Genomic DNA, 208,657 nt, shown 5'->3' on the forward strand with positions numbered 1-208,657 from the left:
CCAGGTTGGCCGGATCGAGGCCGAAGACTTCGGTGGTGAGTTCCCAGGCCCAGGCGATCGCCTCCTCCTTGAAGTAGTCACCGAAGGAGAAGTTCCCCAGCATCTCGAAGAAGGTGTGGTGCCGGGCCGTGCGGCCCACGTTCTCGATGTCGTTGGTGCGGATGCACTTCTGGCTGCTGGTGGCCCGGGGCGCCGGCGGCGGCGCCTGGCCGAGGAACACCGGCTTGAAGGGCAGCATGCCGGCGATGGTGAGCAGCACCGTCGGGTCGTCGGGCACCAGGGAGGCGCTGGCCATCCGCCGGTGCCCCTGCCGTTCGTAGAACGCGAGGAAGGCCTCCCGGATCTCGGCTCCGCTGCGGGGCCTGGGGCGGGTGGAATCGGCAGCCATCACGACAACGCAGGGAGAGGTCCTGGGACAGGCATGATCGCCCAGCGCGGGGGCCCGGGGTCGCGCCGCCGGCCTCAGTAGTGCTCCATCAGCGTCAGCTGGACGCTCGTCTGGCTCAGCTTGGCGCCGATGTCGCAGGTGAGCGCCTTGAGCAGGGCGATCACCACCTCGGGATGGCTGGCACTGAGCTCGTCGAAGGCGTTGCGGTGCAGCACCCAGCACTCACCGGGGCGGGTGGCGATGATGTCGGCGGTGCGCGGCGTCTGGGCCACGAAACCGATCTCGCCGAAGCAGAGCCCGGGGCCGAAGGTGGCCAGCCGGGTGGAATGGCTCTGTCCGTCGCCGGTCTTGATGTCGAGGGCGATGTCGAAGGAGCCGGAGCGCACCAGGAACAGCTCGTCGCCGGGATCCCCCCGGCGGATCACGAAATCCCCGGCCATGAACGATCGCCTCACCAGGTGCTCCGCCAGGATCCGGCGGTGGTCCGCCCCCAGGGCGGCCAGGACACCCTGATCCGCCAGATCGTCGTCGTCGCCGTTGTCCGCGTCGGCCGCGGGGGCGTACCAGGTGAGCAGCAGCTCCTCGGCGGCCTCGAGGGCGGAATCCAGGTGCTCATAGGCATCGATCCGTTCGGTGATGGCCCAGCCGGCCCTGGAGACCAGGGGCAACCGGCCGGCCCGCGACAGGAGGATCTCCACCCCCTGATCCTCCAGGGAACAGAGCTGGCGGTCCAGCAGCCCCGAGGACTCCATCGGGCACTCGGTCACGTGGGCCAGATCAAGGATCAGGATGCGCACGTCGCCGCTGAGCCGCACCAGCTCGGCGGCCAGCTGCTCGATGCCGCCGAAATCGAGCACCCCCTGCACGTGAATGATGCGCACTTCGTCCCGGTGGGGCGCCAGGATCTCCAGCTCCCGCTCACTGCGCCAGCGGCGCGATTTGCGCTGGGAGCCCTGGTAGGAGCGGCGGATGGTGGCATCGACCTGGTAGTACTGATTGAACAGGCTCAGGCCCACTCCCGCCGACAGCTGGCGGCAGACCGCCACCCCCCGGACGCTGTTGCCGAAACCGTCGAGGGGCGGTGAATAGGTGGCGATGCCGAGCCGTCCAGGAATCACCGCCATGACGCCGCCGGCGACGCCGCTCTTGGCCGGGATGCCGACGTCGTGGAGCCACTGGCCGGCGAAGTCGTACATGCCGCAGGTGCCCATCAGGGCCAGCACCCGCACGGTGATGTCATAGGAGAGGGGCTGGCCGCCGGTGAAGGGATTGCGGCCCTGGCAGGCCAGGGTGGCGGCCATCACGGCCAGGTCGCGGCAGGTGACGGAGATGGCGCACTGGCGGAAATAGAGATCGAGGGCCGGCTCCGGATCCGATTCGATGATGTTGAAGTTGCGCAGCAGGTGGCCGATGGCGCGGTTGCGGTGGCCCGTCTCCTTTTCCGAGCGGTAGACGGCCTCGTTGATCGTCAGGGGCCGGCCGGCCAGCTCGGCGAAGTACTCCAGCAGCAGATCGACGGCCCCGCCGGGGTTGGCGTCACAGATCTGGGCGGAGGCGGCGATCGCCCCGGCGTTGATCATCGGGTTGCGCGGCTTGCCGGAGTCCGGATCCAGGCTGATGGCGTTGAAGGCTTCCCCGGAGGGCTCCACGTCAATCTTGCTGGCCATGACGTCGAAGGAGAGCATCTTCAGCGCCAGGGCATAGATGAACGGCTTGGAGATCGACTGGATCGTGAACTCCTTCCTGGTGTCACCGATCTCATAGATGCGTCCGCCCGAGGTGGCGATGACGATGCCGAAGTCGTCGGGGCAGGCCTTGGCCAGCTCGGGGATGTAATCCGCCACCCGCCCTTCCCGGACCCCGGCGAAGGAGGCGTGAAGCTCGCCCAGCAGTTCCTGGATGACGTTGGAATGGGGCTGGTCAGGCATGGGGCCCCAGCAGGGCGTCCAGATCCACCGGATCGATCTGGTCGGCGGCCATGAAGCGCTCCGCGTAGGTGAGGTAGGCGCCGGATCGCAGGAAGAGCGCGAACAGGTCCGCATCGATGCGGCCGCGATCCCGCAGACCGGCCAGGATCGCCAGGGACTGGGACAGGGGCATGCCCCGCTTGTAGGGCCGATCGGCGGCGGTCAGGGCCTCGAAGATGTCGGCGATGGCCAGGATCCGGGCCGGGATCGACAACTGCTCCGCCCCCAGTCCCCGAGGGTAGCCGCGGCCGTCGAGGGTTTCGTGGTGCCCTCCCGCGATCTCCGCGACGCGGGCCAGGGAAGGGGGGAAGGTCATGCTCTCCAGCATCACGATCGTGTGGATCATGTGCTCGCGGATCTTGTAGATCTCCTCGGGGGTGAGGGTGCCCCTGGCCACCGAGAGGTTGTAGAGCTCGCCGCGGTTGTAGAGCAGCTCCGGCACCGCCAGGTTGAACCCCCAGCGGGCCTCCGGCACCTCCTCCGGCGGCCGGGGGATGCGGTGGTGGGGGGCGTCGTCGAGCAGGGACTCCCGGGTGGGCAGGGGCGGCGGCGGCCCGCTGTACCGGGTCTGCTCCTCCCAGCCCAGGCCGATCCGATCGTCGAAATGGCGCCACCAGGTGCGCTCCGCCAGCCGCCGGAGCTGGGCGAGATCCTCCGGATCGGTGCCTTCGCTGCCCAGGTTGCAGCGGGCCACGCAGGCGAAATCCTGGTGCAGCTCCTGCTCCAGCCGGGCGTACTCCCGCTCCAGCACGTCCGGATCGCCGCCCGCCAGCAGACCCTCGAGCCTGGCGATGCGTCCATCCCGGAGCAGCACCTCGAAGCGGGTGCGGATCTCGTGCAGCCGGTTGGCGGGGGCGTCCAGCTTGGTGGCCTTCTCCACCACCGCCTCGGGGGTGACGATCTTGCCGCAGTCGTGCAGCCAGGCCGCCGTGCGGAACTCCCGGCGCTCCGCCTCCCCCTTGAAGCGGAAGGGGGCCAGCGGCCCGTCCTGGGTGGCCTCCGCCGCTTCCGCCAGCAGCAGCGCCAGCTCCGGCACCCGGGAACAGTGGCGGCCCGTGTGGGAACTGCGGGCATCGATCGCCCCCGCCAGCAGGGCGATCATCGAATCGATCTGCCGCTGCTGCCCCTCCAGGGCCTGGGTGCGCTCGACGCAGACCGCCGCCAGGGCGGCCAGGGCCTCGATCAGCTGCTGGTCGCCGGCGTCGTAGGGGCGCACCAGCGAGGGGGCCGTTTCAGGGGTGAGCAGCGAGGAGGACTCCCGCTTCCTGTTGATCAGCTGCATCACCCCCACCACCTCCCCGGCCATGGTCCGCAGCGGCACCACCAGCATCGAGACCGCCCGGTAGCCCATGCGGCGATCCAGTTCGGCATTGAAGCGGTAGGGACGGTCGGCGGGGATCGCGTAGACGTCGGGCAGGTTGAGCGCCTCACCGTGCAGGGCCGTCCAGCCCACCAGTCGCTCGGGGGTGATCGGGAAGCGCTCATCCAGCAGGGTGGCATCGATGCCGGTGTCGCCGGCGGCCAGGGAGCTGTTCTGGAAGGCGGTGAACCAGAGCCGCTTCTCCCCCTTCTCCTCCTCCACCAGATAAATGCTGCCGGCGTCGCTGAGGGTGAGATCCCTGGAGCTGGAAAGGATCTGCCGCAGCAGGGCCGGCAGGTTGACCGCACCGCTGATGGCGGTCGCGATCTGCAGCATCTCCGGCAGCGCGCGCCGTGCCTGGTGGGCATCGGAGGCGTGCGGTGGCGGATGGGCGGCGCTCAAGGGGGTGGCCAACCGTGGTGGGAGTCCGTTCCCTGCCCGGCAGCAGTGACGCGTGACTGGAATCAGGGAAACACCGGAAAGCCGTGACCGCAACAGCGGCCTGCTGCCGAGGCCCAGTGGCCTTGCTGGAGAGACGTTCTGTTGAGCTGCTTAAGCAGCGATGGAATGGCTGACCCGTAGCACTGGCCACAGCCGATGAATAATGTAAGGCTGCCGGTGGCCAGGCATGATCGGGCCATCGCCATGGCCTTGCCGTTGACCCAGGCGTCCGACGATTCCCGTGCCCGTCTGCGGCTGCAGTCCCTGTCGTGGGCGCTGCTGGGCGGGTTCGCCGCCGCCCTGATCGGCCTGCCGGCTGGCCTGGAGAGCGGGCTGCGCTCGGCGGGCTGCGGCTTCTTCTACGGCCTGCTGGCCTTTCACCTCCAGCGCGTCGATCCGGATGACGACCACCTGGCCGCCGGCCTGGTGGGGGCGGTCTGCGGCATCCGCAGCCTCGGAGGCCCCGTGGCGGTCACCGCCCTGGCCCTGCCGGTCCCGGAGATCCATTCGCTCCTGCACCAGCCTCTGGCCCGCGGCGCGGTCGGCGCGATCCTCGAGCTGCTGCGCGGCTGGTTGCCGCTCTGGCTTCCCCTGATCGGCAGCGCCTTGCTGCTGCAGGCCGCCCAGCGCCTCCTGCCCGCCCTGCGGCCATGAGCCTGCTGCATGCCACCTGGCTGTTTCCGCCGGAAGGGGCCGGCGGCCGGCTGCTGCTCTGGGCCGACACCTGGAGGGTCGCCACTCCGGTGGCACCGCTGCGCACCGTTCCCGACCATCCCCTGTCCCTCAGCGTCGACGATCTGGGCGCCTGGCTGGATGACCATGGCCTCTGGTCGGAGGCCTTCCGGCCGGCGGAGGCCCAGCTCACCCTGCCCAGCCGCAGCCAGGGGGCCCGGGGCCGCCGCAAGGCGGCCAGCGAGGGTCTGGCGGCCTGGAGCGGTCTGCCGCTGCAGGCGGGCGAGCCGATCCCGAAGGAAGTGCAGTGGTGGCCCTGGCGGGTGGAGGGCCTGGCCCTCGATCCAGCGGGGGCGGGCGAATGGCTCGCCGGGCTGCCCCTCTCCGGCGACGACCCCGGCCTGGCCGACGACCTGCGCTGGTGGAGCCATCTGGAGCGCTGGGCCCTGAGCCTGATCGCCCGCGGTCGCTGGCTGCCCCAGGTGGAGGAGGACCGGGCCCGCTGGCTGCCCCTGCTCAACCGGGAAGGGGACCGGCGCCGCCTGGAGGAAATGGCCATCCGGCTGCCCCAGGTGGCCACCTGCGCCATGGCCCCCGGAGCGCCGGGGGAGGGGGGGCTGGCCTGCCGCCGCCCCGGCAGCGGCCGGCTGCGGGTGGCCAGCCTGCTGGAGGCGTTGCTCGACGGCCAGCTGCGCGCCGGCTTCCGTCCCCCCGCCGAGGGCCTCGATCCCCTGCTGGGGGCCTGGCAGAAGGCCCTCGGCCCCGGCCCCGGCCGGCTCGACCTGGACGAGGAGGAGCGGGAGCGGCTGGCGGTGGCCACCCAGCACTGGCGCGAAGCGGTGGCGGGGCGGGTGGCCCCGGCCCGGGCCTGCCTGGAACTGTTCACCCCCGAGGAGGGCGAGGAGCTCTGGGAGCTGCGCTTCTCCCTGCAGGCGGAGGCCGATCCCAGCCTGCGCATGCCGGCCCGCACGGTCTGGAACGCGGGCGACGGCCGGCTCCAGCTTGGCGAGGTGGATGTGGCCGAGCCGGGCCAGCTGCTGCTGGAGGGCCTGGGCCGGGCCCTGCAGGTGTTCGAGCCGATCGGGCGGGGCCTCGATGCGGCAGCCCCCGAAACCATGCAGCTCACCCCGGCCGAGGCCTTCGTGCTGGTGCGCACCGCCGCCGCCCAGCTGCGCGATGTGGGGGTAGGCGTGGTGCTGCCGGCCAGCCTCAGCGGCGGGCTGGCCAGCCGGCTGGGACTCGCGATCGTGGCCGAGCTGCCGGACCGTTCCCGCGGCTTCTCCCTGGGGGAGAGCCTCGAATGGAAATGGGATCTGATGATCGGCGGGGTCACCCTCAAGGACCTGGAGCGCCTCTCCACCAAGCGCAGTCCGCTGGTGCAGCACAAGGGCGCCTGGATCGAGCTGCGGCCCAGCGATCTCAGGAACGCCGAGCGCTTCTGCGCGGCCAAACCCAACCTCAGCCTCGACGATGCCCTGCGGCTCACGGCCAGCGACGGCGACACCCTGATGCGGCTGCCGGTGCATCAGTTCACCGCCAAGCCCCGGCTGAGCGCCGTCCTGGAGCAGTACCACCAGCAGAAGGCCCCCGATCCCCTGCCGGCGCCGGAGGGCTTCGCCGGCCAACTGCGGCCCTACCAGGAGCGGGGCCTGGGCTGGCTGGCCTTCCTGCACCGCTTCGACCAGGGGGCCTGCCTGGCGGATGACATGGGCCTGGGCAAGACGGTGCAGCTGCTGGCCTTCCTGCAGCACCTCAAGGTGGAGCAGGAACTGAAGCGTCCCGTCCTGCTGGTGGCCCCCACCTCGGTGCTCACCAACTGGAAGCGGGAGGCGGCGGGCTTCACACCGGACCTGGAGGTGCGGGAGCACTACGGTCCCCGCCGGCCCTCCACCCCCGAAAAGCTGGCCAAGGCCCTGGACGGGGTGGACCTGGTGCTCACCAGCTATGGGCTGCTGCAACGGGACAGCGAACTGCTGGAGAGCATCGACTGGCAGGGCGTCGTGATCGACGAAGCCCAGGCGATCAAGAACCCGGCGGCCAAGCAGAGCCAGGCGGCCCGCGACCTGGGCCGTCCGGGCAAGCAGGGCCGCTTCCGCATCGCCCTCACCGGCACCCCGGTCGAGAACCGGGTGAGCGAGCTGTGGGCCCTGATGGACTTCCTCAATCCGCGGGTGCTGGGGGAGGAGGGCTTCTTCCGCCAGCGCTACCGGCTGCCGATCGAGCGCTACGGCGACATGAGTTCCCTGCGGGATCTCAAGGCCCGGGTCGGGCCGTTCATCCTGCGGCGGCTCAAGACCGACCGCTCGATCATCTCCGACCTGCCGGAGAAGGTGGAGCTGCGCGAATGGGTGGGCCTGTCGGCGGAGCAGACGAAGCTCTACCGCAAGACCGTGGACGAGAGCCTCGATGCCATCGCCCGCGCCCCCCTCGGCCAGCGCCACGGCCAGGTGCTCGCCCTGCTCACCCGGCTCAAGCAGATCTGCAACCACCCGGCCCTGGCCCTCAAGGAGAGCGGAGTCGACAGCGGCTTCGCCGGCCGCAGCGCCAAGGTGCTGCGGCTGGAGGAGATCCTCGAGGAGGTGATCGAAGCGGGCGACCGCGCCCTGCTGTTCACCCAGTTCGCCGAATGGGGCCACCTGCTCAAGGTCTACCTGGAGCAGCGCTGGCGCCAGGACGTGCCCTTCCTGCACGGCGGCAGCAGCAAGACGGACCGCCAGGCGATGGTGGACCGCTTCCAGGAGGATCCCCGCGGCCCCCAGCTGTTCCTGCTCTCCCTCAAGGCCGGGGGAGTGGGCCTCAACCTCACCCGGGCCAGCCACGTGTTCCACATCGACCGCTGGTGGAACCCCGCCGTGGAGAACCAGGCCACCGACCGGGCCTACCGGATCGGCCAGACCAACCGGGTGCTGGTGCACAAGTTCATCACCAGCGGTTCGGTGGAGGAGAAGATCGACCGCATGATCGAGGAGAAATCCAGGCTGGCCGCCGACATCGTCGGCAGCGGTGAGGAATGGCTCGGTGGCTTCGACGTGGGCCAGCTGCGGGACCTGGTGGCCCTGGAGGAGGGCTGAGGAGCGGCGCGGCGAGGGGCCTCAGCGGCGGGCCAGGGTGACGTCGGAGGGGTGGGCGAGTCCCGCGCTCTCCCCGATCACCGGCAGCAGCAGGGGCAGGGCCGGCACGGCAGGGGGCTGGCCCATGCGCCGCAGCCAGCGGTAGTGGGAGGCCACACCGGCCAGGAAGGACGGGTGGGTGCGGAAGGGAACCTGGCAGTCGCGGCAGGTCTGCTCGACGATGGCGGAGATCTGGGGGTAATGGACGTGACTGATCTGGGGGAACAGGTGATGTTCCACCTGGAAGTTCAGGCCCCCCAGCAACCAGCTCAGCAGGGGGTTGGAGCGGCTGAAGTCGACGGTGGTGGCCACTTGATGGCCGGCCCAGGGACCCATGGCCGGGCTGGCGGGGTCGGCCATGGGGAAATCGGCCTCCTCCACGCAGTGGGCCAGCTGGAACACCACGCTCAGCACCACGCCCTGCACCATCGCCGTCACCAGGTAGCAGCCGATCACCGCACCGACGGGATGGAACTGAAGGGGGATGACGAACGCCAGGGAGAAGAAGATCGCCTTGCCGGCCAGGAACACCACCCAGTCGGCGGGGCCGAGGCGGGGCAGGGAATGGTCGCCGCGGCCACGGCCGGCCAGATCGGCGAAGTCATCGAAGAACTGCCACTTGATGGGCAGCATCCCGTAGAGGGGCCAGAGGTAGAGGTGCTGCCAGCGGTGCCACCAGCGATGGGGCTGATGGGGAGACAGACGACCGATCAGGCCGAGGTTGATGTCGTCGTCGTGGCCGGAGATGTTGGTGAAGGTGTGGTGCAGCCCGTTGTGCTTGTGGGCCCAGATCAGGGAGCTGCCACCGAGCAGATCGAGGGTCATGGCGGCGGCCCGGTTGATCCAGCGGTGGCGGGAGTAGGCGCCGTGGCCGCCGTCGTGCTGGATGTTGAAGCCGATGGCGGCGATCGCCAGACCCAGAACGGCGGACAGGGCGATCGCCCCCGGAGTGTTGCCGACGCGGAAGACCAGCAGCCCGTAGGTGAGAACGAACCAGGCCAGGATCACGGCCGATTTGATCAGCATGGCCGGCGCATCGCGCCGCTCCTGCCCGGTGGCCTCGAAGTGATCCTGAACCCTTGTCCTGAGAAGACTTTGAAAACCGTCGCCGGCGCCGAACGTGATGCGATTCAAGGACTCCACGCCCTGCGTCGGGACAACCTAGGCCAGTGGGTCCGGCAGGCGGCAGGATGGGCCGCGTGAGGCCGGCGGCATGACCAGCTCCTTCCCCGGCGCCTCCGGCGCCATCACCACGCAACTGGGCCAGCAGGGCCTGGGGCAGCAGCCCTGGTGGGTGGAGCAGTGGATGGAGCTGATCCATTCCTATCGGTTCAAGAAGCGCCTGGAGCGTGCCTGGACCTACGCCCGGGAGGGCAACGTCGTCTCGATCCGCTTCGAGGGGCGCCGGGTCCACGCCCGGGTGCAGGGCACCGACCCGGACCCCTACAAGGTGAAGCTCTGGCTCGACGTGCTCAACGACGAGGACTGGGGCTACGTGCTGGAGGCCCTGAGCCAGAAGGCCCGCTGGTCGGCCCAGCTGCTGGCGGGGATCATGCCCGCCGACATCGAGCGGGCCTTCGCCGCCAGCGGCAAACGCCTGTTCCCGTTCAAGCTCCAGGAGGTGCGCAGCGAGTGCAGCTGCCCCGACAAGGCCAACCCCTGCAAGCACATCAGCGCCGTCTACTACCTGATGGGGGACCGCTTCAGCGAGGACCCCTTCGTGCTGTTCCAGCTGCGCGGCCGCACCCGCAGCCAGCTGCTGGGTGACCTGGCCAAGCGCCGCCGGGAGGGGGTGGCCGCCCCCCTGGAGCACGCCCCCCATCCGATCCATCCGGCCATCGCCGACCCGGCCCGCTGGTGGCGCTACGACGCCCCCCTCGACCCCGATCTGGTGGTGATCACGCCGGCCATGGAAGGGGAGTCGGGCCTGGATGGCGCCGGTCCCCTGCCCCTGGCGGAGGAGCCCCGCTTCCCGGAGGCCAACCGGCTCTTCCTCGACCGGCTCAAGGCCCACGGGACGGCCATGGCCCAGCAGGCGATGGTGCGGGCGATGGCCACCGGCAACGACAGCGAAGGCTGAGTGGCGGGCCCGGAGGAGGGCGTCGATTAATGCCGTGTTAAGTTTGCGTCTATTGGGTGAAAGATCTATCACCCAGTGCTAAGTTTTGGGCGTTGGTCGCTCACCTCCCAGGAGGCCCTGTGCACTGCCTGCGTTAAGGCAGGCTCCGGTCATCCGGAGCACCACACCGTCCCCCCATCCCATCCGCCATGAGATCCACCCTCAAGCCCCTGCTCCGCGGAGGAGCGGCCGCTGCGGCTGTCACCATCGGCCTGTTCGGCACCTCCCAGCCGGCCCACGCCGTCACCAACGTCTTCCAGGAGCTGTTCCTGTCGCTGGATGTCTCCGGCAGCATCGACAACAACGAATTCACCCTCTACAGGGACGGCTACGTCAGCGCCTTCCAGGATGCCGCCGTCAAGACCAAGATCGCCGAAACCTTCGCCGGCGGCGGTCTGGCGATCGCCGTCGGCCAGTGGTCGACGATTGCGTCTCCGACGCTCGCCATCGACTGGAAGCACATCACCGACCTCACCACGGACGGTATCAATGGCGGCACCTCCCTGAACAGCTTCGTCACCGCCCTCCAGAACATGAACCGCCAAGGCGGTATCGGCAACAGGACCTGCATTGACTGCGGCATGCTGGCCGCCATCAATGCCATCAACACCAACCTGTTCAACACGACTCGCGTCAACGGCAAGGTGATCGACATCTCCACCGATGGGGTGGGGAATGAGGAAGAGTGCCCTGGCAACGTTACCGAGGCCCAGTGTGCCCAGACCCGCAGGGCTCAAGCCGTTGCCAGCGGCATCATCATCAATGGCCTGGGTGTCGGCGCCGGTGCCAGCGGCTTCCTGACAGCGAACGTGGCGACCCCCGCCAATGGCGCCACCAAGGCCGGCTTCGTCGAGACCGCCGCCGATTTCGCCGCCTTCGAGACGGCGATCACCAACAAGCTGATCCGCGAAGTGGGTCCCGGTCCCGGCGATTCCGTGCCCGGCCCCCTGCCCGTTCTGGGCGCCGCCGCCGCCTTCGGCTTCTCCCGCAAGCTGCGCCGCCGCATCAACACCGCCAACCTCCATCAGGCCTGATCCGCTCCGGCCGGCAGACCACCAAGCCCGGCCCCGTGCCGGGCTTTTTTTTGGTGGACACTGGCCATGGCACCCCCGTCGATCAACCTGTGCCCGACCCTTCCCATGAGCCCCCACGCCGACCCCCACCCCACGGCCGATCGCCATCCCGAGCCCCACCCCCGCGCGGGCACCGAGCGGACCTTCAGCGAGAACTATGGCGAGGAGGTCGCCATGGCCCTCCACTGGGGGGCGATCCTGCTGTTCGTCCTGTTCCTGGTGGGCCTGGCCGCCTCCGCCTGGCCGGTGCGCCTGATCGATCCCCTCTGGCTCCAGGCGGTGGGCGACAAGCTGCTCGCCTCGGGCCCGATCGCCATGGTCGGCGCGATCCTGCTGCTGCTCGCCAGGCTCATCGATCCCGCCTCGACGACGATCCAGGGCCGGGTGGTGCTGATGCGGCGCCTGAGCTTCTGGATCGCCTTCGGCTTCCTGCTGCTGATCCCTGTGCAGGTCTACAGCGGCATCAGCCTGCTGCGCCAGTTCAGGGCCAACGACACCCGGGAGCTGAACGCCTACATCGCCACCACCCGGGCCATCGAAAGCGCCCGCTCCTACGACGACATCCTCCGGGCCATGCGGCTGCTGCCGGGCCAGGCCCCGAACCTTCCCCCCTCCATCGACCTGCCCCTGGACGCCGTCAAAACCAGGCTCAGCAACGACCTCAATCCCTTCATCAAGCGCTACCAGAACAGCGCCGATGCCCTGGGGATGAGGCGGCTCAACGACTGGTTCGTGCAGCTGGCCAGGAATGTCCTCGCCGCCGTGCTGCTCTTCTGCTGCTTCGCCGCGATCGGCAAGCGCTTCGCCGCCCAGCCCACCCTGCTCCAGAACGTGCTCTCCGGTCGGCTGCTCTCCTCCTTTGCAAGCAGGCGGCATCAGGCCCCGCCGGAGCTGGACGCGGCCATGCGGATGATGATGCCCGACGAGGACGAGTCCCGCCGCTGAGGCCCGAGCCATCCCACCGCCGGAACCACCCCCCTGGCTGAGCCAGGACGCCATCGCCACCGCCGGGCGCCTGATCGAGGGCCACCGGCTGGCCTTCGGCCGCCCGCTGCTCGCCGGCGTTTCGGCCGGCCTCTCGCCCCTGCAGGCGGCGCAGGAACTGTTCGTGGCCGCCACCGTCGTGCTGGCCCATGACGGCGGCGCCGATCCCCGGCTGATCTACGCCAACCGGGCCGCCCTGGTGCTGTGGCGCCGCCCCTGGGGCGCCATGGTGGGCCTGCCCTCGCGGCTCACGGCGGAGCCGGCCGAACGGCAGAGCCGCGCCCTCGCCCTTGAGCGGGCCCGCAGGGTCGAAGCCCTCGAGGGCTACGGCGGCATCCGTATCGACAGCGGCGGGCGCCGCTTCCGGATCGAAAACGCCCGGCTGTGGACCCTGCGGGACCGGGGCGGCCAGCCCTGCGGCCAGGCGGCCGCCTTCGGCCGCTGGTGGTGGCTGGAGCCGCCCCGTTCCGGTTCTCCGCCCCCTCTGGCGTAGGGGCCGAACCCGGTCCGGGGGACCGAACCTGCCGCGTCGGTTCTCCCCCTCCAAGTCCACAGGCAAGGCGGGCACATTGATCGGACGGGTGGTTCCTCACCCGGCCATCCACGACGCTCCCTTCGGAAGCACCAACCATGCGCACGCTTCACCCCTCCCCCTTCGATCTGTTCGACCGGCTGGAGCAACAGCTGCAGACGGCCGAGCGTGTTCCCGCCGCCGAGATCCACGAAACCGAAGACACCTACACCATTGCCCTCGAGCTCCCCGGCGTCGACCGCGGCTCCATCGACGTCAAGGCTACGGACCGGTCCCTGATCATCAGTGCCGAGCGCCGCTGCCAGCCGTCGGCCGCCCCCACCGCCGCCACCCCTGAGGCCGGCAACGGCGAGGCCCCGGCCGCGGAAGGCCGCCGCCGCGCCCCGCTGCTGAGCGAGTTCCGCTACGGCACCTGGAGCCGCAGCTTCCGCTTCCCCGGCGGCATCCAGCGCGACGCCCTCGGGGCCCATTACCGCGATGGCCTGCTGACGGTGACGGCGCCCAAGGCCCAGTCCCTGACCAGCGTCAACGTGAAGGTGGCTGACTGAGGCCCTCAGGCCTCGAGGCGCTGGGCGGAATCGAGGGAGAGACCGATGACCGAGATGTAGCTGGTGGCTTCGATCCACCGGATCGTGCCCTGAAGGTCGTAGGTCTCTCCCTCCCCATCCCCCACCACCACGCTGCAGGGCTGGCCGACGGCGGGATGGTGACCAGCCTCGATGGCGATCCTCAGACCATCGGCACTCAGGTCAAGCACCTCGGCGAACACACCTTGGGCGGGTTGCATCGATGCGAGATGGAGGCGGGCCGTGGCCAGGCCCGTCGGAGGCTTGTACCGGTCGGCGCGCGAGGCCTCCTCCAGGCGCTTCTCGAGGCGCCTGAAGGACTCCTGAAACCGTTCCAGGTCTCCGGTGGCCACCTATCGACTCGACCTCGGAAGGGTTCTGATCATTCTCCAGGGTTCCTCGGGATACCAGGGTTCTTCGGGATACCCTCGCTTTGTCTAACAGACCCAAAACCAACCTGCCTGCCTAAAGTCTTGTGTCTGCGGAAGGAGTCTGACCCCATGAGCAGCAGCACCGCCGACGCCCCGGCCACCCTGCCGTCCCCGGCGGGGGCCGCCGCCTCCCGGCTCAGCCTGCAGTGCGCGCCGATCGCCACCGACACCACGGCGATCCGCTCCCTCGACTGGGACCGCAGCCGCTTCGACATTGAGTTCGGCCTGCGCAACGGCACCACCTACAACGCCTTTCTGGTGCGGGGCGAGCGCACCGCCCTGGTCGACACCAGCCACGCCAAGTTCCGCGACACCTGGATCCCCCTGCTCGAGGGTCTGATCGACCCCACGGCGATCGATCACCTGATCGTCTCCCACACCGAGCCTGACCATTCCGGCCTGATCGGCGATCTGATCGACCGCCACCCGGACATCGAGATCGTCGGCTCCAAGGTGGCGATCCAGTTCCTCCAGGACCAGGTGCACCGGCCCTTCCGCAGCCGGGCGGTCAAGAGCGGCGACGAGCTCGACCTGGGCGTCGATCCCGACAGCGGTGTGGCCCATCGCTTCAGCTTCCTCAGTGCCCCCAACCTGCACTGGCCCGACACGATCTTCTCCTTCGACCACGGCACCGGCATCCTCTACACCTGTGATGCCTTCGGCCTCCACTACTGCTCCGACGACCTCTTCGATGTCGACCCCGGCGCCATCGCCCCGGACTTCCGCTTCTACTACGACTGCCTGATGGCGCCCAACGCCCGCAGTGTGCTGCAGGCGCTCAAGCGCATGGACGGGCTGCCGGAGATCAACACGATCGCCGTGGGCCACGGGCCCCTGCTGCGGGAGCACCTGCCCCTCTGGGTGGGCGACTACCGCGACTGGAGCGGCCAGCGCAGCGCCGGCGAGGCCTACGCGGCCGTCTGCTATCTCAGCCAGTACGGCTTCTGCGACCGGCTCAGCCAGGCCATCGCCCGTGGCGTGGGCAAGGCCTCCGGCCAGGTGCAGCTGGTCGACCTGCGCGGCACCGATCCCCAGGAGCTCGCCGCCCTGATCGGTGAGGCCAGCGCCGTGGTGGTTCCCACCTGGCCCGCCACCCCCGATCCCGACCTGCAGACGGCCATCGGCACCCTGCTGGCGGCCCTCCATCCCAAGCAGTGGGTGGGCTGCTACGACGCCTTCGGCGGCAACGACGAACCGATCGACACCCTGGCCGGCCAGCTGCGCAACCTGGGCCAGAAATGGGCGTTCGAGCCCCTGCGCATCCGCCAGGTGCCCGGTGGCGCCGACTACCAGCGCTGCGAGGAGGCCGGCACCGACCTGGGCCAGCTGCTCACCAAGGAGAAGACCATCGCCGCCATGAAGGCCATCGACGGCGACCTGGACAAGGCCCTCGGCCGCCTCAGCGGCGGCCTGTACATCGTCACGGCCCGCCAGGACGACGAGGCCGGCAGCCGCAGTGGCGCCATGGTGGCCAGCTGGGTGAGCCAGGCGAGCTTCGATCCGCCGGGGCTCACGGTGGCGGTGGCCAAGGACCGGGCCATCGAGGCCCTGATGCAGGTGGATGACCGCTTCGTGCTCAACATCCTGCGCGACGACAACCACCAGCCCCTGCTGCGCCACTTCCTGCGCCGCTTCCCGCCGGGGGCCGACCGCTTCGCCGGCGTCAACGTGCTCGAAGGCGTGGCCGCCGGCGGTCCCGTCCTCGGGGATGCCCTGGCCTACCTGGGCTGCCGGGTGACCCAGCGCATGGAAGGCCCTGACCACTGGATCATCTACGCGGTGGTGGAAGAGGGCAATGTGGCTGACACCACCGCCGCCACGGCCGTGCATCACCGCAAGGTGGGCAACCACTACTGATGACCACCTCCCCATCCGCGTCCGATCGGCGCGTCATCACCCTGCCGGTCGAACCCGGCCTGCTCTGCCTGCGCGGCCTCAGCCCGCGCCGCCTCCGTTTCGAAGTCGAATACGGCCTCGAGCGGGGCACCACCGCCAACAGCTTCCTGTTCCAGCAGGGCGCCTCCGGCGGCGCCCCGGTGCTGGTGCACCCACCGGGGGCGTCCTTCGCCGCCCCATTTCTGGAGCAGCTGGCCCTGCTGGTGCCGGCCGGCGCGCCCCTCAAGGTGGTGGTGGGCCACGTCAACCCCAACCGGGTCGCCCTGCTGAAACAGCTGGCGACGGGCTGGCCGGCCATGGTGCTGGTGGCCTCCAATCCGGGTGCCCAGGTCCTCACCGAACTCTGGGAACAGCAGCGGCCCGGCCCGGCCGGTGAAGCCCCCCCAGCCGACCCGGTGCCCCTGCCGACGATCGAGGTGGTCAAGCAGGAGACCAGCCGCACCCTCGCCGACGGCCACGTCCTCACCCTGCTTCCCACCCCCACCCCCCGCTGGCCCGGCGGCCTGATCGCCTTCGAGGCCACCACCGGGCTGCTGATGAGCGGCAAGTTCTTCGCCGCCCACCTCTGCACCGAGGACTTCGCCGAGGCGAACCGCACCAGCACCGAAGAGGACCGCCGCTATTACTTCGACTGCCTGATGGCGCCGATGGCCCGCCAGGTGGAGACGGTGGTCGACCGGCTCGACGAACTGCCGATCCGCACGATCGCGCCGGGACACGGCCCGGCCATCGCCCAGAGCTGGCGCAGCCTGCTGGCCGACTACCGGCGCTGGGGGGAGAGCCAGGAGAAGGCCAGCCTGTCGGTGGCCCTGCTGTACGCGAGCGCCTACGGCAACACCGCCGCCATCGCCGACGCCCTCTCCCAGGGGGTGGCGCGCAGCGGCGTGCGTGTCGAGAGCATCAACTGCGAATTCGCGCCCGCCGAGCTGCTGCTGGAGGCGATCCACTCCTGCGACGCCCTGCTGATCGGCTCCCCCACCCTCGGGGGTCATGCGCCGACGCCGATCGTCTCAGCCCTCGGCACCGTGCTCGCCGAAGGCGACCGGGCCAAGCCGGTGGGGGTGTTCGGCAGCTTCGGCTGGAGCGGCGAAGCCATCGACCTGCTCGAAGCCAAGCTCCGCGACGGCGGCTTCCAGTTCGCCTTCGATCCGATCCGGGTGAAGTTCAGCCCCGATCTGGCCACCCTGCGGACCCTGGAGGAAACGGGCACCGCCCTGGGCCGACGCCTGCGCCAGCAGCATCGCCAGGCCCAGCGGCGCAGCACCGGCGGCGGTCTCAGCGAGAGCCGCACCAACCCGGCGATCCAGGCCCTTGGCCGGGTGGTGGGGTCCCTGTGCGTGGTGCTGACCCGCAAGGGGGACGGCGCCGACGCCATCGGTGGGGCGATGGTGGCCAGCTGGGTGAGCCAGGCCAGCTTCAGCCCCCCCGGCTTCACCGTGGCCGTGGCCAAGGACCGGGCGATCGAGAGCCTGCTGCACGTGGGGGACGCCTTCTCCCTCAACGTGCTGGCCTCCGGGCGCGAAAGCGGCCCGATGAAGCGGTTCCTGCAGCCCTTCCCCCCCGGAGCCGACCGGCTGGCGGGACTGGAGCTAGAGACCAGCCCCGGCGGCCAGCCCCTGCTGCCGGAGGCCCTGGCCTGGCTGGAGGCCCGGGTGAGCCAGCGGATGGAATGCGGCGACCACTGGCTGCTGTACGCCGAGGCCCTCAGCGGCGACCTGCTGGATCCGGCCGCCACGACGGCCGTGCACCAGCGCCGCAGCGGCGCCAGCTACTGAGCGGAGGGTCTAGGCCGTGTTGAGTGAGGGGAGGGCCGTCAGGAAACGTCGTCGACACCACTGAGTTGTCGGAGATAGTCCTCATCGGCAGCAGGGGCATGGGGGCGTCGACGCCCCCCTCTCTGGGTTCGCTTGTCCCAGCTACGTTGCCAGGACTCCAACAGAGAGATGTCGCTGTTGCGGGCCTGGGCTCCGGCCGCAAAGGCGAAGGCCAGGGCCAGTGCGGCAACGACCAGCTTCAGGACACTCTGGATCAGTGACCAGAGACCCTCACGGAGGACCGCTCCAGCTCCCTCCTTCCTGGCTTCCAGATTTCCCTGTGCCTTATCCAGATTGGCCAGCAGCTGCTGCTTCAGTCGAGGCAGAGGCTGACGGAGGTCAGAGGGCCTCAGGCCCGGGACACCGATGGATTCAAGGCGTTGCTGCAGATCCTCTGGCGTGGTGGCGGAACGGACGACCTGCCGGAACCGATCAATCCTGCGCACAGCATCGACTTCAACCCTGGTCCGGGTCGCCTCAAGATTGCCGAGGCCAGTCCAGACCGCATAGACATTCAGCGGAATCAGGAGCAGGAAACCGAGCACAGCGGCCAGGGCGAAGCGGGAAAACCTTTGCTTCCGCTCCTTGAGGATCGGGCTGTTGGGGTCGAGGTAGGCAGCCAGATGGACGAGGATCAGGCCAAGCAGGGCGATCGGTGCCGCATCGATCAGGCTGGCCGCGAACTCCAGCTGCCAGCTTGCGAGCAAGACGCGAAAAGGGATGATCCTCGCCAGCACGCTGGCGGCGAAGACAACGAAGAGCGCGAGAGCGATGGCACCGAGCCGCCTAGCGAGAACGCGCTGTTGAGCCCTGGAGTGGTCGGCAGTGTTGGACACGCGGATAGCCCGGGATGAAGAGATCAGGAAAGAATCTGGAGATCGATCAGTGAATGGATCCTCTACGCCCTAAATGCAGCAGAAAGCTTCAAGTGGCTTCCCTGAAAGAAGCTGATTCGCACACAACGGGACAGCACAAGAAAGATCCTCTCGATCACGAAGACAGGCGAGAAGGGTCCCATGCGTTCGAATCCTTTTCCACAGGCTCATCCACAGGGAAGATCATCATCGCCAGCAGACGATGTTGCGAAGAACAGGACCCCTCAGCAGAAGAGGGGTCCGATGGCATCAGCCCGCGGGATCCGCTGAGGCTGCCCCTCTCACACCAGGGTGGCGGTAGTGATGCGTTTGCGAAGACGACGGCTGAAGCCGAACGCAACGCCGGCACCCAGGATGGGCAGGGGGCCGGGGACGGTATCCCCGCCATTGATTTCCCTCACGATCTTCTGCTGAACGGCCTGATCGAAATCATCGAAGTCGGCGGCCGGCAGCGTGAAGCCATTCGCCGTCTGGACATTGGTTTGGTACCAGAGGCCAAGGCCCGGGTCATCGGTGAGGATCGGCAGGCCATTGATCTTGATGCTCAGCGCAGCGGCGGCATCGCGAGCGGCAGCGGTAGCTGCCGTGCCGAGGACGTTATCCCGGCCATCCCCGGAGACATCGATGATGCCGGGGCCGGAATAGGCGTTGGTTTGCAGTTCCGCCACCGCCGCATTGATCCCACAAGCCACACAGGTGTTTCCAAACGACTGCCTGGCCATGGTGTTGATGGCAGCGGCGAAGGCATTGGAACTGGCCGCATCGGTCAGCAGGGTCCAGCCGACGGCAAGGGGGGAGTTCGCCGTTGAGCTCCACTGGCCCAGAGCCACTGCCACTCCATTCGGCTTGCTGGCGATGGCCGCATGAACGGCTGCATCCTGGAAGGCCTGGACATAGCCGGATTTCTGGAGATCAAACTCAGTCGCGTTCACGCTCCCGGACACATCCACGGAGAGGAACAGCTCGAGATCGACGGGTGTCGCTGCCGACGCCATCGAGGCGGACAGCAATGTGGTGACGGCAACGGCTGCCGAGGCCCCGACGGCTTGCAGCCAGAGTGGGCGAGAGGCGACGCTCATGACGAGATAGGTAATTATTTGGACCCGTTCACTTTTACCTTCACCAAGCCCTCATGTTCTCTGCATGCGCCAAGACTGCTGCGCATATGCATCACCATCTTCATGGGCCCACGGGGGTCCCTTCGCCCTTCTCCCCTGCTGGCAGAGGAAGAGAGACATCAGGCCGGCGGCCTAGGCACGGCGCAGCAATGGCGCGGAGGAAGCGAAAGCATGCCGCCTCTCCTCCTGCAGGGGCTCACTGCCGGGCGCTGGCGGTTGTTCCGTGATCGACGGCGTCGGCGAATGAAGGCGTCGGCTGGGGACACCTCCTCAACCCAGCCATCAGCACCCCGAGCCCGTCGGAGACCGATCGTCGCAGCAGGGTGGACCGCACAGGGAGGTCTAGGCCGCGTGAGGCGGCGTGGGCGAGCCGCCGCCGCCCGCCTGGAAGGGCAGCACAAGGGTGGCCCAGTGGTCGGGCCGCTCGGGCCGGCTGCGCCGGGCCCGGCGCACCCCGAAGGGCACCCGCACCACGTTGGTGCCGTCCACCCGCTGGCTGGCTTCCGGCAGATCCGGGGAAAGGATCCCCGTGCCCGGCTCACCGCCTGAACTGTCGTTGCCGTTCATGAACCCCATGACAATGAAAGGCGGTTGCCATCGCCGCAGGGGGATGGCACAGCAATGATGCGCCATCCCGGGCCGGAAAGGTACCGCCGGAACACTCAGGCGGCCAGTTCGGCAATTGCCACTTCCTCGACGCTCGGGCAGGTGCAGACGAGGTTCCGATCACCGAAGGCGTTGTCGATGCGGGCGACGGCCGGCCAGAACTTGGCCTGCCGCTGGCTCTCCCCGGCCGGGAAGGCCGCCTCGCTGCGGCTGTAGGCCCGATCCCAGTCATCGGCGGTCACTGCCGCCAGGGTGTGGGGCGCCATTTTGAGCGGGTTGTCCAGGGGGTCGGAGGCGCCGGTCTCGATCGCCCAGGCCTCGCGGCGGATCCCCTCCATGGCCGCGCAGAAGCGGTCGATCTCCGCCAGCGACTCGCTCTCGGTGGGCTCCACCATCACCGTACCGGCCACGGGCCAGCTGACGGTGGGGGCATGGAAGCCGTAGTCCATCAGCCGCTTGGCCAGATCGTCCACCTCCAGGCCGCAGCTGCGCTTGAGGGGCCGCAGGTCGAGGATGCATTCGTGGGCCACGCGGCCGCCCCGGCCCCGGTAGAGCACCGGGAAGTGGGGCTCGAGACGCTCGGCGATCAGGTTGGCCGCCAGCAGGGCCACCTGGCTGGCGGTGCGCAGACCCGCGCCGCCCATCATGCGGATGTACATCCAGCTGATCGGCAGGATGCCGGCACTGCCCAGGGGTGCCGCCGACACTGGCCCGATGGCCTCATCCGCCGCCCCTGCAGCCAGGGGGTGGGAGGGCAGGAACGGCACCAGGTGGGCCGCCACGCCGATCGGACCCACCCCGGGGCCACCGCCGCCGTGGGGGATGCAGAAGGTCTTGTGGAGGTTGAGGTGGCAGACGTCGGCGCCGTAGAGGCCGGGCTTGCAGAGGCCCACCTGGGCATTGAGGTTGGCGCCGTCCAGGTACACCTGGCCGCCGTGGTCATGGACCACCTGGCAGATGCGGCGGATGCCGGTCTCGAAGACTCCGTGGGTGGAGGGGTAGGTGACCATCAGGGCCGCCAGGTCGGCGGCGTGGGCGGCGGCCTTGGCCTCCAGGTCGGCGATGTCGATGTTGCCCTGGGCGTCGCAGGCCACCGCCACCACCCGCATCCCCGCCATCACGGCACTGGCCGGATTGGTGCCGTGGGCGCTGGTGGGGATCAGGCACACCTGCCGGTGGCCCTCGCCCCGGCTGCGGTGCCAGGCCCGGATCACCATCAGGCCGGCGTACTCGCCCTGGGAGCCGGCGTTCGGCTGCAGGGACACCCCGGCGAAACCGGTGATCGCCCCCAGCCAGGCCTCCAGATCGGCCACCAGGGCGGCGTAGCCGGCGGTCTGGTCGGCGGGGGCGAAGGGGTGGATCTGGCCGAAGGCCGGCCAGCTCACCGGCGCCAGCTCGGCGGCGGCATTCAGCTTCATGGTGCAGCTGCCCAGGGGGATCATCCCGTGGACGAGCGACAGGTCCTTGCTCACCAGGCGCTGGATGTAGCGCAGCAGTTCGGTCTCGCTGCGATAGCGGTGGAACACCTCCTGACGCAGCCAGGGGCGCTGCCGCAGGGGCACGCCGTCGAGCAGCTCCGCCAGGGGCCGGGCCTCCAGGGTGGACAGGCCGGCCCGCAGGGCCGCCTGGGCCGCCGCCGCCGCGGCGGCATCCGGCGCCAGGGCGCCCACCAGGGCGGCCAGCTCCTCGGCCGTGGAGAGTTCATCGAGGCTGATGGCCAGGGCATCCTGGCCGTCGTCGCCGCGGACGCCGCAGCGCAGGTTGAAGCCGGCGGCCACGGCCCGCTGGCGCAGGGCGGGGGCCGCGCTGGTGCGCACCACGACGGTGTCGAAGCCGGCGCCCGGATCGGCCGGCAGGCCCAGGGCGTCCAGGGCCAGCACCAGGCCCTGGCGCAGCACCAGAAGCCGACGGGCGATGGCCTCGAGGCCATCGGGGCCGTGGTGGACCGCATAGAAGCTCGCCATCACGGCGAGCAGAACCTGGGCGGTGCAGATGTTGCTGGTGGCCTTGTCGCGCCGGATGTGCTGCTCCCGGGTCTGGAGGGCCAGGCGCAGGGCCGGGTTCCCCTCCGCATCCTTCGACTGGCCCACCAGGCGGCCGGGGATCTGGCGCTTGAAGTCCTCCCGGGTGGCGAAGAAGGCGGCGTGGGGCCCCCCGAACCCCATCGGCACCCCGTAGCGCTGCAGGCTGCCGACGGCGATGTCGGCACCCAGCTCACCCACCGGGGCCAGCAGCGCCTGGGCCAGGGGATCCACGGCCACCGTGCTGATCACGGCGCCGGAGCGGGCCGCCGCCAGCAGCGGCGCGGGATCCCAGAGCCGGCCCTCGACGCCGGGCAGCTGCAGCAGCAGGCCGAAGACGTCCTCATCCAGCACCGCCTCGGGGCCGGTGGCGGCGGCTTCGGCGTCGAACGTCTCGATGACGATCCCCAGGGGCTCGGCCCGGGTGTGGAGCACGGCGAGGGTCTGGGGCAGGACGGCCCGGTCGACCAGGAAGCGGCGGGCGCCGCGGCGCGTCGTGACCGCCGCCGCCATCGCCATCGCCTCGGCGGCGGCGGTGGCCTCATCCAGCAGGGAGGCGTTGGCGATCGGCAGACCCGTCAGCTCGCTGACCAGGGTCTGGAAGTTGAGCAGGGCCTCCAGGCGCCCCTGGGCGATCTCCGCCTGGTAAGGGGTGTAGGCGGTGTACCAGCAGGGGTTTTCCAGCACATGGCGCTGGATCAGGGCCGGCGTCGCCGTGCCGTGGTAGCCGAGGCCGATGAGGCTGCGCAGCACCTGGTTGCGGGAGGCGAGCACCCCCAGCTCCTTCAAGGCCTGGGCCTCCGGGCAGGGGAGCGGCAGGCCGACCGCGGCCTCCTCCGCCGTCAGCAGGATGTCGGCGGGAACGACCTCGGCCGCCAGCTGATCGAGGGAACCGAGGCCGAGCTCCGCCAGCATCCGTAGCTGATCCTCGGAATCCGGACCCAGATGCCGGACCAGGAAGGAGGCGGACACGGGCGTTCGGGCTGGAGGTGGCGGGATCCTAAGGACAATCAGCCCGCCTGCACCTTGGCCCCGTAGGTGGCGGCATCCATCAGGTCGTCGAGCTCGCCGGGGGCCCCCAGCCGCACCAGCAGCAGCCAGCCCTCCCCGTAGGGATCGTTCTGAAGCTCCTCGGGGCTGGCCAGCACCGCCTCGTTGCGGGCCTCCACCGTGCCGCTCACGGGGGCCATCAGGTCCTCCACCGCCTTGACCGATTCGACGCTGCCGAAACTGGTCCCCTTCGCGAGGGCGGCCCCCACGGCCGGCAGCTCGACGAAGACGATGTCCCCCAGCTGATCGACGGCGAAGGAACTGATCCCGAGCCGCACCAGGTCACCCTCGGGGCGCACGTATTCGTGGCTCTCGGAGTAGCGGCAGTCGTCGGGGAAGGTGTGCGCCAAGGCCGGTGCGATGCGGAGGAGCAGGCCTCAGTCTGCCTGGGCCAGGGCCGCCAGGGCCCGCTCGAGGGCCAGGGCCACATGGCCGTGGTGGGTGCCGCCCTGGGCATAGAGCACCCAGGGCTCCCGCAGGGGGGCGTCGGCGGAGAACTCGCTGGTGCTGCCGTCGATGAACGTGCCGCCCGCCATCACCAGATCGCTGGCGTAGCCGGGCATGGGGGCCGGCACCGGATCCAGGTAGGCCCCCACCGGGGAGCACCCCTGGAACGCCCGGCAGACGGCGATCAGCCGGTCGGGGTGGCCGAGCCGCACCGCCTGGATCACGTCGCTGCGCTCGGCACCGGCGGCGGGGTTCACCGCATAGCCCAGGCCGGCGAACACCTCGGCCACCAGATCGGCGCCGATCAGGGCTTCGGCCACCATCTGGGGGGCCAGGAACAGCCCCTGGAACAGCAGGCGGTACTGGTCGAAGCCGGTGCCCCCCTCGCTGCCGATGCCCGGGGCGGTGAGCCGGCAGCAGGCCATCTCCACCAGGTCGCGACGACCGGCCACGTAGCCCCCCGTCGGCGCGATGGTGCCGCCGAGGTTCTTGATCAGGGAGCCGGCGATCAGGTCGGCGCCCACCGCGGTGGGTTCCAGGTCCTGCACCAGCTCCCCGTAGCAGTTGTCGACGAAGCAGACGCAGTCCGGCCGCAGCGCCTTGACCCGCTCACAGAGGCGCCCGATCGTGGCCACAGGCAGCGAGGGGCGCCAGCTGTAGCCGCAGCTGCGCTGGATCAGCACCATCCGCGTCTCCGGGGCCAGGGCGTCCTCCAGGCCCGCCTCATCCACTCCGCCGTCGGCGGTGAGGGGCAGTTCGTCGTAGGTGATGCCGAACTCGGCGAGGGACCCCTGGCCCGAGCCCCGCAGCCCGATCACCTCCTCGAGGGTGTCGTAGGGGCGGCCGGTGAGTGCCAGCAGCCGGTCGCCCGGGCGCAGCACCCCGAACAGGGCGGCGGTGATGGCGTGGGTGCCGCTGACGAACTGGAGCCGCACGGCGGCGGCTTCGGCCTGCAGCACCCGGGCGAAGACCCGATCCAGCACCTCCCGACCCAGGTCGCCGTGGCCGTAGCCGCTCACCGAGGCGAAGTGATGCACCCCGAGGCGTTCGGCGGCAAAGGCCTCCAGCACCCGCGCCAGGCGGGGCCGCACCGCGGCGGTGCGGGCGGCGGCCACCGGGGCCAGCCGCTCGAGGGCGGCGGCGACGGTGTCAGCGGCAGCCGAATCAGCGGGGCCGGGACAGACCTGCTCCAAATCCCTGGGGCCAGCAGGGGTCACTCTGCCATCGCTGCCGTGGGTCAGGATGGGAGGCCGAGCCCCAGACCACACCCGCCCTTTCCCCGGAGAACCGCTTGGTCGCACGATCCGAAGCCTCCCGATCAGGCCAGAGCGCCCGGACCGTGCGCGTGCCCTTGCAGGACGCCAGCCATTCCCGCAAGAAGGCCCAGCTGCTGGCGGCGATGGAATTGCCCCGGCCGCCCCTGCCGGCGAACCAGCGCAAGTTCAAGACCGGCACCACCGGCTTCATGCTGGCCATTCATGTGGGGGCGGTCTTCGCCCTGCTGCCACGTTTCTGGAGTCTGCAAGGGGTGGTCGTGCTGGCGGTCCTCTACTGGGCCACGGTGCTGGGGGTGACCCTCGGGCTGCACCGGCTGGTGGCGCACCGGGGCTTCGAGGCGCCCCGCTGGGTGGAACGGCTGCTGGTGCTGATGGGCACCCTGGCCTGCCAGAGCGGACCGATCGAGTGGGTGGGTCTGCACCGGCACCACCACCTCTTCTCTGACCAGCCCAATGATCACCACGACGCCGCCCGCGGCCTCTGGTGGGCCCACAGCGAGTGGATGCTGCACAAGATCCCGGCCCTCACCGAGATCCACCGCTTCACCGGCGACATGGAGAAGGATCCCTTCTACCGCTGGCTGGACCGCTGGTTCCTGCTGCTGCAGCTGCCCCTGGGGGCCGCCCTCTACTGGTACGGCAACTGGGCGGGCGTCCATGGCGGCGGCCTGGGGCTGGTGCTCTGGGGCATCCCGCTGCGCCTGGTGCTCGTGTATCACGTCACCTGGCTGGTGAACTCCGCCACCCACGCCTTCGGCTACCGCAACTTCGACTGCCCCGACCGCTCCCGCAACTGCTGGTGGGTGGCGATCCTCACCTTCGGCGAGGGCTGGCACAACAACCACCACGCCTACCCCCACTCGGCCCGCCACGGGCTGCGCTGGTTCGAGTTCGACATCACCTGGCAGCACATCCGCGCCCTGCGGGCCCTCGGCCTGGCCAGGAAGGTGCGCATCGCCCCGGTCTTCGGCCGGCGCGCCGACGCGGCCGCCTGAATCCCTGAGTCAGAGCTCGGCCGGGTCCGCCGTGGCCGGAATCGCCGCGCCGATCTCGCGGCGGATGGCGGCCGCCAGGTCGTCCGGGGCCTGGGCGGCGCCCTCCCCCTGGAGCCGGCGGGCCCGCTGGCGCAGCAGGTCCAGGAAGCGGTCCGGGCCCAGCTCCTCCTCCCCCGCCGCCCCCAGGGCCGCCAGGGTGCGGCGCAGCTCGGGCAACTCGGCATCCAGTTCCACCGCCGTGTAGTCGCGCTGGCCGGCGATCACCTCGGCGAAGCGTTCCCGCCGCTGGCGCTTGGCCACCGGATAGGCCGCCATCAGCCGGTCGCGACAGTCCCGCCAGGGCCGCCCGGCAGTGAGCAGCTGGGCCAGGGCCCCGCTGAGCCCGGCGGCCTCCGCCTCACTGATACGCAGATCGAAGCTGGCCGGCGGCTGGCGGAAGCCCACGAACACCTCGAGCAGGGCCCCGGGCCCCAGCACCCGCTGCTGCTCGTCGCGCACCGGCAGGGCCGAGCTGCAGAGGGCCTCCATGAGTTCGGGGTGGGCCGCCAGCAGGGTGCGCGCCGCCAGCGGCTCCAACCGGCCCCCGGGGGCCTGGGCATCGAGCCACAGGTTGACGCCCCCCAGGGCCAGGAACACCTCCGGACCGGGGGAGGCCAGCTTGCCGTTGCGCAGCATCGAGAGCTGGGAGTTGTGCACCCGACCCAGATCGAGGGCCTCGGCCAGCATCGGCAGAACCCGGTGGGACCAGCCGTTGCGCTCGTGCCAGACACGGATCAGGTGGGCGAAGGCGACGCGGCCAGATACGAGTTCGTCTCGATACCCCACTCGATCAGGATTCGTATTGCTACCATCTTAATCACTCATCAGGAGCCCGGTCCTTCATGGCCGTCACCCCCCTCTCCCGCCCCGGCATCCAGCCAGGCGCCCCATCCGGCGACCGCCGCGATGTCGGCACCAAAGCCCGCCACACCCGCCGCCCCGCCACCATCAACCAGGGAAGCGATTCCCTGGTCCGGGCCCGGGCCCTGCACGAACCGCGCCGCGGCGAACCCCGGGGCGTCTCGCCCAAGGGCACCCGCTGGGGCACGATCGGCTTCATGGTCCTGATCCACATCCTGGCGGTGGTGGCCCTGCTGCCCCGCTTCTGGAGCCTGGAGGCCGTCGGTGCCCTGCTGGTGATGTACTGGGTCACCGCCTGCCTAGGCGTCACGATCGGCTACCACCGCCTGCTCAGCCACCGCTCCTTCCGCGTTCCCCAGTGGCTGGAGCGCTTCTTCGCCACCTGCGGCGCCCTCAGCTGCCAGCACGGCCCCATCGACTGGGTCGGCCTGCACCGCCACCACCACAAGTTTTCCGATACGGAAGCGGATCACCACGACAGCAACAAGGGCTTCTGGTGGTCCCACATGGCCTGGATGTTCGAGGAGATTCCCGCCATGGCCGCCGTGCCCCGGCTCACGGGCGACCTGGCCACCGATCCCTACTACCGCTGGCTGAACCACAGCTTCCTGCTGCTCCAGGTGCCCCTGGGCCTGCTGCTCTTCTGGATCGGCAGCGTCACCGGTGCCGGCGGCTGGGCCCTGGTGCTGTGGGGCATCCCCCTGCGCCTGGTGATCGTCTACCAGTGCACCTGGCTGGTGAACTCGGCCACCCACATGTGGGGCGAGTCCGTCCACGACAGCGGCGACAAGTCGAAGAACAACCCCTGGGTGGCGGCGCTGACCTTCGGTGAGGGCTGGCACAACAACCACCACGCCTACCCCCATTCGGCCCGCCACGGCTTCGGCCCCCGCCAGTTCGACCTCACCTGGCAGCACATCCGCCTGATGCGCGCCCTGGGCCTGGCCACCCGGGTCCGCCTGCCCCGCGCCGCGGCCCCCACCAGCTCCATGTCGTAGGCTTGCCGATCGGATTTCAGATGGCTCAGCCGGGGCGTTGTCATGGTCAAGAAGCGTGTGCAGGTGGTCCTGAGCGAGGACATCCTTTCCCTGGGCAAAGACGGGGATCTGGTGGATGTCGCTCCCGGCTACGCCCGTAACTACCTCCTGCCCACCGGCAAGGCCCTGGCCGTCACCGCCGCTGTGCTGCGCCAGGTGGAGCACCGCCGGGCCAAGGAGGCGGAGCGCCAGGCGGCCCTGAAGGCCGAGGCTGTCGCCTTCCGCACCGCCCTCGACACCATCGGCCGCTTCACCGTCAAGAAGCAGACCGGCGGCGACGACGTCCTCTTCGGCACCGTCACCAACGGTGACGTGGCCGAGGCCATCGAGGCGGCCACAAAGAAAGAGGTCGACCGCCGCGCCATCACCGTTCCCGAGATCCACCGCACCGGCTCCTACAAGGTGCAGGTCAAGCTGCACCCCGAGGTCGTCGCTGACGTCAACCTGGAAGTGGTCAGCTACTGATCGGCCAGCAGCGAACCGATTCTTTCCGCTCCGGGCGCCAGAGTGATCCTCCTCACCGGCGCCCGATCCTGACCGATCCGGCTTTGCGTTCCGTGAGCCGCGTTCTGGAGTCCCGTCCATGGTGAGCGTGCCCCTGGCTGGTTCCGAGCCACCCCGGCCCGATGGTCCGAGGCCCACGTCCCGGCGCGACGAGCAGGCCGGCTTCGAGGCCCTGCCCGATTCCGTCCCGCCCCAGAACCTGGAGGCTGAAGAGTCGGTGCTCGGCGGCATCCTTCTCGATCCCGACGCCATCGGCCGCGTCGCCGACGTGCTGCGGCCCGAAGCCTTCTATCTCGGCGCCCACCGCGAGATCTACCGCACCGCCCTGATGCTGCACAGCCAGGGCAAGCCCACCGACCTCACGGCCATGGCCGCCTGGCTCGCCGACACCGGCCAGCTGGAGAAGGTGGGCGGCAGCGCCCGGCTGGTCGAGCTGGTGGAGCGCACCCTCTCCACCGCCTCCATCGACCAGGTGGCACGACTGGTGATGGACAAGCACCTGCGGCGCCAGCTGATCCGCTCCGCCAACGAGGTGATCCGCCTCGGCTTCGACCAGAGCCTGCCAATGGAGCAGGTGCTCGATGAGGCCGAGCAGAAGATCTTCGCCATCAGCCAGGAGAAGCCCACCGCCGGCCTCACCCCCACCGCGGAGATCCTCACCAGCACCTTCAACGAGATCGAGAGCCGTTCCCTCGGCACCGCCGTCGCCGGCATCCCGGTCAACTTCTACGACCTGGATGCCATCACCCAGGGCCTGCAGCGCAGCGACCTGATCATCGTCGCCGGACGGCCCGCCATGGGCAAGACCTCGATCGTGCTCAACATCGCCAAGAACGTCGCCCAGCTGCACCAGCTGCCGGTGTGCGTGTTCAGCCTGGAGATGAGCAAGGAGCAGCTCACCTACCGCCTGCTGTCGATGGAGGTGGGCATCGAGAGCGGCCGCCTGCGCACCGGCCGCCTGCAGCAGGAGGAGTGGCCCCTGCTCGGCCAGGGCATCAACAGCCTCGGCCAGCTGCCCCTGTTCATCGACGACAAGCCCAATTCCGGCGTGCTCGAGATGCGCTCCCTCTGCCGGCGCCTGATGGCCGAAACCGGCAAGGAACTCGGCCTGATCGTGATCGATTACCTGCAGCTGATGGAGGGCAGCACCCCCGACAACCGTGTCCAGGAACTCTCCCGCATCACCCGGGGCCTCAAGGGCATGGCCCGCGAACTGCACGTGCCCGTCATCGCCCTTTCCCAGCTCAGCCGCGGCGTCGAATCCCGCACCAACAAACGCCCCATGCTCAGCGACCTGCGGGAATCGGGCTCGATCGAGCAGGACGCCGATCTGGTGCTGATGATCTACCGCGACGAGTACTACAACCCAGAAACCGCCGACCGCGGCATCACCGAAGTCATCGTCACCAAGCACCGAAACGGCCCTGTCGGCACCGTGAAACTGCTGTTCGAACCGCAGTTCACTCGCTTCCGCAATCTGGCTGCATAGAATCGGCTGCATTGCGGCGCTGCATAGGGATATCCGCCGTATCCAGCCAGGGAAAGGGCCAGTAGCCTGAACATCAAGGCCCCGTGAAGCTATACGTGCAACATCATTCCTTCTGGTTTTATGTTATCGCCTTTTTCGCCATCATCCTGGCGCGCTATCTCGCCATGGCCGGCTTCGCGCACTGGCTTCTCTATCAGCGCCAGGAGGCCAGGGTCTCCGTTTTCAATGACATCCAGCTGTCCATCATCTCGGCCGCCATCTTCTCCCTGGCCACCGCCCTGCTGATGACGCTGCAGGAGCAGGGCCTGACCCGCCTGCATGGCCAGATCCATGCCGACACCTGGTGGAGCCTGCCGCTCAGTTACGTGGCCGTGCTGGTACTGCAGGATGCCTATTTCTACGCCACCCACCGGCTGTTCCACCAGCCAAAACTCTTCCCCTGGTTTCACCGTGGGCACCACCGATCCCGCCAGCCCACACCCTGGACCTCCTTCGCCTTCGACCCCCTCGAAGCCGTCGTTCAGGCCCTGTTCCTGATCGGCATCGTGATGCTGATTCCCCTGCATTTCGCCACCCTGCTGGCGGTGCTCACCACGATGACGGTGTGGGCCGTGGTCAACCACCTGGGCCTGGAGGTGCTGCCGCTGAGCTTTCCCCACCACTGGCTGGGGCGCTGGCTGATCGGCCCCGCCCACCACTCCCTGCACCACCGCCGCCACGGCCATCATTTCGGGCTCTATTTCACCTTCTGGGATCGGGTGTTCGGCACCGAGGATCCCGCCTACGCCGCCTCGCTGCAGCCACCGGGGTGAGCAGGCCGGGGCCCTCAGGAAGGGTCGCTGAGCCCTGCCAGATCGGCCGCCCGCACCACGGCGGCCAGACGGGACAGCTGAGCGATGGACTGCTCGTGCTCCTGGGGGCTCGCCGCCGCGCAGGCGTCCTCCACCAGCACCACCTGGAAGTCGCGGTCGTGGGCCTCCCGGGCCGCCGCCTGCAGGGCCCAGGCGGTGCTGACGCCCCCCAGCAGCAGCCGCTCGATCCCGGCGGCCCGCAGCAGCGTCGCCAGGGCGGTGCCGTGGAAGGGGCTCAGCCGGTGCTTCACCAGCACCGGATCGCCGGGCTCCACCGCCAGTTCGGCGTGGAACTCCGTGCCCCACTGCCCCAGCCGCAGGCCCCCCAGCTCCCGCGCCCGGCCCAGGAGTGGCGCGTGGGCGGGCAGCTCCGGATAGCCGGCTCGGAAGGCCACCTTCACCAGGACCGTGGGCCAGCCGCGGGCGCGGGCGTGCTCGAGGGCCTGGTTGGCCGCGCCCAGCACGCCACGCCGTTGCACTTCGGCGGCGCAGGTGGGCATCGCCCCGTCGGGGTGGATGAGGTCGTTGATCAGATCGATCAGCACCAGGGCGGTGCGCATGGGCGGGCGCCTCGACCGCAGTTACCCATCATCGGCCGCCGGACCGTGCCCGGCCGCCCCACCGGCCCCTGCAGCGCCATACATTCAAGGGATGGCCCTGAGCGCAGACCCCACCGAACGCTTCGACCTGATCGTGGTCGGCGGCGGCCATGCCGGCTGCGAGGCGGCCCTCACCGCCGCCCGGCTGGGCATCTCGACGGCCCTGTTCAGCCTCAACCTCGACCGCATCGCCTGGCAGCCCTGCAACCCGGCCGTTGGCGGCCCGGCCAAGAGCCAGCTGGTCCATGAGGTGGATGCCCTCGGGGGGGTGATCGGCCGGCTGGCCGATGCCACCGCCCTGCAGAAACGGCTGCTCAACGCCAGCCGCGGCCCGGCCGTGTGGGCGCTGCGGGCCCAGACCGACAAACGCCTCTACGCCCGCCAGATGCTGCAGCTGCTGCAGCACACCCCCAACCTGGCCCTGCGCGAAGCGATGGTCACGGGGCTGGAGCTGGAGGGCGATCCCAACGATCCGGCCGGCCCGCCGGCCCGGGTGATCGGCGTGCGCACCTACTTCGGCAGCGTCTACGGCGCCGGCGCCGTGATCCTCACCACCGGCACCTTCCTGGGGGGCCGCATCTGGGTGGGCAACCGCTCGATGGCGGCGGGCCGGGCCGGCGAGCAGCCCGCCGAAGGGCTCACCGAAGCCCTGCAGGCCCTGGGGTTCCGCACCGACCGGCTCAAGACCGGCACCCCCGCCCGCGTCGACCGGCGCAGCGTGGCCCTCGACCAGCTGGAGGAGCAGCCCAGCGACGCCGCCGACCGCTTCTTCAGCTTCGATCCCACCGCCCGGGTGAGCGGCGAGCAGATGGCCTGCCACATCACCCGCACCACGGCGGCCACCCACCAGCTGATCCGCGACAACCTGCACCTCACGCCGATCTACGGCGGCTTCATCGACAGCAAGGGGCCCCGCTACTGCCCCTCGATCGAGGACAAGATCGTGCGCTTCGCCGACAAGGACAGCCACCAGATCTTCCTGGAGCCGGAAGGGCGCGACACCCCCGAGCTCTACGTCCAGGGCTTCTCCACCGGCCTGCCCGAATCCCTGCAGCTGGCCCTGCTGCGGACCCTTCCGGGTCTGGAGGCCTGCGTGATGCTGCGGCCCGCCTACGCCGTCGACTACGACATCCTGCCGGCCACCCAGCTGGAGCCCTCCCTGGAAACCAAACGGGTGCGGGGCCTGTTCTCGGCGGGCCAGCTCAACGGCACCACCGGTTACGAGGAGGCCGCCGCCCAGGGGCTGGTGGCCGGGCTGAACGCGGCCCGCCTGCTGGGGGGCCAGGACCCGGTGCATTTCCCCCGGGAGGGCAGCTACATCGGCACCCTGGTGGACGACCTGGTCACCCAGGACCTCAAGGAGCCCTACCGGGTGCTGACCAGCCGCAGCGAGTACCGCCTGGTGCTGCGCGGCGACAACGCCGATCGCCGCCTCACGCCCCTGGGCCACCGGCTGGGCCTGATCGACGAACGGCGCTGGCGCCTGTTCGAGCAGAAGCAGGCCGCCATCGACGCCGAGAAACAGCGGCTGGAAACGGTGCGGCTCAAGGCCTCCGATCCCGCCGCCACCGACGTGGCCGCCGCCACCGGCGCCGGCATCAACGGCTCGATCACCCTGGCCGATCTGCTGCGCCGGCCGGGCCTGCACGGCGAGGATCTGGTGCGGCTGGGGCTCGCCGATCCGGATCTGCCGATCGATGTGCGCGACGGCGCCGAGATCGACATCAAGTACAGCGGCTATCTGGCCCGCCAGGAACAGCAGATCGAGCGGGTGCGGCGTCAGCTCGACCGCGCCATCCCCGCCGACGTCGACTACGCCGCCATCGGCACCCTCTCGGCGGAGGCCCGCGAGAAGCTGGCGGCCATCCAGCCCCGCAGCCTGGGCCAGGCCTCCCGGATTCCCGGGGTCAGCCCCGCCGACGTCAACGCCCTGCTGCTCTGGCTGGAGCTGCAGCGGCGCCGGGGACAGCCGGGCCCTCGTCAGACCGCGGAAGCATCGTTACAGTGACGCACGCCTGACGCCGAGGTCTGCAGATGAGCCCCTCCCCTCGGCGTCCCCTGCGTGGCATTCCCACCTCCCGTGCCTACTGGGAGCTGAAGGCCGAGCAGATGATGAACCGGGTCTTCGATCCGGAGGCCACCATCGATCTTGACGTGGCCTCCCAGGCCGAGGTCCCGCCGCCCCTGCCCCTGGCCCCCCCGGTGCGGCGGCTGCGGGGCCGTCCCGCCTCCCCGGCCGCTGCCCCATCCCGGCACGATCGCAACACCCTGCTGCTGACGGCCATGGGAGGGGTCTGCATGGTCAGCGTCGCCAGTTCGGTGCTGTACCTCACCCACTCCAGCCGCATGCAGCAGGCCCTCAGCCAGGAGCGCAGCCTGCTGCTGGTGGAGAGGCTGCGCAGCCTCGGCCCGGCCAACCCGGCCCCGCTCGGGGCCGCCGGGACCAGCCTGGCCGGCGGCCCGTCCGTCCTGCCGCTCGCCAGCGACCAGCTGCCCCCGCCTCCGGAGGAACCCTGGATCGAGCAGCTGTCCCAGCTGCCCCAGCCGGAGGGCTCGAGGGCGCCGGTCCTGCGGGTGCCGGTGAGCCCGAAACTGGCCGCCGCCGCCCCCCCTGCCACCGGTGGCGGGGGCGGGGGCTACGGCGAACGCAGCGCCGCCCCGGCCGGTGGCGGCCCCGTGCCCGAGCTGGTGGGGGTGGTGGGCTCGGCCGGGCGCCCCGCCTCGGCGATCTTCCAGATGGGGGGGAGCTCCACCAGCGTCAGCGTCGGCGAGGCGATCGGGGGCAGCGGCTGGCGCCTTCGCTCCGCCGATGGCGACACCGCCATGATCGAACGGGGTGGCGAGGTGCGGCGCATCTCGATCAGCAACGGCTACTGACCTGCACCTGCCCCCCGGCCCGCCATGATCCAAGCCACCGGCGGCCTGCTGCCGTCTCCCACGTGCCTGTGGCAGGCCAGTGCCGCCGAACGCCCCCAGCCTCCGGCCGGCGGTGAGTTGAGCGGTCCCTGGACGCTGCTGCTGCTGGGGGACGGCAGCCCGACCCGGCATCTGCAGCTTCTCACCGGCCATCCGGTGGAGGTGGAACTGATCGCCATGGCTTCCGAAGCGGGTGTCTCCGCCGGAGCACCGGCGGAGGTGGCCGAGCTGGCCGAGCCGCTGCTGCGGCGGCAGGTGTGGCTCACCTGCGGGCCCCAGACCCTGGGCTGGGCCGAGAGCTGGTGGAACCAGGCCGAGGCGGAGGCCCATCTGCAGGATCGCCGGCTGCCGATCTGGCGCAGCCTCTCGGCGGGGCGGGCGGAGCTGTACCGCGAGGTGGATGGCTTCGGTCAGGTGCAGGAACCCTGGCTCGAGGAGCGTTTCGGCCACGCGGGGCCCTTCTGGAGCCGGCATTACCGCTTCTTTCGCCACGGGCGGGAACTCACCGTGATCCGGGAGGTGTTCTCCCCGGCGCTGGAGCGCTGGCTGGGGCCGGCCCAGGCGGAATCGGTTCGTAACGACTCATCAATTCGGTAACACCGTGTGGCGGTTTGCTGTTGACGAATTGACGCTCGAAAGTCGCTGGCCAGCATTCGGATACTTGAAACCGCCCCATGTCCAACCGCCACAGCGCCCAGACCCCGCCGGGAGGGGACTGGCTCACCCTCACCGAACTGGGCCGCCGCTACGGCGTCTCCGCCGTGCACACCGGAAAACTGCTGGTGGCCTCCGGCCTGCGTCGCAGCAGCGGCGAACCCACCGCCGAAGCCCTGGCGGCCGGCCTGGCCATGCGTCCCCAGCCGGGTCATCACCACTCCAGCCTCTGGCTGCACCAGGGCTGCGCCCCCCACCTGGAGCGGCTGGGGCTGGTGCCCCAGGCCCAGCGCACCATGGTGAGTCTCTGGGCCGATCTGCTCAGCGCCCTGCAGAACGGCTCACCGTCGATCAGCATCTCGGCCGAGGAGATGGCCATTGACGTTCCCCGCGACCTGGTGAAGCCGGTGAACAGGGAACTGCGTCAGCGGGGCTGCAGCTTCCGCGTCAACCTGAAGGTCAGGACAGCCGCAGGGCCTGGGCCTGCTTGCTCGCCTGCTCGAGCATCTGACGCAGCCGGTCCTCGTCGGTATGGCTGAGGTTGGTGCGCAGCAGCTTGGCGTGGGGCGCATGAACCCGCAGCCGCTCGATCAGCCGATCGGGGGTGGCGTCGCGCAGCAGCAGGCACAGGGCCGCACTGCCGGGGGGAAGGGTTTCTCCCACCTCCCGCATGAAGTTGTCGTTGATGCCCAGGTCCGACAGGGAACCTGAAGCGGCCCCCAGGCCGACCCCGACGGCGGCCCCGAGCAGGGGATTGAGGAACAGCAGGCCCACGAGGGTTCCCCAGAAGCCACCGCCGAGGGCACCGGCCTTGGTGAGATTCAGCGATTGGTGCAGGCGCACCTTGCCGTCGGGTTCGGCCTCGACGACGACCGCATCCTCGAGGGCGATCAGTTCCTCCTTCTGAATCTCCACCAGCTGGCGCCGCACCTGGTCGGCCTCCGCCACGGACGGAAACCCAACCACCACCAGGCTGCTCATGGCCGACATCCATGCAAGTACGGAGCTAGTCCTAACCCACTTCCCGCCGAAATGGCGGTGTCCCCAGCTCAGGGGCGTCGGCGGCTGGAGCGGGGCAGCGGCCGGCCGGAGTCCGGAGGCGGGAAGGCCGGTTCCGGCTCGCCGGACCCCTCGGGCCGCTGCCAGCGGGGCAGGGTGAAGCTGGCGTCATCCGGCCAGTCGCCATCGTCTGCCGCGCCGGAGCCTGGAGCCGAGAGAGGGGCGGCGGTGGAAGCCGAGGCGGGGGCGGGCGATGGCGGCGGCCCTGAGCGGCCGCGGCGGGAGACCGCCTCGAGCATCGGGCGGCGGGAACGGCCCGGGGCCGGCGGTTCCACCGGAGCCCCGGGGGCACTGCGGTCACTCTCCTGCCAGGGTTCCCGCCAGTCGTCGCCGTCGTCGAGCAGCCAGTCGAGGCGGCCCTCGACCCAGCGGCCGAGCTCGTCCATCCGGGGCCGCAGCTGGGAGCGACGGTCGGTCCCTCGCCCGGCGGGTCGGCCCCCCGGCCGCGACCCCGCTACCCCCTCAACGAACTGTCGGCCGGCCGTCACCCAGCGATCAACGCGCTGATCGAGGGGATCGCTGCCGCCACGGGGACGCCGGGACAGCTCGCGCTCCCGAGCATCGCGCGGCTGGATGTCGCGTTCGCGGGGTTCGCGTTCACGGGAGTCGCGCTCGGGAGGTTCGCGGTCCCAGGGATCCCGTTCGCGGCCGTAGCCCTGATCCATCGGATGCATCAGACCAATTTAGCGGCGCCGACCGGACAGCCAGTGCTCCCGCCCCATCCCCACCAGGGCAATGGTGAAGCCACCCCATTCCAGGGTCCACAGAAACGTCGCCATCGGCCCCAACACCTGCGCCAGAACCTAGGCGGTGTTGGGCTCGAACACCAGCAGACAGCTCGCATCCCAGCGTCCGCCGTGGAGGCGCTCGCAGCAGCGCCGGCAGGCCAGGCCCTGCCGGCGGCGCTGGTAGGGCGTGCTGCTGTCGCAGCGCGGACAGCGGGCGATCCAGCGGCTGGCGGCCACCGGCAGGGGATAGCGGTGCCGCAGGCTCACCTGAAAGTCGTCCTGGGCCCGGTTGATCTGCTCCATCCGGGCCCGGAACCGGGGGCCATGGACCTCCGACGCCACCAGCACCCGGTCCACCCAGGCATGGATCATTTCGTGGCAGAGGGTGCCCAGGGTGGCCTGCCGCGGCAGCGGCTCCAGCAGGGGCCTCGAGAGGACGATCTCGCAGAGGTCACGCCCGTCGGCCAGACGCCCCCGCCGATAGAGCCCGGCGGTGCGGGTCAGCCGGCCGTCGCTCCAGCGCACGTCCACCAGCGGCCGGTTCTCCCGGGTGAGCTGGCCGTCGAAGTGCTCGCGGTTGAGCCGGTGGAACAGGGGCAGGAGCGGTTCCAGGGGCATCGGCCCATTCTGGTGGGGTCGTCCGTCAGACTCTGCAACGCTGCGAACGGATGGGATCACCATGGACTGGGGACTGGCCCGCGACATCGGCACCAAGCTCCTGCTGGCGGGAGCCGGTGGCCTGCTTCTGTACTGGACCATCTCGGCGGTCCGGCTGGTGCTCAGCGCCCGGGGCATCAATCCGCTGATCAAGCAGTTCTTCACCCAGGTGGCCTCCGGCCAGGTGGACGGGGCCTACCTGCTCACCACCCGCAACTACCGCTCCCACGTCAACCGCCAGCAGTTCATCCGCTTCCTGGCCGGGCTGCAGCTCAACAAGTACCGCAACCTCAAGTCCGGCCGTCCGCGGCTGCAGGAGGGCCAGGTGATCCTGACGGTCAAGCTCAAGACCGACGGCAAGGAGGAACTCCCCCTCGACTTCACCTTCGTGAAGGTGGAGGAGGCCTGGCGGGTGGATCGGATCACCAAGCTGGCGGCCGCCTGAGCCGTGGCCCAAGCCCGGGCGGAGGAACTGCGGCGGCTGCTCAACCGCGCCGCCCACGCCTACTACGTGCTCGATGCTCCCGTGATGGAGGACCCGGTCTATGACCGGCTCTACCGGGAGCTCGTGGCCCTGGAGGAGGCCGATCCGGAGCTGATCCGGCCCGACAGCCCCACCCGACGGGTGGGCGGTTCCCCGGCCGAGGGGTTCACCAGCGTGGCCCACCGGATCGGCCTGCTGAGCCTCGACAACGCCTTCTCCCACGACGAGCTCGACGGCTGGTACTCCCGGCTGCTGCGGGTGCTCGACCGGGAGGCCCAGGAGGGCGCACCGGCGCCGGCCCTGCCGATGGTGGGCGAACTCAAGATCGACGGCAACGCCCTCGCCCTCAGCTATGAGCAGGGGGTGCTGGTGCGTGCCGCCACCCGGGGGGAAGGGGAGCGGGGCGAGGAGATCACCGCCAACGTGCGCACGATCCGCAGCGTGCCCCTGCGGCTCGACCTGGAGCAGCCCCCCGCCTGGGTGGAGGTGCGCGGTGAGGCCTTCATCCCGGAGTCCACCTTCGCCGCCATCAACGCCGAGCGCGCCGAGCGGGGCGAGGCCCCCTTCGCCAATCCGCGCAACGCCTGTGCCGGCACCCTGCGGCAGCTGGATCCGAAGGTGGTGGCCTCCCGCGGGCTGTCGTTCTTCGCCTACACCCTGCACCTGCCCGAGGACTGGCGGGCCGGCCCTGGAGACCCTGCCGTGCCCCGCAGCCAGTGGCAGGCCCTGGATTGGCTGAAGGCGGCCGGGTTCCGCGTCAATCCCCACTGCGCCCTCTGCCCCGACCTGGCGGCGGTGAAGGCCTTCTGCGACCGCTGGGAGCAGGAGCGCCGCGGCCTGCCCTACGCCACCGATGGGGTGGTGGTGAAACTCGACGACCTGCGCCTCCAGGAGGAGGCGGGCTTCACCCAGAAGGCGCCCCGCTGGGCGATCGCCCTCAAGTACGCCGCCGAGGAGGCCCCCAGCCGCCTGCTGCGCCTCACCTGCCAGGTGGGCCGCACGGGGGTGGTCACGCCTGTGGCGGAGTTCGAGCCGGTGCCCCTGGCCGGCACCACCGTCAGCCGCGCCACCCTCCACAACGCCGACCGCCTGGCGGAGCTGGATCTCTGCGCCGGCGACACGATCGTGGTGCGCAAGGCGGGCGAGATCATCCCGGAGGTGGTGCGGGTGCTGGTGGAGCTGCGGCCGGAGGGGGCCAGGCGGCTGGAGCTGCCGCCCAACTGCCCGGAATGCGGCTCGGCGCTGGTGCGGGAGGAGGGGGAGGCCGCCACCCGCTGCGTCAACAACGGCTGCCCCGCCATCCTGCGGGGCTCCCTGCGCCACTGGGTGAGCAAGGGGGCCCTCGATGTGGACGGCCTGGGGATCAAGCTGATCGAGCAGCTGGTGGACCGGGGCCTGGTGAGGTCGATCCCCGGCCTCTACGGGCTCGATGCCGCCCTGCTGGCCAGCCTGGAGCGGATGGGGGACACCTCCGCCGCCAAGCTGGTGGCCGCCCTGGAGGCGTCGAAGCACCAGCCCTGGCACCGCCAGCTCTATGGCCTCGGCATCCACCACGTGGGCGAGGTCAACGCCAAGGCCCTGGCCCGGGCCTTTCCCAGCGCCGACGCGCTCGAAGCCGCCGCCCTGACAGGCGAAGCCGGCGAGGGCCCCGATCCGCTCACGGAGGTCTTCGGCATCGGCCCCGAGATCGCCCAGTCCCTGCGGCAGTGGTTCGCCACGCCGGCCAACCGGCTGCTGCTGGAGCAGCTGGGTGAACTGGGCTTCTCCCTGGCCGCCGCGCCGGAGCCGGACGGGGACGGCGATGGGGGGCCGCCGGCGGCGACGCCCCTGACGGGGCTCACCTTCGTGCTCACCGGCACCCTGCCCTCCCTGAGCCGGTCCGCGGCCCAGGCCCTGATCGAGGCGGCCGGGGGGAAGGTGAGCGGCTCGGTGAGCCGGAAGACCAGCTACGTGGTGGCCGGTGAGGAGGCCGGCGGCAAGCTCACCAAGGCCCAGTCCCTGGGGGTGAGCGTGCTGGATGAGGACGGCCTGCGGGCGCTGCTGGCGGAGGATCCGGCCTGAGCCTCCCGTTGGGATGACGGCGCCGGGATGGCCGGCCAGAGTGACGGGGGCGCCCCTCCCCCCGCCCCGCTCCATGCGACGTCGGCAACTGATCGTGATCGCCGTGGTGGCGGCCCTGGGCTGGAGCGTGGCCCGGGCCCTGCCGCCGGGGGCGGCCCCGACCCTGCAGGGGCTGGCGGCGGCGCGCGGGCTGCGCTGGGGCACCGCCGTCACCAATGACCAGCTGCGGGATCCGGGTCTGCGCCGCCTGGTGGGCGAGCAGAGCGGCCTGATCGTGCCCGAGTCGGAGCTGAAGTGGGATGGGGTGGAGGCCGCGCCCGGCCGCTTCGACTTCAGCGCCCCGGACCGGCTGCTGGCCTTCGCCCGCGAGCAGGGTCTGGCGATGCGGGGCCACACCCTGGTGTGGCACGAGCAGCTGCCGGCCTGGGTGAAGGCCCTGCCGCCGGCGGCGCTGGATCGGGCCATGGCGACCTACATCCGCACGGTGGTGGGGCACTACCGCGGCCAGCTGCCGTCGTGGGACGTGGTCAACGAACCGATCGCCGACGACGGCACGGGCCTGCGCCGCAGCCTCTGGCTGGAGCGGCTGGGCCCCGACTACATCGCCCGGGCGCTGACCCTGGCGCACCAGGCCGACCCGAAGGCGGCCCTGGTGATCAACGAGTACGGGCTGGAGGGCGATGACGCCAAGACGGCGCGCAAACGGCAGGCCCTCCTGAAGCTCCTGCGGCAGCTGCGGCAGCGCGGCGTCCCGCTGAACGCCGTCGGTCTGCAGGCCCATCTCTATGCCAACGGCAGCGGACCCACCACCTTCCGCACCCTGCCCGCCTTCCTGAAGGAGCTGGCCGCCCTGGACCTGGACATCCTCGTGACCGAACTGGACGTGAACGACCGGGAACTGCCGGCGGCCATCCCGGAGCGGGACCGGGCCGTGGCGGCGGTGTATGGCGCCTTCCTGGCGGCGGTCCTGCCGGAACCGCGCCTGAAGCTGATCACCACCTGGGGATTGAGTGATCGCACCACCTGGCTGAATGCGTTCATGCCGCGGGCGGATGGCCTGCCCCAGCGGCCCCTGCCCTTCGATGAAGACAACCAACCCAAACCGGCAACCGCCACGATTCAGGCGGCCCTCGAGAAGCGCTGAGCGGCTCAGATGGGCGGCCTCAGGAGAGCCGGCTGCTGACAGATTCACAACCAATCGATAGGTCTTATCGAAGCAAAAAAATCCGGCGCTGTTAGAATGGAGTGTCTTCCATCCAACGCTGGGATGCCCCCATCCGCCGCGGGCACAAGTGAGCCTGAATCCGCCGGCCCTGCCGGTCAGGTCATGGATGTCGCCGCCCCTGACATCGCCCCAACGGATGGCGACGACGCCATTCCCAGCTCCCGCAGGGCCGATCTCACCATCCTGCTGATTTCGGCGGGGCTGCTGATCACGGCCCTGGCCATCGTGATCAACTTCTTCACCGCCCGCTCCCGCGACGCGGTCATCAATGCCACCCCGATCGTGCTGAGGAGTCCGGTCACCGGCACCCTGGAAAGCCTCAACGTGGGGACGGGCGTGGAGGTCCGCCCCGGCCAGACCCTGGCGATCATCGTCAACCCCAGGGCCTCCCGGGATGCCCTCTCAGCCCTCGAGACGGATCTGGAGACGGCCCGGGGCCGGCTCCAGGAACTGCGGACGCGCCGCGACCTGCGCCAGAAGCTCGTGGAGCGGCTCACCCAGGACGCCCGCCAGCAGCGCAACCTGGAGGTGGCCCGCGACCAGGGCGACCGGGACAACCTGGGTTTCGCCCTGGATCGCGCCCGCAAGGAACTGGCCTTCGCCCAGCGGGAGACCCGGCGCCAGGAGGAGCTGTTCCGCGCCGGTGCCGTGGCCGCGAACGTGGTCGACCGGGCCCGCACCACCGAACTGCAGCGGGCCCGGGAGGTGCGGGGCCTGGAGGCCCAGCTGGCCGGCCAGGCGGCGGTGCTGGAGGCCTCCCGCAACGAACTGACCCTGCGCAACAACCGCAGCAACTCCGATCCGGTGGTGCGGCTGCAGGAGGCCACCATCGCCCTGGAGAACGCCGAAGGGGATGTGCGCACCCAGACGTTCCAGGTGAGTGGCCTGGAGCAGCAGGTGGCTGTGGCCCGCAAGGAATGGCAGGAGCGCAGCCGCGCCCGCCTGGTCAGCCCCCGCAAGGCGGTGATCTGGCAGCTGGGGGCCCAGCGGGGCGACTCCGTCGATGCGATGCAGTCGGTGATCCAGATGATCGACTGCAGCCAGCGCTGGCTCACCACCACGGTGGCGGAGAACGACCTCAACCGGATCCGCCTGGGCAGCAAGGCCAGGATCGAGCTGGTGGGCAGCCGCGACAAGCTGCGGGGTGAGGTGGTGGGGATCCGCTCCGGCATCGGCCGCACCCAGCTGGGCGAGGAGGCCCCCACGCCGGTGCCGATCAACCTGGCCAGGGAGAGCGAGGTGAAGATCCGCATCCTCAACGATTTCCCGGCCCCTCCGGGGGAGTTCTGCTACGTGGGGTTCACGGCGAAGGTCAGCTTCCAGCGATGAAGTTCCTGCATGCGTTTTCGGATCCCCAGGGCCGCTCGAGGATCTCGCCCTGGGTCTGGATGGTGCTGCTGCTCTCGGCGGGGTGCCTGGTGATGGCGGTGCTGCTGGCCAACCTGCAGGTGTCCGTGGTGGCGGTCGGGCTGCTCAATCCCCTCAGCTTCCGGGTCCTGCCGGAGCTCTGGCAGGTGCGGGATGTGTGGGTCGACGTGCTGCTGCCCCTGGCCCTGGCGATCGGCATCTGCCTGGGGGTGAACCTGCTGCCCAGGCGGCCCTCCAGCTATCTGCTGGTGAACGTGGTGCTGTCGGTCTTCACGATCCGCTACTTCATCTGGCGCGCCACCACCATCAACACGGCCCACCCGGTCAGCCTGTTCTTCAGCCTCGTCTTCTTCCTCTGCGAGGTCACCTACCTGCTGACATCGGCGCTGCAGTTCTACCCCTCCCTCCGGTACAGGCCCCAGCAACGGCGACGCCAGGCGGACCAGCTCCTGGCCTGGGCAAAGGAACAGCAGCCCAGCGTGGACCTGTGGATTCCCACCTACAACGAATCCGAGCGACTGATCCGGCGCTGCGTCATGGCCTGCCGCAACATCCAGTACGCCAACAAGACCATCTACGTTCTGGATGATGGCCACCGCCCCGCCATTGCCGCCCTGGCCGCCGAGCTGGGGGTGCAGTATCTGAGCCGGCCCGACAACCTGCACCGCAAGGCCGGCAATCTCAACTACGCCCTGGCCCATTCCAAGGGCGAGCTGATCGCCGTCTTCGATTGCGATTTCATTCCCTTCAGCCGCTTCCTCGACCGCACGGTGGGTTTCTTCAAGGATCCCGAGGTTGCCCTGGTGCAGACGCCACAGCATTACTTCAACTCCGATTTTCACAACCGCAACCTCGGGCTGGATGTGCTGGTGCCGGACGACATGGACTATTTCTTCCGTTACGTCCAGGTGATCCGGGATCCGTTCAATGCCGTGGTCTGCTGCGGCACCTCCTACCTGGCCCGGCGATCGGCCCTGGAGTCCATCGGCGGTTATGTCACCCACTGCATCGTCGAAGACAACCAGACGGGCACCCGCCTGCTCACCCGTGGCTGGCGCATGATCTACCTCGATGAGGTGCTGAGCCTGGGCGAAGTGCCCCGCACGTTCCGCGATTACCTCGAGCAGCGGCTGCGCTGGATGCAGGGCAATGTGCAGGTCTTCACGTCTCCCAAGCAACTGCCGATCTGGAAGACGCTGAATGTCTGGCAGAAGGTCTTCTATCTGAATCTCCTGCTCAGTCTGCTGACACCCCTGTTTCGCGCCGTCTACATCGTTTTCCCGCTGTTGTCGATGCTGATCGGCTTCACCCTGATCGCCGCTCCGCCGGTGGAATACCTGGCCTACGGCCTGCCGTTCGTGATCATGCTCTACTTCCTGCCCTCCTGGCAGACCAACGGCCACTACTTCCATTTCTGGACGGAAGTCTATGAAGCCCTGTTCTGCTTCCCGGCCCTGAGGAGGCTGTCGCAGATTCTGTTCCGGCCCTTCCGTTCCGTGGGCAGCCTGGTGACCAACAAGGACGTCACCAGCCAGAAACAGATCCTGGATCTGCGATTCGCCTGGCCCTTTCTCACCTACCTGTTCCTGTTCGTGGGTGTGCTGGTGCTGAACTACGGCCTGCCCCTGCTGGACATCCGCTGGTCCCGATCCGTCTTCGAGGGGGAAGGCCTGATGGTGGGCTGGAACCTCTACAACGGCCTGCTGATGTTCATCTGTCTGCTGGCCTGCATCGACAAGCCGGTGCGTCGCCAGGCCGACCGTTTCCCCCTGGAACTGGCGGCCTGCCTGGAACTGGGGGGCAAGGAGTACTGGGGCACCACCAACGACGTCTCCGAACAGGGGGCGAGCCTGGTGCTCAACACCGCCGCCCCCACAGGGAAGGAAACCGAGGGCCTGCTGCGGGTGCCCCAGTTCCACCTGGAACTGCCGGTGCGCCTGATGCGGTCCGGCCGCCTGCGCCAGCTGCCGCTGCTGGGGCTGAGCTTCCAGATGCCGGCCCAGGAAACGGAGGCCGCCCTCATCCAGCTGATCTACGGGGAAAATGCCTGGTTCCAGAAAGTGACGCGGGTGGGCAGCATCGAGGCCCTGTTCCTGCTCCTCGGCAGCGTGGTGCGCGCCGAGCCGATCGTGCGGCGCTCCTGACCGGCCGATCCGGTATTACGGCTGATCCTGCCGCCGATACATCGGGAATCGCCGGTTCAGCCCCAGAATGCCCGGGTGTTAGCCGATCCCGTGGCCGTCGCCCTTTCCTTGGATCACGACATCAGCCTCGATCCGCCCGCGCGTCCCTCCGGGCCACCGGTGGTGGTGCAGGTGGAGCCGCTGCCGGAGATCCCCGGGGAGCTGCGGCGCCACCTGGCCCGCCATCAGCTGCTGATTCCCCTGCTGCGCCAGTCGGTGATCGCCACGGCCGTGGCCGCGGTGACCCTGGCGGAGGAGGAGCGCCAGAAGGCCCAGCAGGAGTGGGGGGCCAGCCACGGCCTCCGCTCCGCCGACGACCTCCGGGCCCACCTGCAGCGCCATGAGCTGTCGGAGGCCGACGTGCTCTGGCAGGCCGAGCTGCCGGCCAGGATCGATCGTCACTGCCAGGAGCATTTCCTGCACCGGGCCGAGCAGCGTTACCTGGCCCGCAAGAACCAGCTGGACCAGGTGATCTACAGCCTGCTGCGGGTGGAGGACGGGGCCCTGGCCCGGGAGCTCTACCTGCGCATCGCCGAGGGGGAAGCCGATTTCGCCGAGCTGGCGGCCACCTACGCCAAGGGGCCCGAGCGCTCCACCCGGGGGGTGGTGGGTCCGGTCCCGCTGCTGCAGGCCCATCCCTCCCTGGCCGAACTCCTGCGCACCAGCCGCCCGGGCCAGCTGCACCCGCCCCTGCGCATCGATCGCTGGTGGCTGGTGGTGCGGCTGGAAACGCTCCGATCCGCCAGCTTCGACGACGCCATGCAGAAACGGATGGCCCGGGAGCTGTTCGAGGAATGGGTGGACCAGGAAGTGGCCCTGCGGCTGCGTCCGGGCCAGGGGCAGGGACGATGACTTCCACCGTCCCGGGGCGCACCGACTGGCTCACCCTGCCGCCCTTCGACGGCCTTTCCGCCGCCGGCCATGAGCGCCTGCTGGCGGAGGCCCGGCCCTGCCGCTTCCGTGTCGGCGAGGACCTCAGCAGCGCCGGCAACATCGGCGACCGGGTGCTGGTGCTCCTTGAGGGGGATGCACGCCTGCTGGCGGAACGGGACGGTCGGCCCTTCACCATCGAGCGCCTCGGACCCGGCGCCGTCGTGGGGCTGGCCTCGCTGCTGCGGGCCGAGGGGATCGAACCGGTGAGCGCCGCCTCCGACCTGCTGGCGACAGCGATCCCCGACGCGGTGATGCTCGAGCTGCTGCTGGCCGAGGACGGCCTGCGCCAGTGGTGTGGCCGCCACCTGTGGACGGCGGAGCTGCACCAGCTGCTGCTGCAGCGGGAGGGGGCCGCCGCAGGCCGCTTCGATCCGGCCCTGTGGCGGGAGAAGCTCGAACGCCTGCGCCATCGGGCACGGGCGGTGTCGCCAGACGATGGGGCCGTCACCCTGCTGGACGGCGAGGAACTGCTGCTGGCCAGCGCCAACGTTCCCGACCTGGCGATCGGCTCGGTGCTCAACCCCACGGAGCCCCTGCCCCAGGCCCGCCCGCCGCTGCCGCTGCGCCTGGTGGCCCTCGCCCCCGCCCCCGCAGAGGACCCGGCGCCGAAACCGATCGGCGCCGAAGCCGGCGGCCCGGGCGAACCGATCGAGGCCGAAGCCGGCGGGCTGGCCCAGCCCAGCAGCCTCGATCTGGGCCAGGAGCGGGCCGACCGCCACCTCACCCTGGTGCGGGGCAACGGTCCGCTGGAGGAGACCCTGGCCTGCTTCCAGATGCTCGGCAAGCTGCTGGAGCTGCCCTACCGCCGCGACGCGGTGGACAAGATCCTGCGCGACAAGATGCGCCGCGGCCAGCCGCCGGATCTGCAGCTCTGCGGCCAGATCGCCGCCATGCTCGGCCTGCTGGTCACCGGTGCCAAGGTGCCGGCGGCCTCCGCCACCCGGCTGATCACCCCCTGCCTGGTGCCGTGGAAGGAGGGCTTCGCCATCGCCACCGCCAGCAACGCCGCCGGCCTGCGGCTGGCCTCGCCGGCGGAGGGCTGGGTTCACCTCAGCCCCGCCCAGATCGCCGAGCAGTACCCGGAGGGGCTGGAGCTGCTGCTGCTGGAGCGCAGCATCGACACCCCGGAGCAGACCTTCGGTCCGGGCTGGTTCTGGCCGGCCCTGAAGCGCTACCGGGGCATGTTGCTCCAGGTGCTGCTGGCCTCCTTCGTGGTCCAGCTGTTCAGCCTGGCCAACCCCCTGCTGATCCAGGTGATCATCGACAAGGTGATCTCCCAGCGCAGTCTCGACACGCTGCAGATCCTGGGCATGGCCCTGGTGGTGGTCACCCTGATGGAGGGGGTGATCGGTTCGCTGCGCACCTTCCTGTTCACCGACACCACCAACCGCATCGACCTGCGCCTCGGCGCCGAGGTGATCGACCACCTGCTGCGGCTGCCGCTCGGCTACTTCGACAAGCGCCCCGTCGGCGAGCTGGGCACCCGGATCGCCGAGCTGGAGAAGATCCGCAACTTCCTCACGGGCCAGGCCCTGATCACCCTGCTGGATGCCGCCTTCTCGGTGATCTACATCATCGTGATGGCGGTCTACAGCTGGCTGCTGACCCTGATCGCCCTGGCGGTGCTGCCCATCCAGGTGGGGCTCACCCTGCTGGGGGCACCCCTGTTCCGGCGCCAGTACCGCCAGGCGGCCGAGGAGAACGCCCGCACCCAGAGCCACCTGGTGGAGGTGCTCACCGGCATCCAGACGGTGAAGGCCCAGAACGTGGAGATGGTCAGCCGCTGGAAATGGCAGGAGATGTACGCCAAATACATCTCCCGCACCTTCGAGAAGACGATCACCGGCACCTTCCTCAACGAGACCAGCTCGGTGCTCCAGAAGCTCTCCCAGCTGCTGGTGCTCTGGGTGGGGGCCACCCTGGTGCTCAAGGGGGAACTCACCCTGGGCCAGCTGATCGCCTTCCGGATCATCAGCGGCTACGTCACCCAGCCCCTGCTGCGGCTCTCCTCGATCTGGCAGAACATCCAGGAGCTGCGCGTCTCGTTCGAGCGGCTGGCCGACGTGGTCGACACCCCGGAGGAATCGAGCGAAGCCGACCGCGGCCACATCCCCCTGCCACCGGTGAAGGGCGACGTGGTGTTCGAGAACCTCGACTTCCGCTTCAACCCCGGCGGGCCGGAGGTGCTCAGCAACGTCAGCCTGCATGTGCCCCCCGGCACCTTCACCGGGGTCGTGGGCCAGAGCGGCAGCGGCAAGAGCACGCTGATGAAACTGCTCCCCCGCCTCTATGCCCCCACCAAGGGCCGCATCCTCGTGGACGGCTACGACATCGACAAGGTGGAGCTCTACTCCCTGCGCCGCCAGGTGGGCATCGTGCCCCAGGACCCCCTGCTGTTCTCCGGCACCATCAGCGAGAACATCGCCCTCACCAACCCGGAGGCCCCCAGCGACGCCATCGTGCAGGCCGCCCGCATCGCCGGCGCCCACGACTTCATCATGGAGCTCTCCGCCGGCTACAGCACCCCCCTGGGGGAACGGGGCGCCTCCCTCTCCGGCGGCCAGCGCCAGCGCATCGCCATCGCCCGCACCCTTTTGAGCCAGCCCCAGCTGCTGGTGATGGACGAGGCAACCAGCGCCCTCGACTACGACACCGAACGCCAGGTGTGCGACAACCTGCGCGAAGCGATGAGCCAGAGCACCGTGTTCTTCATCACCCACCGCCTCTCCACCATCCGCCGCGCCGACCTGATCGTGATGATGCACCAGGGCGCCATCGTCGAGACCGGCACCCATGACGAACTGATGGCCCTGAAGGGCCGCTATTTCGCGCTGTATCGCCAGCAGGAGGCGGGCTGATGGCACGTCCTCCCCTGCCCACTCCGGCCGGCCTGCTGCGGCGGGCCCAGAACGGCCTCGAGCGCAGCATCCACACCGACAGCGACGATGTGGTGCTGCAGCAGTCCCGCTTCTGGGCCCGCTCGATCACCTGGACCCTGATGGGGGTCACCCTGTTCGGCCTCGGCTGGCTGGCCTTCGCCCAGACCGAGGAGATCGTCACCGCCCCGGGCAAGCTCGAACCCATCGGCGCCGTGAAGGACATCCAGATGCCGGTCGGCGGCGTGGTGGACGAGGTGTTGGTGAAGGAGGGCGAGCGGGTGGAGAAGGGCCAGGTGCTGCTGCGCCTCGACACCGAGGCCACCCGCGACCGCCAGCGCAGCCTGCTGCAGACGATCCGGTACAAGCAGCAGCAGCTGCGGCTCAAGCAGGTGGAGCTCGACCGCTACCTGCAGTTCAACGACACCGAGCAGCGGGTGCTGCGCCAGAGCCTGACCCTGGAGAAGGACGTGCTCGGGCGGCTCGAGACCCTCAACAAGGAGGGCGCCACCGCCGAACTCCAGTACCTCTCCCAGCGCAACAAGGTGCAGGAGGTGCAGGGCAAGCTGGAGGAAACCCAGGTCGACCGGCTGCGCCAGCAGGCGATCCTGCAGCAGGGCGTCCGCGAGATCCAGAGCGAACTGGCCGATCTGCGCAGCAAGCTGACCGAGCTCAACGTCAACATCCGGTACCAGGAGATCCGGGCCCCCGAGTCGGGGGTGGTGTTCGAGCTCAAGTCCCGCTCCCGCGGCTTCGTCGCCCAGACCAGCGAACCGGTGATGAAGGTGGTGCCCTTCGACAAGCTGGAGGCGCGGGTGGAGGTGCCCAGCCGGGAGATCGGTTTCGTTTCGGTGGGCAAGGCCGCCGACATCAGCATCGACTCCTTCCCCGCCACCGATTTCGGCGTGCTGCAGGGCACGGTGAGGCGCATCGGCTCCGATGCCCTGCCCCCGGATCAGATCGACAACTTCTACCGCTTTCCGGTGGACATCCGGCTCAACTCCCAGCAGCTGAAGCTCAAGAGCGGCAAGGTGCTGCCGCTGCAGGTGGGCATGTCCCTCACCGCCAACGTCAAGCTGCGCAAGGTCACCTACCTGCAGCTGCTGCTCAGCGACTTCAAGGACAAGGCTGACGCTCTGCGGCAGATCTGAGCCGCTCCATGGCGATGGTGTGGTCGGGGATGATGCGGGTGCGCAGCCCCACCAGGGGCTCCAGCCAGGGCAGCAGCAGCCCGTCGAGGCCCCGGTTCACCAGAGCGCCGGCCACCCGGAAGGCCCGCCGCCAGCGGGCCGAAGGGGCGATCAGATGCAGGGCCCGTGCATGCACGGGGCCGTCGATGCAGACCAGCCAGGACGGATCCATCCCCGCCTGCTCCATGGCCACCTCGAAGCTGCGGCGGCTGTGGAAGCTGATGTGCTGGCCGTTGCCGAAGGCGTAGTACCACCAGTCCGGCCCGGGGATCTCGCCCTCCCGGCGCATCAGGGTGGAGAAGACGAACAGGGGCGTGGCCCCCACCTCCTGGCGCAGGAAGTCGGGGGTGCAGGGCACATGCTCGATCACCTCGAAGGCGGTCTTGCAGCCGATCGGCCCATCGCCGGGCGGGCCGCAGAAAGGACGGATGAGTTCCATGGCCGCATAGGCGTCGGTGCCGTGGAAATCGAAACCGTGGTCGCGCAGCAGCCGCGGCAACATGCCCAGGCCCGTGCCCAGGTCGCAGCCCGGCTCGCTGGCGCCGAAGCGGCCCAGCCGGCCGATCACCAGCAGCAGCCGCAGCAGCCGCGAGGCATGCAGGTTGCGGTCGACGTAGCCGGTGTCGCCGTAGAAGGACTCCTCGTAGGCCACGTCCAGCCAGGTGGGATCGGCCAGGAACAGGAAGTCGCAGCTGGTGCAGTGGGCGAGCTCAGCCGCCACATGGGCCTTGCTGACCCGCACCTGTCGCACCGGGGTGAGGTGCTGGCCGCCGCAGTTAGGGCAGGCGCCGACGCTGGGGTGGGGGGGAGTCTCGGCCGTCACCATCGCTGGCCTGCATCGCAACGTGGGAGGCTACCCCGCGTTCCTCCAGGGCCAGACGCACCTGGCGGCCCACCAGCAGCACCACCGCCAGGGTGGCCGCCACCCCCAGCAGCCGCAGGGCCCAGGTGACGCCATCGGCCGGACCGGCCAGCAGGGCCGAAAAGCGCCGCGGATCCCCGGCCGCCGCCCCCAGGGCGCAGAACAGCACGGTGCCGGGAAGGATGCCGATCAGGCCGATCGAATAGTCGCGCAGGCTCACCTCGCTGAGGCCGTAGGCCAGGTTGAGCAGGCTGAAGGGGAAGGCCGGCGACAGGCGGGTGAGCAGCACCAGCACCAGGCCCTGGCGGCACACCGCCTGCTCCACCGCCTGCAGCCGCGGCGCACCGGCCAGGCGGCGGCGGGCCCAGCCCCGCCAGCGGCCGCGCCCCAGCAGGAACACCGCCTGGGCCCCCAGGCAGGCCCCGGCGAACACCAGCACGCTGCCCGCCACCGGGCCATAGAGCACCCCGGCCAGCATCGAGGCCCAGACCCCCGGCAGCAGCAGGGTGACCCACAGGGCATAGAGGGGCACGAAGGCCAGCGCCCCCAGCGGCGAACGCAGCCAGCTCAGCAGGTGATCCGACAGCCAGAGCGGGTCCATGGGGCCACCGTATCGAGCCTGCCTAGGGTTGGGTTCTCTGCCCGTGTCGCCATGGCTGACCCGTCGGAGCTGGCGCTGCAGGTCGCCCGGGGGGCCCTGTTCCGGGGGCGCCACAGCGTCGCCGACCCCGGCGAACCCCTCGAGGCGGCCGTGGGTGGCACGGTGCTGGCGGCGGGCGGCGGCAGCACGGTGGGCTGGCAGCTCTGCCGCAGCAGCGAGGAGCTGGTGCATTCGCTGCACAACGGCACCTCCCTGGGGGTCGGCCTGGGTCCCCTGAGCCTGCTGCAGGCCAAGCGGTCGTTCCGCGACACCCTGAAGACCACCGCCTTCAGCCTCTCGCTGGTGGTGTGGGCGCGGCAGGTGAGCGCCGCGGTGGAGGTGGGCCAGACCCGGCTGCTGGAGGGGGTGGCGGTGCCGGCCGGCGCCGCCGAGCTCGAGGCCTTCGTTGGCCTGCACGGGGATGGCTTCGTGGCGGCGGCGGAGGTGGGCGGGGAGTGCCATGGGGTGTTCACCTTCTACGCCCAGTCGCGGGAGCAGGCCCGCTTGGTGGAGCGGCAGATCGGCGCTGCAGTGGGCCTGGGCGGCCTGACCCTTAACCCCGCCCTGGTGGAGACCGTGACGACGGTCGCCCGCAGCGCCGCGGTGAACGTCGGCTTCCGGATGCAGGTGAGCGGCACCAGGGCCCAGCCGCCGGCGGACGCCGCCTCCCTGATCCCCTTCGCCCACGACTTCGCCCGGTTGCCGCTGGATCAGCCGGCGCTGATCAGGGTGCGGACGCGGGGCTACGAGACAGTGCCGGCCATCGGCGCCGCCTTCGAGCCAGTGGCCGCCAACCGGCGGCTGTTCAGCGGCGGAGACGCGGGCGACAGCCTGCTGGAGCGTCGCGAGCAGGTGGTGGGACTGATCCGCCAGATGGACTGGGTGGCGGAAACGTACCGCCTCTACGGCGTAGCGCCGGACCCGACCCTGGCCGTCCGGCGCGCCGCCGCCGCCGCCGATCGCCGGGCCATCGACGCCTGCCGGGCCGCCTACTGGGACGCCGCCGCCACCCCCCTGGAGGCCCCGGCGCTGCCGTCCCTGGCGGCGGGCAGCCCGGAACTGAACGTGACCCTGGCCGAGGAGCTGCCCATGGGGGGCAACGGAGGCGCCCCCTTCGCCTTCCCCGGGCGGGCCGACGCGATCCGCCGGCGCCAGCGGCTGGTGGAGGTGGGGCTGCGCACCGGCTCCCGGGTGGACCAGATCCGGCTGGGCTATGCCGGCAAGGGCGATCCCCTCGGGCCGGAGGTCCATGGCGGCGGCGGCGGCGGCGACCGGGGCGTCCTGCAGCTGCCGGAGGGCGTCACGATCCGCCGCATCGAGGGCCTCAGCGGCAGCCGCGTCGACAGGCTGTTCCTCAGCAGCAGCGACGGCCAGCGCATCGGCGGCGGCGGCGATGCCGGCGACCGCCCGGTGGACTGGACGGTGCCCGAGGACTGTGTGGTGCTGGGCTTCAGCGGCCGCAGCGGCCGCGAACTCGATGGCCTGCGGGCCGTGGTGGCCCGCTTCGGGCCCCTGATCTGGCAGCCACTGGAGGCGGGCGGGGAGGAGCCAGAGCCCCGGTAGGTTGGCGGCCGCCGCAGGGCCGCACCGATGGAGATCAGCCTGCTGGGCACCGGCCTGCTAGGGGCGGCGATCGGCGAGCGGCTGCTGCAGGGCGGCCAGCCGCTGACGGTGTGGAACCGCCACCGGGAGCGCTGCGCGCCGATGCAGGCCCTGGGTGCGCGGGTCGCGGCCACCCCGGCCGAGGCGGTGGCCGGAGCGGAGGTGGTGATCACGGTGCTGAGCGACGGCCCCACCACGCGGACCGTGCTGCTGGAGCAGGCCGGCGCGGCCCTGGCAGGCCGGCTGGTGCTGCAGGTGGCCACGATCGCGCCGGAGGAAAGCCGGGAGCTGGCCGCCGCGCTGGCGGAGCGGGGCGCGGAGCTGCTGGAGGTGCCGGTACTGGGCAGCCGGCCGGAGGCCCTGGCCGGCAACCTGCAGCTGATGGTGGGCGGTGAGGCGGCGGCCCTGGAGCGGGCCCGGCCGGTGCTGGCGGCGCTGGGCGGTGAACCCCGCCTGCTGGGCCCGGTGGGGGCGGCGCTCACCACCAAGCTGGCCCTCAACCAGCTGATCGCCAGCCTCACCCACAGCTTCAGCCTCAGCCTGCACCTGGTGCAGCGGGCCGGGGTGGACGTGGAGGCCTTCATGGCGATCCTGCGCGCCAGCGCCCTGTACGCCCCCACCTTCGACAAGAAGCTGGCCAAGGAACTGGCCGACGATTACGCCAACCCCAACTTCCCCACCGCCCACCTGCGCAAGGACCTGCTGCTGTTTCTACAAACGGCACAAGCGCTGAGGCTGGAGACGGAGGGACTTGATGGGCTGGCAACGCTGCTGGAGCGGGCGACGGCTGCAGGGCTGGATGAGCTGGATTACAGCGCACTGCACCGGCTGACGGCGGGGATGTAGAGGGTCCATGCACGATGATTCGGTGTTCCAGCGGCACCCGAACTGGACGCATGGTTCAGAATGAACAAGTGGTTCACGGGTCCGAGAACCACTTGTTCATGGTTGACAACTCGATGTGAAACACGATGCCATGCCGTGATGATCAACCGAGATCCGCCTGTAGGCTCATGGTGGTTCGCGGAAAGGCGGTGAGGCTCGGCCGTGGTTCTCGGAAACCATCCAATAAGCGATATGCGGACGTTGATCCAGTTCAAACATGGCGATATCGTGAGTTTGATCCAAAGTCCTTGTGACCTAAAGCTCGGGTCTATTAAGACTGTGTATAACTAACATTAGACTCTATAGTTCCTAGCCCTGAAGAGAGGCAAACACCTGTCATGCCCTTTGATAGCATGGATCAAGATCAACAAAAACATGAAGGTCTAGCCAAGGCAGGCATCTTTGCTTTGGCAAATGGATCCACAGTTAAAGGCGAACTAAGCTTGAAGGGAGCATCCTCGGCACTTGCTCTTTACTCAGATGAGTTTTTTGACCCTCATGACAGCGAAGATATTACCGGCAGGCTTTTTGATGGAACTCATGTATCACTAATAAATTGCGTCACCATGTCAGGCGCTGGGTCTACTGACACGGGAAAGATGATCTATCATACTGCAAGCATCTTCCCTCACTATGTGGCGATCGGAGATAGATTTATTTCCTCATCCGGGCGGCCGGTACATTCAGTATGCTTTATGATTGATGATGCGCCAGCTGTTTTCTACGACTTTAATGCGTTCGGGATGGCTTTGCACAACACGAAGGATCTCATGGCGCGGATTGTCGACACGAAGGACCTGAATAGAGAGATCCCAATTGGCGACCATCCGAATATCTTTTATTATACTGGCAATGATGAGATCATCTCCGTAAATACTGTTATTGGCCGTGTCTCTGTTGCGCATCGCATTTCATATGCTTTCCCCGGTCCTGAGGGAATTCATGTCAATAACCGAATAGAGATCAGCATCGAGCCTCCGTCGGCACTCTCCTTTGCTGAAGCAATGACTAACTTGTACGATCTTCTATCCTTCTTGAGCATTGTCGCGGGCAGACCTCAAAACATACTCAACATTAAGATCCTGCCTGTGCCGGTAGCAGGAAGAAGCCATCCACTCGACCTATACTGGAGCATGCCACCATGTCGCAAGAATGATGTCGCTGAACGAAAGCCGCATCAACTAGATATTCTTTTGAGTGCGATAAGAGAGCCAGAAGAGTTTAAGGCTGTACTGAAGGCATGGATAGAGCGTCATACGACTTGGCGCAGTGCAAGGGCGCGCTTTGACACTTCTTTCTCATATCAGAATCGATATGAAGTTAATCGGCTTGTTGGTGCGGCTAACATGTTTGACATACTGCCTTCGTCAGCATTTCAACAAGCAAAGGCGCTCACTCCAGAGCTTGAAGAAGCGAGGAGCACAGCCCGTAGGCAATTTCGCTTGCTGCCCCAAAGCCCTGAGCGAGACAGCATCCTCAGTGCACTTGGGAGAATTGGGAAACCATCGCTAAAACACAAGATAAGAGAGAGAGCTGAACTGATTACCAGCAGTGTAGGCCAACGTTTTCCAGAGCTTGTTCTTGTTGTAGACCATGCTGTCAACTGTAGAAACTATTATGTCCATGGTACCTCTTCTGGAGTAGACTACGATGCCAATGGATATCTAGTTAATTTCTTCGTGGATACGCTGGAGTTTGTTTTTGCAGCCTCTGATCTTGTCGAGTCAGGCTGGTCCATTCAGGAGTGGGCTGATCGCGGATCTGTCATGTCTCATCCTTTTGGAAGGTATCGAGTTGCCTATCAGCAGAATCTAGACATCCTAAAACAGGTTCTTTCTCAATCGAATGAGGAGTCCTGAATTTATCGTCTTATCCTGCTATCTTGCTGAAGACTGCCATGTACGAATTGCGTCTACTTGGGCCGCGAGCCCACAAAGCATGAACGGCGCGTAACATCAAGATTCAGCGGACGGGACATAAGATGCTGGATGAGCGAAGAAACGTTCCTGCCCGCCGCTGATCTTGAGCGTTAAGCCCATACCCCTCCCTTATGCACATCGCATGCGCTGACATTGGCTCCGTTGCTCAAGGCAATTTTGCGTGGGCCGCTTCCGACGGCGCCACCGGGACTCTGCCATCCGAGCTTGCCGAATACGTTGCACGTCGGCTTAACGCCAGGGAGTCAGTTGCTCTCGGCTTCGAGTGTCCGCTCTTCGTTCCTATTCCCGAATGCGAAGGCGACCTCGGAAAGGGAAGGCCGGGCGAAGGCTCGCGTCCATGGAGCGCCGGGGCGGGAGCGGGGGCACTGGCTACGGGGGTGGCTCAGGTCGCCTGGGTATTGGCGCGGACACGGTCACTCATCAAAGGACATGTCAGTGGGCATCTGAACTGGGATGATTTCATCAAAGCCGCGCCTGGCAGTCTTCTTGTGTGGGAGGCTTTCGTAACCGGTGCAGCCAAGGGGGCCGATCACAGGGAAGACGCCCGTCTGGCTGTTGAAGCATTCAGGGACTCGCTGCGCTTTCCTGCAAGAGTTTCTGCCATTCACGTGCAAGGCCCAGTGCAGTCGTTGGCAGGTGCTGCACTTCTCCGCTCGAACTGGTCATCGAACCTGGCCCTCCTGAACCAGGAGTGCATCGTTCTTCGTGTAGGCGAGAGCTAGTCTGACACCATCAAGGACCCCTAGACAGGCTGAACGCAGTGGCAAAAGAAAAGCGTCCGGACTGGCTTCAGCTCGTGGCTTGGATTGATCGACTCGAAGATGCTAGATCGCTCGATAGCGATTCAACGGCTCGATTCCGTACCATCCATGAGTTCATGGAAACGCTTTACGCTACTCAAGTTGTCTATTCATTTGACTGGCCAAAATGGCAAGAAGTTGCGGAGCACCTGTACGAAGACCCTGCGGCCCTGAGAGCAGCCACTCTTTCGGATCTTCGCAAGCTGCTGACCGTGCATGCCCGCAAAGACCGCTTCTGCGACGGACACTTTGAGGCCGTTTTCGATTCGGGGCACCTGGTTGCTGTTCTGCGTGAAGTGGCAACACGATTTAGAGCGCCGTGAGGTAAAGCCAGACAGCAAAGCAAGCTCACAAGCATGCTGGACCGACATAGCCTGTCAACACTCACGCGATGGATGATGGAACGCCTTCATCCACGCCACCTTCATCCAGCCAGATGCTCAGCCTCAGGGGAAAGGTCCGCGTTAAATCGCAAGGACGTTCAGGCGATGTCGTCATCACCCTCCCTGATGGGGATGTGCGCTTCTGGTGGGAATTCGGCGGTGGCGACTGCATTGCCATCGTCCAGGTTCCGGATGCGCAGCAGTGGGCGAAAAAGGCCACGCTCCATCCCTATCCACGGCATGAGTTTCTCGAGGCCCTAGCAGCGGAGGTATCGGCTCAGCAATGCCCCGGTGCCACCTACTCCATCTCCGAGACCTTCATCGCGTTCTACCGATGAAGGGCACGGAAGTCCGGCCACGGATCCCGAAGCGATGACCCGCTACCTCCCCACCGAAGAGCAGCGCTGGACCTCCATCGATGTGCGGGGGATCCCGATGCAGGCCTGCCGCCTGTGGGAAGGGGACCACAACGTGGAATCGGGACTCTACCGGCTGCCCACGGGCCTCACGATTCCCTCCCATCACCACCCCTGCTGGTGCCAGGTGTTCGTGGTGCAGGGAACGATGGACGTGCAGGCCGAGGGCGAGGAGCCGCACACGATCACCGCGGGCGGCTTCTACTTCGTGGAGCCGGGCGACACCCACCGCGAAACCGCCCTCGAAGACAGCCTGCTGCTGGTGATCTGCGAGGAGGACCGGCCGGCGTTTCGCCGCTGAGGCGGCGGCGGCCCGATCCGCCCGGAACCCTCAGCCCAGGTCCGCCAGCCGCTGCCGCGCCAGCGCCGCCTGGGCCTCGGCCTCCGCCAGGTTGGCCTTGCACTCGGCCACCACCTCCGGCGGCGCCTTGCCGGCGAAGTTGGGGTTGGCGAGGCGGCCGGCCAGGCCGCTGATCTCCTTGGTGGCCTTGGCGATGTCCTTCTCCAGGCGGGCGCGCAGGGCATCGAGGTCGACCAGGCCCTCCAGGGGCAGCAGCACCTGCAGCTCGCCGCTCACCGCAGCCAGGGCCCGGGTCGCCGGCCGGGCCGCGGCCGTCGCCGGATCCAGCACGGTCACGCTCTCCGCCCGGGTGAGGGTGGTGATGTCGTCGCTGCCCTCCCGCAGGACTGCTGCCAGCTGCTCGCGGCCGGTGATGAACAGCACCGGCGCCCCCTGGTTGGGCTTCAGGCCCGCCACGGCCCGCAGGTTGCGCACCACCCGGATCGCCTCGATCAGCTCGGCGAACGACGCCTCCAGTACTTCATCGAGGGCGGCCGCCTCGGCCACCGGCCAGCTCTGCAGGGCCAGGAAGGTGCCCTCGGGGGCGCCGGTGAGCCCGTGCCAGAGCTCCTCGCTCAGGTGCGGCATCAGCGGGTGCAGCAGCACCAGCAGCTCCGCCAGCACCTTGGCCAGCACCTGTCGGGCCACCCGCTGGTCGGCCAGCACCTCGGCAGCGAGGGGCTCCCCTTCGGCGGCGGGGCGCGGGTTGAGGCGCCGCTTGAGCAGCTCGATCGTCCAGTCGCAGACCTCGTTCCAGGCGAACTCGTAGAGCCCCTTGGCGGCTTCCCCCAGGCCGTAGCTGGCGTAGCGCTCGGCCGTCTCGCGCTTCACACGCTCCAGCCGCGACAGGATCCAGCGGTCGGCGAGCTGCAGGTGCGCCGGGTCCGGGGCCCCCAGGCTGGCGGGCGTCTCACCGCCCAGGTTCATCAGGGCGAAGCGGGTGGCGTTCCAGAGCTTGTTGGCGAAGTTGCGCGCCGCCTCCACCGTGGCGGAGCTGCCGTCGTTGCGGTCGTAGTCGAGGCGGATGTCCTGGCCGGCGCCGGCCACCTCGCGCACCAGGGCGAAGCGCAGGGCATCGGCGCCGTAGCGCTCGATCAGCGGCAGCGGATCGATGCCGTTGCCGGCGCTCTTGCTCATCTTGCGGTTGTTCTCGTCCCGCACCAGGCCGTGGATCATCACGTCGGCGAAGGGCATCCAGGCCTTGCCGGCGCCGAGGGGCTGCATGGCGCCCGCCAGCATCGTCATGCGGGCCACCCAGAAGAAGATGATGTCGAAGCCCGTCACCAGCACGCTGGTGGGGTACCAACGGGCCAGATCGGCGGCCTCGCCCTCGGGCCAGCCCAGGGTGGAGAAGGGCCACAGGCCGCTGGAGAACCAGGTGTCGAGCACGTCCGGGTCCTGCTCCAGCTGCAGCTCCCGGCCGGCGGCACGGGACGCCGCGCCGAACTGCGCCTCCGCCTTGGCGGCGGCCTCCGCGGCATCGCGGGCCACCACATACGGCGTGGCCTCGGTGATCACGCCGCCGGTCTCGCTGACCACGAACCAGGCGGGGATGCGGTGGCCCCACCAGAGCTGGCGGCTGATGCACCAGTCGCGGATGTCGGTGAGCCAGTCGCGGTAGACCTTCTCCCAGCGCTCGGGCACGAAGCGGGGTGCGCCGCCGTCGAGGGCCTCGCGGCAGCGGGCCGCCAGCGGTTCGGCACGTGCGAACCACTGGGTGGAGAGCAGCGGCTCCACCGGCACCTTGCCGCGATCCGAAAAGGGCACGCTGTGGCGGTGGGGCTCCACCTTCACCAGGAAGCCCTCCGCCTCCATCGCCGCCACCACCGCCTTGCGGGCCTCGAAGCGATCCAGGCCGGCGAAGCGGCCGGCCGCCGCGTTCATGCTGCCGTCCTTGGCCATCACCGTGATCAGGGGCAGGCCGTGGCGGCTGCCGATGGCGAAGTCGTTGGGGTCGTGGGCGGGGGTCACCTTGACGCAGCCCGTGCCAAAGGCCGGATCCACGTGCTCATCCGCCACGATCGGGATCTCCCGTCCCACCAGGGGCAGGGTGATCATCTGGCCCACCAGGGCGGCGTAGCGCGGGTCGGTGGGGTGCACCGCCACACCGGTGTCGCCCAGCAGGGTCTCGGGGCGGGTGGTGGCCACCACCAGGTGGTCAGTGCCATCGGCGGCCGGGCCGCCGCTGAGGGGATAGCGGAAGTGCCAGAGGTGGCCGTCCAGCTCCTTCATCTCCACCTCCAGATCGCTCACCGCCGATCCCGAGGCCGGGCACCAGTTCACCAGGTATTCGCCGCGGTAGATCAGCCCCTGCTCGTGCAGGCGCACGAACGCCTCCACCACCGCCGCGCTCAGGCCCGGATCGAGGGTGAAGCGCTCCCGGCGCCAGTCCACCGAGTAGCCCAGCCGGCGCAGCTGGCCCACGATCGTGCCGCCGCTCTCCCCCTTCCAGGCCCAGGCGCGCTCCAGGAAGGCGTCGCGGCCCAGGTCGTCCTTGCTGCCGCCCTCGGCCTTGATCTGCTTCTCCAGGATCGTCTGCACGGCGATCGAGGCGTGGTCGGTGCCGGGCAGGCACAGCACGTTCTTCCCCTGCAGCCGCTGGAAGCGCACGATCGTGTCGATCAGGGCCGTCTCGAAGCCGTGGCCCATGTGCAGGCTGCCGGTCACGTTCGGCGGCGGGATCACCACCGAGAAGGGTTCCCCGGGCGCCGTGGGGTCGGGGTGGAACGCGCCGGCCTCCTCCCAGGCCGCCTGCCAGCGCGCCTCGGTGGCGGCCGGGTCGTAGGTCTTGGGCAGGGAAGACTCGGTCACGGGCTGGGCACAGGCAGTGCGCCCATGGTCTCAAAGCGGGCTGGCACTCAGCGCCCTGGCTCCGGCTCCAGCTCCACCCGGTTGCGCCCCAGCTCCTTGGCCCGATACAGCACCTGATCGAGCCGATGGAACCAGGCTTCGGCGGACTCCCAGGGCCGTCGCTGCACCACCCCGGAGCTGATCGTCACCCGTCCCACGACCGCGAAGGGCTCCGCCTCCACCCGTTGCCGCAGCCGCTCCGCCATCTGACGGGCCTCCTCGGCACGGCTGTTGGGCATCAGCACCAGGAACTCCTCGCCGCCCCAGCGGCCGACGCCGTCGCAGCTCCGCAGCTGGGCTTCCACCCGTCGCCCCAGCTCCACTAGCACCTGGTCGCCGGCCAGGTGGCCGAAGCGGTCGTTGACGTCCTTGAAGTGATCGATGTCGAAGAGCACCAGGGACAGGTCAGCGCCGTAGCGATCGGCACGATCGATCTCCCGGCGCACCCGCTCATCCAGTTCCCGCCGGTTCCAGAGCCCGGTGAGGCCATCGGTGGTGGCCAGCAACACCAGCTTCCGGTTGGCGGCCAGCAAGGCCTGGTTGGCCGCCTCGGCCTCTGCCCGGGCCTGCTGCAGTTCGAGCGCCGTGCGCTTGCGCTCCGTGATGTCACGGCTGACCCCCAGCAGCTCCAGGAAGGCCCCCTGCTCGTCCAGCACCGGCAGGGCGATCACGTCCATCCAGACGGTGGAGCCGTCGCGGCAGTAGTACTCCAGCTCGCCGCGGAAGGACTGGGGCGCTCGGCCGGCCTGCAGGTCCTCGACCAGCTGGGTGAAGTAACCCAGGGAGATCGCCAAGGAGTCGGGGGGATGGATCTGCTCGATCGGCTGGACCATCGCCTCCTCCGGCGTCAGGCCCCGGAGGCTCTCCACCGCCTGACTGACCGAGGTGATCGAGCCATCGGGCGCCATGGTCCAGATCACATCCCTGGCGTTCTCGGCCAGCAGCCGATGGCGCTCCTCGATCAGGCGCCGTTGCCGCTCGGCGGCCCCGATCCGCCCCTCAGCAGGGCTGTCCAGATGGGGCCGTGGCGCTCCGATGTCCGGCAACGGGACGGATCAGAGGATCTCTGCATCATCCACATCTCCCCACCCCACGGCTTCGCCCCGGCGCAAAACATTCACGCGGAGCGCGACGACTGAGCCACCCAATCCCCGTAGCCTCAGCCCATGGCTGACGGCTGGGAATCACGGCTGGAGCGCTGGCGGCAGGCCGGCCTGATCGACACCGCCGGCGCCGAGGCGATCCGGGCCTGGGAACGGGCCCAGCCGGGCCGCCCACGGCTGCGGGTGCCGGTGCTGGTGGCGGTCGCTCTCGGGGGCGTGCTGGTGGCCGCCGGGCTGCTGCTGTTCGTCTCCACCCACTGGGCGGCCCTCGGGCCCGGCCAACGCTTCGGCCTGCTGCTGGCTCTGGTGGTGGGCCTGCACGGGGGCGCCGCCGCCGTGGAGAGCCGCTTCCCGCCCCTGGCCGTGAGCCTGCACGGCGTGGGGACGGTGGCCCTGGGGGCGGGCCTTTACCTGGCCGGCCAGCTGTTCCACCTCGAGGCCCAATGGCCCCTGGGGCTGCTGCTCTGGGCCATCGGCGCGGGCCTGGGCTGGGCCCTGCTGCGCCAGTGGCCCCAGCTGGCGCTGCTGGCTCTGCTGGGGCCGGCCTGGCTGCTCAGCGAGTGGCAGCGGGCCGTCGACACCGCCACCGAGGCACTCCAGCGGGGATCCGGAGATCCGACGGCCGTGCTGGCCCCGGCGGCGGGTCTGGTGCTGCTCAACCTCTGTTATCTGGCGGCCCCCGCTGGGGCGGGCCCCGCCTCCGCGCCGCGGCGGGTGCTGCTCTGGCTGGGTGGGCTGGGCCTGCTGCCGGCGGGCCTGCTCTGGCAGCTGCTCAGCCACGGGGGCCCCACCACCGCCTCCCTGCCGCTGCCGCTGGCCCTGGTCGGCTGGGCCGTCGCCCTGGGGGCCCCCCTGCTGCTGGGCGTGGGCCTGCGGGGCCGGCGCGCCTGGCCCCTGGCGGTGGCGATCGGCTGGCTGCTGCCAGGGGTGGCGCTGGCCTGGTCCACCCACCAGGACGCCGGCGTGTTCACCTATCTGTGGTGGGCGGTCGGAGGGCTGCTGCTGGTGGCCTGGGGCGTGATGGAGGGCCGCTCCGAGCGGGTCAACTTCGGCGCCGCCCTGATCGCCATCGACGTGCTCGCCTTCTACGTCTCCCAGGTGATGGACAGCCTGGGACGCTCCGCCAGCCTGATCGGGCTGGGGGTGCTGTTCCTCGGCGGCGGCTGGGGCCTGGAGCTGCTGCGCCGCCGGCTCGTGGCCCGGGCCATCGCCAGGGGGACCCCATGATCCCCGGGCCGGCGCGCGGCCTGCTGGTGGCCCTGCTGCAGGGCGGCCTGCTGCTGAGCCTGGGGGGCCAGCTGCTGCTGGATCGGGCCACCCGGCCCCGGGGCTGGATGCTGAGCGAGCCGGTGGATCCCTACCTGCCGATCCGGGGGCGCTACGTGAACCTGGCCCTGCTGGTGCCGGCCCCCGAGGTGCCGGCCGGCCAGTCCAGGCCCTGGTCGGGGGAGCGGCTGGTGCTGCGCAGCGAGTCCGACCGGGTGCGGGCCACCCTGGCCACGGACGCCACCCCCCGCTCCAAGAGCCTTGCGGCGACACCGCAGGGCGAAGGCTGGCGCCTGGGGCCCTCGGTGGCCTACTTCATCCCGCCCGGGGTGGCGGACCCCTCCCGCCGTCCGGCCGGCGAGCGGCTCTGGGTGGAGGTGACGCTGCCGGCGCAGGGTCCGCCCCGGCCGATCCGGCTGGGGGTACGGCGGGGCGACGGGCCGATCACCCCCCTCGAACTGCGCTGAGACTGGCCCTGGGCCAAGGGCTGACCTGGACACAGCCCGCCCCCGGCAGCCCGCCTAACCTCCGCCGATGGCCACCGCCCCGCCCCTGGAATTCCTGCCCCCCCGCCTGGATGGCCGGGTGCTGGCGCTGGGCCGGCTGGTGCTGCCGCTCTGGCTGCGCTGGCGCTGCCAGATCACGGCGGTGGAGGTGGAGGGCATGGCCACGCTCGTGGAGGCGATGCGGTCCTTCCAGGCCGGCGAGAGCCGGCTGCTGATCGCCTTCCGGCACCCGAGCCTCGACGATCCCCTGAGCATGGCCCGGCTGCTGTGGGTGGAGCTGGCCGAAGCAGGCCGGCGGCAGGGCCTGCGCTTTGATCCGGCGCCCACCGGCCAGTTCCTGTTCGACCGCGGCATCCCCCTCTGGGCCGGGCCGGCGATGGGGTGGATCTTCACCCACCTGGGCGGCGCCTCGATCCAGCGCAGCAAGCTCGATCTGCCCGCCCTGCGGACGGCCCGGAAGCTGCTGCTGGAGGGGCCCCATCCCTTCGCCCTGGCGCCGGAGGGGGCCACCAACGGCCACAACGAACGCCTCAGCCCCCTGGAGCCCGGCACCGCCCAGCTCGCCTTCTGGACGGCGGCCGACCTGGCGGAGGCCGGTCGCAGCGAGCGGATGGACCTGCTGCCGATCGGCCTGCAGTACAGCTTCATCGAGCCGGTCTGGGGGGCGATCGAGGCGCTGCTCTGCCGCCTGGAGGAAGGGGCCGGCCTGGCCCCCGATCCCGGCCACGACCTCGACCCCTCAAAGCTGCACGGGCGGCTGGTGCGCCTCGGGGAGCGGATGCTCGAGCAGATGGAGGCCTTCTACCGCGACAAGGTGCACCTGGCCCTGCCCGAGAAGTGCGCGCCCGCCGCGGACAGTGCGGAGCCGGAGCCCGCCTTCGGGCCCCGGCTGCAACGGCTGATGGATCTGGCCCTGCGGCGGGTGGAGCAGTCCTTCGGCATGGGGCCCAGCGGCAGCCTCACGGACCGCTGCCGGCGTCTGGAGCAGGCCGGCTGGGACCGGCTCTACCCGGCCCGGCCCCCCGGCGGCGAGCCCCCCAGTCCCCTGGCCCAGGCCCTGGCCGACCGGCTGGCGGAGGAAACGGCGGCCCAGCTGTGGCACATGCGCGTGGTGGAGTCCTTCGTCGCGGTGAGCGGGAGCTACGTGCGGGAGCGGCCGAGCCAGGAGCGCTTCGCCGACACCCTGCTGCTCCTCTGGGACACCCAGTGCCGGATCCAGGGCCACACCGCCAACCAGCGCCCCCGGCTGGGGCGGCGGCGGGTGCGGATCAGCATCGACCGGCCGATCGTGGTGGACGGGCGCCTCGCCGACTACCGCCGGGATCGGCGCCAGGCGGTGCAGGCGCTCACCGAGGAACTGGAGCTCCGGCTGGAGCGGCTGATCGTGCCGTCGCCCCTGGACTGACCAAAGGACCGGGGCCTCAGCCGGCGGCGAGCCGCGCCACGTAGGCGTCCAGGGTGCCGGCATTGATCCAGCCGGTGGCGATGGTCTTGCTGTGGGTCTGGCTGACGCGGCCCCGGTGCACATGGGAGAGGCCGGCGGGGAAGATCGCCAGCTTGCCCTTGACGGCCTCCTCGTGGTGGTCCTGCCAGTGGAATTCGGTGCCGGCGTCGGGGACGGTGTCGAGGTAGAGGATCCAGGCCAGCACGCGGCGGATCGGCTCGGTGGCCTCATCGCTGGTGTTCCAGTCGCAGTGCCAGCTGTAAAACCCCTCCCCCGGCGCATAGCGCTGCAGGTTGAAGATCGGGTTGACGAACAGGGAGCGCTCCGGACAGCAGGTGAGGAACAGGGGCCGCTCGGCCAGGTAGCGCTTCAGGCCGGCGGAGACGCCGCGCATGATCACGTCCGCCAGGCCCTGGGCCTCGGGGTCGGAGCGGTCGATCCACACCAGGCTGATGTCGGTGGAGATCTTGCCGGGATCCGCCTCGGCGCCGTCGCCCGGTTCAGACCCGAAGGAGAAGGCGACCCCGCGGCGCTGCAGGTCGGTGCGGCGATCGAAGAAGGCCATCGCCGCATCGGCCAGGGCCACGTAGCCGGGATCCTCGAAGCTGCCGATCAGCCGCATCCGCGCCCGGGACCTCAGGGACATGGAACCTAGAACGCAGGCCCGACGTCCACCGGTGGTGTCCTCGGCGTCTTGACGGGGCCCGCAGGATCGGCAGAGTGCCGCCTGTCGCCTCCCCCGGACCGTCTTGCCGATGACGCCGTCGCCGCTGCACCCCGCCTCCCGCCAACGCCCGCTCCGGCCTGGCCATGGGCTGCTTGGCCTGGCCCTGGGGGCCTGGGCCGGCGCCGGCCTGCTGGCCGCAGGCGCCCCCGCCGACGCCGCTCCGTACCGGGTCCGGACCCTGGCGACGGGGCTGGAGAATCCGCGCGGGCTGACGATCGCGCCGAACGGCAACCTGGTGCTCAGCGAAGCGGGCCGGGGCGGCAGCGGCCCCTGTCTCGTCGCCGGCAGCGGCAACACCCTGTGCTACGGCACCACCGGGGCCGTGGGCCTCTTCGACCGCACCACCAACGTCTATTCCCGGGCGCTCTCCAACCTGCCCTCCCTGGCGGTCCAGTCCTCCCCCCTGTTCCCGGAGGGAACGGGCCTGGCGGACCTCGCCTTCAACGGCTCCGGCCAGCTCTTCGGCGTCTTCGGCTTCGGCGCCAACCCCACCCTGATCCCCGGCGCGGGCAGCTCCCTCTTCGGCCAGACGGTCGCCATCGACCTGACCGCCGGCAGCCTGACGCCCCTGGCCGACATCGCTGGTTTCGAAGCGACCCAGAACCCCGACGGCAAGGATCTCAACAGCAATCCCTTCGCCCTGGTGGTGCGCGGGGACGACACCTACGTCACCGACTCGGGCGGCAACAGCCTGGTGAAGGCCGACGGCGCCAACCAGGTCTCGCTGGTGAACGTGTTCCCGGAGGAGCTCGTCACCACCCCGCCGCTGCCCTTTCCCTTCCCCTTCCCCGAGGTCCCGGCCCAGGCCGTGCCCACCGGCATGACCATCGGCCCCGACGGGGCGCTGTACATCGCCCAGCTCTCCGGCTTTCCCTTCGCCCCCGGGACCGCCGACGTGTTCCGCTACGACTTCATCAACCCGGTGACGAAGTTCGCCGGCGGCTTCAGCAACCTGATCGACATCGCCGCCGGACCGGATGATTCGCTCTACCTGCTCCAGTACAGCGATGACTTCTGGGGCCCCCCGTCGGGCAGCATCCTGAAGCTGGGCCTCGATGGCAGCGTCCGCACGATCTTCGACGACCTGGTCAGCCCCACGGGCCTGGCCGTCGGCCGCGACGGCACGATCTACGTGGCCAACGATGGCGACGGGGTGAACGGCCAGCTGCTCGCCCTCACCCCGTCGCCGGTGCCCGGCCCCCTGCCCCTGCTCGGCGTCGGCGTCGCCTTCGCCCAGGCCCGGCGCCTGCGGCGCCGCTGCGCCGGCCTCAGCCCGGCCCGTTCCGCCAGGGCACGGCGACCAGCGCCTCCAGCGACTGCCAGCGGCCTCGATCGTCCGACACCAGCGGGCTGAGGCCCACCGCCTCGAGGGCGGCGGCCACCCGCTCGGGGGCGATGGCCTCCGGGGTGCCGGTCGCGGGCCCGGGCTCCAGGGGCAGCACGAGCACCTGCTGCTCGGCCGGATCGGCCATCACCCGCAGGTTGTGGTCGGGGAGTTCCCGCTCGAAGAACAGCCGCCGCATGCGGGCCGTGAGCGCCGGACCCAGGGCCGCCGCGAAGGCCTCGAGGGCCCGGGCCTCCCCGGAGCCGCCGCAGCTGAGGGCCAGCCAGATGAGCAGCTTGGCCCAGCTCTCCGCCGTCCACAGCGGCGGGAAGCTCTGCCGGTGCTGGCGCACCAGCTCGGCGATGGCGAAGTCGAACAGGGTGCCCTGCAGGGAGGCCACCGATGGCAGGGGTTCCTGATCCATCCAGCCATCCTGACGGCCAAGCGGCAAACTGCAGGGGCAACGACCGTCCCTGGAGACGCCCGATGGCCCTCGATCTGAACGATCCTGAGCTCGAGTTCGCCGATCTCGTCACCGCCTACCAGAGCTGGGTGATGGCCGTGATCAACGACGAGAAGCTGGGGGGCGACAAACTCCTCACCGACGACATCGCCGACGACGCCCTGAACGCGATGCGCTTCCTGCCGGATGTGGTGACCAGCGCCATCGAGACCACCCTGGCCCGTGTCTACGACGTGGACCCCGACGAACTCGCCGAACTGCTCTACCCCGAGGACTGAGCGGCGCCCGGCCGATGACCCCAGGCGACACGCCGGCGGACAGCTACGTCCTGGGGACGGAACCGGAGGAGCAGGAGCGGCTGCGGCTGCAGCATGAGCTCTGGCAACCGGCCGCCACGGCCCCACAGGTCCAAAGCGCTCCCGGGCTCGGCACGGGGGGCTTTGATCTGGCCTGGTGGCCCATGAATACGTCCACTGGAACACCTTCGGCCTCCATCCCGATGGCGCCGCGATCGCCCGCTTCCGCGACGCCGCCATCGCCAGCTTCCGCGGCGCCGGCGGCGATCCCGATGTCAACCGGCGCCTGCCCAGCCTGCTGGCGGCCCGGGATTTCGGGATCGAGGAACTGCTGCCCCTGCCGGTGCTGGGTCGGGGCGGTGACCCCTGGGCCCGCTGGCTGGAGCGCTTCGTCACCCTCTACGGGAACGAGCTGATCCGCCAGGGGCTCTGGTCGGCCGAGGAGGCCGCCGCTGCGGCCGCGGCCATGGCCAGGGCGCGCCTGGATCCAGGGGCCTACTGGGTCGGCCCCACCGTGCTGGCCCTGCGGGCCCGCCGCGGGCAACACCCCTAACCTCCCCATGTGATCCCCCTCCTCCGCCGCTCCCCCACCCCGCCCGGCCAGGGCCGACGCCAGGCCCGGATCACCCGGCTCGCCGTGGGGCTCGCCATCCCGTTGCTGGCCTCCCTGGGGGGCTGCCAGGGGCAGCGGCTGCAGCCGATCCTGCGCCCCCTCGAGGGCACCCTCTACATCGCGGTTGGGGTCAGTCAGGAGGCCCTGGACACCGAACTGCAGAAGGAAGTCCGTGAACGCACGGCCCTGCTTCAGGCCTCGTTCCGCACCCTGCAGCCGCGGGTCAGGCTCCAGGTGGAAACCTTCACCGAGGAACGGCTGCGCAATGAACTCCTCGTCCGCAACCGGACCGGCCTGAGCCCCGACCTGCTCCTTGTGAACGAGTCCACGGCCCAGGAACTGGCCCGGGAACGGCTCATCAGCACCGTGTCCTTGCCGGCCGCGGTGCTGGATCAGCTGGATGCGGGTTCGGTGGTACGGGTCCGGCGCAGGGACGGCACCCTGACGGGCATCCCCCTGGAGCTGCAGCCCCTGGTGGCCTGCTTCGATCGGCGCCGCGTCAGCCGCAGCCCCGCCACCCTCAGCGAGCTGCTGGCCTTCAGTGCCAAGGGGATGGAGGTGGGGCTGTCTCTCGATGCGGTGAGCCTGGCCTGGACCCTGGGCCCGCTTGGGGCGATCGACGCCGTCAGCGACCTGCTGGCCGGGAAACCGGCGACCCCGGCGATGCGGACCAGCCTGGATGGCTGGCTGCAGTGGTTGCGCGAGGCCGACCTGCAACAGCACGTCACCGTTTACCCCACCGAGACGGAACTGCTGAAGGAGCTGATGGTGGGGACCCTCGACTGGATTCCCTGCCGCAGCATCAACATCACCCGGCTCCGGTCGCGCCTGGGCACGAACCTGGGCGTGTCCCCCCTGCCCTCCGGCCCCTTCGGCACCGCCAGCCCGATCACCCGGGAGCGGGTGCTCGCCTTCGGGGTCAACTCCAGTCCGGGCCAGCGCCAGCTGGCCCTGGCCCTGGCCCGGTTCGCCATCAGTCCGCTGCACCAGCGAGACATGGTCCTTCGCAACCAGTACGTGCTGCCGGTGAACCGGAAGGTGGCTCCGCCGGTGAGCAGTTCCTCCGTGGTGGCCGCCATGGTGGAGGGCCGAAAGCAGTCGATCAAGAGCTCGACGCTCCGCCTGGAGGGGAAGACCAGCAAGAGCCAGAGGGACGCCTGGCAGGCGCTGCTCACCCGTTTCCTCTTTGATGACCTGAGCCAGCAGGACGCCCTCAAGGGCCTGATCGACCTGCTGGGTGGCGAGAGGTCCCGATGAACATGCTGCTGCTGGAGATCCTCGGCTGGTTCGGCTACCTGCAACGCATGGAGGTGCGTGTCCAGCTGATCCTGTTGCTGCTCGTGTTCCTCGGCCAGGGGCTGCTGGGCCGGCGGCTGGCCCCGCGGTTTCCCCCGGCAGGGCGGCCGAAGCTGGTGATCCCCACGCTGCTGGGCCTGCTGTCGCTGGCCCTGGGGCTGGGCGGGCAGCCCTTCGGCCTGGTGCTGCTGGGGCTGCTGCTGTACCTCGGCTGGCTGGGGCTGGGCGGGGTGCGACTGCTCCTGGGCCGCTTCATCCAGCCCCAGCCGATGCAGTTGCTGGAGACGCGCCTGATCCGCCCGGCGTACCTGCTGGTCGCCGCTTTGCTGGTGATCCGGGTGTTCGACAACCCCCAGGATCTGGCCCTGATCCCCATCGGCGAATGGTTCGGCTCAGAAGTGACCGTGGGTAGCTTTTTGCTGGCGGTGGTGATCCTGTACGTGCTGGCCATGGGCACCGGGCCGCCGGCCCAGGGTGTGGCCTGGCTGGTGCAGCGCAGCGTGGGCATCAGCAACGGCAGCCGCCGGGCCCTGGCCCTGATGATCCGCTATGCGGCGGTGGCCGTTGGCATCGTCTGGGCCCTCGATCACGTGGGCTTCAACCGCACAGCGATCCTGGCGGTGGCCGGCGGTCTTTCGGTGGGCCTGGGTTTCGGCATCAAGGAAGTCTTCTCGAACTTCGTCAGCGGCCTCTGGCTGTTGTTCGAGGGGTCGGTGCGGCCGGGGGAGGTGCTCTTCATCGACGGTGATCCCTGTGAAGTGCGCAGCCTCGGCCTGCGGGCCGCCGTGCTCTGGCGCGACCGGGATAACGCCGAACTGGTGATCCCGAATCAGACCTTCTTCACCAGCACCACCGTCACCTACACGGGCAGCGACACCCTGCGGCGCAGCCAGGTGCTGGTCAGTGCGGCCTACCACCACGATCCCGACGACGTGATCGCCCTGCTGGAAGCCACGGCCCGCGGCCAGAACCGGATTCTGGCCACCCCGGCGCCGAAGGGCCTGCTGCTGCGTTATGGCGATTCCTCCATCGACTACGCCCTGCGTTTCTGGATCGCCAACCCGATGGATAACGTCTCCATCTGCAGCGAAGTCCAGGCCGCCATCTGGCGGGTCTTCCGGGACCGGCAGATCGAGATCCCCTTCCCCCAGCAGGTGCAGTACCAGGTGGAGGGTCCACCCAAAAGCTGAACCTGGCTCCCCTGGCGATCGCAGGCCCGAGTTGTAGAATTTCGGCCAATACCAACCGCCATTGCATCATGCTCAAAGGTGCCGATCTGCTCGCCAAGGTGAAAGAGCTGGGCGATGCCTCGAAGTCCGATCTGGTGCGCAGCTGCGGCTACGTGAGCACCAAGAAGGACGGCAACGAGCGCCTGAACTTCACGGCCTTCTACGAAGCGCTTCTCGATGCCAAGGGGATCAACCTCGGCGACGGCGTCGGCAAGGCGGCCACCAAGGCCGGCCGCAAGCTCGGCTATACCGCCAAGGTCCAGTTCAACGGCAACCTGCTGGTGGGCAAGGCCTACACCGCGATGCTGGGCCTCGAGCCGGGCGATGAATTCGAGATCAAGCTCGGTCGCAAGGCGATCCGGCTGGTGCCCGTGGGCGGCTCCGACGACGACGAGTGAAGCTTTGTACGGCGTACCGCTGTCGCCGTCGCTTCCGATCTAAACCAAAGGTGCGGGGCCGGGGAGATTGATCAACTCCCCAACGCCTTCGCAAAGTAGCCCCCCTCGGGTCATGCTCGAGGGGGGCTACGTGTGTTCGGGGTCCGGGCCCTGTGCTTTGGAATGCACACGATGGGGCGAATCGTCAACCAATTCGCAACCTTCTGTTACGTTGAAGGCCGCTGCGTGGTCCATCCATGCCTCACCCCCCATCCCATCCGGCAGCAGCCCTGCACCCCGGCAGCTTCGTGGCGCTGGGCAGCCGCCAGGGCGGCACCTACCAGGTGATCAGCATCGACGAGGAAACCGACAGCTGCTGGGTGCGGCGCTGGCCCCTCACCCGCCACGGATCCCCCGCCTTCTCGGCCGCCCTGCCGGATCTGCGTCCCCTGCACCGCCCCTCCCACTGAGCCCTTTCCCCTTGCCCTGCACCGGAGTACAGCCATGATCCCGATGGGTTTCGTCATCACCTCACGGCTGTTCTGCCGCGCCGGTCGCCTGGCCCTGCTGGCGGCCTCCCTGGCCCTGGTCGCGGAGGCCCTGGACCTGGCGCTGGCCCACACACTCTCCTGAGGTCGCACACGAGCGCCCTGGGTACCCTGAGCCGATGGCAGCGACGGACCGGGGACAGCACCCATGACCGAGGGCATGGCAGGGGCATCGACCCTGGTGGAGCTGCTCCAGCTCCCCTTCATGCAGCGGGCCCTGCTGGGCGGTCTTCTCAGCGGCGCCCTCGGCGGCGTGCTGGGCAGCTTCGCCGTGCTGCGCCAGCTTTCCTTCTTCAGTGACGCCCTGGGCCATTCGGCCCTGCTCGGCATCACCCTGGGCCTGCTGCTGGGGATCGATCCCACCCTGGTGCTGATCCCCTTCGCGGTGCTGTTCGCCCTGATGACGAACCAGCTGGTGCAACGCAGCAAGCTGCCGGCCGATGCCCTGCTGAACATCGTCTATTCCTCTTCGCTCGCCATGGCCGTGGTGGCCCTGAGCCTGCTGCACGTCTACAAGGGCGGCATCCAGCAGCTCCTGTTCGGCGACATCCTGGGGGTCACCTGGCTCGACCTGGCCCTGATCGGGGCCCTGCTCGTCGTCACCACCGGCTACCTCACCCTCACCCGGCGCGACCAGGTGCTGCTCACCCTCGACGAACCCCTCGCCCGCTCCCGGGGGGTGGCCGTCTCCCTGCACCGGTTGCTGTTCCTGGTCCTGCTGGCCGTGGTGGTGGCCATCTCCGTCAAGGCGGTGGGGGTGCTGCTGATCAGCGCCTTCGTGGTCATCCCCGCCTGTGCCTCGCGGCTGGTCAGTCGGCGCTTCGGCACCTATGTGGCCCTCTCCGCCGGACTCGGGGCCGCCGGCGCCGTGCTCGGCCTGCTGCTGTCGGCCGCCTTTGCGCTGCCCTCCGGCCCCTGCGTCGTGATCGCCCAGCTGGTGGCCTTCCTGGTCGCCCTGGCGGTGGCACCGCTGCGGGGCCGGGCGGCGACCTCCTGAACCGCGATCAGCCGGGCGGGGAGGCCGTCCCCGGGTCAAGGTGGCCGGTCTTGACCCAGATCAGGCAACCGCTGCCGCTGAAGGGCGCATGGCGACTGCCGGCCGGATTGCGCAGCCAGGTCCCGGCCGGGTAGGCCCCCTGCTCGTCCTCGAACACCCCCTCGAGCACGAAGATCTCCTCGCCCCCCGGGTGGGCGTGGAGGGGGAAGCGAGTTCCGGGCTCCCAGCGCACCAGGGCCACGTGCTCCAGGCCGAAGCCATGCAGGGGCAGGACGCTCAGGCCGGGCACCAGGCCGGGCACGAAGGTGGAGGAGCCGGTGTCGATCACGACCCGCGTCTGGTCGGCCGGATCCATCTGGCGGAGCTTCACCAGGATGGTGCAGCCGGCCGCACTGAAAGGGGCATGGGCGGAGCCGACCGGGTTACGCACGTAGGTGCCGGGGCCGTAGTCGCCCTGCTCATCCGAGAAGACCCCCTCGAGCACGAGAAACTCCTCGCCGCCGTCGTGCCCATGGGGGGAGAAACGGCTGCCGGGGGCGTAGCGGACAACCGAGGTGGCCCGGGCGACCTCCCCGCCGTCGCGCTCCAGCGGGCGCCGCTCCACCCCGGCCAGGGGTGAGGGATACCAGGGCAGAGAGCCGCTGTCGACGACCACCCGCAGGGCCGGATCGGCATGGAGCTGGGTGGGGAGGGGGGCGGGGGCCATCGTTCAGAGGGAGCTGGTGAGCAGCATCGGGCCCCTGGGTGCCGGGCCGTTGGGCTCGCCTTCGACGCTGACGCTGACGGCGCTGGCCTGGCTGGTGGGGGAGAGGGGGATGGGCATGGCCACCTGACCGCGGGCGTTGGGCACAAAGTGGACGCAACCGACGGTCTTTCCCCCCACGGTGGCCCAGAGGCGGTAGGTGCGCTGCGGCGGCAGGGGGGGGAGGTGGCTGAGGGTCAGCAGGTTGTGGGTGCGGTTGCCGGTGACCAGCACCTCACCGGCCACCTTCTGGCCGGGCTGCACGGCCTGCAGCGGCAGCAGGCGGGGATCGGCGAGCGGTGCCGGCGCCAACTGCCGCTGCAGACCCGCCAGCTGCTGGCGGGTCTGGTGCAGCTCGCCGGCCAGCACCAGCAGGCCGGCCGCCAGCAGGGAGGGCACCAGCCAGAGACGCCAGGGCCGCGGCCGGGCGCTGGGCTGCAGGAGGCGCCGGCGCAGGGCGGGAGGCGGCACCGCGGTGGCCGGCAGGGCCAGGGGCAGCAGTTCCAGGGTGGTGCTGAACTCCTCGAGCCGCTGGCGCAGCTCGGGCCGCTCCCGCAGGAGCAGGGCCAGCTGCTCCCGCTCGGCCTCCTCGAGGTCCCCCAGGGCATGGCCGGCGAGCAGGGCGTCGATGCCGGCGGCATCGGGGGTGGGGATGGCGTCGGGAGTCATGGCTGGGCGGGCGAATCGTGGAGGAGGGCGCGCAGGCGGATCAGGCCCTGGCGGGCGCGGGTCTTGACGGTGCCGAGGGGCAGCTCCAGCAGCGCTCCGATCGCCGACTGGCTCAGCCCTTCGTAGTAGGCCATCTCCAGCACCTGGCGCTGGTTGGCGGGGATCGCCGCCAGGGCCCCCCGGACCCTGTCGGCCAGATCCTCGGACTCGGCACGGTCGTGGGGCGTGGGCACGGCCGACGGGAACAGGTGCTCCGACCAGCGTTGCACCAGCTGCCAGCGGTTGGCGCGCTGGTTGAGGCGGTTGATGGCCATCGAGCGGGTCAACAGCAGCAGGTAGGCCAGCACCGGACCCCGAGCGGGGTCGTAGCGCCCCTGCTGCCAGTAGCGCAGGAAGACGTCATGGGTGAGGTCTTCGGCCTCCTGGCTCGAGCGGCACAGCCGCAGGGCCAGGCGGTACACCGGACCGCTGCAGCTGTCGTAGAGGGCGGCGAGATCGCCGCCCTCGCCAGGGGCCCCCGAAAGGGAGCCCCGCAGCGGCGGCCGTCTGGGGGGGGCTTCGGCGTCGGAGGGGTTCACGACCGGGGGTGTTCAGCGGGAGTGCCGTTCTTCGGATACCGGCGAAGGCTGCGATCGGATGGGGCCCGGCCGGCGGCTGACGAACACGCCGGCCAGCACCAGGGCCGAACCGGCCAGCACGGGGATGCCCAACGGTTCCCCCAGCAGCAGGGCGGCACTGAGGACCGCCACCACCAGGGCCAGCGAGCTCCAGAGGGAGACGACGGCCACGCTGCAGCGGCGGTAGGCCTGGCGCAGGGCCAGCTCCCGACCCAGGGAGAGGGTGACGGCATAGACGCCGATCACCCCCACCACCCACCAGAGCCGCAGCAGGAGGAAATGCTGCGGTCCGAACAGCACCAGGGCGATGGCGCCGAAGACCAGGGCGCTCAGCAGGGTGGGCACCCCCACACTCACGGCCGCCGGCCACTGGCGGGCGGCGATGGCGCGACCACTGACGGCCGAGCCGGCGAAGGCCAGCACCCCCACCAGGGCCCAGGCGATGCCGGCGGCGTCATCCATCCGGCCGCCGCCCATGGCCATGGACGCCTGGGGCAGCACCAGGCCGGCGCCGATCAGCACCAGGCTGAGCCGGAAGCCGGCGGGGAGGGCCTCCCCGAGCAGCCAGCGTGCCAGCAGGGCGGAGACGGGCAGCACCAGGGCGAACAGCAGGGTCTGGCTGATCACCGAGAGGGATTCCAGGGCGAGGTAGTAGGCCACGGGCCCGAGAAACAGGCCCAGGCCCCCGTGCAGGGCGAGCAGGCGCCGATCGGCCGGCCCCAGCTGCGCCAGGTCGTTGCCCAGGCTGCGCCGTCCGGGGATCAGGGCCGCCAGACCCACCGTGAGCTGGGCCAGGAAGAAGACATTGCAGAAGCTGATCGGGTTCTCACCATCCACCGGATGGGCCATCCCGTGGTCCTGCAGGCCCTTGAGCACGGTGGCGTCCATCCCCCGCAGCAGCACGTAGAGCAGCAGCGGCAGCAGGCCCGGGATCGGCCGCGCTCGCCCGTCCGATGGATCTGGGAGCCTCATCGGCTCAGGATGGCGCCCTCCAGGCCACCAGGGAACAGCCGGAGAGCGGCCCGGAGCGCTGGGCCGGGACCCCTACTGTTCCTGCGTCGGGCTCCGGGTCCTCGTGCGCCTCTCCACTGTCCTCAACCAGCTGTCGCGGCCAGCACGCCGCACCCTGGATCACCAGCGCAGCCCCTGGACCAGCCTCTGGCGCCAGCCGGTGTCGATGGCGATGCGGATGCCCTGGCCGGTGTTCTTCCTGGCGATGACGCTCATCTATCTGGCGGAGGTGCTGATCTTCGCCCTGGCGTTCCAGCTGGATGCCGGCCATGTGGAGGCGGAGGGGGCGATGGGGCTGCCCGCCAGCGGCATCTTTGCCCTGCAGAACATGTTCAGCGCCAGCTTCCAGTCCGCCAGGGTGAACTCGCCCTACACCCTGGGCCTGGCGGCGGGCCAGCGGATCATCGGCATCCTGACCACCGCCATGGTCACGGGTCTGTTCTTCCTGCGCTTCACCCAGGTGGATTCCCCGCTGCGGTTCAGCCGCCAGCTGTGCCTGAGCTGCTGGCCCGGTGGTCACCTCAGCTGCCGCTTCGTCACCACCGACCCCAGCTACTGGCTGAAGGTGTCGTACACGATGGCCCTGTTCGTGGATGAGGAGATCGAACCGGGGCTGTGGCAACGCCGGGTGCACCCGCTGCCGTTGCTGAACCCGTCCACGCCCCAGCTGCATGTGACGGCGGTGCTGACCCACCCGCTCACCCCGGAGAGTCCCCTGGTCCAGCTGGGTCTCGACGCCATCGCCCGGGCCAGCGGTGCCCTGATGGTGCTGGTGGAGGGTTCCGATGAGGTGACGGGATCGTCCCTGCTCCAGGTCCATCACTACCGCCTCGAGGACATTCTCCAGGGCCGGACCTTTGCCGATCTGGTGTCCGTCGACGGCCGGGGGCGTCGCCAGGTGAATCTCGACGCCCTCCACCACACCGTGCCGATCACCTGAACCGGCACCGGATCGAATCCGGAGCGGCCGCCCATGGGTATCTGCTGGTGAGCGCGGGTTCTGGCGTCGCAACGCCTGGCCTGTCCCTCGCCCCTCACACCCCATTCGCCATGACCCGCTCCCCCCGCACCGTCCTCACCGGCGCCCTCACCCTGGTGGCGGCGGCGGCCTTCTCCGGCACCGTCCTCCCCGCCCGCAGCCTCGGCCTCCCCGCCGTCGAGCCGATCACCCCCGCCCTGGCTTCCCTGGCCCAGGCCATGGCGAAGGCCAGCGGCAGCTTCCGCAAGGCGGAGGCTCCCGTCAGCGGCGGCTTCTCGATCAGCGAGCAGGGCGGCAAGACGGTGCTCACCCTCAGCGGCGACTTCAAGACCAACGCCATGGCCCCGGATCTGTGGGTGGCCTTCAGCCCCTCCGCCACGCCCCTGGCGATGAGCAAGGCCCCCGCCTTCCCCCTCAAGCCCGGCAGCTACACGCTGCTGTCGAAGCTGAAATCCAGCAAGGGGGGCCAGAGCTACGTGATCCCCGCCTCGATCGACCTCAAGGCCCAGAAATCGGTGCTGATCTGGTGCCAGAAGTTCAACGCCACCATGGCCTGGGCGCCCCTCAAGCCCTGAGCGCCAGGCCCCTCAGCGTCCACTCAGAGTCCGGCGAACCACTCGTAGCCCCTGTCCTCCCAGGTGCCGAGGCGGTCGCCGAGGCTTGTCATCAGCTCCAGGCCGGTGACCCACTTGCTCTGCTTGTAGCCGAGCTTGATGGGGCTCGCCAGCCGCACGGGGGCGCCGTTGGCCACGGGCAGCGGCGCCCCGTTCATGTGGGTGGCGAGCAGGGTCTGGGGGTGCAAGGCGGAGGCCAGATCCCAGGTCTCGAAGTACTGGTCGGCGGAACGGATCGCCAGATAGGCCCCGAGGGGAGACGGGCCCGCCAGGGCCAGCACATCGGCCAGACGCGGGCCCGACCAGGCGACGATCGCCGCCCAGCCCTCCACGCAGACGTGGCGGACGACGCACTCCCGCTGGGGCAGGGCGGCCAGGGCGGCCAGATCAAGGCGCAGGGGCCGGCGCACCGCCCCTTTGACCACGAGCCGGTAGCTCTCGGGCGGGAGGTTGGGCGTGCCGTTGAAGCTGTTGACCAGCAGGGCGGCCGGCTCCACCTGGCTGCGCCGGAATTCGGGCAGCGGCCCCTGCCCCTGCAGCAGGGCCTCGATCCGCTCGTTCAGCGGCTGGGTGGCGGCGCCCACCGCGTTGCTCCAGCGGTTGAGGCCACAGCCGCCGAGCAGCAGGGAGGAGCCGCCGGAGACCAGCAGGCCGAGGGCACGGCGGCGGCCGGGGTCGCTGCCCATCACAGGGCCATGCGCCGCAGCAGCCGCAGGCCGCCCACCCGCCAGGAGAGCCCCACGTGGGCCACCAGCAGCAGGGCGATGGCGGGGATGGTGGCCAGGTGACAGACCCGCAGCGTCTGCCAGCTGGAGTGGCCGGCCGGCTCGGCGAAGGCGAACAGCGACACCAGCCACCACAGCTGGGCCGGCTTGTACATCGCCAGACCCGTGAGCAGGCTGAAGGCCAGCACGACCAGCATCAGGGTGTAGGTGATGCGGTGGCTGGCCAGGCGACGCCGGGGGGGACTGGCGCTGTGGCGCAGGGTGCCCAGATCGCCGCCGTCGGCCAGGCGCCGGTGGCGGCGCTGCAGCAGCAGGCCGATCCAGAGCCCCAGGTTGGCGGCATACAGACCCATGACGCCGAAGTGCCAGTCGCGGCCGCCGGCCAGCCAGCCGCCGAGGGTGAGCCACTCGGGCACGGTCGCCCCCGCCCGGCCGCCGAAGACCGGATTGGCGTTGTAGATCTCCAGGCCGCTGCCGGCCATCAGCAGCAGCACCAGCAGGTTGAAACCGTGGAAGGCCCTCGTCCACAGGGGGTGGGCGCCCGGGCGAGCGGAGCCGGAGGCGTCAGAGAGCGTGATCACCGGCTGACGCCAAGGGAACGCCGTCAGTCTGCCGAGCTGTCCTTGTACCCGCTGCCACACGATCCAGCGGCAGAACTCACCACAATGGGCCGGTCAACCCCTTGCGGTTGCCTCCCATGACTCTCCGGGCCGGCCCATCGGCTCCTGAACGCCAGCACCATCGCGTTGCAGGCTCAGGCGCCCGTGGGACGGGCACATGGTGGTTGGGGCGACTCCTGGCTTCCGTTCACACAGAGCGAGAGAGGGGCAGGGCCTACCAGCCGCGTTTCACCCGCGACCACCTGGCCTTCTCCTGGCTCGGGGCTTTGCTGTCCCTGGCCCTGCTCGGTGGTCTCAGCGCCTGGAGCGGCTACCTGCTGATGGCGGCCCCGCTGGGGGCGTCCTCGGTGCTGTTGTTCGGCCACCCCCGCAGCCCCCTGGCCCAGCCCCGCAACATCGTTCTGGGCAACGGACTGGGGGGCCTGATCGCGATTCTGGTGGTGAGCTGCGGCTGGTCCGGTGCCTGGGGTGTGGCCCTGGCGGTCGGGCTCACGATCGTGGTGGGGCAACTGGGTCGCTGCCTCCACCCTCCGGCCGGCGGCGTCGCCTTTCTCGGGGTCTTTCTCAAGGCCGGTCCCGGATTCGTGCTGTTTCCCGTGCTCTCGGGGTCGGTGCTGCTCGTGTTGCTCGCCTGGCTGTTCAGCCGGGGGGTCCGAGGAGCCTCTGCGTACCCGGCGCACTGGCTCTGATCCGGGCCTCAGGCGGAATGGAGCTGGTCGAGCTGCTGCTGCAGGCGCTGCTTCATGCGCGTCTGGACCAGGTGGCAGAGCTCCTCCACCAGCTCGGCGTCGGCGCGGTAGATCAGGCGGACCCCTTCGCGCTCGCAACTCACGAGGCCGGCCCGCTGCAGCTGGGAGAGCTGGCGGCTGATGTGGGACTGGCTGAACCCGGTGGCCTCGATCAGGGAGGCGACATCGCAGGGACCCTGCCGCAGATGGCAGAGGAGCTGGAGCCGGGCCGGCTCGCTCAGCAGCCGGAAGAACTGGCTGAACTCCTCCAGCAGCTCCGGACTGGGAATCGAACCGGGACCGACCACGCCCATGCCAGATCACTATGACGCTAGCGACATTATGCAGCGCCGTTCCCGCCGATGGGGCGCAGACAGCGGCAGCTTTCACTCTTTTGCCGTTGTATGCGTGTATGGTCATAATTACCAGCCCAAGCCCCGCGATGTCCGCCGTCCCCGCATCGCCACGCCATCCCGCCCGGTCCCGGCGGAGGGGACGGTCTTGAGCGTCTCGCTGCTGCTGCTGATGGCCTCCGGCGGTGCCGTGATCGGATTCCTGCTGGCGGTGCTCGGCGCCGGTGGCTCGATCCTGCTGCTGCCCCTGCTGATCAGCGGCGCCGGGCTGCCCACCCGGGAGGCGGTGCCCCTGTCGCTCCTGGCCGTCACCCTGCTGGCGGTGGCCAACGCCGGCCCCTACCTGCGGCGGCGCCAGGTGGCGCCCCGGCCCGCCCTGATCCTGGGGGTGCCGGCCCTGGCGGGCAGCTGGATCGGCGGCTCCCTCGTCAAGCAGGGGCTGATCCCCGAGCCGGTGCAGCTGGCGGTGTTCGCCGCGGCCGCCCTGGTGGCCGCCTGGTTGCTCTCACGGCGGCAACGCGGCCCTGGCGGCGACAGGCACGCCACCGGATCCCGGCGGCCCGGAGGGAGCCTGGCCCTGGCGGGGCAGGGGGTGCTGGTGGGCCTGCTCACCGGGATCGCCGGCGTGGGCGGCGGCTTCGCCATCGTGCCCGCCCTGGTGCTGCTGGCCGGTCTGCCGATGCCCCTGGCCAGCGGCACCAGCCTGGTGCTGATCGCCACCAACAGCCTGGTGGCCCTCGGAGCCCTGGGGCACTGGCCGGCGGCCGGCCTGCCCCTGCTGGCGCCCCTGATCGGCGGCGGACTGGTGGGGGCGATCGGCGGCCAGGCCCTGGCCCCCCACCTCTCCGATCGCCACCTGCGCCAGGGCTTCGCCGCCCTGCTGATCGGGTCGGCCCTGCTCACGGGCGCCGAAGCCCTCCAGCGCCAGCGCAGCCTCGGCGCCGCCAGTCCCCCCACCCACACCGTCCCGCACCAGCGATGAGCCAGCTCCTGTTCCAGTTCCAGCTGCAGAGCCGCCACGGAGCCGCCGGCGAGGCCCTCAGCGTCGATTTCCGCAACGGCGAGCAGGAGCCGTGGCAGCCGCTGGAGCCCAGCCTGCAGACCCCCGGCTTCCGGCTCTTCCTGCTGTCGCTGCTGCTCTGCCAGCACCACTACCTGGTGGCCAACGCCCTCGAGCGGCACCTGCCCCTGGCGGCCGTGGACGGGGTGCTCAACGTGACCGCCTCCGCCGACTGGATGGTCGAGGCGGTGGAGGGCACGTTCCAGGTGCGGCTGGAGGCGGCCGATGGGGCGGCGACGCCCGCGCTGGATGGGCCCAGCCGGGCCTTTCTGGAGCGGCGCATGAAGGTCTGTCCGGTGTCGCGGAATCTGCCCGGTACGGTGACCAAATCGATCGTGGTGCAAGCGGCGGGATGATCCGGGCTTACGAGCCGGCCGACTGGCCAGGGGTGTGGGCGGTGCTGGAGCCGGTGTTCCGTGCCGGCGAAACCTTCCCCCACGACCCGGCCATCGACAGCGACGCCGCCCATCAGGCCTGGGTGGGGGCCGTCGCCGCCACCTTCGTGGCCACCGATGCGGACGGCGCCATCCTGGGCACCTACTACCTGCGCCCCAACCAGCCGTACCTGGGCGCCCACGTGGCCAACGCCGGCTATGTGGTGGCCGAGGCCGCCCGGGGCCGGGGCGTGGGCCATGCCCTCTGCCGCCACTCCCAGGAGGAGGCGCGGCGGCGGGGCTTCACGGCGATGCAGTTCAACCTGGTGGTGAGCACCAACACCGCCGGCGTGGCCGCCTGGAGCCGCAACGGCTTCCGCACCATCGGCCGGCTGCCGGGGGCGTTCCGCCATCCCCGCCTGGGGGAGGTGGATGCGCTGGTGATGTTCAAGACCCTGGCCTGAGTTCAGGGGGTCGGGTGTTCCTCGCAGGGCATCCAGAGCGATCCCATGGCGTGGGCCCCTTCGCAGCCGAGTTCCTTCGCCTTCCTGAGGGCCTCCTCGCGGCTGGGGTAGGCGTAGAGGTTGGGCTGGCCCTGGCCTGAGCTGTGGTTGTGGTGATGGTGCACCTGGCCGCTCGGGCTCCCCAGCCGGTAGGGGCCCATCCCCTCCATCCCCACCCACCAGACGCCCATCACGTTCACCCCGGCGATGAGGATGCCCATGCCGACGACGGAGGCGTTGATCACCCCCATGGCCACGGCGCCGAGGCTCAGGACCCCCATCGGCACGACGCCGATGCTGATCACCCCCATGGGCACGATGCCGATGGAGATGATGCCCAGGGGGGCGATGCCGATGGCCACGATCTTCGGCCGGCCACCGCACGCCGCGTTGCCGCCGGAGGGTGGATTCTCGGGCGCGGCTGGGTCAGGCATCAGTGGGAGCCGTGGCCGGACGTCCCGCCTTTGGTTTCGCCATGGGTGGCACAGGGCATCCACTGGTTGCCCATCTTGTGCGCCCCGGTGCAGTTGAAGTGCTTGGCGGCGGCTTCGGCTTCCGCCTTGGTGGCGAACACCGCCTTCTGGGCCCCATGGCCGGGCTGCTGGGCCAGGGCGGGGGCGCCGCCCAGGGCGGCCAGGAGGCCGGCGGCGGCGGCCAGGGGAGCAAGGGGCGGCCGAAGGAGAGACACGACGATTCCTGAAACGACAATCATTCTGGCAGTGCTGATCTCAGGGGGTTGGGTCGCCGGGAGCTCAGAGGTTGTCATAGCTGGGCACGGTGGGATCGCCGTCCCGGCCGAGGCGGCGGCTGGCCGTTTCCCTGGCGCCGGTGGCCGGTTGATGGGTTCCGGCCCGGGCCCTCGATCCGGGCGGCGTAACGGCCGGGGTCGTTGGGGCGCATGGGAGGAAGAGGCCAGCCGTCAGAGCGTGCCCGCCTCCAGCTGATGCAGATAGAGGAACTCCGGGGATTCGACACCGGCCTGCCGACGAATCTCCACCAGCTCGGGGGACTCGAAGAACGCCTTCGCCCTGGCGATCGATTCCCAGCGGGAGAAGTGCACCACCTTGTTGGGGTCGCTCGCATCTCGGAGCACCTGGAACGACCGCTCGCCGGCCTCACGGCGCAGGCTGGCCGCCGCGTCGAACACCTGTTTCCAGGCCCCGTAGTCCCGCACGGCGTGGATGATCAGCACATGGTCCATGGGAGTTCACGCCCGGCGGGCCGAAGGGATGAGGCGCCGGCCGCAGAGGACCGCGCCAAAGCCGAACACATACATCAGCAGGCTGTAGACCGCCGCCGGCACCGCCATGTCGGGGTTGTTGAGCAGGCCGGCGGTGATGGCGATCGCCAGGGTTCCGTTCTGAATCCCCACTTCGATCGCGATGCACACCTGCTGGGCCAGCGGCAGCCGGAACAGCCGGCCGGCCAGGAAGCCCGCCAGCATGGCGAGCACGTTGAGCAACGCGATGGCCAGTCCCATCTGGGCCAGAAACCCCGGCAACTTGGGGGCCTCGCGGATGAACAGCAGCAAGATGATCAGCGCCAGCAGGCCCCCGGCCAGGCGTCCCATCTGCTTCTCCAGGCGCCGGGCCGGCCCGGGGAAGCGGTGACGGATGGCCATGCCGATGGCCGTCGGCAGCAGGGTGATCAGCACGATCTGCAGCATGGTGGTGCCGATCGGCAGGGCGATCGCGGCCCCCTCCCCCAGGAAATGCTGGAGGGCCAGGTTGGTGAACAGCGGAATCGTGAACACCGTGACGATGCTGCTCACGGCCGTCAGCGTCACCGACAGGGCCACATCCCCCCGGGCCAGGTAGGTCATCAGGTTCGACGACGGCCCGCCCGGGCAGACGGCCACCACCACCAGTCCCACCGCCATCACCGGCTCCATGGGCACCACCAGGGCGATGAGGGCCCCCAGCAGCGGCAGCACCAGGCACTGGCAGGCCGTGCCCACCGCGACCGCCCTGGGATAGCGGGTAATGCGCTGGAAGTCCTCGGGCACCAGGCTGAGGCCCATGCCCAGCATGACGATGGCCAACGCCACCGGCAGCAGGACCACCGTGAAGACGCTGCTCTGCATCAGTGGATGGCCATGCCCCGCATCACCGTGCCCATGATGCTCACCCGCGCCCAGCGCGGCAGGGGCACCAGCGACCAGCTCAGCAGCTTGGAGAGCGCGCCCGGCAGCACCGTGGTCTGCCGCCCCAGGGCCGCCAGGATCGGCTGGGCGATGGCCTCCGGATCCATGGCCGCCCCCATCCGCATCCCGGCCCGGGCGGCGAAGCCGCTGTGGGTGGGGCCGGGCGCCGCGGCCAACACGGCGACGCCGTCGCCACGGAGTTCCACCTGCAGGGCCTCGGCCAGGCTCTGCACGTAGGCCTTGGTGGCGGCGTAATGGGCCGCGTAGGGCATCCCCTGGAAGGCGGCGATCGAGCTGAGCAGCACCAGACCGCCCCGGCCCCGCTCCCGCAGGCGACGGCCGAAGTGGTGGCAGGCCTGCAGCACCGCCCGGCCGTTGACCATCAGCATCTCGGTTTCGCTGGTGATGTCGGACTCCAGGAAGGGGCCGGCGCTGCCGAAACCGGCGGAGGCCACCAGCAATCCCACATCCAGGGGGTCGGTGACCCGGCGGATCGCAGCGAGGTGGTCCTCCCGGGCCAGGTCCACGGCGACAACATGCACCTGCACGCCGTGGCTGGCGATGAGGCTGGCCGCCAGGGTCTCGAGCCGGGGGCGGTCGCGGGCCACAAGCACCAGGTTCAGGCCGGATTCGGCCAGGCAGCCGGCCAGGGCGCGGCCGATGCCGGAGGAGGCCCCGGGGACGACGGCCCAGGGTCCGTAGCGTTCCAGGAAACGCCGTTGGCGTCGGGTCGGGGCGGATGGCATCGCGGCTCCGGCGAAGGGGTTGCTCAGGGGCTCAGCAGGGGCTGCAGATGTCGATGAGGCAACCGTTCGGATCGACGGTCAGGAAGCGGCGCTGTCCATAGAACTCGTTCCTGGGCTCCTGATGGATCGAAAGCCCCAGGCCCAGGGCCTTGGCGTACACAGCATCGACGTCAGGGACAACGAAGGTGAGGTAGATCCCGGCAGGCGCCTGCTGAAAGGGCTCGGGAACGAGCTCACTGGATCGAGCGATGATGCCGAGCTCAAGCTGAGGATGGGTCGGGCTGCGCAGCTGGACATACCAGTCACTGTCGTAGTTCACCTCGAACCCGAGAAGCGAAACATAGAAATCGCGGCTCTCGCCCAGACGGTCGGAGCAGAGGTTGGTCAGCAATCGCGTGAAGGCCATGGGAGCCTGCGTGCTCGGCATGGAGCGCAGTCTGAAGCCTCACACGGAGGTGGAATCCAGCGCCCTGGAAAGGGCATCAAGAAAGCGGCTGCCCCACAGACAGCCCATCACTCCTGAGGCGATGATCACCAGGGCGGCAGCGACCACCTCAAGGCTGGTGAGCTGGAAAGGGTGACCCGCGGCGAAGGGCACCGAGGCGATCAGCACACCCATGGCGGCGCCAGCGGCGAAGCGCCGCGCGATGGCGGAACGTGTCGTGCTGGCGGGCGTTTCGGGAGGCATCAGTGTGCCCAGGACTTCATTCGTGGGAGTTTAAGCGAGGTAAGTCCTGCGTCAGGACACTGGTTGAGACTCCTTCCCATCCATCAGGACGCTCCAACTTGGCTGGGCCTCCAGATCAGCAATTGACTTGAAAGCCCAGGTGCTCACTGCCAGAGCAACGGTGGTCCAGCTCCGCGAAGAGCGGGTGCCCATGATGGCCATCCTGATTCTGAAAGGGGGAGCTCATGATCAGAAAGAGCTGACCAAACGTCTGACGTACTGATTCGAAGCGCCATAACTGACGATAGCCACATCAAGATCAGCGTGTCGGTGAAGGTTCAATGCCCGTTCAATGCCCTTCAGAATCCAGTCGGTTTCATTGCCAAAAGCCCCGCCACCGAGCAACGTGAGAAAAACTCGGTTACTTCCATGCTGAGCCGTGTTCAGGATGGCGGTGCAGATCGTTGCCTCATAGGAGGCTTCCAGGATGAGCCGTGCGAAGGGGGCCCAGAGGTTCGACGCATGCCGGGAATAGGCAACGGGCAAGGCGGAGCCGTAGACCTGTGAAACGAGGTGCTCGCAATCCTTCAACGTCACCTGCGTTCTCCACTGAATTCCGATTCGCAGTAACCGTCGCCAGCCGTCGCGTTGATCGTCGTCCGCAGACTTCAGGCACTCTGAGATCTCCACCAGACCAGCCTGCGAGGCCAGGGCGTAGCCATTCCTCATCTCCCAGAGGCGGCCCTCTGTGTTTCCCAGGGCGGTGCCGAGGTCAGCCAGGCAGTCGATCTGGTGGCGCGCTGATTGACCGGGTTGCCCATTGACATCCGCGAAGTAGTTTCGATAGATCGTTCCTGCCCCAGCAGCTATGGCACACGCCGGCCCCTGGGTATGGTCATGTTCATAGATCCCAACGCCGTGCTCTGGCGTCACATCCGGAGACACCATTTCAAGCAGATTGAACTGCGAGGCCACATGAAAGAGCGCCTTCGCGTTCGACTCATCGGCATGCAGATGTTGCACATTGGCGACGACTTCTCGCACCCTCAGGGTGCCGGGCGGATAGCCGCTGGCATGAACACGCTCTCGCAAGTCAGCCAACGTTGGCGTTTCCAACCGGCCACAGGCGAGAACCCTCCCATTCACATGAGACTTCAAGTTCTCGGCATCAACCGTGATCTTCTCCCGAACTTGTTCTGGGGAAAGCTCTGAGAAGCCGGTCAGTTCCTCGAACCACATGATTCAACGACTTCCGGGGGGACTGGACGCAGGACGAGCAACAGGCTCCAGCGCACTATCAAGGTGATGCTCGGGGAGCTCAACGGTTAGCTCTGCGGAGGAAAGCGCTGAAACTGGGGAAGTTCGTGGGCGCTCTCCATCCAGGCAATGCGTTCCGCCACCTGGATCTGAATGCGCGCTGGCACGGCCTCCGGTGAATCGTAGGTAGCACTCTGGATATCGACGATTCCAGGAAGCCCTTCGGGGTTGTAGTAGAAGAGCCCAGTACCGCAGTCGCCACAGAAGTGCCGTTGTGCCTGCTGCGACGACGCGTAGATCTTGGGAACACCCCGAGTCACTCGCAGGGCAGTCTCCGCATACATCGTCCAACCCACCACCGGTGCGCCGGCATGGCGGCGACAATCAGAGCAGTGGCAAAGGGCGTGGGTGAGCGGATCACCTTCGACTTCGTAGCGAATGGCGCCGCAGTGACAGCCACCGGCGAGTTTCATGTTCCAGGCCCTCCAGGGATGGGACGAAAGGTGAGGGAGAGTGGGGGATCGATCCATTGCGTCGTAACTGTGTCGATCCTGAATCGCCCCCTCTAGGGAATAGGCGCAGATACAGAGCAAAAGACACCCATTCAGATGCTGAATCCATAGGGAGCGGTGGTGACACGCAAGCGGCGGGCCAATTCCTTAACGATCCCCTGCACGACCTCGGGGTGTTCAGCCATCAGACTGTGTAGGGTCGACTGCTCGATCTGATAGAGCGTACTCGGGTCGATCGCGCTCACCGAGGCCGAGCGGGGTTCCGGGTCGAGAGCAGCCAGCTCGCCCACGATCTCACCAGCCGAGAGTTCAACGATGGTCTGGCTACCGATGTGGACCCGCACCAGGCCCGTAGCGATCACGTACATCGAGGTACCGTGGTCTCCCTTGGCGAACAGCTGCTGGTTGGGCGCAAGCTGCACTTCTTCCACGGCATCAGCCACAGCAGCCAGAACGTCGTCGGGGGAGGAGGCGAAGATACTGGCTCGCCTGAGCCGCTGAATCTTGTCGTGCGGGGCCGTGCTGGTCATGGCACTTGGAGAAGGAGCGTCTGAGGGCGGTTCAGACCGAGGACAATGACGTCAAATTTAGCGTGCTTGCCAGCTGTAGCAAGCTCGGCAAACAGATCCCATCGCATTCTTCCATTCGACAGTCATCACGATTGGCCGAGCTAGACACAAACGGCTTCTCAACGCTGTGCAGGCGAGAAATCGCAGCCCTGGCGTCTTGTTGACCCTCTAGAGCATCAATCAGAGTCACATCCACATTGACTCCAATGAAAACAAGCCTGGGTGGACTTATGTTCAGTGTATCTTTGGCTTGTGGTCAGGCCAACGTTCAGGCTAAGCTTTAATCCTCAGCGGTTCATCTTGAGCGATGGGTTAGGCCTCGCGTGCGTGGCTCGGCCATACTGAACACAGCATGCGCGTGCTACAGACTGCATTGATTGCAGTGATCCTCGGCTTGATCCTCGCCGCCACATTGGGAGGCGGAAGTTTCTTGTTGTCGCGCAACGTCCCAATGGCCAATGAGGGATGGCGTTCCCAGTATTGGCCAGCCGTGGCGGGGTGCTGTAGGAACACATGTCGTGATGCTGCACTACGAGTTTTCCCTGATGGGGCGAACGTACTCAGGCACGCGCCAAAGCCTTGACGACGTAGGAATCATCAAGAGCGCCGAGGTTGCTCAGCGTGAGGCTGATGCTTTACCTGCGGGACGCTCTGTACAAATCTTCTACGATTCCAAAGACCCCAGCAAGTCTCTACTGAAACCGGGAGTGCCGGTTTCCGGGGTGCCAGGAAGCCTCTTCGGAGCGCTGCTGGTTGCAGGAGGTCTGGCGTTGGTCGCGATCGGCCACATCTGCGCTCGTACCATGCCAAGAGGCGCAGGAAACGGCAGACCTAATCTCAAGATCAGCGGCGGGCAGGAGCTAAGTGCGCTTACACGGCGTCTCTGGCCCCAGCCATTAGATCTTGATGCCAGGCATCTCGTTGATGATGAGCTACACCGGCTCGAAGCCCAATGCTGCGGGAGAAACGACGGAAACGAAAACAAGCGGTTCTTGACCGGTGTTAAGAACACCGTGGACTTCCCGGCGATGGGCTACCAGCACATCTCCCTGGGCGATGGCAATCGACTCTCCGTTAGCACTAAGGCGGTACTCGCCGCAACCCGAGAGGATGGTCCATGTATCTTGGCCATCAGGATGCACATGAGCCGAGATCTGCTGGCCAGGATTGACAGTCCAAGCAACGACCGCTGCGTCAGCCGACTCGGTGATGACTGAGCGAATGGGCTCACCATCTGCTGGTTGGAGAAAGTCTGTGACCTTGAACAAACGCTGGGAGCTCATTATGGACTCGATGGAACAGGGTTATGCGGAGTTTAGCAACAATGGCAGCCCAGCGTTTCTTGGAGGCCGAACGCTTAGCAGATGAACTCTACGCGGAACAGCGGTTGATCCATTCAATCGGCGTGATGGGCATCAGCGAACGGTATCAAGCGTATCCAGATCTTTCATGAAGATCACGCGGTCTTGACCCTCCCCGTCATAGCCCACGGCGATGGGCAACCCGTCGACCTTGTCGTCGGAGTCAAGAAGAGAGAAGCCAAGGCGACGATGGAAGGCAATCGAGTCGCGATTGACCGGAGCGGTCACGCATTGGGCCGTGCGGCAGCCATGGGAGGCAGCCGCAGCAAAGAAACGCTCATAGAGGTGGCGCCCCAAGCCCTCTCCACGTCGTGCGGGATGCACGCCGAGGAAGTGGATATAGGCCTGGTCGGGAAAGGTCTGCGAAACGAAACCGATGAGGAACCCAACGATCTGACCATCATCGACGGCGGTGAAGCTGGTAGAGCGGAAGTGGACGAAGAAGAGCTTGGGGAGCATGGCGGCCATAGGCCGACCACCCCACCATTCGTCAACAACCGAGATGATCGAATGATAGTCGTCCGGCTCCAGATGTCTGATGACAGCCTCGGTCATAGCCTCCTATTCAGCAGACAGCATGCTCAACGTTGCCACTGGGTGGCAGGCAAGAAGCTATCGCTATCGAAGCGGACTCGACGGCGGCTTGTCCACTCCAGGAGCCTGTTCGAAGGTGTCGCATCTCCCCAGGCAGCATGTGCGGACCTACACCGCCTAAACAGAGCTCAAGTCACCTCCGTTTCACTTCTCACACTGGCGCTCAACTTCAGTCCAAGGGCCGAGACGACCTTCAGGATGGTGTCAAAGCTCGGGCTGCGCTCTCCAGATAAGGCCTTGTAGAGGCTTTCCCTGGAAAGTCCTGAATCTCTGGCCACCTGGGTCATTCCCTGGGCCCGCGCGATGTCGCCCAGGGGCTTGGCAATGAAGGCAGCATCACCATCCGCCTCCTCGATGCAGGCTTCCAGGTAGGCCGCCATCTCCTCCGGTGTGCGTAGATGCTCGGCAACGTCGTATGGGGTCGTCGTGGTTTTCATCAGGTCTCCTCCGTCAGGTTGTCTGCCAACAGAAGGGCCTCATCAATGTCCTTGGCTTGTGAGCTCTTGTCTCCTCCAGCCAAAAGGATGATCAAGGCGGTTACCTTCTGCAGGTAGTAGACCCTGTATCCAGGGCCGTAGTTGATTCGCAGCCCCGATACGCCAGCCCCAACGGGTTTGACGTCACCAGGATTGCCGCCGATGAGGCGCTCGATCCTGGCCAGAACCTTCACCCGGGTCTCAGATCACGGAGACCCGCCAACCATCGGACGCCCCGCTCTGTCTGGCGGACTTCAACCATGCACCAACTGTAGCCCCCTGGCTACGGTCGCGCAACGCTGCCTTGCTGGCTGCCATCAAGGACGACACATCCTTCGAACGCTGCCCCTGAGTGGCAGGCAAGGAGCATCAGGTGGTGAAGCAGAGAGTTGGTGGCGGCCGGTCCACTCAAGGGGTGTGTTCGACGGGGATCCAGTCTCTAGAACCAGCGAATTTCTGTTGCTCTTGGGATCTAGACTGAATGAGTTAGAAACTCTCGGTAAACGCCATTGACAGTTTGGCGACGGGACGGCGCCAATATGTCGGTGATCTCACCTTCTACTGGTTTAGCGAATCCGCTCATGCCACGCACTTGGCGTGCTTCAGCGCCGCCATTGAGGATTTGCACGTTGCGCTGCGTATCTCCCTCTTGGAACCTACAATATGGTGATCAGGCGCTGCGTGAACGAAGTCATGGTGTTGCTCCTACTGACAGGCGTAGTTCTTGTTGGCATTCTGATTTGGGCATGTGCGATCGCCTTACGCGCGGCCAGTAAGAATCAACAAGCCCACACCGAAAGAGGGTCTGCCAAGCCGACGCGGCTGGTAGCGCCAACGCCGCCGCCAACGATTGTTCAAGAGATCACTAGATCAACCGCCACGTCCAGGCCAAGCATCTCGAAGCCTACGGCACCTCCATCTCCTGAAAAAGGTAAGCAGTCCCCCGCCATTCAGGGGAAAATTCGCGCTCGTGTCATTTATGTAAAAGCTGATGGATCCCGCTCCGAGCGTGACTTGACTCTCTACAGCTGTGTCATCTCGGAGGGTGTTGTGCACTCAGTGAATGTACGACAAGACGGACATACCATCACTAAGACTTTTCTGGTAAGCGGCTTTGAGCGGTTGCAGATCCTAGACGCCTCACCGGCATTGATTCTTGAGAACCCGCGTGATATTCGTGACTGGGTCGCAGCCAATCTACCCATTAAGGCTTTTCAGGGAGAAGAGAGGCCACCCAAGATATCAGTAGAGCAGATCCCACAATTGGCGCGGACCGCGCCCACCTCATCTTCAAGGGCTTCCACTGCATCAGCTGCCAAGCCCCTACATGCGCTTTTGCCCCAGGGTGCAAAGGGCTTCGCCGTATTTGACCTAGAAACTACCGGAAAGAATACGGCTGAATGCCTAATTGTGGAGATCGGTCTCGTCTGCGTTGATCCAAGTGGAGAAATCACTGAAGTCTGGGAATCTCTTGTTAAACCCGCCTGCGAGATTCCAACAAAGGCCACGGAAATACATCGGATTAGAGATACAGATGTCAAGAGGGCGCCCTCATTCTCGGAGGTCTCACCGCTGTTTGCTGCAAAGATCGATCAACATGTTCTAGTGGCTCATAATCTGAGCTATGACCTACCGATTCTCGAACGGCATTTTAGAGATCACTCGGATCTCCAAATCGATCTTGGATCAGGGCTCTGCACACTTCGCGGCTTCAGAGGTGATCCGGCTGATTCTTTCCGGAAGAAACTGGCAAATCTTTGTGCGTTTCACGGCGTCGACTTCAATCAACGCTTGGCACACACCGCTATTGGGGATGCAATGCCTCTGGCAAGAGCCTTGATCAAGGGCATGTCACACCTTGAGCCTTCGACATCTCCCGTGAAGGTGCTGACCACACTCAACCTGAGCGCTTCTGCTCAAGCCTTGACGCGTGGAATGATCCAATCACTGCCTGAGGCTTCCTGGGACTGTATCTTGTTGCAGCTAAAACCAGGCTTGATCTTTGCAACCACAGGGCCGCGCTCGACTAGTGTTGATACTCCGATTCGGCGTTCAAAAGCTCACGCGAAGGCCTTAGGCCTGCAAGGCATCAAGGTGAATTCATTCAGCAAGAAAGATCCCCCTGACTTCCTTCTCTCCACAAGTCTGGATCTAGTGAATACGAAAATGATGCAGGCACGGGAGCGGGGTATTCCGATCGTGCTAATTGAGGAGATTAACAAGCTTCGCTGTTTGGATCTGCCTGTTGAGGCTTGGATTGTCGGCGGTTGAGGCAGATTCAGTATATGCCATGCCAAAGTTGCCTTCGAGCGACATGCCGCCAGCCATTTTGAGTTGCGCTGATTATCGGCACTGCTCTTACTCCCGATGCCAATGCACGGATTGGCTTCAATCAACATTGAAAGAATACATTCAATACGCTCTAGGCGTTTCATCGCGTCCCTCCAATACAGGCCATGCCTCAAAGCAACAATGCTCCGTCGAACGCTCAAGATCAGCGGCGGGCAGATGCCCGATGCTTCCACAGGACAGCAGCAGGACCGGCCGCTGGATCGTGATGTTAGACATTTCGTTCTACAAGACTAGAAAGACCCTCAATCTCGATAGGCTCAGGATCAAACCCTTCGTTCTTCCTGATCTTGCCAAAGTTTCCCCTTCGGAGAGCGGGATGAGTCATTGTCAGAAGGTCACCTCTCCATTCAAGAGTAGTTGATGACAAATCAATGTCTCTGTGAAAGAAATGGCCGTTTTGATAGAGCGCTGCATATGTAGCCGATGACCACGAAGGAATCTTGCCGTTGGCAAGATGAGATAGTGAATCTTTAGACTTTGCTCCAACAGCAATGATCGCTCTCGGCTTAACCGTTAGAATTTGCTTCACTAGAAATGAGTAACAGTCTTTCTTGAACGCTTTAGTGATTTTCATTGACTCTGAATTCTTGTCTCCAGGGAGGTACCCCATGAACACATTTGTGTGGAAACAAAAGTTAGGATCAAGGCCTGCTTGCTGATAGATATGAAGCAGTTCTCCCCACGTCGAATTACTCAAGGGTTCTTCCTTGTGGATCTGCACACAGTCTAAATAGTATGAGTAAGAGCCAAAGTTGTTGCCGATTACAAGAATTGGATTCTCTGGGACGAGATGGTTCTCGCCCGAAGAGCTTCCCGAGCCTCCTGGGAAAAATGCCCTTCCTGCAATTCGCGCAATTGGTCCCTTCGGAACGGGAACCACCTCAAAATCTCCCGTATCACTTTTGGGGTATCGAATGTTAGAAGTTTCGAGTAGATCGAAAAGTAGTAGATGGATGGTCATGGATTCTCCAGAAGATGTCTAACGCTGCCATCACTTGGCCGCAGATAGATGCGGAATCTGCCACCAAACCATAGGAGGCGGCTCAGGTGAATGGCAATGTTATGCAGTTGGAGTTGATAGTCGGTATCTATCGCACGTGCTGGCGTCATTGGAGTTGCAAGCCTTCCGGTAAGTCTTGCAATAGATGCTATGAGAGGATTCGCCATCCCAGTTGTCTCCATGATATCTGCATAGAAAACAGTTCTTGATTGGAACTCTGCGACTTGAGGCCAATAGAACTTGCTCAACAAAAAGACTTCCTCGGCTAAGATCGAAGTTTCCTACTTCAATGCAGTTAGACTCCCATTCTTCAGTTAAATCATGTCTTGGACTTTCAACGAATATGTTATGATAGATAATTGACTTTCTTTGTCTTTCAAGATTTGCATGGATGGTTGCGACTGCAGCTCTCTCCATAAATGACTTTCCAGACTTGAACACATAAAAAGAATAAACCTGTTTTGTGGCGCAACGACACTCATCATTTGTTGCCAACGAAGGAGATGGAGCAAAACCAACAAACAATGCATCACTTGACGTTAGCTTCTTACTGCGAATAACACTTATCTGATCTTCAGATGCTACTGGGATTTCGATGATCCTATGCCCCGAAGAGCATTTTGCTTCCGACAGAAAATGCGTTACGGCAATTTCAACAAATACTGTGTCACCAGGCCTAGACTTGCTCTTTAATACGATGTCGGGAATGAAACTACCTTCCCTGGTCTCTACATCAATGACAGGGTAAAAAAGGGTAAGGTCATACTCGTGCTGTGAATCCGGCAGCCTGCTAAAGCAGCTTATAATCTGCTTGAATCTTTCACAATGTTTTGGCATAGAAATAGAAACGAGGAATGGGGCTTCTTCTTGCAGACACTCCTTATAAGATTCCAAGAATGCCAATTTAGCTAGTCGGTGAAGGTATGTTTCTCCATTGCACTCTACTTGTTGCTTATGAGCGAAATGAGGGCGTTTGATTTTCCCTTTAACTTTCGCAACCAGCTCCTGACCGCATGAGACGCACCAATACGAGCCAGACGCTGAGTAATCTGTAGAGGCTTCTGCGTCGATAATCCTGTCAGCAGAGTCAATGGCAAAGCGGTATCTGACCATTTCAAGAGCTTAACTGCATAACGCTTGAGCTAACCGGCGGGGAAAAGCAGGACGGCATTAAGCCCAGAAAGAAATGGCTGGCTAAACGACAGGATGCTGTATAGCGTCCGGTTGAGCGAGGGGTTAGGCGACACTCAAAGTAACCACCCGATCGCTACCGGCAAGTCTTCACAGTCGCACCGGCTAGCCTGTGAACCGGGCGACGATCGGCATATCCTGCGCCACGTCTGGAGAGATCTCACGCGCGTCGGAGAATGCACTGACGAACCCCGGCCTTTTAGCCAACGTTGCGAGGTAGCGTCGGAACCCTTTATCGCGGCATAGACCGTAAACCCTCGCCCAGAAAACACTGTGGCCAACCACACAGTCCGCTGCCGTGAACTCGTCACCGCAGATGTACGGCGCCTGCTCGAGACGTCGAGCAATCTGCGGCTCCACTTCCTCGGAAAACTTCTTGCGATAGCGAGCGACTGTGCGCGGGTCGCGCTCGGCGTGTGGCAACACATGTTCATGGATCCGGATCTGCCAAAGCATCATGTCCATCCACGTTGACCCAAAGTGAAGCATTTGCAGGTAGTCCGCGCGCTCGGGTGTTGCATCGGGCCTAGGTGCTAGACCCTTGTCAGGGTAGGAATCTGCGAGAAAGGTGACGATTGCGGCACTCTCGATGATGCATTGTGTCACGCCCGTGTCCCATGTCACTTCTAGGACTGGGACACCGTGATTAGGATTGAGTTCAATAAACTCGGCGCTGTACTGAATGCCGTCATAGAGTTCGACCCTCTCGATTTCGAATGCGTCGCCGACCACTTCATGCAGCATCCATTTCACGCGGGCACTGCGAGTCGCGGGGTAGTGGTATAGCCTTAGATGCCTGATGTTCATAGCGAGCTTGAATGAGTAGCAACAGTAGCTCCTCTACATAGAGATGCTGGCATGCTGTAACGCCTAACGCTCGCCATCACCTGGCCGCAAGGAGACAGTGGGGTTTGCAGGGCTCACTTGGAGGCGGCTCAGGTGCATGGCGGTGTTAGCTGACCAGAGCCTTTGCCTGGGGCGCTGGCGCACCTCGAAGCAGGCCTTCCACACTTAAATCCTCATCGACATCTGGCCAGTGGATTCCGTAGCCTGCCCCTGCAATCTCCCAGTTGTTACGCTCCTGGGAGGTTGCATGTAGAAGCCTTGGGAACCAAGCCAGCGGTACCGAGATAGAACGACCGTCAGCTAGGTCGACGATCAGCCGGTCTTCTGTCAAAGCAACGTCAGTGACCTGCTCACCAGGGTTAGCCATGAAACTCCTCCCATGCTTTCAGCAGGATAGCTCTGTTCAAGCTGACCAGCCGTTCAATTTCACGCAGCTCTCTTGCGCTGAAACCAAGGCTTGAGGACAGTGCCACAGGAACAAGCCAGACTTTGCAAGACGCCTTATCTCTGTCGACATGAACATGGGGAGGCTCGTTTGACTCGTGACTGTAGAAGTAGACCCTATAAGGACCGCATCTCAGGATTGTCGGCATCCGAAAGCGCTACCATCACATCAATGATACCGACCTCGGCCTTCCTGTGCACCTAACAGTATTTCGGCGAGTCCGGTATCCATCCCGCTCGGGGGTCTCCGGCGGCATAAGAAACCTGCGAGACCATGATCAAGCCTTGGAGCTCGCTCCAGCGTAAGGCTTTTCTCTGGCGTTGCTCTTGGGTGACGGAGACATGGGCGGGTCCGAGATCCAGCGGTTCAGAACGCTACAGAAGGTCCACCGGGCTCATCACCCCACAGGGGCCACGATTCAGCACATGCGTATAGATCATCGTGGTCTTCACGTCGCTGTGCCCCAGCAATTCCTGGATGGTGCGGATGTCCTGGCCACGCTCCAGCAGGTGAGTCGCAAACGAGTGGCGAAAGGTGTGGCAGCTGGCAGGCTTGCTGATTTCGGCCCGCAGGATTGCCCGCTTCACCGCCTTCTGAATCACGGACGGGTCAATGTGGTGCCGGCCTTCCGTTCGAGTCCCTGCGTCACGCCAACGGTGCGATTGGGGGAAGACCCACTGCCAGCCCCATTACGAGGCGGCGTTCGGGTACTCCCTTAGGTCGGCTCGGTGCATCTGCCGCACCACCAACAGATGATTCTGCAAGGGCTCCATGAGGTTTGCGGGGAGCACGGTGACCCGGTCCTTGTCGCCTTTGACGCTGCGGACGGTCACTTGCCTGACCTCAATCTCCACGTCCTGCACCCGGAGCCTCAGCGCTTCCATCAGCCGCAGTCCGCTGCCATAGAGCATCTGCGCCACAAGCTGTTCGGTTCCCTGGAGCCGTTGCAGCACCTCCCTCGTCTCCGCCACCGTGAACACCACCGGCAACCGCTTGGGCTGCCGGGCGCGCACCACCCCTTCCAGGTTGCCCACATCTCCCCCAAGCACGTGCCTGTAGAGAAAGAGCAGGGCGGATAGCGCCTGGTTCTGCGTGGAGGCACTCACTTGCCCCACCGTGGCCAGGGGATGCCGCATCCCGTGAAAGCGCAGAAAGCGTTTCACCCACTGGGCATCAGTTCCTCCCGGTAACGATCCATCAGCCTCGGGCCGGGAGTCGGAGCCATGGGAACAAGGCGGAGCCGCCTTCAGGGTTCCCCGCCCCGGTCCACCCCCACCCGTGCCAGGGTCGCCGCCAGCTCCCGCCGCCATTCGCCGGGGGCGAAGTGGTGCCAGCGGCCGTGGCCGGGTAGGAGCCAGCGCACGTCCAGATCCAGGAGCCGCTCCACCGAGCGCACCTGCTCCTGCCAGTCCCACCAGCAGTAGCGGCGGGAGGCCACCACCCCGGGGGGATCCACCCCCCACCAGAGGTGATCGCCGCTGAACAGCACCTGGCCGGCGAACAGCACCGCCACCGAGCCGGCGGTGTGGCCCGGCACCGGCAGCACCAGCAGGTCGTCGTCGAGCGTGATGGGTTCGGTCCCCTCGAAGCGATGCTCCGCCTCCGGGGCGGCATCGGCATCGGCGGTGTGGATCCAGCGCTCGGCGCCGAAGTGCCGGGCCCAGGCGTCGTGGTCGGCCACGTCGTCGCGGTGGCTGAGCAGGATCTGCTGCAGGCCGCCCAGGGCACCGATCCGGCGGGCCAGGGCGCCGCTCCAGCGCGGTGAATCGATCAGCACGTTGTCGTGACCCCCATCGGCGCGGCGTCGGGTGATCAGCCAGCTGCTGGCCCCGAAGCTCTTGCGCGAGGCCCAGCCGCCGTAGTGCACCTCCCCCGCCGGCAGGCTGCACACCAGCGACGGAAAGCCATCGGCCGGGCTCCGGGCCAGCAGCTCCCTGGTGGTGCCGATCGCCGCCACCGGGCAGGCCTGCAGCGCCAGCAGCGCCGCGCGGGTTTCGCCCTCGCCCCACGGCTGGGCCCACACGTGCGACGTGCGGCCGGTGGGGGCGAAGTGGGCCGGATCGAACTGCCAGCAGGTGCCGCAGTCGATGCAGGCCCTGTCCACATAGAACGGCCCCTCCGCATTGGCGGCCAGGCGCTGCTGGGGACGGGCCATGGGAAGGTGGCGGCGACGCCCCTAGCCTGATCCCCATGGCCCATGCCCTGGCGCTGCTGGCAAGTGCGTCGCGCCGCGAGGCGCTGCTGGACTGGCTCGACCGGCAGTCGCTGGCGCTCGCCGGCTTCCCCCTGCTGGCCAGCGCCGAACTGGCGGAGCGGCTCCGCAGCGACCCTCGCACCGCCCAGCTGCGGGTCACGCCCCTGGCGGCCCTCGCCGAGGGGGGTGACATCCAGGTGGCCGCCGAGGTGCTGGCCGGTGCGGTGGACCTGGTGGTGGCCTTCCTCGATCCGGCGGCGCCGGCGGGCACGTCGCCCGACGCCGGGCTGCTGATCCGCGCCTGCGATCTGGCCGCCGTGCCCCTGGCCCTCAACGCCGCCACCGCCGAGCTGGCCCTGCGCGGCCTTTCCCACGGCCGCTCGGCCTACCTGCTGTTCAATCCCGTCGCCGGTCAGGGGGATGCCAACGCCGATCTGGCCCTGATCCGCTCGATCCTCGAACCCCAGCTGCTGGTGACGGTGCTGCTCACCCGGGCCGGCACCGACCCGGCCGACCAGTGCCGGGAACTGGTCGAGCTGCTCCAGGCCCGGCCGGCCGACGAGGCGGGCAACGCCATGATCGTGGCCTGCGGCGGTGACGGCACCGTCTCGGCCGTGGCGGGGGCGGTGGCGGGCACCGGCATTCCCCTCGGCGTCATCCCCCGCGGCACCGCCAACGCCTTCGCCTCGGCGCTGTTCATTCCCACCGACCTGGTGGCCGCCTGCGAAACGATCCTGGCCGGCCACACCCACGTGGTGGATGCCGCCCGCTGCAACCACGTGCCGATGACCCTGCTGGCCGGGGTCGGTTTCGAGGCCGGGATGGTGGATCGCGCCACCCGCGAACTCAAGACGATGCTGGGCCCGCTCGCCTACGTGCTCGCCGGCGCCCAGCAGCTGGCGTCCCAGCAGCCGTTCCGGGCCAGGGTCGAGATCGACGGCACCGTCACCGATGTGCAGGCCGCCGCCATCACCGTGGCCAACGTGGCCCCCGCCACCTCCGTGCTGGCCCAGGGCTTCGGCCGGGTGATCCCCGACGACGGTCTGCTGGAGGTCACCATCGCCTCCCCCGCCACCCGCCTGCAGGGCCTCAATGCCCTCGCCTCCCTGCTCACCTCCGCCGTGGTGCAGTCGCCCGCCAACCACCCCGATCTCCTCTGTCTGCGCGCCAGCCGCATCACCATCACCACCGACCCGCCCCAGCGGCTGGTGATCGACGGCGAGATGCTCGAGGCCGACCCGGTCACCTTCACCTGCCTGCCCGGCGCCCTGACGGTGTTCGCGCCGCTGCCGCCACCGTGAGCGGGCTTCCATGAACCTGGCCACCGAGGCGGGCGTCGCCACCAAGATCCGCCGCATGGCCGACCGGGTGCGCTGGGGCCATCCCGCCCTCGCCCGCCACGGCATCGACCCCTGCCGCCTGGCGATCGACGGCGATCCGGGCAGCCCCGAGGCCTTCTCCTTCCTCGTGCTCGGCGACAGCGGCACCGGGCTGCATCGCCGCGACACCCCCCAGCGGCGGGTGGCGGAGCAGCTGCTCGCCCATGGCGCCGATGCCCGCTTCCTGCTCCACACCGGCGACGTCGTCTACCCGGTGGGCTCCAGCGAGCAGTATCCCGACAACTTCATCCGTCCCTATCGGGAGTGGATCGTGGGCGGCGAAGACTGGGAGCGGCTGCGCTACGACCGGCTCGTCTTCCGGGTGCCGTTCCTGCCGGTGCTCGGCAACCACGACTACTACGACCTCCCCCTGCCGCTGGGGCTGCTCGCCGGCGTCACGGCACCGTCGCGGCGGCTGCTGCGCTCCTGGATCCAGCTGGATGTGGGCTGGCACGGCTCCTTCGTGGGCCAGGCCTGGGCCCGCGCCTTCCTCGATGGGCTGGGCGCCGTGCCCGAGGCCGAGCTGGAGGAGCACCTCGCCCGCACCCGCACCGCCAGCGTCGACGGGGCCCGCTGCCTGCTCTACCGCCCCGGCGCCTTCACCCGCCTGCCCCACCGCCACTACAGCGTCCGCTGGGCCGGGGTCGATGTGTTCGCCCTCGACTCCAACACCTTCAACCAGCCCCTGCCGGCCGGCGCCGACGACGGCCAGCTGCGCCGGCGGCGCCAACGGCTCGACGCCGAACGGGCCACCCTGCTGCTCTCCCTGGGCCCCCTCGGCGGCGACGAGGACGCCCGCGACGACCGGGCCGCCAAGGCCGAGCAGCTCGACGAGCAGATCCGGGACATCGACAAGCAGCTCGAAGGCGGTCCGCCGGCGGTCGACCAGGAGCAGCTCGACTGGTTCGCCGACGCCCTGATCGCCTCCTGGCGCAACCCGGACGTGCGGGGCCGGCTGCTGGTGCTGCACCATCCCCCCTACGTCACCGAAACCAGCAAGTGGGACCAGGGCCAGACCCTGGCGGTGCGGGCCCGGCTGCGCGGCGTGCTGGATCGCGTCGCCGCCGCCCTCGGGCCGCTGCCAGCCGGGCGGCCCCTGATCGATCTGGCCTTCAGCGGCCACGCCCACTGCATGGAGTTTCTCCAGACCGCCGACACCGGCCACGGCGATGCCCACATTCCCTGGCTGATCTGTGGCGGCAGCGGCTACAGCCTGCGCCGCCAGCGGCGGGAGGGGCCTCTGCTCCAGGAAACCGTCGACGGCCGGGAGCGCCCCCTGGCCCAATCCCGTCTGTTCCTGGGTCGCTCCGGGCGCGGCTCGAGCCTGCGCCGAACCTATTCCGGTCTGCGGGTGGATGTGGGCAGCGGCACGCCGCTGCGGCTCCGCCTCATTCCCCTGGTGGCGGAGAAGGCCGAGGGCCGCTGGCGTCACGAGGCCCTCGATCCGATCCTGCTGCCAGCGACAGGGCCGGCGTAGCGGGGCGGCTGACCATTCAGCGGTGTTCGATCACCGCATCGAGCGGGTAGCGGACCTTGGCCAGGTCGGCGTACTTGTCGGCCGGATCGCGATAGCCGGCGACGCACACCACGGCACTGCGGTAGGGACTCCCCTCCAGGCCCAGCAGGCGGTCGTAGTCGGGTGGCGAGAAGCCTTCGATCGGGCAGGTGTCCACCTGCAGCAGGGCGGCGGCGGTCATGAAGTTGCCCAGGGCGATGTACACCTGGTTGCTGGCCCAGCTGGCGATGGCGGCGCTGCGGGGGCCGTCGACCAGATCCTTCTGCATCAGCTGCCGGTAGCCCTCCAGCTGCTCCGCAGGCACGCCGCGGGCTGAGCTCGTGGCCTCGATCAGCCGCGTCAGATCGCCCAGCTCGATCGTTCGCCGCGCCAGGAACACCACCAGGTGCGAGGCATCGGTGATCTGGGACTGGTTCCAGGAATGGGGCCGCAGTTCGGCGCGCAGCGCCGGATCCTCGATCACCAGGAACTTCCAGGGCTGCAGGCCGTAGGAGGAGGGGGTGAGCACCAGCGCCTGCTCCAGCGCTACCCACGTGTCAGCGGGAATGCGGCGGCTGGGGTCGAACTGCTTGGTGGCGTAGCGCCAGCGCAGGGCGTCAAGCAGCTCGGCGGAGCTCAGGGTCATGGCTGGGGAGTGAGGTGACGGGTGGTCTCGCCCGGAACCTAAGGGGTCAGCGCCCGTGGTGTCTGTGTCGGCGCACCGGTCACCCGCGGTCAACGAACCCCCAGGGATGACCCTGGTGCAGGGCAGGTGTAGACCGGCAACGCCCCGCTCAGCTTCGATGGACCCCAGCGCGGATCTCTCCGGCCTTTTCCTCCAGCTGGCCTGCGGCAACTGGGTGACCCAGATGCTGCATGTGGCCGCCGAACTGGCGATCGCCGACCATCTGGCCGCCGCCGGGCCGGAGGGTCTGGCGGCCGAGGAGCTCGCCGGCCGCTGCGGCGCCGACGGGGAGTCCCTGTTCCGGCTGCTGCGGGGTCTGGCCAGCCTGGGCGTGTTCGCCGAGAGCGAGAGCCAGCCGCGCCGCTTCGTGCTCACTCCCCTGGCCGAACTGCTGCGCAGCGACCACCCCGGCTCCCTGCGCCAGTTCGTGCGCATGCTCGGCGGCGAGCACTACGACGCCTGGACCGACCTGCTCCACAGCGTCCGCAGCGGCGAGAGCGCCTTCCGCCACCACTTCGGCGAACCCGTCTTCGACTGGTACGGCCACAACCCCGAGCGCGGCGCCATTTTCGACGGCGCCATGACCGACTTCTCCCGCGTCGAGACCGAGGGGCTGCTGGCCACCTGGGACTTCAGCGCCTCCCGCCACCTGATCGACGTGGGCGGCGGCCGCGGTGGACTGCTGCAGGCGGTGCTGCGCCAGCACGGCCACCTGCGCGGCACCCTCTTCGATCAGCCGGCGGTGGTGGCGCCGGTGACGGTGCCGCCGGAGCTGGAGGGGCGCTTCAGCGTCGTCGGCGGCGACTTCTTCGCCAGCGCGCCGGCCGGCGGCGACACCTACCTGCTCAAGCACATCCTCCACGACTGGGGCGATGACGCCTGCCTGACGATCCTCGGCCACATCCGCGCCGGCCTGGCCCCGGGCGGGCGGCTGCTGATTCTCGAGCAGGTGATCCCCCCGGGCAACGATCCGGCCCCGGGCAAGCTGCTCGATCTCAACATGCTCGTGATGACCGAGGGGGGCCGGGAGCGCACCCCTTCGGAGTACGCCCAGCTTCTGGAGCGCGCCGGCCTGCGCCTGGCGGGGATCCACCCGACCCCATCACCGGTGGCGGTGGTGGAGGCGGTGGCAGCCTGAGCGCGGCCCCCGCGTCACACCAGCAGCCCGATCACCAGGGCGATGGCCCCGCCGATGGGGCCGAAGAAGAAGAAGCTGCCCATCGCCGCGGCCAGCTCGCGGTCGTGGCGGGTGTAGAGCTGCAGCACCAGCACATAGCTGATGCCGGTGCTGAGCAGGAAGCCCGCCAGACCGAACAGCAGCCCCCGCCCCAGCCGTTTCCAGGTCATCCCCGGGTTCTCCGCTTGGCCTGCTTTCCTCGACAGTCAGTGTGCCAGAGGCGTTCTCCGCCCTAGCGTCGGTGCCAGCCCAGCCCCAGGATCCGTGAGCCTCTCCATCGCCCTGCTCACGGTCTCCGACACCCGCAGCCTTGCCGACGATCCCTCGGGCGATGCCCTGCAGCAGCGGCTCGAGGCGGCCGGCCACCGGCTGCTGGAGCGCAGCCTGGTGCCCGACGACCGCTACCGCATCCGCGCCGAGCTGAGCCGCTGGATCGCCGACCCCGCCGTCCAGGTGGTGATCAGCTCCGGCGGCACCGGCCTCACCGGCCGCGACGGCACCCCCGAGGCCGTGGCGCCCCTGCTCGACAAGACGATCGAGGGCTTCGGCGAGCTGTTCCGGGTGCTCTCCTTCGAGACGATCGGCACCAGCACCCTGCAGAGCCGGGCCCTGGCCGGGGTGGCCAACGGCACGGTGGTGTTCGTGCTGCCCGGCTCCCTCGATGCGGTATCCACCGCCTGGGACCGGCTGATCCGCGCCCAGCTCGACGCCACCACCCGACCCTGCAACCTGGTGCAGCTGCTGCCGCGGCTCACGGAAACCTGATGCAGCCCCGTGTCCTGCGGCGGCGGACCCGGCCCTGGTGGCTGGGGGCCCTCGCCCTGCTGCTCGCCGTCGGCCTCTGGTGGCTGCCGCCGGCCGGGGCGATGGGCGCCGCCACGGCCGATGGCAGCGGGGCCCGTGGGCCCGGGACAGGCCCGGCCGACCCCGGCGGCGTGGTGGCCGCCGGCAGTTTCGAGCTGGCCAAGGTGCGGATCCTCGGCGTTCCCGCCCTCACCGTGGCCTCTCCAGTGGTGGGCCATCAGGACAATGCTCCCGACGCCCGGCGCCGCGCCGAGGTGATCGAAGGCAACCTGCGCCTCCTCTACGACCCCGAGCACCTCTGCAGCGAGAGCGAACAGATCGCCGAGTGGATCCTGGTGCGGGTGCTGGGGGGAAGTGATGGGGCCTGTGAGCCGTCGCCGCTCCAGCGGGTGACGGGGAGCGCCCCCGAGCAGCTGGTGGTGGAGCGCCGGCAGCTGCCGGGGGGCGATGTGGTGCTGGAGGCCAGGGTGCCGGAACGCTCCGAACCCCTGCCGCTGCTCACGGTCACCCGGGCCGACGCCAGCCTCAACGGCGTCAGCGCGATGACCCTGGGGGAACGCTGGCAACAGCGGCTGCAGCGCCGCCTGCGCCATGCCCGCAAAGTGATGCAGCCGGCCGATCTGCGCCGCCGCTGGCAGTTCACCCTCACGGTGCAGCTGGCTCTGGCCCTGCTCACCGCCGCCACCCTCTGGCTGTGGCGCTGGAACCGGGTGCGCTGCGCCGCACTCATCAGCCGCCGCAGCCCCACCCCTGATCGGGCCCTGGAGCAACGCCTGCAGCTCCACCAGGTCTTCGGGCTGGTGCTGCTGCTGCTGGTGCTGCTGCAGCTGATGGTCATGCTGGCCCTGGGGGTGATGGCCGTCCCGGGCAAGGTGCCCCTGGGGCTGCAGTTGCTGCTCCAGCCCGTTCATTCCCTCCTCAAGGTGCTGATGGTGGGGCTGGCCGCCCTGCTGGCGCGCTCCCTGGCCACCTTCCTGCTGCACCAGTGGGCCGACGGCTCCAGGGTGCCGGTGGAGGAGCAGGCCCGCCGGGAGCAGCGGCACCGCAGCCTGCTGCGGGTGAGCCATCGCCTCATCGATCTGGTCTGCATCCTGCTGGCGGCCGGCTGGATCCTGATCGACATTCCCGGGATCCGGGCCGCCTCCTCCTCCCTGCTGCTGGCCGGCGGCGCCCTGCTCGGCGGCCTGGCCCTGGTGTTCCAGGGGCTGCTGCGGGACTTCGTCGCCGGCCTCGCCGTGCTGATCGAAGACCGCTACGCCATCGGCGACTGGGTGGAGATCAATGGCCTCGAGGGGGACGTGGTGGATGTGGGTGTGCTGAGCACCCAGCTGCACTGCTTCGACCACCGGGTGGCCGTGGTCCAGAACAGTGCTTTCGACCGGGTGGTGAACCACACCAAGCTGCGCTCCGGGGAGGAGGTGAAACTGCTGATCTCCCACCGCTGCACCTCCATCGGCCAGGCCCTGGGGGTGGTGGCCGAGGAGCTCGCCGCCTTCCACACCGACCCCACCTGGGGACCCCGCCTGCTGACGCCCCCCCTGCTGCGGGGCGTCAGTGCCACGGGCCCGCTTGGCATCACCGTGAGCGTCCTGCTCACCACCGTGACCGGCGAGCAGTGGGCCTGCGCCCGTGAGCTGCAGGGGCGTCTGGTGGCCCGCTTCCAGCGGGAGGGGATCCCCCTGGCCGATGGCCTGGAGCTGGTAGGGCGGGGCTGATCAGGGTGGGCCCGATCACCGCGGATCGCGCCAGAGCAGCAGGCCCTCGCGGCGCCGCTCATGGAAATCGCCGGCCCGACCATCGCCCCGGCCGGTGAGGCCCCCGTCCGGGGCAGCGATCACCCGGCCCTCGGCATCGAAGAGCGTGCTCATCTGGTCGCAGCACTGGGGCGGCAGGTAGTACACCACCTGGCCCCGGTAGCGATAGCGCCACACGGTCTGGGGCGGATTGCCGGGCGGCTGGGCCTTCATCTGCCCGATCAGCCGCTGCAGCCAGGGCGGGGCGGCCGGGGAAGCCAGGGCCGTGGGGGCAAGGGCGCCCAACGCCAGGGAGCTCACCATCAGCGCGGCAGCGGCCAGGCCCGCCCCCCGCAACGGCCCGCAGCGGGCGGCCCTCCCTGCCATCGGCGGCCCCTGGCGTGATCTCGAAAGGGAGGCTGCCACGGCCGGCGCGGCTACGGTGGGGCGTGCGCAGGAAGGTTCATGGCTGCAGCGACGCCGGACCACGAGACCTTCATCCGACAGGCCATCGCACTGTCCCGCAAAGCGGCCCTGGAGTACGGCACCGGCGGGGCCTTCGGGGCGGTGATCGTCAGGGATGGCGTGGTCATCTCCCAGGGGATGAACCGCGTCGTGGCCAGCCACGATCCCACCTGGCACGGCGAGATGGAGGCGATCCGGCTGGCCTGCATCACCCTGCAGAGCTTCAAGCTGCCCGGCTGCATCCTCTACACCTCCGCCGAGCCCTGTCCGATGTGCATGGCCACCTGCTACTGGGCCGGCATCGAGGCGGTGTACTACGCCGCCACCGTGGAGGACGCCCTGGAGTACGGGGATTTCGACGATCGTCCGATCTACGAGCAGCTGGCCCTGCCGAAGGAACAGCGCTCGATCCGGCTCACCCAGATCCTGAGGGAGGAGGCGGTGGAAGTCTGGAAGGAGTACCAGGCCAGGCCCGACCGGGTTCGTTACTGAGGGGGGCTCAGGTGCTGGTGGCGGGCAGGACCCGGAACAGCAGCAACAACAGCCCCAGGCTCGCCAGGATCGCCGTCAGCGTGAGCCGCTGGCCACGCCGGCTGCCGGTGCCCTCCAGCCACGGCCGGCACAGCCGGCTCACCCAGGGCACCAGCCACCAGCCCGTGAGGGCCACGCTGCAGACATTGGCCAGCAGCAGGCCGCTGGGACCATCCAGCGGCAGGGGCCGGAGCAGCACCCGCAGCACCTCCACGGTGGGGTAGAGCACCAGCAGCACCAGCAGGTTCACCTTCCAGACGGGCACCCGGCGGCGCACCGCTTCCCCCAGCCAGCGGGCATAGCCGTCCCAGTCGCCGTCCCCCGCGTAGCGGTAGCCGCCGCGCTCGGCCGGGTTGAGCAGGTTCCGCCGCTCCGGGCTGTCCATCCAGCCCAGAAAATCGGCCAGGCTGGCGAAGGTCAGCGACGATTCGTAGAGCAGTTCCCCGTTGTCGGCCTGACCCAGGGGGTTGGGCAGGCTCTCCTCCACGAAGCCGGGGTAGCCGCGGGCCGCGGCCCGCAGCCGTTCCTCCAGCTCCAGGAAGCCGGTTCGGGCCGTCGGCGCGACGCGGTGCAGGAACCGGTAGTGGAAGGGTGGGCCAGGGGTGTCGGGACTGGATCGCATCGGGGGCATCGCAGCGGCACCGGGGCCGGCTCACCTTGGGTCATCCTCCCGGGGAGTGCCACGCGGGGGGCACCCTCAGGCCGCCCGCAACCAGCGGTGCCGGGCCCGGTCGCTGAGGTCCTCGCCGGCCAGGGTGAGCAGGGCGTAGACCGCCACCAGCGCCAGCAGCTGGTCCCAGGCGAAGGAGCTGAGGCTTTCCAGCAGCTGGCTGCCCAGCCCGGTCGCCCCCACCAGACCCACCACCACCGATTCCCGCAGGATCACATCGGCCCGGTAGGCGCCGTAGGCCAGGTAGGGCCTGGCCAGGGCGCTGAAGCGGCCGTAGAGCAGGGCCAGCCGCGGTCCGCTGCCGCCGCAGGCCATGGCCTCCTCAGCGGCCGGGTCGGTGGCGTCGACACTCTCCAGCAGCAGCCGGCCCAGCACCCCCAGGTTGTGGAAGCCCAGGGCCAGGGCGGCGGTGATCACCCCCGGCTGCAGCACGAACAGCAGCAGTAGGGCCGTCAGCGGCGGCGGCCACAGGCGCCCCAGGGCCCAGAGCAGCCGCAGCCCCTGCCGCGCCCAGCCCACCGGCGCCAGCAGCAGCAGCAGCAGCGGCGCCAGCCCCACCGCCAGGCAGGCCGCCAGGGCGGTGAGCAGCAGGGTGCCGCCCACCAGCCGCGGCCAGGGGAGGGCCCAGGTAGCGGCCCAGTCGCCGCCGCCCAGGCCCGGCAGCGGCTGCCAGTTGAGCAGGGCCGCCGGATCCACCCCCAGGGCCCGGCCCACCAGGACGCAGAGGGGCACCAGGGCCGCCAGGGCCAGCAGCATCTCGCGGCTGCGTTCGCCCACCCCCCGCCGGGCCAGCACGAACCGGCCGGGCACCAGCCAGCGCCGCCGCAGCAGGCTGATGCCCGCCTCCAGGGCGAGCATCACCGCCAGCAGCAGCCACAGGCCGCTCCACAGTTCATGGAACTCCAGCGACTGCAGCGTGAGTTTGAGGTCGGTGCCCAGGCCCCCGAGGCCGAACACCCCCAGCAGGGTGGCGCTGCGCAGGGCGCACTCCAGCCGGTAGCCGCCGTAGCTGAGCACCCCGGGCAGCAGGGCCGGCCCCAGGGCCGTGAGCAGGGCCGCCGGTGCCGGGGCGCCCGCCGCCCGCAGGGCCTCCAGGCCGGTGGTGGGCAGGGCATCGAGCAGGTCGGACAGCACCCGGGCCACCAGGGCGCCGAAGGGCAGGGCGATCGCCAGCACCGCCACCGCCGGTTGGAGCCCCACCAGCTGGAGCAGCAGCAGCCCCCAGATCAGCTCATGGATCGCCCGGGGCAGGGCCAGCAGCCGGCGGATCAGCTCCGCCGGCAGGGCGCTGCCGGTCAGGGTGCGCCAGACGGTGCGGGAGCTGCACGCCCCCAGCAGCAGGCCGAGCACCAGGCTGCCGGCCCAGCCCAGCAGGGCCATGCCGACCGTCACCCCCAGACCCTTCAGCAGCGAGGCGAGCACCACCGGATCCAGCGACGGGGTCACCGCCGCCAGCGCGAAGCTGCCGATCAGCTCCCAGCCGCCCCCGTGCACCAGCGGCGGCAGCAGGACGACCAGGGGCACCAGCACCAGGGCCGGCAGCAGCATCAACAGCGGCGGGGCCGGTTTCAAGGGGCCGCGCCGGGGGGGGTGCCCCCATAGAGGTCCGCCAGCAGGTCGGGGTTCACCTGGCCCACCGGCCCGTCGAACAGCACCCGGCCGTCCTTGAGGCCCACCGCCCGGTCGAAGCCGTCGAGCAGGTCGGGGCGGTGCAGGCTCAGCAGCAGGGCCCGGGGAGCCTCGGCCTGGGCCAGTAACAGCGCCAGCAGCTCACCGGCCAGGCGCGGATCGAGGCTGGCCAGGGGCTCATCGGCCAGCAGCAGGGTGGGCTCCTGGCGCAGCAGGCGGGCCATCGCCACCCGCTGGCGCTGGCCGCCGGAGAGGGCCGTCACCGGTTGCTCCAGCAGGCCCGGATCCAGATCCATCGCCCGCAGGGCCGCCGCGCAGGCCTCGGTGTCGAGCGGCAGCAGCAGGTTGAGCAGGGCCCGGGGCCAGCCCCAGCGGGCCAGGCGGGCGGCGTTGAGGTTCTGCTGGACGGTCAGCTCCTCGATCAGGCGCAGGTCCTGCCAGAGCGTGCCGATGCGGGCCTGCTGGAGCCGCCGGCCGCGGCGGGAGCGGGCGGGGGGCTGGCCTTCCCAGAGCACCGTGCCCGCCGCCGGCGCCAGCAGGCCGTTGGCCACCGCCAGCAGGGTGCTCTTGCCGGCGCCGCTGGCCCCCAGCAACGCCACCCGCTCGCCGGGGGCCAGGCTCAGGTCGACGTCCTCCAGCCGGGGCCGGTCGCGGCCACTGACCCGGACGCCCCGCAGCGCGAGCACGGCGGTGGCGGGGCCGGCGGCCATGGAGGGCGGGAAGCACGTACGTCCGATCCAGATTGCCAGCCGTCAGGCCGGGGCCTGTTGGCTCGTCAGGCCGGGGGGAACCCCAGCAGACTCTCCCCTATCCGCACGGCAAGCGATGACGTCCTCCCCCGGATCCAGGCCCTCCCTCCTCGATGGCATCGCGCGCGTGCTGCTCTGCCTGGTGTTCATCCACGCGGTGATCGGCAAGCTGACCGGGTTCGGCGCCGTGGCCGGGATGATCGCCGGCCGGGGCATCCCCCTGGCGCCGGTCCTGCTGGCGGCGGCCGTGGCCCTGATGGTCGTGGGGTCGGTGCTGGTGATCAGCGGCTATCGGGCGCGGCTCGGGGCGATCCTGCTGCTGCTGTTCCTGGTGCCCACCACCCTGCTGTTCCACAACGAGGTGGCCGACCCCCAGGAGCGGATCGCGCTGTTGAAGAACCTCTCGATCATGGGGGGCCTGCTGCTGGTGGCCGAACGCCGCCCCTGAACGGGCCAAACCGCGACCCCAAGCGACGCCGTGGCCAGGCTGGGCGAGCATGGGCGGGCGGCATCCTCCCCCTGGCGACCGGTCCGATCCCATGGTCTTCGCGTCCCCCCGCTCCTACATCCTTCTGTCGGTGGCGGCGGCGGTGGCCACCATCGTGCTCAAGACGGCCGCCTGGCGATACACCGGCTCGGTGGGCCTGCTCTCGGATGCGATGGAATCCGGGGTGAACCTGGTGGCGGCCCTGGGGGCCTTCTGGGCCCTCACCCTCGCCGCCAAGCCCGCCGACCGCACCCACCACTACGGCCACTTCAAGGCCGAGTACTTCTCCAGCGGCCTGGAGAGCGTGCTGATCGTGCTGGCGGCCCTGGCGATCATCCACGCCGCCGTGGGGCGCCTGCAGACTCCTGAGCCCCTGGAGCAGCTGGGGCTGGGCATGGCCCTCTCCCTGGTGGCCACCCTGCTCAACGGCGTGGTGGCCTGGGTGCTGCTGCGGGCCTCCCGCCACTTCCACTCGATCACCCTGCGGGCCGACGCCCACCACCTGTTCACCGACGTCTGGACCTCCGCCGGGGTGCTGCTGGGGATCGGCCTGGTGAAGCTCACCGGCCTGACGATCCTCGACCCGCTGATCGCCATCGCCGTGGCGCTCAACATCACCCTGACGGGGTGGAATCTGCTGCGGGAGACGGCCACCGGCCTGCTCGACCGCTCGCTCCCCATCGACGAACAGGAGAAGCTGGAGGCGCTGCTGGCCTCCCATGAATCGGAGGAGATCCGCTTCCATGCCCTGCGCACCCGGGTGGCCGGATCGCGGCGCTTCGTCGCCCTGCACGTGCTGGTGCCGGGCCGCTGGACCGTGCAGGCCGGCCATGACCTCTGCGAGCGGCTGGAAGAGGAGATCGCCATCGCCCTGCCCCGCAGCGATGTGCTGACCCACCTCGAGCCGATCGAGGATCCCAAAGCCTGGGACGACCAGGGATTCCGCTGGGAGGAGGGCTGAGCCCCATACGATCCAGCCAGCCGTCGCACCGCCGCCCCGTCCCCATGGCCACCGTTCTGATCACCGGCACCAACCGCGGCATCGGCCTGGAGTACTGCCGCCAGCTCCAGGCCAGGGGCGACACGGTGGTGGCGGTCTGCCGCACCCCGTCGCCGGAACTGGAGAGCCTGGGGGTCCGCATCGAGGCGGGGATCGACCTCACCGATGAAGCCGCCATCGACGCCCTGGTGGAACGGCTGGACGGCCTGCGCCTCGATGCTCTGATCCTCAACGCCGGGATCCTGGAATCCACCAGCCTGGGGGGCCTCGATGCCGAGAGCCTGCGGCGCCAGTTCGAGGTGAACGCCATCGCCCCGCTGCGGCTCACGCGGGCCCTGCTGGGCCATCTGGGCGAGGGCGCCAAGGTGATCCTGATGACGAGCCGCATGGGCTCGATCGACGACAACGGCTCCGGCGGCTCCTACGGCTACCGGATGTCGAAGGTGGCGCTCAACATGGCCGGCAAGTCCCTGGCCATCGACCTGCGCCCCCGCGGCATCGCCGTGGCCCTGCTCCACCCCGGCCTGGTCAGCACGCGCATGACGGGCTTCAGTTCCCAGGGCATCACCCCGGAGGAGTCCGTGCGCGGCCTGCTGGCCCGCATCGACGCCCTCAGCCTGGAGACGAGCGGCACGTTCTGGCACGCCAACGGCCAGGTGCTGCCCTGGTAGGGCCGGAGCGAGCTCTCAGGGGCCCGGCGCCAGGGGCAGGGCCAGCTGCAGCGGCAGGAGTCGGCCATCCCGCCGCAGAGTGAGGCCCAGGGGCCGGCCCGCCGGGTGAGCGGCCACCCGCTCGATCACCTGGCGGGCGCTGCTCACCGGCTGGCCGTCGATCGCCGTGATCCCATCGCCGACCCGCAGGCCGGAGCGCTCCGCCAGCGAGCCGGGGGCCACCTGGCGGATCTCCACCCGGCCGGCGTGGGTTTCCAGGTAGACCCCCAGCCGCAGGCCCGCCGGCGGTGGCGTCACCACCCCGTACACCGCCGTCGCCAGAGCCGGCTGCAGCGCCGCGCAGTCGAGGTTGTCCTCCCAGGGCAGCAGCCAGGCCGCCTCCGCCAGGCCCAGGGCCCGCAGCTGATGGGGCACGCCGTGGCCGCCGGCCAGGTGGCCGTTGCCGATCAGGGCCACCACCGGGGCCCCGGGGCGCCGGCGGCGCTGCTCGGCGATGGCCTCGGCCATGGCCCGGTCCCACAGCAGCTGGCTCTCCACGAAGCGGCCGAAGGAGGGGTCCTCCAGCCCCGGCAGCCCCTTGCCGTCGCTGGGCACGAAGGGATGGTGCCGCCAGAGCCGGTGCAACTGGGCCCGGTAGGCGGCGCTGGCCGGCGCCGGGCGTCCCACCCCCTCCCGCTCGCTGACGGGCACCGCCGCGAAGCCCTCGGCCCGCACCCGCCGCACCAGCCGGCGCTCCACGTTCAGGGCCAGCAGCGGCACGCGCCGGTCGCGGGCGAAGCGCAGGATCGGCAGGTAGAGGTCGGCGTCGTAGCCCCAGATGGCCGGCCAGTCGAGGGCGTCGAGGAAGGCGCGCTCCTCCAGGGCCCCGGCCACCCAGCGGTCGAGCACCGGCTGCAGCCGGCGCGGCACCATCTCCAGGCCGAGGCTGAGGCCGGGGCTGCGCTCCTGCAGCGCCTGGAGCGTGGCCAGCTGCCAGCGGTGGTGGGCGGCGCTGTCGTGGCGCTCCCCCAGCAGCACCGCCGGACGCCGGGCCAGGCGATCCAGCAGCTCGCCCGCCGCCACGGTCCGGGGACCGGCGGCGCTGGGCTCCACCCAGGCCCCCGCGGGCACACAGGCGCTGGCGGCCGCGGGCCCAGGCGCCCCCAGCAGGGCGGCCAGGCCCAGGGCCAGGCCGGCGGCCCCGGTGCTGCGGCGGTGCCAGCGGCCGGGGGGAATCAGCGGATCTTGCCGATCTGGCGGCCCACCTTCTCGATGTTGCCGTAGGCCGCCGCATTGGCGGGGATGAACCGCTGGGCGCCGAACAACGCCAGCACTTCCTTCTGCCTGGGATTGGTGGCGCGCCAGCTCAGGATCGCCGTCCTCATCCGGGCCGTGAAGCCCTTGCCGAAGCGCTTGTCGAGATCGGGCTGGGCAATCCAGTGGTAGTTGGGATAGCCGGGGGTCTTCCAGATCGGAATCACCTTGGCGCGGTTGACCTTGCCCTCGCTGAGGCTGCTGCGCCAGACCTCTTCGCTGACGGCGCCGGCCTGGTAGGCGCCGCTCTGCACAAGGGCGATCGTGGCGTCATGGCTGCTGCTGAAGCCGGGGGCACCACCGGCGAAGTCGCTCAGCTTGACCCCGGCCTGACTCAGATAGAACTGGGGCATCAGGCGGCCGGAGGTGGAGCTCTCCGAGCCGAAGGTGAAGCGCTTGCCCTTCAGCTCCGCCAGCCCCTTGACGTTGCTGATCGGCTTGAGGCCGCTGCTGGTGTTGGCAATGAAGACGCTCTGGAACGACGCGTCAATGTCGCGCTGGGCGATCACCAGGGCGCCGGGCTTCTGCAGGCGTGCCTGCACCCCCGTGAGACTGCCGAACCAGACCAGATCCAGGCCACCGGTGCGGAAGGCACTGACGGCGGCGGCGTAGTCGACCACCGGCACGTAGACCACCTTCACCCCCAGCTGACGGCTGAGTTCATTGGCCACCAGTGGGTAGAGCCGGTTGAGTGTCTCGGGCTTCTGGTCGGGGATGGCGCCGATGCGCAGCACCTTCTGGCTCTGCTGGGCCGCCGCCGGAGCCAGCAGCCCGGGAAGCGGGGCAGCGGCGGGGGCCACCAGGGGCAGCAGCGCCAGCGACACCCCCATCAGGGCGGCGCTGGCGGTGGCGCGGATCCGGAGAAGCATCGGGCTCAGGCAGGGGGTAGACCGTTGCTCCACTATGGCCATCAGGTGGGTGCCGGCCCGCGGCCTTCGTCATCGCCAGGCGCCCCCGTCCCAGCCGCGAGCCCCATGGCGCCCTGCCTTCCCATCGATGCGTTCCTGGCGGGGGGTGGCGCGCTGCTCGACGTGCGCACCCCGGCCGAATTCCGCCAGGGCCACATCCCCGGGGCCGCCAATCTGCCCCTGTTCAGCGATGCGGAACGGGCCGAGGTGGGCACCCTCTACAAGCAGCAGGGCCGCCAGGCCGCCGTGCAGCGGGGTCTGGCCCTGGTGGGGCCGCGGATGGAGGCCCTGGCCGCCGAACTGGTGGCCTGGAGCGAACGCTCGGGCGGGGCGCCCCTGCGGCTGCACTGCTGGCGCGGCGGCATGCGTTCGGGCAGCGTCGCCTGGCTGGCCCAGCAGCTGGAGCTGCCGGTGCTGCTGCTGGAGGGGGGCTACAAGAGCTACCGGCGCTGGGTGCTGGAGCTGTTCGAGCGGCCCTGGCCCGTGCGGCTGCTGGGGGGCCGCACCGGCAGCGGCAAGACCGAACTGCTGCTGGCCCTGCGGGAGCGGGGGGTGGCGGTGGTGGATCTCGAGGGGCTGGCCCACCACCGCGGCAGCAGCTTCGGCGGGCTCGGGCTGCCGGAGCAGCCCAGCAGCGAGCACTACGAGAACCGACTGGCCGCCGCCCTGGCCCCCCTGGCCGGGGCGGATCAGGTCTGGCTGGAGGCCGAGAGCGCCATGGTGGGCCGCTGCCGCATTCCCGCCGGCCTGTGGCACCAGATGAAGGCCGCCACGGTGCTGGCGGTGGAGCGACCCATGGAGGAGCGAGTGGCCCACCTGGTGGACATCTACGGCGCCCAGGATCCCCTCGCCCTGGCGGAGGCCACCCGGCGCATCGCCAAACGGCTGGGGCCCCAGCGCACCGCCCTGGCCCTGGAGGCGATCGAGCAGGGCGACTGGGCCACCGCCTGCCGGCAGATGCTCGATTACTACGACCGCTGCTACGACCACGACCTGGACGGCCATGCCTGTTCGGCGGTGGATCTGGGCGGTCTGGCGGCGCCGGAGGCGGCCGGGGAGCTGATCAGCCGGGGGCTGGTGACGCTGCATCAGCCGCCTGCCGGCTGACCACCCGCCCGATCACCGCCGCCGCCCCGAAGCCGGCGCCGCGCAGGGCCACCAGAGCCGCGGGCGCCTCCGCCGCCGGCAGGGCCGCCAGCAGCGGTCCGCAGGTCTGGGGGTCGATCAGCAGCCCCGCCAGGGCCGCCGAGGCCGCGAGCCGCACAGGCCCCTCCAGCAGGGCCAGGGCAGCGGCGTTGGCGGGGGCCAGGGTGCTGGCGAAGCCCCGCTCCAGCAACTCCAGAGCACCGGGATAGGCGGAAATGGCGGCGGCTTCCAGCTCCACCGCCACCCCCGCGCCGGAGGCGTCGAGCATCTCGCTGAGGTGGCCCAGCAGGCCGAAGCCGGTGATGTCGGTGCAGGCGCGGCAACCGTGGGCGGCCAGCAGCGGCACCAGGGGCGCCTGGCTGCCCTGCATCCCCTCCAGCAACGCCTCCATGCAGGCGGGTGCGGCGGCACCGGCCATGGCGGCGGCGAACAGCACGCCGCTGCCCAGGGGCCGGCTGAGCAGCAGGACCTCGCCGGGCCGCAGCGGCCCCTTGCCCCAGTGGGCCGCCAGCGCCACCGTGCCGTTGACGGTCAGGGCCAGGGCCAGCCCGGCTCCGTCGCGGCCCTCCAGGGTGTGGCCACCCACCAGGGCGGCGCCGAGGGGATCGAGCACCGAGCGCACCCCGGCCAGGGTCTGCAGCAACAGCTCCTCCTGCACAGACGCCGCCGCCTCCGGCACCGTCACCAGGGCCTGCACGCTGTCCACGGCGGCGCCGCTGGCCCAGAGGTCGCTGCAGGCATGCAGGGTGGTGAGCCGCCCGTTCAGCCAGGGGTCGTCCACCAGGGCGGGGAAGCCGTCGACGCTCTGCAGCAGCAGCTCGCCGTCGGCGCCGCTGCCTACCACGGCCGCGTCCTCCACCGGCCGCGGTGGTCCGTCGGGGTCGAGCCGGGCCAGGGCGGCCGCCAGGGGGGCGGCCCCCAGCTTGGCGGCGCAGCCGCGGCAGGCCATGGCAGCCGCGGCCATGGGCTGGAGCGCGGCGAAGCGGGCCATGAAGGCCCGATCGATGCGCTGCTTCCAGCGCCAGATCGACGCCGATGGCCCCAGGGCCACGGGGCCGTAGAACGCCAGGGCCCGGGGGCCAGCAGGGTGCCAGCCGCCGTCGCCCAGCAATTGCAGGGCCCGCGCCTGGGGCCGCCAGGGCCGCAGCGGCCGGGCGGGTTCGGCCAGGCTGCGGCGCAGGTTCTCCGCCAGCACCGTCGCCGAGCGCACCGCCCACACCCCCGAGGGGGGCCGGGGATCGGCGGCGATCAGGCCGCAGTCGCCGCTGGCGAACAGCTCCGGATGGCCGATCACCGCCAGGGTGGGGTGGGTCAGCACCCGGCCGCTGCCGGGGTCCACCGGCAGGCCGGCGGCCGCCAGCCAGGCGGGGGCGCGGCTGCCGGTGCAGGCCAGATCGGCCGGGGCCTCTGCTGGCGCCCGCCGCTGGATCGGGATGGCCGCCTGGGACAGCAGCCGTTCACCGGCCCGGTTCGCCGCGGCCGAGCCCAGATGCAACGACTCCCCCTGGAGCAGCAGCTGGCAGGCCATCCCCCGGGCCCGGAAGGCCAGGGCCAGCTCCACGGCGGCGGCCCCGCCCCCGCGGATCACCAGGGGCTCGCCGGCACGGCGCCGCTCCGCCCAGGCCAGGAAAGGCTCCAGCGGCTTGACGGCCATCGCCTCCCCCGGGGTGGCGGTCACGGCGCCCAGATCAAGGCTGAGCCGGTCGAAGCGCAGGGGCGGACGGCCCGCCAGCTGCAGCTCCCGGGCCTTCGGGTCCAGCCCGGTGATCTCCGCCTGCACAAAGGTCACGCCCGCCAGGGTGCAGAGGCGGCGCAGGTCGATGGCGGCCGCCTCCGGGGGCTCCAGAGCCGCCACCACGGCGGGCAGCAGGCCCGAATAGAGGGCCGTGCCGTGGCGACTCACCAGGGTGATGCGGGTGCGCGGCGGCCGGGTGTGGGGGCGCATCAGCCAGCGCCGCAGCACCAGCACGTGGCTGTGGCCGCCCCCCGCCAGGACCAGCAGATGGCGCTCGGGAGCGGCGTTCATGGGCCCGGCAGCGGCGCGCCGGTCGTCCGGGCCTGGAAGGCGGCGATCGCCGTGGGCAGGGTGGGGAAGAACAGGCGCGGCCCGATCCGCTCCACCAGGCCGGCCCGCTCCAGCTGGCCGTAGAGGTCCTGCTTCACCCGCGCCAGGCCGAAGGTGATGCCCCGGGCGGTCAGCTCCCGCTGCAGCTCCTCGAGCACGTCGGCCGCGGTGATGTCGATCTCCACGATCGCCTCGGCATTGAGCACGAACCAGGCCACCGGCTGGGACTCGGCGGCGATCGTCGCCAGCACCCGCTGGCGGAAGTGCTCGGCATTGGCGAAGCACAGCGGGGCATCGAAACGGAACAGCACCAGGCCAGGGATGGTGCGCGCCCCCTCCCAGTCGCGCACGTCGTGCAGGCCGGCCAGCCGGGGCACGATCCCCATCACGGCGTCGTGGGGGCGCACCAGGCGGGCGAACAGATCGATCACCGACAGCCCCACCGCCAGGGCCACACCGGTGAGCAGGTCGGTCAGCAGCACCCCCAGCAGGGTGATCAGGGCGAGGCGGAATTCACTGGGGCGGAAGCGCTGCAGCCGCAGGAACTCGGGGATGTCGATCAGGCGCAGGGCGGCATAGATGACGATCGCCCCCAGGGCCGCCGTGGGGAACAGGGCCAGCACCGGACGCAGCCACAGCAGCACCGCCAGCACCATGGCCAGGGCCACCAGGGAGAACAGCTGGGAGCGGCTGCCGAGGGAATCGCCGATGGCGGTGCGGCTGCCGCTGCTGCTCACCGGAAAACCCTGCATCAGCCCGTTGCCCAGGTTGATGGTGCCCAGGGCCAGCAGTTCCTGGTTGGCGTCGATGCGGTAGCCGCCCCGGGCGGCGAAGGCCCGGGCCGTGAGCACGTTGTCGGAGTAGCCCACCAGGGCGATGCCCACCGCGGCGGTCAGCAGGGAGCGGAGCTGGCCGCCCGACACCGGTGGCGGCAGGGAGGGGTGGGGCAGCCCGGCCGGGATGGCACCGATCACCGCCACCCCCTGCTGGTCCAGGTGGGCCGCCGCCACCACCGCCATTGCCAGCAGCACCGCCAGCAGGGGGCCCGGGGCCCGGGGGAAGCGCCGCTGCACCAGCAGCAGGAACACCAGCACCCCCAGGGCCAGCAGCAGGGTGGGCCGGTGGATCTCCCCCAGCCGGCCCAGCAGCTCCACCAGCTGGCCGGGGAGCGCATCGGCCTGCAGCTTCAGGCCACTGATCCGCCCCAGCTGGCCGCCGATCATGATCAGGGCCACGCCCCCCAGGTAGCCCACCAGGATCGGCTTCGAGAGCAGGTCGGCCAGGAAACCGAGTCGGGCCCAGGCGCCGGCGCAGCAGACCAGCCCCACCAGCAGGGCCAGCAGGCTGCAGAAGCCCGCGTAGGCCAGCGGATCCCCCGCCACCAGCGGCCCGACCGCCGCGGCCGTCATCACGGCGGTGGTGGATTCCGGCCCCACCGACAGCTGGGGGGACGAACCCAGCAGGGCATAGAGCAGCAGGGGCGGCAGGATCGCCCACAGCCCCGCCACCGGCGCCAGACCGGCCACCTCGGCGTAGGCCATGCACTGGGGCACCAGGTACGCCGCCACGGTCACGCCCGCCAGCAGATCCGGCCGCAGCCAGCTGCGCTCGTAGCCCAGCAGCCGTGCCAGGCCCGGCAGCACCACGGCCAGGCCCTGGCGCGGCTCCATCAGCGTCCCCCGTGGCGGCTCATTTGCGGCGGGGCGGCAGCACCTGGCTGGGGCACAGCGATTTGTCCTCCTCGACGCCCTTCATGCCGGCCAGAACCCCCTCCAGATCGTCCTTGGTGGAGGGATCGCCGCCGATGACGTCGAGCTGTTCCTGGGCCAGCTTGGCGCGGGTGGCGGTCGAGATGAACCCGTCCTTCTCCAGGTTGCAGAGGGCGCTCATGTAGCCGGAGCCCACCCCCACCATCACCATGAACTCCTCCCGCGGGCTGAGCTCCCCACCCTGGGGCTGGGCCTCCGCGAGCCTCGGCGTCGTGTCGAGGAGCGCCAGGAGCATCAGGGCGAAGGAGGTGGGCATGCCGGAGCCATGGCGTTGCCGTCAGGGTAGGGGGGGTGCCCGGTTCAGGCCTCCTGGTACACCGACACGTAGACGGTTCCCTGCTCCACCAGCGGCAGCAGCTTGTCGCGCAGATCCTCGTTGTGCAGCCGCACGCAGCCCAGGGTGGCGTGGAGGGGCTGGCGCGGCGCCCAGGCCCCGGGCCAGCCGCAGGCGCTGCCGCCGCCGTGCACCATGATCCCGGCCCGGCCGAAACGCCGCTCCTGCATCTCCAGATCCTCCAGATCGAAGCTGTACCAGCCATAGCTGCGGCGATCCTCTGAGTAGGTGGGGCTGGGATCCTGCTCGTAGTCCCGGTAGACCTTCTTGGCGATGCGGTAGATCCCCGGGGGGGTGTCGGTGGAGGTGTCCCGGTACTGGTCCTCCCGGCCCTGGCCGCGCGCCAGCGCCGGGATCTCCCAGAGCAGCCGGCCCTCCACGTCGTAGGCCCGGGCCGTCTCGCTGGCGTCGTTGACCACCACGTGGCTGTCGGATCCGCTGAAGCCGAAGTCCCGGGGGGTCTTCCGGGGACCCACCAGCCCGGGGAGGTCGGCGGGACGATCAGGAGCGGGCGCGGGCGCGGCGGAGGCGGCGGGCGGAACCGTGAGGACCCTCGCCGATGGGGCCGCGCCGGCGGCCTCCTGCTTCAGCCGCTGCTCCCAGGCTTCGCAGTCGGCCGGGGTGCGGATCTCCCGCTCCGCCTGGGCGCAGGCCACCGCGGGCTCCATGCCGCCCCACACCAGCCCCTCGGCCCGGCGGCGGCGGCCCAGCCCCACCTCCACCGTCTCGCCGGGATTGCGGTAGAGCATCAGGGCCGCGGGAACGGCCGGCCAGCGGCGCTCCCGCAGGTGGCGATCCAGGGTGTCGTGGTACCCATCCCCGTGGAAATGGGCGCCGTTGTTGTAGGCGAAGCTGCAGAGGGCGGCCCGCTGGCGATCCCCCATCTCCGCCCAGAAGGGGATCGTGGCCTCGAGCACCTGCCAGAAGCGCTCGCGGCAGTTGTGCTCGTAGAGCGCGTCGGCCTGCTCCTGGGTGATCACATCCCCCAGCCGGATCGGGGAGCCGTCCTGGTAGAAGGTGCTGCCCCAGCCGATCGTGATCGGCGCGCCGCCGGTGCGGGGATCGGGGTAGGCCTGGAGCCGGCAGCCCTCGTAGTGGTGGTTGAGCTGGGCCACCTCCGGGGGCAGTGCCCCGCCGCCGGACGCCGGCAGCCAGGCCTCACCGGGAATGATGAAACGGGCGGGATTGAGGTAGCGCTGCTCGCCATCCGGCAGCGGCACGGCGCCGCCGGGGCAGGTGTAGGGCCCCGCCAGCCGGGCGATCGCCAGGTCCGTGCCGGGGGCGGGACGCACCCAGGCCACGGCGATGCGGGAGCCGGAAGCCACATAGGAGTCCGCATCGGCGGCGGCGGGGCTGGGGCTGAGCCCCGCATCCTGGCGGGCGGTGATGTAGGGCATCAGAGGCTTCCCCCCAGGCGGATCCGCTCCAGGGGCGTCAGGGCCGGCGCCGGCGGGGCGACGGGGGTGGCCGGGCTCACCTGGATGGGGGTGCGGCTGCGCTCGAGCTCGGCGCGCAGGCGGCCCAGCTCCTCCCGCAGCTGGCCCAGGCGCGGATCCTCCGCGGCAGCGGCAGAAGGGGTGCCCGCGGCGGCCGAGTCAGTGGCGGTGGCCAGGTCGGACCGGACGACGCCGAGCACCAGCTCCCGCAGGCCGGTGGACCCCAGGGCCCCGAGACGCTGCTCGGCGAACTTCTGCACCACCTTGGGGGCGAAGGCGGCGAGCAGGAAGGCGAAGGTGACGATCATCCCGGTGTCGTCCCGGGGTGGATAGGTGAGGCTGTCCTGCCCGGCCGCGTCCCGGCTGACCATCGGGGCGCTGCGCAGCATCGTGATCGACCCGAAGGCGATCGACGCCAGCAGGGCCAGCAGACACATCAACCGCATGGAGGATCGGTTGCCGGGGGATTCCTCCAGAAACCCGGTCGTCGGTCCGGCGGCGGCACGGGCGGGGGTCGTCATGGGGGCACCGGGGGACACGGGCTGATCTCATTGTGGCCCGATCTTCCGGGAGCCCCCGCCGCTGCGGACCCCACGGAATTCCATGCCTACATTCGGCACAAATGCTGCCGCCGCCGATGGACGGACTGTCTCCGCCGACCGGTGCCGACACCGGCGGGAAATGCCCCTTCCTGCACGGCACCCTCCGGGGCAGCACGGCCGGGGCCCGCTCCAACCGGGACTGGTGGCCGCGGCAGCTGAACCTGGCGGTGCTGCATCAGCATTCGCCCCTGTCGGATCCGATGGGCGGCGGCTTCGACTACGCCGCGGCGTTCCGCACCATCGACCTGGAGGCCCTGCGCCAGGACCTGTTCACGCTGATGACCACCTCCCAGGACTGGTGGCCGGCCGACTACGGGCACTACGGGCCGTTCTTCGTGCGCATGGCCTGGCACAGCGCCGGCACCTACCGCATCCACGACGGCCGCGGCGGCGCCGGAGCCGGCACCCAGCGCTTCGCGCCCCTCAACAGCTGGCCCGACAACGGCAACCTCGACAAGGCACGGCGCCTGCTCTGGCCCATCAAGCAGAAATACGGCAGCGCCCTCTCCTGGGCCGACCTGATCATCCTCGCGGGCAACTGCGCCATCGAATCGATGGGCCTGCCCACCCTGGGCTTCGCCGGGGGCCGCGAAGACGTCTGGGAGCCGGAGATCGACATCGACTGGGGCCCGGAAACCGAATGGCTGGGGGACAAGCGCTACAGCGGCGACCGCGAGCTGGAGGACCCGCTCGGTGCCGTGCAGATGGGGCTGATCTACGTGAACCCCGAGGGGCCCAACGGCGAACCCGATCCGCTCGCCGCCGCCCGGGACATCCGGGAGACCTTCGCCCGCATGGCGATGGACGACGAGGAGACCGTGGCCCTGATCGCCGGGGGCCACACCTTCGGCAAATGCCACGGCGCCGGCGATCCCGACCTGGTGGGACCGGAACCCGAAGCCGCCAGCCTGGAGGAGCAGGGGCTGGGCTGGCGCAACCGCTTCGGCAGCGGCAAGGGGGACGACACGATCACCAGCGGTCTGGAGGGCGCCTGGACCGCCAACCCCGTGCAGTGGGACGGCGGCTACTTCGACAACCTGTTCGGCTACGAGTGGGAACTTGAGAAGAGTCCGGCCGGGGCCTGGCAGTGGCGGCCCACCGATCCGGCGGCGGCGGACACCGTGCCCGATGCCCACGACCCGTCCAAGCGCCACGCGCCGATGATGGCCACCACCGACCTGTCCCTGCGGGTCGATCCGGCCTACCTGGAGATCTCCCGGCGGTTCCATGCCAACCCCGACCAGCTGGGGGAGGCCTTCCGCCGCGCCTGGTTCAAGCTCGTGCACCGGGACATGGGGCCCCGTTCCCGCTACCTGGGCAGCCTGGTGCCGGACGAGGTGATGCTCTGGCAGGACCCGATTCCCCCCGTCGACCATCCCCTGGTGGACGCTGACGACATCGCCGCCCTCAAGGGGCGGATCCTGGAGACGGGGCTGCCCGTCTCCCAGCTGGTGGCCACCGCCTGGGCCGCGGCCGCCAGCTTCCGCGGCTCCGACAAGCGCGGCGGCGCCAACGGCGGCCGGCTGGCGCTGGCCCCCCAGAAGGACTGGGAGGTGAACCAGCCCGCCAAGCTGGCCCGGGCCCTGGAGGCCTTCGAGGCGATCCGCCAGGAGTTCAACGGCTCCCGCCACGACGGCAAGCGCATCTCCCTGGCCGATCTGATCGTGCTGGGCGGCTGCGCCGCGGTGGAGGAGGCGGCCCGCCGTGGAGGCCAGGCGGTGACGGTGCCCTTCACCCCGGGGCGCATGGATGCCTCCCAGCAGCAGACGGACGTGGCCTCCTTCGCCGTGCTCGAACCGAAGGCCGACGGCTTCCGCAACTACCTGCGGCCGGGCCTGCCGGCCTCCGCCGAGGAGCTGCTCATCGACAAGGCCCAGCTGCTCACCCTCACCGCCCCGGAGATGACGGCGCTGGTGGGCGGTCTGCGGGTGCTGGATGCCAACCACGGCAAGTCACGTCACGGGGTCTTCACCCATCGCCCCGAGACCCTCAGCAACGACTTCTTCGTGAACCTGCTCGACATGGGCACCACCTGGACGGCGACCACCGAGGCGGAGGACAGCTTCGAGGGCCGCGACCGCCACACCGGTGATCTGAAGTGGATCGCCAGCCGCGTCGACCTGATCTTCGGCTCCAACGCCCAGCTGCGGGCGATCGCCGAGGTGTACGGCTCCGCCGACGCCGCTGAGCGCTTCGTGGCCGCCTTTGTGGCCGCCTGGAGCAAGGTCATGGACCTCGACCGCTTCGAGCTGGCCTGAACCCCATGCACCCCCTCCTCTCCGCGCAACCGGTCCCGGAACGCCGCGAGGCCATCGGCCGGGCCGGCCTGGGCAGCCTGCTGGCGATCGCCGCCGAGGGCGGACCGCCCAGCCCCATGGCCCTGCGCACGATCACGGCCATCCGCGACCACCTGATCCGGCTGCCCATTCCGCTTGAGGAGCTCGAGCCCCTCACGCCGGAGCAGCTGGCGGCGGCGGTGCCGGAGCCCGAGTGGCGTGAGCGGATCCTTCGCGGCATGACCGTGCTGGCCCTGCTCGAGGACTCCCCTGGCGAGGCCCGCCTGGCCCGGCTGGAGGCCACGGCCCGGGCACTGGCCATCGATGACGCCCCGGTGCAGGCGTTCCGCCACGTGCTCGATCACCAGTTCAACCTGGTGCGCCTCGACATCATGCGGCGGGGGTTCCAGCGGGGGGCCGCCGCGGCCTACGTGCGCGATGAGGGCCCCGCCGGAGCCCTGCAGATCGCCCGCTCGCTGCTGAAGCAGGAGGATCCCGCCCTCGCCCGCCGCTACCGGGCCCTGGCGGAACTGCCCCACGGCAGCCTCGGCCGGGCCTACCTGGCCTTCATCGATGCCAACGGCTTCAGCGTTCCCGGCGAGCTGGGCGGGCCGCCGCCCCCGGTGGTGCGCCATGACTGCTGCCACGTGCTCGGTGGCTACGGCACCAGCCCCAGCGAGGAATGCGGCGTGCTCGGCTTCCAGGCCGGCTTCGGCCGCAACGACCCCTTCTTCACGATCCTGTTCGGCCTGGCCCAGTTCCAGCTGGGCATCGGCTCGACCCCGGTGACGGCGGCCGAGACCGGCCAGGCGGATCCGGAGGTGATCTTCCGCGGCCTGGAGCACGGCCTCGGTGTCACCCGAGACCTGATCAGCGACTGGGATCCCTGGGACGACTTCCCCCGGCCCCTGGAGGAGGTGCGCCGCCAGTACGGCATCCGGCCCCGTCAGGCGGCGGGGGCTCCCCCGTCGTGATGGCGAAGGGTCGCGCCGGCAGGGCCCCCAGCAGGTCCGCCGGCTGCACCTGCTCCCCGAACAGGGCCAGGGCCCCGGGCCAGATGTAGGCGGTGTTGTAGGCGTTGGCCCCGTGCTTCACGCCGCCGAAGAACTCGAACAGGGCGTCGTCGTAGAAGCGGGTGCAGGTGACGGCCTGGTTGTGGAAGGCGCACAGCGGCGGGCTGGCGTGCGGATCGGAGCAGGAGAAGTAGATCGCCTTGGCCGGGCTGGCGATGGCGGAGAAGTTGGTGCCGCCGCCATCGATCGGGCCCACCCACTGGTCCGGCGGCACCAGGCCGTCGGCGGCGCCGTGCAGGATCGCCACCGGCTGGCTGAGCTGGGGGCCGGTCTGGCGGATCCGCAGGGGATCGGCGGTGAAGGGGGCGCCGAACAGCCTCAGCAACGCGATGGCGAAGCGGGGGATGCCCATTTCCGACGCGGCGGCCGGATCGGCCACCACGATCACCCGCGGCCGGAAGCGGGCGGCCGGCTGATCGCGGAGCGCCCAGGGCAGGCTCAGGCTCAGCAGCCCTCCCAGGGAGTGGCCGAAGCCGTAGACCATGGGCTTTGCCTGCCGCCAGTGGGCGTAGGCCGGCTCCCTGGCCAGATCGTCCCAGCCCGCCTCCACCAGGGCCAGGGCCTGGGCCAGCCAGTCCTTTGGCGACGAAGTCAGGCTCCTGGCCACGGTCCAGAGCAGGTGGCTCAGGTTCTTGGCGTAGGTGCGCCGGAACCAGCCGATCACCACCAGGATCAGCTCGATCAGGAGCAGCGACAGCACCACCCGGCGCAGGTCCCCCAGCGCCTCCGGACCGGCCGCGCCCTGGGGCCGGACGGCGACGCGCAACGCCTTGCTCGTCCAGGGGCCCGCCCTGGGCACCTCCTGCCAGGTCGGCACGGGTTTCCCGGGGGCAGGAGAGGGGTAGTCACTGCACTGGAAATCCGGGAAGAACACGATGTATCCCTCGGCCGCCAGCGCCAGCAGGTGGCTCTCGTAGAAGGAGGGCATGCACAGGGCGAAGCCGTGCAGGTAGAGCACCGCCCGCAGGGGCTGCTCCGCTCTGGCGGCGGCATCCGGCACATAGACCCGCAGGTAGTTGCCCTGCTCGTGGCAGCCCCGTTGCCAGATGGTGCAGGCGTGCCCCTCCACGTGGACGCAGCGCCAGTCGGTCGTGGTGGGCTGGCTCATCGGGTCAGGCGCAGCGGCGACGGACCATCCGCTGGCGGCGGCTGGAAACCGAGGCCTCAGGGACGCCCAGCATGCCGGCGATCACCGGGATCGTCAGGGAGCGGCGCCGGGAACGCCGCCCTGGCCCGCTGGCCCAGGAACGCCCGCACCGCCGGATCGTCCGCCAGGGCGATGGCGCGCCGGTAGGCCAGCTGGGCCTGGCTGGCCTGGCCGGTGCACTGCAGCAGGTGGGCCCGCAGCGCCCACCAGGGCTGGTGCTCCTTCAGGGCCGGCTCGGCGGCCGCCAGAGCCTCCAGTTCGGCCAGAGCCCGTTCGGGGCCAGCCAACTCGGCCAGCACGGCGATCCGGCTCACCCGCCCCCCCGCACTCGGGGCCAGGGCCAGCAGGGCGTCGTAGAGCCCCAGCAGGGCCGGCCAGTCGACCCTGCCGCTGACGGCGCGGTGGGCATGGAGCGACTGGATCGCCGCCTCCAGCTGGAAGCGCCCGGGCCGCCCCGCCCGGGAGGCCTGGGTCAGGACCGCCTCGGCTTCGGCGATCAGGCCGGCGTCCCACAGGGCCGGCTCCTGCTCCAGCAGCGGCACGTAGCTGCCGTCGGCGGCCCGGCGGGCCCCGTGGCGCGCCTCGCAGTGCAGCAGCAGGGCGAGCAGGCCGCCGGCCTCCGGCTCCTCGGGCAGCAGGGCGGCGCACAGCCGCGCCAGCAGCACCGCCTCCTGGGTCAGCCCCCGGTCGCGACCGTCGTCGCCCTGACCATCCCAGCCGGTGGTGTAGGCCGCATAGATCGCCTGCAGTACCGCTGCCGAGCGGGCGGGCAGCGCTTCGGCACCCGGCAGCACGAACGGAATGCGGGCCTCACGGATCTTGGCCTTGGCACGCACCAGCCGCTGGCCCATGGTGGCCGGCGCCACCAGGAAGGCGGCCGCGATCCGGGAGGCGTTGAGCCCCAGGACGGTCTGGAGCATCAGCGGCGCCTGGATCCCCGGATCGATCGCCGGGTGGGCGCAGAGGAACAGCAGCCGCAGCCGCTCGTCGGGGAACTCCATGGGCGGTTCAGGGGTGTCGGGATCCGTGGCGACGGCGTCCAGCTCCGGCAGCAGCTGCTCCAGGGTCCGGTCGCGGCGGGCCCGGTCGATCAGACGCCGGCGGGCCACCACCAGCAGCCAGGCTTCGGGGGCCCGGGGCACACCCTCGACGGGCCAGCGCCGCAGGGCGGCGAGGAAGGCATCGCCCAGGGCGTCCTCCGCCGCCGCCACATCGCCGCAGCGGGCGGTGAGCCAGGCCACCAGCTTCCCGAAGGACTGCCGTGCCGCCAGCTCCGCCGCCCGCCGCCCCTCCATCTCAGTGGGCTTCCATGGCGAGCACGGGCCGCACCTCCACGGCGCAGCGCTCCGCCGCCGGGCAGCGGGCGGCCCAGGTGAGGGCGGCGTCGAGGTCGGGCACATCGATCAGGAAGAAGCCGCCCAGCTGCTCCTTGCTGTCGGGGAAGGGCCCGTCCTGCACCTGCCGCTCCCCGTGGCGCAGGCGCACGGTGGTGGCGGTGTGGGCGGACTGCAGGGCCTCGCCACCGGCCATGTGGCCGGCCTCGGCCAGGGCCTGGGAGTAGGCGGCATAGGCCGGCATCAGGCCGGGACGGTCGGCGAAGTCCTGCTCGGTTTCGTAGATCAGAACGGCGTACTGCATGGTGGGGACTCGAAAGGTTGGTGGGGGACACACTCCCGAAGGGCCTGCGTCATCTCCATGACGGACGGCGGGCCGCCATTTCGACAGAATGGCCACACCCGACTCACCCGTGCTCTCCATGCCCAAGGTCGAGATCTACACCTGGCGCTTCTGCCCCTTCTGCATCCGGGCCAAGCAGCTCCTCGACCGCAAGGGCGTGACCTACACGGAGTACGTCATCGACGGTGACGAGGAGGCCCGCGACGCGATGGTGGCCCGGGGCAGCGACGGTCGGCGCTCCGTGCCCCAGGTCTTCATCGACGACGCCCATGTGGGCGGCTGCGACGACCTCTACGCCCTGGAGCGCCAGGGCCGACTGGATGCGCTGCTGGCCGTCGCCAGCTAGGGGGCGGCGCCGCCCTTCCATTCCGCCAGCTCCACCGTGATGCCCTCCGGGCCGCGCAGGAAGACCAGCTTGCGGTGGTGGAACTCCATCACCGCGTTGCGGAGCTCCACACCCCCGGCCTGCAGCCGGGCCACCGTGGCCTGCAGGTCGTCGACGGCGAAGCAGATGTGGTTGAACCCCACCCGGGCCAGGTTGTCCATGGCCGGCTCGGGGAGGGGCTCCGGGTGGCGGTAGTGCAGCAGCTGCACCTCCAGCCGCGGCGTGGCGCCGGCCAGCACGAGCGTCACGTGGTCCGCCTCGATGCCTTCCACCCCCATGTAGTCGGAAAACTGGGGCCCGCTGATCAGCACGGCCTTGTCCTCGACGAAGCCCAGCAGGCCGAAGAAGTGCCGGGCTGCCGCCAGGTCGCGAACGACGACGGTGACGTGGTCGAAATGCCGGATCATGGGCGCTGCCTCGCTCCGCGGCTGGCCCGATTCTCGCCGGGCTCGACACGATCCGGAGGTAGCCCCAGGCCCCCCAGCCGGGGATCCCAGCGGCCAGAGTGAGGGTCAACGCCGGCCGGCCCGATGAGCGACAACGCCAGCCCCGCCGATGCCGCCACGCCCGGCCAGGGCGGCGGCTGGCCCCTGATCGACGGCTGGGCCAAGGCCACCCTCTCGCCGCGGGGGCCGAAGCTCTGGCAGACCCTCAACCACAAGAGCGCCTGCCTCTCCTGCGCCTGGGGCACCGGCGGCCAGCACGGCGGCTTCGTCGACGAGCTGGGGGAGCCGCTGCAGCGCTGCCTCAAGAGCGTCGAGGCGATCATGGCCGAGCTGCAGCCGGCGGTGAGCGAGGGCGTGTTCGGCCGCCGCAGCCTGGCGGACCTCCAGCAGCTCTCCTCGATGGAGGCCGACCGCCTCGGCCGCCTCAGCCACCCCCTGCTGCTGCGCGAGGGCGGCAGCCACTACGAGCGCATCGGCTGGGACGACGTGTTCACCATCGCCGAGGCCGCCTTCCGGCGCCCGCCGGAGCGGGTGGCCTCCTACAGCTCGGGCCGCTCCTCCAACGAAGCCGCCTACCTGCTGCAGCTGCTGTTGCGGGCCATGGGCTCCAACAACCTGGCCGACTGCTCCGACCTCTGCCACGCCCCCTCCACCGTGGGGCTCAATGCCGTCTTCGGCTCCGGCACCTCGATGGTGAGCCTGGAGAGCCTGCAGCAGGCGGATTGTGTGGTGCTGGTGGGCTCCAACGCCCCCGCCAACCACCCGCGGCTGATGAACGAGCTGATCAAGCTGCGCCAGCGGGGCGGCACGGTGATCGTCATCAACCCGGTGATCGAGGTGGGGCTGCTCAAGTTCGGCTCCCCCGCCTTCCCGATCCGCTCGATGCTGGCGGGCTCGGAGATCGCCTCCCTGTTCCTGCAGCCCATTCCGGGCAGCGACACGGCCGTGTTCCTCGGGCTGCAGAAGGCCCTGCTGGAGGCCGGCGCCGTGAAGCGCGATTTCCTGACCGCCCATGCCGAGGGCTGGGAGGCGCTGCTGGCGCAGCTGGAGGGCACCTCCTGGGAAGCGATCACCGCCAGCTGCGGGATCAGCCGGCAGGAGCTGGAGCACGCCGCCGCCGTGATCGCCGCAGCCCGGGGCGTGGTGTTCGCCTGGGCGATGGGGATCACCCACCACGCCAACGGCATCGACAACGTGCAGGCGATCGCCAACACCGCCCTGCTCAGCGGCAACGTGGGCCGGCCCGGCGCCGGCACCATGCCGATCCGGGGCCACTCCAACGTGCAGGGCTTCGGCTCGATGGGGGTCACCGTCAAGCTGCGGGCGGAGATGCAGCAGGCCCTGGAGCAGTTGCTGGGCCGGCCCCTGAGCCGGGTGCCCGGTTACGACACCCGCGCCCTGATCGAGGCCGCCGATGCCGGCCGGGTCGACAGCCTGCTGTGCCTGGGGGGCAACCTCTGGGGCGCCAACCCCGACAGCGCCGAGGCGAAGCGCGCCCTGGGCCGCATCGACACGATCCTCTATCTGGCCACCAAGCCCAACCAGGGCCATTTCCACGGCCTGGCCGCCCGCCAGACCCTGGTGCTGCCGGTGTTCAACCGCTTCGAGACGCCGCACCGCACCACCACCGAGTCGGGCAACAACTACGTGCGCCTCAACGAGCCGGGCTCCACCCACCTGCGCGGCGCCGACCTGATCAGCGAGGTGGCCTTCCTGGCCGAACTGGCCCGGCGCCGCATGGGCAGCGATCCGATCGACTGGGGGCGGCTGCAGGATCCGTCCTACGTGCGGGAACTGATCGGCCGCACCGTGCCCGGCTACGGCCCGATCGCCCGCATCGATGCCACCCGGCAGGAGTTCAGCGTCGAGGGGCGCCTGTTCGAGAGCCCAACCTTCCCCACCCCCAGCGGCCGGGCCCGGATGGCGCCCACCCCCCTGCCGGAGCTGTCGCTGCCTGGGGCGGAGCACTTCGGCGGCCTCGGGCCCGGGGAAACCGGCCTGGTCCTGGCCCTGATCACGGCCCGCAGCTACGGCCAGCACAACACCGTCGTCTACAAGGCCGGCGACAGCTACCGGGGCATGCCCCATCGCCACACGATCCTGATGAACCGGACCGACCTGCGCCGCTGCGGCCTGGCGGCCCATCAGCGGGTGACGGTGCAGGGGGAGGCGGGCACCCTGGAGGGGGTGGAGATCATCCCCGGCGAGATCCGCGAGGGCGCCGCGCTGATGTTCTATCCGGAGGTGAACGTGATCATGAAGGCCGTCATCGACCCCCGCTGCGGCACCCCGGCCTTCAAGCGGGTGCCGGTGCTGGTGCGGGCGGCGGTGGCTGCCGCTGCCGGAGCAAATCAGCCCCCCAGGTAGGCCATCTCCGCCGGCGCCGGCCGCCGCTCGGCCGCCTCCTGCCGCTCCTCGCTCCAGCGATCGCGGCGGGCGCGCCACAACGCCTCCAGCGCCTGCCGCAGCCGGCCCGGCTCTGGCTGGGGCCGCAGCCAGGGCTTGAGGTCGGTGCCGTCGGCGGCGAACAGGCAGCTGTAGGCCACCCCGTCGGCGGTGATCCGCAGCCGGTTGCAGTCGCCGCAGAAGGGCGCCGTGATCGAGGCCACCACCGCCAGGTGGGCGCCGCCATCGGCTCCGACAGCCTCAGCGGCGCGGTCGCGGTAGCGCCAGCGGCCGGCGGTGCCGTGGGGCGCCCGTCCCACCGGCTCCAGCGGCCAGGCCGCCCCGATGCGGGCCACCATCTCGGCCGCCGGCAGCACCTGCTCCGGCTCCCAGCCGTTGCGGTTGCCCACATCCATGAACTCGATCAGGCGCAACTCCAGCCCCTGCTCCCGGGCCAGGGCCGCCAGGGGCAGCAACTGGTCGGCGTTGCCGGAGCGGGTGATCACCGCATTCAGCTTCAGGGCGCCGCGGGCCGGATCGAAGCCCGCCTCCCGCGCGTGCCGGATCGCCGCCAGCACCTTCTGGAGCACGGCGTCACCGGCGGCCGCGCCCCCGAGGCCGGCCATGCGGGCCACGCTGGCCCCATCGGTGCCATCGAGGCTGAGGGTGATCCGGTCGAGCCCCGCCGCCTTCAGCTGCCGGGCCCGCTCGGCCCCCAGCAGCACCCCGTTGCTGGTGAGGGCGATCTCCCGCAGGGCGCCGCGGGGATGGCCGGGGTCTCGCCGCCGCAGCGGCTGCAGGGCGGCGATCAGCTCCTCCAGGCGCCGGTGCAGCAGGGGCTCGCCGCCTGTGAGGCGCAGGGTGTGCACCCCCAGACCCACGGTCGCCTCCACCAGGGCCACCCGTTCCGCCAGGGTCAGCAGGTCGGGCGGGTCCTCGAGATCCGGACAGCAGTAGGGACAGGCCAGGTTGCAGCGGGCCGTCAGCGACAGCCGCAGCACCCCCAGGGGGCGGCCATGCAGATCCAGGGGACGCTCCGCCATGGCAGGCAAGCTAGGGCCACAGGCCGGTGGCGTCGTCGGGGGTGTTGGCATTGCGCAGGCCCGCGGCCGGCAGGGCCACCGGCACCACCACCTCGCCCGCCAGCCAGTCCTGCAGCCGCCGGCCGCCCGCCGCCGTGAAGGCACCCAGCCGCGCCCGCAGACCGGGATCGGCCGGATAGACCCCCAGCAGCGGCTGCAGCCGCCGGCCGTCGTGGGCCAGGTGGATGGCGGCGGGACCAGTGGCGGCCCCCACCAGGGCCTCGAGGGTGGCGGCCTCCAGCCAGGGCATGTCCACCGGGCAAAGCAGCAGGCCCTGGCCGGGGTGGTGCGTCATCAGCCGGTCGAGGGCCAGCAGCGGCCCCTCCCGGGGTGGCGGCTCCTCCAGGACCGTGATCGGCTGGCCTTGCCCGTCCCTCAGGGGTCGCGCCAGATCATGGTGGGCCCGGTGGTGGCTGAGCAGGGTGATCGGCAGCGGCAGCGCCGCCAGCCGAGCCAGGCTGAACTCCAGCCAGGTGCCCCCGGCGGGATGGGGCAGCAGGGCCTTGTCCGTGCCCATGCGGCGGCTGGCGCCGCCGCTGAGCAGGCAGGCCCGCAGGCCGCTCATGCCAGCAGGGCGAATTCCGCCAGGGCCCGCGGCAGGTTGCGGTGCTCATGGCCCGGATGGCTGAGCTTCACCAGGGCGAAGCGCTGCAGTTCATCGAGCTGCCCCCAGGCGTGGGGGGGCAGGGTCAGGCCCAGCTGGCGGCAGGAGGCGAGCAACACCTCCGGGGGCTCATCGCCCTGCTGCCACGGGGCGCCGCAAGCAGGCTCCAGCCGCCCGGCGGCGCCGGCGGCCATGGCGGCCGTGCGCTGGGCGAGCCAGTGGTCCAGCGCCGCCAGGGCCTCGGGATCGTCGGGCCAGTCCAGCAGCCGCTGCCGTTCCCCCTCGTCGAGGTCGCTCCAGTGCACCAGCTTCAGCTTGACCCCCACCAGATCGAGCTTGCGCCGCACCGCCATGGGGATGCAGCGCAGGTCGCCGACGAAGTCGGCCTCGAAGCCGAAACAGTGGTCGTGGCGGCCCATGGGTCCGGGGCGCAGGAGGCCCACCCTAGGCAGCACCACCACCGGAACTGGCCCAGGCCCCACGGCCTTTCGTAGCCGATCTCACCGTGGGACCCCACCAGGATTAGGTTCACTGAAGAGACCGCAGAGGCTTCTCACGGAGTCGCTCCCATGACCGCCACCGTCCCGTCGAGAGACGAGCTGCAGGATCACCGACCCTCCGGGGCCAGCCAGGGTCCCCGGCCCGCTCCGATGTTCGAGCTGATCCCCTACGAGAAGTTCCGCGACACGCCGTCGGTGCGGTTCTTCGACATCACCGTGCCCACCTCGAACAAGCGGGATCTGGTGGTCCACTCGGGTCCGGCGGTGAGCCCGCCCGACTGCCCGGAGACCGGCAGCTGGCAGTTCTATCTGCACCCCCACCAGGAGGACAACCTGCTCGCCATGCACGGCGGCCGTACCTTCTTCCTGGTCAATCTCGGCTGGAACTACCCGTATCACATCGTTCGCCTCGACTGCGGCGGCGACATCCTGCGCATCCCCCCCGGCACCTTCCACCGCTCCGTCTCCGATCCCGACGGCTCCCTGGTGCTCAACCAGGCCGTGCGCGAGGAGGGCGCCAGCGTGGTGCGCGAGTTCCGGGTGTACAACAGCCACCGCATCCCCCGGCTGTTCGCCGTGACCTCCAAGACCGCCCCCCTGCCCAAGCTGCACGGGGTGAGCTGGTAGGGCGGGTCCTCAGGCCACCGCCGCGCCAGCCAGCAGGCTTTCAAAGGCCTCGGCGGGCATCGGCCGTCCCAGCAGGAACCCCTGAAACTGATCGCAGCCGAGGTTCTGCAGCATCCGCAGCTGTTCGGCGGTTTCCACCCCTTCGGCCAGGGTCATCAGTCCCAGTTCCTTGGCCATCACGATCGTGGCCTTGACGATGGCCAGGTCGGCATCGTCGTTGCCGAGCCGTTCCACGAAGAACCGGTCGATCTTGAGTTTGTCGAGGGGCAGGGAGTGGAGCATGGCCAACGAGGAGTAGCCCGTGCCGAAGTCGTCGATGGCCAGGCTGAAGCCGCTCTCGGCGAGCTGCCTCAGCTGCTCGCCGGCCCGGTCGGGATCGTTCAGCAGGGCTGTTTCGGTGATCTCCAGCTCGAGGTTCTCCGGCACCAGGTCGTAGGTGTTCAGCGCCCCGGCCAGCAGCTCGGAGAGGGAGGGATGGTCGGCCCCCAGCTGCAGGGCCGAGATGTTGATCGCCAGCTTTCCCGGCCGCAGCCCCTGGCGATGCCAGGCGTGCAGCTGCCGGCAGGCCTCCTCGATCACCCAGAGGCCGATGGTGTGGATCTGGCCGGTCTTTTCCGCCAGCGGGATGAAGACGTTGGGGGACACCATCCGACCGTTCTGATCACGCCATCGCAGCAGGGCCTCGGCCCCGGCGATCCGGCTGCCACCCCGATCGATCTGGGGCTGGTAGAAGAGGCGCAGCTGTTCCCGATCGATCGCCCGGCCCAGGCTCAGCTCCAGCTCGAGGCGCTCCCGCAGCTGCAGGCTGATCTCCGGGGTGTAGAAGCGCAGCTGGTTCTTGCCGTGCTGCTTGGCCTCCATCAGGGCCGTGTTGGCGCAGCGCAGCAGGGTGTCCGGGTCGGTGCCGTGGTCGGGGGCCAGGGCCACCCCGAGGGAGGCGCTGGGCTGGACCGCCAGACCGGTGCCCATCCCGGGGGTGTTGCCGAGGCTGCGGCGGATCTCCTCCGCCCACTGCAGGGCCTCGAGCCGGTCGGCCATGGCCACGGGCCGCAGCAGGATGAACTCGTCACTGCCCACCCGGGCCAGCCAGTCGTCGGGGCGCAGCAGGTGCCGCAGGCAGCTGCCGCTGGCCTGGAGCACCTGGTTGCCGATCTCATGGCCGAGGCTGTTGTTGATCGACTGGAAGTTGTCGAGGTCGAGGTTGATCAGGACGATGCCGTGCTCCCTGCCGGCCGTGCGCAGCAGGCGGGCCAGCTGGCGGACGGTGGCGGCCTTGTTGGGAAGCCGGGTGAGGGGATCGACGAAGGCGATGCGCTCCAGCCGCTGCTGGATCTCGTGCTGTTCGCTGATGTCCTGGACCGTGCCCAGCGTGGTGAGCGGCGCACCGTCGTCGCCGAGGACGGTGCGCCCCCGCTCCAGCACCACCTTGAGGCGGCCATCGTCGAGCAGCAGCCGGTACTCGATCCTGTAGGGCCGGCCGGAGCGGGTCGCATCCTGGAAGGTGGCATCCACCAGGGGGCGATCGTCCGGATGCACCTTGCCGAGAAACAGCGCATAGGTCAGGGCCCCCACGTCCGGGGGGATGCCCAGGATGCTGTAGGTCTCCCTCGACAGGAGCAGCTCGCCCGTGAGGTGGTTCAGCTCCCAGCTGCCCACATGGGTGAGCCGTTCGGCCTCCTGCAGCAGCGAGCCCAGCCGGGTGCTTTCCCGCAGGGCCGTGTCCAGTTCGGTGCGGTCACGGTGGCTCACCAGGGCCACGAGCCGGCCGCAGAGATTGAGCACCTGGTAGCTCACGGACACATCCCGGCAGGCGCCGGAGCGGGCCCGGTGGCGCGTGGCGAAGCTGCCCCTGGGCTGCTGTCGCATCGCCCGCAGCTGGTCGCGCATCAGGTCGTCGGCCAGCTCCCCATCCGCCTGAATCGCCGCCGGATTCAGGGTGAGGAAGTGCTCGCGGGCGTAGCCGAGCCGCTCATGGGCGGAACGGTTGCAGTCGATGAAATGACCACTGGCCAGATCAAGCACGACAAGATCATCACTGCCCAGGTCGGCAGCAAAACGCAGTGCATCGCCGACGCTGTCGACGCAAGGAATCAGCCCCTGTTCCGCCGGGGTGCTGAACCAGAAGGATTGCACTGACGGTTCCATTCACGGCAGATCTTAGGCAGCGTTTTCATTGCTGACCAGACTGGGGAAGAAAAGCCCCTGCCAGGCTGAAGGACGGCGGGATGACGGCCTTGCTCCTGAAGATTTCACTGGAGGCCTGGGAAGCCCAGGGCCGGAAAAGTGAGGAAAAGAGAAGAATTCAACGCCCCTGATCGCCCGTCCGCACTTGGTTTTCGGCAATCCTCAGGTCGATGGTGAGATCCGTCGGGCGCTGGCGTCCCTGCCAGGGGGGAGCATCGGGCACCGGCTCGGCCACAGGTGACGGAGCGGCATCAAAGCGGTGGCCGTCCGGGTGCAGCTGGAAGGCCCGATCGCCGCCGGGGGTGCGCACGATCAGCTCCAGGGGCATGTGGGGCTCGATCGCCGGATGCAGGCACGGGTAGAGACGCTGGAAGCGGAAGCGGACCGCCAAGGGCCGGTCGGCTCCGTCGGCCGCGGGCTCCAGCGGCAGGGGCCGGCCGTTGATGAACAGCCCGCAGTCGCGGCGGAAGGCCCCATTGGCCACCACCTCGAAGCGGCGCAGGGAGCCGTCGATGAACCGGCTGGTGAACCCACCCTGCACCGGGGTGTCGCAGATCAGGGGCCAGGGCTCTGGGGCCGGCCGCAGCTCCAGGGCGGGTGCCGGCCCGTCGGCACCGCCTTCCGCCTGCCAGCGCAGCAGGGGCGGGAAGCGCCACTCCCAGATGGCCCGGAACGGGGCCGGATCGAGGGCCAGGTCGTCGGCCGCCAGGTCGGCCAGGATGGCCTCCAGATCGGCCCACAGCTGGCTGGGCAGCAGCTGGCGGTCGTGCAGAGCCGATCCCCAGTCGTACAGCCGGTCGGGCCGGTGGCGGGGCTCCAGCAGGTGGGCCGCCAGGGCGCTCCACAGCAGGGCGATGGTGCTGCTCCACTCCATGCGGGGCAGGCTCTCCAGGGCCCGGAACTCCACCAGGCCCAGGCAGCCGGCCGGGGCTCCGGGGTTCCAGAACTTGTCGAAGCTGATCTCGCTGCGGTGGTTGTTGCCGCTGCGGTCGGCGTGGAGATGGCGCAGCGTCTCGCCGATCAGGCCCCGGACATCGCCGAAGGGTTCGCTCGAGGGCTGGCCCTCCGCCTGCTCGATGGCCCGGTAGGCCAGCTCCAGGTCGAAGCATTCGCCGATCGCCTCGTCCGGCCTGGGCGACTGGGAGGCCGGCCCCACCCCGGGGCCGCAGAACAGATACGCCAAAGACGGATGCCGTTGCCAGTAGCGCAGGATCCCCGTCAGCCAGGCCGGCCGGGAGAAGAAGGGATGGTGGGCCAGGTCGGGACCACCCCAGAGCAGGTGGTTACCGCCGCCGGTGCCCTCCTGGCGGCCGTCGCCCAGGTCCTTCCAGCTGCGCAGTCCGACGCGCGCGCCGACCTCCTCCAGCCGCTGCAGCCACTGGTGGTACTCGGTCCAGCTGTGGCAGACGGGCAGGTTGATCTCCAGCACGCCGGGGTCGGCCGTCAGGCCCAGCACCTGCCAGCGCTCGCCGGCATCGAAGGGCAGCACGCCGCTGAGCCTCGGTGCGGCCAGCTCGCCCAGGCTGTCGGCCACCGCCTGCAGCAGCAGGCGCAGGGGTTCCCGCTCCAGGGGGGGCAGGAACAGCTCCCAGCCCTCGGGGTCCACCTCCAGGGTGAGCACCTGGCGGGGCACGTCCTCGGGCAGGTGCTCCAGGGGCAGGCGCAGGCCGGCGGGACCGGGGGCACCGGTGAGTTCCCGCAGGGCCTCCTCCAGGGGCCAGGGCGCCACCGCCCAGGCCACCGCCGCCGGGTCGTCCGCCTCGGGCGGCGCCACGCTCAGGGGGGCGGCCCAGGCCCGGCGCTCGGGATCGAAGGGGTCCCGCAGCAGCACGGGCTGCAGGCGGATGCCCAGCCGGGCGCCCAGCTGCTCCAGCCAGGCCGGGCCGGCCTCGGCCGTCAGCGGTGCCCCCTCCAGGCCGGGCTGGCAGAGGCCGGGCCAGCGCACCGGCGCCGTGCCGTCGTCCCCCAGGAACAGCCGCAGGGCCCAGCGGGGATTGACTTCGCCGTCGTAACGCTTGCCGGGGCAGTACAGGAGGGTGCTGCCGGGCCAGACCCGCTGCTGCAGATCCCGGGCCATGGCCCGGGCGATGGGGAGCTTGGTGGGTCCATCGGCGGTGACGCTCCACTCCGGCCCTTCCGGCTCGAGGGGCACCAGGGTGGGCTCACCGCCGAGGGTGAGCTGGATGCCGGCGGCCCTCAGGCGGGACTCGGCCGCCTCGGCCACCCTGTCCATCCAGCTCATGCGGGCCAGCTCATGCGGGTTGCGGGAGGCTCATGGGGACGGGCTTGGAATCACGCTGCAGGAATTGACAGGAACCGGAGCCACCTTCCAGATGCGCTCGGCGTACTCCTGGATGGACCGGTCGCTGCTGAAGAAGCCACAGCGGGCCGTGTTCAGCACGGACATCATGCTCCACCGTCCGGCATCGCACCAGGCGCTGTCGACCTCGTTCTGGGCCCGGCGGTAGTCGCCCAGGTCGGCCATCACCCGGAAGGGGTCGCTGCTGCAGAGGTTGGCCAGCAGCGGATGGAACAGGTCGCGGTCGCCCTCGCTGAAGTGGCCCGAACCGATCAGGTCGATGGCCTCCTTGGCCAGGGCGTCGTTCTCCAGCCAGGGCATCGGGTGGTAGCCGTTGCGGTTGATGGCGGCCAGCTGCTCGGCGGTGTGGCCGAACAGGAAGAAGTTGTCGTCACCGACCCGCTCCCGGATCTCGATGTTGGCCCCGTCGAGGGTGCCGATCGTCAGGGCGCCGTTGAGGGACATCTTCATGTTGCCGGTGCCGGAGGCCTCCATGCCGGCGGTGGAGATCTGTTCGGACAGGTCGACGGCCGGGTAGATCTTCTGGCCCAGCTTGACGCTGAAGTTGGGCAGGAAGATCACCCGCAGGCGCCCGTCCATCGCCGGGTCGATGTTGATGATCTCCGCCATGCCCACGATCAGGCGGATGATCAGCTTGGCCATGGCATAGCCGGGGGCCGCCTTGCCGCCGAAGATCACCGTGCGCGGCGGCAGGTCCTCCCCGGCCCGCAGGCGCAGGTAGCGCTCCACCACCTGCAGGGCGGCCATGTGCTGGCGCTTGTACTCGTGGATCCGCTTCACCTGCACGTCGAACAGGGAGGAGGGGTCCACCAGCACGCCGGTGTCCTGGCGGATCGTCGCCGCCAGGCGCTCCTTGGCCTGCTCCCGCACCCCCTGCCAGCGCTCCAGGAACGCCGCATCGGTGGCCAGGGGCTCGAGCTGGCGGAGCTGGTCGAGGTGGCGGCACCAGTCGGTGCCGATGGCGTCGTTGAGCAGGGCGGCGAGGGGCGGGTTGGCGACCGCCAGCCAGCGCCGCGGCGTGACGCCGTTGGTGATGTTGGTGAAGCGATCCGGCCACACCCGGGCGAAATCGGCGAACAGGTTCTCCTTCAGCAGGCGGCTGTGCAGTTCCGCCACGCCGTTGACCGTGTGGCTGCCCACCACCGCCAGGTGGGCCATGCGCACCTTGCGGTGCGGCCCCTCCTCGATCAGCGACAGCCGCTCCAGCAGCTCCGGCTGGCCGGGGAAGCGGATGCGCAGGGTGCGCAGGAAGCGGGCATTGATCTCGTAGATGATCTGCAGCTGGCGCGGCAGCAGCTGCTGGAACAGCTCCAGCCCCCAGGCCTCCAGGGCCTCGGGCAGCAGGGTGTGGTTCGTGTAGCTGATCGTGGCGGTGGTGATGCTCCAGGCGGTGTCCCAGTCGACGCCGTGGACGTCGATCAGCAGACGCATCAGCTCCGCCACGGCGATCGCCGGGTGGGTGTCGTTGAGCTGCACCGCGAACTTGCGGTGGAACTCGGTGACCGGGATCCCCTGGCTGCCGAGGATGCGGAACATGTCCTGCAGGGAGCAGGAGACGAAGAAGATCTGCTGGCTGAGCCGCAGGCGCTTGCCCTGCTCCAGCTCGTCATTGGGATAGAGCACCTTGGAGAGGGTCTCCGACTGCACCTTGTGCAGCACGGCCCGGGTGTAGTCGCCGGCATTGAAGGAGGCGAAGTCGAAGGCGTCCGGCGCCTGGGCCGACCACAGCCGCAGGGTGTTGGCGGTGTGGACGCCGTAGCCCAGGATCGGGGTGTCGTAGGCCACGCCGATCACGGTCTGGCCGCCGATCAGCACCGGATAGCTCCATTCCGGCCGGATCACCTCCCAGGGGTTGCCGCGGGCCAGCCAGGGATCGGTGCTTTCCATCTGGCCATTGGGGCCGATCTGCTGGCGGAAGATGCCGAACTCGTAGCGGATGCCGTAGCCGATGGCCGGCAGCTCGAGGGTGGCCATCGACTCCTGAAAACAGGCCGCCAGCCGCCCCAGGCCGCCGTTGCCCAGGCCCGGCTCCGGCTCCTCCGCCAGCATCTCGTCAAGGGTGAGGCCGAGGGCCTCGCAGGCGGCCGCGGCCTCCTCCCGCAGCCCGAGGCTCACCAGGTTGTTCTCCAGGTGGGGCCCCAGCAGGAATTCCGCCGACATGTAGGTGGCGGTGCGGACGTGCTGGCTGGTGTAGGTGTCGGCGGTGTCGACCCAGCTGGTCAGCAGGATGTCCCGGACCGCCAGCGACAGGCAGACGTAGTGGTCGTGGGTGGTGGCGAGGGAAGCGGACTTGGCCTGGCTGGAGAACAGATGGCGCCGCATCGCCTCCAGGAGGGCCTGGCCCTTGGGCGGGCACGCGGCGGGTGTGGGGCTGGCCATGGGGATGGGCGGCGAGCGACGAAGTGGCACCAGTCCTGGCCTGGGGAGTGCCGCCGCCGCTGATGCATCGGCTACCAGCGGGCGCACCTTAAGAGTGGCTTCGCTTCAGCCGTGCAGCACCTCGTGCCAGGCGGAGCCCATCGGCGTGGGCTCCAGCAGCTCCGCCTCGATGGCCCATTCCAGCTCGCTGTCCACCCCCGTGGGCCCCGAGAAGCTGCCGTTCACCGCTGCGGTGAGGGTGGGCTTGGAGGAGGTGGCCAGGGTGATGTAGCGGTCGTCGACGCTGCCCATGCCGCTGGGGTCGAATCCCCGCCAGCCCGCCCCGGGCAGGTAGACCTCCGCCCAGGCGTGCAGGTCGTACTGCTTCGGCTGCGGTTCCACCAGGTGGTAGCCGCTCACGAACCGGGACGGCAGACCGACGCAGCGGCAGGTCTCGACCATCAGCATCGCCAGGTCGCGGCAGGAACCCACCCGCTCCTTGAGGGTGCGCCCCGCCGGCCAGGCCGGCCCCACGTGCCGCTGGGTGTACTTGACCCGGTCCTTGATGATCTCCACCAGCTGCTCGAGGAACATCAGCCCCCGCTGGTCGCTGCCCATCAGGGCCTCCTGGGCCAGGTCCACGGCGGCGGGGTCGTGCTGGCCGTTGGGCAGCCAGCCCTCCAGGGAGCCCAGCAGATCGCCGTTGAGGTGGCCCACCGGATAGGGCAGCAGCGGCTCCTGGTCCTCCAGGCAGGTCGCCAGGGACGGGGGCTGCTGGGTCTCCACATCGCTGATCGCCTGCACCCGGAAGTGCTCGGTGCTGCCCGTGAAGCGGGCCCGCAGGATCTCATCGCCGCTGGCGGCCAGCAGCGGATAGAAGCGGGACGGCTCCGGCGTGACCGCCAGGTGGAAGTGCAGCAGGCGCTGGAAGCCGTGGCCCCGGGGCTTGAGGCAGAACCGGTGGGGTCCCAGGAAGACCGGAGCGCTGTAGCGGTAGTCGAAGGTGTGGGTTATGCGGGCTCGCATGCCGCCTCCTGACTGGCGGTGGTGCCGGCGGGGGCGATGAAGTAGCGCGCTTCGATCAGCTCATGCAGGCGATTGAGATCGGACTGGAAGTTGTCGATGGCTTCATGGAGCCCGGTGGCCACCAGTTCGTCGATCCTGGTGAAGCTCCAGTGGGCCAGGGTGAGCCCGATCAGGCACTCCAGATCGTCGGCGGGGCGGGGAACGGAGCTGCCGCGGATGATCCGCAGCGTGTCGCTGATCCGCTCCAGGCAGTAGCGCACCGAGCGGGGAAAGATCGGATCCAGCAACAGGAAGGCGGCCACGGCCTTGGGTTCGATGGCCTGCTGGCTCGACTGGCGGAACATCTGGTAGGCGCCGGCCGAGCGCAGCAGGGAGATCCACTGCAGCTCGTCGAGCACCCCACCCACCTCCTCGGGGGACGGCAGCAGCAGGAAGTATTTGACGTCCAGGATCCGGGTGGTCTTGTCGGCCCGCTCCAGCAGCCGCCCCAGCCGGCTGAACTGCCAGGAGAGGTCGCGGCTGAGGGTGGCGTCGGTGATGCCGTAGAAGAGCTGGCAGGCGCGGCGGATCTCCCGCAGCTGCTCCTGGGGCGGCTGCCGCCAGAAGGCCTCCTCCTGCAACGTCCAGTAGATGTCGTTGATCTGCTCCCACATCTCCGTGGTCATCACCTCCCGGATCTGACGGGCGTTCTCCCGGGCATTGGCAATGCAGTTGAGAACGCTGCTGGGGTTCTTCGCCTCCCGCACCAGGAAATGGATCACCGCGTCAGGCGTGACCACCGGATAGAGCTCATCGAAGAGCTTGCGGTCACCGCTGGCCTCGATCAGGGGCAGCCAGGGCTCGGCGCTGCCGGGGGGACAGTCGAGGGCCATGGCTTCACTCACCTCCACGAACCGGGAGATGTTCTCGGCCCGCTCGACGTTGCGGTTGATCCAGTAGAGGGAGTCGGCGACGCGGCTCAGCATGGGGCTTCATCCACGATCCAGGTGTCCTTGCAGCCGCCGCCCTGGGAGGAGTTGACCACCAGGGAGCCGCGACGCAGCGCCACGCGGGTGAGGCCGCCGGGGCTCACCCAGGCCTCCTTGCCGCGCAGCACGTAGGGCCGCAGATCCACGTGGCAGGGATAGAGCTCCCCTTCGCTCAGGGAGGGCACGGTGGAGAGCTCCAGGGTCGGCTGGGCAATGTAGTTGCGGGGGTTGGCCTGGATCTTGACGGCGAATTCGTCGATCTCCGCCTGGCTCGCATGGGGGCCGATCAGCATCCCGTAGCCGCCGGCCTCCGCCACGGCCTTCACCACCAGCTCCCCGAGGTGTGCCAGCACGTAGGCCTGGTCGTCGGGGCGGGAGCAGATGTAGGTGGGGACGTTCTCGATGATCGGCTCCTCGCCCAGGTAATAGCGGATCATCTCGCCCACGTAGGCGTAGATGAGCTTGTCATCGGCCACGCCGGTGCCGGGGGCATTGGCGATCGCCACACGACCGGCGGCATAGGCCCCCATCAGCCCCCGGACACCCAGCAGCGAATCGCTGCGGAACACGGCCGGGTCGAGGAAGTCGTCGTCGATGCGGCGGTAGATCACGTCGACCGTCTCCAGGCCGGCGGTGCTGCGCATCCAGACCCGATCGCCCTCGCAGACCAGGTCACGCCCCTCCACCAGCTGGATGCCCATCTGCTGGGCGAGATAGCTGTGCTCGAAGTAGGCGCTGTTGAACACTCCCGGAGTGAGCAGCACCACCTTGGGGGTGTCGGTCCAGGGGGCCAGCTCCCGCAGGGTCTGCAGGAGGTGGGAGGGGTAGTCGTCGATGGGCTGCACCGTGCGGCCGGCGAACAGGCTCGGGAACATGCGCTTCATGACGCGCCGGTTCTCGAGGAAATAGGCCACACCCGAGGGACAGCGCAGGTTGTCCTCCAGCACCCGCCAGGTGCCGTCGCCGTCGCGCACCAGATCGAGGCCGGAGATGTGGCACCAGCGGCCGAGGGGCGGACGGAAGCCCTGCATCTGGGGCCGCCAGCCCTGGGAGCTTTCGACGTCGGCCCTGGGCACCACCCCGTCGGCAAGGATCTTCTGGTCGCCGTAGACATCGGCCAGGAACCGGTCGATCGCCTCCAGGCGCTGGAACAGGCCCCGCTCCAGCCGCTCCCAGTCCCGGGCGCCGATCAGGCGGGGAAGGGGATCGAAGGGGAGGATCCGCTCGACGCCTTTGCTGTCGGAATCGTTGAGGCGGAAGGTGGCGCCGAGCCGCTTGAGCAGCATGCCGGCGGCCGCGTGGTTGCGGTTCAGCTGGTCGAGCCCCATCTGCCCCAGGGACGACAGCAGGGGCGTCAGGGTCGCCCGCGGCTGGTCGGTGGCGGTGAAGTACTCGTCGTACCCCTGGTTCGGCTTGTATTGACTGAACATTCCACACCCGTCCGCGCGGTTGGATCCTGCAGTGCCGCCGGGGTGGCCACCCGTTGCCGTTGCTACGAAACCCGGGGTGACCTGGGCCTCTGCGGGGCTAGCGCTTCATACGAATAGCGTTTTTATAAGCAAGGGCCGCTGTGGGATACGCAGGGTTCAGGATGGACACACCGGCAGGGACGAGGGCCATGCTGACCAGCCAGAGCGGATCCCAGGCCCCCATGGCCCCCCGCGCTGCGGGCGCCCTGCTGCACGAGCGGGAAAGAACCGCCACCCGTCGCGAGAAGCGCGCCTTCGCCCGGCACTCGATCGAGAGTTGCCGCACCATCGCCGTCCGGCGTCTCGACGCCGATGGCCAGCCCTTCGGCCGCTGGTTCATCGCCGACATCGCCGACGTGGCCGAGGGCGGGATGTGCCTGATCGCCAACGAGGACCAGGCGCTGGAGGCGGGGCAGTGGCTGCTGCTGGATGTGCGCTCCCATCCCGGCTTCGGCCAGCTGCGCCTGCGGGCCCAGTTGCGCTGGTTCACCCGGGCCCACTTCGCCCTCAGCTTCGGTGTGGCCTTCGCCACCCCCCTCAAGGAGGTGCCGGTCCTTTCGGTGGAGCGGCGCGGCACACGCCGGGACCCCAACCAGGAGGAATGGGCCCTTGAGGAGGAGCGGATGGGTGGCGCAGCGGCGCAAACTCCGTAGATTGCGCTTCAGATTCGTGCACCGAGCAGCGCCGCCATGTCCGCCCTGCCGCTTGCTCGCCCGCTTCTGGGAACCCTCCTCGGCGCAGGGCTTGTCCTGAGTGGTTCGCCGGGGCAGGCCCTCGGCACCACCTTCACCTTCGACCTCGGCAGCGGCACCGCCACCCCCGCCGATCCCCAGGCCTCCTCCGCCAAGACCTTCAGCGCCCAGGCCGACGGCCGCATGCTCCGGCTGGTGTTCCAGAACGCCCTGCTCCCTGACGACACCGCCAAACCCGTGAGCGCCACGGATGGGGGGGTCTGCCTCTACAAGGCCGGCGGGGCCGGCCTGAACGACATCGGCCTGACCAACTGCGGATTGGAAACCCCCGGAAACGGCACCGGGACGGCCAATCAGAGCGCCATCGAGCTGGTCTTCGATCAGGCGGTGGAGCTGGTCAGCTACCGCTACGGCAGCCTGCGGGTCGGCCTGGGCAACCCCCTGCTCACCTGGGGTGAGCCCACCAGTCCGGTGGTCTCCACCGAAACCCTGTTCGACAAACAGGTGGGCACCAGCTACGCCTTCGCCAACCCCTTCGTCGTCGGGGCCAACCAGGTCATCGCCATCACCGGCGTCGGCGGCGACCGTGACTCCAGCAGCACGGAGGTGCTGCTCAGCCAGCTCGTGGTGCGGGCCTCCCCGGCCGCCTCGGACGTTCCGGGCCCGCTGCCCCTGGCCGGAGCCCTGGCCGCCTTCGGCTGGAGCCGGCGGCTGCGGGGGCGCCTGAGCCGCCGCGGTGCGCCCTACAGCAGGAAGTAGCGCTGCGCCATCGGCAGCACCTCCGCCGGTTCGCAGGTGAGCAGTTCGCCGTCGGCGAAGACCTCGTAGGTCTGGGGGTCCACCTCCACCTTGGGCAGGGCCGTGTTGTTGCGCATCTGGGCCTTGCCGATGCCCCGGGTCTGCACCACCGGCACGCAGGGCCGCTTCAGCCCAAGACGGCTGGGCAGGTCGTCTTCGAGGCAGGCCTGGCTGACGAAGTTGAGGCAGCTGGCCGCCACCGATGCGCCGTAGGCGGCGAACATCGGCCGGCCGTGGACGGGCCCCGGCGTGGGGATCGAGGCGTTGGCATCGCCCATCTGGGCCCAGACGATCGAGCCGCCCTTGATCACCAGCTCCGGCTTGACGCCGAAGAAGCCCGGCTTCCACAGCACCAGATCGGCCAGCTTGCCCACCTCCACCGAGCCGATCTGGCTGTCGAGGCCATGGGCGATGGCGGGATTGATGGTGAGCTTGGCGATGTAGCGCTTGAGGCGGGTGTTGTCGTTGCGGCCACCGCGGGGACCGGCGGCATCTTCGGGGAGGAAACCGCGCTGCACCTTCATCTTGTGGGCCGTCTGGAAGGTGCGGGTGATCACCTCACCGACGCGGCCCATGGCCTGGGAATCACTGGCGATGATGCTGAAGGCGCCCAGGTCGTGGAGGATGTCTTCGGCGGCGATCGTCTCGCGGCGGATGCGCGATTCGGCGAAGGCCACGTCCTCCGGGATGCGGGGATCGAGGTGGTGGCACACCATCAGCATGTCGAGGTGCTCCTCGAGGGTGTTGACGGTGTAGGGCTTGGTGGGGTTGGTGGAGCTGGGCAGCACGTTGGGCTCGCCGCAGATCCGGATGATGTCGGGGGCGTGGCCGCCGCCGGCCCCCTCGGTGTGGAAGGTGTGGATGGTGCGGCCGCCGATGGCCCGGATCGTGTCCTCCACGAACCCGGCTTCGTTGAGGGTGTCGGAGTGGATGCAGACCTGCACGTCGTACTTGTCAGCCACCGTCAGGCAGCAGTCGATCGCCGCCGGGGTGGTGCCCCAGTCCTCGTGCAGCTTCAGGCCGCAGGCCCCGGCGCGGATCTGCTCCTCGATCGCCGCCGGGGTGCTGGCGTTGCCCTTGCCGTAGAAGCCGATGTTGATCGGCAGCCCCTCGGCGGCCTGCAGCATGCGGGCCAGGTGGAAGGCGCCGGGGGTGCAGGTGGTGGCGTTGGTGCCGGTGGCCGGGCCGGTGCCGCCGCCCAGCAGGGTGGTGACCCCGGAGGCCAGGGCGGTTTCGATCTGCTGGGGGCAGATGAAGTGGATGTGGGTGTCGATCGCCCCGGCGGTGACGATGTGCCCCTCCCCGGCGATGGCCTCGGTGCCGGGCCCGACCACGATCGTCACCCCATCGGTGATATCGGGGTTGCCCGCCTTGCCGATGGCGCAGATGCGGCCGTCCTTCAGGCCGATGTCGGCCTTGACGATGCCCCACCAGTCGAGGATCAGGGCATTGGTGATCACCGTGTCGACGGCCCCTTCGGAGCGGGGGGTCTGGGCCTGGCCCATGCCGTCGCGGATCACCTTGCCGCCGCCGAACTTCACCTCATCGCCATAGGTGGTGCAGTCGCTCTCCACCTCCAGGATCAGTTCGGTGTCGGCCAGCCGCAGGCGGTCGCCGGTGGTGGGGCCGTAGGTCTCGGCGTAGGCACGGCGGTCAATTCGGTAAGCCATGGGGGTTCAGTCGAGGGGGCCGTTCACCAGACCGTTGAAGCCGAAGACGCGGCGGTCGCCGACGTAGGGCACCAGGTGCACGTCGCGCTGGTCGCCGGGCTCGAAGCGGATGGCGGTGCCGGCGGGGATGTCGAGCCGCAGGCCGCGGGCCGCCTCGCGGTCGAACTCGAGGGCGCCGTTGGCTTCATGGAAGTGGAAGTGGGAACCCACCTGCACGGGCCGGTCACCCCGGTTCGCCACCGACAGGGTGGTGACGGGACGGCCGACGTTGAGATCGATCGTGCCGGGCTCGGGGATCAGTTCGCCGGGGATCAGGGGGGGCATGGCGTGGTGGGGGGTCAGCGGATCGGTTCGTGGAGGGTGACGAGCTTGGTGCCGTCGGGGAACATCGCCTCGATCTGCACCTCGGGAATCAGCTCGGGCACCCCCTCCATCACCTGATCCCGGCTCAGCCAGGTGGTGCCCTCCCGCATCAGCTCCGCCACGCTGCGGCCGTCGCGGGCCCCTTCGATCACCTGGAAGCTGAGCCAGGCCACCGCCTCGGGATGGTTGAGCTTCAGGCCCCGGCCGAGTCGCCGCTCCGCCAGCAGGGCGGCGGTGACGATCAACAGCTTGTCTTTCTCCTGGGGGGTGAGGTTCATGCAGGCTGCGCTGGCCGGTCCCACTCTCGCAGCGCTGCGGCACCGGGTCAGGTTCAGAAGGAACGTTCGGTGCCCCGATCAGCGCCGCTGGAGCACCCCCTGGCCGTTGAGGTTGAGGTTGTCGATCCGCACCGCCGTGGCCCGGCCGTCGGCACCCACCGTGAAGCTGACGGCGCTGGGGCCGTAGGCGTTCTCGCCAGCGGGCTGGTAGCGGAAGGTGTCGCCGCTCACCGGGGTGAGGGGGAAGGCGGTGAGGCGGGGCCCCAGCTGCAGCTCAAGGCCATCGCCGCGGCGCACCACCGCGATCGCGCCCACGTAGGCATTGGCGTAGCTGCCGATGTAGGCGTCGGAGGGGCGGGCCGGCAGGGGCTGGGCCGGGGTGACCACGGCGGGGTAGTCCTGCTGCTCCATGCCCCGGAACAGGGGGCGCAGGGCAGCGAGGTAATCGCGTTTCACCGTTCCGGTGGTGGCCAGGTCGAGGAAGCTGAGGCTGAGGGCCTCCGGCACCCCCAGCGGCTGGCTGTTGGAGAGCACGATGATGCCGAGGGATTCCGCCGGCAGCAGGTAGACGGCCGTGGCGGCGCCGAGATCGAAGGCGCCCGAATGGCCCAGCTGCACCGTGCCCCGGTCGGTGTAGCTGACGTTCCAGCCCAGGCCATAGAAGCCGGCACGGTCGGTGGCCGGATCGCGGGGCGGCTGGCTGACGATCTGGGGCCGGTGGGTCTCGGCCAGGGCGGCGGCGTCCACCACCGCAAGGCCATCGAGGCGGCCGCCGGCCAGCTGCAACCGCAGCCACTGGCCCAGGTCCCGCGCGCTGGAGCTGACGCCGCCGGCGGGGGCCTGGGCATCGGCATCCCGCTGGTAGCGGGCCACCCAGCGGCCCCCCTCCGGCACATGCAGGGAGGCGCGGTTGGCGGCGCCCGCGAAGTCGGCGTGGCGGGAGCTGGTGCGGGCCATGCCCAGGGGCCCGTAGAGCCGTTCGCTGGAGAGCTGCTCCCAGGGGCGGCCGACGGCGTTGGCGGCGGCCACGGCGCCGGCGGTGAAGCCGAAGTTGGTGTAGGCGTAGTCGGCGCGGAAGCGGTTGCCGGTGGGCAGCAGCCGCAGCCGCTCCAGGATCGTGGCCCGATCGAAGCCCAGGTCCTCGAGGTGATCGCCGGCGTGGTCCGGCAGGCCGCTGCGGTGGGACAGCAGGTCGCGGATGGTCACAGCGGCGGCGATGGCCGGCGGACCGATGCGGGCCTGGGGGAGGGTGCGCAGCACCGGGTCGTCCCAGCCCACGCGCCCGTCGCCCACCAGGCCGGCCACCACCGTGGCGGCGATCGGCTTCGAGAGCGACGCCAGCTGGAAGACGGTGTCGGCATCCACCGCACCGGGCTCGCCCACCCGCCGCACTCCGTAGCCCTTGAGGAACACCACCCGGTCGGCGTGCACCACCACGATCGCCAGGCCCGGGACACCGGTGCTGCGCTGCAGCTCCGTGGCCAGGGCATCGAGCCGGGGCAGGGCGGCCGCCAGGCTTGCCGCCGTCACCTGGCGAGGCGGCGGCGGTGGGCCGGAGGGGGGCTCGGCGCCACTGGCGGCCCCCGGGAGCTGGAGCGCCAGACCCAGAACCAGGGCGGCCGCCCCGGGGCGGCGCAGGACGCTTGGGGCCACGGCAGCGCCGGCAACTCGGGGAAAGCTAGGCCTTGCCGTGGCGCCTGCCCCGGTGCTCAGAAGCCGCCGCCGCCGCCGCCACCATCCCCGCCGCCGGAGCTGCCCCCGCCGGAGCTGCCGCTGGAGCTGCTGGAGCTGCTCGGCGACGACTGCATGGCGCCGGCGGTGCTGCTGAAACAGTCCTCGAGGCTGCTGCCGAAATCCGTCAGATCGAAGTCACCGGTGCTGACGTACCAGCTGGGGGCCACTTCGAGGATCCCCTGGAAGGCTGCCGTCCACTGCCGGGTCAGACCCGCCACCATCGCGTAGGGCAGGAAGCGCTCGAACAGCTCCGGCGTCAGCACCACCCGCTCCAGCCGCGGCGCCTCCACCCGGCGCAGGAACTCCTGGAAGCCGAGGGTCTGGCGCAGCACCGCCGTGCCGCGGGTGGTGCGGCTGGGCATGATCCAGGCGAACACGCCCACCAGCACCACCGTCAGCGCCAGGGAGCCGAAGGTCAGCCACGGGTGCGCCTCCCCCTGCAGCAGCACGATGTCGTGGGGCAGCAGCGCCGAGGCGAGCACGAACAGACCCGCCGCCAGTCCCAGCCCGCCGAAGAAGGTGAGGGCCCGCACGGTGCCGGGCCAGCGTCGGAAGAACCGCTCCGCCAGCACCGCCTGCTTCACCAGGCGCTCGAAGCCGGGCACATGCACGTAGTAATGGTCGCGGAGCTGGTCGGTGCTGACCGTGTCCCCCGCCATGCCAAAGGGGAAGAGCGTCTCGATCAGGTAGGCCTCATGGGGCAGCAGCGCCGACCGCTGGTCCGGCTCGCCCAGCAGGGTGAACACGTAGCGCTTGCCCAGATTCAGGAACAGCAGCTTCCGCTGGTCGTGTTCGATGCGCAGCTGGCCCTTCACCGCCAGCGCCACCAGGGTGGCCGAAAGGGCGGTTCCGCTCACCTGCTCCGCCACCAGGCTGCCCAGCACCGCCGGTGGCAGCCCCTCGGGAGGCTCGTAGGCCACCGGCACGGCGCCCACCGCCGGATCCCGGCCGATGCGCCACCAGAGCGGGCCCAGCACGCCGGCGCTCAGAAGGGGGAGCAGCAGGGCCAGCCGCCCCTGCCACCAGCCGATCAGCTGGGCCAGGGCCGAGGGCGGTGGCACCAGCCCCTTGGCGAAGCCCACCGCCAGGGTGAAGCCCTCACCGGGCTCCAGCCGCCGGGTCGTGGTGCTGGCGACCGTGTCGGTGCCGATCGTCAGGCTGGCGTTGCGCTCCTTGGCACCACGGGGCCCGGTGTACACCGCGGCATGCAGCCCGGACACCGCCGGCGGCAGTTGCACCAGGGCCGAGGCCCGCTCGATCGGCACCTCCCAGGCGTTGCCGGTGACGTTCCAGTTGAACTCGTCGTGGTCCGGATAGAAGCGCAGACCCCGCTTCAGCCGGTAGGTGATCACGGCCGTGCGGCTGGCGTTCTCGGCGCCCGGGATCCAGATCTTCAGTTTCAGGTCGGAGCCGGGGTGGCTGCTCTCGTAGCGGTAGGGCCGGCCCTCGGGGTCGGTGACCGCGAGCACCCGCAGCCCAAGGGGTTCCAGCCCGCCTGGGCGCCGGGCCAGCAGGGGGATCTGGCGCACCAGGCCGTTCCAGGAGCCGTCGAAGCGGGCGGTGAGGGTTTCGCTCACCTGCACGGCGCCCGTGGGTTCCACCACCGCCTGCATCTGGAAATCGGTGAGCGTCAGCTGGCGCTCGGCGGCGCTGAGGGCGGCGCCGGCCCCCCAGGGGGCCAGGAGCAGCAGCGTCAGGGCCAGGCCGAGCAGCCCCCCCAGCCCCCAGCGCCAGCGGCGCCGCAGCCGCCGGGCGGCCGGAGAGCCATCAGCCATCGAAGCGGACGGCGGGAACCGCCGCTTCGGCCGGGTTCTCCAGCTCGAAATAGGTGCGCGGGCGGATCGCGAAGCCGCCGGCCACCAGGTTGGAGGGGAACTGCACGATCGCCGTGTTCAGGTCACGCACCACGGCGTTGTAGTAGCGACGGGCGCTCTGGAGGGTTTCTTCGATCTGACTGAGGTTGGTCTGCAGGGTCTGGAAGCTCTCCACCGCCCGCAGGGCCGGGTAGGCCTCCGCCAGGGCGAACAGCTGGCCCAGCGACGCCCCGAGGGCCTGCTCCGCCTGCTGCTGCTCCCGGAGCCCCCGGGCCGCCACGGCAGCGTTGCGGGCTTCGATCACGGTCCGGAAGCTTTCCTTTTCGTGGCTGGCGTAGCCCCGCACCGTCTCCACCAGGTTGGGGATCAGGTCGTGGCGCCGCTTGAGCTGCACGTCGATGTCGGCCCAGGCGTTGTCCGCCAGCACCTGCAGCTGGGCCAGGCGGTTGTAGATCAGGATCAACCCGACGGCGGCGACCGCCACCAGGATCAGCAGCAGCGGCATCGGCCCAGGGGTCGGATGGGTTTCAAGCCTAGGGGCGGTGTCCGGCTGGGCCATCCGCGGGCCTGCGCTCAGGGCTTGCGGCAGCTCATGTCCTGAGGAAAGCTCATGTCCTGAGGAAATAGATCAGCGCCACCACCACGCCCACCACCACCACAAGGGTGCGCAGCGTGGCGGGCTGGATCCGGGACGCCAGCCGGCCCCCCAGCGCCCCGCCGAGGATGGCCCCGATGGCCATCACCGCCGCAAGAGCCCAGGCCACCTGGCCGGAGAACAGGAAGAAGGCGGCGGCGGTGAGGTTGGTGGCGAAGGCCACCGCCTGCTTGAGCCCGTTGAGGCGGGTGAGGCTGTCCTCGAGCGTGAGGGCCAGCACTGCCAGCACGATCACGCTCAGCCCGCCGCCGAAGAAGCCCCCGTAGATGGCCGCCAGGAACACCGGCGGCACGGCCCAGAGTTCCGAGGGGGGGCGGCCGCGGCGCTCGGAGCGGCGCTGCACCCAGCGGCGCACGGGCTCCTGCACCGCCAGCAGCCCGGAGGCGAAAAGGATCAGGAACGGCACCAGCTGGGTGAACAGCCGCTCGCCGGTCTGCAGCAGCAGCAGGCCGCCAACAAGGCCGCCGGCGGCGCCGGCCGGCAGCAGTAGCCACAGGCGTCGCCGCTGGCCCTGCAGGTCCTGGCGCTGGGCCACGGTGGCACCCAGGTAGCCGGGCGCCAGGGCCACGGTGTTGGTGATGTTGGCCATCACCGCCGGCAGGCCGATGGCCGTGAGGGCAGGAAAGCTGATCAGGGATCCCCCGCCGGCCAGGGCGTTGATCAGGCCGGCGGCGATGGCCGCCAGGCCCGCCACGGTCGCCTGGATCACGAAGGGCAGGGGGTCCGTCATCGCGGCTGGGTCGAGCGCATCAAGCCCGCTCAGGGCTGGTCGATCCCATAGGGCTCCCCATCCGCCGGCAGGGTCACCCCCAGCCGCTGCCGCCACTCCGCCACTGGCAGCTCCCAGCCGTCCTCCCACCGGACCGTGGCGAAGGGACGGGCGATGAAGCCGATCGTGGTGCCATGGCTGATCGACCGGCTCAGGGTCTGGTAGCCGTCGAGCTTGAAGCGGAAGCCGGCGATCTGGGCCGCGTGCGTGAGGCTCACGTAGGCGGGGAAGCCGATCTGGGTGGCGGTGATGGCCAGCACGCCGTTCTCCCCCACCGGCGTCGTGCCGAAACCGCTGACCACATGGTGGATGTCGTGGGTGGTGGCGATCCGCTGGGTGAGCCAGCGGCCCTCCGTGTCGACGGGGCGGGGGCGGAAGAATTCGGGGTCGTAGTTGAACCGGCGGATCAGGGCGGCGTAGGTGCGGCCGAGGCTCCCCTCCGGCAGCGTCTCGAGCCGCTCCAGATCCGGTTGCAGGGGCGGATAGCGCTCGTCCATCATCTCTGCCCCGCCCGGCAGGGCCCGGAAACGGGCGATGCAGGCCTCCATCTGGGGCGTGTCCAGGAAGCTGTCCACCAGATCGGCGATCCGGGCCAGATCCCCCTGGCTGCGGCCCACGGCGATCAGCTGGCGCGCCTGGCCCAGGGCCTGCAGGGAGAGCTGGAAGCGATGCATCGGTGGGGCTGCGCCTGGGGCGAACCTAGGCCCGCTGTTGCGCCTGGCCGGGGGATCACCAGCTGCGGGCCGGGACCGGCAACGGCGGTTCCGGATCGAGCGGCTGCTCCTGGAACGGCCAGACCCGGGGCAGCACCGGAGCCGCCAGCCCCCGCTCCGCCCGGATCCGGGCCCAGATGCGCGTGAACCAGAAGCGGGCCGCCTGGGTGGAGCGGCCCCGGTAGCGGGCCACCAGGCCCCGCTCCAGCCGGCCGCAGGCCATCGCCCCCTCCAGACCATGCCGCTCGGCGCGGCAGGCCTCCAGCAGGGACTCGCCCACCGGCCCCGGGGCGGCCCACACCAGGCTGGCGAACACCGGCTGGCCCCCCAGGCCGTGGGGGCTCTCCAGGCTGGCGCCGCCGAGCTCCAGCCGGTCCACCAGCTCCCACTGGCCCTGACGCCGGATCTCCAGCAGTGAGCGCCAGCGGCCGGATCCGAGCGTCTCGCCATCGGCGCTGCGCCCCAGCCGCACCACCTCGGCCCCCAGCCAGCTGGCCCCGTCGGCCAGCTCCACCCGGCAGGTCTGCTGGAACAGGCCATCCCGGAAGACCACCAGCTCCTGGGGCAGCCACTCCAGGTCGGCCCCCGCGGCGAGGCGGAAGTCGAGGGTCTGAAAGGTCCAGCTGCCGGCGGGGACCCGCCGGGAGCGGCCCACGGTTCCGTAGACCTTCTGGGCCGCCACGCTGGTGATCAGGGCCCGGCTGCCGGCGCCGAGGTCGGCCTCGATGGCCAGCTCATCCCCCCCCACCAGGCCGCCGCCGGTGTGCAGCAGGGGCAGTTGACAGCGGCCATCGGCAGCGGCGAAGGCCCGCTGGATCTTCAGCGGCGCCGTCGCTCCGCCCTGGTGCCGGGTGGCACCGTCCGCGCCGCCGGTGGTCTCGAAACGAAGCCGGGCCTGGGCTCTCCAGGGGGCGGGAGCGGTGAGCTGCATGGCGGTGATCGTGGGACCCCGGGGGCCTGGATTTGGTAGCGCCCGACACAGGGCCGCCGGCCAACGGCTGGCCAGGCTGCCCGAACCACCCTCCCCCGCTGGCCCGCTCGATGCCCGGCCCCACGGTTCCCCACACCACGACTCCAGACACCACGGCTTCCCTGGTGCTGGTGCGGCACCTGCGTCACAGGGAGGTCCCGGGGCCCGATCCTGGGGGGCCGGCGGATCCGCCGCTGCGGTTGCCGCTCCGGGCCGACGAGCGCACGAGCCTGCGGGGCCATCGCCGCAGCGCCTGTGGACGGGACCTCCTGCTGCAGCTGCCCCGGGGCGCGGCCCTGGAACCCGGCGACCGGCTGGCACCGGAGGCCGGTGGGCCCCTGGTGGTGGTGGAGGCCGCCGATGAGCCGCTGATGGTGGTGCGGGCCGCCGACCCCCTGGCCCTGCTGCAGGCGGCCTATCACCTGGGCAACCGCCACGTGGCCATGGAACTGCACCGCAACGAGCTGCGTCTGGGTGTCGACAGCGTGCTCGAGGATCTTCTGCGGCATCGGGGACTGACCGTGGAGCGGATCACCGGGCCCTTTCTGCCCGAACCCGGGGCCTACGAAGGGTCCGGTCACGCCCACCAGCACGATCATGGTCATCACGGCCATTCCCACCCATGAGCGTTGCCCGGCTGCGGCTGTTCCAGCTCGTCAGTCCCGCCTTGCCGGTGGGGGCGTTCAGTTATTCCGAAGGCCTGGAGGTGCTCGTCCAGGCCGGTGAGCTGGGCGATGCCGAGGGCGTGGCCCACTGGCTGGAGGCGGAGCTGGCCCGGGGGGCGCTGGCGATCGAGGCCGCCAGCCTGAACCGGCTGATGCAGGCGCTCACCCGATGGCGTGAGTTCCCGGAGGGACCGGCCCGCCAGGAGGTGCTGGAGCTGGACGGCTGGCTGCTGGCCCAGCGGGAGGCGGCCGAGGTGCGGGCCCAGCAGCGCCAGATGGGCCGTTCCCTGCTGCAGCTGCTGGCCGACCTGGATCTGCCCCTGCCTGGAGACCTGCCCCCTCGGCTCGCCTGGCCGGCGGCCTGGGCCTGGGCCGGGGTGGCCCTGGCCATCGCGCCCGAGGAGGTGGTCGAGGCCTACCTCTACGGCTGGATCGCCACCCAGCTCAGCGCCGCCGTGCGGCTGGTGCCCCTGGGCCCCACCGAAGCCCAGCGGCTGCAGCTGGCCCTGGCGCCCACCATCGCCGGCCGGGCGGCGGAGCTGGTGGCGGCCGATCCCGAGGCCCTCTGGAACGGGGGTGTAGGGGCGGGACTGGCCCAGCTGGGTCATGGTGAGCTGTATTCCCGGTTGTTCCGCAGCTGATGGCCACCACCGCAGGGGCCAGCCGGCGGCGGGCGCTGCGCCTGCTGGGCGGTGCCGCCGCCGCCGCTGCCCTGGTGGCCGCCGGATGCCAGGCCCGCCGCCGGCCCCCGGGCCCGCCGCGGCTGGGCCTGATCCAGTACGTGCGGGGGGCCGCCCCCGATGCCGCCCGCCGTGGATTCGTGCAGGCCCTGGCCAGGGCCGGCTTCCGGGCGCCGGCCGGCGTGATCCTGCTGGAACGCTTCAGCGAGGGCAGCATGGCCACCTGCCGCGCCCAGGTGAAGGACCTGCTGGAGGCCGGGGTCGACATGCTGGTGGCCATCGGCACCCCGCCCCTGACGGCGATCCTCGCCATCGCGCCTGCGCGGGTGCCGGTGGTGTTCCTGTATTGCTCCAACCCCTGGGGGGCCGGGGCCGGCACCAGCTACACCCGCCACCGGCCCAATGTGGTGGGCACGGTGAGCACCAGTCCCCTCGCCGAGCAGCTCGACCTCGCCCGCCGGATCACCCCCGGCCTGTCGAGCGTGGGGCTCGTCTTCCATCCCTCCGAAGCCAACGCCAGCTTCGAAGCGGAGCTGCTGCGCCGGGAGGCGAGCCAACGCTCGATCGCCGTCGTGATCGAGCCGGTGGCGGGGCCGGCGGAGGTGGCACGTGCCGCCGACGCCCTGGCCGCCCAGCGGGTGGGAGCCCTGGTGCGGGTGGGTGACTACGCCACCAGCGTGGGCTTCCCCGCCCTGGCGGCGGCCGGCCTGCGCCATCGCCTGCCGGTCTATTCCGTCGATCCCGCCGACATCACCGTGCCGGGGTGCCTGGCCGTGGTGGGCTGGGATCCGCAGGCCGATGGGGCCCAGGCCGGAGCTCTGGCGGTGCAGGTGCTGCGCGGCCGTTCCCCCGCCACGATGGCCTTCGAGCCGGTGACCCGGAAGCTGCTGCTGCTGAATCGCCGCACGGCCGGGGCCATCGGGGTGACGTTCCCACCGGAGCTGCTGCGTCAGGCCGACAGGGTCGAGGGGTGACGCCGCCGGCGGCCATCCCGGCGATCAGCGGCCGCGCTCACCGCGGGGCTCGCCGGTCCGCTCGATCAGTTCGATCACCCAGCTCTCGTTGAGCGTCTTCACCAGGCGGTTGGTGGCGCTGGCCATGGTGGAGAGCTCGCGCAGGGTCTGGAGCAGCAGCGGCCGCGTCTGGGTTTCGGTGCTCTCCAGGCGCCGGATCAGGGCGGACAGGTCGGCGGCGGTGCCGTCGGCGCGGTCCTCCAGCCGCTCGGCGAGGGCGCGGGTGGCCCCCAGGGTGCGGTTGAGCTCGCTGCTGCTGCGACGGGTGTCGGCCTCCAGGCGCGTCGCCAGGCGGCGGCTGGCGACCAGGGTGCGATCGAGCTCGTCGAGGCTGCGGGGCAGGCGGGTCTCCGCCAGGCTCAGCCCGCTGCTGACGGCCCGCTGCAGGGGGATGCGGCTGCTGGCCACCTCGGTGAGCAGGTCATCGATGTCGGGGCGGCTGGTGAACACGAGCGTCTCGCCATCACCGATCGGGGGCTGGCCGATCGCCGCCGGGTCGGGGGTGATGGCGATGTAGCTGTCGCCCAGGAGCCCCAGCTGGGCCAGTTCCGCCCGGCTGCGGCGGCCCACCATGGAGCGGTAGGGGTCCCGCAGCTCCAGTTCCACCAGCACCTGGGCGTCGGGCTGCAGAACGATCCGGCGCACCTGGCCGACGGCGAATCCCGAGATCTTCACCGCCATGCCCGTCTGCAGGCCAGCGGCATCGAGGGTGCGGAACTGCAGGCGGACGCTGGGGGCGAGCCAGTTGCCGGCGCGAGCGATCCCCAGCACGAACACCCCCAGCAGGGCCACCGCTCCCGCCAGGAAGACCAGGCTCTGGGCGCCGGGGCGCCGCGGCTGGGCGGTGCTGGCCACGGTCAGTTTCCTCCCATGCGCAGGGGATCGACCGCAATCGTCCAGAGCAGATCGAGGCAGACCATCACCCCGATGCCGAGCCGCAGCGACCGGGCCATGCGGGACGCCATGCCCGCAGCGTCGCAGGAGCCGCGGCGGGCCTGGTGCAGGCAGATGGCGGCGCAGATCCCGCCATAGGCGCCCGCCCTGACCAGGGCGGCCGCGAAGCGGGCCGGCTCCAGCTGGCCGATCAGGAAGCCCACCTCCCCCGCCACATCCCCCTGGTTGAGCGTGAGGCTGGCGGTGATGATCACCGCCGCCATGAAGTAGAGCAGCAGCACGACGCTCAGCAGCCCGCTGGCCAGCAGGTCGGGCCCCCAGGAGCCGGGGGGGCGCCGGTCGCCGAGCAGCAGCGGACCATCCCGGAGCAGCAGCAGCAGGCTGACCAGCAGCGGGGCCAGGAACAGCAGGGCCCGCACCGCCAGCAGTTCGATCGTGAGCCTGGAGAGCTGCTGCAGGGGGCTGCGCAGCAGCTCGATGAAGCCGAGGCAGACCACCACCCCCGTGCCCACCACGGTGGCGACCAGGCGCCCATCCAGCCGCTCGAAGCGACGGCTCAGCGTCGGGATCGGTCCGTCACTCACCGCAGCCCTCGGCGCTGGCGTCAGGATGGCACCCATCCTGGATCGGGGCGATGGGCAGCAAACTGAGGGTCGGTGTGGCCGGGCCGGTGGGATCGGGCAAGACGGCCCTGGTCGACGCCCTCTGCCGCCGGCTGCGGGAGCGGCTGCAGCTGGCGGTGGTCACCAACGACATCTACACCCAGGAGGACGCCCAGTTCCTCACCCGCGCCGGCTCCCTGGCCCCCGAACGGATCCGGGGCGTGGAGACCGGCGGCTGCCCCCACACCGCCATCCGGGAGGACTGCTCGATCAACCGGGCGGCGGTGCAGGAGCTGGAGGAGGCCTTCCCGGACCTGGACCTGGTGCTGGTGGAGAGCGGCGGCGACAACCTGGCGGCCAGCTTCAGCCCGGAGCTGGTGGATCTGTGCATCTATGTGATCGACGTGGCCGCCGGCGACAAGATCCCCCGCAAGGGGGGCCCCGGCATCACCCGCTCCGACCTGCTGGTGATCAACAAGATCGACCTGGCCCCCATGGTCGGGGCCAGCCTGGCGGTGATGGAGGCCGACACCGAGCGGATGCGCGGCGGCCGGCCCTGGTGTTTCACGAATCTGCGCAGCGGTGAAGGCCTCGATCGGGTCGAGAGCTTCCTGCTGCGGCAACTGCCCGAACCGCTGGCCGTCTGAGCGTTGCACCGGATCGGTCAAGCCTTCTGGTATTCCCCTTTCAGCCGCTGATCAGAAAAACCGTAGGTAATGCAACATATCGACAGCTCAGCGACGTTCAAATCCTCACTCCGGCAAGCCCTGGGCGGCTTTCTGTCTCATTGGATACCGGGGGTAACCACGTCCTTCCTTACCTTTCCCTTTGCCGTCGGTTACGGCGACTACAATTCATCTTGAACAGGCTTCAATGTCTCTGCATCTTTCAAGGCGACTGGCAGCTGCAATCGCCGCAACTGCTGTGAGCGTAACCCTCGTCTCCTGTGGGGGCGAGTCCGGTTCCGGCGGCAATTTTGATGGGGAAGTGAAGGTCGGCATCCTTCATTCCCTCAGTGGCACCATGGCCATCTCCGAAACGACTTTGAAAGAAGTCGAGGAGATGGCGATCAAGGAAATCAATGACGCCGGCGGCGTCAAGGTCGGCGGCAAGTCCTACAAGATCGTCGCTGTCTCTGAAGATGGCGCCTCCGACTGGCCCACCTTCGCCGAGAAGGCCCAAAAACTGATCGACTCCGACAAGGTCGCCGTCGTCTTCGGTGGCTGGACCTCCGCCAGCCGCAAGGCGATGCTGCCGGTCTTCGAGTCGAAGAACCACATGCTCTTCTACCCGATTCAGTACGAGGGTCAGGAGTGCTCGCGCAACATCTTCTACACCGGCGCCGTTCCGAACCAGCAGGCTGAGCCCGCGGTTCAATGGCTGATGGACAAGTTCGGCGACAAGCTCGGCAAGAAGGTCTACCTGGTCGGCTCCGATTACGTGTATCCGCGCACGGCGAACACGATCATCAAGGAGCAGATGAAGGCCCTTGGCGGTGAAACCGTCGGCGAGGACTACATCCCCCTCGGCAACACCGAGGTGGCCCCGATCATCGCCAAGATCAAGAAGGCCTTCCCCGATGGCGGGATCATCATCAACACCCTGAACGGTGACTCCAACGTCGCCCTGTTCAAACAGTTCAAGGCCTCGGGCATTGATCCGGCCAAGTACCCGATCATGTCCTTCTCCATCGCCGAGGAGGAGATCCGCCAGATCGGTCCCGAGTACACCACGGGCACCTACGCCGCGTGGAACTTCTTCATGAGCCTGGACACCCCGGCCTCCAAGAAGTTCACCGCCGACTTCCAGGCGATGTACGGCGCCGACCGCGTCACGGGAGACCCGGCGGAATCCGCCTACAACATGGTGTACCTCTGGAAGAACGCCGTCGAGAAGGCAGGCACTTTCGAAGACCTCGACAAGGTCCGCTCGAACATGATTGGGATCACCTTCGCCGCTCCCCAGGGCGAAATCAAGATGTTCCCCAACCACCACACCTCCGAGCGGGTGCTCATCGGCGAAGCGGAGCCCACCGGCCAGTTCAAGATCCTCTACGACAGCGTCAAGGCCATTCCCCCGCTGCCCTGGAACCAGTTCGTTCCCGAGACCAAGGGCTTCACCTGCGACTGGACTCAGGATCGTCCTGACGCCGGCAAGTTCAAGATGTGATCACGGCCCGGTCCGTGAATCCATGAAAGACAGGTGGCTCCTTCGGGGGCCACCCCATTCCGGCTCAGCACACCACCACGTTCGACCCGATCCAGCGTCGCCCAGGCAGCGCTGGATCTAACGTTCAACCTTCATTCCGTTGGAACTTTTCTTTTCTCAGATCCTCGATGGCCTCAGCATCGGATCTGTGCTGCTGCTCGCAGCCACAGGTCTGGCCATCGTGTTCGGATTGATGGGTGTCATCAACCTCGCCCATGGCGAATTCATGATGCTCGGGGCCTATGTCACCTACGTGGTGCAATCGGCCTTCAAGCCCATGGGTGGTGTGATCTTCGAGCTGTATTTCCCGGTCTCCCTGGTACTCGCGTTCATCGTGACGGGGCTCATTGGGGTACTGCTGGAGAGAACGTTGATCCGGCAGCTCTATGGCCGGCCCCTTGAAACGCTGCTGGCGACCTGGGGAGTCAGCCTGATTCTGATCCAGCTGATTCGAAGCGTTTCGACGGCCATGATGCTGGGCATCATCGTGGGTGTCGTTGTCGGTTTCATTATCTCGAAATTACTGGCAGCGAAGTTCTCCGAAAAACCATTCTTCACCTATCTCAACGGACTGGGCTGGGCCATCGCCATCGGCATCGGCCTGATCGCCGTCAACCTTTTCGACCAGGTCCGGCCCCTCGCCAAGCCCTGGTTCGGCCCGCGCAACATCGATGTCACCGCCCCCAAATGGCTCCAGGGAAGCTGGGGGATGATCGGCGGCATCGAACTGCCCGGCCTGCGCATCTTCATCATCCTGCTGTCAGCCCTGCTGCTGCTCGCCACCTACTGGTTCCTCAACAAGAGCGTCTGGGGCCTGCGCATCCGTGCGGTCACCCAGAACCGTCAGATGAGCAACTGCCTGGGCATCCCCACTGACCGCGTTGACAGCATCACCTTCGGCATCGGCTCCGGTCTGGCGGGAGTCGCCGGCTGTGCCATCACCCTGCTGGGTTCTGTGGGACCGAACCTCGGTGCCGCCTACATCGTCTCCTGCTTCATGGTGATCGTCCTCGGTGGTGTGGGGAACCTGCTCGGCACCGTGCTGGCCTCGCTGCTGCTGGGCATCATCCAGTCGGTGATCGGCTCGGGCACCCTGCTGACGATCTTCCCGGACATGCCATTGGCGGCCAAGGGGGTGATCGAGTTCTTCGCCACCACAAGCATGTCGCTGGTGCTGGTGTTCATCTTCATCATCGTCTTCCTCCAGTTCCGCCCCAACGGCATGTTCCCCCAGAAGGGTCGCTCGGTCGATGCCTGACCCGATCAGTTCCACCCTCTGCAGATTCCCGTTCCATCTCCCCACCAGGAGGCCCTACCTGTGAAAATCTTCCAACGACTCGTCCCCTGGATTCTCCTGGCGATCGCCCTGTTCATCCTGCCGGCAGCACTGGATGATTTCCGCCTCAACCTGTTCGGCCGCTATTTCTCGCTGGCGATCACGGCACTGGCGATCGACCTGATCTGGGGATACACCGGTCTGTTGAGCCTGGGCCAGGGCATCTTCTTTGCCCTCGGCGGCTACGCCGTGGCCATGTACCTGATGCTCAACACCAAGAGCCTCGCCGGTGGCAACGGGATTCCCAAGTTCTTCGAGAACTACGGCGTCGACCAGCTGCCCTTCTTCTGGCAACCCTTCTGGTCACCGGTGTTCACCCTGATCGCCCTGTGGGTGATTCCGGCCGTGGTGGCGGGCCTGGTGGGCTGGCTGATCTTCCGAAACCGCATCAAGGGGGTGTACTTCTCGATCATCACCCAGGCGGCTCTGATGGTCTTCTTCCACTTCTTCAACGGCCAGCAGAAACTCTTCGACGGCACCAACGGCCTCAAGACCAGCACCAGCGAACTGTTCGGCCAGCTGGTGGGCTCGCCCGACATGCAGGTGTGGTTCTACCGCCTCACGGTGGTGCTGCTGCCCCTGGCGTTTCTGGTCTGCCGTTACTTCACCAGCGGTCGCTTCGGTGATGCCCTGATCGCCATCCGCGACGACGAGAGCCGCCTGCGCTTCGCCGGTTTCAACCCCGTCCCCTTCAAGACCATCGTCTTCCTGGTGGCGGGCGCCCTGTGCGGCATTTCCGGAGCCCTCTACACCGTCCAGTCCGGCATCGTCTCGCCCCAGTACATGTCGATCTCCTTCTCGATCGAGATGGTGATCTGGGTCGCCGTGGGCGGACGGGGCACCCTGGTGGGGCCGATCATCGGCGCCACCGTGGTCAACTACCTGCGCAGCCTGGTGAGCGAGGCCCTGCCCGAAGCCTGGCTGTTCGTCCAGGGGGCCCTGTTCATCTTCGTGGTGGTTCTGATGCCCGATGGCATCTACGGCTGGATCACCAAAGGAGGCTTCCGCACCTTCCTGGCCGCCTTCGGCATCGCCAAACCTGCCAAGACCTACCCCAAGCTCGACAAGGAGGCCGTTCCTGTGGATTAGCCCTCCAGGAAGTTGCTTCCTGGCTCATCTGCTGTGACCGCTCTTTTGATTCCGCACCCTTCCGAAGTCCATGTCAGAACCTCTACTCGAGCTCAATGACGTCAGCGTGAGCTTCGATGGCTTCTATGCCCTCACCGACCTCAGCCTGAAGCTCTACAAGGGAGAGCTGAAGTCCATCATCGGCCCCAACGGTGCCGGCAAAACCACCTTCCTCGATGTCATCACCGGCAAGGTGCGGCCCACGAAAGGATCGGTGAGCTTCAAAGGCAAGTCCCTGCTTGGCGTCTCCGAGCAGCAGATCTCGCGCAACGGCATTGGCCGCAAGTTCCAGACCCCGCGGGTGTTCGAGAATCTCACCGTGCTGCGGAATCTGGAGCTCTCCGCCTCACCGGTCAAGAACGCCTTCAGCCTCCTGGGTTCCGGCCTGCCCCAGTCCTCCAAGGACGAGGTGCATCGGATCATGAACTACGTGGGCCTGGCGCCCTTCGCCACCGTCAAGGCGGGCTCCCTCTCCCACGGCCAGAAGCAATGGCTGGCCATTGCCTCCCTGGTGGCCCAGGCCCCCGAGGTGCTGCTGCTGGACGAACCCGTCGCCGGCCTCACCGATGAGGAAACCCTGCGCACGGCCGAACTGATCAAGTCCCTCGCCGGTGACCACACCGTGGTGGTGATCGAGCACGACATGGAGTTCATCCGCGACCTGGGCTTCGATGTCACCGTGCTGCACCAGGGACAGGTGCTGACCGAAGGCCCACTGGAGAAGGTCAAAGCCGACCCGCGGGTGATCGAGGTCTACCTGGGGCCGCCCGAACACTGATCGTTTCCCGACCATCACCCACCGCGAGCCCATGTCCACCACCAGCGCCCAGCCCCTGCTTCAGGTCTCCGACCTCAATGTGTATTACGGGGAGAGCCACATTCTCCGCAACGTGGATCTGACCATCCACGAAGGCAAGATGGTCTGCCTGATCGGCCGCAACGGCGTCGGCAAGACCACCTTCCTCAAGACCGTGATCGGCCTGCTGCAGCAGCGATCCGGGACGATCGCCTACCAGGACGGCCAGCTCACCAACCAGCCCCCCTACAAACGGGCCCGGGCCGGCATCGGGTACGTGTCCCAGGGCCGGGACATCATTCCCCAGGTGTCGGTCAAGGAGAATCTACTGCTGGGCATGGAGGCCCTTCCCGGTGGCCTGGAAAAGAACCGCCACATCGACCCACTTATCTTCGATCTCTTCCCGATCCTGGAGAAGTTTCTCAAGCGCAAAGGCGGCGACCTCAGTGGCGGCCAGCAGCAGCAGCTCGCCATTGCCCGCGCCCTGCTGGGCAAGCCCAAGCTGCTGCTCCTCGATGAACCCACCGAAGGCATCCAGCCTTCCATCATCCTCGACATCGAACACGCGGTGCAGCGGATCATGAAGGAGACCGGCATCAGTGTGCTGCTGGTGGAGCAGCACCTGCACTTCGTGCGCCAGTCCGACTTCTACTACGCCATGCAACGCGGCGGCATCGTCTCCAGCGGCCAGACCGACAAGCTCTCCGATGACGTGATCAAGGAATTCCTCACCGTCTGAGGAGTCCGGCCAACAGCCAGTCCCGGGTCGATGCCACCAGCGGTGGCGCGGCCCGGGACTTTTGCTTGGGAGGACTTTGGCTTCGTCTTGCGCTCAGCAGCCGCGATTGAGCATCCAGGGGCGGGTGCCGCTCTCCTTGAGCCGTGGCTTGCCGGTGGCTTCCTTGGTTTCCTTGCGGACCAGGCGGGGTTCGGACTGCTCCTGCTTCAGGCGGAACGAACCGCTGAGTGACATCACCGGCGTGAACACACGGACGCCTTCGGCGGTGCAGGTGGGGCAGTTGGTTTCCTTTTGGCGCTCATCGATGCTGCGCCAGACCTCATAGTTTTCGCAGCCGTTGCTGCAGCTGTATTCGTAGACAGGCATCGCAGGACGGGGAAAAGATAGGGCAAAGAGAAGAAGCGGCAGGCAAGAAAAAGGGGCCTGGTGTCCAGGCCCCTCCCTCCAGCCGGCCGATCAGCAGGGAAGAATGTCCTTGTCGAAGATCGAGGTGGGGATGGCGAGGGTGCAGCAGGCGTTCGGGATGTCGACGATGCCGCTGATCCTGCCCTCCACCGGCGCACAGCTCAGCAGCAGGTAGGCCTGCTCGCCGGTGTAGCCGAACTTCTTGAGGTACTCGATGGCGTTGAGGCAGGCACGCCGGTAGGCGATGTGGACGTCCATGTAGTACTGCTTGCCGTCGAATTCATCCACGGAGATGCCTTCGAACACCAGGTAGTCGGTGTAGTGGGGTTCCACCGGGCTGGTCTTGAACATGGGGTTGACCATCCCATACTTCGCCATGCCGCCCTTGATGATCTCGACGTGGAGGTCGAGATAGCCGGACATCTCGATAGCGCCACAGAAAGAGATCTCACCATCCCCCTGGGAGAAGTGGATGTCGCCCATCGAGAGCTTGGCCCCTTCGACATAGACCGGGAAATAGATCCGGGTGCCCTTGGTGAGGTTCTTGATGTCGCAGTTGCCGCCGTGCTCCCGGGGGGGCACCGTGCGGGCCGCTTCGTTGGCCACCCGCTCGAACTCGCTGCCGGGGAGGGTGCCGAGGATGGCGCTGTTGGGATTGGGCAGGGCCGCCAGCACCGGCTCGCTGCCGGAGAGGCCGGCGCCGTAGGTGCGGCGGTCGGGGGCGGTCTTCACCAGCTCCGTCTCACGACGGTTCCACTCGTTGAGCAGCTCGTGGGAGGGGGCGCAGCCGATCAGGCCCGGGTGGGTGATGCCGGCGAAACGAACGCCTGGAATGTGGCGGGAGGAGGTGTAGATGCCTTCCAGATCCCAGATGGCCTTGGCAGCCTTGGGGTAGTGATCGGTGAGGAAACCGCCACCGTTCTCCTTGGCGAAGATGCCCGTGAAGCCCCACTCATCCCCCTGCAGGGCACCGACATCAAGGATGTCCACCACCAGGATGTCGCCGGGCTGGGCGCCGTTGACCCAGATCGGGCCGCTGAGAACGTGAACGACCTCGAGATTCACATCCTCGATGTCCTTGGGATCGTCGTTGTTCTTGATCTGGCCATCGGTCCAGTCCTTGCATTCGATCCGGAACACGTCACCAGGATTCACGGAGGCCACGGCAGGGATTTCCGGATGCCAGCGGTTGTGCCCGGGCATGTCCTGCTGATCCATCGGCTTGGTGAGATCGACGGAGAAGAGTGTTTTGGGCATCGAGAAACCGAGGCGCAATTTCCCATCCATCCAAAAGGATGGCCTGCGGCCCGAAAGTGTCGATTGCTACAGGAAATTGGAGCCCAAGACTCGCTCCCAATGAATGAAATCAAGAATCATTATCAAGCCTGGCGCGGCGGTTGGCCGTCCCGATGCCGTCGGAGGATCAGGTGTCGTCGAAATCCCCTTTCCGGCAGAGATTGTCCTTCAACCGCGAGACCCAGACACTGGGATCCAGCTTGCCGGTCTGCTCCGTACGGCCATCAAAATGGAACAGGAACTGCCAGCGATTCTTGACCGGGAATGTTCTCTTGGCGTTGAGATCGCTGATCGGATCTCCGAAGATATTGTCATAGGTTTGCCAGCCTGGCTCTCCTTTGACGCTGCAGATCGCCGTGACTTCGTACATCTGACCCTTGCCATCGTCGCCCCCTGAGGTGACCTTCACGACACCCTTGTGCAGCCCATTGGCAATGCCCGGCTTGAACGCCCGCAACAGCTCCACCCGGTTCCCATCCACCTCCACGAGAAGGTCGCCCGGTTTGGCGTCCTGAACGGCCACCTCCTTGGGGGTGGCGGTGCAACCGGCCAGGGCGAGCCCCGTACCAGCGAGCAAGCCGGCCAGGAGTCCTGCCAGGTGCTTCCGGGACCCCAGGCCCCCCACAGCGTCGGACAACGTGATCGATCGATTCTGGGGCCAACCTATGACGACACCAGCAGCCGCTTCCAGAGGTCCAGGGCCCCGGCGGGCGCGGGCAGGTCGGTGTCGCCGCAGCGCCGGATCGGGCGGCAGCCGAGGCTGTTGATCAGCAGGGCCGCCTCGCTCTCCAGCAGGTCCGCCACGGACAACCGCTCCTCCCGCACCAGTCCCAGGGCCAGGCCGCGGCCCCGCATCACCCCCGGCAGGCAGCCGCTCTCCACGGGCGGCGTGATCCAGTCGCCCCTCCGGCGCAGCAGCAGGTTGGCGCTGGTGCCGCAGCAGAGGTCGCCGCCGCTGCCGAGCAGCAGGGCGTCCTCAGCCCCGGCGGCCCGGGCCTCCCGCAGGGCCTGGATGGCGCCGGCGTAGGCGAAGGTCTTGCAGCGGCTGACCAGGCTGGCTGCGTTGCGTCGCTCCAGCGCGCTGACGATCACCGTCACCGGGGTGGAGTTCGGGGTCCAGGGGCTCAGCTGCAGCCAGAAGCGGGGGCGGCCCTGGGGTTCGTCCGGCGCCGGCAGCGCCAGGCCCCGGCCGGCGCCGCTGCCCCGGCTCCAGTTGAGCCGCAGGGCCCCGCTGCCGGAGAGGCCACTGCGGGCCACGGCCTCGGCCAGCAGCGGCCGCACCCGATCGGCGCCGGTGGGTGGCGCCATTCCCAGGCTGGCGGCCGAGACGCGCCAGCGCTCCAGGTGCTCCGCCAGCAGCCGGGGCTCCCCTCCCTCGACCAGCACCGTTTCGAACAGGCCGTCGGCCAGCAGCAGGCCCCGGTCACTCAGGGGCAGGCAAAGCCGATCGGGATCGCCCCAGGTTCCCTCCGGGGACGGCCCGTCGATCCAGGCGATGGCCGTGCCGGCCGGATGGCTGCCGCCCTCGCCGCTCATGCCAGGGCCTCCAGCAGCGGTTCGATCTTCCAGCCCATCTCCCGGGCCTCCCCGGCCGGGTCGGAATCGGCCACGATGCCACCGCCGGCATGGAGGCGCAGGCGCCGGCCCTTCTGCAGCAGGGTGCGGATGAGGATGCTGCTGTCGAAGCTGCCGTCGGCGCCCAGGTGGAAGAGGGAGCCGCAGTAGGGCCCCCTCGGCACCGGCTCCAGCTGGTTGAGGCGCTGGCAGGCCCGCACCTTGGGGGCGCCGGTGATGGAGCCCCCCGGCCAGCAGGCCCGCAGCAGGTCGACCAGGCCGCGGCCGTCGGCGAGCCGCCCCATCACCACCGAAGTGAGGTGGTGCACATGGGCGTAGCTCTCCAGCCCCAGCAGCTGGGGCACATGCACCGACCCCGGCACGCAGACCCGGCCCAGGTCGTTGCGCAGCAGGTCGACGATCATCACGTTCTCGGCCCGGTCCTTGGGGTCGCAGATCAGCTCGGCGGCGCTGGCGGCATCGGCGTCGGGGTCGGCCCGGCGGGGCCGGGTGCCCTTGATCGGCCGCGTCTCCACCTGGCCGTTGGGGTGCAGGCGCAGGAAGCGCTCCGGCGAGGCCGAGATCACCGCCTCGCCGCCGGCGACCGCCAGGCCGGCGAAGGGGGCCGGACCGTGGCTCACCAGGCGGCCGTACAGCGCCAGCGGGTCGGGCGGCTCGGGCCGCAGGCTCTCGCAGCAGGCGGTGAGGTTGGCCTGGAACAGATCACCGGCGGCGATCCACTCCCGCAGGATCCCCACCTGGGCGGCATAGGTGTCCGGGGGGGTGTGCCAGTGCCACGCGTCCCGGGCGATGCCGGGCCCATCGGCCGGGCGCTCCCCGGCCCCGGCCACCGCCGCCCCGGTGGCGGGATCCTGCAGCAGCCGCACCATGGCCGCGAACCGGTCCGGGTCCTGGCCCTCCAGCCACAGCCGCCCCTCCCCCCGGTCGAAATGGATCAGGGGGTCGTGGCGGGCCGCCCACAGGGTGGCCATGTCGGAGGCCTGCCAGTGCTCGGCCGGCTCCACCCAGGCCCCAGCCTCGTAGCCGAGCCAGCCCAGCCACGGTCCCCCCTGGCGCTCCAGGTCCGCCAGGACGTCGAAAGGGTCGGCCGCCCCCGGGTCGCCCGGCAGCCCCCGGCAGGACACGGTGGCCACCGGATCCACCCCGAGCACGCCGCGGCAGCCGAGGGGGCTGCCGTCGCCGTCGAGCAGCACCAGCCCGTCCCGGCCGAAGCGCTCCGCCAGGACCACCGCCAGGGCCCGGGGCTCCAGCCAGGGGAGCGGGTCGCTCCTCAACGGCTCGCTCCGGCACGCACGGCGGAGCTGGTCAGGTCGGGCCGGCCCGCGGCCACCAGGGCGGCATCGCGGATACGGCAGCTGTCGCAGCGGCCGCAGGGGAGATCCTCGCCGCTGTAACAGCTCCAGGTGGCCGCGATCGGGACCCCGAGCCGCAGGGCCTCGCGCACGATGGTGGCCTTGTCCCAGGCCACCAGGGGGGCCCAGAGGCGGGCGCCACGGCCCTCGCGCCCTGCCTTGGTGGCCAGGTCGGCCAGGCTCTGGAAGGCGGCCAGGTAGTCCGGGCGGCAGTCGGGATAGCCGGAGTAATCCACCGCATTGACCCCGAGCACGAGGCTGGTGGCGCCCCGGGCTTCGGCCAGGCTCAGCCCCAGGGCGATGAACACCGTGTTGCGGCCGGGGACGTAGGTGGTGGGGATCACCCCCTCGACCACGCCGCCGTCGGGGACGGGGATGGCCGGATCGGTGAGGGCCGAGCCGCCCCAGGCCGCCAGGTTCACGGCGATCACGTGATGCTCCTCCAGCGCCAGGGCGCCGGCCACCGCGGCGGCGGCGTCCAGCTCGCGCCGGTGGCGCTGGCCATAGTCGAAGGAGAGGCCGATCACCCGGTGGCCCGCCTCGATCGCCAGGGCCGCGGCGGTGGCCGAATCCAGGCCGCCGGAGAGCAGGGCGATGGCCAGCGGCCTGGCTGGGGGGGGCGTGGCTGGAGGGGCTGGGGCAGGGGAGCGGGTGATGGGGCGGGCGGAGGCGGCAGCCCCCCCATTGTGGAAGCGGCCCGGAGGGGACGGAGCGATCGGAGGGTGCCATGGTGGTGGCTCCGGATTCCGGTCCCTACCGAGGTTCCCCATGGCCCATGCCCTGCGCCGTGCCACGGCGGCCGCGGCCACCGCCAGCGTCATCGTCAGCCTGCCGTCCCTGCTGGCGCTCGCGGCGGCGCCGGCCCGGGCCATCCCCCGGCTGGACCTGACGCCTTACCCCAAGCCCACCGCCGCCCAGACCCGCTGGGTGATCCAGCTCCCCGGGGTGCTGCCCCCCACCGCCGATCCGCGCCTGTCCCCCAACCCGAGCGACTGGCGGGTGCAGCTGATCGCCGGCCGGGAGGTGGAGGCCGACTGCAACCAGCGGGCCTTCCGGGGCCGCTTCCGCGCCAGCAAGGTGAAGGGCCTGGGCGTCAGCGTCTACACGGTGAGCGATGTGGGGCCGATGGTGTCGACCCTGATGGCCTGCCCCCCCGGCCAGGCCAAACGCAAGGTGTTCGTGCCGATGGGCAGCAAGCCCTTCGTGGTGCCCTACGACGCCAGCCGACCGATCGTCGTCTACACCCCGAAGGATCTGCAGCTGCGCTGGCGTCTCTGGAAGGCGGAGAAGGTGCAGCAGCCGGCCCAGGCCCTCTGAGGCCCCGGCGCTGGGGCCTCAGCGCACCCCCAGCCACTTGTGGCTCTGCAGGCTGAGCCGCCAGGCGGGGTGGGCGCGCACGTAGGCCACCGCCAGCTCCTTGGCGGCCGGCTCGTCCCAGGCGGGCTGGAGCAGGAGCCCGGGGCCGGGGGCGGCGGGCGGACGCAGGCGAACGGCCTCGGCGGCCATGGCTTCGGCGAAGGACAGGTCGGCCGGGGAGGTCACCACCACCTTGAGCTCGTCGCAGCGGGCCAGGAGGGTGGCGGCCGGGGGGCGGTGGGGCTTGGGCGAGAGGGTGATCCAGTCGAAGCGGCCGCTGGGCTGCCCCACGCCGCTGGTTTCCAGGTGCAGCGGCAGGCCCGCCGCCGCCAGGGCCGCGCACAGGGCGTCGAGGGGCTGCTGCAGGGGCTCGCCGCCGGTGATCACCACGAAGGCGGCACCGGCCGCAGCGGCGGCGCTGGCCTCGGCCGTCAGTTCGCCCAGGGGGCGCTGGGGATGGGCCGCCTGCGGCCAGGAGTGCTTGGTGTCGCACCAGGGGCAGCCCACGTCGCAGCCCGCCAGGCGGATGAAGAAGGCGCTGCGGCCGGCATGGAGCCCCTCCCCCTGCAGGGAGTGGAAGGTTTCCACCACCGCCGGGCCGTCAGCCGTAGATGGGGCTGGCGACACGGTCCACGGCCTCGCTGGGGGAGCCGGGCAGCCGCTGCTGGGCCGCCTCGATCAGCCCCCGGAACAGGGGATGGGGCTTGCCGGGGCGGGAGAGAAACTCCGGGTGGTACTGGCAGGCGGTGAAGAAGGGGTGGTCCTTCAGCTCGATCAGCTCCACCAGGCGGCCGTCGGGGGAGGTGCCGCTGATCTCGTAGCCCGATTCCAGGAACAGGGAGCGGTAGGCGTTGTTGAACTCGTAGCGGTGGCGGTGGCGCTCGTAGACCACCTCCTCGCCGTAGAGGCGCTGGGCCATGGTGCCCGCCGTGAGCCGACAGGGGTAGACGCCCAGGCGCATGGTGCCGCCCAGATCCACCACGTCTTGCTGTTCGGGCAGCAGGTGGATGACGGGATGCGGCGAGGCCGGATCCAGCTCGGCACTGGTAGCCCCCTCGAGGCCGGCCTGGTGGCGGGCCCACTCGATCACGGCGCACTGCATGCCCAGGCAGAGCCCCAGGAACGGCACCCGCTGCTCGCGGGCCCAGCGGATCGCCGCCACCTTCCCGTCGACGCCGCGGTTGCCGAAGCCCCCCGGCACCACCACCGCATCCATGCCCCGCAGCAGGGCATCGGCCCCCTGGCTCTCGATCTGCTCGGCGCAGATCCAGTGGAGGTCGAGGGAGGCATCCTGCTCCAGGCAGGCATGGCGCAGCGCCTCCACCACCGAGAGGTAGGCATCGTTGAGCTGCACGTACTTGCCCACCAGGGCCACCTTCACGGCGGGTCCGGGGTGGCGCAGCTTCTCCACCAGGTCCGCCCAGCGGGCCATGTCGCTGTCGTGGTCGACCAGGGAGAGAACGTCGAGCACCTGGCGGCAGAGGCCCTCGCTCTCCATCGCCAGGGGCACCGCGTAGATGCTGTCGGCATCGAGGGCCTGGATCACGGCGCTCGCCGGCACGCCGCAGAAGCCGCCGATCTTGGCCTTGAGGTCAGTGCTGATCGGCCGGTCGCTGCGGCAGACGAGCACGTCGGGCTGGATGCCGATCGAGCGCAGCTCCTTGACCGAGTGCTGGGTGGGCTTGGTCTTGAGTTCGCCGGAGGTGCCGATGTAGGGCAGCAGGGTGACGTGGACGTAGGCCAGGTCCTGGCGGCCGACATCGCCACGGAACTCGCGGATCGCCTCCAGGAACGGCAGCGACTCGATGTCGCCCACCGTGCCGCCGATCTCGGTGATCACCACGTCGGCGCCGCTGTTGGCCGCCACCCGGTGGATGCGCTCGCGGATCTCGCCGGTGATGTGGGGAATCACCTGGACGGTGCCGCCGTTGTAGTCGCCGCGGCGCTCCTTGTTGATCACCGCCTGGTAGATCGAGCCGGTGGTCACGCTGTTGAGGCGCGACATGGCGGTGTCGGTGAAGCGCTCGTAGTGGCCCAGGTCCAGGTCGGTCTCGGCGCCGTCCTCGGTGACGAACACCTCACCGTGCTGGTAGGGGCTCATCGTGCCCGGATCCACGTTGAGGTAGGGATCCAGCTTCAGGATCGAGACGCTGTAGCCGCGGGATTTCAGCAGCCGCCCGAGGCTCGCCGCCACGATCCCCTTGCCGATGCTGGACACCACCCCGCCGGTGACGAAGACGAACTTCGCGGCATGGCCCCGCGTGGCGGACGGTGCGGACATCGGGCGCTGCGCTGATCCCCCAATCTACCGACCCCTTCCAGTCCGCCCGCGCCCAGAGGCCTCCCCACCCAGCACCCCCCCTTCCCCCACACCCGGCCTCCTGGGGTGTGCGTCAGCGGCGCAGCCGAAGCCGGCCCGTTGCCCGCAAAGCGGGCTCGGACCGGCGCAGGCCGCGCCCGCTGACACTCACCCCTCCAGGAGACTCCGGAGCATCCAGGCGGTCTTCTCGTGGATCTGCAACCTCTGGGTCAGCAGGTCGGCGGTGGGCTGGTCGCTGGCCTCATCGGCGGTGGTGAACACCGAGCGGATCGTGCGGGCCACGGCCTCATGGCCCTCCACCAGCTCCCGCACCATGGCCAGGGCAGCGGGGACGCCTTCGGCCTCGGGGATCGAGGAGAGGCCGGCATAGAGGGTGCCGCCGTAGGGGGCGGGGAAACCGAGGGCCCGGATGCGCTCGGCGATCAGGTCGAGGGCGGTCCAGAGCTCGGTGTACTGGTCCATGAACATCAGGTGGAGCGTGTTGAACATCGGTCCGGTCACGTTCCAGTGGAAGCCGTGGGTCTTGGCGTAGAGCACGGTGCTGTCGGCCAGCACGCGGCCGAGACCCTCGGCGATCTGCTGGCGCTGGTCCGCCGGGATGCCGATGTCGATGGGGGGAGCGGTGATGGCCATGGCGGAGGAGCGGGAGGCACCAGTCTAAGGCGAAGTGACTCCGCTTTATGGCGGCGCCATGGCGGCAATGGCGCGGCAGCGGCGGCCCCTCAGCCCTCCTCCTCCATCCAGGTACTGGCCACGTGCAGCTCCTCCAGCTGCTTGGGCGCCACATCGGCCGGGGCCTGGGTCATCAGGCAGCGGGCCTGCTGGGTCTTGGGGAAGGCGATCGTGTCGCGGATCGACTCCTCGCCGGCCAGCAGCATCACCAGCCGGTCCATGCCGAAGGCGATGCCGCCGTGGGGCGGGGCGCCCATGTCGAGGGCCTCCATCAGGAAGCCGAACTGGCGCTCGGCCTCCTCGAGCGGCAGGCCGATGGTCTGCAGCACCTGGCGCTGCAGGGCGGAATCGTGGATGCGCAGCGAGCCGCCGCCCAGCTCCAGGCCGTTGAGCACCAGGTCGTAGGCCTGGGCGCGGGCCGTGGGGAGGGTGGCCGTCCAGGCGGTGGGGTCGCCGCCCAGATCCTCGGCGTTGGGGGCGCAGAAGGGGTGGTGCAGGGCTTCGAGGCGGTTCTCGCCGGCGTTGAACTCGAACATCGGGAAGTCCACCACCCAGAGGAAGTTCCACTGGTCGTTGTCCCGCTCGGCCGGCACCAGGCCGAGTTCGCGGGCCAGGTACTGGCGCACCCGGTCGAGGGCCTTGTTGACGGTGGCGGTGTCGCCGGCACCGAACAGCAGCAGGGTGCCTTCCGTAGCGCCGGTGCGCTCCAGCAGTTCCGCCTTCATCTCGGCCGTGAGGTTGTCCTTGATGGCGCCGATCGTGTCGATCTCGCCGCCGGCCCGCACCCGGATGAAGGCCAGGCCGCCGGCCCCCGCCTTCTGGGCCTCGCTGAACACATCACCGCCGGGCTTGATGCGCACGTTGCTGACGGCCTCGTTGCCGCCGGCCACGGCGATGCACTTCACCGAGCCCCCGGCCGCCACGGCGCCGGAGAACACCTTGAAGCCCATGTCCCGGACGATGTCCGAGGCGTCGGTGAGCTCCATGCCGTAGCGGGTGTCGGGCCGGTCGGTGCCGTAGCGCGCCATCGCCTCGTGCCAGGTGAGGCGGGGGAACGGCCGCGGCAGCTCGATGCCCTTCACCTGTTTCCAGATGGCGGCGATCAGGCCCTCGTTGAGCGCCAGGATCTCCTCCTGGTCCATGAAGCTCATCTCCATGTCCAGCTGGGTGAACTCCGGCTGGCGGTCGGCCCGCAGGTCCTCGTCGCGGAAGCAGCGGGCCACCTGGTAGTAGCGCTCGATGCCCCCCACCATCAGCAGCTGCTTGAACAGCTGGGGCGACTGGGGCAGGGCGAACCACTCACCGCCGCAGACCCGCGACGGCACCAGGTAGTCGCGGGCGCCCTCGGGGGTGGAGCGGGTGAGCACCGGGGTCTCCACCTCGATGAAGCCCTCCCCCTCCAGATAGCCGCGGGCGGCCTTCACGGTGGCGTGGCGCAGCCGCAGGTTGCGGCCCATGCGCTCGCGGCGCAGGTCGAGGTAGCGGTGGCGCAGGCGCAGCTCCTCGCGGGTGTTCTCCTCGTCGTGCACCGACACCGGGAAGGGGAGGTTGCCGCGCACGTCGTTGAGCACCGTGATGCCGCTCGCCAGCACCTCGATGGCGCCGGTGGCCAGGCGTTCGTTGAGGGACTCGGCCGGCCGGGCCCGCACCTTGCCCTCCACCCGCAGGACGGTCTCGTTGCGCAGCCGCTCGGCCACGGCGAAGGCGGCGGGGGCCAGGTCGGGATCCACCGTGATCTGCACGGTGCCGCTGCGGTCGCGCAGGTCGATGAAGATCACCCCGCCGTGGTCGCGGCGCCGGTCGACCCAGCCGCACAGCTGGGCCTGCTGGCCGATGGCGTCGTTGCGCAGGTCGCCGCACCCGTGGCTGCGCATGGTGGCAAGCAGAACGAATCCGCGAGTTTCCCACAGGGCGCCTGCGGGCAGTTCTGGAGGGGCCGGACCAGCGCAGAAAGGATGCTCAGCCGCGCCGGTAGAACGGCCGTCTGACCACCACGGCCGGCTCGGCCCGCCCGCGGATCTCCACCGCCAGCTCCGTTCCGGGCTTCGCCGCCGCCGCCGGCACGTAGGCCAGGGCCACCGCTTCCCCCAGGGTGGGGGACCAGGTGCCGCTGGTGACCTCGCCCACCGGCTCCCCATCGAGGAGCACCGGGTAGCCATGGCGGGCGATGGCGCGGCCCTGCAGCTTCAGTCCCACCAGCTTGCGGCCCACCCCTTCGGCGGTCTGGCGCTCCAGGGCGGCGCGGCCGATGAAGTCCGCCGGCATTTCCAGGTGCACCAGCCAGCCCAGGCCCGCCTCCAGCGGCGTGGTGGCCGCGTCCATCTCGTTGCCGTAGAGGTGCATCGCCGCCTCCAGCCGCAGGGTGTCGCGGGCGCCGAGACCGCAGGGGGTGACGCCGTCGGCCAGCAGCCGCTGCCACAGCGCCACGCCGGCCTCGCGGGCCAGCAGCAGCTCGAAGCCGTCTTCACCGGTGTAGCCCGTGCGACCCACGAACACCGGCGCGCCGTCGATGGCCAGCTCCCGGTGGCCGAAGCGGGGCAGGCCCGCCAGGCTCGTGCCCACCAGGGCCTCGAGGCGGGCGGGGGCCTCCGGGCCCTGCAGGGCCAGCAGCACCCCGTCGCCCTTGCGGTCGGTGATGGTGATCCCCTCGGGTTCCAGCTGGCTGGCGATCCAGGCGGTGTCGGCCTCGGCACAGGCGGCATTGATCACCAGCACCACTTCATCGCGCTCCCCCTCGGGCCCAGCGACGCGGCCGCGGTCGTAGACGATCAGGTCGTCAAGGATGCCGCCGGCCTCGTTGAGCAGCACCGTGTAGCAGGCCTCGCCGGGGCCGATCCGGAACAGGTCGGTGGGCACCAGCCGCTGCAGGGCGTCCTTGGTGCCCTGGCCCCGCAGGGTGAGCACCCCCATGTGGGAGATGTCGAAGACGCCGCAGTGCTGGCGCACGGCGTTGTGCTCCTGCACCAGGCCGGCGAACTGGATCGCCATCTGCCAGCCGGCGAAGGGCACCATGCGGGCCCCGGCGGCGGTGGCGGCGGCGTCCAGGGGTGTGCGGCGCAGGGAGGTGGAATCCATCGGAGGCGACCGGCCGGCCAGGGGGACGCCGGAGCAGGGTGGCGCGATCCTATGGACTGAGCGCCGCCAGTACTGGAGGTGGGGCCTCCAATACCGAAGAAAGCCTGTGATTCGGCTTCCACCCCTATCACACCGGCAAGGAAATGCGTACCTTGAATGGCCCAATGGGTCAAGAGGATGGGCAACCGTCCCAACTGCCGCAGCTGCCGCCACTGCACCCCTCCCGCCGGGGTGGAGATGGGATGGTGCCAGCTGCGTCAGCTCCCCATCCACCCCGAGCTGGTGGCCGAGCTGTGGTGCCACCACTGGACGGCCCGTCCGCCGCGGCTGCCGGTGGTGTCCCCCGAGGCCCTGCTCAAGCAAGCCCGCCATCCGGTGGCCAGCCAGCAGCTGAGCCTGGCCACCGGCCTCTCCTGACGTCAGGCGGACGAAAACATGTGTCGGTTGATGCCTTTTTGGCATTCTTCCGCCGTTTCACCCCGGCTTCTCCTAGCGGAACGCCCCGTTCCGCCCTAGGAAGGCTCAATACGTCCACCCCGACCACGGAGGTCCCCTGCATTGATCAGAACCGCCACATCCCCATCACCCCTTGAGCTGATGGCCGTTCATGTGGATTGTGAGACCTTCACCCTCCCGACCGGCGCCCACGTCTTCTCCCGTGGCGCCACTGCCAACGCCATCTATGCCGTGCGTCGCGGCATCGTCGAGCTGGTGGGCGAGCAGGGCGAAAAAACCTGCTACCGCCCCGGTGAGCTGTTCAGCTACCAGGACATCACCTGGCGCGAATTGAGCCACCGCAGCGACGCCTTCGCCCGCACCCCCGTGGAGGTGCTGCGCCTCGACCGGCTCCGCTTCCTCAACCTGCTGCACAACCACCCCACCCTGGCCGTGCAGCTGATCGGGCAGCAGCACACCCGCCTGCGGGAGCAGCGCGCCAGCGGCACCTGCTGCTACTGAGCCGGGGCGCCTGAGGGCACCGGCCGCCCGAGCAGCAGCAGCAGGCTGCGGGTCACCTTGGCGGCCAGCACGGCGCTGACGCCGCTGGGGTCGAGCTGGGGGGCCAGCTCCACCACGTCGGCGGCCACGAGCCGGTGCTGGCTCAGCTCCTCCACCAGCTCAGCGAACTGGGGCCAGTGGAAGCCTCCGGGTTCGGGCGTGCCCGTGCCCGGCAGCACCGCCGGATCGAACCAGTCCAGGTCAACGGTGAGATACAGGGGCCGGCCCCGCAGGGGTGCCAGCGCCGCCGCCATGGCGTCGATCGGCACCAGGCGGCCGGTGACGCGCAGCTCCTGGAACTCCTCGCGGGTGCCGCTGCGGATGGCGATCTGGCGCAGCTCGCCGCTGGGCAGCACCTCCAGGCAGCGGCGCATGGCGCAGGCGTGGCTGTGGTGGGCCCCGAGCCACTCCTGGCGCAGGTCGGCGTGGGCATCGAGCTGCACCAGCACCAGATCGGGATGGCGCCGCGCCACCGCCGCCACCGCCCCGCTGCTGATCGAGTGCTCACCGCCCAGCATCAACGGCGCCAGGCCCAGATCCAGCACCGCCTCAGTCGCCCGGCCCACGGCCTCCACCACCGGCTCGGGGGCGCCGAAGGGGATCGCCACGGCCCCGAGGTCGGCGAAGGCCAGGTCCTCGAGGTCGCGGTCGAGCTGGGGGTCGTAGCTCTCCAGGCCGCTGCTCACATCCCGGATCGCCGCCGGGCCGAAGCGGGCGCCGGGACGGAAGGAGGTGGTGCCGTCGTAGGGAACGCCGAACAGGCCCACGGCGCAGCCGAGGGGGTCGCGGCGGGCGCCCATGTAGATCGCCCCTTCGGTGTCGAACAGCTCCTGGCTCATGACTGGCTCGCCGCGTCGACCAGGGCGCGCTCCACGAAGGCCGGCACCGCCTCGAAGGCCCCCCGCTGCCAGCGGGGCGACCAGATGCTGCAGCCCGGCGCCACCGCCGCGGCCCGCTCCGGCAGCGGCTCGCGGTAGCGGGGGCCGTCGGGGCAGGCGAAGGTCCAGCTCCACCAGCCGCTCGGGTACATCGGCACCCAGCCGTACATCGGATCGGCGTGGCCGAACACCTCCCGCAGCAGCCGCACGGTATCGATGTGGACCTGGCGGAAGGCCTCGGGGGATTCGCTCTGGGTGGCGAACACGCCGCCGGGGCGCAGCAGGCGGCGGCAGTTCTCGAAGAACGTGCGGTTGAACAGGCCCTCGGCCGGCCCGGCGGGATCGGAGCCGTCCACCAGCACCACGTCGTAGCTGGCGTCAGGGGCGTTGGCCGCCCAGGCGATGCCGTCGCCGACGGTGAGGTGGAAGCGGGGGTCGCTCCAGGCGGCGCCGCCCAGGCTGGGCAGGTGCCTGCGGGAGAGCTCCACCACCAGCCCGTCGATCTCCACCATGTCGAGGTGGGCGACACCGGGGTGGCGCAGGCACTCGCGGGCGGTGCCGCCGTCACCGCCGCCGATCACCAGCACCCGCTCGATGGAGGCGGCGGCGCAGAGAGCCGGATGGACCAGGGGTTCGTGGTAATGCCGTTCCTGCCGTTCCGCTGTCATCCAGCAGCCGTCGAGCAGCAGCCCCTTGCCGTAGGTGTGGCTGTCGATGATGGTGATGCGCTGGTAGGGGCTGGTGTGCTCCTCCACCACGGTGGCGGCCAGGCCGTAGCGCACCCCGCCCAGTTCCTCGTCCACCCAGGCGCCCGGGGGGCAGGCGTCGGCCGGTGGCTGTTGCGGTCCCATGCGGTTGGCTCGTGGCTTTCCAGCTAAACCTTCGGCAGGACCCCTTGTCACGGCGCCATGGCACATTCCAGACGCCACCTGCTGAGGCTCCTCGCCCTGGCGGGCGCCAGCGTGGCCCTGGAGACCCTGGCGCCCCGGCCGGCGGCGGCCGCGGCGGCGGACGGCACCCTGACGGAACGGCTCTCGGTGTGCCGCCCCGGCGGCGATCCGCTCCAGGAGCTGCTGCGCCGCAACCGTGACTTCTGCAAGGCCTGGCAGGGCGCCGAGCGCAGCGCCGATCCCCTGTCGCGGGCCACCCTGCTGCACGAGACCTGGCCCATGCACTGCCAGGTGCGCCCCGATGCCCTGGCCGCCGGCCAGCGGCCCTGGGCCTCGGTGCTCTGCTGCGCCGATTCGCGGGTGGCGCCGGAGTGGATCTTCGCCTGCGGGGCCGGGGAACTGTTCGAGGTGCGCAGCGCCGGCAACACGGCCTTCGATGCGGGAGTGGCCTCGCTGGAGTACGCCGTGGCGGAGCTGGCGGTGCCCCTGATCCTGGTGATGGGCCACAGCGGCTGCGGCGCGGTGACCGCCGCGATGGCCAGCAACCCGCTCACGCCCCTGCTGGAGGAGCTGGTGGCGCCGATCCGGGCCAGCCTCGAGCCAGGCGCCGACCTGGCCCAGGCGGTGCGCCACAACGCCGCCGCCGCCGCCAGCGCGCTGCCCCGGCGCAGTGCCCTGCTGCGCCAGGCGGTGACGGAGGGACGGCTGACCATCCAGGCCGCCTACTTCGACATCGGCAGCGGCGAAGTGAGCCTGGTGTGAGCGGCGATCTACCCCTGGGGAACGGCCGGGTGATCCCGGCGGCCGAGCTGGGTTGGCGCTTCTCGCGCGCCTCCGGCCCCGGCGGCCAGGGGGTGAACACCACCGACTCCCGGGTGGAGCTGGTGTACGACCTGGCCGCCAGCGATGCCCTGCCCCCCGCCCTGCGGGAGCGGGCCCTGCGGCGGCTGGCCGGCCGGCTCACCCCGGCCGGCCTGGTGGTCGTGGCGGCGGAGCACCGCTCCCAGTGGCAGAACCGTCAGGCGGCCCAGAAGCGCCTGGTGGAGCTGATCCAGGCGGCGATCGCGCCGCCGCCGCCGCCCCGCCGACCGACCAAGCCCAGCCGGGGCTCGGTGGAGCGGCGGCTGAAGGCCAAGCGCCAGCGGGGATCAATCAAGAACCACCGGCGGCAGGGTCCGCCTGAGGAGGCCTAGGGCCGGGATCCTGCTCGGCACGGATCTGGGCCTTGGCGGCCCGCCAGTGGCCCTCCAGCTCGGCGAGGCCGCGGCCACCGAGGTCGCCGCCCAGGGCGGCCTCGACCCGGGAGAAGCGGTCGAGGAAGCGGCGGTTGGTGCCCGCCAGGCCCTCCTCCGGGTCAATACCGCACCAGCGGGCCACGTTCACCAGGGTGAAGAGCACGTCGCCCAGTTCCTCCTGGGCATGGACCCGGTCGCCGCTGGCCACGGCCTCCCGCAGCTCGTCCAGCTCCTCCTGCACCTTGGCCCACACCCCCTCGATGGCGTCCCACTCGAAGCCGGCGGCGGCGGCCTTGCGCGAGATCGTCATGGCGCCGGCGAGGGCGGGCTGGCCGCGCACCTTCTCCGCCAGGCGGTCGCTGAGGGGGCTGGCGCTGGCTGGCTGCTGGCGCTCGGCGGCCTTGATCGCCTCCCAGCTGCGGCGCACGGCCTCCGGATCGTCGGCCCGCTCCGCCGCCGGATCGAACACGTGCGGGTGGCGGCGCACCAGTTTGGCGGCGATGGCGCGGGCGACGGCGGCCAGGTCGAAGCGCCCCGCCTCACTGGCGATGCGGGCGTGCAGGACCACCTGCAGCAGCAGGTCCCCCAGCTCTTCGGCCAGGTGATCGTCGTCGCCGCGGCGGATCGCATCGGCCACCTCATGGGCCTCCTCGAGCACGTAGGGGATCAGGGTGCTGTGGGTCTGGGCCAGGTCCCAGGGGCAGCCGCCCTCCGGGTCCCGCAGCCGGTCCACGATCGCCACCAGTTCCGCCATGGCCTCCAGCGCGGACCCATCGGCTTGGGATGCGGCAAGCGGCCTGACATCGGACATCGCAGGGAGGCGTGAACCACGGGAACCATCCTTGGCGATGGCGGCGCGGGCGTTCACGGAAGGGGCCGGGTGGATCCTGGCGGTGGCTGCAGCTACCCATGGCGGTTGCTGTGACTACCTCAGGGATGGGATCGGCGAGGGTCCGATCCTCACTCCAAGCTCAGCCTGAGAGAGGTTCCGACCCCATCCCATCGCCGCCTGGCGCCGCTGAGGAGCTGCTCCGGGCGCATGGTGGTCGATGACACCACGGCTGGCATCGGCGACCACAGGGCATGGCACCGGGGCGATCGATCGCGCTCTGCAGCAATAACCCATCGGGCGGCAGCAGGACCGGCCTCCATGAGCCCAACCGACGCCATGTGATCGCCTTGCCATCATCCGAGTGCCGCCGGAGGCCTTGCGGGGCAATGGGAATGGCCAGAAGAGACCTCAAGGGGCCAGCTGGGTACGCTCCATCCGCCAGCACGAACACGGACCGGCTACAGACACAAGACAGCACCGTGACTGGCATCAAAGAGTGACCGCCATGTCAAGACTGATGAATCACAGCGATGGCGCAGAGATCACCGAGGTTTGATTCCATGGAACGGACACCATCTTCCGACACAGCAGAAACTCAGAAACGGGCAAGGAGCACCCGCGAGACGCCGACTTCACACTTTGTTACTTTCGACGGGCGAGCTGTGGCGGCTGCTACCTTTCACGGCCACTCAACCGAAGCGATCGCCGGCACCACGTGACATTCCTTTCTGACTTTCTCCCGCTCTTCCTGGAGCAGCTTCAGTCCCCGACCCTGGGATTTCTGATCGGCGGGATCATCGTGGCCGCCCTTGGCAGCGAGCTGGCCATCCCCGATTCGATCTACAAGTTCATCAGCTTCTTCCTGCTGATGAAGATCGGCCTGACGGGCGGCATCGCGATTCGTAATTCCAACCCCTCCGAAATTCTTCTGCCGGCGCTGGCAGCAGTGCTGGTTGGCATCGCGATCGTCTTCATCGCCCGCTGGACCCTGGGCAAGCTGCCCGGCATCAGCGTGCCCGATGCCGTGGCCACCGGCGGTCTGTTCGGCGCGGTGAGTGGCTCCACGCTGGCGGCCGTGCTGCCCCAGCTGGATTCCGCCAAGATCCCCTATGAGGCCTGGACGGCAGCCCTCTACCCCTTCATGGACATTCCGGCGCTGGTGACGGCCATCGTGGTCGCCAGCGTCTACCTGTCCAAGAAGAGCGGCAACACCTCCGAGAAAATCGAAATCTGGCCGATCATCAAGGAAAGCATCCAGAGTTCGGCCGTCACGTCGCTGCTGCTGGGCGTGGCCCTGGGCATCCTCACCAAGCCTGAGCCCGTCTACGAGAGCTTCTTCAACCCCCTGTTCCGCGGCTTCCTGGCAGTACTGATGATCATCATGGGTATGGAGGCCGCCCAGCGGATGAACGAGCTGCGCAAGGTGGCCCAGTGGTTTGCCATCTATGCCTTCATCTCCCCCATCGTCCATGGCTTCCTGGCCTTTGGCCTCGGCCTGATCATCCACAAGCTCACCGGCTTCAGCATCGGCGGCGCCGTGGTGCTGGCGGTGATCGCCGCCTCCAGCTCGGACATCTCGGGCCCGCCCACCCTGCGTGCCGGCATCCCCTCGGCGAATCCCTCGGCCTACATCGGTGCTTCCACGGCCATTGGCACGCCTGTGGCGATCGCCATCTGCATCCCCCTGTTCATCGGGATTGCAGAAGTGCTCCTCGGCAAGTAAAGTTCAAAACCTATCCATTCCCTACACCCGGCCAATCTGAGGTCAAACCCATGAGTCAACAGGTCTGGAAGTTGGTGATCGTTGGAGAGGAAATCCTCTCCAAGAAACTCATCAAGCTCATCAAGGCGGCAGGCGCCACCGGTTACACCGTCAATGCCGCTGGCGGCGAAGGCAGCCGCAATGTGCGCTCCACGGGCGAGCCGAGTGTGTCCCACACCCTCTCCAATGTGAAGATCGAAGTGCTCACGGGCACCCGCGAACTGGCCGACACCATCACCCGTCAGATCGAAGCCAAGTTCTACGCCGACTACTCGATCATCACCTACATCTACCAGGTGGAAGCCCTGCGCGACCACAAGTTCTGATCCATCGGGTTCCTTAGTCCCCACCCGTTCCTGCCCGGACGGGTGGGGTTCTTCCAGGCCACCCTGGCTTGGATCAACGCCATCGATCACCAGCGCTGATCGGATCCATCACGGGATCCTTTGGTTTCTGGTGTCGTCCAGACAACAGTTCAAGCCTCCTTCCCTCTAAAACTGCACCCACCCGTACCCCACCTGATGGATCTGCTGCCCACCTTGCTGATGGAAGTCGGCAGCCACCAGGTTGAAGTGACGGAGACCCTGATCGGGGTTGGCCGTTTTCTCGTGATTTTCGTGGCGGCCCGCTTCATGGCGGAGCTGATGGTGCGCCTCCAGCTGCCCACCATCCTCGGCGAACTGGTCGCCGGCGTGATCATCGGCGCCTCCGGCCTGCATCTGGTGGTGCCCCCCGAGGCCCAGGCCCAGCTGAGCGGCGCTCTGCTCGGGATGCTGAGCTCCCTGGGCGGCATGACCCCGGAGTCCATCAGTTCTCTCTACAGCGAGACCTTTTCCAGCCTCAAGGTGGTGGCCGAGATCGGCCTCTTCTCCCTGCTGTTCCTGACGGGCCTGGAAAGCGAGCTGGATGAACTGGTGGCCGTGGGCATCCAGGCCGGCACCGTGGCCTTCACCGGCGTGGTGCTGCCCTTCGCCGCCGGCACCGCCGGGCTCTACTACCTCTTCCATGTGCCGTTCATCCCGGCCGTGTTCGCCGGCGCCGCCATGACGGCCACCTCGATCGGCATCACGGCGAGCGTGTTCGGTGAGCTGCAGTGGCTGAAGCGCAAGGAGGGCCAGATCGTCATCGGTGCCGCCGTGCTCGATGACATCCTCGGCATCGTGATCCTGGCGGTGGTGGTCTCCCTGGCCGGTGGCGGTTCCTTCACCCTCGGGCCGGTCGTGCAGCTGTGCGTTGCGGCGGTGGTCTTCGTGGCCGTCGCCCTAGTGCTCAGCCGTTTCGCCGCCCCCGGCTTCGACTGGGTGGTGGATCAGCTCAAGGCCCCCGGCGATGTGGCGGTGGCCAGCTTCGTGGTGCTCACCCTCTGCTGCTTCGCCGCCCAGGCCATCGGCCTGGAGGCCGCCCTGGGGGCCTTCGCCGCCGGCCTGATCCTCAGCGCCTCCAAGCACACCCACGACATCGAAGCCGCCGTCAAACCCCTGGTGGCCCTGTTCGCCACGGTCTTCTTCGTGCTGATCGGCACCGGCATGGACCTCTCGGTGCTCAACCCCTTCGATCCCGCCAACCGCGAGGGGCTGGTGGTGGCCCTGTTCCTGCTGGTGGTGGCCGTGGCCGGCAAGGTGGCCGCCGGCTGGACCTACACCAGCAAGGACCCCACCAACCGCCTGGTGGTGGGTCTGGGGATGATGCCCCGCGGCGAGGTGGGACTGATCTTCCTGGGTCTGGGAACCCAGGCCAACATCCTCACCCCGGCCCTGGAAGCCGCCATCCTGTTGATGGTGATCGGCACCACCTTCCTCGCCCCGATTCTGCTGAGGCTTGTGATCGGAGGTCAGAAGGAGGCGGCACCCCAGCCCAGCTGAGCTGCCGCCAGGCCCATCCGATTCGCCGCCCGGCCGGTACCTCCGGTAGCCATCCCCTCCATCCATGGGCGTTGCCGATCCGAACGGCCCCACCACCACCCTGGCGCCGCCGTTCCCGGCCCTCCGCCGCAGCCGGCTCGACACCCTGCAGGTGAACCTGGGCTACCGCTGCAACCAGAGCTGCAGCCACTGCCATGTGAACGCCGGCCCCAGCCGCACCGAGATGATGGAGGCGGCCACCATCGCCCTGGTGCCGGCGGTGCTGCGGGCCCGGGCGATCGCCAGCCTGGATCTCACCGGCGGCGCCCCGGAGCTGCACCCCGGCTTCCGCGAGCTGGTGCGCCAGGCCCGGGAGCTGGGGGTGGCGGTGATCGACCGCTGCAACCTCACCATCCTCAGTGAGCCCGGCCAGGAGGACCTGGCCGTCTTCCTGGCCCGGCAGGGGGTGAAGGTGGTGGCCTCCCTGCCCTGCTACCTCGCCGACAACGTCGACCGGCAGCGGGGCGATGGGGTGTTCGAGCGCAGCCTCGCGGGCCTGCGCCAGCTCAACGCCCTCGGCTACGGCGATCCGGACGCAGGCCTGGAGCTGGATCTGGTGTACAACCCCCAGGGTCCCAGTCTGCCGCCGCCCCAGGAGGCCCTGGAGGCCGACTACCGGCGGGAGCTGGCCGATCGCTTCGGGCTGCGCTTCAACCGCCTGTTCACGATCACCAACATGCCCATCCAGCGCTTCGCGGCGGTGCTGCGGCAGCAGGGGCAGCTGGAGGGCTACATGGCGCTGCTGCGCCAGCACCACAACCCGGCCAACCTGGCCCAGGTGATGTGCCGCAGCACCCTCAGCGTCGACTGGCAGGGCTTCCTGTACGACTGCGACTTCAACCAGATGCTCGGCCTGCCCATCGGCCAGGGCAGCCCCCGGGCCCACCTGCGCCAGCTGCTGGAGCAGGACCCTGATGGGGAGCCGATCGCCGTGGCCGACCACTGCTTCGGCTGCACCGCCGGCGCCGGCTCCAGCTGCGGCGGGGCTTTGAGCTGAGGCCCCACGGGCCGCTCTGAAGCCCCCGGTCGAGCCAGCGAGTGACAGGAATCCCCCTTTCCCAACCATGACCATTCCAATGCCATCCACCCGCCCCGGCGGGGCCGCCCAACGGCGGGTGCTCGTGGTCTGCACCGGCAACTCGGCGCGCAGCATCATGGCCGAAGCGCTCTTCCAGACCCTGGGCGCGGGGGCGATCGAGGTCGTCAGCGCCGGCAGTGCCCCGACGGGTCAGGTCCATCCCCTGGCCCTGGAGCAGATCGGCCGTCTTCCCGTGGACCCGTCCCGGTACGGCAGCAAAAGCCTGGCGTCGGTGCTGGAGGCGGCGACGACGCCGTTCGATCTGGTGGTCACGGTCTGCGACCACGCGGCCGAGAGCTGCGGCACGTTCCCGGGTGACCCGGCCAGGGTGCACTGGGGCCTGGCCGATCCAGCCGCCCACCAGGAACCCCAGCAGGCCCGAAAGGCCTTCTCCGCCTGCTTCGATGAGCTGGCCGAACGCATCGGTGCCCTGCTGAAGGAGCCGGTGGCCTGAGCGACGGCCAGCACATCGCCAGGGCCTTGAGAAGGGTCAGGCCTCAGGGGCTCTGGCGATTCAGGTCCCAGTTGTAGGGGAGGTAGGCGAAGCGGTAGTCGCCGCCCAGAATCAGGGCGCGCTCGGCGGCGGGGCGGTAGCGGGCGATGAAGCGCAGCACGGCGCTCAGCTTCTCGTGGCCCGGCACAGGCTCCGCCTGCGGATCGGCCCGCTGCCAGTCCTCGGCGAACCACTGGAAGATCGCGGAGATCCCCACCGTGCCGGCGGCCCGGTCGATCGCCAGGCCCACGGGGCTGGCCAGCCAGCGGGTCGTCTGATCCTCCAGCTGCCGCTCCAGCGCCGCCCCCGTGAAGGCCTCCTGCCGCAGGGGCGGGCAGCTGATGGCGGCGCACACCAGGGCCGCGTGGATGCGGGGTTCGTTGTACTCGCGCCGCAGGATCTCGTGCTCGATCGCATCGAGGGTGAGGCCGCGGCCCATCAGCTGGTGGCGGCGGAACTTCCAGACGCCGGGAATCGCCTTGATGCTGGGCCGGATCGGATCGTTGTCGATGATCGCGCGCAGGGTGAAGGCGTTGTAGGCGTTGATCAGCAGGGCGATCTGCTCGGCCTCCGACCAGGAGGCGAAGCGCTCGGGGGCCAGGGCGCCCAGCGCCTTGATGTAGCGATCGAGCTGGGCCGGATCCCGCTGCAGGGCGGTGTAATCCACCAGACCCTGGCCATCCACCACCCTCCGCAGCACCGCTTTGAAGGGGCCTGGATCGAGGGGGGGCTGGGGGGCGGCGGCCACCGGGGACGGGCGGCCGGCCTCGGCGGACGTCCACGGGGCCAGCCCGCCGCCGCAGCCCGTGGCGGTGATCAGCACCAGGCCGCAGGCCAGCAGCAGCGGGGTGCGGGAGCGGGCACGGACCATGGCGAAGCGGAGAAACACCACGTGTTTACCGGCCAGGGGCCGATTCGGTTCGATCCCGGGCGCTGAGCAGCAGTCCCAGCAGCAGGGGCAGCCACAGCAGCAGCCGCTCAGCGGTGGTGAGCTGCCAGTCCGGCAGGCGTGAGGGGAGCACGAAATAGACGAACGCCGAAAGGCTCACCAGCCGCGCCCCCCAGTTCTGGCTGGGCACGGCGAAGGGCATCAGCCAGATGAAGTACCACCCGTGCACCACCGGCGAGAGCAGCAGCAGGGCCAGCAGGTAGCGCCAGGCGAAGACCCCCAGCCGGGCGCTGGTGGCCAGCAGCACGAGGAGCACCGGCAGCAGCAGCAGCCCATGCACCGCATTGGTCTGCAGGGTCGAGGGCCAGAGCTGGCCGATCCAGTGCGGCAGCCACTCGGCGCTGCGGCCGTGGCGGATGAAGCTGGAGCCGGTGGGCAGCAGCGGGCAGCTGCTCAGGCCGCAGAACGGGGAGGCCCCCAGCAGCAGCGGCGCCAGGCCCAGCAGCAGGGTGGCGAGCACCGGGGCGGGCCGCCGGAACCGGCGCCAGCGGCTCCAGGCCCGCTGCAGCAGCAGCGGCATGGTGATCCACTTGAGGGCCACGCTCAGGCCCAGCAGCAGGTCGATGCAGGCCTGGGGGCGTCGGCCCTGGGGCGGGGGAACCCGCTCGGCCAGCAGCCAGCCGGCCACCAGGGGCAGCAGGAACCAGCTGTCGTAGTGCCCGCCGCCGCTGATCCCAACGATCACCAGCGGGTTCCAGGCGTAGAGCGCCGCCCGAGCCGCGCCGAAGCGGGCGGCGAGCAGGCCGGCGATGGCCAGGTCGGCGGCCGTGAACGACAGCTTGAACAGCAGCACCTGCTGGGCCACGGCGGCATGGAGCCGGAACAGCAGCTGCGCCAGGGGCGGGTAGATGGCGGTGGTGTCGGGGTGGTTGATCGACGACCACCAGGGCGTGCGCAACCCCTCCAGCGCCGCGGCGTCCGGGGGCAGCGCATAGGGACTGAACCCATGCAGCTGGATCCCCCCCTCCCAGAGGTACCGCCAGATGTCGTCGCCGGGCTCCATGGCCAGCAGGGCCAGCCGCGTCAGCACCGCCACGGCCCAGAACAGGGCGCGGGGGATGGTGGGCAACGACCAGGAGAGGGCGAAACCCAGGCCCATCACCGCGGCCGCCCGCCAGAACGGCAGCAGCTGGGCGGCATCGAACAGGTCGCCGTGGGGGCACATCAGCAGCGCCCCGCCGATCAGCAGCAGGGCACTGGCCGGCAGTTGCAGGCGCCGCAGCCGGGCCGTCAGCGCCATCACCGCTGGCCTCGCTGCAGGGATCGCCGCAGGGGTCGCCGCAGCCAGAGGCCGCCCAGGGTGGTGAGGATCACCCATCCGGCCCGGAGGCTGGCGCCCCAGCGCCCAGAAATCTTCGAGGCGCCGGCCAGGCGCGGGCGATGGGAGATCGGCACCTCGCGGATGCGCAGGCCCAGCTCGATGGCCCGCACCTGCATCTCCAGGGTCCAGCCATAGCCCCGGTCGCGCAGGGCCATCGCCGCGAAGGCCTCGCGCCGCACCAGCCGCAGCGGCCCCATGTCGCGGTAACGGAACCCCCAGCCCAGGCCGATGAGCGTCGTGGCCAGCCGGTTGCCGCCCCGCTGCAGGGGGGTGAGCGAGGCGCGGCCCACGGCGGTGGCGGTGCGGTCGCCGAGCAGCAGGTCGTGGTCGTCGATGAGCTCCAGGAAGCGGGGCAGTTCCTCGAGCGGGTCGCCGCCATCGCCATCGCAGAACAGCAGCCAGTCCACGTCGGGGGCGAGATCGAGGCACCCCCGCCAGCAGGCCCGGCCGTAGCCGGGACGGGGTTCGCTGAGCACCTCAGCCCCCAGCTGGCGGGCGATGGCGGCGGTGCCATCGCTGCTGCCGTTGTCGACCACCCGGATGCGGTCGAGTCCCTGGCGGCGCAGCTGGCCGATGACGTGGCCGATCGTCTGGCGTTCGTCACGCGCCGGAATCACCACCTGGATGGCCCCCATCGCCATGGCCGATCCCGGATTGGGCATGGAATTCCCCTGTTGATGAACGTACCGGCGAAGGGAGCGAATGGATGGCCGCCCGCCCGGGGCCGGGGCCATCCGAAACGGCGGCTCGCCGGTAGGAAGGGGGAACGGCTTCCCCCATGGCCCCACCGCTCTCGCCTTCCCGCTGGCGCCAGCTGCTGCTGATCGCCGCCATTGCCCTGGTGGTGGTCCTGTTCTTCACGCTGGGCCTGCACCGCCAGCTCACCCTGGAGGCCCTGCAGGCGGCCCATGGCGCCCTGCTGGAGCAGCGCCGCCAGACCCCCCTGCTGGTGGCGGGCGCCTACCTGCTGCTCTACGTGCTGGTGGCGGCCCTGTCGCTGCCGGGGGCCGCGGTGCTCACCCTGGCCGGCGGGGCGCTGTTCGGCGTCGGGCTCGGCACCCTGCTGGTGTCATTCGCCTCCAGCATCGGCGCCCTGCTGGCCTTCCTGGTGGCCCGCACCCTGCTGCGGGAACCGGTTCGGCGACGCTTCGCCCGCCAGCTGGCGCCGATCGAGGCCGGGGTGGCCCGCGACGGGGTGCTCTACCTGCTCAGCCTGCGGCTGGCGCCGGTGTTCCCGTTCTTCCTGGTGAACCTGCTGATGGCGCTGACGCCGATCCGGGCCGCCAGCTTCTACCTCACCAGCCAGATCGGCATGCTTCCAGGCACCTTCGTCTATGTGAACGCCGGCACCCAGCTGGCCCAGCTGCGCGGAATCGGCGGCATCCTCAGCCCGCCCCTGCTGGGGTCGCTGCTGCTGCTGGCCCTGTTCCCCTGGCTGGCCAAGGCGGCCCTGGGCCGCTGGCAGACCTGGCGGCTCTACCGCCGCTGGCCGCGGCCGCGCCGTTTCGACCGCAACCTGATCGTGATCGGCGCCGGAGCGGCGGGGCTGGTGACCGCCTACATCGCCGCCACCGTCAAGGCGCGGGTGACCCTGGTGGAGCGCGGCGCCATGGGCGGCGACTGCCTCAACACCGGCTGCGTGCCCAGCAAGGCGCTGATCAGCTCGGCGCGGCTGGCGGCGCGCCTGCGCCGGGCCGACCGCTACGGGCTCGAGCCGCAGGAGCCGCGGTTCAACCTGCGCCGGGTGCTGGAGCGGGTGGCCGCCAAGGTGGCGGCCGTGGCCCCCCATGACAGCGTCGAGCGCTACGAGGGCCTGGGGGTGGAGGTGCTGCGCGGCCAGGCCCGTCTGCTCGATCCCTGGACGGTGGCGGTCCGCACCGGCGCGGGCACCGAGCAGCGGCTCACGGCCCGGGCGATCGTGCTGGCCACCGGCGCTGAACCGGTGCGGCCCGACTGGCCGGGCAGCGAGGCGGTGCCCCTGCTGACCAGCGAGACCGTCTGGGGCTGGCTGGCCCAGTGCCCGCTGGAGCGGCCGCGGCTGGTGGTGCTGGGGGGCGGGCCGATCGCCTGTGAGCTGGCCCAGGCCCTGGCCCAGCTGGGCCTGCCGATCACCCAGATCCAGCGCAGCGACCGCCTGCTGCGCAAGGAGGACGCCGATGTGGCCGCCGAGGTGCGCCAGGCCCTGGAGGAGGACGGCGTGACCCTGCACATGGACACCGAGGTGCTCGGCTTCGAGCGGGATCCCGCCCCCGACGGGGCGGTGACGGTGCTGGTGCGGCAGGGGGAGCGGCGGGAGCGGATCGCCTGCGACGCCGTGCTCTGCGCCCTGGGCCGCCGCGCCCGGCTGCAGGGCTACGGGCTCGAGGAGCTGGGGATTCCCACCGGCGCCACGATCACCACCAACGCCTTCCTGCAGACGCTCTACCCGAACATCTACGCCGCCGGCGACGTGGCCGGGCCGTTCCAGTTCACCCACACCGCCGCCCACCAGGCCTGGTATGCGGCGGTCAACGCCCTGTTCGGCCAGGTGCGCTCCTTCCAGGTGGACAACCGCGTCATCCCGCGCACCACGTTCACCGACCCAGAGGTGGCCACGGTGGGGCTCACCGAAGCCGAGGCGGCGGCCCGAGGGATGGCGGTGGAGGTGACCCGATTCCCCCTGCACGAGCTCGACCGTGCCATCGTCGAGAGCGCCGAGCGGGGGTTCGTGAAAGTGCTCACCCCACCGGGCAGCGACCGGATCCTGGGCGCCACGATCGTGGCCGAGCACGCCGGCGAACTGCTGGCCGAGTTCGTGCTGGCCATGAAATGGGGCCTGGGACTGGGCAGGATCTTCGGGACGATCCACGCCTACCCCACCCTGGCCGAGGCCAGCAAGTACACCGCAGCCGCCTGGAAGAAGCAACGGGTGCCCCAGCACCTGCTGCCCTGGCTGCGCCGCTACCACACCTGGCGGCGCCGCGGCTGAGCCCCCCGCGCACCGCGACACACCACCCCCACCCAACCCCAGCGACCCTTCCCCCGATGACCAGCGCCGCCGATCTGCACCGCAGCGTTCAGGAGTACTACGGCTCCACCCTCAGCAGCAGCGACGATCTGCGCACCAGCGCCTGCTGTGATGCCAGCAGCGTGCCGCCGGCGCTGCGGCCCCTGCTGGCCCGGATCCACCCCGAGGTGCTGAGCCGCTACTACGGCTGCGGCCTGGTGGCGCCGCCGCTGCTGGAGGGCCTGCGGGTGCTCGACCTGGGCTGCGGCAGCGGCCGTGACGTGTACCTGCTGGCCCAGCTGGTGGGGGCCAGCGGTGAAGTGGTGGGCGTTGACATGACGCCGGAGCAGCTGGCGGTGGCCCGGCGCCATGTCGACCACCACGCCGAGGTGTTCGGCTACGCCAATGTGCAGTTTCTGGAGGGCCGCATCGAGCAGCTGGAGGCCCTGCCCCTGGAGCCCGGCAGCTTCGATCTGGTGATCTCCAACTGCGTGGTGAACCTCTCGGCCGACAAGCTGGCGGTGCTCAACGGGGTGCGGCGGCTGCTGAAGCCCGGCGGTGAGTTCTTCTTCGCCGACGTCTACGCCGACCGGCGCGTGCCTGAGGCCCTGCGCCACGACCCGGTGCTGCACGGCGAATGCCTCAGCGGCGCCCTCTATTGGAACGATTTCCTGCGGCTGGCGCGCCAGTCCGGCTTCGCCGATGCCCGCCTGGTGAGCGACCGGCCCCTGGAGATCACCGACCCGGAGCTGGCCGCCCGCACCGGCGCGATCCGCTTCTTCTCCGCCACCTACCGGCTGTTCCAGATCGAGGCCCTGGAGGACGCCTGCGAGGACCACGGGCAGGCGGTGATCTATCGGGGGAGCATCACCGGCCACCCCGACGCCCTGCCCTTCGACAAGCACCACCACATCGAGACGGGGCGGGTGTTTCCGGTCTGCGGCAACACCTTCCGCATGCTGGCGGAGAGCCGGCTGGCGCCCCACTTCGACTTCATCGGAGATTTCAGCCGTCATTACGGCCTGTTCGAGGGCTGCGGCAGCGCCATTCCCTTCGACGGGGGGGTCGCCCCTAACGCCGACGCCCCCGCCGCCGCGCCGGCCCCCGCCAGCGGCGGCTCCTGCTGCTGAGGCGGCTGAGCCGACCCCCCAGGGCGCGCAGGGGCCGCGGCAGCCGCGGGATCGGATCGCCGTCCTGGAGCAGGTGCAGCCAGCTGCTGGCCTCCAGGCCCACGAACGCCGCGATCAGCAGGGGCCTCTGGGAGCCCCAGAGCTCCCGGCCCCGCTGCAGCAGCTCACCGGGCGCCGGGGCGCCCAGGGGCCCGAGGGCGGCGCAGGCGGCCAGCACCAGCGCCGCCAGCCAGAGGAGTCGCAGGCTGGTGCCCAGCAGGGGGCTGTGGGAGAGCAGGGAGCGGTGGCTGAGCAGGCGCCGGTAGGGCCACCAGAGCAGCCGCAGGGGACCCCAGCGGCGGGTGGCGTTGGAGCGGGTGTCGAGGTCGGGGGATAGCCAGAGGCCGCCCAGCAGGAAGGCGCCTGTGGCGACGGCCACCCCCGCCGGCCCCAGGGCCGGCCCCCAGAGCAGCCCGAAGGGCAGGGCCAGCCAGCGGGTGGCGCGATCGTGGCGGCGGCCGCTGGCCATGGCCGGGCTCCGGACGCTGCCGGCAAGGTACCGGCCGCCGGCCGCCGATGCCCGGGCCGCGCCGCCCCCTCCGCCAGAATGAGCCCACCGCCCGATTAGCTCAGCGGTAGAGCGCCTGCCTTACAAGCAGGATGTCGCTGGTTCGAAACCGGCATCGGGCATCGCTCAGATCCCAGCAACGGCGGGGATCCATGTCACTACGGCCACCAGGAAGGTTGACGATCATGGCTAGTGTCAATCCACTTAAACCTGAACTACCGGCCGTGGCTACCGATGCCTCCCCGATCTGGAAGAGCAAGGTTGCCGGTCAGAGCAGCGTGCCCTCTGTTGAGCCTCCCCGGCCAGGCGCTCTCCCGCCCCTGACGACGCGGAATGGAGTGCGCCCGGAACTCATCGATGACGCTCTGGCGTTCATGGCTGAGTACGACGACGTCTTCCGTTCGCTGGCTCAGTGAGGAGTGCGCCTGGGACCCTGATCCTCCCAGGCCCTTTTGAGATCGCACGGGTCCATGCTGCGACGATCAAAAAGCATGGTGGACTCTAGGTACCGCCTAATCCACGCAGGATCGAAACCGCTCTGGCGGAGGTCCTGACATTCCACACCTTCAGACCTGAGGCGGATATCGCTCTTCTGGCTGCGGCGCTGGCCTACGCCTTCGCCAAAGGCCACCCGTTACCCGATGGCAACAAGCGGGTGGCATTCTTCTCCGTGAAGATGGTGCTGCGAGCGAATGGCTTTGAGTGGAAGTCCCGCCATGAAGAGGCCGAGCAACGCCTGTGGCAGCTCGCAGAAACCTCCCCTGCCCATCGTGATCAGAGGCTTGAAGAACTCTCGATCTGGATACGGCAAAGCTGCACGCCGCTGTCCAGCTGATCTCGCCATTTTTGCGCTGGCAGAGGCAAGGGCAGCATCTCCCCTCCGACCCTGCCGCTGGCGCGGCTGGTGGCCTGAGGGGGCATAAACAGACGGCGCACGTTGGCCACTTCTGCCGGGGCGCCGCCCCACGAACCGCCCTAAAGTTGGTCATCTCGATGACCAACACCATGCGACAGGTCACGGTGGCGGAGGCGAAAGCCCAGCTGTCGAGCCTTCTCGACGCGGTAGAGCAAGGCCAGCCGGTGGTGATCACCCGCCGCGGCAAAGCCATCGCCGAGCTGGTTCCGCGGCAGGCCGTGCGCGATCTCCTGCCCCAGCTCCAGGCTCTGCGGGACTCCCTGCCCCATCAGGCCACCGGCGGCGTGGAGACGATGCGCGCCCTGCGGGATGACGTCGGCTCCTGATGCTGTACGTGGACACCTGCGTGCTGCTGGCGGCCCTCACTCCGGAGGCCCACTCCGGCGCCGCCGCGGCCTTTCTCGAACAGGCCCCTGCGCCACTGGCGATCAGCCCCTGGAGTGCCACCGAGCTCCATTCCGCTCTCGGGCTGAAGGTGCGCACCGGGGCCCTGAGTCCCTTGCAGGCCGAGGCGGTGCTCGAAGGCTTCGAACGCAGCCTGGCCCCAGGGTTCCTGATGCTGGAGGTGGAACCCCAGGACTTCAGGAATGCCAGCGCCTGTCTGCGCGGCTGGATCACGGCCCTGCGGGCGGCCGATGCGCTGCACCTGGCCATCGCCGCCGGACGGGGCGCCACCCTATGCAGCCTGGATGCACCGTTCGTGAGGGCCGCCCGGCAGCTGGGGCTCGAAGCCGAGCTGGTCGGGGCTGACTGACGCGCGTCTGGCGGCAAGCCCCGCCGCAAAGACCCTGGAGCCCCAGACGCACCCAGGCCAGGCGATCATGAACGCCGCTTGTTCCTCCCGCTGTGGACCTCACGGATCTGATCCCGGGGATCCCCGCCCTGCTGGAGGAGCTGGAGGGGATCCTGGCCGGACTCACCACGGTCGCCTGCCTGGAGCACATGAAATGGCTGGGGGCCTTCATGTGCATCACCCCGGTCCAGAAAAGCCTGGTGGGGGCCGCCACGACGGAGGAGGAAGGCTTCCGACAGGTGGAGCGCCACCGGCCATCCCTGCTGGTGGTCAGCCAGAGGCTGCAGGAGGGCACCGGGCTGGCGCTGGTGGAGCGCACGAAGGCGCTGGACCCCGCCATCCGGACCCTGCTGGTCGCCGACGACGCCAACGAGGCCCTGGTACGGGAGGCCCTGGCCCGCGGCTGCAACGGCATCTGCTTCGAGTCGGGCCTGTTCATGCCGGCGCTGCGGGTGGTGGCCGGCGGCGGCATCTACTACCCCGAACCGGTGGCGGCGGTGCTGCGGCAGCAGCCGCCCGCGGCCCCGATCGAACCGCTGACCGAACGCGAACGGGTGGTGCTGAACCACCTGATGCTGGGCCTGACCGACCAGCGGATCAGCCAGGAGCTGGTGGTGAGCCCCGAGACCGTCAGGACCCATGTGAAGCACATCTTTCAGAAGCTCCAGGTCGACAACCGCACCAAGGCGGTCGTCAAGTCGATCGCCGCAGGGCTGATCAACCTGGAATCAGCGATGGAGGGTCGCACCCCGGTCACGGGCTGAGCCGAATCCCCCGTTCTGGGGATGCGGGCCGAGGGTGCTTCGGGAGAGGGTGGTGGTGTGTGGGCGTGGCCCGAGCGGCCCCCCGAGGCCAAGCCAGGACGCCGCCAGCCGAACCCCCCCGGCAGCCCGCTCGACCCCAGCCGCCCAGCGCACCATGGCCGTCCACCTCAGCTTCGCCGCGGCCGGGCACTCCCGGGTGTCCGAGGTCATCCTGGCCGGCCGCACCGGCTACTGGCTGTGCGACCCGGACCGGGTCCTGGCCCATGGCGTCGTCAAGCTGTACGAGCGCCACCCCGAGGGTGGCGACTTCGATCTGAACGACAACGTCGTAGGCCCCTGGGTGGCCACCCTCAAGGTCACCGGCGCCGACCGGGTGCAGTGGCTCGACCGGACCCGGACGATCATCGCCTTCGACCCCGCCACCCTGACGACGGAGTACGTCACCAGCGTGCCCCCGTTCAACGCCTCCGGCGTGTACTACGACCCGGAGCCGGGCGCCTGAGGGCGGCTCAGCCTGCCACCTGCACATGCTCTCCGTAGGCCACAAGGGTGCGATCGGCGCTCAGGAGACTCAGGCCCTCCAGCTGGGCCTGCACCACCAGCAGGCGGTCGAAGACGAAGTCTTCCGCGCAGCGGTGGGGATCGCGGTGGATCCAGGGCAGGTGCTGCACCGCCAGCGCATGTTCGGCGCGGACGGGCAGTTCACGGAATCCCTGCCCCAGCAGGCCCAGGCGCAGGGCGGCCGCCTCCACCTGGAAATCGGCCCGGCCCAGGGACGACTTGATCGCCACCTCCCACAGACTCACGACGCTGAACACCAGGGGCTGGGCCGGATCCGCCAGCAAGCGTGCCGTCCCGGCCGGCAGCCGACCCGGTTCGATGGCCCACCAGAGCAGCAGCTGGGTGTCGACCAGCAGGGGCGTGGGTTCCCTGCGGCTCACGGCGTACGGATCAGCCGAACAGGCTGTCGATCTCGGCGGCGAAATCGGCCTTGAGATCGGCTCCCACTTCCGCGGAGTCCCCCAGGACGCCGCCCCGGCGGGGTTCGCCGCTTGCGGCTAAGTCCATGGCCGCCACGAACTCCCCACCGCTGATCTGCTCGGCGTAACCGGCAAAGCACTCCAGGGCGGCCGCATGGCGCTCCGGTGTCACCGCCTGGCAGGCGTCGTGGACGCACACCACCCGGTAGCCGCGGTCGGCGGCGTCCTTGACGGTGTGGTCGATGCACTGGTCGGTGAGCAGGCCAATCACCACCAGGGTGTGGATGCCCAGGTTGCGCAGCAAGTAGTCGAGGCTGGTGGAGCTGAAGGGCGAGGAGGAGCTCTTGGGGAGCACCAGCTCATCGGCCACCGGCGCCAGCTCGGCGATCACCGCGGCGGCGCGGCTGCCGGGCGGAAAGCCCATGCCGCAGCGCTTGTAATCGAAGCTGCGGTCGCGGCCATCGGCGGTGAGGTTGGCGATCACGGTGTGGATCACCTCCAGCCCGCCGCGGCGGGCCGCCGCCAGCACCCGCTCGGCGTTCGGCAGGGTGGTGGCGCGGAAAAGGCGATCGAAGTCCGCATCCGGGCGGGACTGGGCGTCGCCGCAGGTGCCCTGCTGCAGATCCACCAGCAGCAGCGCGGTGCCGCCCGGGTGGAGCCACTCCGCGGGGGAGCTCGACGGCATGCAGGTGGCGGCGATCCGTCCAATCATGGCGGCAGACGCTTGCCGGGCCCGTGTCCATTCCCCCCGCCCCCATGGCCGCGGCGCTGGCCGCCCAGGGGATCCGCTGGGTGGCGATCACCTGGGTGAACCACGCCGGGGCGCCGCTGGTGAAGGTGGTGCCCCTGGCCGGCTTCGAGGCGGCGGTGGCGGTGGGGGTGGGCTTCTCACCGGTGTCCGATGCCTTCGGCGCCGACGGCGGCATCGCTGCCGGCCATCGCCTGGCCCGGCCCGACGGCGACCTGCGCCTGCGGGCGGACGCCGCAGCCCTGGCACCGCTGGAGCCGGCCAGCGGCTGGGCCTGGGCGCCGGGGGAGCGCTACGAGCGCAGCGGCGCGCCCTACGCCGGCGACCAGCGCCACCTGTGCCGCCGCCAGATGGAGCAGCTGCGGCGGGCCGGGGTGGAACTGCGGGCCGGCTTCGAGCTGGAGTGGCTGGTGGCCAGCCCCGCTGCCGATGGCACGCCAGCGCCGGCGATTCCCGGGGGGCCGTATGGCGCCGATCGGCTGGTGGAGGGCCTCGACTACGCCACGGCCCTGCTCGAGGCCCTGGAGGCGGCCGGCCTGCCCTGGCTGCAGTTCCACCCGGAGTACGGCGCCAGCCAGTTCGAGCTGTCGCTGGCGCCGGGCACGCCCCTGGAGGCCGCCGACCGGCAGGTGCACGCGAAGTTGCTGATCCAGCGGGTGACGCGCCGCTTCGGCTGGCGCTGCAGCTTCAGCCCCAAGCCCAGCCTGGAGCGGGTGGGCAACGGCGGCCACCTGCACCTCAGCCTGCGGCGCGACGGGGCGGCGCTGCTGGAGGGCGGCGACGGCAAGGCCGGCCTCAGCGACGCGGGCGCCGGGGTGCTGGCGGCGCTGCTGGCGGAGCTGCCGGCCCTGCTGGCCCTGGCCTGCCCCCTGGCGGTGTCCTACCGGCGGCTGGCCCCGGGCTCCTGGTCGGCGCCCTTCCAGGTGTGGGGCGTGGAGAACCGGGAGGCGGCCCTGCGGCTGGTGCCCGCCGCGGCCGATGGCGCCCCGGCCCACCTGGAGCTGAAGGTGGCGGACCTGGCCGCCAACCCCTACCTGCTGCTGGGGGCGGTGGCGTCCGTGGTGGCCGACGGCCTTGCACACAGCCGGCTCCTGCCGCCGCCGGTGGTTGGTGATCCGGCCAGCCTGCCCCCTGGGGCGGCGGCGCGCCTGCCGGCCAGCCTGGCGGAGGCCTCGGCCGCCTTCGCCGCCAGCGGCCTGCTGCGCCAGGCCCTGGGGGAGGCCCTGCACGGCTCCCTCTGCGACAGCCAGGCGGCGGAGGTGCGGCGCGCGGCGGGCTGTGGCGAAGAAGAGCTGGTGGCGGCGGACGCCTGGTGGCCGGTGGTGGGGGGGATCGGCTGAGGGGGGATCGGCTGAGGGGGCATCAATCCCGTCGTGGTCACGACGCTCAGGGGCTGATCAGCTCCAGCCCCGGAAACGCCTGCCGGTAGCGGCGCTGATCGCGGGTGAGCAGCGGTATGCGCTCCACCAGCGCATGGGCGCCGATCAGGAAATCCGGCAGGATCGAGCGCCGCTCTCCGCCGCGGCTGCGGTAGTCCGCATGGGCCCGGGCGGCCAGGAAAGCCGCCTCCCGTAGCAGGGCCCGGTATTCGAACAGATGGGGAGGCAGGAGCTCATCCACCGACTCGATCGTCTCGCAGGCAAAGGCGATCTCGCCATAGACAATGGCGTTGATCGCCACCGGTCCGCGGTCCAGGCAGTGGCGGAGTTGATGGGTGCTCCAGCGGCTCCAATGGGGGTCGTCGGTGGCGATATCGAGGATCACGTTGGAGTCGACCAGCACCATCAGCCCCCATCTCCCCGGGTGAGTGCGAGCAGTTCATCGGTGCTGAGGCGGGTGCGCAGCCGCGCCCGGCGCAGCCGCTGGATCGCCTCGGCCCCTGGCTCCTGCTGCTCTGGGGCCTTCTCCAGCAGCACCCGCCCCTCCTCGACCCGAAAGACCACCTCGGTGTGGGGCAGAAGCCCGCACTGACGCCGGATGTCCAGAGGGATGGTCACCTGGCCCTTGGAGGTGATCCGCATGGACGTGCCCGCCTGCCGGAACTGGTAAGAATCTTACCGGCGCCCCTCAGCCCGCCACCATCACCCGGTTCCGCCCAGCGGCCTTGGCGGCGTAGAGGGCGCCGTCGGCGCTGCGCAGACCGCTCTCCAAGGCTGCCAGGCCCGTGCCCTGCACCACGGCCAGGCCGGCCGAGAGGGTGACGCGCTGCCCCGGCGCCCCAGGGTGCGGCACCGTCGCCGCCGCCGCCCGCAGCCGCTCCAGCAGGGGCTCCGCCCCCTTCACATCCACACCCGGCAACACCAGCGCGAATTCCTCACCGCCGACGCGGGCCAGCACATCGCCGGGGCGCAACATGGCCCGCATGGCGGCGGCCACGTCGCGGAGCACCACATCGCCGGCCCCATGGCCCCAGCCGTCGTTGATGGCCTTGAAGAAGTCGATATCGAGCATGGCCCCCACCACCGGCCGGCCGTCGCGGGCGGCGGTGGCAAGGGCCACCGTGGCCTCCTCCGCGAAGCCGGTCCGGTTGGGCAGAAGGGTCAGCGGATCGCGCCGCACCGCGGCTGCCAGCTCGGCCTCCAGTCGGTCGCGCTGGCGCAGGGTGGCCAGCACCGCCAGCACCTGGGCGGGGATGGAGAGATCGAGGATCACCCACACCCAGCGGCGCCAGCCCAGCGGCTCGCCTGGCCGGCCCAGGGCCTCACCCACCCCATCCTCGAGGGCGAACGCCCCGAGGGCCAGCAGCACGGCCGCGCCGAACCGGGACCGCCAGCGCCGCTGCCGCGGCTGACCCGGCAGGCGGGAGCGCCCCCATGACTCCTTCGCCGCCAACCCGCACAGCACCGCCGTGGCGGCCCGCAGCAGCAGGAAAGTGAGATCGGCGGAGTTCACGGTCTGGGCAATCCCCCGGAAAGCTAGGGAGACAAAGGCGGCGGCCGCTGTCTGCCACGCCACCGGGCGCCGGCCGGAATCCCACTCCAGAATCCCCCCATCGACCGCAGGCCTGCACCCCATGGACCGCCCCCACCCATGACCTTCGCGGTGGCACTGGCGATGCTGGAGCGGGAGGGCCGCTGGCTGCTGCAGCTCCGGGACGACATCGAGGGGATCGTCCATCCGGGCTGTTGGGGGCTGTTCGGCGGCCACCTCGATCCAGGGGAAGGCCCAGAGCAGGCGATCCTGCGGGAGCTGGGCGAGGAGATCGGCTGGGGGGCGCCCGCACTGCCGCTCTGGTTCGAGCACCATGACGACCAGCTCAGCGCCTTCTACTTCCGCGGCCCCCTCACCGTGCCCCTCTCGGAGCTGCAGCTGAACGAGGGACAGGACATGGTGCTGGCCGGGCTGGAGGAGCTGCGCAGCGGCCTGATCTGGAGCCCCAGGCTGCAGCAGCGGCGCGGCCTGGCCCCGTCCCTGGAGCGGGCCGTGCGCCGCCTCAACCCAGAGAGCTGAAGAAAAGGTGAGCGATGCCTTAAGATCCGAGGTATCAGACCGTTCTCCTGTGTCTCAGGGTTGATGAGGATGCGCTTCCCGGCAAGATTCGCGACAATCTCAGGGATCTTCACTGCGGAAGCTTTAGGCGCCCTCACTCCCGCCATGGCGTCTGCTGGCCTGCCCTCCCGACCCGCTTTCCTCCGATGAGCCGAGAACTGGCGGGCCCGCCCGGGGCGCAGCGATGACCAACGTCTGGTGCGTTCGGGCAGGCGGCGGCATCTACGCGGACAACTTCCTCAGCGGCGGTTTCGTCGGCATCGGCTGGCGGGAAATCACCGAGGATCTCGGCCCGATCAGGAACCGGGAGCAGCTGTTTTCGGTGGTGCGGCGCTACTTCCCGGACATCCAGAGCGCGATCCTGCTGTCCAACTACGTCAACGAGATCCACCGCTTCCTGTTCGAGATCCGCCCCGGCGACCACGTGATCATCCCGGCGGCGGAAGCCGACCTGCTGCGCTTCGGCGTCGTTGATGAGGGCTGCGCCTACTACGACCCCACCGGCGACGACGGCTGTCCCCTGCGCCACCGGCGTCCCGTCACCTGGTCGCCCGAACCGCTCCGGCTCGACCACTTCTCAGCGCCGTTCCGCAATTCCATCCGCACCCTGCTCACCGTTCCGGCCCACACCCGGATGCGTTCCCTGCTGACGGTGTTCCTGGTGGAGCACCAGGCCGAATTCATCCGCGCCATCGGCCGCCAGGAAACGGCCACCCCGGCCCGGGCGACCACCCGGAAGGAGGAGGCCCACCGCAGTGTGCTCGAACAGCTCCTGCAGCTGGATCCCGCCGAATTCGAGCGGCTGGTGGTCCACCTGCTCGATGCCCTCGGCTTCCAGGACTGGGAGCGGACCGAGCACCGCGGGGCACTTCGTGACGTGTTCGATGCCTGCGGCGACATCAGCCTCGCGCTGCCGGCCCGCATCCGCATCCATGCCCGCTTCCACCGCGGCAACCTCGGCGCCCGGATCGGCGCCGACGCGGTGCGGGAGCTGCGCCAGTTCATTCCCTTCGGCGGCCATGGGGTCTTCATCACCACCGCCGATTTCCAGCCGGCGGCGACCACGGCGGCCGGCGAGGAGGGCTTTGCCAGGATCAGCCTCGTCAACGGCCACCAGCTGGCCGAGCTGATCTCCCGCCACTGGACCCACCTCCCCGGTGACATCCGGGATCGTCTTTCGCTCGAGCAGGTGCTGGTGAAGAATTAGGGCCCACCGCCCGAGTCCATGGCTTCGCGATCGCGCCGACGCACGCCCGCCCATGGCAAGGGCACGCCCCCCCGGCAGAACGTCGCCGGGGCCGCACCGGAAGCCACCGGCCTGCGGCCGCGGCTGCAGATCCTGGCGGGGTTCCTGCTGCCGCTGCTGGTGCTCGGGCTGTGGCTCAACTCGCGCGGCTTCTGGAGCCCCTGACAGGGCGCACCAGCTCAGGGGTCCCCCAAGGGAAACGTGGGACCGCTGCCGAGCAGCTCCACCTGGGGATCGTCGCGGAAGATCGCCAGCAGTTCCCCGTGCAGGGCCTCGGCCCAGGGGGCCGTGTCGATGAAGCGGAAGCGGCGCCACTGCCAGATCCGCTCGGCGACGGCCCCGTCGGTGCAGCAGAACTCCATCACCTCCCCTTCGGCCGGCTGGCTGTAGATGCAGACCCCGAAACGGAAGGGTGCGTCGGCCAGCTCCACCCACCAGCCCCAGTCCTCGCAGCAGAGGAAAGGGACCTGCCGGCCGTTCGCCCGCAGCCGCTCCTGCAGGTGCAGCGCCAGGGCCTTGCCCACCGTGCCCGGGTTCACCATCTCCCCGGCCTCGCCGGGGAGCTCGGGGAACTTGGCGGATCGCAGGTGGATGAAGTCCTTCATGGCCCAGGAGAGCGGATCCCGGCGTGCGCCCTGCGGACGGTAGGTGCTGCTACCGGCGTTGTCGCGCCTCCGCCCCCAGAGTGCGCCGGCAACGACAGGCGACGGGCGTGCAGGATCTGGTGGGAACGGTGCAGGCGCTCTGGCGCTACCCGGTGAAGTCGATGCTCGGGGACACCCCCAGCCAGCTCGACGTCGACCCCCGCGGCATCCGGGGGGACCGGGCCTATGCCCTCTGGGACCACGCCAGCGGCCGGGTGGCCAGCGCCAAGAACCCGCGGCTCTGGCAGGGCCTGCTGGGCTACCGGGCCCGCTTCCGGGAGGAACCGACGCCGGCGGCGCCCCTGCCGCCTGTGCTGATCTCCCCCCGCGAGGACGACGGCAGCGCCGGGCTCTGCAGCGCCGACGACGATGTGGACGCCTTCTTCAGCGAGCTGTTCGGCCGTCGGGTGAGCCTGCTGGACACCCCGCCGGAGGGGGCCAGCCTCGACCAGTACTGGCCGCCGGTGAAGGAGCGCGCCTTCCAGGACGTGACCAACGCCCTGGAGCTGCCCGAAGGCACCTTCTTCGATGCCTGCCCCATCCACGCCATCACCACCGCCACCCTGGAGCGGCTGCGCCAGCTCGAACCCCAGCTGGATTTCGCCGTCGAGCGCTTCCGCCCCAACCTGCTGATCGCCACGCCGCCGGAGTCCTCCGGCTTCGTGGAGGAGGGCTGGAGCGGCGCCTGCCTGCAGATCGGCGAGCAGCTGGTGCTGCGGGTCGACGGCGGCTGCCCCCGCTGCGTCGTCACCACCCTGGCCCAGGGCGCCCTGGAGGAGAACCTGGAGATCCTGCGGGCCACCGCCCGTCACAACGGCGTGGTGGCCGGCATCCGTCTGAGTGTGGTCAGCCCCGGCCCGGTGGCGGTGGGGGATCCGGTGCGGCTGTTGCCCTGATCGGCCCGCCGCTGGCTAGGGCGCCGGGGCCAGTCCGGCCGCCAGGCGTTCGAGGGCCTCGCCGAGCAGGGCCTCGGAGGTGGCGAAACTCAGCCGCAGGTGGCCCGCCGCCCCGGGGCCGAACCAGCGGGGGCTCCCCGGCACCACCGCCACCCCGTGCTCCCGCCGCAGCCGCTCCACCAGTTCCTCGACGCTCTCCTGCAGCGGCGGCAGGCCGACGAACAGCACGAAGGTGGCCGCGGGGGGCTGCACCCGCAGGCCGGGGATCGCCGCCAGCCGGCTGACGGCCTGGTCGCGACGGGCCCGCAGATGCTCCAGAAAGGCCTCCAGCCAGGCCAGGCCGTCGGGGCTGTAGGCCGCCGTGGCCGCCACCTGGCTGAGGGTGGCCACGCCATCAACGGTGGAGGGCAGCTCGCTGTCGGCCAGCAGCCGGGCCGCCGCCTCCGGATCTGCCATCGCCGCGTAGCCCACCCGCAGACCGGCCAGGCCGAAGGACTTGGAGAAGCCATGCACCACCGCCCCGAGGCCGGCCAGCTCCGGCTCCAGGGCCAGCCAGCTGGTGAAGGTGGCCGGCGGGTAGACCACATCGCTCCACACCTCATCGCTCAGCACCCGCAACCCCCGCTCCAGACAGAAGCGGCCGAGGGCCTCGAGTTCGTCGCGGCGAAAGCAGCGGCCCAGGGGGTTGTGGGGGTTGCAGAGGCACAGCACCCGGGTGCGGCTGGTCACCAGGGCCTCCAGCGCCGCCAGATCCAGGGGGGCCTCGGGATCGATGCGCCACAGGACCGGCACCCCGCCGGCGCTGCGGACGGTGTGGGCGAAGAGGAAGTCGACCGGATCCCAGACGATCGCCTCGTCGCCGGGCGACAGCCAGTGGCGGGTCACCAGGGCCAGACCGGCGGCCGCACTGTTGACCGCCAGCACCCCTTCAGGCGGAACCGACGCCCCCCGCTGCCGCAGGTAGCCGGCCACCGCCTGCCGGAAGGAGGCCAGCCCGCCGGCGGGGCCGTAGCTGAACACACCGGAGCGGGCGTAGTCGGCGATGGCGTCGCGGATGACCGGCGCCGCCGGGAAATCGGGATCGGCGGCGGTGAGCGGGATCACCCCGGGGGCCTGCTCGGCCCAGCGCAGGTTGTGGGCCCGCTGGCGCAGCAGCTCCATCGGCACCGCGCCGTCGCGGAAGCTGTCGGCGAAGCGATCGCTCATGCCATCAGCGGCAGCTGGAGCCGGGTGGCCGACGGCTGGACGAACGACCTCGCCATCTCGCGACCGGCCTCCACACAGCCCAGCAGCGCCGGCCGCCGCTGGCGTTCGTAGGCGCTGAACAGCTCCGGCACATCGGCGGGATCCCGGCAGCCAAGCAGCAGGTCGCTGAGGACCACCGCATCCTCCAGGGCGGTGTTGACCCCCTGGCTGGTGAACGGCAGCAGCGGGTGGGCCGCGTCCCCCGCCAGGGCCACGTTGCCCTTGCTCCAGCGGGTGGCCGGATCCTCGTCCACCGTGTGCCACACATGGGCGCGGGCCGGATCGGTGGCCGCCAGCACGTGGCGCACCACGGCGGGGAACCCCCCGAAGTGCGCCTCGAGAAAGGCCCCCACCTCGGAGGGCTGGGGGACGGTGAAGCGTTGGCTGTCGAACTGCACGAACCAGACCAGCCGGTCATCGCCCAGGGGCACCAGGCCGACCGCCAGTCCCCCGGAGGGATCGAGCACCTTGAGGAAGCGGTGGCCCAGCTCGGCCGCCACCAGGGGCTGGCGCACGTGGGCCACGATCTCCTTGACCCGGCCCGGGTTGGTCATCGCCCCGCATCCCAGGGACAGCCGGCAGCTGGAGCGCACCCCGTCGGCGGCGACGAAGGCATCGGCGGGGTGGGAGCGACCGTTCTGGAAACACACTGCCCGGGCCCGCTCCCGGTCCCAGTCGAAGCGCTCGAACGGGTGGTTGTAGTGGACCAGATCGTCGGGGGCGCCGCGTAGCAGCACATTGAGCAGCTGGTGGCGCAGCATCGCCACCGCCCCCTCGAGCGGGTGCTCCACCAGCACCTGGCCTGAACAGCAGAGGATCCTCACCGACGTGATCGGATGGCCCAGGGTGCCGTCCGGGTCGCAGCCGAGCCGGCGCAGGGCGGCGCGACCATTGGCCAGCAGGAGGAAGCCATGGCCATGGAGATGGGAGGCCAGGGCCCGTTCATAGACGCGCACGGGACGGCCCTGCTGCCAGAGCCCCCTGGCCACGGCCAGCCCGCAGGCGCCGCCTCCCACCACAGCTGTATGGATCACGGCTGAAGATCCATCGGCAAGATGAAAACATGCCCGGTGATCAAGCAGGGATGTGCTGTCACACCCGGCCACCCAACTGCCGACCCAACCGCTGAACTCGTGATCCGTACGGCGCCCACGGCCAGAAAGGATGCATGCCCGCGAATGTTAGGGGCCACGGCAAACCTGTGGACGTCGCCGTAGTCACCTTCCAGCGCTCAGCGAGCAAGCCTGAGTTTTCCCTGAGCAATGGTGAGGAAACCCAGGGAAAAGAACGGCCGGGAAGAAGATCGAACGGTTCCACCGGGCAGGGAACCTGCGAGGACTGGAAGCTCGCCACGCCTACGGTGGCTAAGGTGAGGCTGGTGAGGAAGGAACATGCGCCGACGCACCACATTGATAATCATCAGTGGAGCGCTTCTTTCGGGCACCTCGCTTCTGATCTTCACCCACCTGCTGGATCAGCGCAGTTCCAACGACTTACGCCGCCAGGATGATCGGATCGCCGGGCGGCTGTGCACCGCCCTGCAGGGCGTCGAGCGCAGCCTCAGCACCCCGGGGCCGCCCCTGGCCTCCCTGGGGCTGCAGTCCGTCGCCGAGGCGGAGCTGGCGAACTCCCCCGTTCCGGCGGTGATGGCAACGGGGTCCGCGACCCTGAAGGGCAGGCCCCTGGTCTGCCCCCGACGCTTCACCCGGCTGGTGCTGGTGGTGGCGGACGAACCGAGCCAGGGGAATGCCCTGCTTTTCACCACGGGCCCCGCCCGCCGCCGGGCCCCCGAATGGATCCGGCTCTCCGGGGCCAGCCTGGTCAACCGCGATCAAGAAGGCGACAGGCAGATCCGGCTGGCCCCATGGACCGCCCTGGAGGCGAAGGGGATCGTGAAGGGAGCGCCGGCCGGTTCGCTCTACCGGGTGGATTTCGGGGATCTGGCGGTGGGGCTGACCCTGGCGCCGGCCCTGCCCACCCAGGCGGATCGCGTCCGCAACCTCGCCCTGACCCTGGGGCTGCTGGGGATCGGAACGAGCGTGGCGATCGCCTGGCGTTCCAGCCACAACCGGAGGAAGGAGCAACCGGTGACCGGAAGCTTCCGCAAGCACGGCCAGACGTCCTTCCTGACGCACTACGCCCTGGTGAAGGATCTTGAGGCATCGGCCCTCAGGAAGCACGCGGAACGCGGCGAAGACGGCTTCCTGGTGACCATCGACTTCCGCTATCTCGAACGGCAACGCGGCTATCTCAGTGAGGTGGAGATCAACGACATCCTCACGAAAGCCTGTCGGGCGATTGACAAGGGATGGGCTGTGCATCCCGGCTTCAACTTCTACCACGTCTCGAAAAACAAGATCGCCCTGATCGTGCGGGCCTCCGGCAGCATTCCCATCGATGACAACGCTGCCTGTGAGGCGCTCCTGGCCCGTCTGCTCGGCATTGTCTCCGGATCGATCCAGATCTCCAGCGATACCGTGCTCGCCTGGGACGATGTGACCATCACCGGGCAGCGATTTCAGCTGGATTCCCCACCCGAAACCCTGCTGACGATGCAGGCCTTCGGGGAGATACTGGCGGCCGAAGACAGACGTTCCTACCGCCTCGTGAAGAGCGGTGATGATCTGCTCGTCAAGGATAAGGGCGAGATCAGAAGCCAACTCACGTCCCTGAAGGCCAGTGACCTGGAACTGCGCTTCCAGCCGATTCTTCAGCTCAGCAATCCAGGCCATTTCGGGCTTGAACTGCTGATCCGCTTCCTGCCGCCGGCCCTGAGCAAGCTCGGCACGGGGCACGTGATTCAGCTGGCCCATGACATCGGCATCGCCCACAAGATCGATGCCCTTGTGGTGAGCAGGCTCAACGACGTGCAACAGCAGATCAATGCCTCGGAGTTTCTGCGTCATCGCATCGAGTATGTCTCCGTCAACATCAGCTCTGATTCCGTCTCCACCGATCAGCGCCTCAACCAGCTGATCGGTCTGGTCAAGCACCATGGCATCGACAGCTCGATTTTCTGCATTGAGATCACGGAGATGGCCGCCACGGACATTCTGGCGGGATCGGAGGGGGTGACAACGGCTTCGGAGCGGCTGATGCGGGAGCTGAACTTCAGAATCTTCATCGACGACTTCGGCTCCGGACTCTCCAACTACCGACGCATCAGCGAAGCCTGGTACGACGCCATCAAGCTCGACATTGATCTGATCAAGGGGGTCGATCGTTCCTTCCGGCTGCAGCGCTATGTCGGCTCCTTCATCGACACCGTCCACGCCCTCGGCAAGACCGTGGTCTGTGAGGGCGTCGAAACCCACAACGAACTCACCGCCGTCATCCGGCTGGGAGCTGATGCCCTGCAGGGGTTCCTCGTCTCGCCACCCCTTCCCCTAGAGGAGGTGGAGTCGTTCATCCGATCCTCCGAATGGGCGGACCGCGATTCCCTGCAGCAGACGCTGGAGCAGATCCGTGCCACATCAAGACTGCGCGATTCCGGGCATGGCAACGAATTCAACACCTCCGACAGGAAAATTCCGCTGGAGCGCTACATCATCGACAACTGGTCGAGGCTGCGCAGCTTCGAGGAGTTCGTGCTCCTGTTCGTCAATGAACTGAAGTCCTGGGGCCTGGAGATCCACCGTTTCTCCCTGGCCTTCCTACCCGACCAGGATGACATCGACTGCAGCCAGTATGTCTGGGTGAGCTCCAGGCCGGGCCTTGTCAGCACCCTGCGCATGGAGCGGGACTTCCTGGAGCAGGATGAACACCTGCGCAGCCCCCTGCATTTCATCGCCACCAGGAGCAAGGTGTTTCGGCAGCAGCTGGTCGCCACGAAGGACAACGGCTTCCCCTTTCTGGACTCCCTCAGGGAGGTGGGCTGCAGCGATTACCTCGGCATCCGACTGGACTCACGCGGGGTTTCCATCCCGGTGCTCACGATCGCCCTGCATGAAGGCAGCGTCTTCAGCGACCAGGAGGTGCAACGCATCGAAGCGATGAGCAGCCTGCTGAGCCTGCTGTTGACGTGGACCCCGAAAACCGGTCCAGGGTGAATGAGAGTCTTCAGCCGGCCAGACTGGGCCGGGGACTCGACCATGAAACGCACCA

The 208,657-nt window shown here is 69.6% G+C and carries 210 protein-coding genes, 1 tRNA gene and 3 pseudogenes (1 of these 214 only partly in view); 101 read left to right on the forward strand and 113 right to left on the reverse strand.

Going from position 1 to position 208,657, the window contains the following annotated elements:
* The 3 genes from alaS to KUG39_RS02030 form a co-directional block, all read right to left on the reverse strand.
* Window positions 1–388 carry the 5' end (the start) of an alanine--tRNA ligase gene (gene alaS / locus KUG39_RS02020; protein WP_216912392.1) on the reverse strand. 2,294 nt of this gene lie to the left of the window's left edge, so 388 of the gene's 2,682 nt are visible here — the first part of the coding sequence; its start codon is at window positions 386–388; its stop codon lies beyond the left edge, outside the window.
* A 74-nt stretch (window positions 389–462) separates the two neighbouring features.
* Window positions 463–2,316 (reverse strand): glutaminase A, encoded by a 1,854-nt coding sequence (gene glsA / locus KUG39_RS02025; protein WP_190610300.1) that lies wholly within the window; start codon window positions 2,314–2,316, stop codon window positions 463–465.
* Window positions 2,309–4,051: an HD family phosphohydrolase gene (locus tag KUG39_RS02030; RefSeq protein WP_216918190.1), complete on the reverse strand. Its 1,743-nt coding sequence runs from the start codon at window positions 4,049–4,051 to the stop codon at window positions 2,309–2,311. The genes glsA and KUG39_RS02030 overlap by 8 nt, the downstream gene beginning before the upstream one ends.
* Window positions 4,052–4,360: 309 nt before the next feature.
* On the opposite strand from KUG39_RS02030, the gene KUG39_RS02035 reads away from it, so the two are divergent.
* Together KUG39_RS02035 and KUG39_RS02040 are read left to right on the forward strand one after the other, a co-directional pair.
* A complete protein-coding gene (locus KUG39_RS02035; protein ID WP_216912395.1) occupies window positions 4,361–4,810 on the forward strand; it encodes a hypothetical protein in 450 nt (149 codons plus the stop codon).
* Window positions 4,807–7,899 carry a DEAD/DEAH box helicase gene (locus KUG39_RS02040; protein WP_216912396.1) on the forward strand — a complete coding sequence of 1,031 codons (3,093 nt, stop codon included), beginning with the start codon at window positions 4,807–4,809 and terminating at the stop codon, window positions 7,897–7,899. Before KUG39_RS02035 ends, KUG39_RS02040 begins: the two co-directional genes overlap by 4 nt.
* Before the next feature lie 21 nt (window positions 7,900–7,920).
* Here the strand turns inward: KUG39_RS02040 and KUG39_RS02045 are convergent, their stop codons facing one another.
* Window positions 7,921–9,072, reverse strand: coding sequence for a fatty acid desaturase family protein (locus KUG39_RS02045; RefSeq protein ID WP_216912397.1), 1,152 nt, complete (start codon window positions 9,070–9,072; stop codon window positions 7,921–7,923).
* Between the two features lie 79 nt (window positions 9,073–9,151).
* On the opposite strand from KUG39_RS02045, the gene KUG39_RS02050 reads away from it, so the two are divergent.
* From KUG39_RS02050 to KUG39_RS02070, 5 genes are all read left to right on the forward strand, one after another.
* Window positions 9,152–10,018, forward strand: a complete 867-nt coding sequence (locus KUG39_RS02050) for an SWIM zinc finger family protein (RefSeq protein WP_190610291.1) — start codon at window positions 9,152–9,154, stop codon at window positions 10,016–10,018.
* Between the two features lie 188 nt (window positions 10,019–10,206).
* Window positions 10,207–11,091, forward strand: coding sequence for a DUF1194 domain-containing protein (locus tag KUG39_RS02055; RefSeq protein WP_216912398.1), 885 nt, complete (start codon window positions 10,207–10,209; stop codon window positions 11,089–11,091).
* Window positions 11,092–11,196: 105 nt separating this feature from the next.
* Complete coding sequence (locus tag KUG39_RS02060) at window positions 11,197–12,075, forward strand: hypothetical protein (RefSeq protein WP_216912399.1); 879 nt, start codon at window positions 11,197–11,199, stop codon at window positions 12,073–12,075.
* A gap of 73 nt (window positions 12,076–12,148) precedes the next feature.
* A complete protein-coding gene (locus KUG39_RS02065; protein ID WP_353617315.1) occupies window positions 12,149–12,607 on the forward strand; it encodes an MEKHLA domain-containing protein in 459 nt (152 codons plus the stop codon).
* Window positions 12,608–12,744: 137 nt separating this feature from the next.
* Window positions 12,745–13,194, forward strand: coding sequence for an Hsp20/alpha crystallin family protein (locus KUG39_RS02070; protein WP_216912401.1), 450 nt, complete (start codon window positions 12,745–12,747; stop codon window positions 13,192–13,194).
* Window positions 13,195–13,199: 5 nt separating this feature from the next.
* Here KUG39_RS02070 and KUG39_RS17515 read toward each other — a convergent pair whose 3' ends face one another.
* Window positions 13,200–13,565: a PilZ domain-containing protein gene (locus KUG39_RS17515; RefSeq protein WP_216912403.1), complete on the reverse strand. Its 366-nt coding sequence runs from the start codon at window positions 13,563–13,565 to the stop codon at window positions 13,200–13,202.
* A gap of 147 nt (window positions 13,566–13,712) precedes the next feature.
* Here KUG39_RS17515 and KUG39_RS02080 point away from each other — a divergent pair, with 147 nt between their 5' ends.
* Both KUG39_RS02080 and KUG39_RS02085 read left to right on the forward strand, forming a co-directional pair.
* The gene (locus KUG39_RS02080) at window positions 13,713–15,500 is read left to right on the forward strand and encodes a diflavin flavoprotein (RefSeq protein WP_286192854.1); all 1,788 of its coding nucleotides are present in this window, start codon (window positions 13,713–13,715) and stop codon (window positions 15,498–15,500) included.
* Window positions 15,500–17,314: a diflavin flavoprotein gene (locus KUG39_RS02085; RefSeq protein WP_216912405.1), complete on the forward strand. Its 1,815-nt coding sequence runs from the start codon at window positions 15,500–15,502 to the stop codon at window positions 17,312–17,314. The genes KUG39_RS02080 and KUG39_RS02085 overlap by 1 nt, the downstream gene beginning before the upstream one ends.
* A 38-nt stretch (window positions 17,315–17,352) precedes the next feature.
* Here KUG39_RS02085 and KUG39_RS02090 read toward each other — a convergent pair whose 3' ends face one another.
* The 6 genes from KUG39_RS02090 to KUG39_RS02115 form a co-directional block, all read right to left on the reverse strand.
* Window positions 17,353–18,189 (reverse strand): hypothetical protein, encoded by an 837-nt coding sequence (locus tag KUG39_RS02090; RefSeq protein WP_190610285.1) that lies wholly within the window; start codon window positions 18,187–18,189, stop codon window positions 17,353–17,355.
* Window positions 18,190–18,509: 320 nt separating this feature from the next.
* Window positions 18,510–19,307: a DUF1194 domain-containing protein gene (locus tag KUG39_RS02095; RefSeq protein ID WP_190610284.1), complete on the reverse strand. Its 798-nt coding sequence runs from the start codon at window positions 19,305–19,307 to the stop codon at window positions 18,510–18,512.
* Window positions 19,308–19,688: 381 nt separating this feature from the next.
* The gene (locus KUG39_RS02100) at window positions 19,689–19,922 is read right to left on the reverse strand and encodes a hypothetical protein (RefSeq protein ID WP_353617310.1); all 234 of its coding nucleotides are present in this window, start codon (window positions 19,920–19,922) and stop codon (window positions 19,689–19,691) included.
* An 86-nt stretch (window positions 19,923–20,008) separates the two neighbouring features.
* Window positions 20,009–22,945 (reverse strand): aminomethyl-transferring glycine dehydrogenase, encoded by a 2,937-nt coding sequence (gene gcvP / locus KUG39_RS02105; protein WP_216912407.1) that lies wholly within the window; start codon window positions 22,943–22,945, stop codon window positions 20,009–20,011.
* A 38-nt stretch (window positions 22,946–22,983) separates the two neighbouring features.
* Window positions 22,984–23,373, reverse strand: coding sequence for a glycine cleavage system protein GcvH (gene gcvH, locus KUG39_RS02110; RefSeq protein ID WP_216912409.1), 390 nt, complete (start codon window positions 23,371–23,373; stop codon window positions 22,984–22,986).
* A 27-nt stretch (window positions 23,374–23,400) separates the two neighbouring features.
* A complete protein-coding gene (locus tag KUG39_RS02115; RefSeq protein ID WP_216912411.1) occupies window positions 23,401–24,663 on the reverse strand; it encodes a methionine gamma-lyase family protein in 1,263 nt (420 codons plus the stop codon).
* A 206-nt stretch (window positions 24,664–24,869) separates the two neighbouring features.
* Between KUG39_RS02115 and KUG39_RS02120 the strand changes: the two genes are divergently transcribed.
* Complete coding sequence (locus KUG39_RS02120; protein ID WP_286192865.1) at window positions 24,870–25,742, forward strand: fatty acid desaturase; 873 nt, start codon at window positions 24,870–24,872, stop codon at window positions 25,740–25,742.
* A 9-nt stretch (window positions 25,743–25,751) separates the two neighbouring features.
* Here the strand turns inward: KUG39_RS02120 and KUG39_RS02125 are convergent, their stop codons facing one another.
* Window positions 25,752–26,567: a DUF8644 domain-containing protein gene (locus KUG39_RS02125; protein WP_190610276.1), complete on the reverse strand. Its 816-nt coding sequence runs from the start codon at window positions 26,565–26,567 to the stop codon at window positions 25,752–25,754.
* A 56-nt stretch (window positions 26,568–26,623) separates the two neighbouring features.
* On the opposite strand from KUG39_RS02125, the gene KUG39_RS02130 reads away from it, so the two are divergent.
* The 4 genes from KUG39_RS02130 to KUG39_RS02145 all read left to right on the forward strand — a co-directional run bounded on the left by KUG39_RS02130 (window position 26,624) and on the right by KUG39_RS02145 (window position 30,484).
* Window positions 26,624–27,640: an acyl-CoA desaturase gene (locus KUG39_RS02130; RefSeq protein ID WP_216912415.1), complete on the forward strand. Its 1,017-nt coding sequence runs from the start codon at window positions 26,624–26,626 to the stop codon at window positions 27,638–27,640.
* A gap of 42 nt (window positions 27,641–27,682) precedes the next feature.
* A complete protein-coding gene (rplI, locus tag KUG39_RS02135) occupies window positions 27,683–28,144 on the forward strand; it encodes a 50S ribosomal protein L9 (RefSeq protein ID WP_015110235.1) in 462 nt (153 codons plus the stop codon).
* A gap of 118 nt (window positions 28,145–28,262) precedes the next feature.
* On the forward strand, window positions 28,263–29,672 hold the full coding sequence (gene dnaB / locus KUG39_RS02140; protein WP_216912417.1) for a replicative DNA helicase: 1,410 nt from the start codon (window positions 28,263–28,265) through the stop codon (window positions 29,670–29,672).
* A 95-nt stretch (window positions 29,673–29,767) separates the two neighbouring features.
* Window positions 29,768–30,484 (forward strand): sterol desaturase family protein, encoded by a 717-nt coding sequence (locus KUG39_RS02145; protein WP_216912419.1) that lies wholly within the window; start codon window positions 29,768–29,770, stop codon window positions 30,482–30,484.
* Window positions 30,485–30,498: 14 nt separating this feature from the next.
* On the opposite strand, the gene KUG39_RS02150 is transcribed toward KUG39_RS02145, so the two are convergent.
* Window positions 30,499–31,083, reverse strand: coding sequence for a cysteine hydrolase family protein (locus tag KUG39_RS02150; RefSeq protein ID WP_216912421.1), 585 nt, complete (start codon window positions 31,081–31,083; stop codon window positions 30,499–30,501).
* 91 nt (window positions 31,084–31,174) lie between these two features.
* On the opposite strand from KUG39_RS02150, the gene mnmG reads away from it, so the two are divergent.
* The 4 genes from mnmG (at window position 31,175) to KUG39_RS02170 (ending at window position 35,231) form a co-directional block, all read left to right on the forward strand.
* Entirely contained in the window at window positions 31,175–33,130 is a 1,956-nt protein-coding gene (gene mnmG / locus KUG39_RS02155; RefSeq protein ID WP_216912423.1) for a tRNA uridine-5-carboxymethylaminomethyl(34) synthesis enzyme MnmG, read from the forward strand.
* A gap of 26 nt (window positions 33,131–33,156) precedes the next feature.
* Window positions 33,157–33,999, forward strand: a complete 843-nt coding sequence (locus tag KUG39_RS02160) for a hypothetical protein (protein WP_216912425.1) — start codon at window positions 33,157–33,159, stop codon at window positions 33,997–33,999.
* 24 nt (window positions 34,000–34,023) lie between these two features.
* Window positions 34,024–34,635, forward strand: coding sequence for a chorismate lyase (locus KUG39_RS02165; RefSeq protein WP_216912427.1), 612 nt, complete (start codon window positions 34,024–34,026; stop codon window positions 34,633–34,635).
* Between the two features lie 77 nt (window positions 34,636–34,712).
* Window positions 34,713–35,231, forward strand: coding sequence for a hypothetical protein (locus tag KUG39_RS02170; RefSeq protein WP_216912429.1), 519 nt, complete (start codon window positions 34,713–34,715; stop codon window positions 35,229–35,231).
* Here KUG39_RS02170 and KUG39_RS02175 read toward each other — a convergent pair.
* From KUG39_RS02175 to KUG39_RS02185, 3 genes are all read right to left on the reverse strand, one after another.
* Entirely contained in the window at window positions 35,152–35,673 is a 522-nt protein-coding gene (locus tag KUG39_RS02175) for a DUF1269 domain-containing protein (protein WP_094585673.1), read from the reverse strand. The two genes, KUG39_RS02170 and KUG39_RS02175, sit on opposite strands and share 80 nt — an antisense overlap.
* Before the next feature lie 68 nt (window positions 35,674–35,741).
* A complete protein-coding gene (locus KUG39_RS02180) occupies window positions 35,742–36,425 on the reverse strand; it encodes an RNA helicase (protein WP_286192855.1) in 684 nt (227 codons plus the stop codon).
* Window positions 36,426–36,554: 129 nt separating this feature from the next.
* The gene (locus KUG39_RS02185) at window positions 36,555–37,097 is read right to left on the reverse strand and encodes a SprT family zinc-dependent metalloprotease (RefSeq protein ID WP_216912431.1); all 543 of its coding nucleotides are present in this window, start codon (window positions 37,095–37,097) and stop codon (window positions 36,555–36,557) included.
* A 61-nt stretch (window positions 37,098–37,158) separates the two neighbouring features.
* Between KUG39_RS02185 and KUG39_RS02190 the strand changes: the two genes are divergently transcribed.
* The 8 genes from KUG39_RS02190 to KUG39_RS02225 all read left to right on the forward strand — a co-directional run bounded on the left by KUG39_RS02190 (window position 37,159) and on the right by KUG39_RS02225 (window position 49,417).
* Window positions 37,159–37,581 carry a hypothetical protein gene (locus tag KUG39_RS02190; protein ID WP_094585671.1) on the forward strand — a complete coding sequence of 141 codons (423 nt, stop codon included), beginning with the start codon at window positions 37,159–37,161 and terminating at the stop codon, window positions 37,579–37,581.
* Window positions 37,582–37,584: 3 nt separating this feature from the next.
* Window positions 37,585–39,681 (forward strand): NAD-dependent DNA ligase LigA, encoded by a 2,097-nt coding sequence (gene ligA, locus KUG39_RS02195; RefSeq protein WP_216912433.1) that lies wholly within the window; start codon window positions 37,585–37,587, stop codon window positions 39,679–39,681.
* Between the two features lie 73 nt (window positions 39,682–39,754).
* Window positions 39,755–40,825, forward strand: a complete 1,071-nt coding sequence (locus KUG39_RS02200; RefSeq protein ID WP_216912435.1) for an endo-1,4-beta-xylanase — start codon at window positions 39,755–39,757, stop codon at window positions 40,823–40,825.
* A gap of 183 nt (window positions 40,826–41,008) precedes the next feature.
* Complete coding sequence (locus KUG39_RS02205) at window positions 41,009–42,235, forward strand: HlyD family secretion protein (protein WP_216912437.1); 1,227 nt, start codon at window positions 41,009–41,011, stop codon at window positions 42,233–42,235.
* Window positions 42,232–44,418 carry a glycosyltransferase gene (locus KUG39_RS02210; protein ID WP_216912439.1) on the forward strand — a complete coding sequence of 729 codons (2,187 nt, stop codon included), beginning with the start codon at window positions 42,232–42,234 and terminating at the stop codon, window positions 44,416–44,418. The genes KUG39_RS02205 and KUG39_RS02210 overlap by 4 nt, the downstream gene beginning before the upstream one ends.
* 90 nt (window positions 44,419–44,508) lie before the next feature.
* Complete coding sequence (locus tag KUG39_RS02215; protein WP_353617311.1) at window positions 44,509–45,309, forward strand: peptidylprolyl isomerase; 801 nt, start codon at window positions 44,509–44,511, stop codon at window positions 45,307–45,309.
* Complete coding sequence (locus tag KUG39_RS02220) at window positions 45,306–48,248, forward strand: ABC transporter transmembrane domain-containing protein (RefSeq protein WP_216912441.1); 2,943 nt, start codon at window positions 45,306–45,308, stop codon at window positions 48,246–48,248. The genes KUG39_RS02215 and KUG39_RS02220 overlap by 4 nt, the downstream gene beginning before the upstream one ends.
* Window positions 48,248–49,417 (forward strand): HlyD family secretion protein, encoded by a 1,170-nt coding sequence (locus tag KUG39_RS02225; protein WP_094585664.1) that lies wholly within the window; start codon window positions 48,248–48,250, stop codon window positions 49,415–49,417. Before KUG39_RS02220 ends, KUG39_RS02225 begins: the two co-directional genes overlap by 1 nt.
* Here the strand turns inward: KUG39_RS02225 and KUG39_RS02230 are convergent.
* Both KUG39_RS02230 and KUG39_RS02235 read right to left on the reverse strand, forming a co-directional pair.
* Window positions 49,383–50,282: a class I SAM-dependent methyltransferase gene (locus KUG39_RS02230; RefSeq protein WP_216912443.1), complete on the reverse strand. Its 900-nt coding sequence runs from the start codon at window positions 50,280–50,282 to the stop codon at window positions 49,383–49,385. The genes KUG39_RS02225 and KUG39_RS02230 overlap by 35 nt on opposite strands.
* Window positions 50,233–50,919, reverse strand: a complete 687-nt coding sequence (locus KUG39_RS02235; RefSeq protein ID WP_216912445.1) for a TVP38/TMEM64 family protein — start codon at window positions 50,917–50,919, stop codon at window positions 50,233–50,235. Before KUG39_RS02235 ends, KUG39_RS02230 begins: the two co-directional genes overlap by 50 nt.
* 51 nt (window positions 50,920–50,970) lie before the next feature.
* Here KUG39_RS02235 and KUG39_RS02240 point away from each other — a divergent pair, with 51 nt between their 5' ends.
* The 6 genes from KUG39_RS02240 (at window position 50,971) to KUG39_RS02265 (ending at window position 57,285) form a co-directional block, all read left to right on the forward strand.
* Window positions 50,971–52,521: a jacalin-like lectin gene (locus KUG39_RS02240; protein WP_216912448.1), complete on the forward strand. Its 1,551-nt coding sequence runs from the start codon at window positions 50,971–50,973 to the stop codon at window positions 52,519–52,521.
* Between the two features lie 27 nt (window positions 52,522–52,548).
* Window positions 52,549–53,406, forward strand: a complete 858-nt coding sequence (locus KUG39_RS02245) for an NAD(P)-dependent oxidoreductase (RefSeq protein WP_216912449.1) — start codon at window positions 52,549–52,551, stop codon at window positions 53,404–53,406.
* Between the two features lie 377 nt (window positions 53,407–53,783).
* Window positions 53,784–55,304, forward strand: a complete 1,521-nt coding sequence (locus KUG39_RS02250; protein ID WP_216912451.1) for an ApeA N-terminal domain 1-containing protein — start codon at window positions 53,784–53,786, stop codon at window positions 55,302–55,304.
* A gap of 877 nt (window positions 55,305–56,181) precedes the next feature.
* Complete coding sequence (locus KUG39_RS02255; RefSeq protein ID WP_353617316.1) at window positions 56,182–56,508, forward strand: DUF6508 domain-containing protein; 327 nt, start codon at window positions 56,182–56,184, stop codon at window positions 56,506–56,508.
* 113 nt (window positions 56,509–56,621) lie between these two features.
* A complete protein-coding gene (locus tag KUG39_RS02260; RefSeq protein ID WP_216918192.1) occupies window positions 56,622–56,906 on the forward strand; it encodes a hypothetical protein in 285 nt (94 codons plus the stop codon).
* A gap of 34 nt (window positions 56,907–56,940) precedes the next feature.
* Entirely contained in the window at window positions 56,941–57,285 is a 345-nt protein-coding gene (locus tag KUG39_RS02265) for a cupin domain-containing protein (protein ID WP_286192856.1), read from the forward strand.
* 30 nt (window positions 57,286–57,315) lie between these two features.
* On the opposite strand, the gene KUG39_RS02270 is transcribed toward KUG39_RS02265, so the two are convergent.
* Complete coding sequence (locus tag KUG39_RS02270) at window positions 57,316–60,135, reverse strand: valine--tRNA ligase (RefSeq protein ID WP_216912467.1); 2,820 nt, start codon at window positions 60,133–60,135, stop codon at window positions 57,316–57,318.
* Between the two features lie 47 nt (window positions 60,136–60,182).
* Window positions 60,183–61,220, reverse strand: a complete 1,038-nt coding sequence (locus tag KUG39_RS02275; protein WP_216912470.1) for a sensor domain-containing diguanylate cyclase — start codon at window positions 61,218–61,220, stop codon at window positions 60,183–60,185.
* Window positions 61,221–61,340: 120 nt separating this feature from the next.
* On the opposite strand from KUG39_RS02275, the gene KUG39_RS02280 reads away from it, so the two are divergent.
* From KUG39_RS02280 to KUG39_RS02290, 3 genes are all read left to right on the forward strand, one after another.
* Window positions 61,341–62,504 carry a DUF2157 domain-containing protein gene (locus KUG39_RS02280; RefSeq protein WP_216912472.1) on the forward strand — a complete coding sequence of 388 codons (1,164 nt, stop codon included), beginning with the start codon at window positions 61,341–61,343 and terminating at the stop codon, window positions 62,502–62,504.
* Window positions 62,501–63,010: a hypothetical protein gene (locus KUG39_RS02285; RefSeq protein WP_216912474.1), complete on the forward strand. Its 510-nt coding sequence runs from the start codon at window positions 62,501–62,503 to the stop codon at window positions 63,008–63,010. Before KUG39_RS02280 ends, KUG39_RS02285 begins: the two co-directional genes overlap by 4 nt.
* Window positions 63,011–63,077: 67 nt before the next feature.
* Entirely contained in the window at window positions 63,078–64,454 is a 1,377-nt protein-coding gene (locus KUG39_RS02290) for a lysophospholipid acyltransferase family protein (protein ID WP_216912476.1), read from the forward strand.
* Between the two features lie 16 nt (window positions 64,455–64,470).
* Here the strand turns inward: KUG39_RS02290 and KUG39_RS02295 are convergent, their stop codons facing one another.
* On the reverse strand, window positions 64,471–65,115 hold the full coding sequence (locus tag KUG39_RS02295) for a 2OG-Fe(II) oxygenase (RefSeq protein ID WP_216912608.1): 645 nt from the start codon (window positions 65,113–65,115) through the stop codon (window positions 64,471–64,473).
* Window positions 65,116–65,248: 133 nt separating this feature from the next.
* Here KUG39_RS02295 and KUG39_RS02300 point away from each other — a divergent pair, with 133 nt between their 5' ends.
* Entirely contained in the window at window positions 65,249–66,574 is a 1,326-nt protein-coding gene (locus KUG39_RS02300; RefSeq protein WP_216912478.1) for a ScyD/ScyE family protein, read from the forward strand.
* On the opposite strand, the gene KUG39_RS02305 is transcribed toward KUG39_RS02300, so the two are convergent.
* The gene (locus KUG39_RS02305; RefSeq protein WP_216912480.1) at window positions 66,489–66,968 is read right to left on the reverse strand and encodes a protein phosphatase; all 480 of its coding nucleotides are present in this window, start codon (window positions 66,966–66,968) and stop codon (window positions 66,489–66,491) included. The genes KUG39_RS02300 and KUG39_RS02305 overlap by 86 nt on opposite strands.
* Window positions 66,969–67,030: 62 nt before the next feature.
* Between KUG39_RS02305 and KUG39_RS02310 the strand changes: the two genes are divergently transcribed.
* The 7 genes from KUG39_RS02310 to KUG39_RS02340 all read left to right on the forward strand — a co-directional run bounded on the left by KUG39_RS02310 (window position 67,031) and on the right by KUG39_RS02340 (window position 72,363).
* Window positions 67,031–67,285 (forward strand): hypothetical protein, encoded by a 255-nt coding sequence (locus KUG39_RS02310; protein ID WP_094585220.1) that lies wholly within the window; start codon window positions 67,031–67,033, stop codon window positions 67,283–67,285.
* A 175-nt stretch (window positions 67,286–67,460) separates the two neighbouring features.
* Window positions 67,461–67,856: a hypothetical protein gene (locus tag KUG39_RS02315; protein ID WP_286192857.1), complete on the forward strand. Its 396-nt coding sequence runs from the start codon at window positions 67,461–67,463 to the stop codon at window positions 67,854–67,856.
* A 9-nt stretch (window positions 67,857–67,865) separates the two neighbouring features.
* Window positions 67,866–69,173 carry an extracellular solute-binding protein gene (locus KUG39_RS02320; RefSeq protein WP_216912482.1) on the forward strand — a complete coding sequence of 436 codons (1,308 nt, stop codon included), beginning with the start codon at window positions 67,866–67,868 and terminating at the stop codon, window positions 69,171–69,173.
* Complete coding sequence (locus KUG39_RS02325; protein WP_216912484.1) at window positions 69,170–70,402, forward strand: mechanosensitive ion channel family protein; 1,233 nt, start codon at window positions 69,170–69,172, stop codon at window positions 70,400–70,402. Before KUG39_RS02320 ends, KUG39_RS02325 begins: the two co-directional genes overlap by 4 nt.
* A gap of 68 nt (window positions 70,403–70,470) precedes the next feature.
* Complete coding sequence (locus KUG39_RS02330; RefSeq protein ID WP_015110192.1) at window positions 70,471–70,839, forward strand: AbrB family transcriptional regulator; 369 nt, start codon at window positions 70,471–70,473, stop codon at window positions 70,837–70,839.
* Window positions 70,840–71,075: 236 nt separating this feature from the next.
* Complete coding sequence (locus KUG39_RS02335; RefSeq protein ID WP_094585224.1) at window positions 71,076–71,288, forward strand: DUF8657 domain-containing function; 213 nt, start codon at window positions 71,076–71,078, stop codon at window positions 71,286–71,288.
* A 238-nt stretch (window positions 71,289–71,526) separates the two neighbouring features.
* Window positions 71,527–72,363, forward strand: a complete 837-nt coding sequence (locus tag KUG39_RS02340; protein WP_094585374.1) for a metal ABC transporter permease — start codon at window positions 71,527–71,529, stop codon at window positions 72,361–72,363.
* Between the two features lie 7 nt (window positions 72,364–72,370).
* Here KUG39_RS02340 and KUG39_RS02345 read toward each other — a convergent pair whose 3' ends face one another.
* Genes KUG39_RS02345 through KUG39_RS02360 form a run of 4 tightly spaced genes read right to left on the reverse strand, consistent with a single transcriptional unit; the run spans window position 72,371 to window position 75,363 of the window.
* A complete protein-coding gene (locus KUG39_RS02345) occupies window positions 72,371–73,069 on the reverse strand; it encodes a cupin domain-containing protein (protein ID WP_216912486.1) in 699 nt (232 codons plus the stop codon).
* 3 nt (window positions 73,070–73,072) lie between these two features.
* Window positions 73,073–73,774 (reverse strand): anti-sigma factor, encoded by a 702-nt coding sequence (locus KUG39_RS02350; protein WP_216912488.1) that lies wholly within the window; start codon window positions 73,772–73,774, stop codon window positions 73,073–73,075.
* Window positions 73,771–74,352 carry a sigma-70 family RNA polymerase sigma factor gene (locus KUG39_RS02355; protein WP_216912490.1) on the reverse strand — a complete coding sequence of 194 codons (582 nt, stop codon included), beginning with the start codon at window positions 74,350–74,352 and terminating at the stop codon, window positions 73,771–73,773. The genes KUG39_RS02350 and KUG39_RS02355 overlap by 4 nt, the downstream gene beginning before the upstream one ends.
* A 12-nt stretch (window positions 74,353–74,364) precedes the next feature.
* Entirely contained in the window at window positions 74,365–75,363 is a 999-nt protein-coding gene (locus KUG39_RS02360) for a DMT family transporter (RefSeq protein WP_216912499.1), read from the reverse strand.
* Between the two features lie 103 nt (window positions 75,364–75,466).
* On the opposite strand from KUG39_RS02360, the gene KUG39_RS17520 reads away from it, so the two are divergent.
* Together KUG39_RS17520 and KUG39_RS02370 are read left to right on the forward strand one after the other, a co-directional pair.
* Window positions 75,467–76,342: a hypothetical protein gene (locus KUG39_RS17520; RefSeq protein WP_094585229.1), complete on the forward strand. Its 876-nt coding sequence runs from the start codon at window positions 75,467–75,469 to the stop codon at window positions 76,340–76,342.
* A gap of 110 nt (window positions 76,343–76,452) precedes the next feature.
* Window positions 76,453–76,956: a DM13 domain-containing protein gene (locus KUG39_RS02370; RefSeq protein ID WP_094585230.1), complete on the forward strand. Its 504-nt coding sequence runs from the start codon at window positions 76,453–76,455 to the stop codon at window positions 76,954–76,956.
* Window positions 76,957–76,979: 23 nt separating this feature from the next.
* Here KUG39_RS02370 and KUG39_RS02375 read toward each other — a convergent pair whose 3' ends face one another.
* Both KUG39_RS02375 and KUG39_RS02380 read right to left on the reverse strand, forming a co-directional pair.
* Entirely contained in the window at window positions 76,980–77,681 is a 702-nt protein-coding gene (locus KUG39_RS02375) for a molybdopterin-dependent oxidoreductase (RefSeq protein WP_216912501.1), read from the reverse strand.
* A complete protein-coding gene (locus KUG39_RS02380) occupies window positions 77,681–78,301 on the reverse strand; it encodes a cytochrome b/b6 domain-containing protein (protein WP_353617313.1) in 621 nt (206 codons plus the stop codon). The genes KUG39_RS02375 and KUG39_RS02380 overlap by 1 nt, the downstream gene beginning before the upstream one ends.
* Window positions 78,302–78,504: 203 nt before the next feature.
* Here KUG39_RS02380 and KUG39_RS02385 point away from each other — a divergent pair, with 203 nt between their 5' ends.
* The gene (locus tag KUG39_RS02385; RefSeq protein WP_502690422.1) at window positions 78,505–79,029 is read left to right on the forward strand and encodes an HPP family protein; all 525 of its coding nucleotides are present in this window, start codon (window positions 78,505–78,507) and stop codon (window positions 79,027–79,029) included.
* A gap of 8 nt (window positions 79,030–79,037) precedes the next feature.
* Here the strand turns inward: KUG39_RS02385 and KUG39_RS02390 are convergent, their stop codons facing one another.
* A complete protein-coding gene (locus KUG39_RS02390; protein ID WP_094585233.1) occupies window positions 79,038–79,382 on the reverse strand; it encodes an ArsR/SmtB family transcription factor in 345 nt (114 codons plus the stop codon).
* 187 nt (window positions 79,383–79,569) lie between these two features.
* Here KUG39_RS02390 and KUG39_RS02395 point away from each other — a divergent pair, with 187 nt between their 5' ends.
* The 3 genes from KUG39_RS02395 to KUG39_RS02405 are packed head-to-tail and all read left to right on the forward strand — an operon-like array spanning window position 79,570 to window position 81,319.
* Window positions 79,570–80,403, forward strand: a complete 834-nt coding sequence (locus KUG39_RS02395; RefSeq protein WP_502988629.1) for a sulfite exporter TauE/SafE family protein — start codon at window positions 79,570–79,572, stop codon at window positions 80,401–80,403.
* Window positions 80,400–80,837 (forward strand): hypothetical protein, encoded by a 438-nt coding sequence (locus KUG39_RS02400; RefSeq protein WP_094585234.1) that lies wholly within the window; start codon window positions 80,400–80,402, stop codon window positions 80,835–80,837. The genes KUG39_RS02395 and KUG39_RS02400 overlap by 4 nt, the downstream gene beginning before the upstream one ends.
* Entirely contained in the window at window positions 80,834–81,319 is a 486-nt protein-coding gene (locus KUG39_RS02405) for a GNAT family N-acetyltransferase (protein ID WP_216912505.1), read from the forward strand. The genes KUG39_RS02400 and KUG39_RS02405 overlap by 4 nt, the downstream gene beginning before the upstream one ends.
* Window positions 81,320–81,321: 2 nt before the next feature.
* Here the strand turns inward: KUG39_RS02405 and KUG39_RS02410 are convergent, their stop codons facing one another.
* The 10 genes from KUG39_RS02410 to KUG39_RS02455 form a co-directional block, all read right to left on the reverse strand.
* Window positions 81,322–81,792 carry a DUF3721 domain-containing protein gene (locus KUG39_RS02410; RefSeq protein ID WP_216912507.1) on the reverse strand — a complete coding sequence of 157 codons (471 nt, stop codon included), beginning with the start codon at window positions 81,790–81,792 and terminating at the stop codon, window positions 81,322–81,324.
* Window positions 81,792–82,046: a DUF3721 domain-containing protein gene (locus KUG39_RS02415; protein ID WP_502690423.1), complete on the reverse strand. Its 255-nt coding sequence runs from the start codon at window positions 82,044–82,046 to the stop codon at window positions 81,792–81,794. The genes KUG39_RS02410 and KUG39_RS02415 overlap by 1 nt, the downstream gene beginning before the upstream one ends.
* Window positions 82,047–82,277: 231 nt before the next feature.
* Window positions 82,278–82,559, reverse strand: a complete 282-nt coding sequence (locus KUG39_RS02420) for an antibiotic biosynthesis monooxygenase (protein ID WP_190610204.1) — start codon at window positions 82,557–82,559, stop codon at window positions 82,278–82,280.
* A gap of 6 nt (window positions 82,560–82,565) precedes the next feature.
* Window positions 82,566–83,441, reverse strand: a complete 876-nt coding sequence (locus tag KUG39_RS02425; RefSeq protein WP_216912509.1) for a bile acid:sodium symporter family protein — start codon at window positions 83,439–83,441, stop codon at window positions 82,566–82,568.
* On the reverse strand, window positions 83,441–84,247 hold the full coding sequence (locus tag KUG39_RS02430) for an SDR family NAD(P)-dependent oxidoreductase (RefSeq protein WP_216912511.1): 807 nt from the start codon (window positions 84,245–84,247) through the stop codon (window positions 83,441–83,443). The genes KUG39_RS02425 and KUG39_RS02430 overlap by 1 nt, the downstream gene beginning before the upstream one ends.
* Window positions 84,248–84,278: 31 nt before the next feature.
* Window positions 84,279–84,653, reverse strand: a complete 375-nt coding sequence (locus KUG39_RS02435) for a VOC family protein (RefSeq protein WP_094585377.1) — start codon at window positions 84,651–84,653, stop codon at window positions 84,279–84,281.
* A 39-nt stretch (window positions 84,654–84,692) separates the two neighbouring features.
* Window positions 84,693–84,935, reverse strand: a complete 243-nt coding sequence (locus KUG39_RS02440) for a hypothetical protein (RefSeq protein WP_216912520.1) — start codon at window positions 84,933–84,935, stop codon at window positions 84,693–84,695.
* A 228-nt stretch (window positions 84,936–85,163) separates the two neighbouring features.
* A complete protein-coding gene (locus KUG39_RS02445) occupies window positions 85,164–86,153 on the reverse strand; it encodes a hypothetical protein (protein WP_216912522.1) in 990 nt (329 codons plus the stop codon).
* An 86-nt stretch (window positions 86,154–86,239) separates the two neighbouring features.
* Window positions 86,240–86,644, reverse strand: coding sequence for a GFA family protein (locus KUG39_RS02450; protein ID WP_094585242.1), 405 nt, complete (start codon window positions 86,642–86,644; stop codon window positions 86,240–86,242).
* Window positions 86,645–86,775: 131 nt separating this feature from the next.
* Window positions 86,776–87,213, reverse strand: a complete 438-nt coding sequence (locus tag KUG39_RS02455; protein WP_216912524.1) for a cyclic nucleotide-binding domain-containing protein — start codon at window positions 87,211–87,213, stop codon at window positions 86,776–86,778.
* A gap of 560 nt (window positions 87,214–87,773) precedes the next feature.
* On the opposite strand from KUG39_RS02455, the pseudogene KUG39_RS17735 reads away from it, so the two are divergent.
* Window positions 87,774–87,950: pseudogene (locus KUG39_RS17735) on the forward strand (DUF3592 domain-containing protein); the annotation flags it as partial.
* A 234-nt stretch (window positions 87,951–88,184) separates the two neighbouring features.
* On the opposite strand, the gene KUG39_RS02465 reads toward KUG39_RS17735, so the two are convergent.
* The 4 genes from KUG39_RS02465 to KUG39_RS02480 all read right to left on the reverse strand — a co-directional run bounded on the left by KUG39_RS02465 (window position 88,185) and on the right by KUG39_RS02480 (window position 89,877).
* Entirely contained in the window at window positions 88,185–88,535 is a 351-nt protein-coding gene (locus KUG39_RS02465) for a cupin domain-containing protein (RefSeq protein ID WP_216912525.1), read from the reverse strand.
* 132 nt (window positions 88,536–88,667) lie between these two features.
* The gene (locus KUG39_RS02470) at window positions 88,668–89,168 is read right to left on the reverse strand and encodes a GNAT family N-acetyltransferase (protein ID WP_216912526.1); all 501 of its coding nucleotides are present in this window, start codon (window positions 89,166–89,168) and stop codon (window positions 88,668–88,670) included.
* 167 nt (window positions 89,169–89,335) lie between these two features.
* Window positions 89,336–89,644 carry an addiction module antidote protein gene (locus tag KUG39_RS02475; protein ID WP_216912527.1) on the reverse strand — a complete coding sequence of 103 codons (309 nt, stop codon included), beginning with the start codon at window positions 89,642–89,644 and terminating at the stop codon, window positions 89,336–89,338.
* Window positions 89,644–89,877 (reverse strand): type II toxin-antitoxin system RelE/ParE family toxin, encoded by a 234-nt coding sequence (locus KUG39_RS02480; protein ID WP_353617314.1) that lies wholly within the window; start codon window positions 89,875–89,877, stop codon window positions 89,644–89,646. The genes KUG39_RS02475 and KUG39_RS02480 overlap by 1 nt, the downstream gene beginning before the upstream one ends.
* A 469-nt stretch (window positions 89,878–90,346) precedes the next feature.
* Between KUG39_RS02480 and KUG39_RS02485 the strand changes: the two genes are divergently transcribed.
* Complete coding sequence (locus tag KUG39_RS02485) at window positions 90,347–91,954, forward strand: 3'-5' exonuclease (RefSeq protein ID WP_216918194.1); 1,608 nt, start codon at window positions 90,347–90,349, stop codon at window positions 91,952–91,954.
* Between the two features lie 289 nt (window positions 91,955–92,243).
* On the opposite strand, the gene KUG39_RS02490 is transcribed toward KUG39_RS02485, so the two are convergent.
* The 7 genes and pseudogenes from KUG39_RS02490 to KUG39_RS02520 all read right to left on the reverse strand — a co-directional run bounded on the left by KUG39_RS02490 (window position 92,244) and on the right by KUG39_RS02520 (window position 97,672).
* On the reverse strand, window positions 92,244–92,996 hold the full coding sequence (locus tag KUG39_RS02490; protein ID WP_216912529.1) for a uracil-DNA glycosylase family protein: 753 nt from the start codon (window positions 92,994–92,996) through the stop codon (window positions 92,244–92,246).
* A gap of 99 nt (window positions 92,997–93,095) precedes the next feature.
* Window positions 93,096–94,148 carry a competence protein CoiA family protein gene (locus KUG39_RS02495; protein WP_216912530.1) on the reverse strand — a complete coding sequence of 351 codons (1,053 nt, stop codon included), beginning with the start codon at window positions 94,146–94,148 and terminating at the stop codon, window positions 93,096–93,098.
* 183 nt (window positions 94,149–94,331) lie between these two features.
* A complete protein-coding gene (locus tag KUG39_RS02500; RefSeq protein WP_286192858.1) occupies window positions 94,332–95,033 on the reverse strand; it encodes a glutathione S-transferase family protein in 702 nt (233 codons plus the stop codon).
* Window positions 95,034–95,178: 145 nt separating this feature from the next.
* Window positions 95,179–95,439 carry a DUF2442 domain-containing protein gene (locus KUG39_RS02505; RefSeq protein WP_216912533.1) on the reverse strand — a complete coding sequence of 87 codons (261 nt, stop codon included), beginning with the start codon at window positions 95,437–95,439 and terminating at the stop codon, window positions 95,179–95,181.
* Window positions 95,432–95,665 (reverse strand): DUF4160 domain-containing protein, encoded by a 234-nt coding sequence (locus KUG39_RS02510; RefSeq protein ID WP_216912535.1) that lies wholly within the window; start codon window positions 95,663–95,665, stop codon window positions 95,432–95,434. The genes KUG39_RS02505 and KUG39_RS02510 overlap by 8 nt, the downstream gene beginning before the upstream one ends.
* 226 nt (window positions 95,666–95,891) lie before the next feature.
* A pseudogene (locus KUG39_RS17525) lies at window positions 95,892–96,827 on the reverse strand (integron integrase).
* On the reverse strand, window positions 96,764–97,672 hold the full coding sequence (locus tag KUG39_RS02520) for an MBL fold metallo-hydrolase (RefSeq protein ID WP_216912537.1): 909 nt from the start codon (window positions 97,670–97,672) through the stop codon (window positions 96,764–96,766). Before KUG39_RS02520 ends, KUG39_RS17525 begins: the two are co-directional and overlap by 64 nt.
* A 35-nt stretch (window positions 97,673–97,707) precedes the next feature.
* Between KUG39_RS02520 and KUG39_RS02525 the strand changes: the two genes are divergently transcribed.
* Together KUG39_RS02525 and KUG39_RS02530 are read left to right on the forward strand one after the other, a co-directional pair.
* Entirely contained in the window at window positions 97,708–99,012 is a 1,305-nt protein-coding gene (locus KUG39_RS02525; RefSeq protein WP_216912539.1) for a diacylglycerol kinase family protein, read from the forward strand.
* 10 nt (window positions 99,013–99,022) lie between these two features.
* Window positions 99,023–100,567, forward strand: a complete 1,545-nt coding sequence (locus KUG39_RS02530) for a metallophosphoesterase family protein (protein WP_216912541.1) — start codon at window positions 99,023–99,025, stop codon at window positions 100,565–100,567.
* Window positions 100,568–100,583: 16 nt separating this feature from the next.
* On the opposite strand, the gene KUG39_RS02535 is transcribed toward KUG39_RS02530, so the two are convergent.
* A complete protein-coding gene (locus KUG39_RS02535; RefSeq protein ID WP_216912543.1) occupies window positions 100,584–101,231 on the reverse strand; it encodes an NAD(P)H-dependent oxidoreductase in 648 nt (215 codons plus the stop codon).
* Between the two features lie 157 nt (window positions 101,232–101,388).
* On the opposite strand from KUG39_RS02535, the gene KUG39_RS02540 reads away from it, so the two are divergent.
* Complete coding sequence (locus KUG39_RS02540) at window positions 101,389–102,408, forward strand: methyltransferase (RefSeq protein ID WP_216912545.1); 1,020 nt, start codon at window positions 101,389–101,391, stop codon at window positions 102,406–102,408.
* Window positions 102,409–102,422: 14 nt separating this feature from the next.
* Here the strand turns inward: KUG39_RS02540 and KUG39_RS02545 are convergent, their stop codons facing one another.
* Window positions 102,423–102,617 (reverse strand): hypothetical protein, encoded by a 195-nt coding sequence (locus KUG39_RS02545; protein WP_216912548.1) that lies wholly within the window; start codon window positions 102,615–102,617, stop codon window positions 102,423–102,425.
* Window positions 102,618–102,711: 94 nt separating this feature from the next.
* Here KUG39_RS02545 and moaB point away from each other — a divergent pair, with 94 nt between their 5' ends.
* Window positions 102,712–103,212 (forward strand): molybdenum cofactor biosynthesis protein B, encoded by a 501-nt coding sequence (gene moaB / locus KUG39_RS02550; protein ID WP_216912550.1) that lies wholly within the window; start codon window positions 102,712–102,714, stop codon window positions 103,210–103,212.
* On the forward strand, window positions 103,212–104,966 hold the full coding sequence (locus KUG39_RS02555) for a mechanosensitive ion channel family protein (RefSeq protein WP_216912552.1): 1,755 nt from the start codon (window positions 103,212–103,214) through the stop codon (window positions 104,964–104,966). Before moaB ends, KUG39_RS02555 begins: the two co-directional genes overlap by 1 nt.
* 15 nt (window positions 104,967–104,981) lie before the next feature.
* On the opposite strand, the gene KUG39_RS02560 is transcribed toward KUG39_RS02555, so the two are convergent.
* Window positions 104,982–105,371 carry a DUF6970 domain-containing protein gene (locus KUG39_RS02560; protein ID WP_216912554.1) on the reverse strand — a complete coding sequence of 130 codons (390 nt, stop codon included), beginning with the start codon at window positions 105,369–105,371 and terminating at the stop codon, window positions 104,982–104,984.
* Between the two features lie 78 nt (window positions 105,372–105,449).
* Here KUG39_RS02560 and KUG39_RS02565 point away from each other — a divergent pair, with 78 nt between their 5' ends.
* Window positions 105,450–105,941 (forward strand): nucleoside deaminase, encoded by a 492-nt coding sequence (locus tag KUG39_RS02565; protein WP_216912556.1) that lies wholly within the window; start codon window positions 105,450–105,452, stop codon window positions 105,939–105,941.
* A 7-nt stretch (window positions 105,942–105,948) separates the two neighbouring features.
* On the opposite strand, the gene KUG39_RS02570 is transcribed toward KUG39_RS02565, so the two are convergent.
* The 3 genes from KUG39_RS02570 to KUG39_RS02580 all read right to left on the reverse strand — a co-directional run bounded on the left by KUG39_RS02570 (window position 105,949) and on the right by KUG39_RS02580 (window position 108,989).
* Complete coding sequence (locus tag KUG39_RS02570) at window positions 105,949–106,602, reverse strand: putative antibiotic biosynthesis monooxygenase (RefSeq protein WP_216912558.1); 654 nt, start codon at window positions 106,600–106,602, stop codon at window positions 105,949–105,951.
* Between the two features lie 75 nt (window positions 106,603–106,677).
* Window positions 106,678–108,222 (reverse strand): PhnE/PtxC family ABC transporter permease, encoded by a 1,545-nt coding sequence (locus KUG39_RS02575; RefSeq protein WP_216912560.1) that lies wholly within the window; start codon window positions 108,220–108,222, stop codon window positions 106,678–106,680.
* Complete coding sequence (locus tag KUG39_RS02580; RefSeq protein WP_216912562.1) at window positions 108,219–108,989, reverse strand: phosphonate ABC transporter ATP-binding protein; 771 nt, start codon at window positions 108,987–108,989, stop codon at window positions 108,219–108,221. The genes KUG39_RS02575 and KUG39_RS02580 overlap by 4 nt, the downstream gene beginning before the upstream one ends.
* A 115-nt stretch (window positions 108,990–109,104) precedes the next feature.
* Between KUG39_RS02580 and KUG39_RS02585 the strand changes: the two genes are divergently transcribed.
* The 3 genes from KUG39_RS02585 to KUG39_RS02595 all read left to right on the forward strand — a co-directional run bounded on the left by KUG39_RS02585 (window position 109,105) and on the right by KUG39_RS02595 (window position 111,186).
* Window positions 109,105–109,476: a DoxX family protein gene (locus KUG39_RS02585; RefSeq protein WP_216912564.1), complete on the forward strand. Its 372-nt coding sequence runs from the start codon at window positions 109,105–109,107 to the stop codon at window positions 109,474–109,476.
* Between the two features lie 91 nt (window positions 109,477–109,567).
* A complete protein-coding gene (locus KUG39_RS02590; RefSeq protein ID WP_216912566.1) occupies window positions 109,568–110,476 on the forward strand; it encodes a cation diffusion facilitator family transporter in 909 nt (302 codons plus the stop codon).
* Window positions 110,477–110,520: 44 nt separating this feature from the next.
* Window positions 110,521–111,186, forward strand: a complete 666-nt coding sequence (locus KUG39_RS02595; protein WP_216912568.1) for an SDR family oxidoreductase — start codon at window positions 110,521–110,523, stop codon at window positions 111,184–111,186.
* 15 nt (window positions 111,187–111,201) lie between these two features.
* Here KUG39_RS02595 and KUG39_RS02600 read toward each other — a convergent pair whose 3' ends face one another.
* Both KUG39_RS02600 and KUG39_RS02605 read right to left on the reverse strand, forming a co-directional pair.
* Window positions 111,202–112,278: a ChaN family lipoprotein gene (locus KUG39_RS02600; RefSeq protein ID WP_216918196.1), complete on the reverse strand. Its 1,077-nt coding sequence runs from the start codon at window positions 112,276–112,278 to the stop codon at window positions 111,202–111,204.
* Window positions 112,279–112,400: 122 nt separating this feature from the next.
* Complete coding sequence (locus tag KUG39_RS02605; protein ID WP_216912572.1) at window positions 112,401–113,348, reverse strand: putative selenate ABC transporter substrate-binding protein; 948 nt, start codon at window positions 113,346–113,348, stop codon at window positions 112,401–112,403.
* A 105-nt stretch (window positions 113,349–113,453) separates the two neighbouring features.
* On the opposite strand from KUG39_RS02605, the gene mnmH reads away from it, so the two are divergent.
* Window positions 113,454–114,494 carry a tRNA 2-selenouridine(34) synthase MnmH gene (gene mnmH, locus KUG39_RS02610; protein ID WP_216912574.1) on the forward strand — a complete coding sequence of 347 codons (1,041 nt, stop codon included), beginning with the start codon at window positions 113,454–113,456 and terminating at the stop codon, window positions 114,492–114,494.
* Here the strand turns inward: mnmH and selD are convergent.
* Genes selD through KUG39_RS02635 form a run of 5 tightly spaced genes read right to left on the reverse strand, consistent with a single transcriptional unit; the run spans window position 114,451 to window position 120,658 of the window.
* Complete coding sequence (gene selD / locus KUG39_RS02615; protein ID WP_216912576.1) at window positions 114,451–116,559, reverse strand: selenide, water dikinase SelD; 2,109 nt, start codon at window positions 116,557–116,559, stop codon at window positions 114,451–114,453. The two genes, mnmH and selD, sit on opposite strands and share 44 nt — an antisense overlap.
* Window positions 116,556–118,268 (reverse strand): sulfate permease, encoded by a 1,713-nt coding sequence (sulP, locus tag KUG39_RS02620; protein WP_216912578.1) that lies wholly within the window; start codon window positions 118,266–118,268, stop codon window positions 116,556–116,558. The genes selD and sulP overlap by 4 nt, the downstream gene beginning before the upstream one ends.
* A gap of 19 nt (window positions 118,269–118,287) precedes the next feature.
* Window positions 118,288–118,623, reverse strand: coding sequence for a hypothetical protein (locus tag KUG39_RS02625; RefSeq protein ID WP_216912580.1), 336 nt, complete (start codon window positions 118,621–118,623; stop codon window positions 118,288–118,290).
* Between the two features lie 44 nt (window positions 118,624–118,667).
* Window positions 118,668–120,098 (reverse strand): glycoside hydrolase family protein, encoded by a 1,431-nt coding sequence (locus KUG39_RS02630; RefSeq protein ID WP_216912582.1) that lies wholly within the window; start codon window positions 120,096–120,098, stop codon window positions 118,668–118,670.
* Window positions 120,098–120,658, reverse strand: coding sequence for a hypothetical protein (locus KUG39_RS02635; protein WP_216912584.1), 561 nt, complete (start codon window positions 120,656–120,658; stop codon window positions 120,098–120,100). The genes KUG39_RS02630 and KUG39_RS02635 overlap by 1 nt, the downstream gene beginning before the upstream one ends.
* 116 nt (window positions 120,659–120,774) lie before the next feature.
* Here KUG39_RS02635 and katG point away from each other — a divergent pair, with 116 nt between their 5' ends.
* The gene (katG, locus tag KUG39_RS02640; protein ID WP_216912586.1) at window positions 120,775–122,997 is read left to right on the forward strand and encodes a catalase/peroxidase HPI; all 2,223 of its coding nucleotides are present in this window, start codon (window positions 120,775–120,777) and stop codon (window positions 122,995–122,997) included.
* Window positions 122,998–123,002: 5 nt separating this feature from the next.
* The gene (locus KUG39_RS02645; protein WP_216912588.1) at window positions 123,003–123,989 is read left to right on the forward strand and encodes a hypothetical protein; all 987 of its coding nucleotides are present in this window, start codon (window positions 123,003–123,005) and stop codon (window positions 123,987–123,989) included.
* Here KUG39_RS02645 and KUG39_RS02650 read toward each other — a convergent pair.
* From KUG39_RS02650 to KUG39_RS02660, 3 genes are read right to left on the reverse strand one after another with little or no spacing between them, the layout of a single operon-like run.
* A complete protein-coding gene (locus KUG39_RS02650) occupies window positions 123,886–125,196 on the reverse strand; it encodes a hypothetical protein (protein WP_216912590.1) in 1,311 nt (436 codons plus the stop codon). The genes KUG39_RS02645 and KUG39_RS02650 overlap by 104 nt on opposite strands.
* Window positions 125,197–125,252: 56 nt before the next feature.
* Complete coding sequence (locus tag KUG39_RS02655) at window positions 125,253–126,530, reverse strand: RNA polymerase sigma factor (protein WP_286192859.1); 1,278 nt, start codon at window positions 126,528–126,530, stop codon at window positions 125,253–125,255.
* Window position 126,531: 1 nt separating this feature from the next.
* On the reverse strand, window positions 126,532–126,873 hold the full coding sequence (locus KUG39_RS02660; protein WP_216912592.1) for a YciI family protein: 342 nt from the start codon (window positions 126,871–126,873) through the stop codon (window positions 126,532–126,534).
* Window positions 126,874–126,991: 118 nt separating this feature from the next.
* On the opposite strand from KUG39_RS02660, the gene grxC reads away from it, so the two are divergent.
* Entirely contained in the window at window positions 126,992–127,258 is a 267-nt protein-coding gene (gene grxC, locus KUG39_RS02665) for a glutaredoxin 3 (protein WP_216912594.1), read from the forward strand.
* Here the strand turns inward: grxC and KUG39_RS02670 are convergent.
* Entirely contained in the window at window positions 127,255–127,704 is a 450-nt protein-coding gene (locus tag KUG39_RS02670; protein ID WP_216912596.1) for a VOC family protein, read from the reverse strand. The genes grxC and KUG39_RS02670 overlap by 4 nt on opposite strands.
* 123 nt (window positions 127,705–127,827) lie before the next feature.
* On the opposite strand from KUG39_RS02670, the gene KUG39_RS02675 reads away from it, so the two are divergent.
* Window positions 127,828–130,110, forward strand: a complete 2,283-nt coding sequence (locus KUG39_RS02675; protein WP_216918198.1) for an FdhF/YdeP family oxidoreductase — start codon at window positions 127,828–127,830, stop codon at window positions 130,108–130,110.
* Here the strand turns inward: KUG39_RS02675 and KUG39_RS02680 are convergent.
* Genes KUG39_RS02680 through KUG39_RS02690 form a run of 3 tightly spaced genes read right to left on the reverse strand, consistent with a single transcriptional unit; the run spans window position 130,095 to window position 132,233 of the window.
* Window positions 130,095–131,171, reverse strand: coding sequence for a GTP 3',8-cyclase MoaA (locus tag KUG39_RS02680; RefSeq protein WP_216912615.1), 1,077 nt, complete (start codon window positions 131,169–131,171; stop codon window positions 130,095–130,097). The two genes, KUG39_RS02675 and KUG39_RS02680, sit on opposite strands and share 16 nt — an antisense overlap.
* A 10-nt stretch (window positions 131,172–131,181) precedes the next feature.
* On the reverse strand, window positions 131,182–131,775 hold the full coding sequence (locus KUG39_RS02685) for a molybdenum cofactor guanylyltransferase (RefSeq protein WP_216912617.1): 594 nt from the start codon (window positions 131,773–131,775) through the stop codon (window positions 131,182–131,184).
* Window positions 131,772–132,233 carry a nitrate reductase associated protein gene (locus tag KUG39_RS02690; RefSeq protein WP_190610128.1) on the reverse strand — a complete coding sequence of 154 codons (462 nt, stop codon included), beginning with the start codon at window positions 132,231–132,233 and terminating at the stop codon, window positions 131,772–131,774. Before KUG39_RS02690 ends, KUG39_RS02685 begins: the two co-directional genes overlap by 4 nt.
* Before the next feature lie 231 nt (window positions 132,234–132,464).
* Between KUG39_RS02690 and KUG39_RS02695 the strand changes: the two genes are divergently transcribed.
* The gene (locus KUG39_RS02695; protein ID WP_094585287.1) at window positions 132,465–132,941 is read left to right on the forward strand and encodes a redox protein; all 477 of its coding nucleotides are present in this window, start codon (window positions 132,465–132,467) and stop codon (window positions 132,939–132,941) included.
* A gap of 9 nt (window positions 132,942–132,950) precedes the next feature.
* Here KUG39_RS02695 and KUG39_RS02700 read toward each other — a convergent pair whose 3' ends face one another.
* The 6 genes from KUG39_RS02700 to KUG39_RS02725 all read right to left on the reverse strand — a co-directional run bounded on the left by KUG39_RS02700 (window position 132,951) and on the right by KUG39_RS02725 (window position 143,227).
* The gene (locus KUG39_RS02700; protein ID WP_216912619.1) at window positions 132,951–135,074 is read right to left on the reverse strand and encodes a putative bifunctional diguanylate cyclase/phosphodiesterase; all 2,124 of its coding nucleotides are present in this window, start codon (window positions 135,072–135,074) and stop codon (window positions 132,951–132,953) included.
* Between the two features lie 169 nt (window positions 135,075–135,243).
* Window positions 135,244–137,367, reverse strand: a complete 2,124-nt coding sequence (locus tag KUG39_RS02705) for a transglutaminase family protein (protein ID WP_216912626.1) — start codon at window positions 137,365–137,367, stop codon at window positions 135,244–135,246.
* 30 nt (window positions 137,368–137,397) lie between these two features.
* Window positions 137,398–139,824: a glycogen/starch/alpha-glucan phosphorylase gene (locus tag KUG39_RS02710; protein ID WP_094585290.1), complete on the reverse strand. Its 2,427-nt coding sequence runs from the start codon at window positions 139,822–139,824 to the stop codon at window positions 137,398–137,400.
* Window positions 139,825–139,929: 105 nt separating this feature from the next.
* A complete protein-coding gene (locus KUG39_RS02715; protein WP_216912628.1) occupies window positions 139,930–140,829 on the reverse strand; it encodes a transglutaminase family protein in 900 nt (299 codons plus the stop codon).
* Window positions 140,814–141,794, reverse strand: coding sequence for an alpha-E domain-containing protein (locus KUG39_RS02720; protein WP_094585292.1), 981 nt, complete (start codon window positions 141,792–141,794; stop codon window positions 140,814–140,816). The genes KUG39_RS02715 and KUG39_RS02720 overlap by 16 nt, the downstream gene beginning before the upstream one ends.
* Window positions 141,788–143,227 (reverse strand): circularly permuted type 2 ATP-grasp protein, encoded by a 1,440-nt coding sequence (locus tag KUG39_RS02725; protein ID WP_216912630.1) that lies wholly within the window; start codon window positions 143,225–143,227, stop codon window positions 141,788–141,790. Before KUG39_RS02725 ends, KUG39_RS02720 begins: the two co-directional genes overlap by 7 nt.
* A gap of 221 nt (window positions 143,228–143,448) precedes the next feature.
* On the opposite strand from KUG39_RS02725, the gene KUG39_RS02730 reads away from it, so the two are divergent.
* Both KUG39_RS02730 and KUG39_RS02735 read left to right on the forward strand, forming a co-directional pair.
* Window positions 143,449–143,919: a PilZ domain-containing protein gene (locus KUG39_RS02730; protein ID WP_216918200.1), complete on the forward strand. Its 471-nt coding sequence runs from the start codon at window positions 143,449–143,451 to the stop codon at window positions 143,917–143,919.
* Window positions 143,920–143,955: 36 nt separating this feature from the next.
* The gene (locus KUG39_RS02735) at window positions 143,956–144,717 is read left to right on the forward strand and encodes a hypothetical protein (RefSeq protein ID WP_216912634.1); all 762 of its coding nucleotides are present in this window, start codon (window positions 143,956–143,958) and stop codon (window positions 144,715–144,717) included.
* On the opposite strand, the gene ureC is transcribed toward KUG39_RS02735, so the two are convergent.
* The 9 genes from ureC to KUG39_RS02780 form a co-directional block, all read right to left on the reverse strand.
* Window positions 144,702–146,426 (reverse strand): urease subunit alpha, encoded by a 1,725-nt coding sequence (ureC, locus tag KUG39_RS02740; RefSeq protein ID WP_216912636.1) that lies wholly within the window; start codon window positions 146,424–146,426, stop codon window positions 144,702–144,704. The genes KUG39_RS02735 and ureC overlap by 16 nt on opposite strands.
* A 6-nt stretch (window positions 146,427–146,432) precedes the next feature.
* Window positions 146,433–146,750 (reverse strand): urease subunit beta, encoded by a 318-nt coding sequence (locus tag KUG39_RS02745; protein ID WP_216912645.1) that lies wholly within the window; start codon window positions 146,748–146,750, stop codon window positions 146,433–146,435.
* Window positions 146,751–146,764: 14 nt separating this feature from the next.
* The gene (locus KUG39_RS02750; protein WP_015110097.1) at window positions 146,765–147,067 is read right to left on the reverse strand and encodes an urease subunit gamma; all 303 of its coding nucleotides are present in this window, start codon (window positions 147,065–147,067) and stop codon (window positions 146,765–146,767) included.
* 78 nt (window positions 147,068–147,145) lie between these two features.
* A complete protein-coding gene (locus KUG39_RS02755; protein ID WP_216912648.1) occupies window positions 147,146–148,720 on the reverse strand; it encodes a serine hydrolase in 1,575 nt (524 codons plus the stop codon).
* Window positions 148,721–148,776: 56 nt separating this feature from the next.
* Entirely contained in the window at window positions 148,777–150,576 is a 1,800-nt protein-coding gene (locus KUG39_RS02760) for a DUF2207 domain-containing protein (RefSeq protein WP_216912650.1), read from the reverse strand.
* Entirely contained in the window at window positions 150,569–151,120 is a 552-nt protein-coding gene (locus KUG39_RS02765) for a LemA family protein (RefSeq protein ID WP_216912652.1), read from the reverse strand. The genes KUG39_RS02760 and KUG39_RS02765 overlap by 8 nt, the downstream gene beginning before the upstream one ends.
* Before the next feature lie 103 nt (window positions 151,121–151,223).
* Window positions 151,224–152,000, reverse strand: coding sequence for a sulfite exporter TauE/SafE family protein (locus tag KUG39_RS02770; protein WP_216912653.1), 777 nt, complete (start codon window positions 151,998–152,000; stop codon window positions 151,224–151,226).
* A gap of 29 nt (window positions 152,001–152,029) precedes the next feature.
* Window positions 152,030–152,713, reverse strand: coding sequence for a Coq4 family protein (locus KUG39_RS02775; RefSeq protein WP_216912654.1), 684 nt, complete (start codon window positions 152,711–152,713; stop codon window positions 152,030–152,032).
* A 55-nt stretch (window positions 152,714–152,768) separates the two neighbouring features.
* Window positions 152,769–153,683: an urease accessory protein UreD gene (locus tag KUG39_RS02780; protein WP_216912655.1), complete on the reverse strand. Its 915-nt coding sequence runs from the start codon at window positions 153,681–153,683 to the stop codon at window positions 152,769–152,771.
* A 110-nt stretch (window positions 153,684–153,793) separates the two neighbouring features.
* On the opposite strand from KUG39_RS02780, the gene ureE reads away from it, so the two are divergent.
* From ureE to KUG39_RS02795, 3 genes are read left to right on the forward strand one after another with little or no spacing between them, the layout of a single operon-like run.
* Complete coding sequence (gene ureE / locus KUG39_RS02785) at window positions 153,794–154,348, forward strand: urease accessory protein UreE (RefSeq protein WP_216912656.1); 555 nt, start codon at window positions 153,794–153,796, stop codon at window positions 154,346–154,348.
* Window positions 154,345–155,028 carry an urease accessory protein UreF gene (locus KUG39_RS02790; protein WP_216912657.1) on the forward strand — a complete coding sequence of 228 codons (684 nt, stop codon included), beginning with the start codon at window positions 154,345–154,347 and terminating at the stop codon, window positions 155,026–155,028. The genes ureE and KUG39_RS02790 overlap by 4 nt, the downstream gene beginning before the upstream one ends.
* The gene (locus KUG39_RS02795) at window positions 155,028–156,041 is read left to right on the forward strand and encodes an ABC transporter substrate-binding protein (protein ID WP_216912658.1); all 1,014 of its coding nucleotides are present in this window, start codon (window positions 155,028–155,030) and stop codon (window positions 156,039–156,041) included. The genes KUG39_RS02790 and KUG39_RS02795 overlap by 1 nt, the downstream gene beginning before the upstream one ends.
* A gap of 24 nt (window positions 156,042–156,065) precedes the next feature.
* On the opposite strand, the gene KUG39_RS02800 is transcribed toward KUG39_RS02795, so the two are convergent.
* Complete coding sequence (locus KUG39_RS02800) at window positions 156,066–156,935, reverse strand: MlaD family protein (RefSeq protein WP_216912660.1); 870 nt, start codon at window positions 156,933–156,935, stop codon at window positions 156,066–156,068.
* A gap of 2 nt (window positions 156,936–156,937) precedes the next feature.
* Entirely contained in the window at window positions 156,938–157,558 is a 621-nt protein-coding gene (locus KUG39_RS02805; RefSeq protein ID WP_216912662.1) for a hypothetical protein, read from the reverse strand.
* Window positions 157,559–157,608: 50 nt separating this feature from the next.
* Here KUG39_RS02805 and ureG point away from each other — a divergent pair, with 50 nt between their 5' ends.
* From ureG to urtE, 6 genes are all read left to right on the forward strand, one after another.
* The gene (ureG, locus tag KUG39_RS02810; protein WP_094585308.1) at window positions 157,609–158,223 is read left to right on the forward strand and encodes an urease accessory protein UreG; all 615 of its coding nucleotides are present in this window, start codon (window positions 157,609–157,611) and stop codon (window positions 158,221–158,223) included.
* Between the two features lie 226 nt (window positions 158,224–158,449).
* Window positions 158,450–159,745, forward strand: coding sequence for an urea ABC transporter substrate-binding protein (gene urtA, locus KUG39_RS02815; RefSeq protein ID WP_190610093.1), 1,296 nt, complete (start codon window positions 158,450–158,452; stop codon window positions 159,743–159,745).
* A gap of 139 nt (window positions 159,746–159,884) precedes the next feature.
* Window positions 159,885–161,042: an ABC transporter permease gene (locus KUG39_RS02820; RefSeq protein ID WP_094585310.1), complete on the forward strand. Its 1,158-nt coding sequence runs from the start codon at window positions 159,885–159,887 to the stop codon at window positions 161,040–161,042.
* Between the two features lie 60 nt (window positions 161,043–161,102).
* Entirely contained in the window at window positions 161,103–162,209 is a 1,107-nt protein-coding gene (gene urtC / locus KUG39_RS02825; protein WP_094585311.1) for an urea ABC transporter permease subunit UrtC, read from the forward strand.
* A 70-nt stretch (window positions 162,210–162,279) separates the two neighbouring features.
* Window positions 162,280–163,026 carry an urea ABC transporter ATP-binding protein UrtD gene (gene urtD / locus KUG39_RS02830; RefSeq protein WP_094585312.1) on the forward strand — a complete coding sequence of 249 codons (747 nt, stop codon included), beginning with the start codon at window positions 162,280–162,282 and terminating at the stop codon, window positions 163,024–163,026.
* A gap of 31 nt (window positions 163,027–163,057) precedes the next feature.
* Entirely contained in the window at window positions 163,058–163,783 is a 726-nt protein-coding gene (gene urtE, locus KUG39_RS02835; protein ID WP_190610091.1) for an urea ABC transporter ATP-binding subunit UrtE, read from the forward strand.
* A 93-nt stretch (window positions 163,784–163,876) separates the two neighbouring features.
* On the opposite strand, the gene KUG39_RS02840 is transcribed toward urtE, so the two are convergent.
* The 6 genes from KUG39_RS02840 to queC form a co-directional block, all read right to left on the reverse strand.
* On the reverse strand, window positions 163,877–164,149 hold the full coding sequence (locus KUG39_RS02840; RefSeq protein ID WP_094585314.1) for an FmdB family zinc ribbon protein: 273 nt from the start codon (window positions 164,147–164,149) through the stop codon (window positions 163,877–163,879).
* 90 nt (window positions 164,150–164,239) lie between these two features.
* Window positions 164,240–165,445, reverse strand: coding sequence for a formamidase (gene fmdA, locus KUG39_RS02845; RefSeq protein WP_094585380.1), 1,206 nt, complete (start codon window positions 165,443–165,445; stop codon window positions 164,240–164,242).
* A 166-nt stretch (window positions 165,446–165,611) separates the two neighbouring features.
* Window positions 165,612–166,121: a hypothetical protein gene (locus KUG39_RS02850; protein WP_286192876.1), complete on the reverse strand. Its 510-nt coding sequence runs from the start codon at window positions 166,119–166,121 to the stop codon at window positions 165,612–165,614.
* Between the two features lie 26 nt (window positions 166,122–166,147).
* Window positions 166,148–167,020 carry an aminotransferase class IV gene (locus KUG39_RS02855; protein ID WP_216912664.1) on the reverse strand — a complete coding sequence of 291 codons (873 nt, stop codon included), beginning with the start codon at window positions 167,018–167,020 and terminating at the stop codon, window positions 166,148–166,150.
* Window positions 167,017–168,333, reverse strand: coding sequence for an anthranilate synthase component I family protein (locus KUG39_RS02860; protein ID WP_094585317.1), 1,317 nt, complete (start codon window positions 168,331–168,333; stop codon window positions 167,017–167,019). Before KUG39_RS02860 ends, KUG39_RS02855 begins: the two co-directional genes overlap by 4 nt.
* Window positions 168,330–169,181, reverse strand: coding sequence for a 7-cyano-7-deazaguanine synthase QueC (gene queC, locus KUG39_RS02865; protein ID WP_286192877.1), 852 nt, complete (start codon window positions 169,179–169,181; stop codon window positions 168,330–168,332). The genes KUG39_RS02860 and queC overlap by 4 nt, the downstream gene beginning before the upstream one ends.
* On the opposite strand from queC, the gene KUG39_RS02870 reads away from it, so the two are divergent.
* Window positions 169,180–169,728 (forward strand): ecotin family protein, encoded by a 549-nt coding sequence (locus KUG39_RS02870; protein WP_094585318.1) that lies wholly within the window; start codon window positions 169,180–169,182, stop codon window positions 169,726–169,728. The two genes, queC and KUG39_RS02870, sit on opposite strands and share 2 nt — an antisense overlap.
* An 18-nt stretch (window positions 169,729–169,746) precedes the next feature.
* Here the strand turns inward: KUG39_RS02870 and KUG39_RS02875 are convergent, their stop codons facing one another.
* The 5 genes from KUG39_RS02875 to gcvT form a co-directional block, all read right to left on the reverse strand.
* On the reverse strand, window positions 169,747–170,394 hold the full coding sequence (locus tag KUG39_RS02875; RefSeq protein WP_233133901.1) for a 7-carboxy-7-deazaguanine synthase QueE: 648 nt from the start codon (window positions 170,392–170,394) through the stop codon (window positions 169,747–169,749).
* Window positions 170,369–172,048 carry a CTP synthase gene (gene pyrG, locus KUG39_RS02880; protein WP_094585320.1) on the reverse strand — a complete coding sequence of 560 codons (1,680 nt, stop codon included), beginning with the start codon at window positions 172,046–172,048 and terminating at the stop codon, window positions 170,369–170,371. The genes KUG39_RS02875 and pyrG overlap by 26 nt, the downstream gene beginning before the upstream one ends.
* A 186-nt stretch (window positions 172,049–172,234) precedes the next feature.
* Window positions 172,235–172,720, reverse strand: coding sequence for a Dps family protein (locus KUG39_RS02885; protein ID WP_094585321.1), 486 nt, complete (start codon window positions 172,718–172,720; stop codon window positions 172,235–172,237).
* Window positions 172,721–172,809: 89 nt separating this feature from the next.
* The gene (gene aspS, locus KUG39_RS02890) at window positions 172,810–174,633 is read right to left on the reverse strand and encodes an aspartate--tRNA ligase (protein WP_094585322.1); all 1,824 of its coding nucleotides are present in this window, start codon (window positions 174,631–174,633) and stop codon (window positions 172,810–172,812) included.
* 85 nt (window positions 174,634–174,718) lie between these two features.
* Entirely contained in the window at window positions 174,719–175,834 is a 1,116-nt protein-coding gene (gene gcvT / locus KUG39_RS02895) for a glycine cleavage system aminomethyltransferase GcvT (RefSeq protein ID WP_190610081.1), read from the reverse strand.
* A 177-nt stretch (window positions 175,835–176,011) separates the two neighbouring features.
* Here gcvT and KUG39_RS02900 point away from each other — a divergent pair, with 177 nt between their 5' ends.
* Both KUG39_RS02900 and KUG39_RS02905 read left to right on the forward strand, forming a co-directional pair.
* Window positions 176,012–176,251: a hypothetical protein gene (locus tag KUG39_RS02900; protein WP_094585324.1), complete on the forward strand. Its 240-nt coding sequence runs from the start codon at window positions 176,012–176,014 to the stop codon at window positions 176,249–176,251.
* 180 nt (window positions 176,252–176,431) lie between these two features.
* Window positions 176,432–176,791: a cyclic nucleotide-binding domain-containing protein gene (locus KUG39_RS02905; protein ID WP_233133902.1), complete on the forward strand. Its 360-nt coding sequence runs from the start codon at window positions 176,432–176,434 to the stop codon at window positions 176,789–176,791.
* Here KUG39_RS02905 and speB read toward each other — a convergent pair.
* Together speB and speE are read right to left on the reverse strand one after the other, a co-directional pair.
* A complete protein-coding gene (gene speB, locus KUG39_RS02910; protein ID WP_216912666.1) occupies window positions 176,785–177,669 on the reverse strand; it encodes an agmatinase in 885 nt (294 codons plus the stop codon). The two genes, KUG39_RS02905 and speB, sit on opposite strands and share 7 nt — an antisense overlap.
* Window positions 177,666–178,559, reverse strand: coding sequence for a polyamine aminopropyltransferase (gene speE, locus KUG39_RS02915; RefSeq protein ID WP_216912668.1), 894 nt, complete (start codon window positions 178,557–178,559; stop codon window positions 177,666–177,668). The genes speB and speE overlap by 4 nt, the downstream gene beginning before the upstream one ends.
* A 57-nt stretch (window positions 178,560–178,616) precedes the next feature.
* On the opposite strand from speE, the gene KUG39_RS02920 reads away from it, so the two are divergent.
* Window positions 178,617–179,360: a carbonic anhydrase gene (locus tag KUG39_RS02920; RefSeq protein WP_190610076.1), complete on the forward strand. Its 744-nt coding sequence runs from the start codon at window positions 178,617–178,619 to the stop codon at window positions 179,358–179,360.
* A complete protein-coding gene (arfB, locus tag KUG39_RS02925; RefSeq protein WP_190610075.1) occupies window positions 179,357–179,791 on the forward strand; it encodes an alternative ribosome rescue aminoacyl-tRNA hydrolase ArfB in 435 nt (144 codons plus the stop codon). Before KUG39_RS02920 ends, arfB begins: the two co-directional genes overlap by 4 nt.
* Here arfB and mazG read toward each other — a convergent pair.
* Window positions 179,751–180,587: a nucleoside triphosphate pyrophosphohydrolase gene (gene mazG, locus KUG39_RS02930; RefSeq protein WP_502707666.1), complete on the reverse strand. Its 837-nt coding sequence runs from the start codon at window positions 180,585–180,587 to the stop codon at window positions 179,751–179,753. The two genes, arfB and mazG, sit on opposite strands and share 41 nt — an antisense overlap.
* Before the next feature lie 793 nt (window positions 180,588–181,380).
* On the opposite strand from mazG, the gene KUG39_RS02935 reads away from it, so the two are divergent.
* From KUG39_RS02935 to KUG39_RS02955, 5 genes are all read left to right on the forward strand, one after another.
* A complete protein-coding gene (locus KUG39_RS02935) occupies window positions 181,381–182,388 on the forward strand; it encodes a sodium-dependent bicarbonate transport family permease (protein ID WP_190610071.1) in 1,008 nt (335 codons plus the stop codon).
* A 50-nt stretch (window positions 182,389–182,438) separates the two neighbouring features.
* Window positions 182,439–182,753, forward strand: a complete 315-nt coding sequence (locus tag KUG39_RS02940; RefSeq protein WP_094585332.1) for a P-II family nitrogen regulator — start codon at window positions 182,439–182,441, stop codon at window positions 182,751–182,753.
* Window positions 182,754–182,948: 195 nt separating this feature from the next.
* Window positions 182,949–184,289: a cation:proton antiporter gene (locus tag KUG39_RS02945; RefSeq protein ID WP_094585333.1), complete on the forward strand. Its 1,341-nt coding sequence runs from the start codon at window positions 182,949–182,951 to the stop codon at window positions 184,287–184,289.
* 64 nt (window positions 184,290–184,353) lie between these two features.
* The gene (gene arsS, locus KUG39_RS02950; protein WP_094585334.1) at window positions 184,354–185,325 is read left to right on the forward strand and encodes an arsenosugar biosynthesis radical SAM (seleno)protein ArsS; all 972 of its coding nucleotides are present in this window, start codon (window positions 184,354–184,356) and stop codon (window positions 185,323–185,325) included.
* A gap of 79 nt (window positions 185,326–185,404) precedes the next feature.
* On the forward strand, window positions 185,405–185,860 hold the full coding sequence (locus tag KUG39_RS02955) for an arsenate reductase ArsC (protein ID WP_216912670.1): 456 nt from the start codon (window positions 185,405–185,407) through the stop codon (window positions 185,858–185,860).
* 43 nt (window positions 185,861–185,903) lie between these two features.
* Here the strand turns inward: KUG39_RS02955 and KUG39_RS02960 are convergent, their stop codons facing one another.
* From KUG39_RS02960 to KUG39_RS02970, 3 genes are read right to left on the reverse strand one after another with little or no spacing between them, the layout of a single operon-like run.
* On the reverse strand, window positions 185,904–186,791 hold the full coding sequence (locus KUG39_RS02960) for a DUF547 domain-containing protein (RefSeq protein WP_353617317.1): 888 nt from the start codon (window positions 186,789–186,791) through the stop codon (window positions 185,904–185,906).
* 4 nt (window positions 186,792–186,795) lie between these two features.
* Entirely contained in the window at window positions 186,796–188,088 is a 1,293-nt protein-coding gene (locus KUG39_RS02965) for a hypothetical protein (protein ID WP_216912672.1), read from the reverse strand.
* Window positions 188,088–188,831: a glycosyltransferase family 2 protein gene (locus tag KUG39_RS02970; protein WP_190610062.1), complete on the reverse strand. Its 744-nt coding sequence runs from the start codon at window positions 188,829–188,831 to the stop codon at window positions 188,088–188,090. Before KUG39_RS02970 ends, KUG39_RS02965 begins: the two co-directional genes overlap by 1 nt.
* 116 nt (window positions 188,832–188,947) lie before the next feature.
* Between KUG39_RS02970 and KUG39_RS02975 the strand changes: the two genes are divergently transcribed.
* Window positions 188,948–191,137 (forward strand): dihydrolipoyl dehydrogenase family protein, encoded by a 2,190-nt coding sequence (locus KUG39_RS02975; RefSeq protein ID WP_216912674.1) that lies wholly within the window; start codon window positions 188,948–188,950, stop codon window positions 191,135–191,137.
* 56 nt (window positions 191,138–191,193) lie between these two features.
* Window positions 191,194–192,285, forward strand: a complete 1,092-nt coding sequence (locus KUG39_RS02980) for a methyltransferase domain-containing protein (protein ID WP_216912676.1) — start codon at window positions 191,194–191,196, stop codon at window positions 192,283–192,285.
* Here KUG39_RS02980 and KUG39_RS02985 read toward each other — a convergent pair.
* The gene (locus KUG39_RS02985) at window positions 192,227–192,793 is read right to left on the reverse strand and encodes a metal-binding protein (RefSeq protein ID WP_216912678.1); all 567 of its coding nucleotides are present in this window, start codon (window positions 192,791–192,793) and stop codon (window positions 192,227–192,229) included. The genes KUG39_RS02980 and KUG39_RS02985 overlap by 59 nt on opposite strands.
* A gap of 89 nt (window positions 192,794–192,882) precedes the next feature.
* Between KUG39_RS02985 and KUG39_RS02990 the strand changes: the two genes are divergently transcribed.
* The 6 genes and pseudogenes from KUG39_RS02990 (at window position 192,883) to KUG39_RS03015 (ending at window position 195,807) form a co-directional block, all read left to right on the forward strand.
* Window positions 192,883–192,954, forward strand: a tRNA-Val gene (locus tag KUG39_RS02990).
* Window positions 192,955–193,349: 395 nt separating this feature from the next.
* A pseudogene (locus KUG39_RS02995) lies at window positions 193,350–193,667 on the forward strand (type II toxin-antitoxin system death-on-curing family toxin); the annotation flags it as partial.
* Window positions 193,668–193,837: 170 nt separating this feature from the next.
* On the forward strand, window positions 193,838–194,074 hold the full coding sequence (locus KUG39_RS03000; protein ID WP_094585383.1) for a type II toxin-antitoxin system Phd/YefM family antitoxin: 237 nt from the start codon (window positions 193,838–193,840) through the stop codon (window positions 194,072–194,074).
* On the forward strand, window positions 194,074–194,502 hold the full coding sequence (locus KUG39_RS03005) for a type II toxin-antitoxin system VapC family toxin (RefSeq protein WP_190610032.1): 429 nt from the start codon (window positions 194,074–194,076) through the stop codon (window positions 194,500–194,502). Before KUG39_RS03000 ends, KUG39_RS03005 begins: the two co-directional genes overlap by 1 nt.
* Before the next feature lie 92 nt (window positions 194,503–194,594).
* The gene (locus KUG39_RS17530; protein WP_216912680.1) at window positions 194,595–195,305 is read left to right on the forward strand and encodes a LuxR C-terminal-related transcriptional regulator; all 711 of its coding nucleotides are present in this window, start codon (window positions 194,595–194,597) and stop codon (window positions 195,303–195,305) included.
* A 196-nt stretch (window positions 195,306–195,501) separates the two neighbouring features.
* A complete protein-coding gene (locus tag KUG39_RS03015) occupies window positions 195,502–195,807 on the forward strand; it encodes a hypothetical protein (protein WP_216918202.1) in 306 nt (101 codons plus the stop codon).
* Window positions 195,808–195,814: 7 nt separating this feature from the next.
* On the opposite strand, the gene KUG39_RS03020 is transcribed toward KUG39_RS03015, so the two are convergent.
* Both KUG39_RS03020 and KUG39_RS03025 read right to left on the reverse strand, forming a co-directional pair.
* Complete coding sequence (locus KUG39_RS03020) at window positions 195,815–196,246, reverse strand: type II toxin-antitoxin system VapC family toxin (RefSeq protein WP_216912684.1); 432 nt, start codon at window positions 196,244–196,246, stop codon at window positions 195,815–195,817.
* 10 nt (window positions 196,247–196,256) lie between these two features.
* A complete protein-coding gene (locus KUG39_RS03025; protein WP_216912692.1) occupies window positions 196,257–196,970 on the reverse strand; it encodes a cysteine hydrolase family protein in 714 nt (237 codons plus the stop codon).
* Window positions 196,971–197,020: 50 nt separating this feature from the next.
* On the opposite strand from KUG39_RS03025, the gene KUG39_RS03030 reads away from it, so the two are divergent.
* A complete protein-coding gene (locus KUG39_RS03030) occupies window positions 197,021–198,373 on the forward strand; it encodes a type I glutamate--ammonia ligase (protein ID WP_353617318.1) in 1,353 nt (450 codons plus the stop codon).
* A gap of 46 nt (window positions 198,374–198,419) precedes the next feature.
* Here the strand turns inward: KUG39_RS03030 and KUG39_RS03035 are convergent, their stop codons facing one another.
* The 3 genes from KUG39_RS03035 to KUG39_RS03045 are packed head-to-tail and all read right to left on the reverse strand — an operon-like array spanning window position 198,420 to window position 199,925.
* A complete protein-coding gene (locus KUG39_RS03035) occupies window positions 198,420–198,818 on the reverse strand; it encodes a type II toxin-antitoxin system VapC family toxin (RefSeq protein WP_216912694.1) in 399 nt (132 codons plus the stop codon).
* Window positions 198,818–199,054 (reverse strand): AbrB/MazE/SpoVT family DNA-binding domain-containing protein, encoded by a 237-nt coding sequence (locus tag KUG39_RS03040; protein WP_094585356.1) that lies wholly within the window; start codon window positions 199,052–199,054, stop codon window positions 198,818–198,820. Before KUG39_RS03040 ends, KUG39_RS03035 begins: the two co-directional genes overlap by 1 nt.
* A 46-nt stretch (window positions 199,055–199,100) precedes the next feature.
* Complete coding sequence (locus KUG39_RS03045) at window positions 199,101–199,925, reverse strand: GGDEF domain-containing protein (protein WP_216912696.1); 825 nt, start codon at window positions 199,923–199,925, stop codon at window positions 199,101–199,103.
* Window positions 199,926–200,063: 138 nt separating this feature from the next.
* Here KUG39_RS03045 and KUG39_RS03050 point away from each other — a divergent pair, with 138 nt between their 5' ends.
* The 3 genes from KUG39_RS03050 to KUG39_RS03060 all read left to right on the forward strand — a co-directional run bounded on the left by KUG39_RS03050 (window position 200,064) and on the right by KUG39_RS03060 (window position 201,933).
* Window positions 200,064–200,483 (forward strand): NUDIX hydrolase, encoded by a 420-nt coding sequence (locus KUG39_RS03050; protein WP_216912698.1) that lies wholly within the window; start codon window positions 200,064–200,066, stop codon window positions 200,481–200,483.
* A gap of 223 nt (window positions 200,484–200,706) precedes the next feature.
* The gene (locus KUG39_RS03055; protein WP_094585358.1) at window positions 200,707–201,729 is read left to right on the forward strand and encodes a restriction endonuclease; all 1,023 of its coding nucleotides are present in this window, start codon (window positions 200,707–200,709) and stop codon (window positions 201,727–201,729) included.
* 18 nt (window positions 201,730–201,747) lie between these two features.
* On the forward strand, window positions 201,748–201,933 hold the full coding sequence (locus KUG39_RS03060) for a hypothetical protein (RefSeq protein ID WP_216912700.1): 186 nt from the start codon (window positions 201,748–201,750) through the stop codon (window positions 201,931–201,933).
* Between the two features lie 14 nt (window positions 201,934–201,947).
* Here KUG39_RS03060 and KUG39_RS03065 read toward each other — a convergent pair whose 3' ends face one another.
* A complete protein-coding gene (locus KUG39_RS03065; protein WP_190610021.1) occupies window positions 201,948–202,373 on the reverse strand; it encodes a hypothetical protein in 426 nt (141 codons plus the stop codon).
* A 107-nt stretch (window positions 202,374–202,480) separates the two neighbouring features.
* Between KUG39_RS03065 and KUG39_RS03070 the strand changes: the two genes are divergently transcribed.
* Window positions 202,481–203,308, forward strand: coding sequence for an MOSC domain-containing protein (locus tag KUG39_RS03070; protein WP_353617319.1), 828 nt, complete (start codon window positions 202,481–202,483; stop codon window positions 203,306–203,308).
* A gap of 15 nt (window positions 203,309–203,323) precedes the next feature.
* Here the strand turns inward: KUG39_RS03070 and KUG39_RS03075 are convergent, their stop codons facing one another.
* Together KUG39_RS03075 and KUG39_RS03080 are read right to left on the reverse strand one after the other, a co-directional pair.
* On the reverse strand, window positions 203,324–204,514 hold the full coding sequence (locus tag KUG39_RS03075) for a pyridoxal phosphate-dependent aminotransferase (protein WP_216912702.1): 1,191 nt from the start codon (window positions 204,512–204,514) through the stop codon (window positions 203,324–203,326).
* Window positions 204,511–205,587 (reverse strand): FAD-dependent oxidoreductase, encoded by a 1,077-nt coding sequence (locus KUG39_RS03080; protein WP_143594095.1) that lies wholly within the window; start codon window positions 205,585–205,587, stop codon window positions 204,511–204,513. The genes KUG39_RS03075 and KUG39_RS03080 overlap by 4 nt, the downstream gene beginning before the upstream one ends.
* A gap of 357 nt (window positions 205,588–205,944) precedes the next feature.
* Here KUG39_RS03080 and KUG39_RS03085 point away from each other — a divergent pair, with 357 nt between their 5' ends.
* On the forward strand, window positions 205,945–208,602 hold the full coding sequence (locus KUG39_RS03085) for an EAL domain-containing protein (RefSeq protein WP_216912703.1): 2,658 nt from the start codon (window positions 205,945–205,947) through the stop codon (window positions 208,600–208,602).
* The last annotated feature ends 55 nt before the right edge of the window (window positions 208,603–208,657 follow it).

The sequence above is a fragment of the Synechococcus sp. CCAP 1479/10 genome (genome assembly GCF_019038515.1).
In the GTDB taxonomy this organism is placed as follows: domain Bacteria; phylum Cyanobacteriota; class Cyanobacteriia; order PCC-6307; family Cyanobiaceae; genus Cyanobium.

What these genes read in the sequence shown, in the direction of transcription:
- glsA (WP_190610300.1), bottom strand. Translation starts at nt 2,316, where the DNA reads ATGCCTGACCAGCCCCATTCCAACGTCATCCAGGAACTGCTGGGCGAG.
- KUG39_RS02030 (WP_216918190.1), bottom strand. Translation starts at nt 4,051, where the DNA reads ATGCTGCAGATCGCGACCGCCATCAGCGGTGCGGTCAACCTGCCGGCC.
- KUG39_RS02035 (WP_216912395.1), top strand. Translation starts at nt 4,361, where the DNA reads ATGGCCTTGCCGTTGACCCAGGCGTCCGACGATTCCCGTGCCCGTCTG.
- KUG39_RS02040 (WP_216912396.1), top strand. Translation starts at nt 4,807, where the DNA reads ATGAGCCTGCTGCATGCCACCTGGCTGTTTCCGCCGGAAGGGGCCGGC.
- KUG39_RS02050 (WP_190610291.1), top strand. Translation starts at nt 9,152, where the DNA reads ATGACCAGCTCCTTCCCCGGCGCCTCCGGCGCCATCACCACGCAACTG.
- KUG39_RS02055 (WP_216912398.1), top strand. Translation starts at nt 10,207, where the DNA reads ATGAGATCCACCCTCAAGCCCCTGCTCCGCGGAGGAGCGGCCGCTGCG.
- KUG39_RS02060 (WP_216912399.1), top strand. Translation starts at nt 11,197, where the DNA reads ATGAGCCCCCACGCCGACCCCCACCCCACGGCCGATCGCCATCCCGAG.
- KUG39_RS02070 (WP_216912401.1), top strand. Translation starts at nt 12,745, where the DNA reads ATGCGCACGCTTCACCCCTCCCCCTTCGATCTGTTCGACCGGCTGGAG.
- KUG39_RS02080 (WP_286192854.1), top strand. Translation starts at nt 13,713, where the DNA reads ATGAGCAGCAGCACCGCCGACGCCCCGGCCACCCTGCCGTCCCCGGCG.
- KUG39_RS02085 (WP_216912405.1), top strand. Translation starts at nt 15,500, where the DNA reads ATGACCACCTCCCCATCCGCGTCCGATCGGCGCGTCATCACCCTGCCG.
- KUG39_RS02095 (WP_190610284.1), bottom strand. Translation starts at nt 19,307, where the DNA reads ATGAGCGTCGCCTCTCGCCCACTCTGGCTGCAAGCCGTCGGGGCCTCG.
- KUG39_RS02100 (WP_353617310.1), bottom strand. Translation starts at nt 19,922, where the DNA reads ATGGGGTTCATGAACGGCAACGACAGTTCAGGCGGTGAGCCGGGCACG.
- KUG39_RS02120 (WP_286192865.1), top strand. Translation starts at nt 24,870, where the DNA reads ATGGAATTGCCCCGGCCGCCCCTGCCGGCGAACCAGCGCAAGTTCAAG.
- KUG39_RS02130 (WP_216912415.1), top strand. Translation starts at nt 26,624, where the DNA reads ATGGCCGTCACCCCCCTCTCCCGCCCCGGCATCCAGCCAGGCGCCCCA.
- rplI (WP_015110235.1), top strand. Translation starts at nt 27,683, where the DNA reads ATGGTCAAGAAGCGTGTGCAGGTGGTCCTGAGCGAGGACATCCTTTCC.
- dnaB (WP_216912417.1), top strand. Translation starts at nt 28,263, where the DNA reads ATGGTGAGCGTGCCCCTGGCTGGTTCCGAGCCACCCCGGCCCGATGGT.
- KUG39_RS02150 (WP_216912421.1), bottom strand. Translation starts at nt 31,083, where the DNA reads ATGCGCACCGCCCTGGTGCTGATCGATCTGATCAACGACCTCATCCAC.
- mnmG (WP_216912423.1), top strand. Translation starts at nt 31,175, where the DNA reads ATGGCCCTGAGCGCAGACCCCACCGAACGCTTCGACCTGATCGTGGTC.
- KUG39_RS02160 (WP_216912425.1), top strand. Translation starts at nt 33,157, where the DNA reads ATGAGCCCCTCCCCTCGGCGTCCCCTGCGTGGCATTCCCACCTCCCGT.
- KUG39_RS02165 (WP_216912427.1), top strand. Translation starts at nt 34,024, where the DNA reads ATGATCCAAGCCACCGGCGGCCTGCTGCCGTCTCCCACGTGCCTGTGG.
- KUG39_RS02170 (WP_216912429.1), top strand. Translation starts at nt 34,713, where the DNA reads ATGTCCAACCGCCACAGCGCCCAGACCCCGCCGGGAGGGGACTGGCTC.
- KUG39_RS02175 (WP_094585673.1), bottom strand. Translation starts at nt 35,673, where the DNA reads ATGAGCAGCCTGGTGGTGGTTGGGTTTCCGTCCGTGGCGGAGGCCGAC.
- KUG39_RS02180 (WP_286192855.1), bottom strand. Translation starts at nt 36,425, where the DNA reads ATGCATCCGATGGATCAGGGCTACGGCCGCGAACGGGATCCCTGGGAC.
- KUG39_RS02185 (WP_216912431.1), bottom strand. Translation starts at nt 37,097, where the DNA reads ATGCCCCTGGAACCGCTCCTGCCCCTGTTCCACCGGCTCAACCGCGAG.
- KUG39_RS02190 (WP_094585671.1), top strand. Translation starts at nt 37,159, where the DNA reads ATGGACTGGGGACTGGCCCGCGACATCGGCACCAAGCTCCTGCTGGCG.
- KUG39_RS02200 (WP_216912435.1), top strand. Translation starts at nt 39,755, where the DNA reads ATGCGACGTCGGCAACTGATCGTGATCGCCGTGGTGGCGGCCCTGGGC.
- KUG39_RS02205 (WP_216912437.1), top strand. Translation starts at nt 41,009, where the DNA reads ATGGATGTCGCCGCCCCTGACATCGCCCCAACGGATGGCGACGACGCC.
- KUG39_RS02210 (WP_216912439.1), top strand. Translation starts at nt 42,232, where the DNA reads ATGAAGTTCCTGCATGCGTTTTCGGATCCCCAGGGCCGCTCGAGGATC.
- KUG39_RS02220 (WP_216912441.1), top strand. Translation starts at nt 45,306, where the DNA reads ATGACTTCCACCGTCCCGGGGCGCACCGACTGGCTCACCCTGCCGCCC.
- KUG39_RS02225 (WP_094585664.1), top strand. Translation starts at nt 48,248, where the DNA reads ATGGCACGTCCTCCCCTGCCCACTCCGGCCGGCCTGCTGCGGCGGGCC.
- KUG39_RS02230 (WP_216912443.1), bottom strand. Translation starts at nt 50,282, where the DNA reads ATGGTGACGGCCGAGACTCCCCCCCACCCCAGCGTCGGCGCCTGCCCT.
- KUG39_RS02235 (WP_216912445.1), bottom strand. Translation starts at nt 50,919, where the DNA reads ATGGACCCGCTCTGGCTGTCGGATCACCTGCTGAGCTGGCTGCGTTCG.
- KUG39_RS02240 (WP_216912448.1), top strand. Translation starts at nt 50,971, where the DNA reads ATGGCTGACCCGTCGGAGCTGGCGCTGCAGGTCGCCCGGGGGGCCCTG.
- KUG39_RS02245 (WP_216912449.1), top strand. Translation starts at nt 52,549, where the DNA reads ATGGAGATCAGCCTGCTGGGCACCGGCCTGCTAGGGGCGGCGATCGGC.
- KUG39_RS02250 (WP_216912451.1), top strand. Translation starts at nt 53,784, where the DNA reads ATGCCCTTTGATAGCATGGATCAAGATCAACAAAAACATGAAGGTCTA.
- KUG39_RS02260 (WP_216918192.1), top strand. Translation starts at nt 56,622, where the DNA reads ATGCTCAGCCTCAGGGGAAAGGTCCGCGTTAAATCGCAAGGACGTTCA.
- KUG39_RS02265 (WP_286192856.1), top strand. Translation starts at nt 56,941, where the DNA reads ATGACCCGCTACCTCCCCACCGAAGAGCAGCGCTGGACCTCCATCGAT.
- KUG39_RS02280 (WP_216912472.1), top strand. Translation starts at nt 61,341, where the DNA reads ATGGCTGACGGCTGGGAATCACGGCTGGAGCGCTGGCGGCAGGCCGGC.
- KUG39_RS02285 (WP_216912474.1), top strand. Translation starts at nt 62,501, where the DNA reads ATGATCCCCGGGCCGGCGCGCGGCCTGCTGGTGGCCCTGCTGCAGGGC.
- KUG39_RS02290 (WP_216912476.1), top strand. Translation starts at nt 63,078, where the DNA reads ATGGCCACCGCCCCGCCCCTGGAATTCCTGCCCCCCCGCCTGGATGGC.
- KUG39_RS02295 (WP_216912608.1), bottom strand. Translation starts at nt 65,115, where the DNA reads ATGCGGCTGATCGGCAGCTTCGAGGATCCCGGCTACGTGGCCCTGGCC.
- KUG39_RS02300 (WP_216912478.1), top strand. Translation starts at nt 65,249, where the DNA reads ATGACGCCGTCGCCGCTGCACCCCGCCTCCCGCCAACGCCCGCTCCGG.
- KUG39_RS02305 (WP_216912480.1), bottom strand. Translation starts at nt 66,968, where the DNA reads ATGGATCAGGAACCCCTGCCATCGGTGGCCTCCCTGCAGGGCACCCTG.
- KUG39_RS02310 (WP_094585220.1), top strand. Translation starts at nt 67,031, where the DNA reads ATGGCCCTCGATCTGAACGATCCTGAGCTCGAGTTCGCCGATCTCGTC.
- KUG39_RS02325 (WP_216912484.1), top strand. Translation starts at nt 69,170, where the DNA reads ATGAACATGCTGCTGCTGGAGATCCTCGGCTGGTTCGGCTACCTGCAA.
- KUG39_RS02330 (WP_015110192.1), top strand. Translation starts at nt 70,471, where the DNA reads ATGCTCAAAGGTGCCGATCTGCTCGCCAAGGTGAAAGAGCTGGGCGAT.
- KUG39_RS02335 (WP_094585224.1), top strand. Translation starts at nt 71,076, where the DNA reads ATGCCTCACCCCCCATCCCATCCGGCAGCAGCCCTGCACCCCGGCAGC.
- KUG39_RS02340 (WP_094585374.1), top strand. Translation starts at nt 71,527, where the DNA reads ATGGCAGGGGCATCGACCCTGGTGGAGCTGCTCCAGCTCCCCTTCATG.
- KUG39_RS02345 (WP_216912486.1), bottom strand. Translation starts at nt 73,069, where the DNA reads ATGGCCCCCGCCCCCCTCCCCACCCAGCTCCATGCCGATCCGGCCCTG.
- KUG39_RS02350 (WP_216912488.1), bottom strand. Translation starts at nt 73,774, where the DNA reads ATGACTCCCGACGCCATCCCCACCCCCGATGCCGCCGGCATCGACGCC.
- KUG39_RS02360 (WP_216912499.1), bottom strand. Translation starts at nt 75,363, where the DNA reads ATGAGGCTCCCAGATCCATCGGACGGGCGAGCGCGGCCGATCCCGGGC.
- KUG39_RS02370 (WP_094585230.1), top strand. Translation starts at nt 76,453, where the DNA reads ATGACCCGCTCCCCCCGCACCGTCCTCACCGGCGCCCTCACCCTGGTG.
- KUG39_RS02375 (WP_216912501.1), bottom strand. Translation starts at nt 77,681, where the DNA reads ATGGGCAGCGACCCCGGCCGCCGCCGTGCCCTCGGCCTGCTGGTCTCC.
- KUG39_RS02390 (WP_094585233.1), bottom strand. Translation starts at nt 79,382, where the DNA reads ATGGGCGTGGTCGGTCCCGGTTCGATTCCCAGTCCGGAGCTGCTGGAG.
- KUG39_RS02400 (WP_094585234.1), top strand. Translation starts at nt 80,400, where the DNA reads ATGAGCCAGCTCCTGTTCCAGTTCCAGCTGCAGAGCCGCCACGGAGCC.
- KUG39_RS02405 (WP_216912505.1), top strand. Translation starts at nt 80,834, where the DNA reads ATGATCCGGGCTTACGAGCCGGCCGACTGGCCAGGGGTGTGGGCGGTG.
- KUG39_RS02410 (WP_216912507.1), bottom strand. Translation starts at nt 81,792, where the DNA reads ATGCCTGACCCAGCCGCGCCCGAGAATCCACCCTCCGGCGGCAACGCG.
- KUG39_RS02420 (WP_190610204.1), bottom strand. Translation starts at nt 82,559, where the DNA reads ATGGACCATGTGCTGATCATCCACGCCGTGCGGGACTACGGGGCCTGG.
- KUG39_RS02425 (WP_216912509.1), bottom strand. Translation starts at nt 83,441, where the DNA reads ATGCAGAGCAGCGTCTTCACGGTGGTCCTGCTGCCGGTGGCGTTGGCC.
- KUG39_RS02430 (WP_216912511.1), bottom strand. Translation starts at nt 84,247, where the DNA reads ATGCCATCCGCCCCGACCCGACGCCAACGGCGTTTCCTGGAACGCTAC.
- KUG39_RS02435 (WP_094585377.1), bottom strand. Translation starts at nt 84,653, where the DNA reads ATGGCCTTCACGCGATTGCTGACCAACCTCTGCTCCGACCGTCTGGGC.
- KUG39_RS02440 (WP_216912520.1), bottom strand. Translation starts at nt 84,935, where the DNA reads ATGCCTCCCGAAACGCCCGCCAGCACGACACGTTCCGCCATCGCGCGG.
- KUG39_RS02445 (WP_216912522.1), bottom strand. Translation starts at nt 86,153, where the DNA reads ATGTGGTTCGAGGAACTGACCGGCTTCTCAGAGCTTTCCCCAGAACAA.
- KUG39_RS02450 (WP_094585242.1), bottom strand. Translation starts at nt 86,644, where the DNA reads ATGAAACTCGCCGGTGGCTGTCACTGCGGCGCCATTCGCTACGAAGTC.
- KUG39_RS02455 (WP_216912524.1), bottom strand. Translation starts at nt 87,213, where the DNA reads ATGACCAGCACGGCCCCGCACGACAAGATTCAGCGGCTCAGGCGAGCC.
- KUG39_RS02465 (WP_216912525.1), bottom strand. Translation starts at nt 88,535, where the DNA reads ATGAGCTCCCAGCGTTTGTTCAAGGTCACAGACTTTCTCCAACCAGCA.
- KUG39_RS02470 (WP_216912526.1), bottom strand. Translation starts at nt 89,168, where the DNA reads ATGACCGAGGCTGTCATCAGACATCTGGAGCCGGACGACTATCATTCG.
- KUG39_RS02475 (WP_216912527.1), bottom strand. Translation starts at nt 89,644, where the DNA reads ATGAAAACCACGACGACCCCATACGACGTTGCCGAGCATCTACGCACA.
- KUG39_RS02485 (WP_216918194.1), top strand. Translation starts at nt 90,347, where the DNA reads ATGGTGATCAGGCGCTGCGTGAACGAAGTCATGGTGTTGCTCCTACTG.
- KUG39_RS02490 (WP_216912529.1), bottom strand. Translation starts at nt 92,996, where the DNA reads ATGACCATCCATCTACTACTTTTCGATCTACTCGAAACTTCTAACATT.
- KUG39_RS02495 (WP_216912530.1), bottom strand. Translation starts at nt 94,148, where the DNA reads ATGGTCAGATACCGCTTTGCCATTGACTCTGCTGACAGGATTATCGAC.
- KUG39_RS02500 (WP_286192858.1), bottom strand. Translation starts at nt 95,033, where the DNA reads ATGAACATCAGGCATCTAAGGCTATACCACTACCCCGCGACTCGCAGT.
- KUG39_RS02505 (WP_216912533.1), bottom strand. Translation starts at nt 95,439, where the DNA reads ATGGCTAACCCTGGTGAGCAGGTCACTGACGTTGCTTTGACAGAAGAC.
- KUG39_RS02510 (WP_216912535.1), bottom strand. Translation starts at nt 95,665, where the DNA reads ATGCCGACAATCCTGAGATGCGGTCCTTATAGGGTCTACTTCTACAGT.
- KUG39_RS02520 (WP_216912537.1), bottom strand. Translation starts at nt 97,672, where the DNA reads ATGGCCCGTCCCCAGCAGCGCCTGGCCGCCAATGCGGAGGGGCCGTTC.
- KUG39_RS02525 (WP_216912539.1), top strand. Translation starts at nt 97,708, where the DNA reads ATGGCCCATGCCCTGGCGCTGCTGGCAAGTGCGTCGCGCCGCGAGGCG.
- KUG39_RS02530 (WP_216912541.1), top strand. Translation starts at nt 99,023, where the DNA reads ATGAACCTGGCCACCGAGGCGGGCGTCGCCACCAAGATCCGCCGCATG.
- KUG39_RS02535 (WP_216912543.1), bottom strand. Translation starts at nt 101,231, where the DNA reads ATGACCCTGAGCTCCGCCGAGCTGCTTGACGCCCTGCGCTGGCGCTAC.
- KUG39_RS02540 (WP_216912545.1), top strand. Translation starts at nt 101,389, where the DNA reads ATGGACCCCAGCGCGGATCTCTCCGGCCTTTTCCTCCAGCTGGCCTGC.
- KUG39_RS02545 (WP_216912548.1), bottom strand. Translation starts at nt 102,617, where the DNA reads ATGACCTGGAAACGGCTGGGGCGGGGGCTGCTGTTCGGTCTGGCGGGC.
- KUG39_RS02555 (WP_216912552.1), top strand. Translation starts at nt 103,212, where the DNA reads ATGCAGCCCCGTGTCCTGCGGCGGCGGACCCGGCCCTGGTGGCTGGGG.
- KUG39_RS02560 (WP_216912554.1), bottom strand. Translation starts at nt 105,371, where the DNA reads ATGGCAGGGAGGGCCGCCCGCTGCGGGCCGTTGCGGGGGGCGGGCCTG.
- KUG39_RS02565 (WP_216912556.1), top strand. Translation starts at nt 105,450, where the DNA reads ATGGCTGCAGCGACGCCGGACCACGAGACCTTCATCCGACAGGCCATC.
- KUG39_RS02570 (WP_216912558.1), bottom strand. Translation starts at nt 106,602, where the DNA reads ATGCGATCCAGTCCCGACACCCCTGGCCCACCCTTCCACTACCGGTTC.
- KUG39_RS02580 (WP_216912562.1), bottom strand. Translation starts at nt 108,989, where the DNA reads ATGGCCGCCGGCCCCGCCACCGCCGTGCTCGCGCTGCGGGGCGTCCGG.
- KUG39_RS02585 (WP_216912564.1), top strand. Translation starts at nt 109,105, where the DNA reads ATGACGTCCTCCCCCGGATCCAGGCCCTCCCTCCTCGATGGCATCGCG.
- KUG39_RS02590 (WP_216912566.1), top strand. Translation starts at nt 109,568, where the DNA reads ATGGTCTTCGCGTCCCCCCGCTCCTACATCCTTCTGTCGGTGGCGGCG.
- KUG39_RS02595 (WP_216912568.1), top strand. Translation starts at nt 110,521, where the DNA reads ATGGCCACCGTTCTGATCACCGGCACCAACCGCGGCATCGGCCTGGAG.
- KUG39_RS02605 (WP_216912572.1), bottom strand. Translation starts at nt 113,348, where the DNA reads ATGCTTCTCCGGATCCGCGCCACCGCCAGCGCCGCCCTGATGGGGGTG.
- mnmH (WP_216912574.1), top strand. Translation starts at nt 113,454, where the DNA reads ATGGCGCCCTGCCTTCCCATCGATGCGTTCCTGGCGGGGGGTGGCGCG.
- selD (WP_216912576.1), bottom strand. Translation starts at nt 116,559, where the DNA reads ATGAACGCCGCTCCCGAGCGCCATCTGCTGGTCCTGGCGGGGGGCGGC.
- sulP (WP_216912578.1), bottom strand. Translation starts at nt 118,268, where the DNA reads ATGGAGCCGCGCCAGGGCCTGGCCGTGGTGCTGCCGGGCCTGGCACGG.
- KUG39_RS02625 (WP_216912580.1), bottom strand. Translation starts at nt 118,623, where the DNA reads ATGCCCACCTCCTTCGCCCTGATGCTCCTGGCGCTCCTCGACACGACG.
- KUG39_RS02630 (WP_216912582.1), bottom strand. Translation starts at nt 120,098, where the DNA reads ATGCCCTACATCACCGCCCGCCAGGATGCGGGGCTCAGCCCCAGCCCC.
- KUG39_RS02635 (WP_216912584.1), bottom strand. Translation starts at nt 120,658, where the DNA reads ATGACGACCCCCGCCCGTGCCGCCGCCGGACCGACGACCGGGTTTCTG.
- katG (WP_216912586.1), top strand. Translation starts at nt 120,775, where the DNA reads ATGGACGGACTGTCTCCGCCGACCGGTGCCGACACCGGCGGGAAATGC.
- KUG39_RS02645 (WP_216912588.1), top strand. Translation starts at nt 123,003, where the DNA reads ATGCACCCCCTCCTCTCCGCGCAACCGGTCCCGGAACGCCGCGAGGCC.
- KUG39_RS02650 (WP_216912590.1), bottom strand. Translation starts at nt 125,196, where the DNA reads ATGAGCCAGCCCACCACGACCGACTGGCGCTGCGTCCACGTGGAGGGG.
- KUG39_RS02655 (WP_286192859.1), bottom strand. Translation starts at nt 126,530, where the DNA reads ATGGAGGGGCGGCGGGCGGCGGAGCTGGCGGCACGGCAGTCCTTCGGG.
- KUG39_RS02660 (WP_216912592.1), bottom strand. Translation starts at nt 126,873, where the DNA reads ATGCAGTACGCCGTTCTGATCTACGAAACCGAGCAGGACTTCGCCGAC.
- grxC (WP_216912594.1), top strand. Translation starts at nt 126,992, where the DNA reads ATGCCCAAGGTCGAGATCTACACCTGGCGCTTCTGCCCCTTCTGCATC.
- KUG39_RS02670 (WP_216912596.1), bottom strand. Translation starts at nt 127,704, where the DNA reads ATGATCCGGCATTTCGACCACGTCACCGTCGTCGTTCGCGACCTGGCG.
- KUG39_RS02675 (WP_216918198.1), top strand. Translation starts at nt 127,828, where the DNA reads ATGAGCGACAACGCCAGCCCCGCCGATGCCGCCACGCCCGGCCAGGGC.
- KUG39_RS02680 (WP_216912615.1), bottom strand. Translation starts at nt 131,171, where the DNA reads ATGGCGGAGCGTCCCCTGGATCTGCATGGCCGCCCCCTGGGGGTGCTG.
- KUG39_RS02685 (WP_216912617.1), bottom strand. Translation starts at nt 131,775, where the DNA reads ATGAGCGGCCTGCGGGCCTGCCTGCTCAGCGGCGGCGCCAGCCGCCGC.
- KUG39_RS02690 (WP_190610128.1), bottom strand. Translation starts at nt 132,233, where the DNA reads ATGGGCCGCCACGACCACTGTTTCGGCTTCGAGGCCGACTTCGTCGGC.
- KUG39_RS02695 (WP_094585287.1), top strand. Translation starts at nt 132,465, where the DNA reads ATGTTCGAGCTGATCCCCTACGAGAAGTTCCGCGACACGCCGTCGGTG.
- KUG39_RS02705 (WP_216912626.1), bottom strand. Translation starts at nt 137,367, where the DNA reads ATGAGCTGGATGGACAGGGTGGCCGAGGCGGCCGAGTCCCGCCTGAGG.
- KUG39_RS02710 (WP_094585290.1), bottom strand. Translation starts at nt 139,824, where the DNA reads ATGGCCAGCCCCACACCCGCCGCGTGCCCGCCCAAGGGCCAGGCCCTC.
- KUG39_RS02715 (WP_216912628.1), bottom strand. Translation starts at nt 140,829, where the DNA reads ATGCGAGCCCGCATAACCCACACCTTCGACTACCGCTACAGCGCTCCG.
- KUG39_RS02720 (WP_094585292.1), bottom strand. Translation starts at nt 141,794, where the DNA reads ATGCTGAGCCGCGTCGCCGACTCCCTCTACTGGATCAACCGCAACGTC.
- KUG39_RS02725 (WP_216912630.1), bottom strand. Translation starts at nt 143,227, where the DNA reads ATGTTCAGTCAATACAAGCCGAACCAGGGGTACGACGAGTACTTCACC.
- KUG39_RS02730 (WP_216918200.1), top strand. Translation starts at nt 143,449, where the DNA reads ATGGCCCCCCGCGCTGCGGGCGCCCTGCTGCACGAGCGGGAAAGAACC.
- KUG39_RS02735 (WP_216912634.1), top strand. Translation starts at nt 143,956, where the DNA reads ATGTCCGCCCTGCCGCTTGCTCGCCCGCTTCTGGGAACCCTCCTCGGC.
- ureC (WP_216912636.1), bottom strand. Translation starts at nt 146,426, where the DNA reads ATGGCTTACCGAATTGACCGCCGTGCCTACGCCGAGACCTACGGCCCC.
- KUG39_RS02745 (WP_216912645.1), bottom strand. Translation starts at nt 146,750, where the DNA reads ATGCCCCCCCTGATCCCCGGCGAACTGATCCCCGAGCCCGGCACGATC.
- KUG39_RS02750 (WP_015110097.1), bottom strand. Translation starts at nt 147,067, where the DNA reads ATGAACCTCACCCCCCAGGAGAAAGACAAGCTGTTGATCGTCACCGCC.
- KUG39_RS02760 (WP_216912650.1), bottom strand. Translation starts at nt 150,576, where the DNA reads ATGGCTGATGGCTCTCCGGCCGCCCGGCGGCTGCGGCGCCGCTGGCGC.
- KUG39_RS02765 (WP_216912652.1), bottom strand. Translation starts at nt 151,120, where the DNA reads ATGCCGCTGCTGCTGATCCTGGTGGCGGTCGCCGCCGTCGGGTTGATC.
- KUG39_RS02770 (WP_216912653.1), bottom strand. Translation starts at nt 152,000, where the DNA reads ATGACGGACCCCCTGCCCTTCGTGATCCAGGCGACCGTGGCGGGCCTG.
- KUG39_RS02775 (WP_216912654.1), bottom strand. Translation starts at nt 152,713, where the DNA reads ATGCATCGCTTCCAGCTCTCCCTGCAGGCCCTGGGCCAGGCGCGCCAG.
- KUG39_RS02780 (WP_216912655.1), bottom strand. Translation starts at nt 153,683, where the DNA reads ATGCAGCTCACCGCTCCCGCCCCCTGGAGAGCCCAGGCCCGGCTTCGT.
- ureE (WP_216912656.1), top strand. Translation starts at nt 153,794, where the DNA reads ATGCCCGGCCCCACGGTTCCCCACACCACGACTCCAGACACCACGGCT.
- KUG39_RS02790 (WP_216912657.1), top strand. Translation starts at nt 154,345, where the DNA reads ATGAGCGTTGCCCGGCTGCGGCTGTTCCAGCTCGTCAGTCCCGCCTTG.
- KUG39_RS02795 (WP_216912658.1), top strand. Translation starts at nt 155,028, where the DNA reads ATGGCCACCACCGCAGGGGCCAGCCGGCGGCGGGCGCTGCGCCTGCTG.
- ureG (WP_094585308.1), top strand. Translation starts at nt 157,609, where the DNA reads ATGGGCAGCAAACTGAGGGTCGGTGTGGCCGGGCCGGTGGGATCGGGC.
- urtA (WP_190610093.1), top strand. Translation starts at nt 158,450, where the DNA reads ATGTCTCTGCATCTTTCAAGGCGACTGGCAGCTGCAATCGCCGCAACT.
- urtD (WP_094585312.1), top strand. Translation starts at nt 162,280, where the DNA reads ATGTCAGAACCTCTACTCGAGCTCAATGACGTCAGCGTGAGCTTCGAT.
- urtE (WP_190610091.1), top strand. Translation starts at nt 163,058, where the DNA reads ATGTCCACCACCAGCGCCCAGCCCCTGCTTCAGGTCTCCGACCTCAAT.
- KUG39_RS02840 (WP_094585314.1), bottom strand. Translation starts at nt 164,149, where the DNA reads ATGCCTGTCTACGAATACAGCTGCAGCAACGGCTGCGAAAACTATGAG.
- fmdA (WP_094585380.1), bottom strand. Translation starts at nt 165,445, where the DNA reads ATGCCCAAAACACTCTTCTCCGTCGATCTCACCAAGCCGATGGATCAG.
- KUG39_RS02855 (WP_216912664.1), bottom strand. Translation starts at nt 167,020, where the DNA reads ATGAGCGGCGAGGGCGGCAGCCATCCGGCCGGCACGGCCATCGCCTGG.
- KUG39_RS02870 (WP_094585318.1), top strand. Translation starts at nt 169,180, where the DNA reads ATGGCCCATGCCCTGCGCCGTGCCACGGCGGCCGCGGCCACCGCCAGC.
- queC (WP_286192877.1), bottom strand. Translation starts at nt 169,181, where the DNA reads ATGGGGAACCTCGGTAGGGACCGGAATCCGGAGCCACCACCATGGCAC.
- pyrG (WP_094585320.1), bottom strand. Translation starts at nt 172,048, where the DNA reads ATGTCCGCACCGTCCGCCACGCGGGGCCATGCCGCGAAGTTCGTCTTC.
- KUG39_RS02885 (WP_094585321.1), bottom strand. Translation starts at nt 172,720, where the DNA reads ATGGCCATCACCGCTCCCCCCATCGACATCGGCATCCCGGCGGACCAG.
- aspS (WP_094585322.1), bottom strand. Translation starts at nt 174,633, where the DNA reads ATGCGCAGCCACGGGTGCGGCGACCTGCGCAACGACGCCATCGGCCAG.
- gcvT (WP_190610081.1), bottom strand. Translation starts at nt 175,834, where the DNA reads ATGGATTCCACCTCCCTGCGCCGCACACCCCTGGACGCCGCCGCCACC.
- KUG39_RS02900 (WP_094585324.1), top strand. Translation starts at nt 176,012, where the DNA reads ATGGGCAACCGTCCCAACTGCCGCAGCTGCCGCCACTGCACCCCTCCC.
- KUG39_RS02905 (WP_233133902.1), top strand. Translation starts at nt 176,432, where the DNA reads ATGGCCGTTCATGTGGATTGTGAGACCTTCACCCTCCCGACCGGCGCC.
- speB (WP_216912666.1), bottom strand. Translation starts at nt 177,669, where the DNA reads ATGAGCCAGGAGCTGTTCGACACCGAAGGGGCGATCTACATGGGCGCC.
- speE (WP_216912668.1), bottom strand. Translation starts at nt 178,559, where the DNA reads ATGGGACCGCAACAGCCACCGGCCGACGCCTGCCCCCCGGGCGCCTGG.
- KUG39_RS02920 (WP_190610076.1), top strand. Translation starts at nt 178,617, where the DNA reads ATGGCACATTCCAGACGCCACCTGCTGAGGCTCCTCGCCCTGGCGGGC.
- mazG (WP_502707666.1), bottom strand. Translation starts at nt 180,587, where the DNA reads ATGGCGGAACTGGTGGCGATCGTGGACCGGCTGCGGGACCCGGAGGGC.
- KUG39_RS02940 (WP_094585332.1), top strand. Translation starts at nt 182,439, where the DNA reads ATGAGTCAACAGGTCTGGAAGTTGGTGATCGTTGGAGAGGAAATCCTC.
- KUG39_RS02945 (WP_094585333.1), top strand. Translation starts at nt 182,949, where the DNA reads ATGGATCTGCTGCCCACCTTGCTGATGGAAGTCGGCAGCCACCAGGTT.
- arsS (WP_094585334.1), top strand. Translation starts at nt 184,354, where the DNA reads ATGGGCGTTGCCGATCCGAACGGCCCCACCACCACCCTGGCGCCGCCG.
- KUG39_RS02955 (WP_216912670.1), top strand. Translation starts at nt 185,405, where the DNA reads ATGCCATCCACCCGCCCCGGCGGGGCCGCCCAACGGCGGGTGCTCGTG.
- KUG39_RS02965 (WP_216912672.1), bottom strand. Translation starts at nt 188,088, where the DNA reads ATGGCGCTGACGGCCCGGCTGCGGCGCCTGCAACTGCCGGCCAGTGCC.
- KUG39_RS02970 (WP_190610062.1), bottom strand. Translation starts at nt 188,831, where the DNA reads ATGCCCAATCCGGGATCGGCCATGGCGATGGGGGCCATCCAGGTGGTG.
- KUG39_RS02975 (WP_216912674.1), top strand. Translation starts at nt 188,948, where the DNA reads ATGGCCCCACCGCTCTCGCCTTCCCGCTGGCGCCAGCTGCTGCTGATC.
- KUG39_RS02980 (WP_216912676.1), top strand. Translation starts at nt 191,194, where the DNA reads ATGACCAGCGCCGCCGATCTGCACCGCAGCGTTCAGGAGTACTACGGC.
- KUG39_RS02985 (WP_216912678.1), bottom strand. Translation starts at nt 192,793, where the DNA reads ATGGCCAGCGGCCGCCGCCACGATCGCGCCACCCGCTGGCTGGCCCTG.
- KUG39_RS03000 (WP_094585383.1), top strand. Translation starts at nt 193,838, where the DNA reads ATGCGACAGGTCACGGTGGCGGAGGCGAAAGCCCAGCTGTCGAGCCTT.
- KUG39_RS03005 (WP_190610032.1), top strand. Translation starts at nt 194,074, where the DNA reads ATGCTGTACGTGGACACCTGCGTGCTGCTGGCGGCCCTCACTCCGGAG.
- KUG39_RS03025 (WP_216912692.1), bottom strand. Translation starts at nt 196,970, where the DNA reads ATGCCGTCGAGCTCCCCCGCGGAGTGGCTCCACCCGGGCGGCACCGCG.
- KUG39_RS03035 (WP_216912694.1), bottom strand. Translation starts at nt 198,818, where the DNA reads ATGGTGCTGGTCGACTCCAACGTGATCCTCGATATCGCCACCGACGAC.
- KUG39_RS03040 (WP_094585356.1), bottom strand. Translation starts at nt 199,054, where the DNA reads ATGCGGATCACCTCCAAGGGCCAGGTGACCATCCCTCTGGACATCCGG.
- KUG39_RS03050 (WP_216912698.1), top strand. Translation starts at nt 200,064, where the DNA reads ATGACCTTCGCGGTGGCACTGGCGATGCTGGAGCGGGAGGGCCGCTGG.
- KUG39_RS03055 (WP_094585358.1), top strand. Translation starts at nt 200,707, where the DNA reads ATGACCAACGTCTGGTGCGTTCGGGCAGGCGGCGGCATCTACGCGGAC.
- KUG39_RS03060 (WP_216912700.1), top strand. Translation starts at nt 201,748, where the DNA reads ATGGCTTCGCGATCGCGCCGACGCACGCCCGCCCATGGCAAGGGCACG.
- KUG39_RS03065 (WP_190610021.1), bottom strand. Translation starts at nt 202,373, where the DNA reads ATGAAGGACTTCATCCACCTGCGATCCGCCAAGTTCCCCGAGCTCCCC.
- KUG39_RS03075 (WP_216912702.1), bottom strand. Translation starts at nt 204,514, where the DNA reads ATGAGCGATCGCTTCGCCGACAGCTTCCGCGACGGCGCGGTGCCGATG.
- KUG39_RS03085 (WP_216912703.1), top strand. Translation starts at nt 205,945, where the DNA reads ATGCGCCGACGCACCACATTGATAATCATCAGTGGAGCGCTTCTTTCG.